We start from the raw sequence: 216,694 nt of genomic DNA, 5'->3' as shown, positions 1-216,694 counted from the left end.
TCGGGGTCGGCGCCTGACAGCGTGAACTCGTCGGTGTGGCAGATGCCGGTCGCCTTGATTTCGACCAGCACCTCGCCATCGCGCGGTCCCTCGAGGTCGACCTCCATGATCTCCAGCGGCTTTCCGGAGGCGACAGCAACAGCGGCGCGGGTTTTCATCGGGCATTCCTCCAAAGGCGGTTTTTGCGCAGGCTTTCAGGTTTTGGCCCGCTCTTCAACAGTCAGATGAGACGAAATCGCGGCTTTGTTGGCGCAGATAGCACACCGCTCGACCACCAGCCCGGCTCGGCACGGAGCGCGACGGCGCGTCGGGAGGGGCGCCCGTCATGTCGTCCACCGCGGTACTTGAGACCTGGCGACATAGTCCATAGAACTGAACCGTCTGCCGGAGGGGAATTCTACCCGCATGTTCACCAAGATCCTGATCGCCAATCGTGGCGAGATCGCCTGCCGCGTCATCAGGACGGCGCGCAAGATGGGCATCGCCACGGTCGCCGTCTATTCCGATGCCGATCGCGATGCCGTGCATGTCGAAATGGCCGACGAGGCGGTGCATATCGGGCCGTCGCCCGCCGCGCAGAGTTATCTCGTTCCTGAAAAGATCATCGCCGCCTGCAAGGCGACCGGCGCCCAGGCCGTACATCCGGGCTATGGCTTCCTGTCCGAGCGAGCCGCGTTCTGCGAAGCACTGGAAGCGGAAGGCGTCGTCTTCATCGGCCCGAAGCCCAAGGCGATCAAGGCGATGGGCGACAAGATCGAATCGAAGAAGTTCGCCAACGCCGCTGAGGTTTCGACGGTTCCGGGCTGGCTTGGCATCATCGAAAATGCCGACCATGCCGAAAAGATCGCCGGCGAAATCGGCTATCCCGTGATGATCAAGGCCTCGGCCGGTGGTGGCGGCAAAGGCATGCGCATCGCCTGGGATAGGTCGGAAGTGCGCGACGGGTTTGACCGGGCGCGCTCGGAAGCCAAGAGTTCGTTCGGCGACGATCGCGTCTTCATCGAAAAGTTCGTCGTCGACCCGCGTCATATCGAGATCCAGGTGCTGGCCGACGCGCACGGCAATGCGCTCTATCTCGGCGAACGCGAATGCTCGATCCAGCGCCGCAACCAGAAGGTGGCGGAAGAGGCGCCGTCGCCATTCCTCGATGCCAAGACGCGCAAGGCGATGGGCGAGCAGTCGGTGGCGCTGGCCAGGGCCGTCGATTACCAGAGCGCCGGCACCGTCGAATTCATCGTGGACAAGGACAAGAACTTCTATTTCCTTGAAATGAATACACGATTGCAGGTCGAACATCCGGTGACCGAGCTCGTCACCGGCATCGATCTGGTCGAGCAGATGATCCGCGTCGCCGCCGGCGAGAAACTCGCCATCAAGCAGAGCGACGTGAAGCTGAATGGTTGGGCGGTGGAAAGCCGGCTCTACGCCGAGGATCCCTATCGCAATTTCCTGCCGTCGATCGGCCGGCTGACGCGCTACCGGCCGCCGGAGGAAGGACAGTTCGGCGACATCGTCATCCGCAACGACACCGGTGTCACCGAAGGCTCGGAAATCTCGATGTTCTACGATCCGATGCTCGCCAAGCTGTGCACCTGGGCGCCCACGCGGCTCGAGGCCATAGATGCCATGTCGGAAGCGCTGGACAGCTTTGTCGTCGACGGCATCGAGCATAACATACCGTTCCTGGCGGCGCTGATGCAGCATCCGCGCTGGCGGCAAGGGGAGATATCGACCGGCTTCATCGCGGAGGAATATCCCGACGGTTTTGCCCCCGTCGTGCCGAACAGCGAGGAACGGGCCGTTCTGGCATCGATCGTCACCGCGGTGGAACTGCTGCGCCGCGACCGTCTCGACCGGCTGGGCGGGCGGCTGGCGCCGCATTCGGGAGCGCTCAAGCGCGATTGGGTGGTGAAGATCGGCGAAGATTATCTGCCGGTTTCTATCATTGAAGGCATGATTTCCATCCCGATGGAAATCGACCTGTCCATCGATGGCTGCAAGGCACTGACCGTTTCGTCCGACTGGCGGCCGGGTGACCTCATCTGGCGCGGCACGGTCGGCAAGCGCAGGGTTGCGGCCCAGATCCGGCCTGTCGCCAATGGCCTTCGCATCGCCTGGAAAGGCATGTCGGTGACCGCGCGCGCCATGCTGCCGCGCACCGCCGAATTGGAACGGCTGATGCCGGACAAAGTGGCGCCGGATACGTCGAAACTTCTGCTCTGCCCGATGCCGGGGCTTGTCGTGTCGATAGCCGTTGCCGAAGGCCAGGAGGTCAAGGCCGGCGAGACCTTGGCCGTGGTCGAGGCAATGAAGATGGAAAACGTGCTGCGCGCCGAGCGCGATCTGGTCGTGGCGAAACTCAACGCCAAGCCCGGCGATAGCCTGGCTGTCGACGCTGTGATCATGGAGTTCGCCTGAGCGGCTGGAAGCCTGTGGTCAGTAGTCGTTTGTGCTGGACTGGTATCGGCAGGTCCCGGACGATATATCTCCATCGACTCAAGTCTTACGGACAGCGCGACAAACCATGGCGGATGACAGACTTCCACGCGATCCCCTGAAGCGCGAAGCCGCGATCGCGGCCGCGCGGCCGGAGGTGCCGGCGCGGCCGTTCGTCCATTTGCGCGTGCACTCGGCCTATTCGCTGCTGGAGGGCGCGCTTCAGCTTGGCAAGATCGTTGGCCACGCGGTGAAAGACGAGGCGCCGGCCATCGCCGTCACCGACACCAACAATCTGTTTGGTGCGCTGGAATTCGCGCAAAAGGCGGTGAAGGACGGCATCCAGCCGATCATCGGCTGCCAGATCGCGCTCGCCTTCTCGGGCGAGAACAGCGATGGCCAGCGGGACCGCCGTAGGCAAGGCCCCGATATGCGGCCGGTCGTGCTGCTCGCGGCCACTGAAGCCGGCTATTCCAATCTCGTCCGGCTGGTCAGCCGCGTTTATCTCGAAACGCCGCCCGGTGAAGCGGTGCACCTGACCACCGAAATGATGGACGGCCAATGTGACGGCCTGATTTGTCTCAGTGGCGGGCCGCGCGGCCCGATCGGCATAGCCCTGAAGGAAGATCGCCGCGATCTTGCCGAGGCGCGACTAGTCACTCTCAAGACGATGTTCGGCGACCGCCTCTATGTCGAGCTGGACCGGGTTTCAGGCTACGACCGGATGATCGAGAAATCCTCGGTCGATCTCGCCTATTCCCATGAATTGCCGCTGGTCGCCACCAACGAGGCCTTCTTCTCTTCGCGCGATGAGTATGAGGCGCATGATGCGTTGATCGCCATCGCCGAGGGTTCGGTCGTCGCCGTCGACACCCGCCGCCGGCTGTCGCCGGACAATTTCCTGCGCAGCCAGGCCGACATGGCGAAATTGTTCGCTGACCTGCCGGAAGCGATCGACAACACGGTCGAGATCGCGTTGCGCTGCTCCTATTATCCGAAAACGCGCAGCCCGATCCTGCCGCGTTTCACCGGCGGCGATGCCTCCGACAAAGACGCGGCCGAAAAGGCCGAGGCCGAGGAGCTGGCCCGCCAGGCGCGCGAAGGGCTCGATGCACGGCTTGCCCTGCACGGACCTACACCGGGCTACACGGTCGAACAGTATCGTGAGCGGCTCGAATTCGAGCTTGGCATCATCGAGAAGATGAAATTCCCCGGCTACTTCCTGATCGTGGCCGACTTCATCAAATGGGCCAAGGCGCAAGGCATTCCGGTCGGGCCGGGGCGTGGTTCGGGCGCCGGGTCGCTGGTCGCCTATTCGACGACCATCACCGACATCGATCCGCTGCGTTTCTCGCTTCTGTTCGAACGCTTTCTCAACCCGGATCGCGTGTCGATGCCCGACTTCGACATCGACTTCTGCCAGGATCGTCGCGAAGAGGTGATCCGCTACGTCCAGCAGAAATATGGCCGCGACCAGGTCGGCCAGATCATCACCTTCGGTACGCTGCAGGCGCGCGCCGTGCTGCGCGACGTCGGCCGCGTGCTGCAGATGCCCTATGGCCAGGTCGACAAGCTGTCGAAAATGGTGCCGCAGAACCCGGCCAATCCGGTCAAACTCGCCGACGCCATCGCCAACGAGCCACGCTTTGCCGAGGAGGCCGAGAAGGAGCCGATCGTCCAGACACTGCTGGACATGGCGCAAAAGCTGGAGGGCCTCTACCGCCATGCCTCCACACACGCCGCCGGCATCGTTATTGGCGATCGACCTTTGTCGGAACTGGTGCCGATGTACCGTGATCCGCGCTCGGATATGCCGGTCACTCAGTTCAACATGAAATATGTCGAGCAGGCGGGGTTGGTGAAGTTCGACTTCCTCGGCCTGAAGACGCTGACGGTGCTTGAGACGGCGGTGAAGTTGATCCGCCGCCGCGGCATCGACATCGACCTCGCGACGATTCCTCTCGACGATCCCGAGACCTACGCCATGCTGTCGCGCGGCGAGGTGGTTGGCGTGTTCCAGGTGGAAAGTGCTGGCATGCGCAAGGCGCTGATCGGCATGCGGCCGGACTGCATCGAGGACATCATTGCGCTGGTCGCGCTCTACCGGCCGGGGCCGATGGAAAACATCCCGACCTACAACGCCAGAAAGCATGGCGAGGAGGAGATGGCCTCGATCCATCCCAAGATCGACCATCTGGTAAAGGAGACGCAAGGCGTCATCGTCTACCAGGAACAGGTGATGCAGATCGCGCAGGAGCTGTCCGGCTATTCGCTTGGCGAAGCCGACCTTCTGCGCCGCGCCATGGGCAAGAAGATCCGCGCCGAGATGGACAAGCAGCGTGAACGCTTTGTCTCCGGCGCGGTCGAGCGCGGCGTGGCAAAGCCGCAAGCCGACTTCATTTTCGACCTGCTGGCCAAGTTCGCCGACTATGGTTTCAACAAGTCGCACGCCGCCGCCTACGCCGTCGTCTCCTACCAGACCGCCTATCTCAAGGCGCATTATCCGGTCGAGTTCCTGGCGGCGTCGATGACGCTCGACATGGGCAACACCGACAAGCTCGCCGACTTCCGCCAGGATGCGCTGCGCCTCGGCATCGAAGTCCTGGCGCCGTCGGTGATGACGAGTTTCCGTGCCTTCGAGGTCGGCGAGAACCGCATCTATTACTCGATGGCCGCGCTCAAGGGCGTGGGCGATGCCGCCGTGGAGCACATTGTAGCCGTTCGCGGCGAAAAGCCGTTCAAGAGCCTGGCCGATTTCTGCGAGAGGGTCGACCCGAAGATCGTCGGCAAACGGGTTTTCGAAAGCCTGATCATGGCCGGTGCGCTCGACTGCTTCGGCCACGATCGCGCCCAGATGTTGGCTGGCGTCGAGCGGATGATGGGGCTTGCGTCGCTCGCCCAGCAGAACGCCGTTTCGGGTCAGGCCGATATCTTCGGCGCCTCGCTCGGCGCCCAGTCGCAGGCGCTCAATTTGCCGGCGACCGATCCGTGGCTCGCCGCCGACCGCCTGCACCGCGAATTCCAGGTCGTCGGCTTCTATCTCTCGGCGCATCCGCTCGACGAGTACAAGGCGGCGCTGCAGAAGATGCGGGTGCAGAACTGGGCGGAGTTCTCCGCTGCCGTCAAGCGCGGCGCTTCCGCCGGCCGGCTTGCCGGCACCGTCACCAGCAAGCAGGAGCGCAAGACGCGCACCGGCAACAAGATGGGCGTGGTTGCCTTTTCCGACACCTCCGGCCAGTACGAGGCCGTGTTGTTTTCAGAAGGATTGGCCCAGTATCGCGATCTCCTCGAAGCGGGCCGCTCGGTTGTCATCACTGTCGCGGCGGAGGACAGGCCCGAGGGTGTCAACCTGCGCATCAACTCCGTCCAATCGCTGGAGGACGAAGCAAGCCGCATCCAGAAGGCTCTGCGCATTTTCGTCAGGAACGAGGGGCCTGCCTCGATCATCCAATCCCAGCTAACCCAGCGCGGGGAAAGCCAGGTCAGCATTATCGTGATCAAGGACGAGGCGCAGGGCGAGGTCGAGATTGCCCTGAATGGCGGCTACCGTGTCTCGCCGCAGATCGCCTCGGCGATGCGCGCCGTGCCGGGCGTGGTCGAAGTGGAGCTGGTGTGATCTGCGCGCTTGCCAGGCGGCAACCCGCGGGCCGGCACCTGCCGCTCATGCCTGCATGAAGGCCAAGGGGACGCGCGCATCGCAGGATCTTTCCGCGACGGCGCGTCTACGCGACATGCTGCGCAGGCTCTATCATGGGCGCTCGCCGGCCGCGTTCCGGTTCCAGCTGGTGGCCGTCATCATCGACCTCGCCATCATCGCCTTTTTCATCGCCACGCCGGTCATCCAGCAGTCGGCCTCGTTTCTGTGGCTGGACTATGCCGTGGCGGCTCTGGTCGCCGCCGATCTGATTGCCAGGCTGCTGGCCTCCAACGACATGCTGCGCCTGATGAAGCAGCCGACCTTCTGGGTGGATGCCTTCATCCTTCTGACGCTGCTGATGCCGGCGGCGCTCGCAAGTCTCGGCTTTCTGCGAATTCTGCGGCTGTGGTCGCTGTCGCGCAGCGGTTCGATCTGGCGGCATTTCGAGATGCGTGGCCTGCGGCCCTGGCGCGAGGCAAGCCACGCGGTCATCAACCTGTTGACCTTTCTCTTTGTCATCACGGGCTTCGTTTACACGTTCTTTTTCCGCAACGGTGCCGGACTGGAAAATTACATCGACGCGCTTTACTTCACCGTCGCGACCGTGACGACAACCGGCTTCGGCGACATCGTGCTGCCGGGCATCGCCGGCAAGCTGACGGCGATCGTGACCATGATCATCGGCATATCGCTGTTCGTCAGGCTGGCGCAGGCGATCTTTCGGCCGGCCAAGGTGTTCTTTCCCTGTCCGCAATGCGGGTTGCGGCGGCATGAGCCGGACGCCGTGCACTGCAAGGCATGCGGCCATATCCTCAACATTCCAGACGAAGGGAACTGACCGGCAGTGCTATGACGCCGCGACCTCGGCCGGCTTTACAGCTTTGCGCTGCAAGTTGAGCAAATTGCCCATCAGGATCAGCAATGCGCCGCCGGCGGTGAAGGCGTCGATCTGCTCCTGATAGAGCAGCCAGCCGATCAATGCCGACAGCGGTACGCGCAGGAAATCCATCGGCGAGATCACGGTCGCGTCGGCATAGGCCAGGGCGCGGGCGAGGCAGAAATGGGACGACATGCCGGTGAAACCGATCAGGATGATCCAAGGCCACAGTGCAAGCGAAGGGTTGCGCCATTCGTAGAGAGCCGGAACAAGGCCGACCACGGACTGGATGACCAGCATCCAGAAGATGATCCGCACGACGCTGTCCGTGCGCGTCAGCGACTTGACCAGCACCAGCGAAACGCCGAAACAGACCGCCGCGCCCAGCACGACCAGATGGCCCACATCGGCCGAGCCGACGCCTGGACGCACGACGACGACCACGCCGATCAGCCCAAGCACGATCGCCGCGAGCCGTGGCCGGCTCAGCCTTTCGCCGAGAAACGTGACCGCCAGGATCGCCGTCCAGATCGGCGTGGTGAATTCGATCGAGATCAGCACCGCCAGCGGAATGAGCGTCAACGCGTAGAGCCAGGCAGCCTGGCCGCTATAGTGGACGACATTGCGCGCGATATGGGCCAGCGGCCGCTGCGTGCGCATCGCGGCAAGCCCACCTGTCGCCATCACCAGCGGCAGCAGAATGAAGAAGCCGATGACCGAACGCAGTTCCAGCACCTGGAAGACATTGAGTTCGGCCGTGGTGGCGCGGCCGGCGACGGACATAGCCAGGAACGACGTGATCGACAGCGCCATCCAGAACGCGGCCTTGGGGATCGACGGGGTGGGTGCCATGTCCGCTATGTCGCAGGCCGTGGCTGTCGGAGCAATCGCTAGTCCATGTATTCTTCTGGGCCAGTCGCGGCGAAGGCTTTGGGAGCAGTCATGCTGCGGGCGGAACCCGATACGGCTAGGGGCGTTGAGCCCCCTAGTATCCGTGCTGTGCAAACGCGCATTCCCGTGTCGACAAGGAGGGTTTCATGAGACGATTCGCGCAAGTGGCGCTTGCTGGCTGCCTGGTGATTGCTGCGAGCGCGGCTCATGCCGACGAGACCAAATTTCTCCAGTCGTTCAAGGGCAATTTCGCTGGCAAGGGCACTGTTCAGGTAACCACGGATGTGCCGAACGTCAGTGTTTCCTGCAGCTTCAAGTCGAACGCGACCTCAACCTCGCTGTCGCTCGACGGCAACTGCCGCGGCCTGATCGTGGTGACACGCGCCATCAGCGCTCGTCTGAAGGTCAGCGGCGGCAAATACAGCGGCGTCTATGTGGGATCGCGCACCGGACCGGCGCAGCTGAACGGAAGCCGTTCCGGCAATGCGATAAACCTCGCCATTCGCTGGGCCAAGGAGGTCAATGGCGATCGCACCGCGCAGCTTACCGTACAAAAAAATGGGGCGGACGGCATTGTTTTGACGGTGGTCGACCGTGATCCCCAAACCGGCAAGAGCGTTGTGACCAGCCGCATCGATCTTCGGCGCAGCTGATCGGGTTCAATCTTCAAGCGGCTCCGGTGGATGGGCGTCGCGGCCCTTGCCGAAGGTGTAGCCGGTTTGCACAGCCTTGCGCCCGAACTTGTCGCGCAACGCATCGATGGCGCCTTCGGCCATGGCGCGCTTGCGCGACTGGACATCGACCAGATCCGGCGGGTCGGCCTTGTCGTCATCGGAGAGGTCGCTGACACCGATGCCGAGCAATCGAAATTTCGTTCCGTCCGTCTCCTTGCGAAGAAGTTCCACGCCAGTCGAAAAGATGCGGTCGGCGAGCCGGGTCGGGTCGCCGAGTTGGCGGTTGCGCGTGCGCAGCTTGAAATCCTGGGTCTTCAGCTTCAGCACGACGGTGCGCCCGGCAATGCCTGACTTCTTCAGCCGCGCCGAGACTTTCTCCGAAAGGCCCCTCAGCACGGAGACCAGCTCTTCCAGCGAGGCGATGTCGGTGTCGAAAGTGGTTTCGGCCGATACGCTCTTGGCGTCCTGGTCGGGGTCGACGCGGCGGACATCCTCACCGCGCGAAAGCCGGTAGAGCCGTTCGCCCATCACCCCATAGCGGCGCATCAGTTCGCCGCGTTCCATCTTCTGAAGCTGGCCGATGGTGCGGATGCCATCCTGTTCGAGCGTGGCGTTGAACGCCTTGCCGACACCCCAGATCATGGTCACCGGCTGCGTTGCCAGAAAGCCGACCGCTTCGGCCTCGCCAATGACGGAGAAGCCGCGCGGCTTGCGGAAGTCGGACGCGATCTTGGCGAGGAACTTGCAATAGGACAGGCCTGATGAAACGGTGATGCCGATCTCCTTCTCCACGGCCAGCGCGAAGCGCGCCAGCACCACCGCCGGCGGCAGGCCATGCAGCCGCTCGGTGCCGGCGAGATCGAGGAATGCCTCATCGATCGACAGCGGCTCGACCAGCGGCGTCAAGGCCTGCATCATGGCGCGCACCTCGCGGCCGACGGCCACGTACTTTTCCATGTTGGGCGCGATCACGACCGCCTCGGGGCAGGCCTCGAGCGCCTTGAACATCGGCATGGCGGAGCGCACGCCGCGGATGCGTGCGATATAACAGGCGGTGGAGACGACGCCGCGCTTGCCGCCGCCGATGATCAACGGCTTGTCCTTGAGCGCCGGGTTGTCGCGCTTTTCGATCGCCGCGTAGAACGCATCGCAATCGATATGGGCCAGATGCAGCCGGTAAAGCTCAGGATGGCGGGCAAGGCGAGGGCTGCCGCAGCGTTCGCAGCGGCGCGTTTCATCGCGCTGAAACATCAGGCAGTCACGACAAAAACCGTGATCGGGATTGTTGACAGGAGCCGCCATCGCTGCGAACATATAGAGAACAGAAGCAATGGTACGACAGCGCAAGGCCAGCGACAAGCCTGGCCTGGGGAGAACGCATGAGCACGACGGTAGTGCCGCTGGCGCCTGAGCTCTGGCCTGAGTTCGAGGACCTTTTTGGCAAGCAGGGCGCCTGTTATGGCTGCTGGTGCACGCATTTCCGGCTGGCGCCGGCGGCGCGGCGCGAGAGCAGCCGTGAACGCAACAAGGACCACATCAAGGCGCGCATCGAGGCCGGCCCGCCGCCCGGCCTGCTGTCTTTCGAGGATGGCAAGGCGGTTGGCTGGATGCAGATCGGGCCACGCGCCGACGTGCCCGAATGGAACAACAAGGGCAGGGGCTCGGCGCCGATCGATCCCGCCGACGCGTCCGATCCGGCCGTCTGGGCGATCTCCTGCTTTTTCATCCGCGCCAAGGCGCGCGGCAGGGGCATCACGCACCGCCTCGTCGAAGGCGGCATCGATTTTGCCCGCAGGAACGGCGCGCGGCTTGTCGAGGCCTGCCCGATCGACCTGTCCCGCGATTCGCGTTCGATCGGCCTGTTTGTCGGCTCATCTGGGGTCTTCGAGAAGGCCGGGTTCGAGAGGCTTGTGGAGCGCAAGGCCGGCCGGCCGCTGATGCGGCTGACATTGTAGGAAAACTTCAGCTTGCAGTTGCATAGTATTTTCTACGGCAAAGTGATTTTGCTCATGAGGAAATAAGGGAGCGGGACGAAACTGAGTCCTTTATTCTGCAGCGGTGCCAGATTGCGCGGCTGGTCGACGAACCATTCGCGGTTGGTGTTGAAGCCGAATGCCTGGCCGTCATCGTCTTGCAGTCGTGATGGTATTTCCCTACCAGAGATACGAAACGAATTTTGCCTTCGACCGAACGGAGAATTCCCGTGAACCGTATGTTGCCAATTGCCTTTACCGCGCTGCTGCTCAGTGCGCCTGCTTTCGGCCAGACCGTCGACAGCCAGGGCGCCAAGCAATTGTCCGATGACCTATCCCGCTATGTCGGCAAACAGGCGCTCGATAAGGGTATCCTGAAGGTTTCGGCCGAAGGCGACGCCTACAAGATCGTGTTCGATTTCAAGGCGCTTGCCAGCAGCTTTCCCGACCAGAAGCTGATGAAATTCGACTTTGCGCCCTACGCCCTGCTGGTCAAGCCGCGCAGTGATGGGTCCTGGGATGTCTCGATGGATTTTTCGCAGAGCGCGTCCTTTGAATTCAACGGCCCCCAGGGAAAGCAAAGCACGCGGTTTTCGATCAAGGACGGCAAGGGCAGCGGCGTTTATGACCCCAAGCTGGCAGCCTTCACCAGCGCCACGAGCTCAATTGCCGGGATGACGGTGTCGTCGCAGGATAGCAAGCAGCAGATGGAGGCGAGCGCTGGTGCCGGCACCGTGACGCTTTCCGCGACCAAGGCGGCCAATGGCGGCGTCGATTTCACGACGTCGCAAAAGATCTTGAACTTCGTCGAAGCGATAAAATTCAATGATCCCGAGAGCGGGCTGAATTTTCCCGTTACCGTGAAGTCGCCGGAATTTTCTGTGAACGCCGGCGGCAAGGGTGTGCAGACCAAGCCTCTGCTCGACCTCCTGGCGTTTGCCGTGGCCAATGAGGACGAGAAGACGCTGAAGGCGAACCAGGCGCAGCTCAAGTCGCTTCTGCTTGCAGCGCTTCCCGTGTGGGAGCGTATCGACGGAACCTATGGCTTCAAGGATTTCGCGGTCGACAGCCCGATCGGCACGTTCGGGGCAACCCAGTTCGGCATAGCGTTCGGTTCCGACGGGGTCGCCCAGAACGGCAAGGTCAGCTATGGCATCAAGGCTTCGGGGCTGACCGTGCCGCAGCAGCTCTTGCCGAGCTGGAGCGTGGCGCTGCTGCCCACCGATATCGACCTGAACTTCGGCGGCGCCAACATCGATCTCGACAGCATGGCGAAGAAGGCGATCGAAGCCTTTGACCTCAATCAGAATCCGCCGCTGCCGGCCGAGTTCGGCGACCAGCTCAAAGCCGACTTCCTTGCCAAGACGCCGAAGGTCGTCATCGGCCACAGCACCGTGAAGAACAAGGACATGGAAATCGCGCTGGAAGGCGAGATGACAAGCTTCGGCCAGAAACCTGACGCAAATCTCACTGTCGACGTCGCCGGCTTCGACAAGATCATGGAACATCTGCAGGAAGCAGCGAAGGCGGAGCCGGAGGTCGGGCAGTACGTGCCTGTCGCTCTCATGGCGAAGGGTTTTGCCAAGACGCTGCCGGACGGCAAGCTGGAATGGGTCATCAACACCAAGGCCGACGGCTCGGTCGCCGTCAACGGCGTCATGCTGAAGCCTGCTGACCCAGCGGTGGACGACAGTGTCGACGGTGACGGCTCGGACGACGAGAGCGGCGGCAGCGACAATGGCGGCGGCGACAATGGCGGCAGCTCTAATGGCGGGGCAGGGGCTAAGCTCAATCCTTGAGGTTTCAGCCCTCGACCAATTCCAGGAAAAGTGTAAAGCGGTTTTCCGCGCGGGAGTGCGTCAAAGCGCCTGAAATCCCAGCGCGGTCGCGATCTTCGGCGCGGCTTGGTGCCAATCCTGGACGACGATGACATCGTCCGGGACCGACGGCAGGAACGCGCGCAGCGAATTGTCGGCCATCAGATGGAAAAGATTTGCGTCGGCGACAGATTCCCGCACCGACGCCAGATTGGCCGGTTGGTCGTCGACGAAGACCACCGGCCGCCCGGTATTGCCGCGGAGCCTGGCAACCGCCGGGCCCTTGGCCATTTCGGTGGTCAGCAGCGGATAGCTTAGCCCGAGGGCGTCGAGATGGGCGCGCCGCACGGCACGATGCCTGTGCGGCATGGCCGTCAGCAATATGATTTCCGCGCGGTCTCCAAGCCCCGTCAAAGCTTTCGCGGCTCCATCGGTGATGCTCTGCCAATCGGCTTGCGCATCGAAGAAATCACCCAAAAGTGCCGCGACTTCGGGTTGTTCGATCAGCCGGCCGCTGGCCGTTTCGGCAATGTTACCGGTCAGCCGGAAGGATGCCAGCGTCAGGCCATAGCCACGCGCCTTGAGGAAATGCGGGAAAGGGCGGATGAATTCGAGCACCACGTCGTCGACGTCGAGCACGAGCAGCGGCCTGTCGTCAGCCGCCAGTTCCTCGATCTGGCGCGCGGTTTCGGGATCATCGCTCATGTGGAACGCTCGTGATTGTCATCGCCAAGCGGCAAGGCGCGCAACGCCTTGCCGACGGCCGCCGGTGGCGTGCCGGTTTCCTCGGCGAAGCGCATCAAAGTCGGCTCGTGGGCGAGAATGAATTGCAGGACGCCGGCCAGGAACCCCGGCTCGCCGGCCGCCCGGCGGATCGAATGCGCCTCTATTCCGGTGATCGCCAGAAAGCGCGGTAAAAGCTCCGGATCGGCGGCAACGAAGCCCAATGCCTTCACGGCAATGGTTTCGGCCTCTTCGCGCATTGACGCTGCGTTTGCCATCACTACCTTCGGTGTGTGGAATGAGTCTCTCCCGCAGTAATGGCAAGAGTTGGCCGCGGCAAGCCATTAGAGCGCGGTGCGCCTTTTGGATGCGCGGGAGGCGCGGCGGAATTCGTGCTGCTTTGCAGGCTATGGGTTTCCGTTTCGTCAATCATATTGCCGTATCGTGAAGCATGGTTTGGTGCGTCCAAGGAAAGAGCGCATGACGGCCACCTCCGGGGCGGAGGACGGCCGGGACGGGATTTCGATGCCTAAGAAGGTCATGATCGTCGAGGACAATGAGCTCAATATGAAGCTCTTTCGGGACCTCATCGAAGCAAGCGGTTACGAGACGGTGCGCACCCGCAACGGTCTGGAAGCGCTCGACCTGGCGCGCCAGCACCGGCCGGACCTCATTCTGATGGACATCCAACTGCCAGAAGTGTCGGGGCTGGAAGTGACCAAATGGCTGAAGGAGGACGACGATCTGCACGTCATCCCGGTCATTGCTGTGACTGCCTTCGCGATGAAGGGCGACGAGGAACGCATCCGCCAGGGCGGCTGCGAGGCCTATATTTCGAAGCCGATCTCGGTGCCGCGCTTCATCGAAACCATCAAATCCTATCTGGGCGATGCCTGATGTTCCCTTCCAGCCGAGCCGGAGGCTTGTGAAATGACCGCGCGGATCCTCGTCGTCGACGACATCCCTGCCAATGTCAGGCTGCTGGAGGTCCGGCTGCTGGCCGAATATTTCGAGGTGCTGACCGCCACCAACGGGCCCGACGCGATCGAGACCTGCGAGAACGGCAAGGTCGACGTTGTGCTGCTCGACGTGATGATGCCCGATATGGACGGGTTCGAAGTCTGCCGGCGGCTGAAGAGCGATCCGGCGACGTCGCACATTCCGGTGGTGATGATCACGGCGCTCGACCAGGTTTCCGATCGCGTGCGCGGGCTGGAGGCCGGCGCCGACGATTTCCTGACCAAGCCGGTCAACGACCTGCAACTGATGACGCGCGTCAAGAGCCTGGTCCGCCTGAAGTCGTTGACCGACGAGCTTCGGCTGCGCGCCTCGACCACACGCAACATCGGCATCGAAGAACTTTTGAGCCGCAATTTCGCGTCCGAGGACACGACGCCGAAAGTGCTTTTGATCGATGAGCGCAAATCGTCGGTCGAGCGCATCCAGAAGATGTTGCGCGACAGGGCCGACCTCGACGTCACCGGCGATCCGCATGCCGGGTTCTTTCAAGCCGCCGAAACGCCCTATGAATGCGTGATGATCTCGACGGCCTTCGCCGATTTCGATCCGCTCAGGCTCTGCTCGCAATTGCGCTCGCTCGACCGCACCCGTTTCGTGCCGATCATCCTTTTGGCGGAGGAGGGCGAGGAGGAGCGCATCATCCGAGGGCTGGAACTCGGCATCAACGACTATCTGATGCGGCCGATCGACCAGCAGGAACTGACGGCGCGGCTGCGCACCCAGGTGCGCCGCAAGCGCTACAACGACCAATTGCGCGCCAGCGTTACCCAGACCATCGAAATGGCCGTGACCGACGGCCTGACCGGTCTGCACAACCGCCGCTATCTCGACAGCCATCTGCAGACGCTGTTCGACCGCGCCGTGGCGCGGCGCCGGCCGCTGTCGGTGATGATCACGGATCTCGACCGCTTCAAGTCAATCAACGACACGCACGGCCATGACGGCGGCGACGATGTGCTGCGCGAATTCGCACGGCGGCTGCGCAAGAACGTCAGGGGTATCGACCTTGCCTGCCGGTTCGGCGGCGAGGAGTTCGTGGTGGTGATGCCGGACACCGACGGCACCGTGGCCGAGAAAGTGGCCGAGCGCATCCGTGCCGAAATCGCCCAGATGCCGTTCGCCATCGGTGCCGACGGCAAGACGATCGAGGTCACCGTCAGCGTTGGCGTGTCATCGGTGCTGAAGGGCGTGGATACGGTGGCGGCGCTGATGAAGCGCGCCGATCTCGCGCTCTACGAAGCCAAGAGCGGCGGCCGCAACCGCGTCGTTGCCAAGGCGGCCTGACGGTCCGGGCCGGATTATCCGGTCAAGCCAACAGGGTTACCCATTTACCTTAATCCAAGCGATTCGCGAGCCTTGGTTAAGAAACTGTTGATTTCCATAAGCTCTTGCGCAAATGTGAAGGCCAAGACGAAGCCGGCACGAGGGTAGATCGCCGGCTCGGTCCCTCAGGAATACCCCATGATGCTCAGGTCCGCCGCATCTCCTGGGTCCGTGGGGTCGGCCGGCCGGCGCTGGCACATAGTGGCCTCCTCGTACCGCTGCCAAACGCCGACCGGCCCCCTTTGTCGATATGACATTAGGAATCTGTGTCAAGCCCCGGAAGTGCCGGGGCTTTTTTGTGTGTGCGGCAAGGCCTGAAGAAGGCTTTCCTGGATTGTAACAACATCAGTTACATCTCGCGCGCGCTGTCACTTCACAACGCCGCGACTTTCCACTGCCGTTTGCATAGGGGAGGAGAGGAGCTACCCCCTCCATTTCATAGATATGGCGCACGAGGGGCTTGCGGCAAGACCCGGCTGTTCCCGTAAAACCGCGACCCAGGTTAACGGAAACGGGAGTGGCGAAATGCCGGAATTGTTGCCAAGAGGCCAGTTGCCAAGAGGCCAAGTGCGTCGGGACCATGAGGTGGTGATCGCCGGAGGCGGTCCGACCGGGTTGATGTTGGCCGGCGAACTCGCGTTGGCTGGCGTCGATGTGGCCATTGTCGAGCGGCGGCCAAATCAGGAACTCATCGGTTCGCGGGCGGGTGGCCTGCACGCTCGCACCATCGAGGTGCTCGACCAGCGCGGAATTGCCGACCGGTTCCTCTCGCAGGGACAGCCTTCGCCGTCCGTGGGATTTCACATGATCCGGTTGGACATCAGCGATTTTCCCACGCGGCACAACTATCTGCTGGCGCTGCGGCAAAACCATATAGAGCGGATATTGGCCGACTGGATCAGCGAGTTGGAGGTGCCGATCTATCGCGGACAGGATGTCACGGGTTTCACACAGGATGATGGTGGCGTCGATGTCGACCTGTCTGGTGGCCGGTGCCTGAGGGCCCGGTATCTCGTCGGCTGCGACGGCGGACGCAGCATGATCCGCAAGGCGGCGGGCATCGCGTTCGACGGATGGGATCCGACGATGAGCTGGATGATCGCCGAGGTCGAGATGGCGGAGGAACCTGCATTGGGTTTTCGCAGCGACGCCTACGGTATTCATGCGATCGGCAAGATTGAGGAAAGTGGCCGGGTGGGTGTCGTGCTGACCGAGAGACAACTGACCATTGGTGGCGAACCGACACTACGCGATCTCAGCGAGGCGCTTGTCGCAGTGTACGGCACCGATTACGGGATCCACAGTCCGACCTGGATTTCCCGGTTCACCGACATGACGCGGCAGGCTGCCGCCTACCGCGACAGACGTGTTCTGCTGGCCGGTGACGCCGCGCATATCCATCCTCCAATGGGCGGACAGGGCCTCAACATCGGCGTGCAGGACGCGGTGAACCTGGGATGGAAGCTGGCCCAGGTGATCAAGCTGGTATCACCGGAAAGCCTGCTCGACAGCTACCATGCCGAACGCCATCCGGTCGCCGCCCGCGTGCTGCGCAACGCGATGGCACAGGTAGCGCTTCGTCGGATGGATGCTCGGACCAAGGCCTTGAGCGACACATTCGCCGAACTGCTCGCCATGGATGGGCCGCGCAAACGGATCGCCGCGGAGATGTCTGGCCTGGGTGTCCACTACGATTTCGGGGAAGGGCACGCGCTGCTTGGGCGGCGCATGCCCGATCTCGACCTGCTCACCGCCAAAGGGCCGTTACGGTTGTTTACCTTGCTGCACGACGCGCGGCCGCTGCTCCTCAATTTCGGCGAACCAGGCAGGCTGGACATTGCGCCTTGGGTCGACCGGATCCGGCAGATCGATGCCGGGTATGCCGGCGCCTGGGAGCTTCCTGTACTGGGAACGGTCGCTGCACCCGACGCGGTTTTGATCCGGCCCGATGGCTACGTGGCGTGGATCGGAGTTGGGACGCAACAGCGATTGGCCGATGCGCTGACCAGATGGTTCGGACCGGCTGCCGGGGCCGGGTGTTCTTCTGAACGCAGCGCGTCACAACCTTCCATGGGCTGAAGGCTGACTGCCTCCTGACAAGTGATTGACAGGAGAGCCCATCTATGCAGAAATTGGTTGGACCATTGGACCACTTGGAGGAAGTGTGGACCAGAACAGCCTGCCACCCATTCAGACGACGGCGCGCGACGACGCCGTGCTGAAGGCATTGGTGGGTTTCGTTCGCGCCGAGGCCCTGCAGCCTGGCGAGCGACTACCGACCGAGCGCATCCTGGCCGAACGGCTCAAGGTCAGCCGCAACACGGTGCGCGAGGCGCTGACGCGGTGGGAGGGATTGGGCCTGGTCGAACGCCGGCAAGGCAGCGGCACCTATCTCAAGGCGGCCGTCTCGCCCGACATGCTGCATCTGCCGCTGACGCTGGCGGGCGGCAATGACTTCACCAGCCTGATGCAGACGCTGGAAATCCGCCGCGCGCTGGAAGCGGAAGCGGCGGCGCAGTGCGCCGAGCGGGCAAGCCTGGCCGACATTGCCGAGATCGAACGCAAGCTCGATATCATGGAGCAGGCGTTTCGCACCCTTGACGGCATGTCGTCGGAAGAGGACTGGGAATTCCACCAGGCGATCTACCGGGTCTCCGGAAATCCGCTGTTCGAACAGATCATCGCCGCCATGCACGAACTGTTCCATCGCTTCTGGGAGCATCCGCTCGGCGTGCGCGATTTCGGCCATGCCAGCTTTCCCTATCACCGCACCATCTACGAATGCATCGCGGCACGCGATCCACGGGGCGCTCGCGCCGAGGCGCTGAAGCTCATCGCCACCGTCGAGGACGACCTGAAGCGCGGTGCGGCCAAACTCAAACTTCGGACCTGAGATGAACGAGCAGCCAGCCGGTTTCGATCAAGACTATCTCGCCGAGGCGGCGACGCTTTTGGCGCATGACGAGCCGTTCCCAGGCGGCGCCGTCGTGCCGCCGATCTACCAGACCTCGCTGTTCACCTTCGCCAATTATGCCGAAATGGCCGATACGTTTGCCGGCAAACGAAAGCAGCCGATCTATTCGCGCGGCGACAATCCGACGGTGATGGAGTTCGAGTCGCGGGTCGCGGCGCTCGAAGGCGCCGAGGCCGCGCGCGGATTCTCCAGCGGCATGGCGGCGATCAGCGCCACCGTGCTTGCTTTTGTCGGGGCGGGCGAGCGCATCATTGCGGTGCGCAATTGTTACGGCGATGCCTACCGGCTGTTCGAACGCCTCCTGCCGCGGCTCAACATCAAGGTCGATTATGTCGATGGCTCCGACCCGGATGCGGTCGCGGCGGCATTGCCCGGCGCCAAGCTGCTTTATCTGGAAAGCCCAACCTCGATGGTGTTCGAGCTCCAGGACCTGCCGCATCTGACCCGGTTGGCCAAGGAACAGGGCATCGTCACCACCATCGACAATTCCTGGGCGACGCCGGTGTTCCAGAAGCCGATCTCGCACGGCGTCGACCTCGTGCTGCACTCGGCCTCGAAATATCTCGGCGGCCATAGCGACACCGTTGCCGGGGTGGTGGCTGGCTCGGCCGCGCATATCAAGCATATCAACGAGCAGACCTATTCCTATCTCGGCGGCAAGCTGTCGCCGTTCGAGGCCTGGCTGCTGCTGCGCGGCCTGCGCACGCTGCCGCTGCGCCTGCCGCACCACATGAAGAGCGGGCTTGCCATCGCCGAGCGGCTGAAGGCGCATGGCAATGTCGAGCGGGTCAACCACCCTGTCTATTCGAACCATCCGGGCAAGGCGACGCTTGCCGGCTATGGCGGGTTGTTCTCGTTCGAGGTTACCGAGGATATCGACATTCCCGTCTTCGTCGACGCGTTGAAATATTTCCGCATCGGCGTCAGCTGGGGCGGGCATGAGAGTCTGGTCGTGCCGGCCAAGGCGTCGCTGGAACAGACGCCGGGACTGAATTCGATGGCGCGCTTCGGCGTCAGCCCCCGAACCATCCGCTTCAATGTCGGATTGGAAAGTGTCGAGGATCTCTGGGCGGATGTCGCCCAGGCCTTCGAAAAAGCCAGAAAATAACAAGCGGGTTCAAAATGGGAGTCTTGAACATGAAAAAACTGACCGTCATGCTTGCCACCGTCGCGGGGCTGGCGATTTCCGCCGGAGGCGCGCTGGCCGATTCGACCCTGAAAATGGTCGAGGTGATCACCAGTCCGCCGCGCACCGAATTCCTGAAAAAGCAGATCGCCGAGTTCGAGGCGGCCAATCCCGGGGTCAAGGTCGAGCTCGTCTCGCTGCCCTGGGGCCAGGCCTTTGAAAAATTCCTCACCATGGTGCAGGCCGGCGATACGCCCGATGTGGTCGAGATGCCGGAACGCTGGATGGGGCTTTACGCCAACAACGCCCAACTCGAGGATCTCGGCCCCTATATGGCCAAGTGGGACGACGCCAAGACGCTCGGCGACCGCGCCAAGCAGTTCGGCTCGACCGTGAACAACACCCAGTTCATGATCCCCTATGGCTACTATGTGAACGCGCTGTTCTGGAACAAGAAGCTGTTCAAGGAGGCCGGTCTCGACGGCCCGCCGGCAACGCTCGACGATTTCGTCGCCGATTCCAAGAAGATCTCCGCCATCCCTGGAAAGTATGGCTATTGCCTGCGCGGCGGGCCGGGTGCCTTCAATGGCATGCACATGTTCATGAACATCGCCGCCGGCAAGGGCGGCTATTTCAACGAGGACGGCACTTCGACCATCAATGAAGAGGGCTCGGTCAAGGGCCTGCAGATGCTGGCCGACATGTACAAGAACGGTCTTGCGCCGAAGGATTCCGTGAGCTGGGGCTTCAATGAGACCGTCACCGGTTTCTATTCCGGCACCTGCGCCATGCTTAACCAGGATCCGGACGCGTTGCTCGGCATCGCCGACAAGATGAGCGCCGACGACTTCGCCGTGGCGCCGCTGCCGGTCGGACCGAGCGGCAAATCCTACCCCACGCTGGGCTATGCTGGTTGGGCGATGTTCGCCAATTCCCAGCACAAGGACGACGCCTGGAAGCTGATGGCAACGCTGCTCTCGCCGAAGGACAATCTGGAATGGGCCAAGGAAGTCGGCGTCGTGCCGATCCACAAGGGCGCCGAGCAGGATCCCCATTTCAAGACCGAGCAGTTCAAGGGCTGGTTCACGGAGCTGAGCGACAGTTCCAAATATGAAATGGTGACACCGCCCACGCATCTGGAAAACCTCGGCAACTTCGTCGACCAGGTCGCCATCAAGAACTTCCAGGAAGTGCTGCTTGGCCAGAAGACGGCCAAGGACGTCGCCGACCAATGGGCTGCCTTCCTGACCAAGGAACAGCAGGACTGGCTGGCGAAGAACAAGAAGTGAGCGCCTCCTTCCTTCTCCCCGTTCACGGGAGAAGGTGGCCCGATAGGGCCGGATGAGGGGCAGCGCTGTGTTATGGGAAGCTGGCGCCGCCCTTCATCCGCCTGCCCGTCCCCGCAGCAGCTGCGCTGCAGCTGCGGAGGGTGGACCGGCATCTTCTCCCCGTAAAACGGGGAGAAGGACGCTTGTCGCCAACGCCGTGCCCCCAGAGGACGTCCGCAGCCAATGACCTATGCCGTATCCGAAATTCGATCCGCAGGGCGGCCGCGAAAGAGGCGGCTCTCCTACGCGACGATCGAGCCCTGGCTCTATCTCAGCCCGGCGATCATCCTGCTGATCGTGGTGCTGCTCGTGCCGCTGGTCATCGGCATCAGCTACTCCTTCCGCAAATTCTCGGCCTTCAAATCCGAATATGTCGGGCTCGGGCAGTACCAGGCGATGCTGTCGGATCAGGTGCTGGGCCAGGCGCTGATCAACACGCTGTGGTGGACGGTGACCAGCCTGTTCTTCCAGTTCTTCCTCGGCCTTGGCCTCGCGCTGCTGCTCGACAAGCCGTTTCGGGGCCGCAAGGCGGTGCAGGCGCTGGTCTTCCTGCCCTGGGCGGTGCCATCCTTCCTGTCGGGCCTGACCTGGGCCTGGCTGTTCAACCCGATCGTCGGTCCGCTGCCACACTGGCTGTTCGCCTTGGGGCTGAAGGCCGAACCGACCAACGTTCTCTCCGATCCCTCAACCGCCATGTGGGGGCCGATCATCGCCAATGTCTGGTTCGGCATTCCGTTCTTCGCCATCACGCTGCTGGCGGCGCTGAAGTCTATCCCCTCGGAACTGCATGAGGCGGCGGCGATCGACGGCGCTTCGCCGTGGCAGCGCTTCACCAAGGTCACGCTGCCGTTCCTGGCGCCGACCATCGCCATCACGGTGATGTTGCGCACCATCTGGATCGCCACCTTCGCCGACCTGATCTTCGTCATGACCGAGGGCGGACCGGCCGGCTCGACCAACACGGTTCCGGTCTACATCTATGTCAGCGCCTTCAAGTCGTTGGACAAGGGCTATGCCTCGGCTGTGGCTGTGCTGTTGCTCGTCCTGCTCATCGCCTACGCGATCGTGCTGATCGCCATCCGCCGCTCGCTTGTGAGACACGTCTGATGATCGCTGGACGCTCAGCCCCGCAGCGCTTCTTCGGCGGCATCGGCCTGTACGCCGCGATCGCCGCCTATGTGGTCTTCGCTCTGTTCCCGATCTACTGGACGCTGAAGATCTCGGTCACGCCGGAGCGGCTGCTCTATTCCGAAGGCATCACATTCTGGCCGTCGCACATGACGCTACAGAACTTCGTCACCGTACTCGAGGCCACCGACTTCCCACGCTATTTCCTCAACAGCGTCATTGTCTCGGTCTCGACGGCGGCCCTGGTCACGGTCATCGCCACGCTCGCCGGCTACGCCATGTCGCGCTTCACCTTTCGCGGCAAGGCTGCACTGGCGCTGATGCTGCTGTTGACCCAGACCTTTCCGCTGGTGATGGTCATTCCGCCGATCTACCGCGTGATGGGCCAGATCGGCCTGATCAACAGCCTTACCGGGCTGATCATCATCTACACCGCCTTCAACACCGCCTTCGCCACCTTCCTGATGCAGTCCTTCTTCGATGGCATCCCGAAGGATCTGGAAGAGGCGGCGATGATCGACGGCTGCACCCGCGCGCAGGCGATGCGCCGGGTGATCGTGCCGCTGACGCTGCCCGGCATGGGTGCGACGCTGGGCTTCGTCTTCACCGCCGCCTGGAGCGAGCTTCTGTTCGCGCTGATGCTGATTTCCAGCGACGACCAGAAAACCTTCGCCGTCGGCCTGCTCACCTTCATCGGCAAGTTCGCCGTCGACTGGGGGCAGATGATGGCGGCATCGATCCTGGCGTTGATCCCGGTCTGCATCTTCTTCGCCTTCCTGCAACGCTATCTCGTCACCGGCCTGACCGCCGGCGCCGTCAAAGGATAGATCGATGGCTTCTGTTACACTCGAAAAGGTTCGTAAGGACTACGGCGCCGTGCGCGTCCTGCACGCGGTCGATCTTGAGATCGCCGATGGCGAGTTTGTCGTGCTGGTCGGACCGTCCGGCTGCGGCAAGTCCACGCTTTTGCGCATGATCGCCGGCCTCGAGGAAGCCTCCGGCGGAGAGATCCGCATCGGCGAGCGGCTGGTCAACGACGTGGCGCCCAAGGACCGCGACATCGCCATGGTGTTCCAGTCCTATGCGCTCTATCCGCATATGGACGTGTCGAAGAACATGGGCTTCAGCCTGATGCTGCGAAAGGCCGATAGGCCGGCGATCGATGCTCGCGTCGATGGTGCCGCCAAGCGGCTGGGGCTCAATGCGTTCCTGCGACGCTTGCCCAGGCAATTGTCCGGCGGCCAGCGCCAGCGCGTCGCCATGGGCCGCGCCATCGTGCGCGATCCCAAGGTTTTTCTCTTCGACGAGCCGCTGTCGAACCTCGACGCCAAGCTGCGCGTCCATATGCGCGCCGAGATCAAGGCACTGCACCAGCAGTTGAAGACCACTTCTGTCTATGTCACCCACGACCAGATCGAGGCGATGACCATGGCCGATCGCATCGTCGTCATGCATGACGGGCTGATCCAGCAGGTCGGCGCGCCGCTCGATCTCTATGACAGGCCGGCCAATATATTCGTCGCCGGCTTCATCGGCTCGCCTGGCATGAATTTCCTGCCGGCGGCGGTGAAGAAGGGCGGCAAGGTGGACGCCGTGTTGTCTGATGGCCAGAAGCTTCGGCTACCGGACGGCCTGCCGCTCAGGGATGGCGACGTCATCACCGTCGGCCTGCGACCCGAGCATATCCGGCTGGCCGATGACGGCGCCCTGCAAGGCGAAGTGGGAGTGGTGGAGCCGCTCGGCCTGTCGACGCAGTTCTATGTCAAATTGGCCGGCCAGCAGCTTTGCGTCTTTGCCATGGGCCGCGCCGGCGTGAAGCCCGGCGACATGGTGCGGCTGGCGGCCGATCCCGCGTCGCTGCATCTGTTCGATCCGAAAAGCGGCGATCGCATCGGCTGAATGAATTCATCCAGGCCGAGGGAACTCAGCCCGGAGCCTTCCGCCTTGTAAACGAAAAACGCCGCCCGATGGGCGGCGTTTCGGCATTCCAGAGGAAAACCCAGATTACTTGATCTTGGTTTCCTTGAATTCGACGTGCTTCTTGGCGACCGGGTCATACTTGCGGAACGACAGCTTGTCGGTCTTGGTGCGGCTGTTCTTGCTGGTGACGTAGAAGAAACCGGTGTCGGCGGTCGACAGAAGCTTGATCTTGATGTTTGCGGCTTTGGCCATGATCTCAGTCCGTTATGTTCGTGGAGTTTTGGCCGCTGGAGCACGGGAAAACACCCGGACGCGGGAAACTTGGCGCGACACATAAAGAACGTGCCTGGAAAGTCAAGCCCGGCGGACGTGATGTGTCCCGCCCAAGCTGCACTGTATGCATATAATCAGGCGTTTTCCACCTCTGATACCGCAACCTTCTTCCAGTCTCCGGTCGTGTTCCACCAGCGATTCGGATTGGCGCGGTCGTCCAGACCCTTGGAGCGGCTGGCAAGGATCGGCTGGATGCGGATCACCGGCTCCTGATAGGAATGCGCCTGGAAAATCGCCTCGACGACGCGGGCCGCCAGCGCCTGGTCATCGGGCAATTCGAATGAAACCTCGACCGTGCCCGGGCGGCGGCGCAATTCGGTTTCGGCGCCGGCCGCGGCTCCTTCAAGCGCCCTGTAGCGTTCGATGCCGTGCGCCGACTGGTAGGCGTTGCGGTCATACTTGCCCATGGCCAGCGGTGCGATCGCGACGACCGCGTCCATGATGCGGTCGACATCGGCAGCTGGAGCCTGGAAGCTGACGAGCAGCAGGAGCGTCATTCGCAGCGAAGTGGTTTCAAAGCCGCTGTCGATCATCGGAGTGTCCTCGGTTCAGGATGTTTTAGGACACCCTTTTAACCGGTGGCTGCTGACACGGTTCTGTCAGCAGCCTGCCGCTGCACGGTGCCGATAAACGATCGGGTTGGGCTCTACAGGAGTATCTTGCGGACGAGCCTGAAGCAGACCAGGGCGATGTAGGCGGCGAAGAACAGGCCGAGCGACCAGCCAAAACCGGAGGGCCCGAAACTGTCCATGCCGATGCCGATCGCCTGCGGGCCTAGCACCATGCCGACGCCATAGCACAGCACGAAAGCGGCATTGGCCGACGCCAGTTCGTGACCGGAAAGCTGCGAACCGAGATGGGCGAGGCCAATCGTGTACATGGCGGCAACGACACCGCCCCAGACGAAAAGCAGGGCGGCCATCAGGTGCCAGTTCGCGGCAAAGAACGGCATGAACATCGTGCCGGCGAGACCGACCGTGGCGCAGGCGAGCAGCAGATAGCGCCGGTCCGTGACGCGGTCGCTGATCATGCCGATCGGGATCTGCAACAGCACGTTGCCGAGTCCGATCATGGTCAGCAGCAGCGCCGCATCGGCCTCGGAGTAACCGATGCGATTGCCATAGATCGGAAACAGCGCGAAGCCGCCGGTCTCGACCGCGCCGAACACAAGCACGGCGAAAGTCGCGGTCGGCACCAGCCAGATGTAGCGAAGGAAGTGGCTGGTTTCACTGTCGGCCACGATGGTGGGGCTTTCGTTGCGCGCGGCCAGCACCGGTATCGCGGCCAGCGTCACCAGGGCGATGATGACGCCGAACGGCCTGAAGCCGGAACTGCCGAGATGGGCGAACAGCCACGGCCCCGCGGCAAAACCGAGCGACAGAACGGTGGCGTAGATGCCAAGCACAAGGCCGCGTCGGTGTGGCGGCGCCGACGTGCTGATCCAGAATTCCGACAGGATGAACAGCACGGTCAGCGCGATGTGCAGCACGATGCGCAGGGGAAACCACATCCAGAAATCAGGCGCGAAATGGAAACCGATGAAGGCCAGCGCGCCGGCGGCGATCATGGCGATCATCGTCCAGGCGACGCCGAAGCGCATGGCCAGCGGCGTAGCCAGTGGCGCCCCGGCGATCGAGGCCAGGCCGGCAACGGCCGTGTTGAGGCCGATCATCGAAGCAGAATGGCCGCGTGTTTCCAGGATGACGCTGAGCAGCGGCATGCCAAGGCCGATAGCAATGCCGACGACGCTGATCGACGAGATCGCCGCCACCATCGGCAGCCAGTGTACGCGTTCGTCGCCCTTTGGTTGGGTATCGACCGTCATGAGATGCTGAATACTCTGTCTGTTTGATCTTACGCAATTCCGGACGGAAAACCGCGTCACACTTTTCCTGGAATTGCTCTAGAGAAGTTCGCGGGTGAAGCGGTTGCGGACAAGCCTGTAGAAGGGGACAGGGCCGCCCGGACGCAGCAGTGGATCATTGGCGAGCCGCTTTTCCAATTCATCCAGGATCATTCGGGTGATGTCGGGTATATCAGCCTGCTTGGCCTTGGCGAGCGGCAGCCAGACCAATTCCTCCAGTTCGTTGGTCGGGCCGCCATCGGCCAATTCGACGGCGACGTCGTCACGCCAGGCGCTGAAGAAGCGGGTGTCGAAGCGGCGCACCCGGTTCGGCGGCGTGATGGCGCGCGCGACAAAGCGCAACGCCTCCAGCGACGGCGCCACGCCATGTTCGACGAAAGCCTGCCAATCGCGCCTGGTCGTGGCAAAGGCGCCTTTGCGGCCGATCAGCAGCCCGGCTTCCTCATAGGTCTCGCGGACCGCCGACAAAGCGATGGCACGGGCGCGGGCATGGCTGGTGCGGCCGGGGCCGGCGCTCAGCTTGGCTTCTTCGTGCTGGTTAAGTGTGGTCGCCGTCGGGATGCGGCTGTCGGCAGGGTCGGTGCGGCCGCCGGGGAAGACGAATTTCCCGGGCATGAAGGCGTGCGCGGCGTGGCGGCGTCCCATCAGCACCAGGATGTCGTCGCCCTTGCGGTCGAGCAGGATGAGTGTCGCGGCGTCACGCGGACGCAGGGGCCGGCCGCCATGCGGGGCAAGGCCGTTATCGAGCTTGTCGGCATCCGCCTTGGTCATTGCTTCCATGCGCAGGACCTAGCGGAAACTTCTTGCATGCGAAAGTAGCCCTACCGATTGGCATGTTGCGCCAGCCAACATTTCAGGCCCCGGGATGCGACTCGATCACATCCTTTTCGCCACCAAACCCGTGCATATAGAACGCCCATTGCAATCCGATGACGGCGCCTTTGACCGGCTGCAGCAGCGCGACCGACAGAAGGATGGTCAAGGGCACCCAGATGAGGATGTGCTCCCCGGTGGACAAGGTCGAGGTCGCCTCGACACCCATGAAGGCGCCGAGCACGATGTGGCCGACGATGACGATGACCAGATAGGCGGGCAAATCGTCGGCGCGATGGTGATGAATCTCCTCGCCGCAGACGCTGCAGGTTTCGACGGTCTTGGTGAAGCCGCGGAAGAGCTTGCCTTCGCCGCAATTCGGGCAGCGGCCCAAGAGGCCCCGCTTCATCGCCGTCCACAATGGGCGGGCAACCCGGCCAGAGTGATGCTCGCCGCCAAAAACCTGTTGTTCCATCATCGTCTCCTGCCGCGCGACCCCGGTCGCGATTGCGACGCACGGGCGCGGCCCTTAGCCTTGTGAAACGACCTGCTGGAGCCTGGCAGGGGCTTTGGGTCGGTCAACATCTCGAAGCGCATCGCGCCGGCCATTGGCGCCACCTCGACGAGCCGGACCTCGACGCGGTCCGCGAGCTGGTAGCCTTTGCCCGAGCGTTCTCCGAACAGGGAGCGAGCCGTTTCGTCGTATATGTAGTAATCGCCGCCCAGAGTTGACACAGGGATGAAACCATCGGCGCCATACTGCGGCAATTGGACAAAAAGTCCTGATTTGGTGACGCCGGAGATACGGGCATCGAAGCGGTCGTTGATGCGCTCGGCGAGATAGGCGGAGATCAGCCGGTCGACTGTGTCGCGCTCGGCAGCCATTGCGCGCCGTTCCGTGCCGGAGATCAGCACCGCAACGTCTTCGAGGCGAACCTCCTCATCTTGCGTCAGCCCTCCGGGACCAAGGTCGAGCGCGCCAATAAGCCCGCGATGGACGATCAGATCGGCATAGCGGCGGATCGGCGAGGTGAAATGCGCGTAGCGGCTGAGGTTGAGGCCGAAATGGCCGATGTTCTTGGGTGAATATTCGGCCTGGCTCTGCGAGCGCAGCACCACCTCGTTGACCAGCGCCTCGTTGTCGGCGCCGCGTACGCGCTCCAGAATGCCGTTGAACTGGCTGGGCCGCATCTGCGCACCACGCGCCAATGACAGGCTAAGCGTCTGCAGGAATTCGCGCAGCGATTCCTGCTTAGCCAGCGACGGCGCGTCGTGAATGCGATAGACCAGCGCCTGCTTCTTGCCCTCCAGCGTTTCGGCCGCGGCGACGTTGGCCTGGATCATGAACTCTTCGATCAGCTTGTGGGCGTCGAGTCGCTCCGGCACGATGACGCGGTCGACCGTGCCATCCGGCTTGAGCAGGATCTTGCGCTCCGGCAGGTCGAGCTCGAGCGGCTGGCGGCTGTCGCGGCCGCGCTTGAGGATCGCGTAGGCGTCCCACAGCGGCCTCAGCACCGTGTCGAGGATCGGGCCGGTCTTGTCGTCCGGCACGCCGTCGATCGCCGACTGGGCTTGGCTGTAGGCGAGCTTGGCCGCCGACTTCATCATGACGCGGTGGAAGGAATGCCTGATCTTGCGGCCATCGGCGGAGAAGGTCATGCGCACCGCCAGCGCCGGACGGTCCTGACCCTCGCGCAGCGAGCAGAGATCGTTGGAGATGCGCTCGGGCAGCATCGGCACGACGCGATCGGGGAAATAGACCGAATTGCCGCGCTTCATGGCCTCGCGGTCGAGAGCCGTGCCGTAGCGGACATAGGCGGCGACATCGGCGATCGCGACGGTGGCGATAAAGCCGCCGAGATTTTTCTCGTCGAGGTCAGGCGTGGCGAACACAGCGTCGTCATGATCCTTGGCGTCGGCCGGATCGATGGTGACCAGCGGCAGGTCGCGCCAGTCCTCGCGATGGGCAAGCGTCGCCGGCTTCACCGCCTCGGATTCGGCAATGACATCGGCTGGAAAAATGTGCGGAATGTCGTGCGCGTGAATGGCGATCATCGAGACCGCCTTTTCGCTGGTCAGCGAACCCAGCACGTTGAGCACCTTGGCGCGCGGCAGCCCGTAGCGGGAGGCGCGCGCGGGCTCGACCTCGACAAGATCGCCATTCTTGGCGCCGTTCTGGAATTCCTTGTCGACGATCAGCTCAGGCTGGCGCCGTTCCACCGGTTCGATGCGGAAGCTGCCGTCCTGAAGCACACGGAAGACACCGAGGACGGCATCCGTGCGCTTCTCGAAGATCTTCATCACCCGGCCGGTATAGGCAGGCCCCGACGGATCATCGGTCGGAAACGTCTTGGCCAGCACGCGGTCGCCAATGCCTGGCGCTGGTCCGCTGCCCCCACGCGAAACGCGGATCGAGACCACGGGAGGCTCGCCCGGGCCGACCGCCTCGGTCGGGTGCGCCAGCAAGGTACCATCGCCATCGCGGCCAAAGATGTCGAGCACGGCGACATGGGGCAGGGTGCCGACCCGGGCCAGCCGCTTGCGCTCCTTGGTCAGAACGCCTTCGTCCTGCAGATCGCGCAGGAGATCCTTCAGCCAGACGCGGTCATCGCCGCGCAGTGCGAACGCCTTGGCGATGTCGCGCTTTCCGGCGCGATCCGGGTTTTCGGCGATGTAGCGCAGGATTTCGTCACGCGAGGGCCGGTAGTTGTCCTTGACCTTGGCCCGGGTGTCGGCGGTGCGGGGATCGCCGTGGCTTCTTCCGGTGATCCTGCGCGCCACGCCGTTCTACCCTTTTTTCTTCGCGGCCGGCTTCTTGGCGGCTGCCTTCTTGGTTGAGGTTTTCTTGGTTGTGGGGGTCTTGGCCGCCGCAGCCTTGCGGAACGGTTTCTTGCCGCCGCCGCCCTTGGCTTCCTTCTCGGCTATCAGCGCCAGCGCATCCTCGATGGTCACCGATTGCGGATCCTTGCCCTTGGGCAGCGTGGCGTTGACCTTTCCGAAATTGACGTAAGGTCCGTACTTGCCGTCGCGCACGACGATCTTGCCGCCGCCGTCCGGATGGTCGCCGAGCTCCTTCAGGGCTGCCGGCGTGCCGCCGTTGCGGCCGCCCTTGCCCTTGGACTGCTTCTCGGCAATCACGGTGACGGCGCGGTTGAGGCCGATCGAGAACACGTCCTCGATGCTGTCCAGATTGGCGTAGGTGCCATCGTGCAGCACGAACGGACCATAGCGGCCGAGCCCCGCCGAGATCATCTTGCCGGATTCGGGATGTTTGCCTACGTCCCGCGGCAGCCCCAGCAAGGCGAGCGCCTTCTCGTGATCGATGGATTCAGGCGTCCAGCCCTTGGGCAGGCTCGAGCGCTTGGCTTCCTTGCCCTCGCCGCGCTGGATGTAGGGGCCAAAACGGCCTGAGCGAAGCGTGATTTCCTCGGCGGTGTAAGGATCCTTGCCGAGGATCTTGGTGCCGTCCTCGCCACCGCCATTCTCCCCGTTGGGGTTTGCGGCGTCGCCGAGCTGGCGGGTAAAGGAGCATTCGGGATAATTCGAGCAGCCGACGAAAGCGCCGAACTTGCCGAGCTTCAGCGACAGATTGCCGGTGCCGCATTTCGGACAGATGCGCGGATTGGAGCCGTCCTCGCGGGCGGGGAAAACCAGTGGCGCCAGTTCCTCATTCAGCGCATCGAGCACATCGGTGACGCGCAATTCCTTGATGTCGGCGACGGCGCCGGAAAAATCCTTCCAGAAATCGCGCAGCACGTCCTTCCAGGCGAGCTTGCCGTCGGAAATCTCGTCGAGCTTTTCCTCCAGCGATGCGGTGAAGTCGTACTCGACATAGCGCTCGAAGAAGCTTTCCAGGAAGGCCGACAGCAGGCGGCCCTTGGCCTGCGGCACCAGCCGGCGCTTGTCGATCGTGACATAGTCGCGGTCCTCGAGCGTCTTCAGGATCGCCGTGTAGGTCGAGGGACGGCCGATGCCGAGTTCTTCCAGCTTTTTGATCAGCGACGCCTCGGAATAGCGCGGCGGCGGCTCGGTCGTGTGCTGCGTGGCATTGATTGCACGGCGGGCGAGCTGCTCGCCGGCGCGGATTGCCGGCAGACGGCGGTTTTCCTCGTCTTCCGTGTCGTCGTCCTTCTGGTCGGTATAGGCGGCTATGAAGCCGTCGAAGCGGACGACCGAGCCAACGGCGCGAAGCTCGGCCGTGCGGGCGCCATTCAGCGCCTCGATCTCGACAGTGGTGCGCTCGATCTCGGCCGACTGCATCTGGCTGGCGATGGCGCGCTTCCAGATCAGTTCATAGAGCCGTGCCTGGTCGGCATCGAGATATTGCCGGACCGACGCCGGGGTGCGCATGAAATCCGTCGGGCGGATGGCTTCGTGCGCTTCCTGGGCGTTTTTGGCCTTGGTGGTGTACTGGCGCGGCTTTTCCGGCAAGTACTTCGGGCCGAATTCCTTTGCGACCGCATCGCGAGCGGCGTCGATCGCCTCGGGCGCCATCTGCACGCCGTCGGTTCGCATATAGGTGATCAGGCCGGTGGTTTCGCCGCCGATCTCCATGCCCTCATAGAGCCGCTGCGCCACCTGCATGGTGCGCGTGGCCGAGAAGCCGAGACCCGACGAGGCTGCCTGCTGCAACGTCGAGGTGGTGAAGGGCGGGCCGGGGTTGCGCTTGGTCGGCTTGGCTTCGACGGACAGCGCCTTGAAGGTAGCACCCTCGAGCATTGCCTTGATGTCGTCGGCCTGCGCCTTATTGGAAATATCGAGCTTTTGCAGCTTCTTGCGCTCGAATGCGGTCAGGCGAGCTTCGAAGGTCTCGTTGCGCGGTGTGCCGAGGATGGCAGCGATCTGCCAGTATTCCTCGCGGATGAAGCGCTCGATTTCGGATTCGCGGTCGCAGACCAGGCGCAGCGCCACCGACTGGACGCGGCCGGCCGAACGGGCGCCCGGCAATTTGCGCCACAGCACCGGCGACAGCGTGAAGCCGACGAGGTAATCGAGTGCCCGGCGGGCGAGATAGGCGTCGACCAGCGGCGCATCGATCTGGCGCGGATTGGCCATCGCCTCCAGCACCGACGATTTGGTGATGGCGTTGAAGACGACGCGGCTGACTGGCTTGTCCTTCAGCGCGCGCTTCTGCTTCAGGACTTCCAGCACGTGCCAGGAGATCGCTTCGCCTTCGCGATCCGGGTCGGTGGCGAGGATCAGGCCGTCGGCATCCTTGACCGCCTTGGCGATGTCGGCGAGACGCTTGCCGGACGCGGTGTCGACCGCCCAGGACATGGCGAAATCTTCATCCGGACGCACCGAGCCATCCTTGGCCGGCAAATCGCGGACATGGCCGAACGAGGCCAGAACCTTGTAGTTCCTGCCCAGGTATTTGTTAATTGTCTTCGCTTTGGCCGGCGATTCGACGACGACGACGTCCATGAGGTCTCATATCAGCTGTGATGCGGCAGAAGAATTCCGCTGCGCGCGACGAAATCTCGGTTCTGTTCGTCGCTCACATGGCCGCGCTTTTGCATCCGGTCAAGGGGAAGGGGCCAAATTGCGGAGGTGCCGGCAGCAATACACTCTTAGAGTGTATGGAGAAAATCACAGAATTTTGGTCAAGGCGACGGCGGTCGGGAGTCGGCGGAAACTCCCGCTTCAAACTCCGGGCGAGTCGTGGAAAGCCGTTCGCTCGCCTGCCGTCGATGCTGGCCGCCGGCTGAACAGAGGAATGCGGCGACCAGCTTGCCCGCCCGCAGGCAGGGAGCAGGGGTAAGCCTAATCGGCCTTGACGATGTGCCAGGCACCGGCGACGCCATCACCGCTCATGTCGCCGGCCTTCTTGTCCTTGATGAAGGTGTAGACGGGCTTGCCGTCATAGGCCCACATCTTGGTGCCGTCGGTGCGATCGACAACGCTCCATTCGTCGCCGGCCTTGGCGCCTGCCTTGGCCTTCAGCGGCGGCCAGTTGGTGGCGCATTTGTCGTAGCAATTGGTCTTGCCCTTCTCGTCCTTGTCATAGGTGTAAAGCGTCATGCCTTTGGCATCGGTATAAATCTTGGTGCCGCCGACATCGGCTTCCTTCCACGCCTCTGCGGCAAAGGAGGCGGCGGTGCTGAGCAGAAGCGCGGCCAGCGCTGCGGTTGTCGTTTTCATGGAAATCTCCGTGGCTGTTATTCGCAGGCGCGCGGAAAGTCGCGGCCTCGTTGTGTCAACGCCCTGCGCATGTGCTTTCTTCCCCGGCCCGCGATGACTTGCCACACGATGGTGATTGGCGGACAAACCCGCGTGCAGCTATATCGTCGCCAAACAGTCGGAGCTTTGGAATGGCATTGGATATCGGCTATGTCAGCGCGGTCGGGGCGGGGGCCATCTCGTTTCTGTCGCCATGCGTGCTGCCGCTGGTGCCGCCCTATCTCTGCTACATGGCCGGCGTGTCGGTCGACGATTTTCGCGGCAATGCGGGCGCGACGGCCCGCGAAGGCGCGCGCGGCGCGCTCCTTTATTCCTCGATCGCCTTCGTGCTCGGTTTTTCGACCGTCTTCGTCGCGCTCGGTGCCGGCGCGTCGACCATCGGCCGGTTGCTGCGCGTCTGGCAGGAGCCGCTGGCGATGGGCGCCGGCGTGCTGATCATCCTGATGGGCCTGAACTTTTTGGGCATCCTGCGCATTCCGCTGTTGTCGCGGGAGGCGCGTTTCCAGTCGCAGGGCAAGCCGGCCAGCGCCGTCGCCGCCTATGTCATGGGACTTGCCTTCGCCTTCGGCTGGACCCCCTGCATCGGCCCGGTGCTGGGGCCGATCCTGACGCTGGCCGGCGGCCGCGAAACCGTGGGCGAGGGCGCGCTGCTGCTCGCCGCCTATTCGCTAGGCCTCGGCATCCCGTTCCTGATCGCCGCGCTGTTCTCCGGCGCCTTCATGCGCTTCCTCGGCAAGTTCCGCGTCCACCTCGGCCTTGTCGAGAAGGCGATCGGCGCGCTCCTGGTGGTCGCCGGCGTGTTCTTCCTCACCGGCGGCGTGCAGACGGTGTCCTACTGGCTGCTGGAGAATTTTCCGGTGTTGGGGCGGTTGGGCTGAGGCTTATCGGCGTGGGGCGAGGCACGGGATTGAGCCGCGGACCCGCTGATTAAAGAGTCAGCTGCTCTACCATCTCACCGGAATTTAACCGCATTGGTGCAGCATGGCGCCACTGCTAGCATGTCTTGATTCCCAACGCATTTCATATGGTTGCCTTTCCATGAACCAGAGAACCTGCCTGTCCGTCATCCTCGCCGCCGGCGAAGGCACACGCATGAAGAGCGCGCTGCCGAAGGTGCTGCACCAGATCGCTGGGTTGCCGATGGTCGCCCATGTGGTGAAGGCGGCCGAGGCCGCTGGTGCGAGCGGCGTGGCGCTGGTGATCGGTCATGGCGCCGACGAGATGCGCAAGACGGCGGCGAAGTTCGCACCTGAGGCTGAGACCTTCGTGCAGGAAAAGCGCTTGGGTACGGCGCATGCAGTGATCGCTGCCCGCGCAGCGATATCAAAGGGTTATGACGACGTCCTCGTGATGTTTGGCGACACGCCGCTGATCGATGCGCAGGCGCTCGCAACGGCGCGCCGGAAGCTGGCCGAGGGCGCCGCTGTCGCGGTCATTGGTTTTCGCCCGCCAAATCCGGCCGGATACGGCCGCCTGATCGAGCAAGCTGGCCGGCTCGTCGCCATCCGCGAGGAGAAGGACTGTTCCGAGGCGGAGAAGAAGATCGGCTTCTGCAACGCCGGCATGATGGCGGTGGCCGGCGCGCACGCGCTGAAACTGCTCGACGCGGTCGGCAACAAGAACGCCAAGGGCGAGTATTATCTCACCGACATCGTCGAGATTGCCGGCGCGCAGGGCCTCGATGTCGTCGCCACCGAAGCCAGCTTCGAGAACGCGCTCGGCATCAACAACCGCGCCGAACTGGCGCAAGCCGAAGCCATCTGGCAACAGCGCCGGCGCCATGAGGCGATGCTGTCGGGCGTGACGCTGATTGCGCCGGAAACCGTCTATTTCTCGCACGATACCGAAATCGGCGCCGACACGATCGTCGAGCCCAATGTCTGGTTCGGACCGGGTGTGATGGTTGCCTCGGGTGCCAAGATCCACGCCTTCAGCCATATCGAAGGCGCCACCATCGCCTCCAATTGCAATGTCGGGCCATTCGCACGGCTGCGGCCAGGCGCCGATCTCAGGAACAAGGCCAAGGTCGGCAATTTCTGCGAGGTCAAGCAGGCCGTTATCGAGGAGGGCGCCAAGGTCAACCACCTGACCTATATCGGTGACGCTCGCGTCGGCGCCGGCGCCAATATCGGCGCCGGCACCATCACCTGCAACTACGATGGCTATTCGAAATTCTTCACCGACATCGGCGAGGGCGCCTTCATCGGCTCCAATTCCTCGCTCGTGGCACCCGTCACCATCGGCAATGGCGGCTATATCGCGTCGGGCAGTGTCATCACTGAAACCGTTCCCGACGACGCTCTGGCCTTCGGCCGGGCTCGCCAGAAGACGATCCCCGGTAAGGGGAAGGAGTTGCGCGAACGGTTTGCTTCCGCCGCGGCGGCGAAGAAGAAGGCGGCCGGCGCCGACCATTAGCCTGGTCGACAAGTCTGCTTTCTTGCCGAAGCAATCGAAAAAAACGAACGATTGCAGTAACCGGATTGCAAGAGCGGTCTGTCATGGTGCATGCGTGCGCAAGTGTCCGTTACACCGGACGAAATGCAATGTGACTTTCGCGGCAGGCCGGCCACCCCTAAATAGCGCTGGTTTTCCATGGGCAATCGGGGACTGTCTGCATGTGCGGTATCGTTGGAATCGTCGGCCACTCGCAGGTTGCGCCGCTCATCGTCGACGCGCTGAAGCGGCTCGAATATCGCGGTTATGACTCGGCAGGCGTCGCCACCGTCGAAAAGGGTCAACTTGGCCGCCGCCGTGCCGAGGGCAAGCTGGTCAACCTCGAACGCCGGCTCAAGGATGAGCCGCTCGACGGCACGATCGGTATCGGCCATACACGCTGGGCGACCCACGGCGTGCCCAACGAGACCAATGCGCATCCGCACTTTTCGGAGGGCGTCGCCATCGTTCACAACGGCATCATCGAGAATTTCGCCGAACTGCGCGACGAGCTGGTCCGCGACGGCTATTCCTTCTCGTCGCAGACCGACACCGAGGTCGTGGCGCATCTGGTGGCACGGGAACTCGCGAAAGGTCTGAAGCCGGTCGAGGCCGCGCACAAGGCGCTGAAGCGGCTGGAAGGCGCCTTTGCGCTGGCCATCATGTTCAAGGGTGACGAGGACCTGATTGTCGGCGCGCGTAACGGCCCGCCACTGGCGGTCGGCCATGGCGATGGCGAGATGTATTTGGGCTCCGACGCCATCGCGCTCGCTCCATTCACCAATTCGATCACCTATCTCGAGGACGGCGACTGGGCGGTGGTGCGCCGCGAGAGCGTCGCCATCTTCGACATCGACGGCAAGAAAGTCGACCGCAAGCGCCAGCAGTCGCTGTCGACCAGCTTCATGGTCGACAAGGGCAACCGCCGCCATTTCATGGAAAAGGAAATCCATGAGCAGCCCGAAGTGATCTCGCACACACTGGCGCACTACGTCGATTTCGTCTCCGGCGTCTCCAAGCCGCTCGACCTGCCATTCGATTTCGCCAAGATCGGCCGCCTGGCTATCTCCGCCTGCGGCACTGCGTATCTCGCCGGCCTGATCGGCAAATACTGGTTCGAGCGCTATGCTCGGCTGCCGGTCGATATCGATGTCGCGTCGGAATTCCGTTACCGCGAGATGCCGCTGTCGGCCAGCGATGCCGCCTTCTTCATCTCGCAGTCCGGCGAGACCGCCGATACGCTGGCTTCGCTGCGCTATTGCCGCAAGGCCGGCATGAAGATCGGCGCGGTCGTCAATGTGCGGGAATCGACCATGGCGCGCGAATCCGACGTCGTGCTGCCGACGCTGGCGGGGCCTGAGATCGGCGTCGCTTCGACCAAGGCTTTCACCTGTCAGTTGTCTGTGCTCGCGTCGCTTGCCGTGCGCGCCGGCGTGGCGCGCGGGGCGATCTCGAAGGAGCAAGAGAAAACATTGGTGCGGGAGCTCTCCGAAGCGCCGCGCTATGCCAACCAGGTGCTGAAGCTCGAACAACAGATCGAACGGATCGCGCGGGAGCTGTCTCGCTACAAGGACGTGCTCTATCTTGGACGCGACACCAATTTCCCGCTGGCCATGGAAGGCGCGCTGAAGCTCAAGGAAATCTCCTACATCCATGCCGAAGGCTATGCCGCGGGTGAGCTGAAGCACGGGCCGATCGCGCTGATCGACGAGAACATGCCGGTGATCGTGATTGCGCCGCACGATCGCATCTTCGAAAAGACCGTGTCCAACATGCAGGAAGTGGCGGCGCGTGGCGGCAAGATCATCCTGATCACCGACGCCAAGGGCGCGGCACAGGTGAGCGTGAAGACGATGGAGACCATCGTGCTTCCGGATGTGCCGGAAATCATCTCGCCCATCATCTACGCGCTGCCGATCCAGATGCTTGCGTATTTCGCCGCCGTGTTCATGGGCACCGACGTCGATCAGCCGCGCAATCTGGCGAAATCGGTGACGGTGGAGTAGGCGCCTACAAACAGGCGCGTTTAAAAACTTCGCAGTTCCAAAGCGCCTTCCGGTTTACTAATGTCGCGCCGCAACCCGTGCCCGGTGAACCATGTCAGACGCTTCGAAGACTTCCGGCATGACCCGGCTGAGGAACTATTTCCTCACGGGCTTCATCGTCTGCGCGCCGCTGGCGATCACCGCCTATATCGCCTGGTCCTTCATCGGCTGGGTCGATTCCTGGGTCAAACCCTATATTCCGGCGCGCTACAGTCCCGACAGCTATCTGCCGTTCCCGGTTCCGGGGTTCGGGCTGATCGTCGCGCTCATCCTGATCACGCTGATCGGCTTCCTGACGGCCAACATTGTCGGCCGCGCCATCGTCGGCTTTGGCGAGCGCCTGCTTGGCCGCATGCCCCTGGTGCGCGGCATCTATGGCTCGCTGAAGCAGATTTTCGAGACCGTGCTGTCGAATAAGGGCGATATGTTCCGTCAAGTTGGGCTGGTCGAATATCCACGCAAAGGCGTGTGGTCGCTGGTGTTTGTCGCCAGCGAGAAGGAAACCGAGATCAACCAGAAGCTCGACCAGGAAGGCGATCCACTGATTGCGGTGTTCATGCCGTGCACGCCGAACCCGACGACCGGTTTCCTGATGTATGTTCTGAAGTCGGATATCGTGCCGCTCGACATGACCATCGAGGACGGCGCCAAGCTGATCGTGTCGGCCGGGTTGGTGGCCCCCGAGGTGAAGACGAAATTGGTGACGCTGAACGGTGAGCCGATCAACGGAACCTTGGCCAATCCGCCGCTAGGGCCTCATCCGGCGCGCAGGAGCCGCACGGCCTCGTCGCGGCCGAACAAATAGAGCAGGAGCCGCAGCGCCTCGCCGCGATCCGATTGCAGTTCGGGGTCCCGCGATAGGATCAGCCTGGCGTCGTCTCGGGCGGCCTCCAGCAGATCGGCATGCACCTCGATGCGCGCCACCTGGAAACCAGGCGTGCCGGACTGGCGGGTACCGAGCAATTCGCCTTCGCCGCGCAGTTTCAGATCCTCTTCGGCGATCAGGAAGCCGTCCTCGGTCTCGCGCATCACCGACAGCCGGCGTTTGGCGGTCTCGCCAAGCGGGTCCTTGTAGAGCAGCACGCAGGATGAGGGCTTGTCGCCGCGTCCGACCCGGCCGCGCAACTGGTGCAATTGGGCGAGCCCGAAGCGTTCGGCATGCTCGATGACCATGATCGTGGCGTCAGGAACATCGACGCCGACTTCGATGACCGTGGTGGCGATCAGGATGCGCGTCTCGCCTTGCTTGAAGGCATGCATCGCCTCGTCCTTCTCGGCACCCTTCATGCGGCCATGGACAAGGCCGATGCGATCGCCGAACAGCGGCTTCAGCGAAGCGAAACGATCCTCGGCCGACATTAGCTTGATTTCTTCGGATTCCTCGACCAGCGGGCAAATCCAGTAGATCTTCTGGCCATCCGCGACGGCATCGAGCATGCGGCCGATCAGCTCGTCGAGCCGTTCGAGCGGCAGCGTGACGGTGCGGATCGGCTGACGGCCGGCCGGTTTTTCCGTCAGCTTCGAGACATCCATGTCGCCGAAGGCGGTCAGCACCAGCGTGCGCGGGATCGGGGTCGCGGTCATCACCAGCATGTCGGGCGCGTCGCCCTTGGCGGTGATGGCAAGCCGCTGATGAACGCCGAAGCGATGCTGCTCATCGATGACGGCCAGGACCAGATCGTGGAAGCTGACCGTTTCCTGAAACAGCGCGTGGGTGCCGACGATGATATCGATCTCGCCGCTGGCAAGACCAGCCAGTGTTTCGGCTCGCTCGCGGCCCTTTTCACGGCCGGTCAGGATGGCGATGCGCAAGCCGACCTTGGCTGCAAGCGGGGTGATCGTCGCCAGATGCTGGCGCGCCAGGATTTCGGTCGGCGCCATCAGCGCCGCCTGGCCGCCGGCCTCGACGGCGCGTGCCATGGCCAACAAAGCCACGACCGTCTTGCCCGAACCGACATCGCCTTGCAGCAGCCGCAGCATGCGCTCTGGATCGGCGAGATCGGCGTTGATTTCGGCGAGCGCGAATTCCTGCGAGGGAGTAAGCGAATAGGGCAGGGCCGCGCGCAGCTCCTCGACGATGCGGCCATCGCCGACGAGAGGGCGGCCTGACAGGCGTCGCACCTTTGCCCGCACCAGGGCCAGCGAGACCTGGCCGGCGAGCAATTCATCATAGGCGAGGCGGCGCCATGCAGCCCCTTCGACCGCGACATCGAGCGGATCGCCGGGATAATGGATACGGGTCAGCGCGTTGCCAATGGACGGAAAGCTCTGGCGGCGCATAAAGGCATCATCCTGCCATTCCGGCAGGTCCGGCAGGCGGCCGAGCGCCTGGCCGATCGCACGGCGCAGCACCTTGCCGGATAGCCCCGCGGTCAGCGGATAGACCGGCTCGACCAGCGGCAGGTTCTCGGCTTCGCCGGCGAGTGCGATATGGTCGGGATGGACCATGGTCGGGCGTCCGTTGAACCATTCCATACGGCCTGACACCACGACATGCTCGCCGACAGGCATTGCCTTTTCGAGATAGGCGGCATGGGCATGGAAGAAGGTCAGGCCGATTTCGCCGGTATCGTCATGGGCGTAGACCCGGTAGGGCACCGACCTGTTGCCGCGCGGCGGCGGCTGGTGTCGGTCTATGCGCAGCTCGAGCGTCACGATGGCGCCTTCGGCCGCGAGGGCGATGCCAGGCCGATTGCGGCGGTCGATGACGGTGTGGGGCAGCACGAACAGGAGGTCACCGGCGCGCGCGGCGCGATCGCCGAGGTCGGCCGCCACGACCTTCTCGATCAACGCACCGACCTTCGGCCCGACGCCGGCAAGCGAGGTGATCGGGACAAACAGGGGATCGAGTATGGAAGGACGCATGATGTCAGCTTATGTCGCGATGGCCGCAGCGCAAAGGCTGACACCGCCCACTATCCACGCTATATGCGCCGCTTGAAGCGAGGATGCGGCACAATGACCGGAACGAAACGATCAAGCGAGGGGCTGGACGCCCACCGCCGCAAGCTGTTGTTCCGCTCCTGGCATCGCGGCCTACGCGAGATGGACCTCATCCTCGGCACCTTCGCCGATACCGAGATCGGCACCTTGACCGCCGAGGAAATCGAACAATATGAGAAGCTCCTCGATATTGCCGACACAGAATTCCTGCCGCTGGTCACGGGCGAACGCCCGGTGCCGGCGGAGATCGACTGTGCCGTCCTGCAAAAAATCCTGGCGTCACGCCGGACCATGACATTCTGAACAAAAGCAATTCCAGGAAAAGTGCGAAGCGGTTTTCCGTTCGGAATTGCGATAAACAAGACCGTGATTTGATGGCTCTCATCCCCACCATTGGCTTGCCGAAGGGCCGCGCCGGCCAGTTCATCGTCGACGGTGTCGCCGACGGCTACGAGGCCTTCGCGCTGGTACAGACGGCACTCGAAATCGCACCCGACAAGCCGGTGCTGTTCGTGGCCCGCGACGGCCAGCGCTTGCCTTCCATCGTCGAGGCGCTGTCCTTCGTCGCGCCCGGGCTGCCTGTGCTGGAACTGCCTGCCTGGGACTGCCTGCCATACGACCGTGTGTCGCCCGGTTCCGATGCCGCCGCCAAGCGCCTCGATGCACTGACCGCCATGATCGCGCTGGCGAAGAAACCGCACCGTGCCGTCATTCTCACCACCGCCAACGCGCTGCTGCAGCGCATTCCGCCCGCTGAGCTTGTCGAGGCGCAGACCTTCCACGCCAGACCCGGCAACCAGATCGACATGAATGCGCTGATCGCACGGCTGGAGACGTCGGGATTCGAGCGGGTGCCGACCGTGCGCGGCATCGGCGAATTCGCGGTGCGCGGCGGCATTCTCGACCTCTTCGCACCCGGTTGGACCGAGGCGCTGCGGCTTGATTTGTTCGGCGACACGCTGGAATCGATCCGCGTCTTCGACGCTGCCACGCAGCGCACCACCGGTCAGCGCAAGTCGATGGCGCTGCAGGCGATGAGCGAAGTGGCGCTGACGCCGGAAACCATCAGCCGCTTCCGCCGCTCCTATATCGAAGCCTTTGGCGCGCCATCGCGTGACGACGGGCTCTATGCGGCGGTCAGCGAAGGCCGGCGCTTCGCGGGCATGGAGCATTGGCTGCCGTTCTTCTACGACCGGCTGGAGACGGTGTTCGATTACCTGCCCGACGCACCCGTGGTTTTCGACCATCTGGCACATGAGGCGCTGGCCGAGCGCCATACGCTGATCCTCGATCACTACGAGGCGCGCAAAAAGCAGGCTGACGGGGCGCTGAGGGATGCGGTGCCCTATAAGCCGGTGGCGCCGGATCTGCTCTATCTCTCGCCGGAGAATCTCAAGGCTTCGCTTGGCGAGCGCGAGGACATCGACTTTACCGTGTTCGATGCCCCAGATTTGGGGGGTAAGAAAGTCTTCCACGCCGGCTCGCGCCATGGTCGCAGCTTCGTCGAGGAGCGAGCCGATCCGAACGTCAATGTCTTCGATGTCGTCGTCCGGCACATAGCCGAAGAGCGCGCCGCACGCCGCCGCGTCGTCATCGCCGGCTGGACCGAAGGATCGCTCGACCGGCTTGGCCAGATCCTGGCCGAGCACCATCTCGGCAATCTCAAGCAGGTCGAGACGCTGGCGGAGGCTGAACAGCTCGAGCCGGGACAAGCCGCATTGGCGGTTTTGCCGCTGGAATCCGGTTTTGAGACTGAAAAGCTGGTCGTCGTCGCCGAACAGGACATTCTGGGCGACCGGCTGATCCGCCGTTCGAAGCGCAAGAAGCGCGCGTCCGACTTCATCGCCGAAGCCTCGGCCTTGTCGGCCGGCGATATTGTCGTCCATGCCGACCATGGCATTGGCCGTTTCATCGGCCTGCGCACCATCGAAGCGGTCGGCGCGCCGCATGACTGCCTGGAAATCCACTATGCCGGCGACGACCGGCTGTTCCTGCCGGTGGAAAACATCGAGCTGCTGTCGCGCTACGGCTCCGACACGGCCGAGGCTACGCTGGACAAGCTGGGCGGCGGCGCCTGGCAGTCGCGCAAGGCGAAGCTGAAGCGGCGCCTGCTCGACATGGCCGGACAACTGATCCGCATCGCCGCCGAGCGGCAGATGCGCGCCGCACCGGCCCTGGTGCCGGCCGAAGGCCTCTATGACGAGTTCGCAGCCCGGTTCCCCTACGAGGAAACCGACGACCAGCAGACGGCCATCGACTCGGTGCGCGGCGACCTTGGCGCCGGCAAGCCGATGGACCGGCTGATCTGCGGCGACGTCGGCTTTGGCAAAACTGAAGTGGCGCTGCGCGGCGCCTTCATCACGGCGATGGAAGGGTTTCAGGTCGCGGTGGTGGTGCCGACGACGCTGTTGTCGCGCCAGCATTTCAAGACATTCTCGCAGCGTTTCTCAGGACTTCCCATTCGTGTCGCCCAGGCCTCGCGGCTGGTCGGTGCCAAAGATCTGGCCGAGACCAAGAAGGGCATCGCCGAAGGGCAGGTCGATATCGTTATCGGCACCCATGCGCTGCTCGGTTCCGCCATCTCGTTCAAGAATCTCGGCCTGCTGATTATCGACGAGGAGCAGCATTTTGGCGTCAAGCACAAGGAGCGGCTGAAAGACCTGAAGACCGACGTCCATGTGCTGACGCTGTCGGCGACGCCGATCCCGCGCACGCTGCAGCTGGCGCTGACGGGCGTGCGCGAACTGTCGCTCATCGCCACGCCGCCGGTCGACCGCATGGCGGTGCGCACCTTCATCTCGCCGTTCGATCCGTTGGTGATTCGCGAGACGCTGCTGCGTGAGCGTTACCGTGGCGGGCATTCTTTCTATGTCGTACCTCGTATCAGCGATCTGGCGGAAATTCATGATTTCCTGAAGGAATCCGTTCCCGAACTGAAAGTGGCGGTGGCCCACGGCCAGATGCCGCCGGGCGAACTCGACGACATCATGAACGCCTTTTATGACGGCCAGTACGACGTGCTTCTATCGACCACAATCGTCGAATCCGGCCTCGATATCCCGACCGCCAACACGCTGATCATCCATCGCGCCGACATGTTCGGCCTGTCGCAGCTCTACCAGCTGCGCGGCCGCGTCGGGCGCTCGAAGGTGCGCGCCTATGCGCTGTTCACCCTGCCGGCCAACCGCAAGCTGACCGACACCGCCGAGCGCCGTCTGAAGGTACTGCAATCGCTCGACACGCTGGGCGCCGGCTTCCAGCTCGCCAGCCATGACCTTGACATCAGGGGCGCCGGCAATCTTCTCGGCGAGGAACAGTCCGGGCACATCAAGGAGGTCGGCTTCGAGCTCTACCAGCAGATGCTGGAGGAGGCGGTGGCCGAGGTGAAGGATTCCGGCGAGGTCCAGGATGGCGGCTGGTCGCCGCAGATCGCCGTCGGCACCGCCGTGATGATCCCGGAAGGCTACGTGCCGGACCTGCAGCTCAGGCTGGCGCTCTACCGCCGTCTCGGCGATCTCGAAAACACCGAGGAAATCGACGCCTTCGGCGCCGAGCTGATCGACCGTTTCGGCCCGCTGCCGGAGGAGGTGAAGCATCTCCTCAAGATCGTCTTCATCAAGGCGCTCTGCCGCAAGGCCAATGTCGAGAAGCTCGATGCGGGGCCGAAGGGCGTCGTCATCCATTTCCGCAAGCGCGAATTTTCGAACCCCGTCGGACTGGTCAAGTATATTGGTGAGCAGGGTTCGCTGGCCAAGATCCGGGCCGACCAGAGCGTGGTCTTCATCCGCGACTGGCCGACGGCGGAGAAGCGTCTGGCGGGCTCGGCTGTCGTCATGACGCAACTGGCGAAGTTGGCTGAGAAGACGGCCTGATCTCGCCTTTCGGGGCGTCCCGGGGGCGTCAAGCCATTCGCCAGCACCGAAATTCCGGTCTAGAATAGGAAATCGGCTTCGTGTATGGAGCCGCCACCCCATTTAGGGGCTGGAAATGGCGGGCAAGGTGTTCGCCGGAAAGAGCGTTGGGTGCAGCGATGACGAAATGGTCGCCGAATTCGTGGAGAGCAAAGCCGATCAAACAGGTTCCCGCTTATCCGGACCTTGCCGCGCTGAAGAACACGGAAGCCCAACTCGCCACCTTTCCGCCGCTGGTCTTCGCCGGCGAGGCGCGCAAGCTGAAGAAGCAGCTGGCGACTGTTGCCGCCGGGGAAGCCTTCCTGCTCCAGGGCGGCGACTGCGCCGAGAGTTTTGCCGAACATGGCGCGGACAACATTCGCGACTTCTTCCGCGTCTTCCTGCAGATGTCGGTCGTGCTGACCTTCGCCGGTGCGCAGCCAGTGGTGAAGGTTGGCCGCGTCGCCGGCCAGTTCGCCAAGCCGCGCTCGTCCGACAACGAGACCAAGGGCGAGGTGACACTGCCGAGCTATCGCGGCGACATCATCAATGGCATCGAATTCGACGCGAAATCACGCATTCCCGATCCTGCCCGCCAGGAAATGGCTTATCGTCAGTCGGCGGCGACGCTCAATCTTCTGCGTGCCTTCGCGCAGGGCGGCTATGCCAACCTGGAGAATGTGCATCGCTGGATGCTCGGCTTCGTCTCCGACAGCCCGCAGGGCGAGAAATACGAATCGCTTGCCAACCGCATCACCGAGACTATGGATTTCATGCGCGCCGTCGGCATTACGTCGGAAACCAATTTCGCGCTGCGTGAAACCGACTTCTACACCAGCCACGAGGCGCTGCTGCTCGGCTACGAGGAGGCGCTGACCCGTGTGGATTCGACCTCCGGCGACTGGTACGCCACGTCGGGCCATATGATCTGGATCGGCGACCGCACGCGCCAACCCGATCACGCGCACGTCGAATATTGCCGCGGCATCAAGAACCCGCTCGGCCTGAAATGCGGTCCGTCGCTGACGCCGGACGGCCTGCTGGAACTGATCGATCTGTTGAACCCCGAGAATGAGCCGGGGCGATTGACGCTGATCGCCCGCTTCGGTTCGGACAAGGTTGCCGACCATCTGCCGAAGCTGGTGCGCGCGGTGCAGAAGGAAGGCCGCAGCGTGGTCTGGTCGTCGGACCCGATGCACGGCAACACGATCGAAGCGGCCGGCTACAAGACGCGGCCCTTCGACCGCATCCTGAAGGAGGTGCAGACCTTCTTCGAGGTGCACCGCGCCGAAGGCACTCATCCAGGCGGCATCCATGTCGAGATGACCGGCAAGAACGTCACCGAATGCACCGGTGGCGCGCGCGCCATCACGGCCGAGGAGTTGCAGGACCGCTACCACACCCATTGCGATCCGCGCCTCAATGCCGACCAGGCAATCGAACTGGCGTTCCTGGTCTCGGACCTGTTGAAGAAGAGCCATCCGGTGCAGCACAAGCAGGTCGCGAACGGCTGAGCCGGATCAATTGGATCGATAAAGCAAAGGCGCCTGGAAAACCCGGCGCCTTTTCCGTTTTCATCTTTTGCCTCCGACAGTGCCGGTGCAACCGCAAAAGCTTCAGTCTTGCTTGTAGAGCAGCCAGCTCTTGCCGGCGCGCCCTGCCATGGCCGAATGCCTGGTAACGCGGTTGCGGCCACTGACTTTCGAGCGATAGAGCGCCCGATCCGCCTTGGTGTAGAGGTCCTCGGGGCCTTCGGCCTCGGACGCCATGCAGATACCCATCGATACCGTCACCGTGCCGTAATTTATGCCGGTCTGGCTGCTGGTGAACGGCGTCTGCTCGATCAGGGCGCGAATGCGTTCCGCGATCTCGTAGGTTGCGTCCTCGCTGGCGCCCTCGATGATCAGCGCGAACTCCTCGCCGCCGGTGCGGGCGACGAACATGTCGCCACGAATGCTGGTCTGGAAAATCTCGGCGATGATCTGGATGATCTTGTCGCCGACAGGATGGCCGTAGCGGTCGTTGATGTCCTTGAACCGATCGATGTCGACGAGGATCAGGGCATTGAACAGGATACCCTTGTTGCTGTTGTAGATCCTGGTGATTTCCTTGTCGAAGGCGCGGCGGTTCCAGATCTTGGTCAACGGATCCGTGTCGGCCAGCCGCTTGTATTCCTCGAGCGTCGACTTGACGCTCTCGAGTTCTGCCGTCTTGTCGCTGAGCGTCGAGGCGATCTGCCGGCCGTGATCGATCGTCGAATTGGTCGCGATGGTCATTGCGTTGGCGATCTTTTGCAGAAGGTCCTGAGAGAGAAGGCTGCGGTTGCTCAGGCCGCTTGATGTCTCATCGAGGATCCTGCCGTATTTTTCGATGTGGCTGCGCTCGCTGCGCAAGAGCGACGCGACCTCCTCGAGTTCTCGGGCGATGACATCTCTGGCATGCTCGACAATGCCGGGACCATGGTTATGGGCGAAGAAGATGCGCCCGATCTGATCGAGTTCGTCCTGCGTCGGCCGGTTGCTCAACGACACGACGGCGAGGCTGAGATCGCGATTGGTGCCGCTCAAGGCCTCATAGAAAATCTCGTAGTTGCGTGGCAGGCCGAGTACGCCAAGCTGGCGCATGGTCGCGACAACGGTGGTTGCGATATCGGTGCTTCGTTCGGTCGAGACTGCTGCCGGCTGCATGTCTGATTCACTCTTCCCCTCGGATCCCGACGCAGAATTCGCGGGTCCATTGATCGCCGACCTGGGGAGCGCTACCCAATGCTCCAGAACATCTTGCGAAGAGGCGCGGCCCCATCCGCACCCTTCGCTTGTGAGATCATAGTTGCGTCGGCGCTAAAGTTTCCTTAATTCGCACGACTTCCACAGGTTTTCTCTAGCTGTGACTGTACGCGCGTAAAGTTTTGCATCGCGATCCCGGGATAACACCCTATTTGGCGCTTTGAATTTGAAACTGCTGCAAATGAAACTGAATTTCGAATTCGTTACGCCAATCGATGTCGTATTTGCTTGCGCGTAACCACCGCGAAGCTGGAATCTTGACAGTGATGCCGGACGAAGTTTCTTCGAGGAGTGCGGAAATGAGCGACAACCACCAGGGATCATGTCTGTGCGGAGCGGTCCGCTTCCGGACAAGTGGGACGTTGCGTGGCGTTGTCTACTGCCATTGTTCGCAATGCCGCAAACAGAGCGGGCATTTCTATGCAGCGACCAATGTTGCCGACCCCGACATCGTGATCGACGGTACGGAAAGCATCACCTGGTACGAGGCTTCTTCCTTTGCCAAGCGCGGCTTTTGCAAGACATGCGGCTCGCTGCTGTTCTGGAAGCCACGGGACGAGGCTTATACCTCGGTCCTGGCGGGATCGTTCGACACGCCGACAGCGCTCAAGGGCGAATGCCATATCTTCGTCGGCGACAAGGGCGACTATTATTCGATCGACGATGGGCTGCCGCAGTTTGAAAAGTCGACACCGGCCATACCGGTAGCCGAATGAAATTTGGACGATCCGCCTTATTCCATTGATCGGGGCATTGCTTTATCCCGGGCCGGTGATTCCGAGAGGGGCCTTGGCATGCAGCGGCTGATCGATGCATTTATCAATTCGGTGCGGGCATTTCGCAAGCTTGCGGTCAGCGAGAAGGCTTTCCAGCAGGAACTGATGCTGCTGGTGCTGGCCTTGCCCGCTGGCTGGTTCGTTTCGGTGTCGTGGCGTGGTTACGCGCTGCTGATCGGCGCGGTGCTCCTCTTGATCATGGTCGAAGTTCTGAACACCGGCATCGAGGCGGCGTGCGACGCAATTTCTCGTGAGTTCCATATCGACATCCAGCTCGCCAAGGATTGCGGCTCGCTGGCGGTGCTGATTTCAGTCGTGATTGCCGGCGGCGTCTGGGGCATCGCTCTCATCGAGCGCATAGCGGGGGTGCAGATCTGAAACTTTGATGCCTGTATGACAGTCACCAAAGGAGACCGTCATGGCAGAGGTCACGAATTCCTCGCTTCTCGAACGGCTGGGCCTGCCGGAAGACCTGCGCTGGCTGGCCGAAAAGTATCCGCGCGAGAACTGGCAGGCCCACGCCAAAATTCATGGCATGGCCAATATGTGGCTGCAGCGGCACGACATGTTCCGCGAACTCGGCGGCATGCTCGGCGTCGGCATTGGCAACTATCGCGAAGGCAGACTGACGGCCCCCGATTTCGCGCGCTGGTTCGCGCCGCGCCTCAACCATTTTCTCGGGCATCTCGACGGCCACCACAATGTCGAGGATTACCAATATTTCCCGGCTTTCACCAAGGCGGAGCCCCGTCTGAAACGTGGCTTCGACATTCTCGATGCCGATCACCACACGATCCACGAAGGACTGGAGCGCAACGCCGAGGCAGCGAATGCCTTCATCCGTACACTTCAGGAGAGTGAGGACAAGCAGCGCTTCGCCGCCGATGCTTATGCCGACGAAAACAGCCGACTGATCGCAATGCTGACCCGGCATCTCGCCGATGAGGATGATCTGATCATCCCGCTCATTCTCGATCGGGGTGATCAGGGGCTCGGCATCGACTAGTCAGGTCAAAACTCCTTGGCGCGTTCCCGCTTGGCGATGTGGCGGGCGACAAGCCATGCAAGCACGGCCACGGCAAGGCCGATGCCAAGCCCGACGAACAACCGCTCGTGGCGCATCAGCGCCTGGCCAACCAATTCTTCGGCCCCCAATCCGAAGACATAACCGATCGTGCTGAACAGCACCGCCCAGATCACCGATGAGATGGCGTTGAGGATAACGAAGCGCGGCGCCGCTATGGTCGAAAGGCCGGCCGCCACGCCGCCGACCAGGCGCATGCCGTAGACGTAGCGGTTCGACAGCACGAAGATGTTGGGATGAGTGTTGAGCAGGCGGTAGGCGCGGCGAAAGCCGGGCCGCCGGCGCAGCCTGACGACATGGCGATTGTCGGCGAAACTCCTGCCGAGGGTGAAGAAGAAGGTGTCGCCGGCGAAGGCACCCAGCGCTGCCGCGACAAAGGCATGCCACAGTACGAAAACATGCTGGTGAGCGAAGAAGCCACCCAGGATTGCGGCACTTTCGCCTTCGGCCACGCAGCCGAGAAAAACCGCCAGCAACCCGTATTGTTCAATGAAATGGTGGATCGCGTCGGTCATGTAGCTGACTGCTGTGACAGTCTTTCATCGATCCGCTTGACCATTTCCGCCAGCCGCACGATCTCGTCGCGCATGCCGATGATCTCGCTGTGGCGCAGTTCGTCCAGTTTCTCATGCAGCGCCATGATCTCGATCTCGGCCTTCAGATTGACCTCGTAGTCATGGGCGGCATCGATGCGGTCGCGCTCGGTCTGGCGGTTCTGCGCCATCATGATCACCGGCGCCTGCAGGGCGGCGACCATCGACAGCACCAGGTTGAGGAAGATGAAGGGGTAGGGGTCGAACGCATCGCGCGACAACAACCAGACATTGCCTGATGTCCACACGATCAGGAAGGCGACGAAGGTCAGGATGAACGACCAGGAGCCACCGATGCGGGCTATCGTATCGGCAAGGCGGTCGCCAAAGGTCTGGTGGAAGGCCACGGCCTTGTTGGTGTCCCTGGTGATGGTGGTACGCTCGATGGTGCTTTGCAGCACCCGGCTCTCCAGCTGGCTCAGCCCATCCGGCTTTCGCCTCAGCCAGCGGTTCGCCAGATCGTCGATCGTCCTGTTCATGGTCATCTCCAAGCGCTTTGCTGCGCTAGAGGTAGAGGCTGCCGGCCCGGGCGGGAAGTGCTAGATTGAGGCGAAACGAGGGGGACCGATGGCCGACTTCAAAAAAATTCGTGCTCGCGCGGCAAATCGCAAGGGCGGTGAGGCGGAACTGACCTCCCTGTTGGGGCCGATGCCCGACAATGCGGTGGTGGCCGACATCACCGATGACCGTATCCTCTCGACGATGGCCGAGCGCGTCTTCGCAGCCGGCTTCGTCTGGCGGGTCATCGAGCAGAAATGGCCTGGATTCGAAGAGGCGTTCCTGCGCTTCGAGCCCAAGCGGCTGTTGTTCCAGCCTGACGATTTCTGGTACGACCTGGCTTTGGATCAACGCATCGTGCGCAATCCGCAGAAGATCAAATCCGTTCGCGACAACGCCGCTTTCGTTGAACGCGTGTCCAGGGAACATGGCGGCTTCGGCAATTTTCTCGCCGAATGGCCCGCCGACGACCAGATCGGGCTGATGGCCTATCTGGGCAAGCATGGCAGCCGGCTCGGCGGCAACACCGGCCAGTATTTCCTGCGCTGGCTGGGCTGGGATGCTTTCGTCATTTCGGCCGACATGGCGGCCGCACTTCGCGACGCGGGCCTCGACATCGCCGAAAATCCGACATCGAAGAAAGACCTCGACAAAGTCCAGATCCAGATCAACCGATGGGCTGACGAGACAGGCCTGCCGCGCCGGCACATCTCGCGCATCCTGGCGATGTCGATCGGCGAAAACCACTCTCCGCAATCGTTGCGCGACTATATGGGCGACGATTGACGGTCTGAATTGGTCCAAACGAACGCCATTGCGAGGTGAATTCCGCCGCGCTAAGTCAGCAGCATGACCAAGAAGCTCGACATACTGCGTATCGCCATCGCCCAGCTCAACCCGACCGTCGGTGACGTCGCCGGCAACCTCGCCAAGGCACGCGAGGCGAGGGCGGATGCCGCCCGCCAGGGCGCCGATCTCGTGCTCTATACCGAGCTTTTTCTTGCTGGCTATCCGCCGGAGGATCTGGTGCTGAAGCCGGCCTTCCTCAGGGCATGCGAGCGCGCCGCCGAGGACTTTGCCGCCGATACCGCCGACGGCGGTCCGGGCGTCATCATCGGCACGCCGCTGAAGCGCAAGAGCGGCACGCATAATTCCATCGTCTTCGCCGATGGCGGCAAGATCATCGCCGAACGCTACAAGCTCGACCTGCCGAATTACGGCGAGTTCGACGAGAAGCGCGTCTTCCAGGCAGGGCCCGAGATCCAGGGACCGGTCAACTTCCGCGGCGTGCGCATAGGCATACCGATCTGCGAGGACATCTGGGGCGAGGTCGGCATCTGCGAGACGCTGGCCGAAAGCGGCGCGGAAATCCTGCTGGTGCCGAACGGTTCGCCCTACTATCGCGCCAAGATCGACGTTCGCCACCAGGTCGTTATCAAACAGGTCATCGAATGCGGATTGCCGATGATCTATGCCAACCAGCTCGGCGGTCAGGACGAGCTGATCTTCGACGGCGCCTCCTTCGCCATCGGGGCGGACAAGACGCTTGCCTTCCAGATGAGCCAGTTCGAGGACGCGGTCGACGTCACCATCTGGAAACGTACGGATGACGGCTGGGTCTGCTCGCAAGGACCGATGTCGAAAATCCCGGACAAGGAGGAGGCCGACTACCGCGCCTGCATGCTCGGCCTGCGCGACTACGTCAACAAGAACGGCTTCAAGAATGTGGTGCTCGGTCTGTCCGGCGGCATCGATTCGGCGATCTGTGCCGCCCTTGCGGTCGATGCGCTCGGCGAGGAGCGGCTGCGTGCCGTCATGATGCCTTATCGCTACACCTCGAAGGATTCGCTTAGGGATGCCGAGGACTGCGCCCGTGCGCTCGGCTGCCGCTATGACATCGTGCCGATCTTCGAGCCGGTCGAAGGATTTTTGCACACGCTGACGCAGTTGTTCGAAGGCACCAAGGAAGGCATCACCGAGGAGAATTTGCAGAGCCGTGCGCGCGGCACCATCCTGATGGCGATCTCCAACAAATTCGGCTCCATGGTAGTGACCACGGGCAACAAGAGCGAGATGTCGGTCGGCTACGCCACGCTCTATGGCGACATGAACGGCGGCTTCAATCCGATCAAGGACCTTTACAAGATGCAGGTCTATGCGCTGTCGCGCTGGCGCAACAGTCATGTACCGCCGGGCGCGCTCGGACCTTCGGGCGAGGTGATCCCGAAGAACATCATCGACAAGGCGCCGTCGGCCGAATTGCGCGAGAACCAGACAGACCAGGATTCGCTGCCGCCCTATCCGGTGCTGGACGATATTCTGGAATGCCTGGTCGAGAACGAAATGGGCGTCGACGACATCGTCGCGCGTGGCCACGACCGGGCGACGGTAACGCGCATCGAACATCTGCTCTACATCGCCGAATACAAGCGCCGGCAGGCGGCACCGGGTGTGAAGATCACCAGGAAGAATTTTGGCCGCGACCGCCGCTATCCCATCACCAACCGTTTCAGGGATGGTGGATAGGCGTCTTTTCGCTTGCTGAGCGAGAGTGCGCGATGCTGCGGACGCAAGCATGGCGACTGTCGCGGATCGATTTCCGGGCGACCTCCGGCCTGTTGATGGCCTGCCGGGTGAAAACCATGCGGCGACGATAGACACAGGTCCGACTGTTGCAAAATCGCCTCATCGGCTGGATCAGAAGTGCTTTTGGCCATGGCTTGCCTTGGCGAACGATCGAAGCGTCCGTATAACGGCGTCTCCGCGATTCCCTTCAGGGAGGACCGAATGCCAGGATTTGACATCGTTATGCGAGGCCGCGAGGCCTAGGTCTGCGCCGGTGTTCCGAAGTATCGGAACCACACCGGACGCAGGAAAGGCATTTGCCGCTGCCGGTCGCCGCCCAAGGGCAGGCGACCAACCATAGCCGAACCTCCGCATTCAAGCGCAATTCGCTCCGGCGCGGTTTTTCAATTTTCGACCTTACTGGGATCGGGCTCGTTTGCGCCCGAATGACATCATGGCTCGTTTCAAGATCGATTTGCGCGCCAGCGCCTTTCGCAGCGTTCTTGGGTTCACGCTCATACATTGGCGGCGTCAGCCCTGGCGGCTCTCGCTGATCATGGGCGGTTTCCTGCTGTCGACGCTGGCCGACGTGCTGACACCGCTCTATTCCGGCCGGCTGGTCGGCGCCGTCGCCAGCAGCGCCGGCGCGGACGCCATTGCCTGGAATGCAGCGATGACGGCATTCTTGATTCTGATGGCGCTGGCGCTCACCGGGGTCGTGCTGCGCAACCTTGCCTTCATGGGTATCGTTGAGTTGACACTCAAGATGATGGCCGACATCGCGGCCGACGCCTTCCATCGCGTTCAGCGCTTTTCGACCGATTGGCATGCCAACAGTTTTGCCGGCTCGACCGTGCGCAAGGTGACGCGCGGCATGTGGGCGCTCGACCTGCTGAACGACACCATCCTGATCGCGCTGCTGCCGTCCGTTGTCATGCTCGCCGGCTCGACGCTGCTGCTCGGCTGGTTCTGGCCGCTGATGGGCGTGGTCGTCGCAGCCGGCTCGGTGCTGTTCATCATGGTGACGGCGATGCTGTCGCTCGGCTATGTCGCGCCGGCGGCAAGACTCGCCAACACCTGGGACACGCGTCTCGGTGGTTCGCTGGCCGACGCGGTGAGCTGCAACGCCGTGGTCAAGGGCTTTGGCGCCGAGGAGCGCGAGGAGCGCCGCCTCGCCAGGGTGGTTGCCAAATGGCGCGCCCGCACACGGCGCACCTGGGTGCGCGGCACCATCAACGGCACCACGCAAGGGGCGCTGCTGCTGGTCCTGCGCGCCGCGGTGATCGGCTTGGCGCTGATGCTGTGGTCGTGGGGGCAGGCGAGCGCCGGCGATGTCGCCTTTGTGCTGACCTCGTTCTTCGTGCTGCAAGGCTATTTGCGCGATATCGGCACGCATATCCGCAATTTGCAGCGTTCAATCAACGACATGGAGGAATTGGTCGATTTCCAGTCGGAACCGCTCGGTATCGAAGATCGGCCCGGCGCCGGACCGATTGCCATCACGCAGGGTCACATTGCCTTCGACAACGTCACCTTCCACTACGGCAATCACCGGTCGCCGCTCTACCGCGACTTTTCGGTCGACATCGCGCCAGGCGAACGTGTCGGGCTCGTCGGTCACTCGGGTTCGGGCAAGACGACATTCGTTAAGCTCATCCAGCGGCTCTATGACGTTAACGCGGGAAAGATCGTGATCGATGGCCAGGATATCTCTCAGGTCGCCCAGGCGTCGCTGCGCGGCCAGATCGCCATCGTCCAGCAGGAACCGATCCTGTTCCACCGTTCGCTGGCCGAAAACGTCGCCTATAGCAGGCCAAGCGCCAGCCAGGAGGAGATCGAGCATGCCGCCAGGCTGGCGAGCGCGCACGACTTCATCGCCAACCTGCCGAAGGGCTATGGCACGCTGGTTGGCGAGCGTGGCGTGAAACTGTCGGGCGGCGAGCGCCAGCGCGTGGCCATCGCCCGCGCTTTCCTGGCCGATGCGCGCATCCTGATCCTGGACGAGGCGACGTCGAGCCTCGATTCGGAATCCGAGGTGCTGATCCAGCAGGCGATGGAACGGCTTATGGTCGGCCGCACGACGCTGGTCATCGCGCATCGGCTTTCGACGGTGAGGGCACTCGACAGGCTGCTGGTCTTCGATCGCGGCAAGATCGTCGAGGAAGGCTCGCATGACGAGTTGATCCGCCTGAAGGGCGGCATCTACCGCCGCCTGTTCGAGCGCCAGGCGCTGGAGCTGACCAAGGGCCTCGTCGACTGACCTGAGATGGCCTCCGGCTTTGGCCGGAGGCCATCCGGAGTGCCTATCACTTGGCGTATGCTGGCTGAGCGAACCTGCCAGTGAAGCCCTTTTCAGACGTCGATTTGCGACGTCTGTTTACGTTACCGACCGAAATTCGTTTCTCTACTTTTGGTTGTTGTATACCAAAGAAGCAATCTAAGCGGTCTCACAATGCGTCTTGATTCCGAAACTACCGGTGTGGAAAAGGTGGCTGCGCCATCGGTGCTGGAATCTCAGCACGGCTCGGTTCGGCCGCTTGCCGCCGAAGATCTCGAGCGCGTCGCCGCACTCTTCCTGACGAAGTTTCGCCGGCGTCGGCGTCACCTCCTCGATCGCGCGATCGCGGAAACGGCGGAGTATATGGGGAAGATCTATCTTGACCCTGCCGGCCAGTCCGGTGAGAGCAACGCTCTTGTCCAGATCAACCCGCAGGGCGATCTAGGTGGGTTCCTTGGCGTCCTGAAGGCCCGTTACGAGCTCAACGGAGCGACATTGAATGCGGCGATCATCGGTCCGTTCATGGCCGACCCTGGCGCCGATCACGGCTCGGCCGGACCGCAATTGCTGCGTGCCTTGCATCAAGGCGAATTCGATCTGCAGCTGACCGATTCGGCCAACCGGGTATCTCTGGCCTTCGCTCGTCCGATGAAATACCAACTCCTGCCGGTCCATTGTTTGGGATGGACCTATGTTTTCCGGCCGGCCGCGATGGCCGCCGCCGCATTGCACCGCAAATGGCCTCGCCTGCCTCGCCTAGCACTCGATCCCTGCGCGAGAGCATTCGACGTTCTCGCGAAACGAAGGTTCGAACCGCCCGTCCAGCATTTATCGTCGCAACGGGTCCATGCCGAGCCGATCAATGCCGGGCAATTTGCAGAGCGGCTGCCGACCCTCCTGTCCGATTATGCCCTTCGCCCGAGTTGGAAGGATGGCGAACTGCCCCGGCTGCTCGCACTGGCGACTGAGAAGCGGGCCGACGGCCCCCTTCATTTCGGCGGGACTTACGACGCGACGGGCAAAATGCTCGGTTGCTACGCCTTCTACGGTCAAGCCGGCGACATAGCGATCCTGTTGCAAATCCAGGCTTCCGGACACCACTGGGGCGCGACGCTGGAAGGCCTTGTCGCGGCTGCGCGGGATATGGGCTGCGTGGGTATCACCGGACAGACCCAGAGCAGGTTCATGCCTCACCTCTTCGGCTACAGGAATCTCTTCTTCCGTTATGCCGGGGGGACGATGGTCCGCTCGCGAATCCCCGATGTCACGGAAGCGGTCCGCTCCGGCGACATCGCTATCGGCGGGTTGATGGGCGACCGCTGGACCCGCCTCAGTTCCGACGACTTCGGCCGCTGATCGTCTTCAACGACCTTTTCGTCGACTCCGCCGGTTGGCTGCACCCTCTTATGGCGGTGCCGCCAGGCTGGCCGCCGCCATCCGCCGCTTGAGGCTGCCCGGCACGGTCTTTTCATTCCAGTCGCCATGTTCTATGTCTGCGGCACGGCGCGGGGGCGCGTCTTGTCAATCACAAAGGCATCCGGTACGCCCCGCTCATGACAGTTACCGTTCGTTTCGCCCCGTCACCAACCGGCCGCATCCATATCGGCAATGCGCGCACAGCTCTGTTCAACTGGCTGTTTGCCCTCAACAACAAGGGCCGCTTCATCCAGCGCTTCGACGACACCGACATCGCCCGCTCGAAGCAGGAATTCGCCGACGCCATCCTCTACGACCTGCACTGGCTGGGCATCTTCCCGGATGTCACCGATTATCAGTCGCGGCGCTTCGAAGTCTATGACGCTGCGGTCGAGCGGCTAAAGGCGGCGGGTGTTCTCTACGCCTGCTATGAAACGCCGGAAGAACTCGACCTCAGGCGCAAGGTGCGCCGCACGCGAGGCCTGCCGCCGGTCTATGGCCGCGAGGCATTGGCGCTGACGACAGAGCAGGTGGCCGAATATCAGGCCGACGGGCGCCGGCCCCATTGGCGTTTCCTGCTGCCCAATTTCTCCAGCGATCCGCGGCAGCCGGAGCGCACCGAGATCCACTGGGACGATCTGGTGCGTGGCGAGGAGACGGTGGATCTGGCTTCGCTGTCCGATCCGGTGCTGGTGCGTGAGGATGGCACCTATCTCTACACGCTGCCCTCCGTTGTCGACGACATCGAGATGGGCGTCAGCCACGTCATCCGCGGCGACGATCATGTCACGAACACCGGCGTGCAGATCGCCCTGTTCAAGGCGCTGGGTGCCGAGCCGCCGGTCTTCGGCCACCACAATCTCCTGACCACCGTCTCGGGCGAGGGGCTGTCGAAGCGCACCGGCGCACTTTCCATCGAGAGCCTGCGCGAAGACGGCATCGAGCCGATGGCCGTCGCTTCGCTGGCGGTGCTGGTCGGCACGTCGGAGAATGTCGCGGCCGCGCATGACCTGGCCGAACTTGCCGGCCATTTCGATCCGGCCGCGACCTCGAAATCGTCGTCCAAGTTCGATCCGGCCGAACTGTTCGTGCTCAACCGGGTGCTGCTGCAGCGTATGCCGTTCGACGAGGCGCGGGACCGGCTGATGGTGCTGGGTATTTCAGGCGAACACGCCGAACCGTTCTGGCTGGCGGTGCGCGGCAATATCGACCGGTTGGCCGATGCGGTTGCCTGGTGGCGTGTCCTGCGCGAAGGGCCGCAGGAGAAGCCCGAGTTTTCCGATGACGACCGCGATTTTCTGCATCAGGCACTCGATCTCCTGCCTGAGGAACCGTGGAACGGGACGGTCTGGAAGGATTGGACCGGCAAGATCAGGGAAGCGACCGGCCGCAAGGGCAAGGCGCTGTTCATGCCGCTCAGGCTTGCCCTTACTGGACTGCCTTCGGGGCCGGAGCTTGCAGATCTATTGCCGCTGATGGGTCGGGAAGGAACGATGGCCCGACGACCCTGACCTTGCGCTGTTCCGGAGGCAGGGCCGAAACCGGCGATGCCACCGGCTTGGCCGAAAGGCGCTTGATGGCTTCACGGTCGAGTCCGCCGTCTCTATTGGCCAGGGTCTCGGGGTCGGCACCCGGATCAGGCTTCGAGGCCGGAATAGTCGGCGCCGCATCCGGTTCGGGCTGTGATTGTTGCTGACTTGGCGGGTTGCCGCCAATGATCTGGAAATTCTGTGCGGCATTGCAGCCGCAAGCGGGCGGCCGCGACATGTTGGGCTGTTTGTAGAGACAGGCGGTTGACAATTCGCCATAGGGCCTGCCGGTGACCGATGACGTCATCGATGCCGAATCGTCGTCCATGCCGCGCGAATAGAAAACCTGCATCTCGGTGCCGGGGCAGGCCGATTCGCAATTCTTCTGGTCGCGCTCGAAATCGCCGGCCGAGGCGGCGTTCGACATGGGGAAGAAATAGCCATCGCAGGTGCGGACGCAACTGGTGTGGAATTCGCCGCCGCTGCTCGCAACGTCCGGAATGCCGGGCTGGTTGAGGACGCGGCTGACGTCGCGTTCCTCGCCGGAATCGTCAGGCTGGTCCAACGTATCGATCTGCCGGTTGCCGCCGCCGAAAAGCTGATCGAAGAGATTGGCATTGGCCCCATCTTCACGATTGGCTTCCTGCGGAGGCGCGCGGCGGGGTGCCACTGCATCGTCACGGCAGTCATTGGCATCGAGCGCCGCCAGAATACGGCCCCGGTCGCGGCGTGAACCGCCGCCGCCGGCGAGTTGGGCACGCTTGGCCTGCAGACTGTCGAGATTGGCATTCATGCGCTCGATAGTGGCGTTCAGCCTGGAACACTGGTTGATGTTGCGCGAAAACAGCGAGAACCCACAGCCGGCACTGTTCGCCTGGCCGCGAGCCTTCGAGATCTGTTCGCGCTGCCTTTCGATCGCGGCGTCGTATTTCCGGACCAGTGCCGGGCCGCCGCCACCGCCGCGTGAGGCCGCGGCGAGATCGGCCTCCAGTTGACGGCAGACCCGTGAAGCGGCCTGCGGCTCGCCGACCGCTGCGCCGGACAGCAGAAGGCCAAGCAGCACGGCAGCATGGGCCTGCTTCAAACCTCCGCTTGCCATCCGCCTCGATCCCGCTTGCCTCTGGTCGCCAAGGCTAACCCGTTCGCGGTTAATCGTCCATTTCGGAAGTCAGTCCAGATTGGCGATCGCCTGCGCCTTGTGCGCGGCTTCGACCACCGCCAGCGCCGTCATGTTAACGACGCCGCGCGAGGTCACCGAGGGCGTCAATATGTGCGCCGGCTTGTCGGTGCCGAGGAGGATGGGGCCGACATGCAGGGCATCCATCATGGCCCGCAGCGCCGTCAGCGTGATGTTGGCCGAATCGAGGTTCGGGAACACCAGGAGATTGGCTTCGCCCTTCAGACGCGAATGCGGATAGACGCGCTGGCGCAGATGCTCCGACAAAGCGGAATCGGCATGCATTTCGCCGTCGCACTGCAGCTCCGGCGCGATGCGCGCCAGAATGGCCGCTGCCTGACGCATCTTCAGCGCGCTCGGCGAATCACGCGAGCCGAAATCCGAATGCGACAGCAGTGCCGCCTTCGGCTCGATGCCGAAACGCTGGATTTCTTCCGCCGCCAGCACGGTCATCTCGGCGATTTCGTCGGCCGTGGGGTCGACGGAGACGTGAGTGTCGGTAAGGAAGATGATGCCGCGCTGCGAGATCAGCATGGAAAGGGTCGACAGATCCCGGTCCTTGATGCCGGTGCGCGGCCCAATGATTAGCGTCACGTTGCGCAGATGCCGCTCGAAACGGCCTTCGAGGCCACAGACCATGGCGTCGGCGTCGCCGCGCTTCAGCGCCAACGCCGCGATCACCGTGTTGTCGGTGCGCACCATGGTACGCGCGGCCTCTGTCGTCACGCCGCGGCGGCCGGCGAGTTCGATCAGGAGGTCGACATAGTGGCGGTAGCGCGGATCGTCCTCCGGGTTGATCAAGCCGAAATCGACACCGGGCTTGATGCGCAGGCCATAACGCTTCAGCCTGACCTCGATGACGTGCGGGCGGCCGATCAGGATCGGCTCGGCGATACCTTCCTCAAGCACAACCTGGGCGGCACGCAGGACACGCTCGTCCTCGCCGTCGGCGTAGATGACGCGTTTGGCGCTCGAGGACTTGGCGGAGGAGAACACCGGCTTCATCACCAGACCGGAGCGGAAGACGAAGCGATTGAGCTTGTCGATATAGGCGGCGAAGTCCGTGATCGGCCGTGTCGCCACACCGGTGTCGCAGGCTGCCTTGGCGACGGCCGGCGCGATGCGCAGGATGAGGCGCGGGTCGAAGGGCGAGGGGATCAGGAATTCGGGTCCGAAGATCGGCGTTTCGCCCGAATAGGCGCGCGCGGCGACATCGGAAGGTTCTTCGCGGGCAAGGGCGGCGATCGCCCGCACCGCCGCCATCTTCATCTCCTCATTGATGGCGCTGGCGCCGCAGTCGAGCGCTCCCCTGAAGATATAGGGGAAGCAAAGCACGTTATTGACCTGATTGGGAAAATCGGACCGGCCCGTGCAGATCATGGCGTCCGGACGCGCCGCGCGCGCCACTTCCGGCATGATCTCCGGATTGGGATTGGCAAGCGCCAGGATCAACGGCTTCGCCGCCATGTGTTGCAGCAGCTCCGGCTTCAGCACACCGGCGGCCGAGAGGCCGAGAAAGACATCGGCGCCCGCTATGACGTCGGCGAGCGTGCGCGCCTCTGTGTCTTTTACATAAGGGTCTTTCCAGCGGTCCATCTCGTCGACACGACCCTTGTAGGCGACGCCGAAACGGTCGGTGACCCAGATGTTCTCGACGCGCACGCCGAGCGAAACGAGCAGATTGAGGCAGGCAAGGGCGGCAGCACCTGCGCCGGAAGTGACGACCTTGATGTCCGAAATGGTCTTGCCGGCGAATTCCAGCCCATTGAGCACGGCGGCGGCGACGATGATGGCGGTGCCGTGCTGGTCGTCATGGAACACCGGTATGCTCATGCGAGCTTTCAGGCGTTCTTCGACTTCAAAACACTCCGGCGCCTTGATGTCCTCGAGGTTGATGCCACCAAAAGTCGGTTCCAGCGCGGCGACGGTTTCGACCATGCGCTCGATTTCCGGCGCGTCGATCTCGATGTCGAAGACGTCGATGCCGGCGAACTTCTTGAACAGGACCGCCTTGCCCTCCATCACCGGCTTGGAGGCCAGCGGCCCGATATTGCCTAGGCCGAGCACGGCCGAGCCGTTCGACACGACGCCGACCAGGTTGGCGCGCGCCGTGTAATCGGCGGCAGTCGCCGGATCGTCGCGAATCTCCAGGCAAGGGGCGGCGACGCCGGGCGAATAAGCGAGCGCCAGGTCGCGCTGGTTGCCGAGTGGCTTGGTGGCCTGGATCTCGAGCTTTCCCGGCGTCGGGTGCTTATGGAAGTAGAGGGCGGCTTCGTCGAGGTCCGAACGTGCCGTTTTCTTGTTCTCGCCTTCCATGCGGCCGCTCCTCCAAACCTGCTTCGAGAGTCCTTTTAGCATGAGGCCAAGATTTTTCGCGACGCTAATTGACGCGCCGGAAGCTTTAAATGCCGGCGCGGGAAAATCCAATAATTCTCAGACGGTTACGGTTGTTTCATGCGAAATCAGGTTGCCCTGCTTCGCAGGTCAAAAGGCGCTGACGTAGAGACCGCCGTCGACGGGTATGTTCTGCCCGGTCAGATAGCCGGCGTGGACAGAGCACAGGAAGGCGCAGATCTGGCCGAATTCCTCCGGAGTGCCGAGCCGCTTGGCCGGTACGTCGGCACTGATGCGGGTCTTGCGCGCCGCGGCCGCCTTGGGATCCTCTGGCGTGCCGGCCTCATGCGGGCCGCGCAGCCGGTCGGTATCGAGCTTGCCCGGCAGCAGGCTGTTGATAGTGACGTTGCGCTCGATCACCGTGCGCGCCACGCCGGCGAGGAACGACGTCAGGCCGGCGCGCGCACCAGATGACAGGTCAAGGCCGGGGATGGGGACATAGACCGACAGCGAGGTGATGTTGACGATGCGCCCGAAGCCGCGCGCCGCCATGCCGTCGATGACCGCCTGCACCAGTTCGATCGGTGTCACCATGTTCTGGGTAACGCCTTCGAGGATCTTTCCACGATCGAGCTCGCGGAAATCGCGAAGCGGCGGCCCGCCATTGTTGTTGACGAGGATGTCGGGTTCCGGACAGGCGGCGAGCAACGCTTTCTGTACCTCCGGCTTCGAAACGTCGCCGACGACCTCCGTCACCGTCACACCATAGCGCTGGCGCAGCTCCGCGGCGGTTTTGGCGACCAGCTCCGCATTGCGCCCATTGACGACGATGTCGCAGCCTGCCTCGCCCAGCGCCATGGCGCAGCCACGACCAAGCCCCTTGCTCGAAGCGCAGACGATGGCCTTCTTTCCGCGGATACCGAGATCCATGATGATTTTCTCCTTGATTTGCCCGGCAGGCTAGCGCCAGCGCTGGACCAATCGCAACCGTCATACGGTTGTTGCATGAATCGGGGCATAGGCTGCTCGAAAGCAAGGGTGAATCCGCGATGCCAAGCCAAGAGCCCCGCACTTTCCGCAGCATGTTCATTTCCGACGTCCATCTCGGATCGAAGGCGGCGAAGGCTGATTTCCTGATCGATTTCCTTCGCTACCACGATGCCGACATCATCTATCTGGTCGGCGATATCGTCGACGGCTGGCGCCTGAGGCGCAGCTGGCACTGGCCGCAAAGCCACAATGACGTCGTGCAGAAACTGCTGCGCAAGGCGCGCAAGGGCGCCTCGATCACCTATATCGCCGGCAATCACGACGAATTCGCCCGCCAGTTCCAGGGCGTGCATTTCGGCGGCATCGTCGTTGCCGACCGCGCCATCCACGAAACCGCCGATGGCCGGCGACTGCTGGTCATCCATGGCGACCAGTTCGATACCGTCGTCCACAACCAGCGTTGGCTCGCCTATCTCGGCGACCATGCCTACGACGCCGCCATGCAGGTTAACCGGGTGATCACGCGGTTGCGCCAATTGCTCGGCCTGCCTTACTGGTCGTTTTCGTCCTGGGCCAAGGTCAAGGTCAAGAAGGCGGTGAACTTCATCGGCTCGTTCCAGACGGTGCTCAGCGAGGAAGCGCGACGCTCGCATGTCGACGGCGTCATCTGCGGGCACATCCACCATGCCGCCATCGAAAGCTATGGCGACGTGCAGTATATCAACACCGGTGACTGGGTGGAGAGTTGCACCGCCGTGGTCGAGCATTTCGACGGCCGCATGGAAATCCTGACCTGGGCGCATATCCTGCCTGAAGCGCCTGACGAACCCTTCATCCCGATGCTCATCGAAGACAGGGTGGTGCAGGCCGCCTGAGGCGGAAGCCGGACCTGCACTTTCTGGTGTTAATCAGCTGGTCCAGCCGGTTTCGCCCGGTTTTTCCTCATGTTAAGGATCGGTTCTCGCTGCTCGCCGGTCGTTGAGCGCAGCGTCATTGGATCGATTCATGCTGCTGCCGCCGCTTTCGCCCGAACAACTCGTGAAGCCGGGCCGTTTTGAGCTGCGCATGAGCCTGATCTTCGGCACGCTGTTCATATCGCTTGGCACCCATTTGCCCTATTTCCCGCTTTGGTTGCAGGCCAAGGGATTTCACGCCGAACAGATCGCCGTCATCCTGGCAGCGCCGATGTTCCTGCGCGTGCTGACGACGCCGCTGCTGACGACACTTGCCGATCGAGCCAGGGACCGCGCCGACGTCTATGTCGTACTGGTCGCGGCCTCGCTGCTGCTCTCCGCGGGGTACTTCCTGACACCGACCTACGCGACTGTGCTGGCGGTGTCGTTGTTGCTGACCGTTGTCTGGACGCCGCATTCGCCGATCGCCGATTCGCTCGCGCTTTCGGGCGTGCGCCGCTTCGGTTCCAATTATGCGAGCATGCGTAAATGGGGGTCGGTCTGCTATCTCCTGGCCAATGTCGCAGGCGGCTTCATTCTGGCGGCCAGCGGCCCTCAAGCCGTTCCGGTGATCATATTCCTTGCCCTTGGCGCGGCACTCGCCGCAGGCCTGCTGGCGCCGCGCATGGGGCGGCCGCGCAAAGCCTCGCCACTGTCGGCGGCGGAAATCCAGCACGCGGCGCCGGGGCTATTTAATGCTTATTTCCTCTATTTCACGCTTGGCGTCGGCATCATCACCGCCAGCCATGCCTTCCTTTACGGCTTCGTCTCGATCTACTGGAAATCGATAGGCATCAGCGATTCCGTCGTCGGCCTGCTGTGGGCTTGGGGCGTCGTCTCCGAAGTCTGCATGTTTTTGTTGTTCAATCGCATTTTCGCCTCCGTATCCGTCGTCCGGGTAATGCTCATTGCCGGCATCGGTTCGATCGTGCGTTGGTTCGCCTTTCCGCTGGTATGGCCGCTCGGCCTTGGCGTCGGCGGGTTCTTCGCCGTGCAGTCGTTGCATTCGGTGTCTGTCGCGATGGTGCTGATCGGCCTGCAGAAGATGATCGCCGAAACCGTGTCCGAAGAGCGCACGGGTGCCGCGCAAGGCATCGCCTATTTTTTCAACGGTTTCTTCATGGCCGCCGTCACGCTTGCGTCCGGTCCGCTCTACGACCGTCTGGGCGTCGACGGGTTCCTTGCGATGATCCCGATCGCGATCATTGGCCTCGTGCTGATCGGGCTTGCCGCGCGCTCAGCCCCACAGCGCCCGGTCCGGCGGTGAGACGAGCGATCCCTGGTAAACGAGGCCCGGCACACGGTCCCGGGCAAGCAGCAGCGGCCCGTCGAGGTCGACGAAATCGGCTCCTTGCGCAAGCAGCACAGCCGGCGCCATTGCCAGCGACGTGCCGACCATGCAGCCGACCATGACGCCAAAGCCCAGTTCACGGGCGCGGTCGCGCAAGGTGAGCGCCGCCGTCAGCCCGCCGGACTTGTCGAGCTTGATGTTGACGGCGTCGTAGAGACCGACAAGCGCTTCGAGGTTCCCCGCTTCGTGAACGCTTTCGTCGGCGCAGACCGGCACCGGATGCGCGATGTGGCGCAGGATGCCGTCCCGGCCCGCCGGCAGCGGCTGTTCGATCAGGGCGATGTCCTGTTCGCCGGCAAAGGCGAAGTTCGCGACAATGTTGTCGTCGGTCCAACCTTCATTGGCATCAAGGATCAGTCGGCTCTCGGGTGCTGCCTGTCTCACCGCCCGGATGCGGGCGATGTCGTTGTCGCCGCCGATCTTGACCTTGAGCAGCGGCCTGCCGGCATTGGCGCGAGCCTGCGCCGCCATCGCTTCCGGTTCGCCGAGCGACAGCGTGTAGGCGGTTTCGAGCTGATGCAACGGGGCCGGCCAGATTGCGTTCGCCACCGGATTGCCGCTGATCTTGGCTTCAAGGTCCCAAAGGGCACAGTCTATGGCGTTACGCCCCGCCCCAGCAGGCATTGCGTCGAGCAGGGCGGTGCGGTCCATCCCGCTGGCGATCCGGTCGCGCATCGCCTCGATAGCATCGCGAACACCCTCCATCGTCTCGCCATAGCGCTTATAAGGAACACATTCGCCGCGCCCGACATGGCCACCCTGGCTGATCGTGCACGTGATGACCTCGGCCTCGGTCTTGGAGCCGCGCGAAATAGTGAAGGTTCCGGCGATCGGAAACCGCTCGGCCTCGACCGAAATGACACGCGCCATATTTTTCTGCTCCGGCTATGCGAGAAGGGTTGTCGGCAAATCGACAAGGTCGGACCCATCAGGCTAAACAGGACGCCATGTTGACCATAGGCAAGCGCGACGCAAGCGGCACGACCGCCTCGGGGGGTGACCACGACCCGCGCGTGGCGGTCGGCGAGGAAGGTGGCGTCCTCGGCTGCGCGTTCTCCGGAATCTGGACGACACGGACCGTGGCGCTGATCGACGCCGACATGCGCAAAATCGAGAAACGAAGCGGTTTCAAAACTTTGGCGCTTGATCTTTCAAAAATCGAGAAGATCGATACCGCCGGCGCCTGGCTGATTGACCGGCTGGTCAGCGCCTTCGAGAAGAAGAACGTCGAGGTCCGGCTGCAAGGCCAAAGCGAGATCGCCTCCATCCTGCTCGACGCGGTTGGCGAAGCTGTCCGGCGCGAACCCGAATCCGGACCGGCGCGGCCGCCCAACATTGTCATTCGGGCGCTGGAGGCGGTTGGCCGGCGCGTCTACGAGATGCGCGACGATTTCCTCGCTTCGATGAATATATTGGGCGCCACCATCCGCGGCGCGCAGATGAAGCTCGGCCGCGGCCATGCCGTCAACCCGGCGGCGATCTTCAACCAGATCGATCGCATGGGCGTCGGCGCAATCCCCGTGGTGGTGCTGATGTCGGCGATCGTCGGCGCCATCGTTGCCCAGCAGGGCGCTTATCAGCTCAGCTATTTCGGCGCCGACATCTTCGTCGTCGATCTCGTCGGCGTGCTGATCCTGCGCGAACTCGGCGTGCTGATGACGGCAATCATGATCGCCGGCCGCTCCGGCAGCGCGATCACCGCCGAAATCGGCTCGATGAAGATGCGCGAGGAGGTCGACGCGCTGAAGGTCATCGGCCTCAATCCGATCGGCGTCCTGGTCTTTCCGCGCCTTGTAGCGCTGGTGATCGCCTTGCCCTGCCTGACGATCATCGCCAATTTCGCCGCACTCGGCGGCGGCATTGTCGCTGCCTGGCTTTACTCCGATATCCCACCCGCTGCCTTCATCGACCGGTTGCGTGTCGCAATCGATCTCAGCACGATTTTCGCCGGGCTGATCAAGGCGCCGTTCATGGCCATGATCATCGGCACGATCGCCTCCGTCGAGGGCATGAAGGTCGGCGGCAGTGCCGAATCGCTCGGCCAGCACGTGACCGCTTCGGTGGTGAAGTCGATCTTCGTCGTCATCATCCTCGACGGGCTTTTCGCCATGTTCTACGCAGCGATCGAGTTCTGACAAGATGGCGAAGGGCAACGGGATAGAGGTGAAGGGCGAGGACGACAGTGAAATCGTCCTCTCGGTGCACGACGTCACCGTTGCCATTGACGACAAGCTGATCCTCGACAAGCTGTCGCTCGACATCACGCGCGGCGAGATACTGGGGTTCGTCGGAGCCTCGGGCGCCGGCAAGTCCGTGCTGTTGCGCACCATTCTCGGGCTGATGCCCAAGCAGTCGGGAACAATCAAACTGTTTGGCGTCGACGTCGACAAGGCAAGCGATATCGAGCGGCTACGCATCGACATGCGTCTTGGCGTACTGTTCCAGCATGGTGCGCTGTTTTCGGCGCTGACCGTGATGGAGAACGTGCAGGTGCCGATGCGCGAATATCTCGACCTGCCCAGGAAGCTGATGGACGAGCTGGCGCTGCTGAAGATCGAGCTGGTCGGCCTGCCGCCGGACGCGGCGCAGAAATTTCCCTCCGAGCTCTCCGGCGGCATGATCAAGCGTGCCGCGCTTGCCAGGGCGCTGGCGCTTGATCCGGACATCGTCTTTCTCGACGAGCCGACGTCGGGCCTGGATCCGATCAGCGCGGCCGAGTTCGACGAGCTCGTCGTCAAGCTGCGCGACACCATGGATCTGACCGTTTACATGGTGACCCACGACCTCGACACGCTGTTTACCGCTTGCGACCACGTGGCGGTGCTCGGCAAGAAAAAGGTGCTGGTCGAAGGCAGTATCGACGACATGCTGAAGAGCGAGGAACCGTGGGTGAAATCCTATTTCCGCGGAAAACGCGCCCGGCAACTTGATCTTGCCGCACGTGCATAGCCATAAGTGAAGCAATGGAAACCAGAGCCAACTACGTCATTGTCGGCATTTTCACGCTGGTTGCGATCCTGGCGGCTTTCGGCTTCGTCTATTGGACGGCCGCGATCGGCGACAGGGGCGAGACGACGCTGCTGCGGGTGCGCATTCCGGGCTCGGCTTCCGGTCTCGGCCGCGGCAGCTTCGTGCTGTTCAACGGCGTCAAGGTTGGTGACGTCAAGCGCGTCTATATCGACGTCGACAATCCAACTGTTGCCATCGCCGACACCGAGATTGACCGGATGACGCCGATCACCAAGTCGACGCAGGCCGATATCGGCCTCGCCGGCCTCACCGGGCAGGCCAATATCGAGCTCAAGGGCGCCGATCCCAAGGAAGTGAAGCTGCTCGACCAGGCCGAAAAGGAAGGCAAGGTCGCCGAGATCGTCGCCAACCCTTCGGCCGTGACCAATCTGCTGCAGACGGCGCAGAACATCTTCACCCGCGCCGACAAGGTGCTGACGGAGCTGGAAGGCTTCACAAAGGATGTCCGCGGGCCGCTGACGCAGACCGTGCACAATGTGCAGACATTTTCCGATGCACTGGCCAGGAATTCCGAGGGCATCGACAAATTCCTGTCCGCCGTCAGCGCGCTGTCCGACGAGCTGAAAGGCGTTTCAGGAAAACTCGACGGCACGCTGAAGGCGGCGGAAGGCCTGCTCAATGCCGTCGATAAGGACAAGATCAAGAGCATCGTTTCCAACGTTGATACGGTGACAGGCAACCTCAAGGAAACCTCGCGGCAGCTCGACGGCGTGATCAAGAACGTCGATACGGCGGTGGGATCGGTCAACGACTTCGCCAAGCAGACGCAAGGCACGTTGGCCAAGGTCGATGGCGTGCTCGACGGCATCGACCCGGCACAGGTGCGCGAAGCGCTGGCTAACATCCAGAAGGCCAGCGACAGCGCCAACAAGGCGGCGGCCGACATCGCGGAGGTGACCGGCAAGATAGCCAATCGGGCTGACGACATCGACCAGACAATCAAGGACGCCAGGCACCTGGCGCAACGGCTTAACGACGCCTCGGTGCGGGTCGACGGTATCCTCGCCAAGGTCGACAAGCTGCTCGGCTCGGGCCAGGCCGACGGCGTGATGGCCGACGCAAGGGATACGCTGAAATCCTTCAAGCAGGTCGCCGATACGCTGAACGCCCGCCTTGGGGTCATTACCGACAATCTGGCGCGCTTCTCCGGCCAGGGGCTGCAGAATGTCGAGGCGCTGGTGCAGGACAGCCGTCGCTCGATCAATCGCATCGAGGAGGCGGTGACGGATCTCAGCCGCAATCCGCAGCGCATCCTTTCGGGTGGCGAAGGCGAGGTTCGGCAATTCGACGGCAGGGCGCGGCGTTGACTTCGGCGCCGGCCCGCAGCAAGAACATAGCTCGTGAATGCGGGTTGATCTTACGATCCGGGGACAACGGGGATCACGGGTGACGTTGAGTAGGCTTGGAACGGGCGGGTTGAAATCAGCCGCGGCGCTGCTTGTCCTGACGGTTACCGGTTGTGCGGTGCTGGGCGGCAAGCCGGCACCGCTCGACACGTTCGAACTGTCGGCGCCAATGGTCGACGCGCATGGCCATAGCCGCCGACAGATTCTGATCGCCCAGCCCTCAGCGCTGAAGGCGCTGGACAGCCAGAACATCGTCATCAAACCTTCCGACCGCTCGATCCAATATCTGAAGGGTGCGCAATGGGCTGACCGCCTGCCGCTGGTCGTGCAGGCGCGGTTGGCCGAGACGTTCCAGCGCTCGGGCAGCTTTGCCGGGGTGGGCAAACCGGGCGAGGGGCTGGCGATCGACTATCAGGTGATCGTCGAGGTTCGGTCCTTCGAGGTGCGCGTCGATGGCGGCGAACATGCCGAGGTCGACCTGTTCGTGCGCTTGCTCAACGATCGCAACGGCGAAGTGAAGGCTTCCAAGAGCTTCACCGCATCCGCGCCCGTATCGGGCAGCGGCAACCCCGCTTATGTCGGCGCTCTCGACGCAGCCTTCGGCGATGCCGCCAAGCAGATCGTCCGCTGGACGGATTCGGCGATCTGAGCGCCAGGCGCGCAGGGATTCAACCAAACTCTTTCGGGCTACAGACGTTCGAAGGCGTCCGGCCGCAGCTTTCCAGTCTTCATCAGGTGCTGCAGGGTGTAGGTCACGGACAGCGCGTCGTCCAGCGCGTCGTGCCCCTGCAATGGCGGGTGTTCGACGCCGTAGTAATCCGCAAGCTTGTTGCTCGGCGTCCTTGCCAAATCCTCGATCGGCATGCCGGCCGCGATCAGCAGCTTGACGGCGTTATCGAACCGGGTGGCCGGGATGGGCGGCTTGATACCCGCGACATAGCAACTGATGGCGATCATGTTCAGTTCGTCCTTGCCCCAGGACCAGAACCGAGCCCCATCTGAGAAACGATCGATGCCTGCAAGGGCATCTTCCAGCTCGACGCCCTCGGCTTCGATGATTTCTTCTGTGATGCCGGTCAGTCGGGTGAAGAACGGATCGAGCCCGTATCTCTCGCCAAATCGGTCGGTCGGCCTGATATAGGCGTTGTACGTGCCCAGCACGGCGAAGTCGCCTTCGAGGCCGAGCCTTGCCGCGCCGATCTGGGCGATGACCGGATCGGGGTCATGGGCCGCGCACCAGAATCTGCGTTGCGAGCCCTCAAGGCAGAGAAACTCGCAGTCGAAGATGATTGTCGTCTTCACAACTCAGGATCCGGTTCCGGAAAACGAGATAAAACCCGGATGCGTCTTCCGGATAGCGACGTCAGTCCCTTCAAGAAAAAAGGCGGGAGTCCCCCGCCTTTTTCGTTTTGGCTTGTCGACCGCCTAGTGCAGGCGGCCGCTGGCATGGGCCAGCATGGTGTAGACCTTGCCGGTGTCCGACGTGAGATAGGTCTGCGCCATGATGTTGTCGCGGTCATTGCGCGAGACATCCTTGAGCAGCTTCTCGAAATCGTCGCAATAGCGGTCGACGGCGGCGCGGAATTCGGCCTCCGCCTGGTATTTGCGGCGGATTTCGTCGAACGTCTGCTGCCCTTTCAGCGTGTAAAGCCTGCGCGTGAACACGTCACGCTCGCCACGCCGATAGCGGTTCCATAGCTCGATCGAGGCATCGTGGTCGATAGCCCGGGCGATATCGACGGACAGCGAGTTCAGCGATTCCACGACATGCAGCGGCGAACGCTGGGCAGGGGCCGGGCGCGGTGCTTCCGCAGGCGCCTGGGGGGCCGCCGGCCTGAGCTCGGCATCGTTCGACGCGGCGGTCAGCAGATCGCGCACCCAACCGCCTTGCGGCGCGCGGGCAGTGGCGTCGGCGGCACGCTGGCGCGGTGCCACCTCCGCCGGACGCTCCAGATCGAGCGTGCCACGCAGTCCCGCGCCACCCAGCGGTGCCTGTGGCGGGCGCAGATCCGCCTGCGGCTGTGCCGGGGCACGACCGGGCGGCTCGGCGGCGCGTGCCGCCGGTGCCTGCGGCGCCGGGCGCAAGGGACGCGGTTCCGAGGAGTCGCCACCACGACCGGATTTCGCAACGATATCCGAAAGCTCCTTCAAGGCGTTGATCTGCTCGGAAACGGCGCGGCGGATGGCCGAGGTCGATTCCTTGGCCTCTTCCGGCATCTCGATGACGCCTTTCTTGAGCTCGGCGCGGGTGAGGTCGAGTTCGCTCTTGATCGAGCCCGCCGTGCGCCGCATCTCCTCGGTCGCATCGGCGAAGCGCTTGGTTGCCGACTCGACGACATCGGTGATGGCGTTGCGGATCTTGTCGGCCGATTCCAGCGTCTTGCCTTCGGCGTTCTGCAGCGTCTGGCCCACGAGGTTTTCGAAAGAACGCATGACCCTTTCGAGATCTTCCGACTTCTTGACCAGGCCGACGGCGAGATCCTCAAGCGACGACTGTCTTTCCAACGTGTGTTCGAGGTTGCTCTGGGCCGAGCTCAGGAGGTCGGAAGCGCCGGCGAGCAGACGGCTGTGTTCGTCGAACTTGGTGGCGATCGAGGCGACTTCGCGCAAGGTCGACGACGACAGTTCCGTCAGCCTTGTCGTGTTCGAATCGACCAGACGCGCCGAGCTGGCAAAGGTCTGTGCCGCCTTTTCGGTGGTCGCAGCGAAGCTTTGCGTACTGCCGGTCAGACGTTGGTCGACCTCGCCGAGGTTGACCGCGGCCTGCTCGATCAGCTGACCGAGCTGCGAGCTGGATTTGGTCATGCGGCCGATGAGATCCGCGACGCTGTCGGATAGCGAAGAACGGGCGCCTTCGACCGCCGACAAGGTTTCGGCGGTACGGTTGGCGAGCGCGTTGACCAGGGTCGCATTCTCGCTACGCAGCTTCTCGGTCGCGCGTTCGGTGACTTCTTCCATGCTCTTTTGCAGTTCCGAGCCGCCCTGGGCGAAGCGCTCGACCAAAGGCCGCGCGGTTTCGTCGAGGATCTTCGACATCTCGGCGGACCGCGCCGCGAGCATGGTGTTGAGCTCGCGGGTGTTGGCACCGATCGTCTTGGCGGCGTCGTTGGTGCTCTGGCCGATATGCTGGCCGACCGCGGTGAAGGTTTCCGCGATCACGTTGGCACGCGATACGAGTTGCGCCTCGGCGGTCGATACCTGCTCGTTGAGCCTCTGGCCCATCGTCTCGGCAGTGTTGGCGAGCCGGTTTTCGACGCCGGCGATCTGCTCTTCGACACGGGCGGCGGCGGCCGCCGCGCTCGACGCGAGACGCTCGTCGGCGCCGGCAAGCGCCTGCTCGATTTCGCGGGCATGCACGGCCAGTTCCTGGCCGGTCTGGCGCGCGCGATCGGCAACCCTCTGTTCGGTGCTTGCGAAGGCGCCGACAATGGTCTGCGCATGCTCGCCGATCGTCGAGGTGCTGTCGGCGATGCGCGAAACCAGGCGCTGGTCGGCGTCGTCGAAGATGCGGGCGATTTCGGACGCCCGGCTGGACAGCGCGCCCGAACCCTCTGCGATGCGCGAGACCAAATGCTGGTCGGCTGCATCGAAGATGCGGCCGAGGTCCGACGCGCGGGCGGCGAGCGCCTCGGCGGATTCGCCGATGCGCATGCCGAGCCGCTGGTCGGCGCTTTCGAAGTTGCGCAGGATGTCGCCGGCGCGGGCGGCCAGCGACTGCGCAGTTTCCACGGCCCGGGCGACGAGCTTCTGGTCGGCCGCGTCGAACGTGCCGGCAATCTCGCTTGCGCGGGCGGCCAGCTGATCGGCGGTCTCCTGGGCACGGGCGGCGAGCTTCTGGTCCGCCATGTCGAAGGTCCCTGCGATCTCGCCAGCGCGAGCGGCGAGCTGATCGGCGGTTTCATGGGCGCGGGCCAGCAGCGAGCTGGAGGTGTCGTCGGCGCGGGCGAGCAAGGCGCTCGACGTATCTTCTGCACGGGCGTGGAGGCGCCGATCGGCCTCCTCGAAGGTGCGGGCGATGTCTTCGGCCCGTGCCAGCAGGGCGGCGGACGTCTGTTCGGCGCGCTCGGCGATCTTGCGATCGGCGTCACTGAAGGCGGCACCGGCCTGCTCGTGCAGCGTGCTGGTGACTTCCAGGACCTTTTCGCGCAAGGCGCCGGCGACGAAGACCGCGCTCTTCTCGAGTACGTTGCGGACGTTATCGACACCAGTCGACAGCGCGCGCTCCATGGTGCCGGCGCGTTCCTCGATGATGCCGGTCTGGCGGCTGAACGCCTGCTCGATCTTGTCGACATCGGCAGCAATCGCGGCGGAAATGTCCGTGCTCCTGGCCGCGATCTGGTCGATGTGGCCGGACAGCGAGCGATCGACGTCCTTGCGGGTCTCGGCGAGCTTGCCAAGATCGTCTTCCAGCGCGCGGCTGAGCATATTGCGGCCTTCGGACAACTTGCCGACATGTCCAGCGATGATGTCGTCGATATCGCCGCGGCTTTCGGCCAGCCTCTGCAGGTCGGCTTCGAGAGCGCGCTTGAGAATGTCGCGGCCCTCGGCGAGCTTCTCGACCTGGCCGGCGACCAGACCATCGATGCTGGATCGGCTCTCGGCCAGCTTGGCAAGATCGTCCTCCAGCGCCTTCGATAAGGTCGAACGCTCCTCGACAAGCCGTTCCGCGTGATTGTTGACGTGCCCGCTAACGGTCAGCAGGTCGGCCTCAAGCGCCTTCGAGAGTGTCGAACGCTCCTGGACAAGCCGGTCCGAATGGCTGTTGACAAGGCTGTTGACGGTTTCGAGATCAGCCTCCAGCGCACGGGCGAACTGGGAGCGATCGTCGACCAGTTTCTGGGACTGGTCGGCAACGGTGTTTCTGACCGCGTTGAGATCGGCCTCCAATGCGCGGCGCAGGATGTCGCGACCTTCGGCCAGCTTCTCGACCTGGCCGGCAACCAGCCCGTCGATGCTGGAGCGGCTTTCGGCCAGCTTGGCGAGATCGTCCTCCAGCGCTTTCGACAAGGTCGAGCGATCCTGAACCAGCCTGTTCATGTGATCGGCGATAACGCTGTTCACATTCTGCAGATCGGCTTCCAGAACGCGCGAGAGCTGTCCGCGATCCTCGGCCAGTTTATCCGACTGGCTCGATATGACGTTCTTGATCGTGTTGAGGTCGGATTCCAGCGCACGCTTGAGGATGTCGCGGCCCTCGGCCAGCTTCTCGACCTGGCCGGCGACCAGCCCGTCGATGCTGGAACGGCTTTCGGCCAGCTTGGCGAGGTCGGCTTCAAGCGTCTGCGACAGCAGGCTGCGGTCTTCTGCCAGACGCCCGGAATGGCTGTCGATCAGGCCGCGTATGCCCGACAGGTCGCTTTCGAGCGAACGGCCGAGCTGCGAGCGGTCTTCGGCCAGTTTTGCCGAATGCGCCTCGATGAGGTTCTTGATGCCGGCAATATCATTTTCCAGTGCCTTGGCGAGCACCGCGCGGCCCTCGGCGATCTTCTCGACCTGGCCGGCGACAAGGCCGTCTATGTCGGCGCGGCTGTCGGACAGTTTGCCGAGATCAGCTTCCAGGGCGCGCGAGAGGATGTTGCGGCCTTCAGCCAGCTTTCCGACATGTCCGGCGACCATTTCATCAATGATCGTGCGAGCTTGCACCAATTTACCAGAGTCTTCGTTGAGAGCCAGAGAGAGCCGGTTGCGGCCTTCTTCCAATCGTTCGAGATGACTGCCGAGCGACGCATCCATGGCGGCGCGCGATTCGTTGACCTTGCGCAGGTCTTCTTCGAGCGCACGCGCTATCAGGCCGCGGCCTTCGGCCAGCTTCTGCACCTGGTTGGTCACGGCGGCATCGATACCGGCGCGGCCCTCGGCGAATTTCTCCAGGTCCGCGTGCATGGCGGCCGCCATGCGCTCGCGGCTCTCGGAGAGCTTGCGGCTGTGGTTTTCGACGGCTTCCTCGATACCGACGCGCGCATCGGCAAGCCGCTGAATGTCGGCGTCGAAGGAGCGCGACACGACGTGGCGGGCTGCCTCCATGCGGCCGGCGAAATCGCTGGCGCGCGCTTCGAGCATGGATGAGGTCGAGGTGACGATGTCGGCCATGTCGGCGCCGATCTGGGTCTTGCCCTGATCGATCATGGCCGAAAGCGTGTCCTTGCTCTCGGCGAAGGTGTGGGCGATTTCACGCGCACGCTCGACCAGCGTCTCGTTGATCTGGCGGGCACGGGCCTCAAGCGCGGCATTGAGCTTCTGGGTGCCGGTATCCAGCGCTTCTGCGCGGGTCTGGAACTCGCTGATCAGCGCCTGGCCCCGTTCGGCCAAGGTGCGCTCGATGCCGTTGAGGCTGGCTTCGAACTCGGAATTGAGGGTGCGTGCGGCGCCGCCGAGCAGCGACACCATGCCGGTTGTGCGGTCGTCGAGCAGGTCGGTCAAGGAACGGGTCAAGCCGTCCGTGGTGTCCGTCAGCTTGGCGATACGGGTATCGAGCAGGCTGGCGAAAGCCTCGCCGGAGGTTGAAAGCCGGTCGGTGATGTTGTCGAGGCGGCCCTCCACGGAGTCGAAGATCGACATCGAGCTTTCGTTGATGCGGTCGATCAGCGTGTCGCCGGAATTGGTGATCGTCATCGACAGTTTGGTCGACGCATTGAGGATGCTGTCGCGGATGATGTCGCTTGCCGCGCCGATTTCATCGCGCAACGTCTCGTGCGCGCCGGAGATCGAGGCGCGGACGCGTTCGGCATGGGTGACCACCGCTTCGCGTTCGCTGCCCAGTCCGTCGACCAGCGACCTGATCCGGGTTTCGTTTTCCGAATAGGAGCGCTCGATCTGGTTGACCTCGCTGTGGACCAGCGTTTCCAGTTCGACGGCACGGGCAAGGGTGCGTTCGATGCCTTCGCCCATTGCGGCCACTTCGCGGCGGACGGCCTGGCCGATCATCATGACGCGATCCTGAGCCATGTTTTCCGGCTCGGTCAGGCGGAAGGCCACTTCCGTCATCGATTGCGCGGCGATGCGCATGTCCTGGGCGCGGCGAATCATCGCCGCGAAGGCCCAGAACAGGATGACGGGCACGATTGCCGCGACGGCGAGGCCGATCAGTTCGGGGCGGGCAAAGAACTGGTCCAGCGTGCGTATCCGCCAGATGCTCGGTCCAAAAAGCAGGTTGGCCAATCCGCCGGCGCCGGCGATCCAGGCGAGCGAGACAAAGGCGATGACCCAGTAGATGGTGTTGGAGGCGCGCCTGTTCAGGCTGTGCAGAAGGGTCTTGTAATCTTTCTGGCGATCATCGTTGGCTGGGGCGAAGCCGGCGGGCTGGCCACCATTGCGCGTCTCCACCGGGCGAAGTTCGGCCGGCTTGGGCATTGGCGCGGGCTTGGCGCCCTGAGCCTGATTGACGACGGGCGCCGCCGGCTGCTGATTGCGTCCCTCGCGTGCCAGCTCGTCGGCGGCCTGGGATATCTGCGCTTCCAGATCTTCCATCGAAGCCGCGATATCGAGGTCGCCGCTGTCGGCATCGCCGCTCAAGTCGAGATCGAGTGCTTTTTCGAGTTCCCTGGCTACGTCGCTGTCGAGATTTCTGGTCGTCGTTGGTTTCTTCGCCATGCCTTCGCTACCCTGTACTAGCTGCCGCGGGGGCTTATAATTCTGTTTGTCTTACCCCCGCGCAGGAGGCTGAAAATGGACCCTCGTATCGTAATGACACAGGGGGGTAAAGAAAACATGCATTCCGCGGGATACGTAAAACTTTAAATATAAGGTTAACGCAACCGTGATTTGGGTGCCGCTTTCGCAACATTTTTCCCGGTCATTCATTAACCCGTTGTCCACTGGAATCGCCTAGTTTTTCAGGGCGGCCGAAGAAAATGGAGTTCGAGTTCATGCGTGGCGAAAGCGGCATTGCCTTCTCAATGCCCGGGGGCGACGTATCGGGAACGAGGCAGTCCCGGCCGGTCGATTTGGCACACCTTGCCCGGCAAACGATGGGCGACCGCGCCCTCGAGCAAGAGGTGCTGGCGCTATTTGTACAGCAGGCACTATCGGTGCGCGACAAAATAGTCGATGCCGACATCAAGGACCGGCTTCTGCTGGCTCACGGCTTGAAAGGGTCGGCCCGCGGTGTGGGCGCCTTCGCCATCGCCGATTGCGCCACCGATATCGAGCACCGGCCGGAGGATGTCCAGACCCTCAAGCGGCTCGGCGGGCTGATCGACGAAGTGCGCGACTTCATCGCCGCCATCAGTCGCTGATTCCGGTTTGCGACAAAAACGTCACGGAGCGCCGCTTTCGCGCGGCAGTTGACTTGTTTGCCGGAGTGATTATCTCGGGCGAAATTCCCTTTCGTCTCGGGCGAAACTCCCCTTCGTCCCGGGCGAAACTCCCTTCAGGTGACAAATGACCAAACTGACCTTCATCGCCCATGACGGCACACATTTCGACGTGGATGCCGAAAACGGTTCGACGGTCATGGAAAACGCCATCCGCAACGCCGTGCCGGGCATCGAGGCGGAGTGCGGCGGCGCCTGCGCCTGTGCGACCTGCCATGTCTATGTCGACGAGGCATGGACGGCTGAAGTCGGCGAGCCTGAGGCGATGGAAGAAGACATGCTGGACTTCGCCTATGAGGTCCAGCCGAACTCGCGCCTGTCGTGCCAGATCAAGGTGCGCGACGCTCTCGACGGCCTGATCGTGCGGGTTCCCGAACGTCAGGGCTGAAATCCAACATCGGCGATTTTTCCCGCTGACGCTTGGCAGCGGGCCAACGGTCATGCAGTCTCGCCTGGACTTTCGCAGCGAGGCGCATCATGACCGGCATCATCAGCACAGACGTCCTCATTGTCGGGGCAGGGCCGGTCGGCCTGTTCGCGGTATTCGAGCTCGGCCTGTTGGACCTGAAGTGCCATCTGATCGACATTCTCGACAAGCCCGGCGGCCAATGCGCGGAACTCTATCCGGAAAAGCCGATCTACGACATTCCCGGCTGGCCCTCGATCTCGGCGCAAGGGCTCGTTGACAAGCTGCTCGAGCAGGTTGCGCCGTTCAAGCCCGACTTCACCTACAACCGCATGGTCTCCAGTCTCGAAAAGTTGGACGACGGCGGCTTTCGTGTGACCACTGACGAGAACGAGGTGTTCGAGGCCAAGGTGGTGGTGATTGCCGCCGGCGGCGGCTCATTCCAGCCGAAGCGCCCGCCAATTCCCGGCATCGAAGCTTTTGAGGGCACGAGCGTCTTCTATTCGGTCCGCCGGATGGAGGATTTTCGCGGCCATGACCTGGTCATCGTGGGCGGCGGCGATTCGGCGCTTGACTGGACGCTGAACCTGCAGCCGGTGGCAAAGAGCGTGACGCTCGTTCATCGGCGGCCAGAGTTTCGCGCGGCGCCCGACAGCGTCAACAAGATGTACGCCATGCAGGAGATGAAGCAGCTGGAATTCAGGGTCGGCCATGTGGCCGGACTTACCGGGGCCGAAGGCCAGCTGGCATCGGCCACGATCAAGGGCGGCCCGGATGGCGACATCGAGGTGACTTGTACCCGCATGCTGCCGTTCTTCGGACTGACCATGAAGCTCGGCCCGATCGCGGAATGGGGGCTCGATCTCCACGAGAACCTGATCCCGGTCGACACCGAGAAATTCCAGACATCGGTGCCCGGCATTTTCGCGGTGGGCGATATCAACTCGTATCCGGGCAAGCTGAAGCTGATCCTGTCGGGTTTCCACGAGGTGGCGCTGATGGCGCAGGCCGCCAAGCGCGTCATCAGCCCTGGCGAACGCATCGTATTCCAGTACACGACTTCGTCGACCAGCCTGCAGAAGAAGCTCGGCGTCTCGGGCTAATTATTCCGACAGGATCGGCGCCGGATCGTCGACGTGGCCTCGAAGTTCTTTCTCGGGCATCAGGGTCAGCGCGATGAGGCCCAGTCCCAGAGTGCCGGCCGCGACGAGGAAGATCATCGCGAAGGGTTCGGCCGATACGACATGTCCGGCCACCTCAACGCCTTCACCGGCCAGCGGCAATCCGAAGCCCAGAGCGACGGCGCCGAGCATCGCGACCCCCAATGCACTGCCCAGCGAACGCAGAAAGGTAAGCACCCCAGTCGCTACGCCGAGATGCATTCGGTCGACGGCGTTCTGCACGGATACGGTGGTTACCGGAAACGTCGTACCGGTTCCCAGCCCGATACAGATGGTCAGGACTTCGACGACAAGCAGCGATGAATGGCCGGCGACAAAGGCCAGCAGGCCCATGCAAAGGATGGCGAAGATGACGCCGACCATGGCGATGCGCTTGTAGTGGGTGAAGCGCGGTATCAGGCGGCCGCTGGACGCGGCGCCGCCCACGGTTCCAAGCAGTAGGCCAAGCATTGCAATGCCCGACTCGCTCGCCGTCAGGCCAAGTATCGATTGCAGATAGACAGGCAGATAGACGGCAAGGCCGACGCTGGCGGCCTGGAGCAGGAACATCGACAGAGTGCCGGCCAGGACGATCGGGTTGCTTAATACCTCAAGCGAAATGAGCGGTTCGCCCGCCCGCGTCAGCCGCAGGGCAAAGGCGCCCCAGAAAAGCGCGGAGCACGCCAGGACTCCAATGACTTCCGGCGATAACCAGGGATAGGCGCTGCCGCCCCAGTTCAGCGCCAGCAGCAACAGCGCCGTGGCGACGATGAGCAGCAATGCGCCGAGACCATCGATGCTGTGATTCTTGGCCGCGATCGGCAGCTTCTTGAGCGGCTTGTTGATGATCGCCATCGCAACAAAGCCCAGCGGGATGTTGATCCAGAAGATGAGGGACCAGTGCAGATGTTCAGCAAAAGTGCCGCCCAGCAGCGGCCCGGCGACGCTGGCAACGGCCCAGGTGCCGGAGAACCACGCCGCATAGCGCGCGCGCTCGCGCGGCGGGACAAGGTCTCCGACCACGGTCTGCGTCAGCGCGAAGAGGCCGCCGCCACCAGCCCCCTGGATCGCGCGCCCCAGGATAAGGACGAACATGTTGGGGGCCAGTGCGCTGACCAGCGATCCGGCGAGAAAGATGAGGATTGCCGCATAGACGGTCGGCCGCCGTCCATGGACGTCGGAAATCTTGCCGTAGAGCGGTGCCACGGCGGTTGCGGTCAAGAGGTAACCGGTGACGATCCATGGCAGGTATTCGGCATGGCCGAGCGAGCGCCCGATGGTCGGCATGGCGGGCGCGACGATGGTCTGGTCGAGGGCTGCCAGCAGCATCGACAGGAGGACGCCGCCGATGATGGCGTTCTTTTCGCTTTCGGTCAGCGGCGCGTTCGCCGCCGCGATGATCTGCTTGTCGACAGCCTGGTCCATAATTCTCGTCCATGCGCTTTGCGCTGCCGCATCGGGTCTGTCTGGTGCATCCGCGGTGCGATCGATCGTGATGCTCGTGCTTCCAGCTTGTGCGCGTAGCAACCCTGGATATGTCGTTCCGTATAGGCCTATTTCGACTAGTGCTCGAAAAAAATCGAAACTGGCACTACGCTTCCGCCCGGTTGGCTTGCATCCAGACCAACGGAAGCGGTGAGGAGATTCAGGTCGGCGGCGGCAATTGGCCACTTCCGATGCGTTCCATCCGGTAGCGCATCAGCCGCAGGATGCGGCTTTCGAAATTGGCGCCTTCGACAAGGTCAAACCGCAGCTGATCCTGATCGTGTCTGGCAAGCTCAACTGCCGTGATCTTGGCGGCCTTGGCCTTTGCCGCATCGCAATCCTTCTGCGGATAGCTTGCCTTCAACGCGTCTTCGAGTGCACGGCCGTGGTTCTTGGCGATCTCGACATGGCGGTCTTCATGGCGCTTGATGTCGGCCGACAATGTATCCCAGAACAGCCGCACGTCGGCATCGGCTTTGCGCGGCCGGCGCCATTCGGGGAGGATCACCTTGACCTTGACGGTCACGACCGCGTCGGCGATCCGGCAGGAGCCGGACTGGCTAGCGTAGCTGATGCGTGTCGTGAAGGCCATCTGGGTGGCGCCAGGGTGGCGCGATCCCGTGCTTTTGACCTGCGGCCCGTGTTTGGCGAGTTGCTGCTCGATATCCTCCAGCGTTCTGCCGCCGATGGCGAAATAGCTGTATGTCTTCACCAGATTGGCCGCATCCGCCGGAACGGCGGCGGTAAGCAGCAGTGCGCAGAGCAGGGATCGTGTCATCATGTTGCCTCTTCTGTCACCTTGCTTTACGGCCTTTGCCGGCGCAACGGAACTGATCCGATGCGGATCACACATCGTTGATGACCTCTTGGTTGATGAGCCCATGGTTGATGCGCAATGACGGCGGGGCGATGGCAGCTGGCGCATGGGCGCCATCTCGGGCTTGGCGGCAAGGCCGTGGTGGTCGGCATCCTCAATGTCACGCCCGACAGCTTCTCCGATGGCGGCCTGTTTGATGCTCCCGAAACCGCGCTGGTCCAGGCGCGCCGCATGATCGGGGAAGGCGCCGCAATCATCGATGTCGGCGGAGAATCCACCCGGCCGGGCGCCGCCGCGATTTCGGCCACCGAGGAGCAGGCCCGTATCCTGCCGGTGATCGAGGCGCTGGCGCGTGCGGGCGACGTGCTGATCTCGGTGGACACCTATCGTGCGGAGACAGCGCGGCTCGCCGTGGCCGCCGGCGCGCACATCGTCAATGATGTCTGGGGTCTGCAGCGCGAGCCCGGCATTGCGCGAGTGGCGGCCGAAACCGGCGCCGGGCTCGTCATCATGCATACCGGCCGGGATCGCGAGAAGCTTCCCGACGTGATCGCGGACCAGCTGGCGTTCCTGGGGAAATCGCTGGAGATCGGGCGCGGGCAAGGTGTCGCCGACGACCAGATCGTGCTCGACCCCGGCTTTGGTTTCGCCAAGGAGACGGCTGAGGAAAACCTCGACCTGATGGCACGGTTTTCCGAGCTTGATGCACTCGGCTTCCCACTGATGGCCGGTACGTCGCGAAAGCGCTTCATCGGCACCGTCACCGGTCGCGATGCAGCCGACCGGGCAGCCGGGACGGCGGCGACCAGCGTCATTCTCCGGCTCAAGGGCGCGCATCTGTTTCGCGTCCATGATGTCGCAATCAACGTGGACGCGCTGGCCGTGGCGGATGCTATGCTGGCGCGGGAAACCGGATCGGAACGCTGAGCCATGTATGTCATCCGCATGAAGAATTGCGCCTTCTTTGCCCGGCACGGCGTGCTGGACGAGGAAGAAGCGCTCGGTCAGCGCTTCTATGTCGATGCCTCGCTCACCGTCGAGCCCGGACGCGCGCTCGTCGATGACGCCATCGGGGAAACCGTCAATTACGGCGTCGCCTTCACCGTCATTGAGGAAATCATCACTGGACACAGGCGTTTCCTGATCGAGGCCTTGGCCCTGGAAGTCGCAAAGGCTCTCACCGGGCGCTTTCCCCAGATCCGCAAAGCCGAGGTTACCGTTCGCAAGCCGAATGCTCCGGTGCCTGGCGTGCTCGATTACGTCGAGGTGACCGTTGTCTGGCCCGAGTAACACCGTCTATCTGAGCCTCGGCGGCAATCTCGGTGATCCGGCCAAGTCGATGGGGGCCGCGTTGCGCCTGCTCGACGCCGATACCGACACTGACGTGGCCGCCGTTTCTTCGCTCTACCGGACGCCGCCCTGGGGCAAGCTCGACCAGCCGGACTTCCTCAACGCGGCCGCCGAATTGTCGACACGGCTGTCGCCGCGGGCATTGCTCGACCTCTGCCTCGATGCCGAGCGAAAGCTCAAACGTGTGCGCGAGGAGAGGTGGGGGCCGCGCCTCATCGACATCGACATCCTGGTGTTCGGCGATCGCATCATCCATGAAACGGGCCTCGAAGTGCCGCATCCGCGCATGCTGGAGCGCGCCTTCGTGCTGGCGCCGCTGGCCGAGATCGCGCCGGACCTTACCGTAGACGGCAAACGCGTTGTCGATCGCCTGGGCGCGGTCAATGCGGCCGGCATCGAGCGGCTGCCGTCCGGCCGCGACTGGTGGCTGCGCTAGAGCAATTCCAGGAAAAGTGCGTAGCGGTTTTCCATCCGGAATTGCGTGAAAACAAAGAGTTAGAGCGGTTCGGCGATTCCAACAATCACTGAACCGCTCTAGACCGGCGGTATCAGCCGGAGAAACCACCGTCATCCAGGAACGCTTTTTCCTCAGCAGTCGTCTCGCGGCCGAGCATTCTGTTGCGGTGCGGGAAACGGCCGAAGCGCTGGATGATGTCACGATGTTCCAGCGCGTATTTCAGATTGAACTCGGCCCTGGCGGTGTGAAGTTCGACGGACAGTTCCTGGTCGGCAAGGTTTTTCCGAATGTTCGAACGGCAAATAGAGGAACACTCGGACCTCCGGTTCCAGCACGATATCATGGCCGGCAGCGACCGCCTTTTGCGCAAAATGCTTCGCCAACGGGTCGGTGGCATACATATGGCCGGTGCCGCGAAAGCAATTGCGCGGAAACTGATCGAGCAGGATCATCAGCGCCAGCGAGCCTTCGGCATATCCTGACCAGTCGTCGTATTCACGGCGCGCGGCGGCGTAATGGAGGTTGAGGAAGCCGTCGCGGAAATCGGCATCGAAAGCGTTGTTCTTCTCGAACCACGCATCCTCGCCGGCGTCGCGCCAGAATTTGGTGACCGACAGGGCTCTGCTGTCCAGTTCCATTGCCTGATTCCCCAATTCAATTCGCCGGTTCGGATTTATGCAGGACGCCGGCCGTTTCCTCGTTGAGCGCCTGACCGGGACGGCGGGGCGTGGAAAGCGGGGCCGGGATCGGCGTGCCGATATTGCCTTTCAGGAAACGCTGTCCCGAGCGGATGCCTTCGGCGAGCTGGGTCTCGAACCGGGCCGTGTCGCGGCGCCTGACGTCCTCGATCGTTTCGGCGACGTCTTCGGGATCGACGCCCAGCGCCTCGAGGGTCGAGCCACCAAAGACGAGCGCCGATTCGAAGGTTTCGCGCAGCTGATAGTCGACGCCGGCGCGAATGAGTTGCAGTGCCGTGCCGCGGTCGAACGCACGTGCCAGCACCGTAAGCAAGGGAAACTCCGCCTTGACGAGTTCGGCGATCCGGATGGCGGCGTCGGGCTTGTCGACACAGATGAGCACGGCCCGCGCGCGGCCGGCCCCGGCCGCGTGCAGGATGTCCAGCCGCGTGCCGTCGCCATAATAGACCTTGAAGCCGAAATCGGCGGCCGCCTGGATCATTTCGACATCGTTGTCGATGATCGAGACGTCGATGCCGCGCAAGAGCAGGGGTTGGCTCGCGATCTGGCCGAAGCGGCCGAAGCCGATGACCAGCACGCTGCCGGTCAGGCCGTCGGCGACTTCGACGCCATCCAGCGACTGCTCGTCGCGCGGCGTGAAATAGCGCAAGGCAACGATCGCCAGCGGCGTCAGCACCATGGAGATGATGACGATCGCCGTCAGCGTCGCGTTTGCCTGGCCATCGATGATACCCACGGCGGCGGCCGCGGAATAGAGCACGAAAGCGAATTCACCGCCTTGCGCCATGAAGATCGCGCGTTCCAGCGCCTCGCGGTGGCCTGATTTCAGAATGCGGGCGACGATGTAGATGCCGAAAGCCTTCATCACCATGTAGGCGACGACATAGGTGGCGATCAGCTTCCAGTTCGCGGCCACCACATGCAGATCGAGCGACATGCCGACCGCAAGGAAGAACAGGCCGAGCAGGATGCCGCGGAACGGCTCGATGTCGGCTTCGAGTTGATGGCGGAAGGTCGATTCCGAGAGCAGCACGCCGGCCAGGAACGCGCCCATCGCCATCGACAGGCCGCTGAGCTGCATGGCGAGCGCCGACCCGAGTACGACCAGAAGAGCCGCGGCCGTCATCACTTCGCGCGCACGGGCATCCGCCAGGATGCGGAAGAAGGGGTTGAGCAGGTAGCGTCCCGCCACCACCAGTCCCACGATCGCGGCGATGCCGATGCCGACCTCGGTCAGCCGCTCCGACAGGCTGGTATCGGCACCGCCGGGCGCCAGGAAAGCGATCAGGGCGAGCAGAGGCACGATCGCCAGATCCTCCAGCAGCAGGATGGAAACGATGCGTTGGCCCTTGGGCGAGGCGATTTCGCCGCGTTCCTCAAGAAGCTGCATGACAATGGCCGTCGAGGTCAGCACGAAACCGGCGCCGGCGACGAAGGATTGCGCGATCGGAAACCCTCCGGCCATGCCGACACCGGTCAGCAGCACGGCGCATACCCCGACTTGAAGCGCGCCAAGCCCAAAGATCTCGCGGCGCAGGCCCCAGAGCCGCGACGGCTGCATTTCCAGGCCGATGATGAACAGGAACATGACGACGCCGAGTTCGGCGACGTGGAGGATGGCTCCCGATTCAGAAAAGACACCGATGCCGAATGGGCCGATCACCACGCCGGCGGCCAGGTAACCGAGAATCGAACCGAGACCCATGCGCTTGAAGATCGGGACGGCCACCACACCCGCCGCCAGCAGCGCCACCACCTGAATGAGATCGCTGCCTGATGCGTCCGCTGCCATGCCTCTTGTCCCTGTGTCCGACATCACTCCTTGCATGCAGTTGGAGGGGGAGGCAAGGGCGGGGAGCCTGCCAGGACGGGTAGGTGCCGTTGAAGCGATTCCCCTGGTGGAACAACGGTCTCCGCTTGCCTGTCGGACGACTGGTATCTACATAAGCCCAATGCTTGACTATTCGTCCCGGCCGAGTCCCCCGCCTCACATCCCGATGGATGCGCTCAGCGAAGTTCTACAGGACTTTCGCTTGAGTGGAGTCAATTATGGCCGCTGCGAGCTCCGACATCCTTGGAGCATAGAATTTCCGCAACAATCGCTGCTTCGTTTTCACTTTGTTGGTCAGGGTCCATGCTGGATTTATACCGAAGCGCAAGGCTGGCAGGAGTTGCGCGATGGCGATCTGGTGCTGCTGCCGCAAGGTATCGCCCATCGGCTGGCGAGTGCGCCGGACGTCGTGGGCGACTCGCTCGAGCGTTGCCAGGTGACCAAGTTGGGGGGCAACGTCTGCGAAGTGGTGCGGGAAGGCACAGGCGCGACAAGCACCCTTTTCTGCGGCTCCATGGCCTTGAGTGCCTGTGCGCTAAACCCGCTAATTACGTTGATGCCGCCCATCATCAGGGGTTGCGACGTGGCCGGCAATGACCCGATCGTTGGTCCTTTGCTGGCGGCTATGACCGCGGAAGCCGCGCAACCGCAGATGGGCAGCGCCACCATCTTGTCTCGTATGGCGGACTTGCTGACAGCCCGGCTCATTCGCTGCTGGGTCAATTGCACGGGGGCTTCGACCACCGGATGGCTCGCGGCCATCCGCGACCCCCATATTGGCCGCGCTCTGGCAGCCATGCACAGAGACCCCGGCCATAACTGGACGCTCGAAAGCCTCGCCGGCCTGGCAGGCCAATCTCGCTCGATTTTCGCGAAGCGCTTCAGTGCCGTATTGGGAGAAGGCGCGGCACGCTATCTCGCCCGTCTGCGCATGCAGCTTGCCCGCGATTTGTTGGGGCAAAACGGCTTGTCGGTGGCCGAGGTTGCTACCCGCTTGGGCTATGATTCCGAGGCATCCTTCGCTCGCGCCTTCAAGCGCATCACTAATGTCTCGCCGGGCGTTGTGCGTCGCACAATTCCCGGACGAATAGACATGAATTTCGGATTTTGAGATACATATCATCCGAAAAGACTTGTTTATGAAGATCTCCAAACTTTGGAGATCCTTCCGTGACTGACACAACATTACAGCTTGAAGACGCGGCGATAGACGCCGCGCCGACCACGTGGAGCGCAACCACATGGTTCGCGGTCCTTTCGTTGGCGGCCACCAGCTTTGCGTTGGTGTCCGCCGAATTCCTCCCGGCAGGTCTATTGACGCCGATGGCGCGCGATCTCGGCATCAGCGAGGGGACGGCTGGGCAGGTGGTCACCGCCACCGCTTCCGTCGGCGCCGTGACGGCCATGTTGAGCAATGTCCTCATCGGCCGATTGAACCGCAAGACGGTGCTTGTCGGCCTCATGGCCTTGGCGGTCGGTTCCAACATTCTTGCGGCGCTGGCGCCCAATTTCTGGCTGTTATTGTTGGGCCGGGCCGGGCTGGGGATCGCTCTCAGCGCTTTCTGGGCCCTTTCGGTAGCCGTCGTGGCGAGGCTGGTTGGCGCCAATGCGACGGGGCGGGGCATGGCTATCGTCACCCTCGGCGTCTCGCTCGCAACAATCGCCGCACCGTCGATGGGCGCGTTGATCAGCGACTGGCTGGGTTGGCGCAGCGCCATGGCCATGACGGCGGGGTTGGCCTTGCTTGCCATGCTGCTGCAGTTACTCAGCCTGCCGACCTTGCCTGCAACGGCAAGCAATAGTCTTGCAGACGTCCTTCGGCTGACACGGCGACGTGGCATTCAACTCGGTATGCTTGCTATCCTTTTGCTGATGACGGGGCATTTTGCCGGCTCGGTCTATGTACGTCCGTTTCTCGAACACGTGACGCTCCTTGCGACCGGGCCAATTGCCCTGGCGTTGCTCGGATTTGGCATCGCGGCTGTGATCGGCAATATTGCCGGTGGCCGCATGGCCGACGCCAATATCCACGTGGCTCTCGTGGTTACGGCCGCATTGATGGCGTTCGCGGCGCTGGCATTGGTGCTTTGGGGCGTGCACATCGGCGTTGCCTTTGGCTTCGCCACGCTATGGGGCTTCGCCTTCGGCATGGCGCCGGTGGTGCTGCCGACCAATCTGTCTCGCGCGGCGCCGGACGCGCTGGAAGCAGCGGGCAGCCTGATGGTCGCGTCCTTTCAGGTCGCCATCACCATCGGCGCGGTTGTCGGCGGTTATGTTGTGGATACTTATGGCCCGACAGCGCCTTTGACTGCGACTGCCATCCTTGCCGCATCGACGGCCGTCTTGGCACTGCTACAACCGCGCAGCTGAACTTTGCCGCCAGCGACACAGTAGCCTGAATCCGGTCGTTGGCAATGTTGCAGGCGCGTTACACAAGTTGACGTCGGTAACGCGTTGCTTGTTGCCGCAGTCGAAGGCTAAGCACGCTCGGCTTCGGCCATTGGGGGTGCGCGGCGATCATGTCCCACCCTTTTGAGGAGATGACTGACATGAAGAAGTTTTTGCTCGTTGCCGTCGGGCTGGCGGTGCTTGCCGGTTCCGCCTGTTCGAAGGCGCCGGAATGCACGACCGAGATGGCGACCAAGAAGGCGCAGGACATGGCCGCCGCGCTGCAGGAGGCGATCACCAAGGATCCCTCCAAGGCGGCTGACCTGACCGCCAAGGTCCAGGCGGTGACGACCAAATATCAGGGCTCTACGACCCTGGCCGACGCCTGCAAGGCGTATGACGAGGTGACCGCCGCGATCAAGGGCTGACGCCCGACTGTTTCAAAGGAGGCGGTGGCGATGGGCTGCCGCCTCTTTGGTTTTTTTTGGGGTGTATTCGAGCAATTCCAGGAAAGTGTGAAGCGATTTTCGTCGCTCAGTTCGGCGAGATGGAGCCGACTTCGACGGCATCGACCCGCTTAAGACTCATGCCGATGACCGGCACCAACTGGTCCTGAACGCGCACGGCGATCGTCACCGTCATCGAATTGTCGTCGGGAATGCGTGCCTGCATGACGCCGCGCAGTTGGTTGCGGTTGATGGTGAAGACGACCTTGCGGGCGTCGACGACATTGCCGCCGATGATATCGAGGCCGGCACCGGCCGCGCCACCCATGAAGGAACCCTTGTAGTCGCGGCCCTTGCGCTCGATCTTGGCCGACATCGGCTGGGTGAACATGCCGACCCGGCAACCGCCGTCAAGCGTCATGCCCATCTTGCCGTCGGGGGTGGCGCCGGTGAAGCTGCAGTTGAATTTCGTGCCCTTGTACTTGCCGGCGACGATCTCGCCGGGGCCGATCCACTTGCCTTCGGCCGACTGGAAAAACTGCTTGTCCGGCTCTCCGGCGCAGGCCCCGGAGGCAATACCGGCGACCGCTGCGATCGCCGCCGCCAGGGGCAGGATGCTGGACAGAATTACGCTTTTCATCGACGACACCCGGCAACAACGAGACTGTTTGAAACCGGTTTGACCATGAAGAAGATTGGTTAATGCTTCGTCACCGGGAGCCTTCGAAACCGCAATCCGAGCACCGTCCCAAAGAGCTGGACGCTATTTGGCGGAGCCGGCTGTTTCGGCGTCTTTCTTGGTCGCGAACGATGTCAGGGCGGCGAGAAAATCGCCCAGTCCCGGGCGCTTGGCGGCGCTGAAGGGCAGGGGGCGCGCCGTCTCCATCGCCGCGATGCCGATGCGCGCCGTCATCATGCCGTTGACGACGCCCTCGCCGAGCTTTGCCGAGAGGCGCGCCGCCAGGCCGTGGCCGACGATCTGTTGGACAAAGCTGTCGCCGATGGCAATCGAGCCGGTGACCGCCAGATGCGCCAGCACACTGCGCGCCAGATGGAAGAAACCCAGCGTTCCGGGCCGTCCGCCATAGAGTTCCGACAGCCGGCGGATGAGGCGCCCGGCCTCGAAGACGACATAGGCGACATCGACGAGCGCGCGCGGGCTCACCGCCGTCACCAATGAGACCCGCTTGGCGGCCTCGAGAATCATCACCTTGGCCCTGACATCGAGGGGACCGAGGATTTCCGCTTCCGCCAGGCGCACCAGATTGGCGCCGTCGATGATCTCGCCGCGCAATTCGGCCAGCGCGCGCCGGCCAGCCGCGGTCTCGGGTTTGGCCGCGACAAAGGCCGACAGTTCATCGACCACCGCGCGTGCCGCCTTCGGATCGTCACGCGCGATGGCATTGAGCGCGCGCTTCTGCAGCTTTTCGACCTCGGCGAGGCGGGCGATCGCCAGGAATTCGCGGATCAGGATCACCAGAAGCGCCAGCAGCGCAATCGCCGCCATGCCGGCGGCCAGCCAGCCCAGCCATTCGGCGCGGGCAAAGAGATCGTGTATCAACTGGTCGGTCCACAGGCCGACAGCCAGCGAAACCAGCACGCCGAAGGCGCCGAAAAAGATGCTGCCGAGAACCGAGCGCCTTCTGGGGGCGACCGCCGGCGGTGGCTCGGCGGCAACAATGTCCGGTTCGTCGAAAACGTCGACCTCCGCCGGGATGACCAGCGCCACATCGGCCTTCATCGGGCGCGGTTTGCGCGGCGGTTCGGCCTGGCGCGCTTGCGGCGCGTCTTGTTTCGGCGCGGCTTCCGGCTCGATACGGAATGCCGCCGGTTTGCGGGGCGCGGTCATGCCAGATGGTCTCCGATCAGGAACTGCAAGGCGCGGTCGAGCCTGATATGCGGCAGCGACAGCGTGACACCTTCGGCAGTGCGTTCGAGTTTCGGCGGACGGAACCGGACGAAGCGGATTGCCGGGTCCGTGGGGTCCTGCCTGTGGTCCGACCCCGAAAGGTCGAAAACAGCATCAATGTTTTCCGGTAAATCACCAGGAAATATAGCTGTTTCCGTCTTTCCATCGAATGTTTCGCCATTGATCTTCTCGCCGGCGATCGGCGTGCCGATGATAACAGGCAATGTCTCGCGGCCCTGCTTTACGGTACCCTCGCGGGTTGCGCGCACCGCCGCCATGGCGACCACGTCGACATCGGCGCCGGTGAAATTCGCCCGCGCCACGGCGCGGTCAGCCAGGCGCCGCACGATGGCCTGCAGCCGCTCATGACTTTCGTGGTGCAGATGATCGGCCTTGGTCGCAGCGACCAGGATGCGGTCGATACGCCGGGAGAAAAGGTCGGTGAGGAAGCTGCCCCGGCCAGGACGGAAACAGCTCAGGATCTCGGTGACGGCGCGCTCCAGGTCGGCCATGGCACCAGGCCCGGCGTTCAGCGCCTGCATGGCGTCGATGAGCACGATCTGGCGGTCCAGACGCGTGATATGCTCGCGGAAGAACGGTTTGACGACATGCGTCTTGTAGGCCTCGTAGCGCCGTTCCATCATTGCGTGCAGCGAGCCGTTGCGCGCGCGCCTGTCTCCGAGGCCTGCCAGCGGCGCGAAGGTCAGTGCGGGAGAGCCTTCGAGGTCGCCGGGCATCAGGAAACGTCCGGGCGGCAGGGTCGAAAGCGCCCGCTCGTCGAGCTTGCATGCCTTGAGATAGGCGGCGAAGCTATCAGCTAGCCGGCGTGCCGTCATTTCGTCGGCGTCGGCATTCGGGTCGATTTCCGCCGAGATCGCTCGCCAGGCCCGCGAAAGGTCCTCGCGCACTGGCAGCGTGGCCATTTCGAGGGCTTCGCGCGAAAAATCGGCGAAGGATTTGCCGAGCAGCGGCAGGTCGAGCAGCCATTCGCCGGGGTAATCGACAATGTCGACCGACAGTTTGCCTGACGAAAACATGCGGTTCCAGCCGGAGGCCGATTCATATTCGATCGTCAGCCGCAGTTCCGAAATGGCGCGGGTCGAGTCCGGCCAGACGCGATCGTTGACCAGAGCGGCGATGTGGTCCTCGTACTGAAAACGCGGCACGGCATCGTCGGGCTGCTGTTCGAGGAAGGCGCGCGCGATCCGCCCCGATTTTTGCGCCTCGAAGAGCGGCAGGCGTCCGCCGTGGATCAGATTGAAGACGAAGGCCGAGATGAAGACGGTCTTGCCCGCGCGGGAGAGACCCGTGACACCCAGACGCAGCGATGGAGAAAAAAGTCCGGTGGCACGTCCCGACAAAGTGTCGAGGGCAATTCTTGCCTCGTCGGTGAAGGTGGTCAGCGATGATGCCAAAATGTGCTCTCTCGGACTTGCGTCCGTCCGATATAGGCGCTGGAACCAGGCTTTGAAATGGTGCTGGAAATCGGCATCAGAGATCGGCAGGTGTCAGGAACGCTTCGAGATAACCCGCTCCCTGGGCCGCTTTCGCCAGATTGCCGGGGAAACGGACGACGGCGAGACCCGAGGTCGGAAAGCCATGATTGAGCATTGCCCGCTCCGTCTCGCCACCATCGCCCGAAACCGCCATGGCGAGATCCTCAGTCATCGGGTTGTGGCCTATGACCAGCAATGACCCGGGTCCGCCATGATCCCGGACGAGCCGGAGATAGCCGGCCGCGTCTTCGCTGTAGAGCGTGTCGAAAAACAGCACCTTGCCTGTGTCGGTCTGGCCGGCCAGTCCCTCGAGCGTTTCCCTGGCGCGTTTGGCGTTGGAGCACAGCGTCAGGTCCGGAACATAGGAGCGGGATCGCATCGCGGTCCCCATCTTTTCGGCATCGGCGCGGCCGGATGCGTCGAGTGGACGATCGAAATCACGCATGCCTGGCAAGGCCCAGCCGGCCTTGGCGTGTCGCAACAGATAAAGCCTGCTCACACAACCTCCAATGACGCCCGAAAAGCCGAAGTCCTGCCGCGATTAGCCACGAGAAAAGCTTCGCGCACAATGGTGCGCGTTCTTCGGCACGGGAAATCACTTGCAGGGCCATCGACGAGCATCGTCGTACTTTCGCCATCAAAACAGATTTATCCCGCTCCGGCGAAGGCCGGAGACACACTTTAACAATTGCGTGAGTCGGCGGTTGATTGCGCTTGTGCAGGCGTCTGGCGGCGAATATATAAGCGCCAAATTTGGGGCTGTTGGGTGAGTCGAATGAACGACATCGTTACCGCCGATTACGTACCCTCCGAAGACGAGCCGTTCATGAACGAACGGCAGAAATCCTACTTCCGCTCGAAGCTCGTCACCTGGAAAAATGACATCTTGCGCGAAGCGCGCGAAACACTCGAAATCCTGCAGCAGGAAAACGCCAACCATCCCGACCTCGCCGACCGCGCCTCTTCGGAAACCGACCGCGCCATCGAGCTCAGGGCCCGTGACCGTCAGCGAAAGCTCATCTCAAAGATCGATTCGGCGCTGCAGCGCATCGACGAAGGCACTTATGGCTATTGCGAGGAGACCGGTGAGCCGATCGCGTTGAAGCGGCTCGACGCGCGCCCGATCGCTACCTTGTCGATCGAAGCGCAGGAGCGGCATGAGCGCCGTGAAAAAGTCTATCGCGACGACTGATAGATCGCCTCTGCATTGATTGCCAAATGGCCGGTTCTCCGGCCATTTTTGTTCGACGTCGGCGCGCGCTTGAACGTCGACTGGTTCAACTCACTGGCAGGCGGCCCGGGCGCAAATCATCTCTTCTGGCTCGAGAGTTCGCCCAAAAGCCTGGTCATTTCATCGTCGAGCGACGGCGGCGCCTTGGCTGCCGGTTTGTCGGCCGGCCCGCCGGACTGGGGCTGGTCTAGCGAAACTTCGAGTTCCTTCATCAGCGTGTCGTCGATGCTGTCCTGCCTCGGCGGCGGCGGTGGCGCGTGCCTGACGGCATTGGCGTTGGCGGAGCCATAGGCAGGCAGCGGCGTGACATTGGTCGACTGATAGGGTTGCGCCGCTGGTTTCGGTGTGGGAGCCGGGGCCGGTGGCGGCGCTGCCGGGCGCTGGCGGGCGGGTCCTGCCACCGGCTGTGGAGCGGGTGCTTGTCTGGGAGGCGCGGGAGCGGGCTGCGGCGGCCGCGGCTTCGCGGCCGCCGGGACAGGCTGCAGGCCGCCATCTCCGGTCAACGCAGGACGACGCGGCGCGGCGAGGCGGATGTCGCGTTCGACAACAACGTCGGTCGGGCCGCCGATCAGGAGCAGATGTTCGATGTCGTCGCGTCGCACCAGCACCAGTCGGCGATGGCTGTCGACGGCGGTGGCGTCCATGACAGCGAGCCGCGTCTTGCGGTTGCGGCCCCCCGCGACAAACGTGCCGAAGGTCAGGTTGCGCACGAGCCTGACGATCATGAGAACGATGACCAGCAGGATCAGCGCCGCGAAGGTCCACAGGAGTGCCGCCGCATAACCGGGACCCGCTACGCTATCCAGCCACTGCATTGGTTTCCCCTGATCGGTTTTGGAAAGTGACGCGACACTAGACCGTTGCGACTGGCCACCGCAAGTTGCCTTTCACTCATCGTGAACAGCTTGAAACACAGGGAAGGCCGGCCGACATCATTTTTATCTGACATTTGCCGCCCGGGCCTTTTCCGGACTAGGAGAATGTGATTCAACCGGCTAAAGCGCGTCGCGCTGAAGCAGATTCATGCGACGCGCTTTAGGTCCTTGTTTTTTATGCATGTCGTTTTCGCGAAACCGAAGTCACTTTTGGGCGACATGCATTAGGGGCGGGTGTCGGAAACTCGGATTTCACGAGCAGGGGGCATATGGCCAAGGAAGCGCGCGGCGATTTCTATCCGGTACCGATCGTCGACCAGAATACGCGACCGGGCGCGGTCACCCGGCTTATCATCTTCATCGTCGTTCTGACGGGAGCGGCAATCGTCTTCGGCCTTTTCCGGGAGCGCCTCGGCGATCCATTCCTGCTCGGCATGCTCGGCGTGCTGGCGATGATCGGCGTCGGCTTCCTGTTCGCGACCGCGATCGGCTTCGTGCAGATCACACCGCGCTCGACGGGCGACGAACTGTCCAAGGCTTTTGTCGACTCGATGTCACAGGGCCTGCTGGTCACGGACACCAAAGGCCGCGTCGTCTACGCCAACCGGGCCTATGCCGATATGACCGGGGCCTCCTCGGCCGCAGACCTGAAGACGGTCGAAGGATTGCTCTCCGATATCCCCGAAGCCTCGGTGACCATCTACCGGCTGGCGTCCGGCCTGCGTGACGGGCAGCCGGGCGACGGCGAGTTCCGGCTCGCGCAATCGATCCGGCCCGGCGCTGAACCGGGCGCCCGCTGGTATCGGGCACGCGCCCGCACGTTCAGCGTCCCGGGCCAGCGGCTGCCGATGCTGGCCTGGCAGCTCGCCGATATTTCGCAGGAGCGGGCCGAGCAGGAGCGTTTCTTCCTCGATCTGCAGAAGGCCATCGATCACCTCGACCACGCACCGGCCGGTTTCTTTTCGGCCGACCAGGACGGCCGCGTCACCTATATCAACGCCACGCTCGCCGGATGGCTGGGCATCGACCTTGCCAGCTTCACGCCCGGCGCCGTCACTTTGCCAGATATCGTTGCCGGCGACGGCATGGCGCTGGTGCGCTCCGTCAAGGCGGATCCCGGCACGACGCGCAATGCGGTCATCGATCTCGACTTGACGACGATGACCGGCGAGGCGCTGCCGGTACGCTTCATGCATCGCGTTTCGGCCAGCCGGGAGGGCGTCGGCGGCCCAACACGCACCATCGTGCTCAACCGCACGCAAGGCGAGGATGCCTCGGCCGATCTGCGCGCTTCGGAAGTGCGCTTCACCCGCTTCTTCAATTCGACACCGATGGCGATCGCCGGTGTCGATGCCAGCGGGCGCATCCTGCGCACCAATGCACCTTTTCTTTCGCTGTTTTCCTCGGTCGTCGACCGCGATGCCGTGGATCGCCGCGTGCGGCTCGACACCGTGATCCATGACCGCGACCGGCCGGCCTTTGCAGCCGCGTTCGAGAAAGCCCGGCAGCGGCAGGCCGACATCGAACCGATCGACACCGTGCTGCCCGGCAATGAAGAGCGGCACATCCGTTTCTACGTCAACGCCGTTGCCGACGGCACCGGCGGCGAAGGAGCCGAGGAATCGGCCATCGTCTACGCCGTCGAGACGACCGAGCAGAAGGCGCTCGAAGGGCAGATGGCGCAAAGCCAGAAGATGCAGGCCGTCGGCCAGCTCGCCGGTGGCATCGCACACGACTTCAACAATGTGCTGACCGCCATCATCATGGCATCGGATCTGCTGTTGACCAATCACCGGCCGTCGGATCCGTCCTTCCCAGACATCATGAACATCAAGCAGAACGCCAATCGCGCGGCCTCCCTGGTGAGACAGTTGCTGGCCTTCTCGCGCAAGCAGACGCTGCGGCCGGAAGTGCTGAACCTCACCGACGTACTCGCCGATCTCAGGATGCTGCTTGCCCGGCTGGTCGGCAACGACATCAAGCTCAAGGTCGACCACGGCCGCGACCTGTGGCCGGTCAAGGTCGATATCGGCCAGTTCGAGCAAGTGGTGGTTAACCTGGCGGTCAACGCGCGCGACGCGATGCCGACCGGCGGCGATCTCACGGTGCGCACCCGCAACGTGACCGCCGAGGAGTGCAAGAACTTTGCCTATCGCGAACTCACCGCGGCCGACTATGTGGTGGTCGAAGTCGAGGATACCGGCAGCGGCATCGCGCCCGACGTGCTGAAGAAGATCTTCGAGCCGTTCTTCACCACCAAGGAGGTCGGCAAGGGCACGGGCCTTGGCCTGTCCATGGTTTACGGCATCATCAAGCAGACCGGCGGCTTCATTTTCTGTGATTCCGAACTCGGCAAGGGGTCGACTTTCCGCATCTTCCTGCCACGTCACATCGCTGAAGCGAAAAACGCAGCTGAACCCGGCGAAGCGCCGGCCACGGCGCCGGCCAAACCGGTCGACAATGCCAAGGACCTGTCCGGGTCGGCCACGGTGCTGCTGGTCGAAGACGAGGACGCGGTTCGCATGGGTGGCATGCGGGCACTGACCTCGCGCGGCTACACCGTTCACGAGGCGTCCTCGGGCGTCGAGGCGCTGGAAGTGTTCGAAGCGCTCGGCGGCAAGGTCGATATCGTCGTTTCCGACGTGGTGATGCCGGAAATGGACGGGCCGACGCTGCTCGGTGAATTGCGCAAACGCCAGCCGGACATCAAGTTCGTCTTCGTCTCCGGCTATGCCGAGGACGCATTCGCCAGGAATCTGCCGGCGGAGGCGCATTTCGGCTTCCTGCCAAAGCCGTTCTCGCTCAAGCAACTGGCCACGATCGTGAAGGATGTGCTTGAATCCTAGTGTTCGGACCTGACGGAAGAGTGCCTGTCGCGGGCCGGACCGGTATTCGCCGGAGGGAATATCCAACAAGCCTCAAGCGCGGCGCCTTCAAAAGCATCGTCGATCTCCAAACCGCCATCAACCGCTACGTGGTGTCGGGGCCATTCTTCTAAACTCGGGACCCGCGAAATCATTGCAGCGGTCAGACGTGGGCACCAAGTGTTAGATTCTATCCACTAGGTATTTCTGATGCCGCGCCCTTGCACAACGCCGTAACAACGCCATGATTATTGACAATATGGCAGGCGGGCTTGGGGGAGCAGCTGTTGACGCCACACATCGAGGCAGACAAGGGCGACTACGCCGACACGGTTTTGTTGCCGGGCGACCCGCAGCGCGCGGAGTGGATGGCGCAGACTTTCCTGGACGCGCCGCGCTGCGTCAATCGTCGACGCGGCGCTCTTGGTTTTACCGGCCTGTTTCGCGGCAAGCCCGTTAGCATTCAGGCGACGGGTATCGGTGTTTCGTCGTTCCTGATCTATGCGCATGAATTGCTTGACTATTATGGTGCCCGAACACTGATCCGTACCGGCACCTGCGGTACCCTGAGCGCCGAGGCAAAGCTGCGCAGCCTTGTGATCTCGCAATCGGCACGGGCTGAAGACACCGAGAGCGGTAGGGTCTTTGGTCTTTACGAAGCTGATGTCGGCCCGGATCCGGCGCTGCTCGCTTGCGCATTGGCTAAGGCAACCGAACTCGGCATCGACCACCACGCCGGCCTGACAGCCTGCACCGACATATTCTACCATCCTGAAGCGCCCGCCCGCTATGCCGATGCAAAGGCGCTCGGAGCGCTGGCCGTAGACATGGAAACCAGCGCGCTCTATCGCATCTCGGCGCATTTCGGCGCGAGGGCATTGTCGCTGCTGACCGTCGTCGACAATCTTATCACAGGCGAACAGGCCGACTATTCCGAACGCCAGGAGCTTTTCACCGACATGAGCCGCCTGGCGCTCGAAATTGCCACGCAAGGGCGCTAGGCGGCCTCGCGCTTCAGCACCTCCGCCATGGATGGCCGGTGGCCGCGAAGACGTGCAGACCGCTGGGCCAATGGCGGCGAGGGCCTACTGGTTGCCTCCACGGGTGCAGGTCGAGGCTGTGAAGGCGCCATCAGGCTGCTTCATGATGATGTCGAAGGAGGGCGGGCTCTGGCCGTCGAGCGTTGCCTGGGTCATCGAGAGCGCGTTGCCGCCAGTGGTGTAGCCGCCCAGCGGGCCCAGCCACGAGATCACACCGTTTGCGTCCATCTGGTAATTGTAAGCCTGTTTGGCGGTACCGAAAGTGACGGGCCCCGTGTAGACATTTCCCTTGATGGTGATGTCGCCGAGATTGAGGAACAGGCCGAGCAGGTAGACTTCGCAGTGATAGGTGCCATCGGGCATCTTGCCGTCGCTGAAGTCGGCCCGCGCCGCTGCGGTTGCCGCCGCCAGAGACAATATGCCGATGAATATGCGTGAGATGCCCGATGTCATGATGCCGTCCGCTTGAACGACAAGCTTGCCCTATTTTTGCGCCGCGCCGCAACATTTGTTGCCCACGATGCGTGTGCTGCGGCCAAAATATAGGCATTTGGAGAAAATGGGCTAAAATTAGGCAAACGCGCTCTACACTGCGCAATTTTCCCTCAGTCAATTTTCAACCGGCTCTCTTCCATCTGTTCATTCTAATATAACAACCCTCTGATTATGTGTGATATTTCCCCATTTCCGGCATACCTTCAGCGGTTGGCATGGGGGTTGCATTGCATTGTCGCGGTGCAATCAACCAGCTTGGGAGTCTTCCGTAATGAGGGGTAATTTCTCGACAATAGCAAAAATGTTCACGGCGAGCGTGGTTGCCGCCGGTCTGATGGCCGCTCCGGCCAGGGCTGCCGACGACACGATCAAGGTCGGCATTCTCCATTCGCTGTCGGGCACGATGGCGATCTCGGAAACGACGCTGAAGGACGCCATGCTGATGCTCATCGACGAGCAGAACGCCAAGGGCGGCCTGCTCGGCAAGAAGCTCGAAGCTGTCGTGGTCGATCCGGCATCCAACTGGCCCCTCTTCGCCGAAAAGGCGCGCGAGCTCATCTCGAAGGATAAGGTCGCGGCGGTGTTTGGCTGCTGGACCTCGGTGTCGCGCAAATCGGTGCTGCCAGTATTCTCGGAACTGGACAATATCCTGTTCTATCCCGTCCAGTATGAGGGCGAGGAGAGCGAACGCAACGTGTTCTACACGGGTGCCGCGCCGAACCAGCAGGCGATTCCAGCTGTCGACTACCTGATGAGCGAGGATGGCGGCTCGGTGAAGCGCTGGGTGCTCGAAGGAACCGACTACGTCTATCCACGCACCACCAACAAGATCCTCGAAGCCTACCTGAAGTCGAAGGGCGTCGCTGCCGAAGACATCATGGTCAACTATACGCCGTTCGGCTTCGCCGACTGGCAGACCGAGGTTTCGGCGATCAAGAAGTTCGGCTCGGCCGGTAAGAAGACGGCCGTTGTCTCGACCGTCAATGGCGACGCCAACGTGCCATTCTACAAGGAACTCGGTAACCAGGGCATCAAGGCCGAGGACATCCCGGTCATGGCCTTCTCGGTCGGCGAGGAAGAGCTGGCCGGTCTCGACACCGCACCCCTGGTCGGCCATCTTGCCGCCTGGAACTACTTCGAGAGCATCGATACGCCCGAGAACAAGAAGTTCATCGCCGACTGGCACAAGTTCATCAAGAACGACAAGCGCACCACCAACGATCCGATGGAAGCCCATTATATCGGCTTCAACATGTGGGTGAAGGCGGTCGAGAAGGCCGGCACCACCGATCCGGACAAGGTGATCGACGCGATGGTCGGCGTTTCGGTGCCCAACCTTACCGGTGGCTATGCGACGATGATGCCGAACCACCACATCACCAAGCCGGTGCTGATCGGCGAAATCCAGGCCGACGGCCAGTTCGAAACGGTTTCGCGCACACCGGGCCTGGTGATGGGCGACGAATGGTCGGACTATCTGCCGGACTCCAAGGAGCTGATCTCCGATTGGCGCAAGCCTCTGTCCTGCGGCAACTTCAACGTTGCCACGGGCAAGTGCGGCGGCAAGGGCACAAACTGATCCTCCCAGGTCTGCCGGGCTGGGCCCTCAGGCCCATGCCCAAGACCGCGCGCGTCCGGGCCGTTTTTCCTCCACAGTCCGGACGCCTAATTTCAAGCCTCCAAGGGTCCACAAAAGCCGATGACCTTGATCCGCACGATTGGCCTGACGCTGTTGTGCCTGCTGGCGATGCTGTCGTCGTCGGGGGCAGGCGAAGCCGATCTGCGCGCCACCATCGCCAAGTTCGCTACTGCCAAGGGTTTTTCGGACATCGGAGCAGTGGTGCATGAACTAACCGCCACAGGCGATCCAACGGTCGAAAGGCCGCTCTCGGCACTCGCCGACGGCAACCTCTATATCCGCAAGGCCGATTCCCTGGTTTTCGTCGGCAAGGAAGCCGGCGAAAGCATCCAGCTTTTCGACCCGCTCGGCAGCGACGCATCAGGCGAGGCTGCCAAGGACGACGTCACCAAGATCAAGGTCAACAACACGCTGCGTCGCGTCATCCGCGACGCGCTGGGCACGTTGACGCTTGGCGCCAAGGATTCGGCCGCACGACTGGCCGCGGCCGACACTATGTTCAAAACGCCCGATGCCTCGAACATAGAGCCACTCGACACGGCGATCGCCAAAGAGACCGTGGCTGGCGTCAAGGCCCTGCTCGAACAGGCTCGTGCGGCCTCGGTGCTTGTGTCCGATAGGCCTGAGGCTGACAAACTCGCCGCAGTCGCCTTGATCGGTACGCGTGGTGACCGCGATGCGGTTTCGCTGCTCACCTCGGTCGAAGCCAGTGCGTCGGGCGCGGTCAAGGACGCGGCGACGGCGGCGATCGCCAGCATCAATTCGACGCTGGCCTTGTGGGATGCCGGCCAGAACATCTGGTACGGGATTTCGCTGGGTTCGGTCCTGCTGCTGGCCGCGATCGGGCTTGCCATCACCTTCGGTGTCATGGGTGTCATCAACATGGCGCATGGCGAGATGGTGATGCTTGGCGCCTACACGACCTTCGTCGTCCAGCAGGTGATCCGGACATCCTTTCCCGGATTGTTCGACTGGTCGCTGGTGATCGCGCTGCCGCTTGCCTTCCTGGTCGCGGCGTTCGTCGGTCTCATCATCGAGCGCGGTGTGATCCGCTTCCTCTACGGGCGGCCGCTGGAGACGCTGCTGGCGACCTGGGGCGTCTCGCTTATCCTGCAGCAGGCGGTGCGCTCGATCTTCGGGCCGACCAACCAGGAGGTCGGCAATCCGTCCTGGATGTCCGGCTCCTTCGACATCGGGCAACTGGCCATCACCTGGAACCGTCTGTGGATTCTGGTGTTCGCGCTCACGGTGTTCGGCATGTTGCTCTACGTCATGAAGCGCACGCCATGGGGCCTGCAGATGCGCGCCGTCACCGCCAACCGGCGCATGGCCGCCTCGATGGGAATCAGGACGCCGTGGGTCGACGCTTTGACTTTCGCGCTAGGATCGGGAATTGCCGGCATTGCCGGCGTCGCGCTCAGCCAGATCGACAATGTCTCGCCCAATCTCGGCCGCGGCTACATCATCGACAGCTTCATGGTCGTCGTCTTCGGCGGTGTCGGCAATCTCTGGGGTACGCTGGTCGGCGCCTTTTCGCTCGGCATCGTCAACAAGGTTCTCGAGCCTTATGCCGGCGCCGTCCTCGGAAAGATTGTCGTGCTGGTGCTGATCATCCTGTTCATCCAGAAGCGCCCGCGCGGCCTGTTCGCGCTCAAGGGCAGGGCGGTGGAAGCATGATGTCAGGACGCTTCTTCGCCGCGGGTGCCGACCGCCGCATTGCCATCACCATTTTCGTCCTGCTGGCGGTGGCCGTCACCGTGCCGCTGCTCAACCTGGCCGTCTCGCCGACCAGCGCTTTCTACGTGCCGTCCTACATCGTGGCGCTGACCGGCAAATATCTCTGCTACGCGCTGCTGGCGCTCTCGCTCGACCTGGTCTGGGGCTATTGCGGCATCCTTTCGCTCGGCCACGGCGCCTTCTTCGCGCTCGGCGGCTATGCGATGGGGATGTATCTGATGCGTCAAATCGGCTCGCGCGGCGTCTACGGCAATCCGATCCTGCCCGATTTCATGGTGTTCCTGAACTACAAGGAGCTGCCCTGGTTCTGGACCGGCTTCGACCATTTCTGGTTCGCCGGCCTCATGGTCCTGGCAGTGCCCGGTCTGCTTGCCTTCATCTTCGGCTGGTTCGCCTTCCGAAGCCGTGTCACCGGCGTCTACCTCTCGATCATCACTCAGGCGATGACCTATGCGCTGCTGCTCGCCTTCTTTCGCAATGACATGGGTTTCGGCGGCAACAACGGCCTGACCGATTTCAAGGATATTCTCGGCTTCAACGTGCAAGCCGATGCGACCCGTTCGGCACTGTTCGCGGCCAGCGCCATCATGCTCGCACTCGCCGTCTTCATCACCTGGGCGATCGTCGGCTCCAAATACGGCAAGCTCCTGATGGCCGTGCGCGACGCTGAAAGCCGCACGCGCTTCCTCGGCTGGCGGGCGGAGAACGTAAAACTGTTTGCCTTCACCGTCTCGGCCGTCATGGCCGGCATTGCCGGCGCGCTCTATGTGCCGCAGGTAGGCATCATCAATCCCGGCGAGTTCGAGCCGTCCAATTCGATCGAGGTCGTAATCTGGGCGGCCGTCGGCGGGCGCGGCACAATTGTCGGGCCGATCATCGGCGCGCTGCTGGTCAATGCCGGGAAATCCTGGTTCACCGGCGTGCTGCCGGAATTCTGGTTGTTCGCGCTCGGCGGCCTGTTCGTCGCCGTCACCTTGCTCTTGCCCAAGGGCATCATCGGCATGTGGGACAGTTGGCGCGGCAATGCCAGGGCGTTGCGCGGGGCTTCCCTCGCTGAAGAAGTCGGCACCGAGGTTGGGATCGCATCCGCGACGTCGAAGCCCGCTCGCTCGCCGGCGCGAAATCCGGGCGAATGGTCCTGGTCCGACCCCGAACCGCAGCCGGCGGAGTAAGCGACAATGAGCAAATCCAACACCATCCTCTATCTCGACGGCGTCTCGGTCTCCTTCGACGGCTTTCGCGCCATCAACAATCTGTCGCTGGTGCTCGACAAGGGCGAGATGCGCGCCATCATCGGCCCCAACGGCGCCGGAAAGACGACGATGATGGACATCGTCACCGGCAAGACGAGGCCGGATGAAGGCGAAGTGTTCTTCGACGGCCAGGTGGACCTCACCAGGCATGACGAAGCCGAGATCGCCATGATGGGCATCGGCCGCAAATTCCAGAAGCCGACCGTCTTCGAAAGCCACACGATCGAAGAAAACCTGATGCTGGCGCTGAAGGGGCCGCGTTCGATTTTCCCGGCGCTGTTCCACCGCCAATCGGCCGCCGAGGCACGGCAGATCGATGACATCCTTGGTATCATTCGGTTAGGCGACAAGCGCCGCGAGCTCGCCGCCAATCTCAGCCACGGCCAGAAGCAGTGGCTCGAGATCGGCATGCTGCTGGCGCAAGACCCGAAACTGCTTCTGGTCGACGAGCCGGTCGCCGGCATGACCGATGCCGAAACCGAGGAAACCGCACTGCTGCTCAGGGATATCGCCCGCGACCACTCGGTCATTGTCGTCGAGCACGACATGCATTTCGTGCGCGAGCTCGGCGTGAAGGTCACCTGCCTGCATGAAGGCTCGGTGCTCTCGGAAGGGACGCTCGATTTCGTCTCGGCCGACGAGCGCGTCGTCGAAGTCTATCTGGGGAGATGAACATGGTCTGGCGGGTGCAATTCCATCACTTCGACATGTCGTTTCTTCGCTTCTGGAGAAGGCGCTGACATGCTCGAAGTTTCCAATGCCACGCTCCATTACGGCGCCGCCCAGGCGCTGCGCGGCGTGTCGCTGAAGGCGGGTGCGGGCAAGATCACGTGCGTGCTCGGCCGCAACGGCGTCGGCAAGACAAGTTTGATGAGATCGATCGTCGGCCATCACCGGCTGACGAGCGGAAGTGTTGCCTTCGAGGGGAAGGCGCTCGACCGGAGCGCGGCGTATGACCGCGCCCGGTCGGGCATCGCATTCGTGCCGCAGGGCAGGGAGATCTTTCCGCTGCTCAGCGTGCGGGAAAATCTCGAATCCGGTTTCGCGCCCTTGAGGCGCGCCGACCGCAACGTGCCGGCCCACGTCTTCGAACTGTTTCCGGTGCTGAAGCAGATGCTTGGCCGTCGTGGTGGCGATCTTTCCGGCGGTCAACAGCAGCAGTTGGCCATCGGCAGGGCGCTGGTGATGCGGCCGAAGCTGCTAGTGCTCGACGAGCCGACCGAAGGCATCCAGCCCTCTGTTATCAAGGATATCGGCCGCGCCATACACTACCTGCGCGATCAAGCCGGCATCGCGGTACTTCTGGTCGAACAGTATCTGGACTTCTGCCGAGAACTCGCCGACGAGGTCAACATCATGGACCGCGGCCAGATCGTCCACACCGGCCCAGCGGAAGATTTGGACCGGGCTGATGTTCGCAAATTCCTTACGGTCTAGAATCGGCGCTGAACTCCATTTGAAGATTTGAAGTCCTTGGCAAGTCCAATATTTCTTCCGTCCTCATCTGCGTCTCTGGCACACGCAATATCGCATGCTAGTCTTTTCCAGGCTTTGTGAGTCGGCCGCTTCCGTATCAGTCTGGTATCGCGGATCGAGGCGCGGCGAAGGTTCTGCAAGTTCCACGCAAGCAAGGCTTCCTAGCTTCCCGATCTGATTGTCGTTCAAACGCGTTTGGGCACACAGGCTAAGGGACAGCCATGGAACGTTACGTCGAGGACTACCAGAAGCGGCGGCTTACCGAACGCGTCGACATCATCGCCGCCATCAACATCCTGAGGTCACAGGGCTGCGATTACGACGATCTGATCGAGGAGATCACCAAGGTCTTCTATGTCGACCTCGATGCCTTCAATGAAATCGTCATGGCGGCCTAAGGGCAGCCTTCGCTATCCAACAATCACAGCCTCACCATGATACGCGTAATCAGCTCACGCGTCGGAAGGGAGAGGCGGTCACGCGGTTGCGGCCTCCGCGCTTGGCATCGTAGAGCGCCTTGTCGGCGGCGTTGAGCACCTTGTCGAAGCTGAGCCCTTCCTTGCTGCCAAAGGCAAACCCGGCGCTGACCGTGCAGGTGAGCAAACCGCTTTCGGTTTCTATCAGCCGCGTCGCGAATACGGCCCGGATTCGCTCTGCCGATTGCTCGACCGTTTCCGGCAGAGTGCGTTTCAGCACCAGTGCGAATTCTTCGCCGCCCATGCGCGCGGCGACGTCGGTCTGGCGAAGATTGCCGGTGAGTTCCCTGGCGAACACCCTCAGCACCTCATCGCCCGCCGCGTGACCGAATTCGTCGTTGATGGTCTTGAAGTTGTCGAGGTCGAAAACGACCACCGCGGTAAAGGCACCGACCGGGACGTCGCCGTGCATGTCGAACAGAGCGCGCCGGTTGAGCAGGCCGGTCAAGGGATCCGTCAGGGCGTTGCGGTGGTGGTACCTCGCCAGGCGCCCCTGGTTAAGGGCAAGCGAAAGCGCGCCGATGCCTGTCATGCTGGCGATGACCACGATGAGGCTGAGCTCCTCGGCCCAGTTGCTTGGTGCGTGTCCCAGAACCAGTTTGCCATCCCAGGCAAGAACCATGGCGCAGAGCGCGAAGGATGTGGCCGTGGCCGAATAGAGCGCGGTGATGCCGATCGTCAGGGCGGGTGCCTCATCGCGGCCTCGCCAATATTCGAATGCCGTGGCGAACAGCAGCAAGGCGGCGAGCATGTTCTCGAACATGAAGCCGAGGCCATCATAGCCCAAAGCCATGGGAGGCAACGCAATCGCCAACGAAACGCAACCCCACAGCGCCCGCGGCAACGGCGAGCCGCCGGTTCGGAACTGATAGGCGGCACCCAGCATGGCCGAAAAGCCGATCAGCAGGAACGCTGAAGTGGCGATGCCGAGCAGACGCCCGGGCATGTCGATATAGGCGTCATAGATGAAAATATCGCCGACCACGAACACCAGGCTGATTGCCCATGTCAGCAGGAATTTTTCCGAGCGGGCGGTCAGCCACATGCCGAACAATGTCAGGCTGAGGCAGGCGGCGGAGAACCCGACGGCCAGCAGGAGTGAAGTGTAGTCGAGCGACATGCCCTTCTTTCCCTGCCGGCGGCGGTTCCAGCTCTGCGGCCTGGCGTCGGCGCATTCATGCGGCAAGGAAGTGTCAATAAGGTTACGACGGGCTGAGAATGCCAGGATTTCTCGTGTCAGAGAATTGCCACCGCCAACAGCATGAGGATGCCGACCCCCATCATCAGCAAGCCCGGCCAATCTTGCGAGAGGCCTAGGAAACGAAGGCCACGCCGGGGTGGCTCAAGCGTCGGGCCCGTCGAGCCCGCAGGCGCCGAGCCGCCGCTCAACTGGCCGCGCCTGATGGCTGCACCCGCCATGTACACAAGGCCGGCTATGGTCAGCAACGCTCCGATGAGGATGATAGCCATCTCTCCTCGCTTTTGCCCAACGCCCCCGGGCGCCATGGAAACCGGCTCTCGGCTAGATAGGCAAAACGGTCAAGATGCCCTGCGGGTTCCGAACACGCAGCAACACCCGACCTCGAAGCCTCGTCAAAAGACATGGCCGCGGTGCAAGCTTGCCATTTAATCGGCCACACGCTTCATCAGCGCCATCGCCCCGAACGGCGCGCGCACTTTGCCCTCGGTGATAAAGTAGACGAACACGTCGCGCGGCTGGACCGGGGCGTCGGTGGCAGGGTCGGCGCGGCGCAGATCGGACGGCTGCTCGCCTTTCGCCCAAATCTTTGCCCGCGCCGCCCATTCGTCGAGGCCCTTTGGCGTGTAGCAATCGGGATTGTCGTCGCTGCCGGTCTGCAGCCGCGCATAGACGAAATCGCCGGTGATATCGGCGATATCGGGATATTTGGCATGGTCGGCATAGACGATCGCCGCCTTGTATTTGCGCGCGAGCGCGGCGAATTCCGGCACGATGAAGCTGTCGTTGCGGACTTCGAGCGCGTGGCGCAGCGCGACGCCGTCCTGCTTTTCCGGCAGCAGCTTCAGAAACGCTTCGAAATCGTCCGGATCGAACTTCTTCGTCGGCGCGAACTGCCACAGGATCGGCCCGAGCTTGTCGCCGAGCGCGGCAACGCCGGAACCCAGGAAACGCATCATCGATTCACCGGCTTCACCGAGAACGCGCCTGTTGGTGACGAAGCGGTTGCCTTTCAGCGAATAGACGAAACCGTCCGGCGCCTCGTTGGCCCATTTGACGAAGGTCGGCTCCTTGAAGCTCGAATAATAGGTGCCGTTGACCTCGATGCTCGGCACCTGCCGGGTGGCATATTGCAGTTGCTTCGCCTTCGACAGTTTTTCGGGATAGAAGGACGTGTCCCAGGGCTCGAAGGTCCAGCCGCCCATGCCCGCGCGGATTGTTCCCGATGTGCTCATTGTCGTCCTCCCGGATTTCTAAAAGCGATCAGACCGCGGTGGGCCTGTCGATGGGTTTGGCCATGTCGACCAGTATCCACCCTGGCCGATAGGGATTGGGCCGGCGACCCGTTTCACGGTAGCCATAGGCGGCGTAGAGCGCGATGTTCCGTTCCATCTTGGCGTTGGTGTAGAGCCGCACCTCCGGCAAACCCCACAGACGCGCCTGTTCATCCGCGTGATTGAGCAGTGCTATGCCGAGTTTTTTGCCCTGAAAAGCAGGGGAGACGGCGACGCTGAAGATCATGGCGTGGTCTTCGTGTCGTTCAAGGACAATAAGACCGACGGGATCATTGCTGCTCTCAAGTAGCCAGACCTCGCCGCGCTCGATACGGGGCGCATAATCCTCGGTAACGGGGATCGGTGGCGCGTCGAGTATGGCGTTGTAGGGAGCATAGGCCGCTTGCGTCAGCGTCACGATCGCGGCGAGATCTTCTGGGCCAGCGAGCCTCATGATTGATCCATTCCGGCAGCGGCCGCTATCACCTTTTCCATGCCAGCGGCAATTGCGGCGACGGCATCGCGGCTGGCGTCACGGAGATCGTGGCGTTCGGCGATCCAATGGACGTCAGTGTAGGAAAGCCAGACCTTGCCTTCTTCATCCTCCCAGGCCAGCGCCTTCACCGGCAGGTCGATGCCGGCAGGCTGTTGGTCCTGGATCAGCGGTGTGCCGCCCTTCGGATTGCCGAAAATCAGAAGCTCCGTCGGCCGCAGCGCGGTGCCGACATCGCGCGCGCCGGCCTGGTGATCGATGCGCGCGAACACAAGCAGTCCCGCGCGCTTGACCACCTCAGCCAGGCGGTCGATGGTTTCGGTCACGCCAAAGCGGCTCTGGACCGTGATGAGACCATCCTCTGTCATCACTCCGCCGCTTCGCGCTTGCCTCCAGGGCGCCGCTCCAGAAGCTCCTTGAGGAACTGGCCGGTGTAGCTGCGCTTCTCGCGCACGATGGCTTCCGGAGTGCCGGAGGCGACCAGTTCGCCGCCGCCATCACCGCCTTCGGGCCCGAGGTCGAGCACCCAGTCGGCGGTTTTTATCACTTCGAGATTGTGCTCGATGACGACCACGGTGTTGCCCTGGTCGACCAGTTCGTGCAGCACTTCCAACAATTTGGCGACATCGTGGAAGTGCAGACCGGTGGTCGGCTCATCGAGGATGTAGAGCGTCTTGCCGGTTGCCTTGCGCGACAGTTCTTTGGCCAGCTTGATGCGCTGCGCCTCGCCGCCGGACAGCGTCGTCGCCTGCTGGCCGATGTGGATGTAGCCCAGCCCGACCTGCTTCAGCGTCTCCAGCTTGTCGCGCACGCCAGGCACGGCGGCGAAGAAGTCGACGCCTTCCTCGACGGTCATGTCGAGCACGTCGGCGATCGACTTGCCCTTGAACAGGACGTCGAGCGTCTCTCTGTTGTAGCGCTTGCCGTGGCAGACGTCGCAGGTGACGTAGACGTCGGGCAAAAAGTGCATCTCGATCTTGATGACACCGTCGCCCTGGCAGGCCTCGCAGCGGCCGCCCTTGACGTTGAAGGAGAAACGTCCCGGCTGATAGCCGCGCGCCTTCGCTTCGGGAAGACCCGCGAACCAGTCACGGATCGGCGTGAAGGCGCCGGTGTAAGTGGCGGGGTTCGAACGCGGGGTCCGCCCAATCGGCGACTGGTCTATGTCGATGACCTTGTCGAGGAATTCCAGCCCCTCGATGCGGTCATGCTCGGCCGGATGCTCGCGCGAGCCCATGATGCGGCGCGAGGCCGCCTTGAACAGTGTCTCGATCAGGAACGTCGACTTGCCGCCACCGGACACGCCGGTGACGGCGGTGAACGTGCCGAGCGGGATTTCGGCGGTGACGTTCTTCAGATTGTTGCCGCGCGCGCCGACGATCTTCAGCCGCCGGTTCTTCTTGGCTTCGCGGCGCACGCCAGGCGTTGCCACTTCGAGTGCGCCCGACAGATATTTGCCGGTGATCGAATTGGGGTTGGCCATCACCTGCTGGGGCGTGCCCTGGGCGATGATCTCGCCGCCATGGATGCCAGCGGCGGGGCCCATATCGACGACATAGTCGGCATGCAGGATTGCGTCCTCGTCATGCTCGACGACGATCACCGTGTTGCCGATGTCGCGCAGATGCTTGAGCGTGTCGAGCAGGCGCGTGTTGTCGCGCTGGTGCAGGCCGATCGACGGCTCGTCCAGCACATAGAGCACGCCGGTCAGCCCAGAGCCGATCTGCGAGGCCAGCCGGATGCGTTGGCTTTCGCCACCCGACAGCGTGCCGGAATTGCGCGACAAAGTGAGATAATCGAGCCCGACATCGTTGAGGAAGCGCAGGCGCTCGCGGATTTCCTTCAACACGCGGACAGCGATCTCGTTCTGCTTGTCGTTGAGCTGCGCCGGCAGGTCGGTGAACCATTTGTCGGCGTTGCGGATCGACTGTTCCGTCACCTCGCCAATGTGCTTGCCGGCAATTTTCACCGCCAGCGCTTCGGGCTTCAGCCGGTAGCCCTTGCAGACCGGGCAGGGCGTCGCCGACATGAAGCGCTCGATTTCTTCGCGCATCCAGGCGGATTCGGTCTCTTTCCAACGCCGTTCCAGATTGGGGATGACGCCTTCAAAAGTCTTGGTGGTCTTGTAGGAACGCAGGCCGTCATCATACTGGAAGGTGATCTCGCGCTCGCCGGTACCGCGCAGGATCGCCTCCTGGGCTTGCGCGGAAAGATCCTTGAACTTGTCGCCGAGCTTGAAGTCGTACGCCTTGCCCAACGCCTCGAGCGTCTGCGAGTAATAGGGCGAGGTCGATTTCGCCCATGGGCTGACGGCGCCGTCGCGCAGCGACACGTTTTCGTCGGGCACCACGAGGTTGGGGTCGATGGCGCGCTGGCTGCCGAGACCGTCACAGGTCGGGCAGGCGCCGAACGGGTTGTTGAAGGAGAACAGCCTGGGCTCGATTTCCGGAATGGTGAAGCCGGACACCGGGCAAGCGAACTTTTCCGAGAACAGGATGCGTTCATGCGTCTCGTTCTTCGACTTGTTGACCGAATCCTCGCCGGTCTGGCTGGCGTCGAGCGGCTTGTCGGCGAACTCGGCCACCGCCAGCCCTTCGGCCAGCTTCAGCGCCGTCTCGATGGAGTCGGCGAGACGCGTGGCAAGGTCGCCGCGCACGACGATGCGGTCGACGACAACGTCGATGTCGTGCTTGTATTTCTTGTCCAGCGCTGGAACGTCGGCGATTTCATAGAAGACGCCGTCGACCTTGACGCGCTGGAACCCTTTCTTCTGCAATTCCAGCAGTTCCTTGCGGTACTCGCCCTTGCGGCCGCGCACGATGGGCGCCAGCAGGAACAGGCGCGTGCCTTCCTCGACCGCGAGTACCCGGTCGACCATCTGGCTGACCGTCTGGCTCTCGATCGGCAGGCCGGTGGCCGGCGAATAGGGCACGCCGACACGGGCAAACAGAAGCCGCATATAGTCGTAGATCTCGGTGACGGTGCCGACCGTCGAACGCGGGTTCTTCGACGTGGTCTTCTGCTCGATGGAGATGGCCGGCGACAGGCCGTCGATCTGGTCGACGTCGGGCTTCTGCATCATTTCGAGGAATTGCCGTGCATAGGCCGAGAGGCTCTCGACATAGCGGCGCTGGCCTTCGGCATAGATGGTGTCGAAGGCCAGCGACGATTTGCCGGAGCCCGACAGGCCGGTCATGACGATCAGGCTGTCACGCGGCAGGTCGAGATCGACGTTCTTCAGATTGTGTTCGCGCGCCCCGCGAATGGAAAGGAATTTATGGTCGGCCATCGCCGGTCGCCGCCTCAGATCTGGAATTCGTGGGATTGGCGGGTTTTCCCGGCCATCCCCTATGTAGGTCTTTTTGCCGCCACGTCGAGAGACGCCACAACTCCCGACAGAAGTCGTTTAACCGTCTTTCGCGCGAAGGGGCAAGCGGAAAGAACAAAGGCCGAACATGCTCCTGACAAAACTGTGCGGAAACTGACCTGGACGTAACCTCCCGGTGATCACATTTTTTCCGTAACCGGCTATTGATGGTTGACGCGGCCAACTCACGGGAGCAGTCTTCGGAAGTCAGCGAAGCTGGCCGTCTTTCGATGGCCTCGCCGCCCCAAGGCGGCCTGCGAGACGCCGCAGGCATTTGCGATTTGCGCTTCGCCACGACGATGTCGCAACGGACACAGGAGCGGAGCATGACGCCACCGGATAGTCCCCCAGGGCTTCAGTTGTCACTGGAGCCGCGGCAGGCATAAGTGCCAGAGCAGGCGTTTGCGCCACCCGACAAACCGTGACCTGCCGTATTCGTCAAAATCAGAGACTATTGGTCGGATCGTCGGCTGAATGCCGCGAAGCATCTGAAATCAAACACCGGCAGTACACTCCCGGCAAGCATGGATTAAGAATCCAACAAAAAGCCCCGTCCGTTTGCCCAAGGCACGGCGGGGCTGTTTTTGGGCGGGGCTTGAGTTCGCAGGCCTCCGACCTCGGCCTACCTTGGCGGCTTGATCCCGCCAACTCCGACATCGACCGTGATGCTGCCGGAAATCCTGACATCCGTATTGCCGATCTTGAACTGCCCATTGCCGCTGCTGGGGAACGCGTCGTCGGGTTCGGGCACCGGAGCCGGCTTGGCGATGCGATAGTCGCCGGCCACGCCGGGCAGGGCGCTCTTTTGCGCTGACGATGAAGCGTCGTCGGCAAGTGCCGAACTGGACGCAAGGCCGACGATTGCGAGCACCATGGCGCCGGTGACACGGTGCGATGTTCTGGGTCGATGAGTGTCGGTCATTCCTCTTTTATAGGGACCTGCCGCCACCGGAACCAGACCGATATCGTCAAATCTTCGACACCTAGCAGGATTTGATCTGGGGCTCTGCCTCACGCCGCTTTCTTGCGGGTGTCGAAAACATGGTCGACAATGCCCCATGCCTGGGCCTCGCGGGCAGTCATGAAATGGTCGCGGTCGAGCGTGCGTTCGACCTCTTCATAGCTGCGGCCGCAATGCTGGGCGTAGAGTTCGGTCATATGGCGTTTGGTCTGGCCGATGCGTTCGGCGTGCCGCTGGATGTCGGAAGCCTGGCCCTGGAAGCCGCCCAGCGGCTGATGCAGCAGGATGGTGGCGTTCGGCAGCGCGATGCGGCGCCCGGCCGAGCCTGCCATCAGCAGGAACGATCCCATCGATGCGGCAAAGCCCATGCACACGGTCGAGACCGGGCAGCTGATATATTGCATCGTGTCGTAGATGGCGAAGCCGCTGGTCACCATTCCGCCCGGCGAGTTGATGTAGAGCGAGATCTCCTTCTCGGGATTGTCCGATTCCAGCGACAAAAGCTGCGCGCAGACCAGCGCCGAGACGTCGTCGTTGATCTCGCCGTTGATGAAGACGATGCGCTCGCGCAGCAGTCGCGAAAAAATGTCGAAGGCACGTTCGCCGCGGCTCGATTGCTCGATCACCATCGGCACAAGGCTGGCAACACCACTCATTTCTCTTCTCCGATTTCCGTGTTCAGGCCGCGCGCGGCAGCAGAAGGCGTGGTGTGTTCGCGGCAATAGGCTTTCCGGCCCCGCGCAGCGAAAGCCGGCAGCCGGCCCCCGCCATCGCAACAGCGGGCATCGCCTTGCGGGCAAAGCCGTCATGGACGATGCGCAGATGCGTGCCGCCGGAAACGGTACGGGCGAGTGTGAAGGTGACGGTGCTGTCGAGCGGTTGCGCCGCATTGTCGGACTGCTCCCGCCAGGAATAGCGCAGCAGGCGCTCGGGCTCGGCGCCGAGGATCTCGCATTCGATCGGCGCGTCAGGCCCGGCGAAGGCAAAGCGGCTGCCGGTCCGCGGACTGATGTCGTTCGGCATCATCCAGGCGGCGAGCAATTCCGGCACGGTCAGCGCCCGCCACACTTTTTCCGGCGGCTCGGCAAGGTCGTATTCGAATTCGAGCGCCTCTGGAGCGACCTGGGTTTGGTTTGCGTCTTTCATTGATCGCCCGTCTTTCATTGATCGCCCGTCTTTCATTGATCCATGTCCTTCAAAACGGCCTTCAGTTTTTCAATGCGTTCCGGCCAGAACGTCCGATAGCGTTCAATCCAGGAGAGCAGCGGGGCAAGCCCCTGCGGATCGGCGCGATAATAGGCGTTGCGGCCGGCCCGCCGCTCGACCACCAGGCCAGCGCCGCGCAACACCGCCAGATGCTGGGAGACGGCCGGCTGCGACACCGTGAGGCCGCTGCGCAGTTCCGACACGCTCATCTCGCTCGCCGCGAGACGCTCGAAGACGGCGCGGCGCGTCGGGTCGGCCAAGGCGCGGAAAATCTCTGCTTCGATCATGACGAAAGCATAAGTCGATACTTATCGATTTGGCAAGCACTGTTTTGAGACCCATATGCAGCGTTCGGGCATTGCTGCCATTCCTTGACAATTGGGGGCAGTGCATATAGGAACGAAAAGGGAACAAAAACCTTGTGGGAAAAGCCAGCCTTGGCAGGCGGCCAATATCGGCAGCCTGTAAGGTGCTGCGACAAAAATTTGTTTCGGATGAGCGCGGAGAAATATCATGGCGGGTAGCGTCAATAAGGTCATTCTGGTCGGCAATCTCGGCGCGGACCCTGAAATCCGCCGCCTGAATTCGGGCGAGCCGGTCGTCAACATCCGCATCGCCACCTCGGAAAGCTGGCGCGACAAGAATTCCGGCGAGCGCAAGGAAAAGACCGAGTGGCACAATGTCGTCATCTTCAATGAGGGCATTGCCAAGGTGGCCGAGCAATATCTGAAGAAGGGCATGAAGGTTTATGTCGAGGGCCAGTTGCAGACGCGCAAATGGCAGGACCAGACCGGTGCCGACAAATACACGACCGAAGTCGTGCTGCAGAAATTCCGTGGCGAACTGCAGATGCTCGACGCGCGCGGCCAAGGTGAGGGCGGTCAGGTCGGCGGCTACAGCGGTGGCGGCAGCAGCCGTGGTTCCGATTTCGGCCAGTCGAGCCCGAACGAAGGTTTTAGCCGTGGCGGCGGTGGCGGCTCCAAAGGGGGCGGTGGCGGTGGCTCGTCGCGCGAGCTGGACGACGAGATACCGTTCTGATCGGAAGCCATACCAAACGGCGAATGCTTGTTGCTTGAGATGCCCCGAGGGTCCTGCACGGACTTTCGGGGTTTTGCATTGTTGATTTGAGCCGATAGTCGGCGCGATCAACGACTGAAAGGACGGAGCGATGAAGGCACGTGTCAAATGGGTCGAGGAGCGCACCTTTGTCGGCGAATCCGGCAGCGGCCACAAGGTCGTGATGGGCACGGCGTCCAGCCCGGAGGGCAAGACGCCGGGACCGAGCCCGATGGAGCTGGTGCTGATCGGCACCGGCGGCTGCTCGGCTTATGACGTCGTGCACATCCTCGAGAAGGGGCGCGAGGCGGTCGATGATTGCGTGGTCGAGCTCGATTCCGACCGCTCCGAGGCCGATCCCAAAGTGTTCACCCGCATCCATATGCATTTCATCGTCAAGGGCCGGGCGCTGTCCAGCGACAAGGTCAAGCGGGCAATCGACCTTTCGATCGAAAAATACTGCTCGGCCTCCGCCATGCTGGCCAAGACCGCGACGATTACCCACGACTTTGAAGTCATCGATACGACCTCGAAATAAGCGGCCTACGAGACCATCAGCGCCTTGATGCCATCTGCCACGAACTGCACGGCCAGTGCCGCCAGGATAACCCCGAGCAGGCGGGTCAGGATCGAGCGGCCGGTCTGGCCGAGGATGCGGTCGATGCGTTCCGACAGCACGAACACCAGATAGGTTATGACGAGGCAGACGAAAATGATGCCGACCAGGGCCGCCTGCGCGGCAAAGCCCTGAAACGAGCCGGAGAGCAGCACCGTCGCTGAAATCGCGCCAGGCCCGGCGATCAGTGGGATCGCCAGCGGGAAGGCGGCGATGTTGTGGATCATGTCCTTGGTGATGGCGACGTCGCCGATCTTCTCCTTGCGGTCCTGCCGGCGCTCGAAGACCATTTCGAAGGCGATGAAGAACAGCAGGAACCCGCCGGCGACGCGGAACGCCGGCAGGGTGATGCCGAACACCGACAGGATAGAGGCGCCGGCCAGCGCAAACAACGCCATCACCAGAAAACCGATGATCGAGGCACGGACGGAAACTTGGCTGCGCTCCTCGCGATTCATGCCGCGTGTGACGGCCAGGAACAGAGGCGCCAGGCCGGGCGGATCGATGGTCACGAGAATGGTGACGAAGGCATTGAACAGGCTGTCGAAACTCGGCATCGCTGACCCTCCCACCGGGCCAGGCCCGTACCCGCATTGGTAGTGCAAAGCCCGGTCGGTGGGAACTGTCAGGACTGCGAAACTACAGCTCTCGACGGTTAGCCGGCAGTGCCGCAATAGGCCTCCAGGCGATAGCCGTCCGGATCGACGACGAAGGCCGCGTAGTAGTTCTCGCCATAGTCGGCGCGCAGGCCCGGCGCGCCATTGTCGCTACCGCCTTCGCGCAACGCTCCGGCATGAAAGGCATCGACGCTATCCCGTGTCGGCGCCGCGAAGCAGAAATGCAGGCCGGATTTTTCGTCCGCCGGCACCGGCCGCGCCGCCTCATTGACCCATAGCGCGACACCCAGGGCGCCATAGCCGAGCGAACCCGGCGATTGGCTGACGCAAGTGAAGCCGAGCGGCATTAGCGCGGCATCGTAGAAACGTTTGGAGGCGGTGACGTCGCGAACGCCGATCGAGATATGATTGAACATCGTTTTCTCCATTCTTACAATGCTTTGCGGTGTCAACTTCTTGCTGATCGGTGCGCCAGGAATTCCACCTCGGGCCGCCATGTCGCACCATCGTCCTGTGAACGTTCGCCGAGCCATCGGAAGGAATTTTCGGTGATCCGCGAAAAGCTCCAGCGCACCGAGGAGCCGGTGTCATCGGCGCCGACCTGCACGATGGTGTCGCCTTCGGCGCGGCCGAGCTGGCGGCTGAAATACTGGTTGCGCGGGTCGCTCCAGAAAATGTGCCAGGCGTCGACGCCGGGGTCATAGACCCGCAGCGTCGTGCCATAAAAAGTCCATTTGCCGAGCGACGGCGAGGAACCGGCGTCACGGGCGGGCAGGATCCAGACATCCTGGATCGCCCGGCCTTCCAGAACCCAGCCGAAATGCACCTCGCCACGTCCGGTCAGCACCGTGCCGTCCTCGAGATGGCGCGAGGCGTCGAACGTCCAGGCACCGACGAAGCGGCCATAAAGGTTCAGTTTTTCGGCGAGACCTTCCATCGGTCCGGGACTGTGCAAGGCTTCGGCAAATGAGGATTGGTCGAACACGGCAGCGGCCTCTTCTTGTCAGGAGATCGCCAACAATAAGTGCTGGCAGGGTTCTGGGCTTGGGAAAAATTGCTATATTTTGGCTATGACGGCGACCGCGGATACCCTTGCATCCGGACCCGGTTGGCACGTGGCGGATGTAATCTGCACGGCCAGCGCCGGCGATCGGCCATTCGAGGAAGCGCATCGGGATTTCTGCGTTGCGGCCGTCACCAGCGGCTCGTTCCGCTACCGCGCGCAGCAAGGCACGGCAGTGCTCGCGCCAGGCAGCCTCCTGCTCGGCAATTCCGGCACATGCTACGAATGCGGGCACGAGCACGGCAATGGCGACCGTTGCCTCTCCTTCCATTTCGGGTCGGCCTATATGGACCGGATCGTGGCCGACGTGCCGGGCGCCAGGACGCTCAGCTTCGCGGCGCCACGCCTGCCGCCGTTACAGGCCTTGGCGCCGCTGCTGGCCGAGGCGGAAGCCGCGCGCGACATGGCCGACACGGACGCATTCGAGGAACTCGCCCTGCGCGTCGCGGGTGCCGCCGTGGCAACGCTCTCCGGCGACACGCATGCCGGGTGCGATCCAAGCCGCCGCGACCAGAAAAGGGTTGCCGAGGCGGTGCGGCGGATCGAACTGGATGCCGACGGGCCGATCTCGCTTCCGGCGTTGGCGGATGAGACCGCGACCAGTCCCTATCATTTCCTGCGCATCTTCCGGCAGGTCGCCGGCATGACGCCCTATCAGTACCTGCTCAGGACCCGGTTGCATCGCGCAGCGGTGCGATTGCGCACGTCCAACGATGCCATCTCGGCAATTGCTTTCGAGGCCGGCTTCAACGATCTGTCGACGTTCAATCGCCGGTTTCGGCGTGTCATGGGCGAGACGCCGGGCCGCTATCGCGCCAGGCGCGCGGGCCGCGGCTGAAAAATCGCGTCACACCCGCGGCATCAGTCCATGGTCGGCCAGCATGGCGAGGCCGCCGGCAAACAGTGGCGTGACCGTCGAATCCGCGCCCGCCGAAAGGTGGCGATTGGCGCCGAACAGGGCAAACGCCACCGAACCGGCGACAAAGGCGAAAAAGCCGAGCTCTGGAGCAAAACCGCCGAGCCTGGCTGTCGCCATCTGTTCGGGAATAGCGATCGCGGCCAGTGTCACGCCCGCGATCAGGTCACCATTGAGATCCCGGGCCTGCCAGCCGCTCAGCGCCCGGAAAGGCAGCCATAGGCTCCAATTCATGGTGATCGCGGCTTTTGCTTGGGGAGTTGGTCCATTGCCGGCTTTTGCCTTGGCGGCGGCGAAAAGCATAATGGCCATATCGTCGCAATTAGCGGTATCCTTTTGAAATTACCACCGAAAATGACACTGGAAAAGCGCCGTGAACGTTGGAGTTTCGGCCGTGCTTCCTATATAAGCGGGCAGTGATTCCTGATTAGATTGTGATACGATTTGACCGACCAAAAGACACCGCGCGGCGCCGACGGCGGGCCTACCGGCATTGAACCCATCTCCATCATCGAGGAGATGCAGAGTTCTTATCTCTCTTACGCCATGAGCGTGATCGTCAGCCGTGCGTTGCCCGATGTGCGCGATGGCCTGAAGCCGGTGCACCGCCGCATTCTCTATGCTGCGCATGAGAGCGGCTACCACTGGAACCGCAAATATGTGAAATCGGCGCGTCCGGTAGCCGACGTGATGGGTAAATACCATCCGCATGGCGATGCCTCGATCTATGACGCCTTGGTGCGCATGGCGCAGGATTGGTCGCTGCGCGTGCCGCTGATCGACGGGCAAGGCAATTTCGGCTCGATCGATGGCGATCCGCCGGCGGCGATGCGCTATACCGAATCGCGCCTGACCAAGGTCGCGCACGAGCTTCTGGAGGATATCGACAAGGACACCGTCGATTTCCAGGACACTTATGATGCTTCGGACACCGAGCCGAAGGTTCTGCCGGCGCGCTTTCCCAATCTGCTGGTCAACGGCTCGGGCGGTATTGCCGTCGGCATGGCCACCAACATCCCACCGCACAATCTCGGTGAAGTCTGCGACGCCGCCATTGCCGTCATCGACAATCCGGCGATCGACCTGCCGGCGCTGATGGAGATCATTCCAGGCCCCGATTTCCCGACCGGCGGCATCGTGCTTGGCCGCTCCGGCATCTATAGCGCCTATTCCACCGGCCGCGGCTCCATCGTCATGCGCGGCAAGGTCAACATCGAACAGCGCGGCAACGACCGCGAATCGATCATCATCACCGAGGTTCCCTACCAGGTGAACAAGGCCTCGATGATCGAGAAGATGGCCGAACTGGTGCGCGACAAGCGCGTCGAGGGCATTTCGGACATCCGCGACGAAAGCGACCGTCAGGGTTATCGCGTCGTTATCGAGCTCAAGCGCGACGCCGTTGCCGACGTTGTCCTCAACCAGCTCTACCGGTTCACGCCGTTGCAGACGTCCTTCGGCGCCAACATGGTGGCGCTAAACGGCGGCAAGCCGGAGCTGCTGAACCTGATCGACATGCTGACGGCCTTCGTCACCTTCCGCGAGGAGGTGATCAGCCGGCGGACAAAGTTCCTGCTCCGCAAGGCGCGCGACCGCGCCCATGTGCTGGTTGGTCTGGCCATCGCCGTTGCCAACATCGATGAAGTGATCAAGCTTATACGTACCGCGCCGGATCCGCAGACGGCGCGCGAGCAGTTGATGGAGCGGCGCTGGCCTTCGGGTGACGTTGAATCGCTGATCCTTCTGATCGACGATCCGCGCCACCGCATCAACGAGGACGGCACCTACAATCTGTCCGAGGAACAGGCGCGCGCCATCCTCGAACTGCGCCTGCAGCGCCTGACCGCGCTCGGCCGCGACGAAATCGCCGATGAGTTGAACACGATCGGCGACGAGATCAAGGACTACCTCGACATCCTGTCGTCTCGCGCGCGTATCCAGCAGATCGTCAAGGACGAACTCGCCGCCGTGCGCGACGAGTTCGGCACGCCACGCCGCACCGAGCTCACTGACGGCGGCGCGGACATGGAAGACGAGGACCTGATCCAGCGCGAGGACATGGTCGTGACGGTGAGCCATTCCGGCTACATCAAGCGCGTGCCGCTTTCGCTGTACCGGGCGCAGCGCCGCGGTGGCAAGGGCCGCTCCGGCATGTCGACCAAGGAAGAGGATTTCGTCACCCGGCTGTTCGTCGCCAACACGCACACGCCGGTGCTGTTCTTCTCCTCGCGCGGCATCGTCTACAAGGAAAAGGTCTGGCGCCTGCCGATCGGCAACCCACAGTCACGCGGCAAGGCACTGATCAATATGCTGCCGCTGGAGCAGGGCGAGCGCATCACCACGATCATGCCGCTGCCCGAGGACGAGACGAGCTGGGGCGAACTCGACGTGATGTTCGCCACCACGCGCGGCACCGTGCGCCGCAACAAACTGTCCGACTTCGTACAGGTCAACCGCAACGGCAAGATCGCCATGAAGCTGGAGGAGGAGGGCGACGAAATCCTCGGCGTCGAGACCTGCACCGATAATGACGACGTGCTTCTGACGGCGAATTCGGGTCAGTGCATTCGCTTCTCGGTCGGCGACGTGCGCGTCTTCCAGAGCCGGAACTCCGTCGGCGTGCGCGGCATAACTATGGCCGCGACCGACCGCATCATCTCCATGTCGGTGATAGAGCATGTCGATGCTTCACCGGCGGAACGCGCCGCTTACCTCAAGCGGGCGGCGTCGGAGCGGCGGCTTGCCGCCGAGACGGCTGGAGAGGAAGAAGAGATCGCGCTCACCAATGAGGAGATCGGCGAGGAGACCGAGCTTCCAGACGATCGCTACGAATTCCTCAAGGCGCACGAGCAGTACGTGCTGACGGTGACCGAATATGGTTACGGCAAGCGTTCGTCGTCCTATGATTTCCGCCTGACTGGTCGTGGCGGCAAGGGCATCCGCGCCACCGACGTCTCGAAAGCAACCGAAATCGGCCAGTTGGTGGCAACCTTCCCGGTCGGCAACGACGATCAGATCATGCTGGTGTCGGACGGCGGCACCGTCATTCGGGTGCCAGTCAACGGCATCCGTTTCGCCAGCCGCGCCACCAAGGGCGTGACCATCTTCAACACGGCTGAAGGTGAAAAGGTGGTTTCGGTCGAGCGGATTTCGGAGCCGCAATCGGACGAGGAAACGGAAGAGGCCGTGGGCGCGGAGTCGGACAGCGGTCCGGATAGCGCCGAATAGTCCCTGGAGCAGGCTTGACATACGCCGGCCGATGGGCGGCGTGGCAGCAAGTCGGGACTGACTTAGTAGTGACGATATGGCTTGCGCGAGCCAAAGCCTTCGAAGCGCTTGGTGGTTGCCTTGACGCGGATGCGCTGTGCCTCCTGGTGCAGCCCGAATACTGTGGCGATCAGCATGGCGACGGTCATCGCGGTGGCGAGCATGTAGATCAGCATGTGCGTGTTCTCCTGCGCCTTACAAACGGATATATGGGACTTTGGTTTCATCTTATTAAGGGTGGAACCTAGTGAACGCTGCGTGAAGGCTGCGTGATCAGCGTATTCATCTGTCGTTCATGTGCCGGAAAAGGTTCACGGGCCACCTGCCAATCGGATTTGCCTTTGTGAGAGAGGCTCGCTAGAAGCTCCCGCATGACCGAACGCATCGCCCTTTATGCCGGCTCCTTCGACCCGCTGACCAACGGCCATCTCGATGTGCTGAAAGCGTCGCTGGCGGTTGCCGACACCGTTTATGCCGCGATCGGCATTCATCCGGGCAAGAAGCCGCTGTTTTCCTTCGAAGAGCGGGTGCGGTTGATCGAAGCCGCCACGAAAGCCGAATTCGGCCGCGACGGCGCTCGCATCAAAGTGGTCGCTTTCGATGGGCTGGTGATCGATGCCGCCAGACGAGAAGGCGCCTCGATCATGATCCGCGGTCTGCGCGACGGCACCGATCTCGACTACGAGATGCAGATGGCCGGCATGAACGAAACCATGGCGCCTGAGTTGCAGACGGTTTTCCTGCCCGCCAGCCCATCGGTGCGCACCATTACCGCCACACTTGTGCGCCAGATAGCCTCGATGGGTGGCGACATCCGCCCCTTCGTGCCGGCGGCCGTGGCCGGTGCGCTCACCGCAAAATTCGCGAAATAAGCCCGGAGAAAATCCTCATGCAGCTCAAAAGGCTCGCCTCATTCTTTGTTGTGCTCGCCGGTCTCTTGACCGCGTCCGTTTCCGCTCATGCCGCCGATCCGGAAAACACCATGATCATCACCCTGAAAGATGGCGACGTGACTGTCGCCCTGCGCCCCGACCTGGCGCCCAAGCATGTCGCACAGATCAAGAAGCTGGTGCGCGATCATGCCTATGACAATGTTGCTTTTCATCGTGTCATCGACGGCTTCATGGCGCAGACCGGCGACGTCAAGTTCGGCAACATGAACAAGGGTTTCAATGCCCAGGCCGTCGGCACCGGCGGCTCGGATCTGCCCGACCTGCCGGCCGAATTCTCGCAGACCGAGCATTACAAGCGTGGCGTGGTCGGCATGGCCCGTTCGCAGGATCCGAACTCCGCCAATTCGCAGTTCTTCATCATGTTCGCACCGGCACCGCCGCTCGATGGCCAGTACACAATCATCGGCAATGTCGTCAGCGGCATGGAGCTGGTGGACAAGATCAAGAAGGGCGACGAGGCGGACAATGGCACGGTCACCGATCCCGACCGCATGATCAAAGTGCGCATCGCCGCCGACAAATAATTCAATTTTTCAAAAGGATATCTGACATGGCCGAGATCAAGGACCGCGAGAACGCGCTCATCATGGAAACGACTAAGGGCGAGGTCGTCATCGAACTGTTTCCCGATTTGGCCCCCGGCCATGTCGCCCGCATCAAGGAACTGGCCCGCGAAGGCGCCTATGACGGCGTCGTCTTCCATCGCGTCATCGAAGGCTTCATGGCGCAGACCGGCGACGTCAAGTTCGGCAATTCGAGCAAGCCTTCGTTTGCGCCATCGCGCGCCGGCATGGGCGGCTCTGAAAAGCCTGACCTGAAGGCTGAATTCTCCAACGCGAACCACGGCCGCGGCACCTGCTCGATGGCCCGTTCGCAGAACCCGAACTCGGCCAACTCGCAGTTCTTCATCTGCTTCGACGATGCCGCGTTCCTCAACCGCCAGTACACGGTCTGGGGCCAGGTCATCGAAGGCATGGACAATATCGACAAGATCAAGCGCGGCGAGCCGGTGCAGGATCCCGACAAGATCGTGTCGCTGAAGGTCGCGGCCGACGTCAAGTAAGGCGAACGACAATGATGGGCGTCGTCTGGTCGCTTCTCGGCATCCTGTCCGGCGCCTTCATTGCCATTCAGGCGCCGATCAATTCGCAGCTTGCGCGCGGCCTGGGTCTCCCGGTCGCGGCCGCCGCGTTTTCGTTCCTGTCGGGTGCGATCGTACTCGGCATCATCTCCGTCACGGTGGTGAAGCTGCAAGAGATTTCGCTCGACTGGAAGGCGCCGGCACCCTGGTTGTTCGTCGCCGGCGGCATGCTCGGCGGCTTCTACGTCACGCTTTCAACTATCCTGACGCCGCGCATTGGTGCGGCCGCCCTGATGGCGTTCCTGGTGGCCGGTCAGTTGATCGCCGGCATGCTCATCGACCGCGTCGGCTTCCTCGGTGTCGCTGTGCGCGAAATCTCGCTCGGCCGGATCGCCGGCGCCGTGCTTCTGCTGGCCGGAGCGCTGCTCGTTCGGCTGTACTGATGCGCGTCGACCTCTTCGATTTCGACCTGCCGGAGGAGCGCATCGCGCTTCGCCCGGCAGAGCCGCGCGACAGCGCCAAAATGCTCGTCATCGAGCCGGGCAAGGGGCTGGAGGACCGCACGGTTGGCGATCTGCCGTCCTTGCTCCGCACCGGCGACGTGCTGGTCTTCAACGACACCAAGGTCGTTCCAGCGCAGCTGAAAGGGATCAGGCGGCGCGGCGAGGCGGTGGCGCAGGTCGAGGCCACGCTGCACATGCGCAAGGCTCCAGACCGTTGGCTGGCGTTCATGCGGCCGGGAAAGCGCATCGCCGCCGGCGACCGCATCCATTTCGGCCATGACGGCAATTCCTGTTTCCTCGGCCAGCTCGATGCCACGGTGATCGAGAAGGGCGAGGGCGGCGAAGCGCTGCTCGGCTTTGACCTATCCGGTCCCTTCCTCGACGAGGCGCTGCACGCGGTCGGCCACATTCCGCTGCCGCCCTACATCGCCTCGAAGCGCGATGACGACGAGCGCGACCGTGCCGACTACCAGACCATCTATGCCCGGGAAGAAGGTGCCGTTGCCGCGCCTACCGCTGGCCTGCATTTCACGCCGGAGCTTTTTGCGGCGCTGGACGCCAAGGGGGTCGAGCGCCGCTTCGTCACCTTACATGTGGGCGCCGGTACGTTCCTTCCTGTGAAGGCGGACGACACCGCCGACCACAAAATGCATGCCGAGATCGGCTCGGTCAGCCCGGCGACCGCCGATGCGCTCAACGCCGCGAAGGCAAGGGGCGGGCGCATCATCGCCGTGGGTACGACTTCGCTGCGCCTGCTCGAGAGCGCGGCGCGTGAAGACGGCACGCTGGCGCCATGGTCAGGCCCGACCGACATCTTCATCACGCCCGGCTACCGCTTTCGCACCGCCGACATGCTGATGACCAATTTCCATCTGCCGCGCTCGACGCTGTTCATGCTGGTTTCGGCCTTCAGCGGCCTCGACACGATGCGTGCCGCCTATGCGCATGCCATAACGAACCGCTACAGGTTCTACTCCTATGGCGACGCAAGCCTGCTTTACCGAGCGGAGGTGAGCGATGGACGATGATCTGCAAACCCTCGATCGCGAAAGCCTGATCGCGGAAGTGAAAAAGCTGCGCGCCGGCATTCGCGCACACCGCGACACCACAGGGCACGATCTGTGCTGGCATCACCCCGATCTGTGGGACCTGCTGCCTGAAAAGACCGAGCCGTCGATCGCTGTGCCCCCCTGGCCCAAATTCATGCGCGGCTGCATCCGATATCGCCAATCGCTCGACAGGCAGGCGCCGGATGCGCCGGTCCACGACAAGGAATTCAATGGCTGAGACGTTCACCTTCAAGGTGCTGGCGACCGATGGCAAGGCGCGGCGCGGCTTGATCGACATGCCGCGCGGCGAAATCCGCACACCGGCCTTCATGCCGGTCGGCACCGGTGGCACGGTCAAGGCCATGTACATGGACCAGGTGCGCGGCGTCGGCGCCGACATCATCCTTGGCAACACCTATCACCTGATGCTGCGGCCCGGGGCCGAGCGCGTGGCGCGGCTCGGCGGTCTGCACGAATTCGCCCGCTGGCCGCACCCGATCCTGACCGACAGCGGCGGATTCCAGGTGATGTCTCTGTCGAAGCTAAGGAAGCTGACCGAGAAAGGCGTCACCTTCCGTTCGCACATCGATGGCGCGGCTTATGAAATGTCACCGGAGCGCTCCATAGAAATTCAAGGGCTGCTCGATTCCGACATCCAGATGCAGCTCGACGAATGCACGGCGCTGCCCGCCGAGATGAAAGAGATCGAGCGCGCCATGGAATTGTCGCTACGCTGGGCGGAGCGCTGCAAGGCGGCGTTCGGCGACCAGCCAGGCAAGGCGATGTTCGGCATCGTGCAGGGTGGTGACAACGCGGCGCTCAGGGTGCGCTCGGCGCAGGCGCTGAGCGCGATGGACCTGAAGGGCTATGCTGTCGGCGGCCTGGCTGTCGGCGAGCCGCAAGCAGTGATGCTCGACATGCTCGACATTACGTGCCCGGAACTGCCCGACAACAAGCCGCGCTATCTCATGGGCGTGGGAACGCCGGACGATATCCTGAAATCGGTGGCGCGCGGCATCGACATGTTCGACTGCGTGATGCCGACGAGGGCCGGCCGGCATGGTCTTGCCTATACCAGGCGCGGCAAGGTCAATCTGCGCAACGCCCGCCACGCCGACGATCCGCGCCCGCTCGACGACGAGAGCGATTGCCCCGCGGCGCGCGACTATTCGCGCGCCTATCTGCACCATCTGGTGCGCTCGCAGGAGGCGCTCGGGGCGATGCTGCTGACCTGGAACAACCTTTCCTATTACCAGAAGCTGATGCAGGACATCCGGGCCGCGATCGAGGCGGGCAGCTTCGAGGCACGCGGCGCCGATATCAGCGAAGGCTGGGCGAGAGGCGACATCCCGGCGTTGTAACGCACCGACGCTGCAGCGTTCAGGTGCTCAGCGAGTTCGAAGCGCGCAGGCTGCAGCCGGTGATCTGGAAGGTGCCGTCGGGCTGTTGCTGCAGCGTGTAGACCGCCTCGTAGTCCTTGCCGTCGGGGCCGACGATCAGCACGTGCTGGACGATCGAACCCGAGCCGGTCTCCTCGAACTTGCCGAAGGAATAGGACTGCGGCTTGCGCACCGGTGGGTAGCCGTTGGTCACCATGTTCATGAAGGCATCGACGGTCGGGAAGACCTGCTTCACGTTCGGGGCGGCGAAGCTATAGGCCTTGGCGCCGTCATTGGCGATGAGAGCCTTCAATTGACCGTCGATGACGGCCTGGCCAGCCTTGATCTCGGCGTCGCCGGCAAACGCTTGGGAAGCCAGCATGAGCGAAACGAACGCGAATGCGAAAAAGCCGCGGCGCATGGCCTGTCTCCACCGTCCCTCGAGAAGCCGCCTCCAGCAAAAGCTGTTCCGGGAGGCATCCTAACATACGGGTGGCGGCGCTTCACGGTTTCAGCGGGCGGCAATATTCGTCCCGCCGCGGCGAATTCCTACGCGTAAGCTTCCTTTAGGGCGGAGCTCTCATCGTGGACCCTGAGGGAGAGAGCATGCTGCGCGAGGCCGCGGCCAAGGCAGGCGCCGGCTAAGTGCGCATTCCAACGCTTGAAAGGCCGCGCCCAGTCTGCCAGAAGGGCCGCTGGACCTGGAAGTTAGCGGGACGAAGCCATGAAGGCGTTTTTCGTGCAGATCAAATGCGAGCTGGGCAAATCCTATGAAGTTGCCAGCGCGCTTGCCGACGCCGAGATTGCCTCGGAAATCTACTCCACCGCCGGCAATTACGATCTGCTCGCCAAATTCTATGTCGACGATGAGGAAGACGTCGGCCATTTCGTCAACGAGAAGGTGCAGATTCTTCCCGGTATCAAGGACACGTTCACCGTCGTCACCTTCCGCGCCTTCTAGCAGCGCGGGGCATTTGCCCGGGCATGAGGCAGAGCCTGATCAAGCTCATATTTCAGCTGCCTCAATTTTAGGCAGCCGCAACATACTGATCGTCCGGATCTCCCAAATCACCGATTGCGCTTGATTTTCTCCAACGACGCCAGTGAAATGGCGTCACAGGGGAGTATGCGATTGGCAGCGTTCGATGAAATGCTTCCGGAGGTTTCCGGACTTAGACGACCGTATTCGGCTTACGATCGCTGGCTGAAGGAGCAGGATCCAGCCAGACTTACCGAAAAGATGCAGGACGCCGAACGCGTCTTCCGCAAGACCGGCATCACGTTTGCCGTTTATGGCGAGCAGGAAGCATCCGAGCGGCTGATCCCGTTCGATATCGTTCCCCGCATCATTTCAGGCAATGAGTGGCGTCGCCTGACGCAAGGCATCGAGCAGCGCGTACAGGCGCTGAACGCCTTCCTCGACGACATCTACCATCGCCAGGAAATCCTTCGCGCCGGCCGCGTTCCCAGGGACCTGATCGCCAGGAACGAGGCATTCCTGCCGGAAATGATCGGCGTGCGGCCGCCGGCCGGAGTCTATACCCACATCATCGGCGTCGACATCGTGCGTATCAGCGAGGACGAGTTCTATGTGCTGGAGGACAATGCGCGCACGCCGTCCGGTGTCTCCTACATGCTGGAGAACCGCGAAACGATGATGCAACTGTTCCCCGAGCTGTTCCAGAAGATCAAGGTGCGGCCAGTGGAGAATTATCCGCAGTTGTTGCGCCAGTCGCTGGCGGCGGTGCGGCCGCAGAACACCAAGGGTGCGCCGACCATCGCGGTGCTGACGCCCGGCAGTTTCAATTCCGCCTATTTCGAACACGCCTTCCTTGCCGACCAGATGGGTGTGCAGCTGGTGGAGGGGCAGGATCTGCGCGTCGTCGATGGACATGTCGCGATGCGCACGACCGAAGGCTACAAGCAGATCGACGTTCTTTACCGCCGCGTGGATGATTCTTTCCTGGACCCGCTGACCTTCAGGCCGGATTCAGCTCTCGGCATACCCGGCATCATGGATGTATATCGCGCCGGTAACATCACCATCGCCAACGCACCGGGAACCGGCATCGCCGACGACAAGGCGATCTATTCCTATATGCCCGAGATCGTCGAATTCTACACCGGCCGCAAGGCAATCCTCGGCAACATCCCGACCTGGCGCTGTTCGGAGCCGAACAGCCTGAAATATGTGCTCGAGCATATCCACGAGTTGGTGATCAAGGAAGTGCATGGTTCGGGTGGCTACGGCATGCTGGTCGGACCGGCCGCGACCAAGAAGGAATGTCAGGATTTTGCCAAGAAGCTGCAAGCCAAACCGTCTAATTACATCGCCCAGCCGACGCTCGCGCTCTCGACCTGTCCGATCCTGACTGAAAAGGGCCTGGCGCCGCGCCACGTCGATCTCAGGCCCTATGTGCTGGTGTCCGATCGCATCCAGATCGTGCCCGGTGGGCTGACGCGCGTTGCGCTGAAGGAAGGCTCGCTGGTGGTGAATTCCTCTCAGGGCGGCGGGACAAAAGACACTTGGGTGCTGGATGACTGAGCTGAGCGGGGGGACGCAGCGATCATGAAACCCATTCTTCCCTACTCCCTACTCCCTATTCGCTATTCGCTCGATATCAAGGCAAGCTGACATGCTTCTCGGCCGTACCGCGAACGGACTTTATTGGATGAACCGCTATATCGAGCGGGCCGAAAACATGGCGCGGCTGGTCGACGCCGGGCTGCGTATGGCGCTCACTCGCACCCAGAGCGCGTCGGAGGAGTGGAATTCGGTGCTGCTCAGCGCCGGCTCCGACGTCGCCTTCAAGCAGAAATATCCGGACTATACGGCGGCCAATGTCTCCGACTTCCTTTTGCGCGACACGTCGAACCCATCGAGCACGATGTCGTCGATCGAGACTGCCCGCAACAATGCGCGCATGGTGCGCACCGCGCTGACGCGCGAGACGTGGGAGAGCATCAACGAAGCCTGGATGGCGCTGAAACGGATGCTAGCAAGGCCGATCGACGAGCGCGACCTGCCCACCGTGCTCGATGCGATCAAGCGCGAGACCGCACTGATCCGCGGCTCGTTCTACGGCACCATGCTGCGCAACGAGATTTTCGACTTTTCGCAGCTCGGCACCTATGTCGAGCGCGCCGACAACACCGCCCGCATCCTTGACGTGAAATACTACGTGCTGCTGCCATCGATCTCCTGGGTCGGCTCGACGCTCGACAACTATCAGTGGGAATCGATCCTGCGCTCGGTGTCGGCGCATCGCTCCTATCGCTGGGTCTATGACGCCGACTACAAGCCGACCAATATCGCGGACTACCTGATCCTCAACGTCCGCATGCCGCGATCGCTGACCTTCTGCTACCGTTTCCTGGCAGAACATCTGAAATTTCTCTCCGACGACTATGGCGAGCGCCATGCGTGTCACGCAACGGCGGAAAAAACGCAGGCGATGCTGAGGGCAGGGTCGATCAAGGATATATTCGACGCCGGCCTGCATGAGTTCCTGGCCGGGTTCATCCGCGACAACACCAGGCTCGGCGACGAGATCGCGCAAGACTACAGGTTTTATTGAAACATGATCCCGAACCGAAGGACCGCGTCAGCGAAAGGTGGGTACCGGCTTTCGCCAGGGATCATGCACTCGAACGGAAGATGGCCATGCGGCTGAAAATCACGCACCGGACAGAATACCGCTACGACGCACCGGTGCAGTATTTGCTCCAGAGGCTACGGCTGCTTCCCATGAGCGGGCCGACCCAGACCGTGCTGTCCTGGGCGCTGAAGGTCGAGGGCGCGCGCGAGGAAGTGCGATTTACCGACCATTACGGCAACGATAGCAGGCTGCTGAGCGTCGAGGGTGATCACGACTTCATCACAGTCGAAGCGTTGGGCGAGGTGGTGACGCGCGATACATCAGGTGTCAGCGGGCCGCATCAAGGCTTCGCGCCACTCTGGTTGTTCGCGCAGGAGACCGCTTTGACCACCATAGGCGGCGGCATCCGTGATCTTGCCGAGGCGCTCGGCAAGGGCACCGACCTTGACAGGCTGCACCGGCTGATGGCCGCCATCGGCGAGCGCGTCGCCTACACGCCGGGAACCACCAATGCGACGACTCCGGCCGAAGAGGCCTTGATGCTGAAGACCGGGGTTTGCCAGGATCATAGCCACATCTTTGCCGCCGCCGCACGCGCCATGGGATTTCCGGCCCGCTATGTCAGCGGCTATCTGATGATGGATGCGGCGGTGAAGCAGGCGGCGAGCCACGCCTGGGCCGAAGCCCATGTCGCGGGCCTCGGCTGGGTTGCCTTCGATCCCGCCAATGGTATTTCTCCCGACGAACGCTATGTGAAGGTGGCCACCGGCCGCGATTACCGTGACGCTTCGCCGGTGTCGGGAATTCGACTGGGACAGGCGGAAGAACTGCTTGCGGTCGCCGTCACGGTAGAGCAGTAATCCCCCAGGGATTACTGCCTCAAGAGATTCCATGACCTATTGCGTCGGCCTCAAGATCGATCGCGGGCTCGTGTTCATGTCGGACACGCGCACCAATGCCGGGATGGATTCTATCTCGACCTTCAAGAAGATGCACGTCTGGGAGCAGCCGGGCGAGCGCGTCATCGTTTTGATGTCGGCCGGCAATCTGGCGACGACGCAGGCCGTGGTCAGCCTGCTCGACGAACGCACCAAGGCGGTGACCGACCGCCACGAGAAGCTGCTCGAAACGCCATCCATGTACCAGACGGTGCGGCTGGTCGGCGACACGGTCAAGGAAGTGATCGCGCAATCGTCACCAGCGGGCGAGAAAGCCGATTCCTATTTCAATGCCTCCTTCATCCTCGGTGGGCAGATCAAGGGCAGCCCGCCGCGCCTGTTCATGATCTATCCCGAAGGCAATTTCATCGAATCGACTGACGACACGCCGTTCTTTCAGATCGGGGAAACCAAATACGGCAAGCCGATCATCATCCGCGCTTACGAAAAGACGATGAGCCTCGCCGAGACGGTGAAACTGCTGCTGGTGTCGTTCGATTCGACGCTGAAGTCGAACCTGTCGGTCGGCCTGCCGCTCGACCTGCTTTTCCTGGAACAGGGTGCCTTTCAGGTTGGTCTGAAAAAGCGGATCGCCCAGGACGACCAGTATTACCGCACGATCTCCGACGGATGGTCGAATGCCCTGAAGACGGCGTTCGCCAGCCTGCCGGATTTTCCTGGCTAGTCCGCATATCTCGCCATTCGCAAAAGCCGGCGCGTCACCGGCGGCGAAAGATCATGTCGGGAGGACAAGATGAACAATGATGATTTCCGGCAATGGTCGCAACGTGCCGCTGATTGGGGCGCCGACTATCGCAATAATCTGCGTGAGCGGCCGGTGCGGCCGCTGGTCGAGCCGGGCGACATTTTCAGGAGCATAGAGGCGTCGCCGCCCGAAGACGCGGAGCCGATGGACAGGATTTTCGCCGACTTCGAAGAGAAGATCGTGCCGGGGATGACGCATTGGCAGCACCCGCGCTTCTTCGCCTATTTTCCGGCCAACGCGGCGCCCGTCTCGGTGGTGGCTGAATACCTGGTGTCGGCGATGGCCGCGCAATGCATGCTTTGGCAGACGTCGCCGGCGGCGACCGAGCTTGAAATGCGGACCGTCGACTGGATGCGCCAGGCGCTCGGCCTGCCGGAGGGTTTCTCCGGCGTCATCCAGGATTCGGCCTCGTCGGCGACACTCAACGCGGTGTTGACCATGCGCGAGCGGGCGCTGGACTGGCAAGGCAACAAAAAAGGATTGGCCGGGCAGGGGCGGTTGCGCATCTATTCCTCCGACCAGGTGCACACTTCGATCGATCGGGCGATCTGGGTGTCAGGGATAGGCGAGGACAATCTCGTGCGCATTCCGGTCGCCGGCCGTTTTCGCGCCATGGAAGCGGCCGCACTCGAAGCGGCAATCGTCGCCGATCGCGAGGCCGGCATGCTGCCCGCCGGCATCATCGCCAGCGTCGGCGGCACCAGCACCGGCGGCACGGACGATATTGCAGCGGTTGCGGAGATTGCCAGGCGGCACGGGCTCTACCTGCATGTCGATGCCGCCTGGGCCGGGTCGGCGATGATCTGCCCGGAATTTCGCCATTTCTGGGCCGGCGCTGAGTTGGCTGATTCCATCGTCTTCAACCCCCACAAATGGCTGGGCGCGCAGTTCGATTGCTCGATGCAGTTCATCCGGCAGCCGGAAGACGTGATCCGTACGCTGGCCATCAAGCCCGAATTTCTCAAGACACATGGCCGCGACGGCATCATCAACTACTCCGAATGGTCGGTGCCGCTTGGTCGGCGCTTCCGGGCGCTGAAAGTTTGGTTTCTGCTGCGCGCGCATGGACTGGAAAACCTGCGAACCATGATCCGCAACCATGTTGCCTGGAGCGAAGGCCTTGCGCTGCGTCTGGCAAGGGAGCCGGATTTCGAAATCGTCAGCGAGCCGATGCTGTCGCTGTTTTCGTTCCGGCACAAGGCTGCAGCGGGCGCCGATGCCGACGAGCACAATCTGCGGCTGGTCAATGCGATCAACGACGATGGCCGCATCTACCTGACGCAAACGAAAGTCGATGGGAGGGTGGCAATCCGCTTCCAGGTCGGTCAGTTCGATGCCACGGCAGAGGACGTCGACGCCGCTTTCACCGTCATCACCGAAATAGCGCATGCCATGGCCTGAAAAGGCTGGGTCAAGGTCGCGCCAATCATCGGATTTCGTTAGCCGGCTTGCGCCTTTTCATCGGTTTCGTTTTCGATTATAAGCAAGAAAAACGAAAACAGGAGCTTGCCTGATGTATCTGTCGCCGCGCCATGCCGAGATCATCCAGATGGCCAAGGACAATGGCCGCGTGCTGGTCGATGATCTGGCCACGCATTTCAACGTGACGCCGCAGACCATCCGCAAGGACCTCAACGATTTGTGCGACCAGCGGCTGCTTTCGCGCATCCATGGCGGCGCCTTGTTCCCGTCTGGTATCGAGAACATGGAGTATGAAGCCAGGCGCAAGATCGCGGCCGACGAGAAGGAAGCGATTGGTCGCGCGGCGGCCAGGTTGATCCCCGACAACGCCTCGCTGTTCATCAACATCGGCACCACGACCGAGGCGGTCAGCAAGGCGTTACTCGATCACGACGGCCTGATGGTCATCACCAATAACATCAATGTTGCCAATAGGATGCGCATCTACCCGTCGATCGAGGTGGTGATTGCGGGCGGAGTGGTGCGCGGCTCGGACGGGGGTGTCGTCGGCGAGGCGGCGGTCGATTTCATCAGGCAGTTCAAGGTCGACTATGCTGTCATCGGCGCCTCGGCCATCGATCATGATGGCGCCTTGCTCGATTTCGATTTTCGCGAAGTGAAGGTCGCGCAAGCGATTATCGCCAATGCCAGGCATGTCATCCTTGTGTCCGACCAGACCAAATTCGAACGCACGGCACCTGTGCGCATCGGTCACCTGTCGCAGGTCAACACCTTCATCACCGATCGCTGCGATATCGCTTCGGTACGCAAGATCTGCCAGGAGGCCGAGGTTCAGCTGATCGAGACATCGCTTGGCTGAGATGATTCACGGTCTTCTCGCAGGTGTGTGATATTTCGTTTGACATTCGTTATGAGTTCGAAATAATTCCGCAACGGTTTCGCAAAAGACCCAAAATGGTGCAATGCGAAATCGTGGAGGAGCTAAGTGGACACATCTTCAGTCCGGGACATTTTCGTCATAGGCGGCGGCATCAACGGTTGCGGCATCGCCCGTGATGCCGCTGGGCGCGGTTTTTCGGTCTTTCTCGCCGAGATGAACGATCTCGCCAGCGGAACCTCGTCCGGCTCGACCAAGCTGATCCATGGCGGGCTGCGCTATCTCGAATTCTACGAATTCCGCCTGGTGCGCGAGGCGCTCATGGAGCGCGAGGTTCTGTGGAAGAACGCGCCGCACATCATCTGGCCGATGCGCTTCGTGCTGCCCTATGCCAAGGGCCTGCGCCCCGCCTGGTTGATCCGGCTTGGCCTTTTCCTTTACGACCACATTGGCGGGCGCAAATTGCTGCCGGCGACCAGGACGCTCGACATGACGCGCGACCCGGCCGGTAAGCCTTTGAAACCTTTGTTCAAAAGGGCTTTCGAATATTCCGACGGCTGGGTCAACGATGCGCGGCTGGTGGCGCTGAATGCACGTGACGCCGCTGACCGGGGCGCAACGATCCGGACCCGCACGAAAGTGATTGGAGCCCGCCGCGAAGGCGGCATCTGGACGATAAAGATCGAGAACCTGCAGGCCGGCGAGACCGAAGAGGTCAAGGCCCGGTTGCTGGTCAATGCGGCGGGTCCTTGGGTCGACCACGTGCTGTCCGGCGTCGTCGGGCAGAATGACGTTCACAATGTTCGCCTCGTACAGGGCAGCCACATCGTCATCGCCAAGAAGTTCGACGATCCGCGCGCCTATTTCTTCCAGAACAAGGATGGCCGCATCATCTTCGCCATTCCCTACGAGGACGAGTTCACGCTGATCGGCACCACCGATCAGGATTATCCCGGCGATCCGCATGATGTGAAGATCAGCGACACAGAGACCGATTATCTCTGTGCCGCGGCCAGCGAGTATTTCGCGGTTCCGGTCAAGCTCTCGGACATCGTCTGGACCTATTCGGCCGTGCGTCCGCTCTATGATGACGGCGCCTCCAAGGCGCAGGAAGCGACACGCGATTATGTGCTGAAGGCCGAAGGCGGCGAGGGCGCCGCGCCGTTGGTCAACGCGTTTGGCGGCAAGATCACCACCTATCGCCGGCTGTCGGAATCGATGTTGGAGAAGATCGAAGCGTTTCTCGGCAAGCGCGGCAAGCCGTGGACATCAGATGCGCCGCTGCCAGGTGGCGATTTTCCCGCCACCGGTTTCGATGCGCAGGTGACGAAGCTGAAATCGGCCTATCCGTTCCTCGACGCACGCCTGGCCCGCCGGCTGACCCGGCTTTACGGCACGCGAGCGCAGGTTCTTCTGGGCCTGGCCAAATCGAATGCCGATCTGGGCCGCAATTTCGGTGCCGATCTCTACGAGGCCGAGATACGTTACCTCGTCGAAAACGAATGGGCTATCACAGCTGAAGATGTACTATGGCGCAGGACCAAGCGCGGCCTGCATCTCGGCCGCGAGCAGGTGGCATCGCTCGATGAATTTATGCGCGGCATAAGCCGACGGCATGTCGCGGCTGCTGAATGAAGAAGGTTTTGAGCTGATGCTGAAAGCCTGGGAGGAGGCGTCATGCTGGAACTGAGGAACGTCACCAAGACGGTCGGTGCGGTCGAGCACATCCGCGACGTGTCGCTGACGCTTCAGCACGGCTCGCTTAACGTATTGCTCGGGCCCACGCTTTCCGGCAAGACCAGCCTGATGCGGCTGATGGCCGGCCTCGATGTACCGACTTCCGGCTCGGTCTGGTTCGACGGCCAGAATGTCACCGGCACGCCGGTGCAGAAGCGCAAAATCGCCATGGTCTACCAGCAGTTCATCAACTATCCGGCGATGACCGTCTATGACAATATCGCCTCACCGCTCAGGGTGGCCGGCGTCGAGCAGCGCAAGATCGACAGCCAAGTGCGCGAAGCGGCGGCACTCCTCAAACTGACCCCCTATCTCGACCGCACGCCGCTCAGCCTGTCGGGCGGCCAGCAGCAGCGCACAGCGCTGGCGCGTGCCATCGTCAAGAATGCCAGCCTGGTGCTGCTCGACGAACCGCTTGCCAATCTCGACTACAAGCTGCGCGAGGAATTGCGGGCGGAACTGCCAAGGATCTTTGCCGCAGCCGGCACCATCTTCGTTTATGCCACCACCGAGCCGCATGAAGCCCTGCTGCTCGGCGGCAACACGGCAACGCTGTCGGAAGGCCGCATCACCCAGTTCGGGCCGACCATCGACGTATTCCGCAAACCGATCGATCTGGTGACGGCCAGGACCTTTGCCGATCCGCCGCTCAACACCATCGTGCTGGCCAAAAAGGGGGCGGATTTTCTGCTCGAGGGCGGGGTCAAGCTGCCGGTGCCGGCGGAACTCGTCGGCATCGCCGATACGAACTATACGATCGGCTTCCAGCCACACCATCTTTCGCTCGATCGGCCCAATGTCTCCGCGGTGCCGGTGCGGGCAAAGGTCACCATCACCGAAATCACCGGGTCCGAGAGCTTCATCCATCTCGACTTTGCCGATGCCCGCTGGGTGATGTTGACCCACGGCATCAGGGATTTCGAGACCGACGCGGTGGTCGAGGTGTTCATCGACCCGCGTCACATCATGGTCTTCGACGAGCACGGCCATGCCGTGACCGCGCCGAAGCTGGCGGCTTAGGAGGGGCGATATGGCACGCATCGACGTCAACCATGTCAGGCATTCCTATCTGCCGAACCCGCGCACGGATGCCGATTTCGCGCTACGCGAAGTGCACCACATTTTCGAGGATGGCGGTGCCTATGCGCTGCTTGGGCCGTCCGGCTGCGGCAAGACCACGCTGCTCAACATCATATCGGGGCTGCTTCACCCCTCGCACGGCCAGTTGCTGTTCAATGGCAGGGACGTGACCAGGCTGTCGACGCAGGAGCGCAACATCGCGCAGGTGTTCCAGTTCCCGGTCATCTACGACACCATGACCGTCTACGACAACCTGGCCTTCCCGCTGCGCAATCGCGGCGTGCCGGAACCAGATGTCGACCGCAAGGTGCGCGAGACGCTCGACATGATCGACCTGGCCTCGTGGGCGAAAAGGAAGGCAAGGGGCCTGACCGCCGATCAGAAGCAGAAGATCTCGCTCGGCCGTGGGCTGGTGCGCTCGGACGTCAACGCCATCCTGTTCGACGAACCGCTGACCGTCATCGATCCGCACATGAAATGGGTGCTGCGCTCGCAGTTGAAACAGCTCCACCGCCGCTTCGGTTACACGATGGTCTATGTCACGCACGACCAGACCGAGGCGCTGACCTTCGCCGACCAGGTGGTGGTGATGTATGATGGCGGCATCGTGCAGATCGGCACGCCGGCGGAACTGTTCGAGCGGCCGCGTCACACTTTTGTCGGCTATTTCATTGGATCGCCAGGCATGAATGTCGTGCCGGTGGCAATCGAAGGCAGGACCGCGACGCTCGGCTCGCAACGGATCGAATTGCCTGGAGTACCGAAGGCGGGCAGAGGCGCGGTCGAGCTTGGTATCCGCCCGGAATATGTGCGGCTCGGCCGCGATGGAATGGCGGTTTCAATCACCAAGGTCGAGGATGTTGGCCGCCACAAGGTGGTGCGCGCCAAGCTGGAAGGCCGAGACATCGCGGCGGTCATCGGCGAGGACGAAACCGTACCCGCGGAACCAAAGGTGCGATTCGACCCGGCCGGCATCAACATCTATGCCGATTCCTGGCGCGTCGAGATGGGGGCGTAGATGGAAAAGACCTGGAACAACAAGGCCTGGTTCCTGGTGCTGCCGGTGCTGGTGCTGGTGGCCTTCACCGCGGTCATCCCGCTGATGACGGTCGTCAACTATTCGGTGCAGGACACGTTCGGCAACAATGTCTTCACCTGGGCAGGCACCGAATGGTTCGAGGAACTGCTCTCGTCCAGCCGCTTCTGGGAAGCGATGGTTCGCAACCTGATCTTTTCCTTCATCATCCTGGCGATCGAAGTGCCGCTCGGCATCTTCATCGCGCTCAACATGCCGAAAAAGGGCTGGGGCGTGCCGGTCTGCCTGGTGCTGATGTCGCTGCCGCTGCTGATACCGTGGAACGTGGTCGGCACCATCTGGCAGGTGTTCGGGCGCAGCGATATCGGTCTGATGGGCTACTACCTCAACGCGGTCGGCATTGACTACAATTATGTGCAGGATCCATTCGACGCCTGGGTGACGATCATCATCATGGATGTCTGGCACTGGACCAGCCTTGTCGTGCTGCTCTGCTATGCCGGCCTGGTCTCGATCCCGGATGCATTCTACCAGGCGGCCAAGATCGACGGTGCGTCGCGCTGGGCGGTGTTTCGTTACATTCAGTTGCCGAAGATGCAGCGCGTGCTTCTGATCGCCGTGCTGCTGCGGTTCATGGACAGCTTCATGATCTACACCGAACCCTTCGTCGTCACCGGCGGCGGTCCGGGGAACTCGACGACGTTCCTGTCGATCGACCTCGTCAAGACGGCACTCGGCCAGTTCGACCTTGGTCCGGCGGCGGCAATGTCGCTGGTCTACTTCCTCATCATCCTGTTGTTGTCATGGGTGTTCTACACCGTGATGACCAACTACGACGCGGAGCGCTGATATGGCTGGCGCCAACGAACGCACCGAGCGCAATGCAATGAGCCGGACCGCCCCCGCGGAAGGGGGGCTCGCCAGTTCACTGTCACAGAGCGAACTCGACAGGCGGATGCGCCGGCGCGGCGAGGAATCGCGCTGGTGGTGGATCGTGCCAACGCTCTACATCATCGTTCTGCTGATGCCGATCTACTGGCTCATCAACATGAGCTTCAAGACCAATGCCGAGATCGTCAACTCGCTGACGCTTTACCCGCACGCACCGACGATCGCCAACTACGTCACCATCTTCACGCAGAAGGCCTGGTATTCCGGCTACATCAACTCGATCACCTATGTCGTCATGAACATGGTGATTTCGGTGTCGGTGGCCCTGCCGGCGGCTTACGCTTTCTCGCGCTATCGCTTCCTTGGCGACAAGCATCTGTTCTTCTGGCTGCTGACCAACCGCATGGCGCCGCCGGCCGTGTTCGCGCTGCCGTTCTTCCAGCTCTACTCGGCCTTCGGCCTCATCGACACGCACATAGCGGTGGCGCTGGCGCACTGCCTGTTCAACGTGCCGCTGGCGGTGTGGATCCTGGAAGGTTTCATGTCGGGCGTGCCGAAGGAAATCGACGAGACAGCCTATATCGACGGGTATTCCTTTCCGCGGTTCTTCATCAAGATATTCATGCCGCTGATCGCCAGCGGCATCGGCGTCGCCTGCTTTTTCTGCTTCATGTTTTCGTGGGTCGAACTGCTGATCGCCCGCACGCTGACCACGACCGATGCCAAGCCGATCGCCGCGACCATGACGCGTACGGTGTCGGCCTCGGGCATGGACTGGGGTCTGCTGGCAGCCGCCGGCGTTTTGACACTGGTCCCCGGCGCGCTCGTGATCTGGTTCGTGCGAAACTATATCGCCAAGGGCTTTGCCCTGGGGAGGGTCTGACATGAACCTCGACTTTTCCTGGATGGCGTGGACCTGGCCGACGGCCGCGTTCTTCAGCGTCATCGCGCTGCTTTTGCTTGGCATGGGTGTCTGGGAATATGCCTCGCCCGGCGGCAATCCGCGTGTCGGCGTGCTGCGCTTCGAGACGACGCGCGGCGACCGCCTCTTCGTTTCGCTGCTTGGCAGCGCCTTTATCCATCTCGCTTGGCTGGGTCTGGTTGGGTCCAACCTGTGGTGGGCTCTCGCTCTCTCTGTGGTCTACGCAATTGGCGTGTTCCGCTACGTATAGAGGGGGATACTGATGGAGAGGCCGCCCGTAGGTGGTCGCTCCAGTTCGCACTTGAAACCTTTTAAAAACTCGGAGGAGACACAATGCGACGGCAATTTTTAACATCAACGACAGCCCTTGCCCTTTTGCTCGGCGCGGGCCACGCCTATGCCGGAATGGATGAGGCAAAAGCCTTTCTCGACAAGGAGATAGGACCTCTTTCGACGCTCTCGCGCGCCGATCAGGAAAAGGAAATGCAGTGGTTCATCGATGCGGCCAAACCGTTTGCCGGCATGGACATCAAGGTCGTCTCGGAAACCTTGACCACCCACCAGTATGAATCGCAGGTGCTGGCGCCTGCCTTCACCGCCATCACCGGCATCAAGGTCACGCATGACGTCATCCAGGAAGGCGACGTCGTCGAGAAGATCCAGACCCAGATGCAGACCGGCCAGAACCTTTATGACGGCTGGGTCAACGACAGCGATCTGATCGGCACCCACTGGCGCTACCAGCAGGTGCGCGACCTGACTGATTGGATGGCGGGCGAAGGCAAGGACGTCACCGATCCGATGCTCGACGTCAACGACTTCATCGGCACCAAGTTCACCACGGCGCCGGACAAGAAGCTCTACCAGCTTCCCGACCAGCAGTTCGCGAACCTCTACTGGTTCCGTTACGATTGGTTCAATGACGAAAAGAACAAGGCCGACTTCAAGGCCAAGTACGGCTATGACCTCGGCGTGCCCGTCAACTGGTCGGCTTACGAGGACATTGCCGAATTCTTCACCGGCCGTGACGTCGGCGGCAAGAAAGTCTATGGCCATATGGACTACGGCAAGAAGGACCCATCGCTCGGCTGGCGTTTCACCGACGCCTGGCTGTCGATGGCCGGCAACGGTGACAAGGGCCTGCCGAACGGCCTGCCGGTCGACGAATGGGGCATCAAGGTCGACGAGAACTCTCGTCCGGTCGGCTCATGCGTGGCGCGCGGCGGCGACACCAACGGCCCGGCGTCGGTCTATGCGATCCAGAAATACCTCGACTGGTTAAAGGCTTATGCGCCGCCGGAGGCGCAAGGCATGACCTTCTCTGAATCGGGTCCGGTTCCGGCGCAGGGCAACGTGGCGCAGCAGATCTTCTGGTACACCGCCTTCACCGCCGACATGGTCAAGCCCGGCCTGCCTGTCATGAACGACGACGGCACGCCGAAATGGCGCATGGCGCCGTCGCCGCACGGTTCCTACTGGAAGGACGGCATGAAGCTCGGCTATCAGGACGTCGGGTCGTGGACGTTGATGAAGTCGACACCGACTGACCGCGCCAAGGCCGCCTGGCTCTACGCGCAGTTCGTGACCTCCAAGACGGTGGATGTGAAGAAGAGCCATGTCGGTCTGACCTTCATCCGCGACTCCACGATCCACGACAAGAGTTTCACCGAACGCGCTCCCAAGCTCGGCGGCCTGATCGAGTTCTACCGTTCGCCGGCGCGCGTACAGTGGACGCCGACCGGCACCAACGTTCCCGATTATCCGAAGCTGGCACAGCTCTGGTGGCAGAACATCGGTGACGCTTCGTCGGGCGCCAAGTCGCCGCAGGAAGCCATGAATGGCCTCTGCGCCGATCAGGAGAAGGTTCTGGAACGAATAGAGAAGTCGGGTGTCCAGGGCGATATCGGTCCGAAGATGGCCGAAGAGCATGACCTTGCTTACTGGAATGCCGACGCGGTCAAGAAGGGCAACCTCGCGCCGCAGCTGAAGCTGGACAACGAGAAGGAAAAGCCGGTCACCATCAATTACGACGAGTTGGTCAAGAGCTGGCAGAAGTAAGACGGTCTATGCGGGCGTTCGCGCCCGTATGAATTGAGGGAGGCGGCGCGTTGCCGTCTCCCTTCTTTGTGTCAAGGCGGAGGATGCGGGAATGAGCGGTTTTGTGCTGGCGATCGACCAGGGGACGACATCGACCCGGGCGATCCTGTTCGACGGCAAGATGAAGGTCGTAGGCAGCGGGCAGAAGGAATTCGCCCAACACTATCCGGCCTCCGGCTGGGTCGAGCACGATCCCGAAGAGATCTGGGCAAGCGTCATGACCACCGTGAAGGCTGCACTGAAGGCCGCCGGCCGTAGCGCCTCGGAGGTGGCCGCCATCGGCATCACCAACCAGCGCGAGACCGTCGTCATCTGGGACAAGGCAACCGGCAAACCGATCCACAACGCCATCGTCTGGCAAGACCGCCGCACGGCACCGCTGTGCCAGAAGCTGAAGAAGCAGGGGCTGGAGAAGAAATTTACACGCAAGACAGGGCTTCTGCTCGACCCCTATTTCTCGGGCACCAAGATCGCCTGGATGCTAGACAAGGTGAAGGGCGCGAGGAAACGTGCCGAGAAGGGCGAATTGCTGGCCGGTACCATCGACAGTTTTTTGATCTGGCGGCTGACCGGCGGCAAGGTGCACGCCACCGACGCGACCAACGCCTCGCGCACGCTGGTCTACAATATCGAGAAGAATGCCTGGGACGACGAACTGCTTTCCATCCTGCGCATCCCGGCCGCGATGCTGCCGGAGGTCAAGGATTGCGCGGATGATTATGGAATCACAGAGAACAACTTGTTTGGCACCGAGATTAGAATCCTAGGGGTTGCCGGCGACCAGCATGCCGCGACCATCGGCCAGGCCTGTTTCGAACCGGGCATGATGAAGTCCACCTACGGCACCGGCTGTTTTGCGCTGCTCAACACCGGCAGCGATCTGGTGCGCTCCAAGAACCGGCTCTTGACGACCATCGCCTACCGGTTGAACGGCAAGACCACTTATGCGCTTGAAGGCTCGATCTTCATTGCGGGTGCCGCGGTGCAATGGCTGCGTGACGGCATCAAAGTCATCGGCAAAGCCGAGCAGAGCGGCAAGCTCGCGGCGGAAGCCGATCCGACGCAGAACGTCTATCTGGTACCGGCCTTTGTCGGGCTCGGCGCGCCGCACTGGGACGCCGGGGCGCGCGGCGCCATCTTCGGGCTAACCCGAAATTCCGGTCCGGCCGAGTTCGCCCGAGCGGCTTTGGAATCAGTCGCTTATCAGACTCGCGACCTACTCGACGCCATGCACAAGGATTGGAAGGGCGCCAAGGCAAAGACGGTGCTCAGGGTCGATGGCGGCATGGTGGCTTCGGACTGGACCATGCAGCGCCTGGCCGACATACTCGACGCGGCGGTTGACCGGCCGACAATCCTGGAGACGACCGCGCTGGGGGCTGCCTGGCTCGCCGGCTCGAAGGCGGGCGTGTGGCCCAAGGTGAGGGAGTTCGCGAAAAGCTGGGCACTTGAGCGACGGTTCGAGCCTGATATGGGTAGCTCGATCCGATCCGCCAAGCTGGCAGGCTGGCGCGATGCCGTGCGCAGGACGCTGAGCGCATAAGGAAAGGCCCGCGCCGTTCCGCCGCGGGCCTTCCACTCACACCACGCATCAGTAAGGCGAACGGCATTCCCGACGAGGACCGTTGTTCGGCTGGAAGGTATTGTCCGAGGCGCGGTAGCTCCGATAATGGTCGTAGCACCACTGCACATGGGCATTGCCTTCATAGACGCGGTTGTTCTCGTTGACGATTGCGCCGGTGATCAAGGCGCCAGTCGCAAAGGCCGCGAGCGGGAACCAGTAGTCGCCATGACGGCGATAGCCGCGGCGATATTCACGATAGCCGCGGTGACCATTCCAATACATGTCACCGTTGCGGCTAAAGCTGCGATTGCGTGAGAAATTGCGGTCGAAGGAGCGGTTTCTCCTCCACTCCCGGTACTGCACTGTCTGCACATCCGGCATTGCCGCCTGGGATAATGGCACGTAGGCCGGCTGGGCGTTGACCGGCACCACCTCCGCCGCGACGAATGTGGCCGAGAGGGTGGCGGCAAGCAGGCCCGTTGTGATTCTATTCATTGGTATTCTCCGCAAAGGTTTGTCGGGCGTCCCATTGGCAAAAAACGATAGCGCGTCGGATTTGTTCCCCCATGCTGGCGGCCGCCGGACTGAGATCGACTGCCTGGCTGCTCGCCAGAGCCCGGGGAACAAGGAGGGGCCAGCGATTTAGGGCAAAGCGCGGGTTTGGAACCCATCTTTTCCGGTTGACCGGTCGCGGCACTCTCCCTATGTTCCGCGCAATTTCGAGGGCGGCCTTTTCGAGCCCGCGGGAGCGCGTAGCTCAGCCGGTAGAGCAACTGACTTTTAATCAGTAGGTCATGGGTTCGAATCCCATCGCGCTCACCAAAACTCAAGAAAACCAATGCGTTGCAAGAGGTGATGGCGGTTTTCTATGTCCGCAGAATTTCGTGTCCGCTCTATGTCCGTAAAAAGGCTCACATTGGTCCTTCGTGGACCGATTCTACGATTGACGGGTGATCTTACGTAGCGTTAACTTCTTATTAGCTTTTGCTAACAAAGAGGGCTTCCAATGAAAACCGCTATCGCTTGCGCGGCGATTGTGCTTGCCGTGTCGAGCGCCGCTATGGCGCACGAGAAGAAGAAGCCAACAGTCACTGCCGAAAAGACATGTGCAGGCATGTCGATCAAGGCGGCAGCAGCCGCCAAACTTGACTGCACCGCTACCGGAACCGCCAATTCACCACAGACGGACATGGGCAGTAATTCCAAGCCCCGCCTCGGTTATGAGACGAGCAGTCCCCAGGTGTTCTCTTTCGGGCTCTAGGGGTTGATGGTCGATTTTAGGGAGACGCTCACGCACCAGGCTGGCGAGGCGCTCGCGGAAGTCTCGCCCTTCAGGAACCGCTTCGCTGATTTTCAACCTAAGCCCGCTTGAATGTGTCATTCGGTTGCGCCATTGTGCCAGCCGCGCAAGTGATATGAGCCAACAATGAAGCATCTAGAGAAGGCACGCCCTTTCGTGCCGACTGAATTTCATGTCTGCACTGTCGCAGATGGGAACGGCGCCCTTGGCCTTCTCTCGATCCATACAACGGAAGGGCTGTTGGATATCGCACTCGACCAACAGGCGGCCGAAGCCATCGTGGGTGCCGTCAATGAAATCCGCTCGAAGCTGCGTTCGAACCGCTAGTCTCATCGGGCCAGATTTGTCTGTCGCCGAGCATTAAGCGGTAACGCATATCCAAGTGGCCGATGAGGGTTCTGGCCTCAACCGCCGAATAGAACATCACTATTTCGCGGCCATCTTCGATGCGCTTAAGGCGGTAGACGTCTCGGTCCATTAGCGACATTTGCCTCCCCACAGGGGAACATTAGCCTTCCTTCGTGACGATTTCGTGATGGGTCTTTCAGAACGGCCACGCCAACGCCAGCACGACGGTCGAGGGCGGCGCTGGGGTGAGGCTGAGGAAGGCTGAAATTTTCTTGTTCGCACGTTTCATCTATTAGTGAGGAAGCATATATTATCAGCAGCCGGTGGCCCGTCCCCCCGACTCTCCGCCGGTTAGGCCCGGCACGTTCCTGGTCCCCGCCAAAGATGCCGGTCCGCTTTTCTGCCCAACCGAATGGAATGCGCGCCTTTGGCGCTCCGCTGCGCGTCGAAACCGGGAATATTACCCCGCGCTCACCAATTGAAACGGAAAGGGACAAGCTTGGAACTTTCGCGAATCAAACACCCAAAGCCCGCTGCCCGAAGGAGGGACTGGCAGCGGGCCGTTCTGGAGGGCGCAGCGAAAGCAACGGCTTGGCGAATCAGACGCCTGGTGACAGATGCACCTCCAAGACGGCGGCTTTCTTGGCAATCAGTCCTTCCAGATCCGCGTCGGATCGCTTGGTGCCGGTACGTTCGCGCAGCAACGAGATCACCGCGCTCATCGAAAGCTGGACGGTGCGGTCGCTCAGGATTGCGTCCACCGCGCCGGCGACATCCGGAGTCTCCGTCGGTGCTCGCATGATCGGTTCCTTTCTGTTCAACTCGGCCTCGGCGCCGTTGGCCGGTCCCCGCACGCCCCGGTCGAAGATGACCGCCAGGCCGTTCTTCACGGCGAGGGCGGCGACCATGTCGTCGAGGTTGCGATCGGAAAGCGCTGGCTCCGAAGGATCGGGTTTCAGGGTTCTGCGGATCACTCGGGCGGCCTGGTCCGTCGACACAAAGCCAAAGTGCCGTTTTCTGGCCTCGACATATTGTTCTACGATCATGCTCAGACGCCGGGCTGCGATATCCCTGGGTTCCTGCATCTGGACCTCCTTCGGCTGCCGTAAGCGCAAGGTCGGCATTACCGACAGGAAATAGGGCGGCTGGTCGAGTCAGACAGGGGACGGACCAATCATTCCACGCATCTTCCAAAGAATCAGGAACGATCCCGGCCCTGATGCATTTTGGCTCTATGACCAGCTCATTGAGGGACGCCGGGACATGAAGATTGCGCATGTCGCACCACTTTACGAATCGGTGCCACCAAGGCTCTACGGGGGTACCGAGCGTATCATCTCATACCTTACCGAAGCTCTCGTCGATCTCGGCCACGAGGTGACATTGTTCGCCAGCGGCGACACAAAGACCTCCGCCAAACTGGTGCCATGCCGCGAAAGGGCGCTTCGTCTCGATCCCCGCCCGCTGAAGTCCGAGATCGCCGCGCATCTGTCGATGCTCGACGAGGTGAGGAACCGGGCCGACGAGTTTGACGTCGTTCATTTCCATCTCAGCCATTTCCTGCATTTTCCGTTTTTCCGCGATATGCCGCAACGCACGGTGACGACCCCGCATGGCAGGCTGGATTACGCGGACCTCGCGCAAGCCTATGACCGGTTTCCTCGGTTTCCCATGATTTCCATATCCCGCAGCCAGCGGGCGCGGTTCGCATCCGCGAATTGGCTGGCTACAATCCATCATGGGCTGCCGCTCGAGCTTTACGAGCCCGATTTCGAGGCAGGCTCCGATGGGACCTATCTTGCATTTCTCGGCAGAATGTCGCGCGACAAGCGGCCGGACCGGGCGATCGAGATCGCCCGCCGCACCGGCTTGAAACTGAAGCTCGCCGCCAAGGTGGGCGATGGCGACCGCGCCTATTTCGAGGAAGTCGTGCAGCCGCTGATCGATGGCGACCAGGTCGAATATGTCGGCGAGATCGGCGAGGATCAGAAGAGTAGGTTTCTGGGCAATGCGGCCGCTTTGCTGTTTCCCATCGATTGGCCCGAACCCTTCGGGCTTGCGGTGATCGAGGCCATGGCCTGCGGAACCCCGGTCATGGCCTGGAGTTGCGGGGCCATGCCCGAAATCATCGATCATGGGGTCACCGGCTTTGTCGTCGAAACCATCGAAGATGCCGTCGCCTCAATGCCGGCTCTCCTGCAACTCGACAGGCGACGAATAAGAACGGCCTTCGAAAAGCGGTTCTCCGCCGTCAGAATGGCCAGGGATTATGTCGCGGCCTATTCGCGGCTGAGCGACCGCCACGAGCAGAGCAGAGCCTCGTAAACCTTCACCCGTCCAGAAATCAGCACGGGACAATCTTCTTGACCATTACCCAACTCGACGAGCGCAAGCTCGACCCTGCAATAGCACTGGCTTCCCTGGACGAAACCGCCCCCAGGGAACCGCATCGGCTTTACGCCCTCAAGCATAGCGATTGCTTTGCCGTCGCCGATGCCTATGGCGACATACGCGGCGCTGGCGACGGCTTCTTCCGTGACGACACGCGCATGCTCTCCGAATTTCGCCTGACCGTTGGCGGGCGGTCGCTGTCGTTGCTTGGCGCATCGCTTAGCCAGGACAACGTCCTGTTCACCAGCAACCTGACCAATCTGCCGATCGAGAGCGCCGCGGGCCGTCAGATTCCGCAGGGCGCGATCCATATCGAGCGGGTCAGGCTTCTGTGGGAGGAAAGGCTATATGAACGCATCACGCTCTCCAACTATAGCCGGGAGCATTCGACGGTCCTGGTGTCGCTGCGCTTTGGCGTCGATTTTCGCGACATGTTCGAAGTCCGAGGTTCGACCCGTTCCAAGCGCGGCACCGCGCACACGGCCGAGATCGACCAGAGTTCGGTCGTGCTTCGCTACGAAGGTCTGGACGAAGTGGAGCGGACATCGGCGATCTCGTTTTCACAGCCGCCCGATCAACTGACCTCCGAGCGGGCGGATTTCTTCATTGCCGTCACCAAGCGCAGCCGCCAGACGCTGTACGTGGAGGTGGGGAGCAAGACAGACGCCCGCCCGCAAATTGATCGGTTCCGGGCCGCCGCCGCCCGCGCCCGTTTCGGCATGCGCGCCAAGCGCCGGCATGGGGCGACGCTCCACAGTTCGGGCCGCGTCTTCAATGACTGGATGGAGCGGGCCCGCGCCGATGTGGCGCTGCTCACGACGGAACTGGCGACGGGGCCTTACCCCTATGCCGGCATTCCGTGGTTCTCCACCGCCTTCGGCCGGGACGGCGTGATTTCCGCTCTGCAGATGCTTTGGCTAAATCCCGGCCTCGCCCGTGGCGTTCTTGCGTTTCTCGCCCAGCACCAGGCGACCGAAACCTCACCCTTCAGCGATTCCGAGCCCGGCAAGATCATGCACGAGACCCGCAAGGGCGAGATGGCGGCGCTGAGTGAGTTGCCGTTCGGCCGCTATTATGGCGGCGTCGACACGACGCCGCTCTACATTCATCTCGCCTGCGCCTATGCGGACCGCACGGGAGACACGGAATTCATCGATAGCCTGTGGCCATCGCTGTGCGCCGCCGCCGAGTGGATCGAGACGGCGAGCCGTTCGACCGGGTTCCTTACCTACCAGCGCGCCGCGGAATCCGGTCTTGCCAACCAGGGATGGAAGGACAGTTTTGATTCCGTCTTCCATGCCGATGGCCGCATTCCGAAAGGACCGATCGCGCTGGTCGAGGTCCAGGGTTACGTCTTTGCGGCGTTCCACGGATTGGCAAAGCTTGCACGGCTGCGCGGCGAAGAGGAGCGGTCGGAAAATTGGGAACTGCGCGCCGATGCGATTCGCCAACATGTCGAACGCCATTTCTGGATCGAAGACCTTGGCTATTATGCGCTGGCGATCGATGGCGATGGCCAACCCTGCAAGGTGCGCACGTCCAATGCGGGCCACCTGCTCTATGTCGGCCTTCCCAATCCGGATCGCGCACGCATTGTCGCCGATCAACTGCTATCGGCTTCGTTCCATTCCGGCTGGGGGCTGAGAACGCTGGCGGACGACGCTATCTTCTTCAACCCGATGTCCTATCATAACGGCTCCATCTGGCCGCACGACACCGCGATCTGCGCCGCCGGACTGGCGCGCTACGGCATCCGCGACAACGTGGTGCGGTTGATGAGTGGGACCTTCGAATCCGCGGTTCATTTCAACATGCGGCTGCCCGAACTGTTCTGCGGATTCACGCGCGCGGCCGGCGAAGCGCCGATTGCCTATCCGGTGGCTTGCCTGCCGCAGGCCTGGTCCGCAGGCTCCGCCTTCATGCTCATGCAGGCTTGCCTGGGCCTTCAGATTGACGGTCGGACGAACGAAATTCACGTGACCCAGCCGCGCTTGCCGATCGGTATCGACAATCTCGTCATTCGCCATCTCTCGGTAGGACATGTGGCGGTGGATCTGACGTTCCAGCGCGTGGGAGATCGTGTCGGCGCCTTCCTTGCGGATGCGCACGAGGGACTGGTGCCTCTGGTGGTCAGGAGTTGAAAAATCGGAACCATCATGAGTGCGGAACGTTGGATCACCACGTCATGGATGCCGGAGATCCTGTCGGTGGACTTGCCGCGTCCCATTGAAAGGTAGTCAATTCGAAATGCCCGACAACAGTTGGTATCTGGTCGTCCCTTCGGCCGCAATGTGGCTCTTCATTCTCGCAATTGTCGGTATCTCATGTGTCGCGCTTGCGGTGGTAATGTCGCGGGGACAGGCCAGGAGCGCGAAGCTCGCCAGGTATGAAGCAGAACCCATTCGCGGTCCGTTGCCGGAATTCGAGAAGAACGGGCAATCCACGACCGCCGCGCTCGTCCAATGGTCGCCGGAAACCTTGCGTCACATTTTGGCGAAGGAACTTCCCGATGCGCAGGTGATCGTGGTTTCAAACCGCGAACCCTATATCCACAACCGCAACGGCGATGAAATCCAACTGGTCGTGCCCGCCAGCGGGCTGGTCTCCGCGCTGGAGCCGATTACGCGCGCCTGCGCCGGCACATGGATCGCCTATGGTGGCGGTTCGGCCGATCCGCTTGTCGTCGACGAAAATGACCGCGTCGAGGTGCCGCCTGAAAATCCTTCCTATACGTTGCGCCGCGTCTGGCTGAGCGAGGAAGAACTGCAAGGCTATTACCTGGGCTTTGCCAATGAAGGGCTCTGGCCGCTGTGCCACATAGCCTTCACCCGGCCGATATTCCGCGCCTCCGACTGGGAGGCCTATGAGGCGGTCAACCGTAAATTCGCCGATACCGTCGTCGCGGAGGCACGTAACGAGCGGCCCATCGTGCTGGTCCAGGACTACCATTTCGCGCTGTTGCCGCGGATGATCCGGGAGCGCCTGCCGGAAGCGATCATCATCACCTTCTGGCACATTCCGTGGCCGAATTCAGAGGTGTTCAGCATCTGCCCATGGCGCGAGAAGATTCTCGAAGGATTGCTGGGCAGTTCAATCGTCGGCTTTCACACCCAGTTCCATTGCAACAACTTCATCGATAGCGTCGACCGCTTCCTGGAGAGCAGGATCGAGCGTGAGGATTCCGCCATCTCCTATGGCGGTCAGATCAGCCTGGTTCACGCCTATCCGATTTCAATCGAATGGGAGCCGCCGCGTCTGAGCAAACTGCCTGCCGTTGCAGAATGTCGCCGGCTTATCCGCGATAAATTCGGCTTTACCGAAAACGTCAGGCTGTGCGTGGGCGTCGAACGCCTCGACTATACCAAGGGCATCCTGGACCGCCTCAACGCGCTCGATGAGTTGCTCACACTGCATCCGGAATGGATCGGCAAGGTGGCGTTCCTGCAGGTCGCCGCGCCAAGCCGCGGCACCTTGCCTGCCTATCAACAATTGTACGAGGAATGTCTGCGCCATGCCGAGGATATCAACCAGCGCCATGGTCGTGAAGGCTATACCCCGGTGGTGCTGGTGACCGAACATCACTCGCAAACACAGGTCTACGAGATTTACCGGGCCGCCGACGTCTGCATGGTCACCAGCCTTCACGATGGCATGAACCTGGTTGCAAAGGAGTTTGTCGCGGCGCGCGAGGATGAACAGGGCGTGCTGCTGCTCAGCATGTTTGCCGGCGCGTCGAAGGAGCTGCTGGAGGCGTTGATCGTCAATCCCTATGACGCGGCGATGATGGGCGACGCCCTGCTGCAAGCCTTGACCATGTCACCGGAAGAGCAAAGTCAGCGCATGCGACGCATGCGCGAGGTCGTACGCGAAAACAATGTCTATCGATGGGCGGGCAGCATGCTGTTCGATGCGGCGCGCCTGCGCAAACGCGATGCGGTCGATCGTGCCGTCAATGGCGCCCCCGGTTCTTCTGGCCCCGGTTCTTCTGGCCCCGGTTCTTCTGGCAATGTGATATCGCTGCTCGACCGCAAGCGCGTGGCAGCGCTGTGATGTCGACATTGTCAAACTTGACCGAACCCAACGTCCCGCAGGATGCGTGGTGCCTTTTCCTCGATATCGATGGCACGCTTCTCGAACATGCCGCGCATCCAGATGCGGTGGTTGTCGGCGATGAATTGCGGACGCTGTTGGCGGGGCTCGATTTGCAATTGGACGGAGCTCTGGCGTTCATCACGGGACGGTCGATCGCCGCGGTCGATCATCTTTTCCAGCCCCTCAGATTGCGCGCCGCCGGGCTTTACGGCCTTGAACACAGGCTCACGCGTGATGGTCCGGTCGAGGCGGCGGGAGAGCCGGCCGACATTGCGGCGCTTGCCGAGGAAATCGAAGCGGAGCTGGGCAGTGCGGACGTCTATATCGAGCGCAAGGGTCCGATCCTGGCAATCCACACGCGCGCGGCACCGCAATTGTTGCAGCGCGCGACGCAACTCGTCGAGCAGGCGCTGGACAGGTTGCCCGCGGGGTATCGGGTGCTGGCTGGCAATGCCGGCGTTGAATTGATGCCGTTGGAGGCGGCGAAGGGAGCGGCAATCAGGCGCTTTTTGGATCTGCCGGCTTTCGAGGGGAGGCGGCCGGTGTTTCTTGGCGACGACACATCCGACGAGAATGGTTTTGAGGCCGTGAATGAGATGGACGGCATCTCGATCCGCATCAAACCGAGCGGACCGACAGCGGCGCGCCACGTGCTTGCCGGGGTTGGCGAGGCCTTGGCTTGGCTGGCTGCGGTGAGCCAGACTCAGTCCGTCACCGCCGGCTCGTTCGGCAAGACGGTTCGGGCAAAGGCCGGGCGGGACTGAAGGAATAATGCTTGTCGAAGAATTCAAGAGTCGATGACAGTCCAGTTCAGCAGAAGCCTTTAAGCATCAATTGCTGTACCACCGGCTGCACATTCTCTCGGTAGGTGATGCATCTATCGTAGAGCTTCCTCGCGACGCGCTCTTTGCCGATCCGCTCCCATTCAGGGGTCCAGGACTTGTTCCAGTCGAAATTCTGCGAGATGAGAAGTTCCCTATCGAAACACTGCGGGTCTCGATCCAAAATTTGTCGAGCCTCATCTGCAAGCGGCGTATAAGCTTTGACCGCTGCTATCTTTCTGGCGCGGGCTGCCGAATCCAGCTGAACTTCCACCTCGACAAGTCCCGGCACGTTGGGAACCGCCGCCGAACAAAGGTGCTTGTGGCCCGGTCTGGCGCCGTGCAGCCTGCCATTAAGAGCATTACCAAACGCGCATGCGAGATCGTGAATAGGATTGTAGCCATCGACCGCATCGGAAACGACTTGAACGTCTTGAAATTCCATCAAATCGAGACGAATTTGCCTCAGCACGTCGGCAAAGAAACCACCGTCCGTGGTCAACAGCGCTTTGTACCAGGCGGAATCCGGAATTTCGCCAAAGATTGCTCCGGCAGTCGCACCGGCGGCGTCCACCGCCTCGCGCGAGAATTTGGTTCGAGCCTGGTTACGCCCGCCCGAGCCATCCGTGAGCAGATACACTCGCGGCCTGCTAAGCTCCAGCCAATGATGGATTCTGAGCTCATGTCCTGGATGTGCGAGGATCAGCACATGTTGCAACTTTTCAGGCATGTGGTCGCTCTCTAGTCATACTCCGGCATTGCCCAGCCGGAGGCCGAAATCAGGTTGCGTCGAAATGCTGTGCAACGGTCCCGCAAGTTTGGACGCCATCTGGAATCCTTGTCTGGTCAATGGCTTCGAACTAAGAAACGCTGCCTAGCACCCATTGTCTTTGTCGCCAATGCGGAACAGGCCAGGAGGCCGCCTTTGCGGATACTTATAACCAACCTGTTTGTGTCGCAAAATAGCGGCTCGGAATCCGTCGTGGAATTGCTTGCCGACGGACTTCGCGGCGCGGGGCATCAAACTATGTTGTTAGCGCCGATGCTTGGCGACATGGCTGACAGGCTCCGCAGCCGCGGGCACCAAGTGGTTGATCGGATCGCGGAGATTATCGAAAGGCCCGATGTGATCCACGGGCAGCATCTGACTCCCTGTCTGACCGCGGTCGCCAGATTTCCTGATGTGCCGGCCGTATTCTCCTGTCATAGCGCCTTCTTCGAGGTCGAGGCCCCGATGCTCCATCCACAGATTCGCCATTGGATCGCGGTGGACGAGGCGTGCAAAGCAAGATGCCTCTCACGGGGTGTGCCGGCAGACAGGTTGGATATTGTTTTCAATGCGGTTGATCTCGAACGTTTCAAGCAGCGACCGCGGCTGCCCTCGAGGCCGCAGAGGGGGCTGCTGCTAACCAAGAATTTCGAGCACCAGCAAGCAGTGCGAGAAGCCTGCCTCAAAAGCGGAATTCACCTCGATGAGCTGGGGTCCGCGACAGGCCGGTACTCATATCAACTCGAAAAAGATCTGCTCGAGTACGACATCGTGTTTGCGACTGCCCGAATGGCTATCGAGGCGGCAGCAGTGGGGTGCTCGGTTGTGGTTTGCGACGGACGTGGCTTCGCCGGCTTGCTGACTGCAGGAAACATGGAAATGTGGCGGCGCATGAACCTCGGCGTCGGACTTCTGACCAGACCGACCACAATCCACGATCTGTTGGAGGCGATCTCGAAATTTGATGCCGACGATGCCGCCGAGGTGACAGCCTATTTTCGTGGAACGGTAGGTGCAGGCGACTTCATCAAGGAACATCTTCGAATTTATGATCAGGCCATACAGGCCAATTCTGCTACCACGGCAGACGAACGGTCGCTCGCCACCGCTTGCTGGATCGAAGAGATTGGTGTTTCAGCCTCACCTCGCAAATGGCTCCAGATTGCCAAGGAACTGCACGGGTTGGTCGGCCCTGAAACCTCGCTGTTGCAGTTGCTGCAGTCAAACACAGAAACCCTAGAGGGCAGTGCAGTGGCGTTGGCCGACCTTGGTGGACAGGTCAATTCCATCAAGCTCGATACGGCCCAACTTGATTCGCTCTCCCACGCGTCAGCTTCGATCGTTAACGTGACCGAAATCACCCGAGACACATTGTCTCGAATAGATCAGAATCTGGCAGTTCTTTCGGATTTGGCAAGCAAACTCAAACGATTATATAACAGTTTGACCCCTCTATTTTTGCGAAAGATTCTTCTCAGGATGCGAGAGCGAATTTGAAGGTAGCTGACGGAATTCGTGGCTACTCAATTTGTACATCGCCAAGATCTGGCAGCAACTTCCTGTGTCAGCATCTTAGCAGTACCGGCGTGCTCGGACATCCGCTTGAATATTTCAACTGGAGGGGTCGTCGATTTTTTAATGATCCAACCTTCCCTGAATGCATCGTCGGCCAAGTCGAGAAAATTCTCACCATGGGCGCGACGCCCAATCGTATCTACGGCCTGAAAATCTTTGCGCACCAGCATGATTGGATTTCGAGAGAAATCGATTGGATCAATGCGCTTCCAAATCTTCATTTTGTGTATCTTTCCAGGCGAGACCTTCTCGGTCAGGCGGTATCTTGGGCAAGGGCGATCCAAACGGGTCAGTACCGATCGACCCAGCCCGCAAACCAGCCGGCGGTTTTCGATGCCGAACTGATTCGGAGGCAGCTCGATGTGCTGGTTCGGGAAAGGGCGCGTTGGGAGATGTTCTATGCACGAACGGGGATCGAACCTCTAAGACTCGAATATGAGCTAGTTGTCGCGAACCCACAGGATGCCGTCCGCAAAGTCGCCGATATGATGGGCCTGCAACTGCAGCCCAATCAGGATTTCAGCAAAGTCGTCATCCAGAAACAGCGAGACTCGATCAACCTCGAATGGGCCCATCGTTTCAAGTTAGAGCAGGGCAATCCAAATGTGTTGGATATCGTATGAGGTCGTCACATGCCGTCGCGATGGAATACTGCGGGAATTGCAGGCGGCGCTGTCGTCAGCCTTCCCCGAAAACCAGCGAAACATTGCCACCCGCGTGGCGCTCGAGGCGACTGGCGAGGTCGAGTTCCAGCAGCACCATGAAGACCTGGGCCGGGTGCAGGCCGGTGTGGCGGATGATTTCGTCGACCGGCACCGGTGTCGGCCCCAGCGCCTCGATCACCTTGGCGCAGTCGCTCTCGCCCGGTGGCGGTGTTGCCGAAAAATCGGGCGGGTCTTCAAACGGCGGCACCTCAGGCGCTCGCATGCCGGTCAGCGGAAGGATCGCCCTGGCTATGTCCGAAGCTTCGGTGACCAGCGTGGCGCCGTCCTTGAGCAGGCCGTTGGTACCGGCTGCGCGCGGATCGAGTGGGGAGCCGGGGACCGCAAAGACGAGTCGGCCCATCTCGCCGGCAAGCCTGGCGCTGATCAGCGAGCCTGAGCGCTGCGCTGCCTCGACCACCACCAGTCCAAGGGCAGCACCAGCAACAAGACGGTTACGGCGCGGGAAATCCTGGGCACGCGGCTGCCAGCCGAACGGCATTTCCGAGATGATGGCGCCGCGCTCGGCAATGTCATCGCACAGGCCGGTATTTTCGGGCGGGTAGGGCAGGTCGAGGCCGCCCGCGAGCACTCCGACCGTACCGGTCAAGAGACTGCCCTGATGCGCCGCTGTGTCGATGCCGCGCGCCAGGCCGGAGATGATGCCGTAGCCCTCTCTTGCGAGATCGGCTGCCAGCATGCGCGCCATCTTGATGCCGGCAAGCGACGCGTTGCGGGCGCCGACAATCGCGACCCCCGGCAGTCGGAACACCGCGGCATTACCCTTGACCGCCAGCAGCGGCGGCGGATTGTCCATGCTGCGCAGCAGCGGCGGATAGTCTGCCTCGCCGATGCCGACAAAGCGTGCACCGATCCGCCTCGCGGCCTCCATCTCGGCCTCGGTTTCGGCAACGGAAGGGATGCGAACGATCCGGTTGGCGCCACCGGAAATCATCAGTTCCGGCAGCATTTCCAACGCGACCTCGGCCGAACCGAAGCGGTTGATCAGGTCGCGAAAAGAGGCCGGGCCGACATTCTGGGTGCGGATCAGCCGCAGCCAGCTTAGCCGCTGGCGATCGGTGAGACGCGGCCCGGCGGCCGGTTCGCTCACCCCTTGGCTCCGATCTTGCCTTCGGTGCCGGCAATCAGCCGCGAAATGTTTTCCCGGTGTTTGATGAAGACAATGATGCTCATCACCACGAACAGCACTGCAATCCGCGGTGTGCTCATGAAATACAGGGCGATCGGGACGACGACGGCCGCAGCCAGCGCTGCCAGCGAGGAGAAGCGGAACAGAAAAGCCATCACCAGCCAGACAATGGCGAAGATCAACGCCACCTGCCAGGCAAGGCCGACCAGCACACCGAGATAGGTCGCGACGCCCTTGCCCCCTTTAAACCTCAGCCATGCCGGAAACAGGTGGCCCAGAAAGGCGCCAAAGCCAGCCCAGACCGCCGTCTCAGGCGCGAAATGGCCTGCTACCAGCACGGCGGCCGTGCCTTTCAGCGCATCGAGCAGCAAGGTGGCGGCGGCGAGGCCCTTGTTGCCGGTGCGCAGCACATTGGTGGCGCCGATATTGCCGGAGCCGATCTTGCGTACGTCACCAAGGCCAGCCGCGCGGGTGAGCAGCAGGCCAAACGGAATTGAGCCCAGCAGATAACCGAACACCAACGCCAGGATCAGGCCGTAAGTCATTGTTTCCCCCGCATTGTCCACAACCATGTCCGATGTGGCATGGTTACCGCCGGCTCAGGCAGAAAATACTGTGCGGCCCGCCACCAGCGTTTGCAAGACCTTGCCTTGCAGTCGTGCGCCTTCGAAGCATGTGTTTTTCGAGCGCGAGCGGATGCCGCTTTCACTGACAATCCAGGGTTCATCGAGATCGACGAGGGCGAGATCGGCTACCGCGCCCGGCTTCAGTGTGCCGCCGGGCAATCCAAACAGCCTCGCCGGCGCGGTGGACAAGGTTTCGATCAGCCTGAGCAAAGGCACGTCGCCATTGTGGTAGAGCCGCAAGGCCGCCCCAAGCAGGGTTTCGAGGCCGATGGCGCCAGCAGCGGCGTCAGCGAAGGGCAGCCGCTTGGTGTCGACATCCTGCGGATCATGCGAAGAGACGATGACATCGATCGTTCCGTCCTTCACCGCCTCGATCACAGCCAGCCGGTCTTCCTCGGCGCGCAGCGGCGGCGTCAGGCGGAAGAAGGTGCGGTACTCGCCGACGTCGTTTTCATTGAGCGACAGATTGTGGATCGATACGCCCGATGTCACTGCCGCGCCGTCAGCCTTCGCCCGCGCCATGGCGCTTGCCGCCATTGCCGTCGAGATCTTCGCGGCGTGGTACGAACCGCGCGTCAGCCGCGCCAGCGCGAGGTCCCGCTCGAGCGGGATGGATTCGGCTTCACGCGGAATGCCGGAAAGACCGAGCCAACTGGCATACAGGCCTTCATTCATGACGCCCGAGGACCCAAGGTCGGCATCCTGCGTTTCATGGACGATGGTGGCGCCGAAATCGCGCGCGTAGGTCAGCGCGCGGCGCATCACCAGCGCGCTCGATATCGTATGCCGCCCATCGGTGAAGGCGACCGCACCCGCCTCGCGTAGCAGGCCGAACTCCGTCATTTCGCGCCCGTGGAGGCCCTTGGTGATGGCGGCGGCCGGAAAGATGTTGACGACGGCCGTATCCTTGGCGGTGCGCAGCACGAATTCGACCAGCGCCACATTGTCGATCACCGGGTCGGTATCGGGCATCATGACGATCGACGTCACCCCGCCCGCGGCCGCGGCGACACTCGCCGAAGCGATGGTTTCGCGATGCTCGCCGCCCGGCTCTCCGATGAAGACGCGGCCATCGATCAAACCTGGCATGATCGCCTTGCCGGCGCAGTCGATTGCCGTGGCGCCGTCGGGGACGCCCTGGTTCAGCGCTGCCTTGCCAGCGGCAACGACTTTCTTGCCATCGATTATGACCGAGCCGACTTCGTCGATGCCGCGCGAAGGGTCGAGGATGCGGGCACGTTCAAAGACCGTGATGCTCATGCGCCGCGGCCCCCTTGATTGCGGCCCTCTTGATTACGACGGGGATCGAGCAGCGCTTCCATCACCGCCATGCGCACGGCGACACCCATTTCCACCTGCTCCTGGATGACGCTTTGCGGGCCGTCGGCGATTTCGGAGGCGATCTCGACACCTCGGTTCATCGGGCCGGGATGCATGACCAGCGCGTCGTCCTTGGCCGCCTTCAGCTTCTCGGCATCCAGGCCGAAATAACGGAAATATTCGCGTACCGACGGCACGAAGGCGCCCTCCATGCGCTCGCGCTGCAAGCGCAACATCATCACCACATCCGCGTCCTTGAGGCCTTCCGCCATCGAGCGGCAGACGATGACGCCCATCCTTTCGATGCCCGAGGGCAACAGCGTCGAGGGCGCCACCACGCGGACCTGTGCGCCGAGTGCGTTCAGCAGCATGATGTTGGAGCGCGCCACGCGCGAATGCAGGATGTCGCCGCAGATCGCCACGATCAGCTTCGACAGCGGACCCTTGGCGCGGCGGATGGTGAGCGCGTCGAGCAGCGCCTGTGTCGGGTGTTCATGCGCGCCATCACCGGCATTGACCACCGAGCAGCCGACCTTCTGCGCCAGAAGGGCCGCCGCGCCCGCCGACTGATGGCGGATGATCAATATATCGGGCCGCATGGCGTTCAGTGTCATCGCGGTGTCGATGAGCGTTTCGCCCTTTTTCACGGAAGAGCTCGCCACCGACATGTTCATGACGTCGGCGCCGAGCCGTTTTCCGGCCAGTTCGAAGGACGACTGCGTGCGGGTCGAGGCTTCGTAGAAGAGGTTGATCTGGGTGCGGCCGCGCAGCGTCGAGGTCTTTTTCTCGGACTGCCGCGAGATCGCGACCGCCCGATCCGCCCTGTCGAGCAACAACTCGATGTCGGCGGGCGAAAGATCGCTGATGCCCAGAAGATGGCGGTGAGGATAGAATGGCAGGGACGAAGCGTCGGTCATCTCAAGGGGCTGCTATAGGGTGCGGATTTCGCGCCCGCAAGCACCCGCTTTGGATTGACGCCGTTCTCCCCGGTATTTTCGTCGCGCGCGCGGCAACGCTTGGGCTATACCTAGCCGATGGCCTCGGATTCGAGGCTTTCCGACGATAGGGCCTTTCTAGAAGGATTGGGCGTGACCGACGACGTGACGAACCAGCCGCCGCCGTTGACGGGCGGCAACGCCTGGCGAGGCGATCCGTTGCTGATCCAGCTTGCCGAGCGCTTTTCGGATCCGGTGCGCAAGGATCTCGATGGGCTTGGCCGTTTCGTGCTCACGCAAGAAGCCCAGGAACTGGCGCGCCTCGCCAATGTCGAGACACCGAAACTCAGGACCCACGATCGCCAGGGACGGCGCATCGACCTGGTTGAATTCCATCCCGCCTACCACGCCTTGATGCGCCGTTCGGTGGCCAACGGCCTGCACTCTTCAGTCTGGGAAAATGGCGACGCCGAGATTGGCCGCCGCCATCAGGTGCGGGCCGCCCGTTTCTACCTGACCGCCGAGCTCGAGACCGGACACCTCTGCCCCATCACCATGACCAGCGCCTCGCTGGCGGCGCTGATGGCCAGTCCAAAACTGTTTCGCGAATGGGCGCCGCGCGTAACGACGCGCAAATACGACCAGAGCCAAAAGCCGCCGGTCGAGAAGACCGGGCTGACGCTCGGCATGGGCATGACCGAGAAACAGGGCGGCACGGATGTGCGGGCCAATGTGACCAGGGCGGAACGCGTCGGAAGTGGGTTCTACCGCCTGACGGGACACAAATGGTTCATGTCGGCGCCGATGTCGGATGCCTTTCTAGTGCTGGCGCAAGCGCCGGAGGGGCTGTCATGCTTCCTGGTGCCGCGCGTGCTCGGCGACGGGTCGGGCAATGGCTTTCGCTTCCAGCGGCTGAAGGACAAGCTCGGCAACCGCTCCAACGCGTCTTCCGAGGTCGAGTTCGTCAACGCCATCGGCGAGACGGTCGGCGAGCCCGGCGCCGGCGTCAAGACGATCATGGACATGGTGACGCTGACCCGGCTCGACTGCGCGGTGGCGTCTTCGGCGATCATGCGAGCGGGGCTGGCCGAAGCGATCCATCATGCTCGTCATCGCCAGGTGTTCGGGACCAACCTGATCGAGCAACCGCTTATGCAGCGGGTGCTGGCCGACATGGCGCTCGATGTCGCCGCGGCGACCGCGCTCTCGTTCCGGCTGGCGCGTTCCTTCGACGAGGCGGCGAGCGATCGCGGCGAGGCGGCGTTCGCCCGCGCCATGACGCCGGTCGTCAAATACTGGGTCTGCAAGATCGCGCCGCCGCTGCTTTATGAGGCGATGGAGTGCCTTGGCGGCAATGGCTATGTCGAGGAAGCTCCGCTCGCGCGCTATTACCGCGAAGCACCTGTCAACGCGATCTGGGAAGGATCGGGCAATGTCATGGCGCTCGATGTGCTGCGCGTGCTTGGCCGCGCCCCGGGCCTTTTCGAAGAGGTGCTGGGCGGCATCGACCGCGACCTGGGTGCCGGCGGACGCGGCACGGTCGGTGTTCTGAAGGCGGCCATGCAGGTCGCTTCGACCGACGAGGGCTCGGCCCGGCTGCTGACGGAACAGCTTGCGCTGTCGGCGGCGGCGGCCGAGTTGCGCCGGCTGGGGGCAGGGCGGATCGCCGACGCTTTCGTCGAGACGCGGCTCGCGGGCCAGTGGCGCAATACCTACGGTATGCTCGATTCTCGTCACGATGCGCGCATGATCATCGATACGCTTTATCCGACGGTGAATTGACGGCGATGCCATTCATCATCCGAGGGCGTTGCCGGAATCTTCACCGGCCCAGCCGCCGTTAACCTTAACAAATGGTTCCCATTGCGGCAGCGCACCGCAAAGCCCACTGTCATTCCTGTCGAAGCAGGAATCACGATGCGACACGTATTGACCTCCTTTCTGTCCGTGCACTGGGCGATCGTTTTCGGCCTGCTCGCGCTGATTTGTATCGATGGAAATCGAGGTGTGGCGGCGGCTCTTGGCGTACTCGGGGTGGCCGTCGAGAGCGCCCGATTGATCAATCTGGAGAATATCGTCGTGGTCGCTCCGCTGGCGACCGCGTTGCTGGTCGTGGCGGTGCTGTTCTTCTGGGCCTTTGTCGATACGCTGATCAACGACGCGTCCAGCCCGGGCGCCGACAGCGTCATTCGCATCGCCTTTATTTCAGCTTCCGGCGTGATGTCGATGATCCTGATCGGCGGCGCGGCCCAAGGCATCAACGGTCTGTTCATGGTGGTGGCCGTGCAACTGGCTGCACTTCTGGCTTCCTATGTCGCGATGCTCGCCGAACGGCGTTCGGTAGCTGCGTTGGATGAGGACGAATTCCACGCCACGGCGCACAGCATGGCGAAGGCCGCGGCGCATAATTCGCTGCTCTCCCTGATATCGGGCCGGACCGGCTCGAACGGCAAGGGAGGTCGCTGATGCGCTACATCTTCGCGTTGTGGGCGGGCCCGATGGCGTTGTTCTGGGGCTGGTTCTATCTGTCGGCCAACGACATGAATTTCGGCTACGTCATGCTCAGCCGGCAGATGCACGACTTCTTCTTCCAGCTCTATGGTCAGATACTCGGTATCGATCCAGCGATCATCCCCGGTATGGTGGCCAAGACCTGCATCTTCGACGGTTTTCTGCTTATGGCGCTGTGGGCGTTTCGCCGCCGCAGTGAGATCATCGGCTGGATCAGGCAGAGGTCGGTGGTTCAGGTTCCCTTCGATCGGCTGCATCGAGCGACTGAAGCCGGTCCAAAACTCCCTGCAGAATAAAGGCAGCTGCCGCCGAATCGATCTTGCCGGCACGTTTGGCGCGCGAGAAGTCCATTTCGATCAGCGTCCGTTCGGCCGCGACCGTCGATAGCCGCTCATCCCAGAACACGAAGGGCAGGTCACTCAGCTGCGCCATGTTGCGCACGAAGGCGCGCGATTTCTGTGCGCGTGGGCCTTCCGACCCGTCCATGTTGATCGGCAGTCCGATCGCCACCGCACCGACATTCTCCTTCTCCAGCAACGCCAAAAGGACGGCGGCATCGAGTGAGAATTTCTTTCTGAGGATGACCGGACGGGGATGAGCGAAGGAGAAACCCCGGTCGGAAACAGCGACGCCGATCGTCTTGTCGCCGAGATCGAGCCCCGCCAGGGTCTTGCCATGGGCGAGCCGTGCCGGCAATTGCTCAATCGTGATGACAGCCAACGGTTTTCCTCGTCTTTTCGGCGCCACGCGTCTTTTCGGATGCGCGGCGGACACTATACCCTTTGATATCTGGGCTATCGGCGTTCTATCGTCTGGCTCGGCAAAAATCGAGGAAATGCATTCATGAAACTGACCTGGTACGGCCACTCGGCCTTCCGCATCGAAACGGGTGCCGCGAAAATCCTGATCGACCCTTATCTGATCGGCAACCCGTCCTGGACGGGCGATTGGGAAGGGCCGGCCGAAGGGATCACGCATGTTCTTTTGACACACGGGCATAGCGACCACATCAGCGGCGCGCTGGAAGTGCTCGGCAAGAGCGGCGCGCAACTGGTCGCCAATTTCGAGATCTGCATGTACCTGGTCGGCAAGGGCGTCAGCGACAAGGGGATCAATCCCGGCAATATCGGCGGCACGGTCGATTGCGGCGGCTTCACCACCACCTTCGTCCAGGCGCTGCACTCTTCCTCGTTTGGCGAAGAGGGCGGCAAGAACGTCTATCTCGGCAATCCGGGCGGGCTGGTTCTGCATTTCCCGGAAGACAAGACGCTCTACCACATGGGCGATACCGACATTTTTTCCGACATGGCGCTGATCAACGAATTGCACGAGCCGAAGATCGGTATTGTTCCGATCGGCGACCGCTTCACCATGGGCGGCGCGGTGGCAGCCCTTGCCTGCCGCCGCTTCTTCAAGTTCGACACGGTTATCCCTTGCCATTTCGGCACGTTTCCGATGATCGATCCGACGCCTGAGAAGTTCGAAGCCGGCATGGAAGGTTCCGGCGTCAAGGTCGCATTGCCGAACATCGGGGAAACGATTACCATCTAGAAACAACCAAAGCGGAACAAATCCATGGCGTTGGGGCGATCTCTTTGCGTGTCGATGTTTGTCGCGGCGTCGCCCGCGCTCGCCGCGGATGATTTCATCGAAGGCGTCTATCTCCAGTCCGAGGAACTTTGCGTGCAGGCTAAAAAGGACACGCTGCAGACGCTTGTCGATGCCGGCAACACCGTGCTTTCGAAGAATGGCCTGCAAGGCGTGGAATACAATTGCGAGTTCGTGCAGGTCAGCAAGGCGACGCGCTCGCCGAGCTGGGCGGTGACGGCCATCTGCCAGGAACCGGGCTATGTCTTTCCCGATGTCCTGTCGGTGACGCGGATCAGCCCGACGCAGCTCGATCTCGTCTCGGTCCGGCCCATCGACGATGAGAGCGAGGCGAGCGGTAACAGCGGCAGCTATTATCTATGCGAAGGCGTTGAGCTGCCATGAAGCTGTTTGCCCGATTGTCGGCCGGCGCATGTTGCGCGCCGCGCGCCGCGCCGCTATAGCGCGGACTGGTTTTTCCCGAGGCGAATACATGTCCGTTGATGTCAAGACAGTGAAGCGCGTTGCGCATCTCGCCCGCATCGCAGTGAGCGAGGAAGATGCCGAGCGCATGACCGGCGAGTTGAACGCCATACTGGGCTTCGTCGAACAACTGAACGAGGTCGATGTTTCCGGCGTCGAACCAATGACCTCGGTGACCCCGATGGAGATGAAGAAGCGCGGGGATGTCGTCACCGACGGCAACAAGGCGGCCGACATTGTCGCCAATGCACCGGCGACCGACGAGAATTTCTTCCTCGTGCCGAAGGTCGTGGAGTAAGGCGTCGATGGCAATCGAGATCGCCATCGAGACGCCGCTGCAGAATGACGTGCGCGACCTGGTCAGGCAACTCAACGAAACCTTGCTCGAATTGACGCCGCCGGAGCATTGCTACCATCTGACGGTCGAGCAGATGGCGGGCCATGACACGACCGTGTTCATCGCCCGCGACAACGGCACCGCCATTGGTTGTGGAGCGCTGAAGCGCCATGGCGGCGCCATTGGCGAGGTCAAACGCATGTATATCAGGCCATCGCATCGCGGTCGGCGGATCGGTGCCAGGATTGTGGAACGCGTTGAAGCCTTGGCGCGCGATGAAGGGCTGAAGCGGCTGGTGCTGGAGACCGGCGATCGCCATCCCGCCGCCTGGACCGTCTATGAACGTGCCGGTTTCTCGCGTTGCGGCCCGGTGCTGGATTATCCCGATTCCGAGTGGTCGGTATTTTACGAAAAGAGCCTTTGATGAGCGACCTGACCCATCTGACGATTTCACAGGCCCGCGCCAAGCTGCGCGCCAAGGAGATCACCGCGACCGAGATCACCGAGGCCTATCTCTTGGCGATCGATCGCGCCAATCCGACGCTCAATGCCTATGTCGCGGTGACCGGCGACAAGGCGCGCGACATGGCCAAGACGTCGGACGCCAGGCTGCTCAAGGGCGAGGGCGGTGCGCTGGAGGGCATTCCGCTCGGGATCAAGGACCTGTTCGGCACCGAAGGCGTCCATACCCAGGCTTGCAGCCACGTGCTCGACGGCTTCAAGCCGCGCTATGAATCGACTGTCACATCCAATCTGTGGGCCGACGGCGCGGTCATGCTTGGCAAGCTCAACATGGACGAATTCGCCATGGGCTCGTCCAACGAGACCTCCTACTATGGCCCGGTCATCAACCCGTGGCGGCGTTCGCGCCTCGATACGGTGGTGATGCCGACGACACATCAGGGTGACGGCGGCTTCGTTTCGGCTGGTGGCACGAAAACCCAGCGCAGCCTCGACAATGCACAGCTGGTGCCGGGCGGCTCTTCCGGCGGCTCGGCGACCGCTGTGTCAGCCTTCCTGTGTGCCGGTGCGACGGCGACCGACACTGGCGGTTCGATACGCCAGCCGGCCGCCTTCACCGGCACGGTCGGCATCAAGCCGACCTATGGCCGCTGCTCGCGCTGGGGCATCGTCGCCTTTGCCTCGTCGCTCGACCAGGCCGGGCCGATCGCTCGCGACGTGCGCGATGCCGCGATCCTGCTCAAGTCGATGGCCTCGGCCGATCCGAAGGACACCACGTCCGTCGACCGGCCGGTGCCGGACTATGAGGCTGCGATCGGCAAGCCGATCAAGGGCATGAAGGTCGGCATTCCCAAGGAATACCGCGTCGACGGCATGCCGGAGGAGATCGAGGCGCTGTGGCAGAAGGGTATTGCCTGGCTCAGGGATGCCGGTGCCGAGATCGTCGACATCTCCCTGCCGCACACCAAGTATGCGCTGCCTGCCTATTACATCGTCGCGCCGGCCGAGGCTTCTTCCAACCTCGCCCGCTATGACGGCGTCCGCTACGGCTTGCGCGTGCCGGGCAAGGACATCGTCGAGATGTACGAGAAGACCCGCGCCGCCGGCTTCGGCCGCGAGGTCAAGCGCCGCATCATGATCGGTACCTATGTGCTGTCGGCCGGCTACTACGACGCCTACTATCTGCAGGCTCAGAAGGTGCGCAATCTGATCAAGCGCGACTTCGAAAACGTCTTCGCCGCCGGCGTCGATGTCATCCTGACGCCGGCTACACCGTCCGCCGCCTTTGGCATAGCCGACGAGGACATGGCCGCCGATCCGGTCAAGATGTATCTCAACGACATTTTCACGGTCACCGTGAACATGGCCGGTCTGCCGGGCATTGCCGTGCCTGCCGGCCTGGATCCCAAGGGATTGCCGCTCGGCCTGCAACTGATCGGCAGGCCGTTCGAGGAAGAGACATTGTTCCAGACCGCCGCCGTCATCGAGCAGGCGGCCGGCTCATTCCAGCCGGAGAAGTGGTGGTAAGGGTACCGCTCGCCTGGCGCATGATCCCGAAAATCGCGATCGATTTTCGGAGAGAATCATGCGCAAAACCAAAGCATTACAGAGCCCTTGATGCCGTAAGGGTTGAGCGATGTTCTACTATCTTTCCAAGATCTTCTGGTTCTTCATCCAGCCGCTCAACCTGACGATCTTCCTGCTTTTGGCGGGGCTGATCGCCGGGATGATCGGCCGGCGGCGACTTGCCGTCACCGGCAGCGTGCTGGCGTTCCTGATCCTTGCGCTGTCGGCCTGGACATCATTTGGCGCCATGATGCTCAATCCGTTGGAGGAACGCTTTCCCAAGCCGCCTTTGCCGGCGAAGGTAGACGGCATCGTCGTGCTCGGCGGCGGCTTCGAGGGCGCCATCAACCTCGCGCGTGGCGGCTATGAATTGAACAGCAGCGGCGATCGCATGGTCGAGACCGCAATCCTCGCCCGGCGTTTCCCGCAGGCAAAGGTGGTCGTCTCCGGTGGAAACGGCTCACTGTTCTTCGACGGCGAAGGTGATGCCGACACCGCTCCGCGCCTGCTCGAGGCGCTGGGTGTCCCGGCCGATCGGCTGATCCTCGAAGACAAATCCCGCAACACCTACGAGAATGCGGTCTTCAGCCACGAACTGGTCAAACCCAAACCGGGCGAGACATGGCTACTGGTGACATCAGCCTTTCACATGCCACGCGCCAAGGCGCTGTTCGACAAGGCCGGTTTTTCAACCGTTCCCTGGCCGGTCGACTATCGCACCTCCGGTCGGGAAGGCATCGGGCTGTTTCGCGACAATGCGGCCGATTCAGTGCAGAACACGACCATGGCCGTCCGCGAGTGGATCGGACTTTTCGCCTATTGGCTTTCCGGGCGTATCGATCAGCCGTTTCCGGCGCCGGGCGGCTGACCGATCACGGCGCGCCGCGCCGCCGAGAAGAACTGGCGCCGTATCAGGACGGCCAGCAGCAGAAGCGTCGACAGCACGAACACCACCGGATCCACGAACCAGCCGAGATAGCCGATCGAGAAGAACACGCCGCGCAAGCCCGAATTGAAATGCTTGCCGGCCAGCACATTCATTTGCGTCGCGCGCCACACAGCCGTTTGCGTGACGTGATTGCGCGAGGCTTCGCCATGTGGGATCGGCACGGCGCCAATCAGGATCGAGCAGTAATTGAACAGCCTGTAGGCCCAGCCGAATTTGAAGAAGGCAAAGGCCAGGATCAGCACCAGTCCCAGCACCTTGATCTGAAAGGCCGAGCGCGACGGCGCGCCGCCCAAGGGCAGAGTGCTCAGCACCTCAAGCACCCGGTCGGACGCGCCAAGCAGGGCGAAACAGCCGCCGAGCGCGATCAGTGAACTGGAGGCGAAGAAGGCGGTTCCCTGCTGCAGGCCGCTCATGATGGCGGTGTCGACGATGCGGATCTCACGCTCGGCCATGGTGCGCATCCAGGCCTCGCGTTGGGCATTCATTGCAGTCGTCAGCGAGATGCGGCTAACCAGCTTGCCATCGGACGCAAGCGTGTGCAGCACCCATGCGAGGAGGAAAAAGCCCAGCGCCGCGAGATCGGCCGTCGAAAGATAGGAGGAATCGCCCATAGGGGGAATTTATCACATCTTGATCGCTTTGATCGCCGCATGCAGCGTCGGGCAATCAATGTCGCTGCCGGAGCAAACAAGGTCGGCAGGTGCTGCGCCGCGATTGTCAAAAGAGCGGAAACATCTCGGGAATTCCTATATGTAGTCCTCGACATGATCCAGGAGACAGCGTGTTCCTTTCGGTTTTCGACCTGTTCAAGATCGGCATCGGCCCCTCGAGCTCGCACACCATGGGGCCTATGACGGCTGCGCGCCGGTTTCTCGACGAGGTCGCGGGCGACGACTGGCCGCGCCCCGCCGGCGCCAAGGTCGACCGCATCGGCGCCAGCCTGCATGGCTCGCTCGCCTATACCGGCATCGGCCATGGCAGCGACCGTGCCGTCATTCTCGGCCTTGCCGGCCAGACGCCGCAAACGGTCGACCCCGACCAGGCTGACGGCATCATCAGCCGCATCACCGCCGACAAGCTGATTTCACCGCCCGGCCACCCATCCTACCATTTCGACCCGACCACCGATCTGGTGCTCGACCGCAAGACACCGCTCACCGGTCATGCCAACGGCATGGCGTTCTACGCCTACGACGCCGGCGGCCGGTTGCTGCTCAAGCGCATCTACTATTCGATCGGCGGTGGCTTCGTGGTTTCGGAAGAAGAGCTGCAGCGGATGAAGGCAAAGGGCTCGGTCACGACCGAGGGCAAGAAGGTGCCGTATCCCTTCAAGAACGCGGTCGAGATGCTGAAGATGGCGGCCAAGAGCGGCCTTTCCATTGCCGACATGAAGCGCACCAACGAGGAAACGCAGATGTCGCGCGAGGCGCTCGACACCGGTCTCGACGCTATCTGGGATGCGATGAAGGGCTGCATCGACCGCGGCCTGTCGCAGGACGGCATCATGCCGGGTGGGCTGAAGGTGCGGCGGCGCGCCAGGCAGCTGCATGACAAGCTGCAGGAGCAGTGGCAGCAGAACCGGCCGAACCCGCTGCTCGCCAATGACTGGCTTTCGATCTATGCGATGGCCGTCAACGAGGAGAATGCCGCCGGCGGGCGTGTCGTCACCGCGCCGACCAACGGCGCGGCCGGCACGCTGCCGGCGGTGCTGCGCTACTGGCTGCATTTCCATCCCGAGGCCGACCAGCCGAGCATCCGCGACTTCCTGCTGACGGCAGCGGCTGTCGGCGGCATCATCAAGTCCAATGCGTCGATCTCCGGCGCCGAAGTCGGCTGCCAGGGCGAGGTGGGCTCGGCCTCGGCGATGGCGGCCGCCGGGCTGTGCGCCGTCATGGGCGGCACGCCCGAACAGGTCGAGAATGCCGCCGAGATCGCGCTCGAACATCATCTCGGCATGACCTGCGACCCGGTCGGCGGGCTGGTCCAGGTGCCATGTATAGAGCGCAACGCTCTGGGTGCCGTCAAGGCGGTGACGGCCGCGTCACTGGCCATCAAAGGCGACGGCGTGCATTTCGTGCCGCTCGATGCCGCGATCGAGACCATGCGCCAGACCGGCCTCGATATGAACGAAAAGTACAAGGAAACCAGCCTTGGCGGGCTTGCGGTCAACGTCGTGGAGTGTTGAGGGCTGGCCCAAACCGGCACTGTGGAGAAGTCCGTCAGGCCGTTGACGTCTCGGCGCCCCGAATTAACCTTAGCGAATGGCTCTCAATCTCCTAAAGCTTTGCGTCGGCTGCGACAGTGTCGAGGATCTCGAAGAGTGGATCGCCTTCCGTCTTGACGAGCGCCGCCGTGCCGGTGAACCAGCCGAACACTGGCACACCACCCGCATGATGCCGACACGTGGCGCCGAGGTCACCGATGGCGGCTCGCTCTACTGGGTGATCAAGGGCAGCGTGCAATGCCGCCAATTGATCACGGAGATACGGCCGTTCATCGATGACGACGGCATCGGCCGCTGCCATTTGATGCTCGATCCCGAGGTGGTGCGTACCGACTGGCAGCCGCGCCGCGCCTTCCAGGGCTGGCGTTACCTGAAGCCAGCGGACGCTCCGGCCGATCTCGGCAAGGGCAAGGCGGGATTGGTCGAGATGCCGCCGAAACTCAGGCGCGAGCTGGCCGAACTCGGCTTGCTCTAACGCATGTCGCCCAAAAGTGACCTCGGTTTTGGGAGAACGACATGCATAAAGACAAAGCCTCTGAAGCGCGTCGCATAGGTCCGTTTCGACGCGACGTGCTTTAGACTTTTTCTGGCCCTCAATCTTGCCTCGTGCTGGACTTGCAAGCGACGGGACAACGCCACATCTTCAAATCCATGCGCGATGAAGAACCGTCGAAGTCGACACAGGCCGCGGCGTTGCGGAACCAGTTCGCACGATGGTCCTCTTCCAGCCCGGGTAAAGGCCATGATTCTGGCGCAGAAAAAGTGTTGAAGGACATCACGCGGCTGTCCAGGCGGACAGGATACCTGCGGGGCGATGGGAAATGTTAGGCGCAATTATCGTTGTGGTCGCGTTGTTGCTGGTGCTCCTGGGGGTAGCCACGGCCTTTCTCCGCGCGGATCCGGCGCAACTCGCAAGCGGGATGAGAACCTTGGGGCCGATCCTGCTGGCGCTGGTCGGCGGCGCCGTGCTCCTGGTAGGGCATCAAGCCATCGGCGGCATCATCCTGTTCGTGGCAATCGCCTGGTACGGCGCCACGCGTACAGGCCGGCCAAATGCCAGGCCGGTTGCTGGAAAACGCTCAACCGTGCGGACAGCGGCACTCGAGATGGAACTCGATCACAATACGGGCGGCCTTGAAGGGCTGGTTCTGGCCGGCCGCCACGATGGCAAGATGCTCGGCTCGATGACCCTTGCGGAATTGCAGCATCTCTACCGCGAGCTCTCCGGCGATCCGGAGAGCCGGCAGTTGCTAGAGACGTATCTTGACGGCAGATTTCCCGTCTGGCGCAAACACGCTGAGACGAACGGTGGCGAAGGGCTGGGTGTTGCGCCAAGTCCGGGCGCCATGACTAAGGAGGAGGCCTACAAGGTCCTTGGTCTTGAAGCGGGGGCCGCCGCGGCGGATGTCCGCAAGGCGCACCGCCGCCTGATGCAGCGCCTGCACCCCGATATCGGCGGCACGTCTTTCCTGGCGGCGCGGATTAACGAAGCCAAGGACGTCTTGCTCTCCAATCACAACTAGTCTCCTTCGACGCAAAATTTTTCCGGGAGATACCTTCCACGCGGTCCTATTGCTGGACGGCGTAGCACTCGATTTTCTTCTTCTTCAAAGCGGTGCAAGCCTTCCACGCGGCATCCTTCGACCCAAAGCCGCCGAAACGCGCGCGGTAGTAGGTGACGCCGTCCTTGTCGAAAGCGACGGTGAAGCCGGAAGCGTCGGCCAGCACCTTGGGAGCCTGCTTGGTTGTGTTGTCGAGGAAAGCCTGGGCTTCGGACTGCTTCGGCGAGGAAGCGACCTGGATGGCCCAGCCTGACGGGACCGACGCGGTGTTGACCGGATCAACGGCCGGGGCGGGCTCTGCATAGGCAGCCACGACCTGTGCGGTGGCGACCTTGGGAGCGGAGACGATGACCGTCTTCACCTTCTTTGCCGGGACAACCAGCTTGGGGGTCTCTGCCTCGGCTGTATCCTCGTCCTCGCTGTCGCCCTGGGCAACGGTCGCGTCGTTCGCGACGGCCGTATCGGCTTCCGCCACGGCCACCGGCTTTTCGTCCGGAGTCGGCGCGTCATGCTTGGGCAGGAGAACCTTCGCAAGTGCGCTGATGGGATTGCTGTCCGCCTTGGCGACCAGATCGCCGCCACCGCGGGTCGATGCCCTCGGCAAATAGGCGTTGATCAGACCAGCCATCTGGTTGTCGCGGCTGCCGCCCGAGGTGCCGCCCATGACGACGGCGACAAGGCGGCGGTTGCCGTCAGATACGGATGAGACGAGATTGAAGCCGGAGGCGCGGGTGTAGCCGGTCTTGATGCCGTCGACGCCCTTGATGCGTCCGAGCAGGCGGTTGTGCCCGTTGATGCGCTGGCGACCGTAGAGAAAGGAGCGCTGCGCGAAATAGCCATAGTACTGGGGAAAATGTTCCCTGAGTGCGATGCCGAGCGTGGCCATGTCGCGCGCGGTGGTGAACTGCCCCGGGTCGGGCAGGCCGTTGGCGTTGCGGAAGACGGTGCCGTTCATGCCGAGCTGCCGCGCCTTGGCCGTCATCATGCGGGCGAAATTGGTTTCATTGCCGCCGAGCATCTCGCCGAGCGCGGTCGCCGAGTCGTTGGCCGACTTCGTGACTATCGACAGGATCGCGGTCTCGACCGCGACCGATCCGCCCGGCTTCACGCCGAGTTTGGTCGGCGCCTCGGCGGATGCATGGGCTGAAAACACGACTGGCGTGTTTCTGCTGATCTTGCCCTTCGCCATCGCTTCGAAGGTCAGATAGAGCGTCATCATCTTGGTCAGCGAGGCAGGATAGCGCCGGCCATCGGCATTGGCCGAGTAGAGCACTTTGCCGGTCTTGGCGTCGACGACGATGGCTGCCGATTTTGCCGCGAACGACGAGGCGGCACCCGCGACGACGAATGTCATCGCCATGGCGAGGATCATGATCGTTTTGAGAGGGGACGCGGATTTGGAAACGATGCCCGACAACGCCTGACGCACTGGTAGTTCCTTTGAATTTCTCGTTGCGTTGGAGGCGGCAAAGGGATCCTGCCTCACTTCCAGCCAAGCTAGCGGGGCAGCGTTACCAATCCGTTTATGGTAACCGCCGCGTTCACCATTTTCTGGCGGTTTGAGCCTTCCTTTATTTGAATTTTAGCCATTGCCGCCGCCAGCGCGGCCGCGAGCCTCCGAATTCTTGACTTTTGTGCGCCGCACAATATATATATGCATTGCACAACGGCGCTCGGGGCAGGGCGCGTCAACCGTCCAGGGAGAGTACGAAAATGACCCAGACCTATGAGGACTTCAGCAAATACGGCAAGGAGTTCACTGACACCGGATTGAAGAGCTTCGCCTCTTTGTCCAAGGGCGCGCAGGCGATCGCCACCGAGGCCGGCGAATACACCAAGAAGAGCCTCGAAGCCGGCAGCGCCGCGGTCGAGAAGTTGTTCTCGGCCAAGTCGCTGGACAAGGCGATCGAGATTCAATCCGACTATGCCAAGCAGTCCTACGAGGCGTTCGTTGCCGAGGCCACCAAGATTGGCGACCTCTATGCCGAACTCGCCAAGGAAGCCTACAAGCCTTTCGAATCGATCGTTGCCAAGGCGAAATAATTTTCGCCCGAGAATTCCAGATCCGGCCCTTTGGGCGCGGGACAAAACCCGGTCGTGGAAACGCGGCCGGGTTTTTTCATGTCAACGCTTCACGATCGCGAAATTCCGCCAAGTTGGTCACCTAGCCATATTGTCAGCTAACCAGAAGGGCTTAAAATCGTCCATCGAACACCTACATGTGAAACTCGCATGAGGATTCGAAGAGGCAGGAATACGTGACGATCGGTTTGACTGCCACGAGACGAGTGGCGCGGATGCAAAACGGCGGCGGCGACGGCAATGAGGCCGGCCGCGGGACGGCCGTCATCACGCGCACCAAAACCAAGACCAAGAAGCCCAGCCTTTACCGGGTCCTCATCCTCAACGACGACTACACTCCGATGGAGTTCGTGGTTCACGTGCTGGAGCGTTTTTTCCAGAAGGACCGCGAAGCTGCCACACGCATCATGCTTCATGTTCACAATCATGGAGTGGGCGAGTGCGGGGTCTATACATTCGAGGTGGCCGAGACCAAAGTGTCTCAGGTCATGGATTTCGCCCGACAGAATCAGCATCCGCTGCAATGCGTGATGGAGAAGAAGTGAGGTAACATGCCGGCTTTCTCCCAAGGCCTGGAAAAGGCGCTTCATCAAGCGCTGACGCTCGCCAACGAGCGGCACCATGAATATGCAACCCTTGAACACCTGCTGCTCGCGCTCATCGACGACACGGAGGCGGCCGCCGTCATGCGCGCCTGCAACGTCGATCTTGACGAACTGAAGCATACCGTTCTGACCTACATCGACACCGAGCTCGACAATCTGGTCACCGGCTACGATGAGGATTCCAAACCGACCGCCGGTTTCCAGCGCGTCATCCAGCGCGCGGTGATCCATGTGCAGTCATCTGGCCGCGAGGAAGTGTCGGGTGCCAACGTGCTCGTCGCCATCTTCGCCGAGCGCGAAAGCCATGCCGCTTATTTCCTGCAGGAACAGCAGATGACCCGCTACGACGCGGTCAACTACATCTCGCATGGCATCGCCAAGCGTCCGGGCGCGTCCGAGAGCCGCACCCCGCGCGGCGCCGATGACGAGCAGGGCGGCCAGAACGGTGCCGAGCCCCAGGAGGAAGGCGGCAAGAAGAAGCAGCAGCAGGACGCGCTGACCGCCTATTGCGTCAACCTCAACAACAAGGCCAAGGCCGGCAAAATCGATCCGCTGATCGGCCGCGAGAGCGAGATCAACCGCACCATCCAGGTGCTGTGCCGTCGCTCCAAGAACAACCCGCTCTATGTCGGTGATCCCGGCGTCGGCAAGACGGCGATCGCCGAAGGCCTGGCCAAGCGCATCGTCGAGGGCGACGTGCCGGAAGTCCTGCACAATGCCACCATCTTCGCGCTCGACATGGGCACGCTTTTGGCCGGCACGCGCTATCGCGGTGACTTCGAGGAACGGCTGAAGCAGGTCGTCAAGGAGCTCGAGGACTATCCGGGCGCCGTGCTGTTCATCGACGAGATCCACACGGTGATCGGTGCGGGTGCTACGTCAGGCGGCGCCATGGATGCGTCGAACCTGTTGAAGCCGGCTCTGTCATCGGGTGCGATCCGCTGCATCGGTTCGACCACCTACAAGGAGTTCCGCCAGTTCTTCGAGAAGGACCGCGCGCTGGTGCGGCGCTTCCAGAAGATCGACGTCAACGAGCCGACCGTCGAGGACGCCATCGAGATCATGAAGGGCCTGAAGCCCTATTATGAGGAATTCCACAAGGTGAAGTTCACCAACGAGGCGATCAAGGCCTCGGTGGAGCTGTCGGCGCGCTACATCAACGACCGCAAGCTGCCGGACAAGGCGATCGACGTGATCGACGAGACCGGCGCCTCGCAGATGCTGGTGCCGGAGGCCAAGCGCAAGAAGACGATCGGTATCAAGGAGATCGAAGCGACGATCGCCACCATGGCACGCATCCCGCCGAAAACGGTTTCGGCCGATGACGAGAAGGTGCTGCAGGGCCTGGACATCGAGCTCAAGCGCGTCGTCTACGGCCAGGACACCGCCATCACCGCGCTGACCTCGGCGATCAAGCTGGCGCGTGCCGGCCTGCGCGAACCGGAGAAGCCGATCGGCTCCTACCTGTTCTCAGGTCCGACCGGCGTCGGTAAGACCGAAGTCGCCAAGCAGTTGGCCGCCTCGCTCGGTGTCGAACTGATCCGTTTCGACATGTCGGAATATATGGAACGCCACACCGTCTCGCGGCTGATCGGCGCGCCTCCCGGCTATGTCGGCTTCGACCAGGGCGGCCTTTTGACCGACGGTGTCGACCAGCATCCGCACTGCGTGCTGCTGCTCGACGAGGTCGAAAAGGCGCATCCGGACCTGTTCAACATCCTGTTGCAGGTGATGGACCACGGCAAGCTGACCGACCACAACGGCAAGCAGATCGACTTCCGCAATGTCATCCTGATCATGACCACCAATGCGGGCGCATCCGATGCGCAGCGCGCGGCGATCGGTTTCGGTTCGACCAAGCGCGAAGGCGACGATGTCGAAGCGATCAACCGGCTGTTCACGCCGGAATTCCGCAACCGTCTCGATGCGATCATTCCGTTCGGCTCGCTGCCGGTGCCGGTCATCCATCAGGTGGTGCAGAAGTTCGTCATGCAGCTGGAAGCCCAGCTTTCCGAGCGTGGCGTCACCTTCGACCTGTCGCCGGACGCGATCGCCTGGCTCGCCGACAAGGGCTATGACGAACGCATGGGCGCGCGTCCGCTCGGCCGCGTCATCCAGGAGCACATCAAGAAGCCGCTGGCCGACGAGGTGCTGTTCGGCAAGCTCAAGAAGGGCGGCACGGTGCGCGTCACCGTCGAGAAGAAGGAAACCGGCGAGACCGGCCTCAAGCTCGAATCGCTCGCCGACGAGGCGCCGGTGAAGCCGAAGAAGGAAGAGCCGGAAGACGCGCCGAAGCCATCCAAGGCCGTGGCCAGGAAGCCTGCGGCAAAGAAGGTCGTGGCGCAGAAGCCCGAGCCCAAGGGCAAGGACGGCGGCAAGCGCAGCCTCGTGCCGCAACTGCCCAGAAAGAACTGAGCCTGACAAAAGTTGAAGAGAGCCCCGGAAACGGGGCTTTTTTCATTGGGACGACGACGTGGCGCGTTCAGGAAGTCGAGCATCGCCCGGGCCCTTGGGGAGGCTTCTGCCTAAGGACTGATGCAACGCCCCCGCCCGAGCGCGATCGAACGGCTCACGCGAGCGGCCGGTTCTCTCCGCGAAATGATGCGCGGAATCAGCTTCCCAGCGCGGCGCGGATCTTGTCTGCGTTCCGCGCCAGCACTTCCGGATTCTCCATCGCGCCCGTATGCGGCTTCAGCGGGATGCTGTCGAAGCGCGGGATGACATGCACGTGAAGATGATAGACGGTCTGCCCCGAAGCAGGTTCATTGAACTGCATGACGGTGACGCCGTCGGCGTCAAATGCTTTGCGGACGGCCCGCGCCACTTTCTGGACCACCGTGAAAAGCGGGCCGAACGTTGACGGATCGGCGTCGAGCAGGTTGCGCGACGGCACCTTCGGCATCACCAGTGTATGCCCCGGCCCCTGCGGCATCACATCCATGAAGGCCACGACCGCTTCGTCCTCATAGATGCGGTGCGAGGGTATTTCGCCGCGCAGGATCTTTGCGAAGATGTTGTCGGTGTCGTAGGCGGTCTCAGTCATGGCGAACGCTCCGGAGTTTGCCTTGACGTCCGGTGTAGCGAAGCCACCTCCGAGCGGCAAGACGAAGCTGCGGGGCGATCAGCCGAGATCGACCATGGTGGCGTCTATGAGCGCGCGATGGAAGCGTCTTTTGCGCGACGACGCGCTGTCGAAATAAGGTGCGGCGCGGTCGTTCAACAAGGCGGCCCGTGTCGCGGACACCCTGTCGAGCGGAAGCCCGCCGGCCAGCAAGATCAGCGTCGACAGGAAGGCGCAATCGAGGACCCGCGGGGCAGCAACATCGTGCGACAATCTGCAGTTTAGGGCTTCAATGGCGTAGACTTGCGCGCCCATGCCCGAGGCATGGCCTGGCGGGGTCCTGCCGCGGGGTAAACAGCGTCGGCAGGCGTGTCGAAAAAGCCTGCTATCCCTCGAGATCTTTGCGGAACGGGGTATGTTCTTCCAGGTATTCGCCCATCCGCGCCACCTCGCGCCGCTCGCGCCCGAGATAATCGGCGACCGCTTTGCGCAGGCCGGGGTGGGCAATGTAATGCGCCGAATGCATGGTCACCGGCCGGTAGCCGCGCGCCAGCTTGTGCTCGCCTTGCGCGCCTGCTTCGACCACCTTCAACTTGCGTTCGATGGCGAAGTCGATGGCCTGGTGATAGCAGACCTCGAAATGCAGGTAGGGATGATCCTCGATGCAGCCCCAATTGCGGCCGTAGAGCGCGTCGGAGCCGATGAAGTTGATGGCGCCGGCAATGTAGCGCCCGTTGCGCCTGGCCATCACCAGCAGGATGTCGTCCGCCATGCGTTCGCCGATCAGCGAGAAGAACTGACGGTTCAGGTAGGGGCGGCCCCATTTGCGGCTGCCGGTGTCCATGTAGAAGGCGAAGAAGTCGTCCCAGGCCTTTTCGGTCAGGTCCTTGCCGGTCAGCCAGTCGATCGTGATGCCATCGGCGAGCGCTTCGCGCCGTTCTTTCTTCATCGCCTTGCGCTTGCGCGAGGCAAGCGTGGCGAGGAAGTCGTCATAGGTGGAAAAGCCTTCGTTGAAGAAATGGAATTGCTGATCGGTGCGATGCAGGAAGCCCGCGGCCTCCAGCGTCGCGACGTCGCTCTCTTGCGCGAAGGTGACATGCGCCGAGGATATGCCGAGCTTGTCGGTCACCATTTTGAGCCCGGCGGCAAGCCCGGCCTTAACCGCGTCCTGATCCTCGCCCTTGCCGACCAGCAGGCGAGGGCCGGTGACCGGCGTGAACGGCACGGCACTTTGCAATTTTGGATAGTAACGGCCGCCGGCGCGCTCGAAGGCATCCGACCAGCCGTGATCGAACACATATTCGCCCTGGCTGTGCGACTTGAGATAGCAGGGAATAGCGCCGAGCAGCCTGCCTTGCGCGGTTTCCAGCCGCAGGTGATGGCCTTGCCAGCCAGTGCGCCGCACGGCGCAGCCCGAATCCTCCAGAGCGCTCAAAAAAGCGAATGAAGCGAGTGGGTTATATCCGGCCGCGTCGCCGCGCGTGGTTCCGGCAAAGCCGTTCCATTCATCGCAGGTAAAGGCGCCTATGCCCGCGGCGATCCGGATCGAATAGCCCGCATTCGCCGATTGTCCGTCGCAGTCGTCGCCCTGATCCATGAGGCTTATTTAAGCTCCATTCGGGCCGCTACAAGTCACGTTTCGGGCACCCTGCTCAGGCGACTTTGACCAGGTCGGGTTCGAAACCTTCGAACGTCATCTGGTCGGCATATCTAAAGGTCAGGTCGACCGCCGGCTGGTCATGCACCGTCCAGGTGATGACAGGCATTTTGAGCTTTTCGCGCACGAAGCTGACAAACGGGTTCGGCAGATCGCCGGCGGCATAGGAGGTAAAGGAGAGTTCGTGCGCCAGCATGGAAAAATGTGCTTCGATCAGCTTGGCGTCCTTGCCATAGGCGGTCAATCCAGCCGGAATGCCGGGCGCGTGCCTGGGGAAATCGCGGATCAGCCAGTGATCAAACGACATGATCGCCGCCTTGCCCTTGTAGCGCTTCAGCATCTTGCCGACGCGCGCCACTAGGCCCCCATCGCGACCGGGAGTTCCTTTCAGCTCGACGACCATGGGCACGCGGCCGTCGACGAGGTCGAGCGTTTGCTGCAGCGTCGGCACGTGATCCGCCGTGCCGCCGACCTTGAGCGCGGTAAGTTCGGCCGCGCTGCGTTGCCAGACGAAACCGTCCTGACCTGTCAGCCGTTGCAGATCGTCATCATGGATGACGATGGGAACGCCATCCGACGACAGATGCACGTCGCATTCGATCGCGTAGCCGCGTTCGGCCGCGGCGGCGAAGGCGGAAAGCGTGTTTTCCCAGCGCGACTTGTTCAAGTCGTGAAAGCCGCGATGGGCAACCGGCCGGGCAGTCAGCCAGGAGAGGTCGGTCATGTCCGCACCTTCACTCATTCGACTTCAAAGATCGCTTCGATTTCCACCGCGGCATTAAGCGGCAGGGAGGCGGTGCCGACGGCGGAGCGTGCGTGCTTGCCGCTTTCGCCAAGCGCGGCAACCAGGAAATCGGAGGCGCCGTTGGCGACCAGATGCTGTTCGACGAAGTCGGTGGCCGAAGCCACGAAGACGGTGATCTTCACCAGACGGCGAATCTTCTCGAGGTCGCCAAGTGCCGCCTTGGCTTGCGCCAGGATGTTGATGGCGCAGTATTTCGCGGCGTCCTTGCCGCTTGCCGTGTCGACGTCGCGGCCGAGCAGACCCCTCGCCTGCAGCTTGCCGTCCTTGAGCGGCAATTGTCCCGCCGTGAACAGCAGATTGCCGGTCCTGCAATAGGGCACGTAGTTGGCGGCAGGCGCGGCGGCAACAGGAAGCGTCACGCCGAGATCACTTAGCCGCTTTTCGATTGTTTCACTCATTGCTTTTCCCTATTGCTGGAAGGTGCCGCGCTAGCCGGGCCGAAATTGCTATTTTTGCCTCGCTTCCGCCACGACTTTTTTTAAGCTGGACCATCTTTCCCTGCGGCCCTGCCATCAGCCGCGACGATTGGAGTACCTCATGCGCGCAGCGCGCCTTGCATTCCACGCCGTTCTGTTGTCGGCGCTGTTCCCTGTGGGCTCCGCTTTCGCCGTACCGGCGCTGCAGGCGCATCGCGCCGTCTACGATCTCACCCTCAAGAAGGCGGATGATCGATCCGGCATTACCGGTATCACCGGCCGTATGGTCTACGAGTTCAACGGCTCGGCCTGCGAAGGCTACACGGTGAAATTCCGTTTCGTCACGCAGATCGCGACCAGCGACAACACGAAGCTGACCGACCAGCAGACCACCACCTTCGAGGACGCGGAAGGCAAGGTGTTTTCTTTCGTAACGAAGTCCTTCGTCGACCAGAACCTCGACAAGGAGGTCAAGGGCGTCGCGACAAAGAATGCCAAGGGGCTGAAGGTCGATATCGACAAGCCGGAGAAGAACAGTCTTGAACTCGCGGCCACCCAGTTTCCGACCCAGCATCTGGTCGAGTTGATCGGCAAGGCCGAAAAAGGCGAAAACTTCTATCAAACCAACCTGTTCGACGGGTCGGAGGACGCCAACAAGGTGATGACGACCACGGTTGTCGTCGGCAAGAAGACCGAAGCCGACAAGGCCGATCCGGAAGCGCCGGCACTGGCGAAGCTTGCCACCGACAAATATTGGCCGGTCGACATCGCCTATTTCGACGACAGTGCCCAGAAGGGCGAGGAAGTGCCGGAATACCGGATCAGCTTCAAGCTGCATGAAAACGGCATCACCCGTGATCTCGTCATGGACTATGGCGACTTCTCCATGACCGGCAAGCTGGTCAACCTGTCGCTGTTCGACCAGACAAAGCCTTGTCCCGTATCGAAGTAGCAGTGATGCGCAAGTGAGCTGGCCGGGCTTGATGGCGGTCTATGTCGATGCGGCGATCTGGAAGTGGGCAGGCCATCGCTGGTGCCATTTGATGGCCGACGACACCGAAGAGCTGCATCGGTTCGCATCCCGGCTTGGCGTGAAGCGCTCGTCCTACCAGGGGCCGCCCAGGACATCGGCGCCACACTATGACATAACCGGTTTCGAGCGCGACCGCGCGGTGCGGCTCGGCGCCATCGAATGCAGCCGCGAGGAGATCGTCGCGATCTTCAGGCGCGTGCGGGTACCCAACGGAAAGGCCCGGTCATGACACCAACGGCATTTTTCGCGTATTGCGCAGCCGTCACACTCGCCGCCGCCACACCGGGGCCAGCGATGTTCACGGTCATCACCAATGGCGTGTCGCGTGGTTTTCTTCGCGCCTTCATGGCCGGCGTGGGGGTCGCCGCCGGCGATGCCGTGCTGGTCACTCTGGCACTGCTCGGGCTGGTAGCCCTGGCCCAGACATTCGAATGGATATTCCTTCTGCTTAAATATGCAGGCGCCGCCTACCTGATTTTTCTCGGCATCAGGATGTGGCGGGCCTCGGCCACGCAACCGAACGGGCCGCAGACGGCACAGGCGAGATTGTCGCGGTTCTTCTTCCTTGGCGCGTCCATTGCGCTGGGGAACCCGAAGGCGATCCTGTTCCATGCCTCGATCATGCCGCTGATCCTCGATCTCGACACGCTGACGTTTGTCGATGGCCTGCTGGTGGTGGCCGTCGTCATCAGCGTCAATATCCTCACCATGGGTGTCTATGCGGTACTTGCGGGCCGGGCCTCAGGCTGGTTCAGGACGCCCGGGCGCATGCGACTGATGAACAGGTTCGCCGGCAGTGCCATGATAGGCACCGGAGCGCTGATTGCCGCACGCTGAGCGGAAAGCGTCACACGGCTTGCGTTTATCGCGCTTCCCCTCTATATGCCCGCTCATTCCACACACGGACTTTGGTGTCTGCCCGGGAGAAATCCGGCTGAAACCTCCGGTGGCGTTCGAGGACTTCGTCCAAAAAATGCCTGTGTCCGTGGAGGCTAACCGGAAAGGAAATGAGAATGGCACTGCCTGATTTCAGCATGCGCCAGCTTTTGGAAGCTGGCATTCACTTCGGCCACCAGACCCACCGCTGGAACCCGAAGATGGCGCCCTACATCTACGGCGCCCGCAACAACATCCACATCATCGACCTCTCGCAGACGGTGCCTTTGCTGCACCAGGCGCTGAAGCAGGTTTCCGACACCGTTGCCAAGGGCGGCCGCGTGCTGTTCGTCGGCACCAAGCGCCAGGCGTCCGACATCGTCGCCGATGCCGCGCAGCGTTCGGCCCAGTACTACGTCAATTCGCGTTGGCTCGGCGGCATGCTGACCAACTGGAAGACGATCTCGAACTCGATCCAGCGCCTGCGCAAGCTCGACGAGATGCTGGCCGGCGAGGCGCAAGGCCTGACCAAGAAGGAACGCCTGAACCTCGACCGCGAGCGCGAGAAACTCGACAAGGCGCTCGGCGGTATCAAGGACATGGGCTCGACGCCCGACCTGATGTTCGTAATCGACACCAACAAGGAAGCGATCGCCATCCTCGAGGCCAAGCGCCTGGGCATCCCGGTCGTTGCCATCATCGATTCGAACTGCGATCCGGACAAGATCGATTTCCCGATCCCCGGCAATGACGACGCGGCCCGCGCCATCCAGCTTTATTGCGATCTGATCGCCAAGGCCGCGATTGACGGCATCGCCCGTCAGCAGGGCGCGCTCGGCATGGATATCGGCGCTTCGGTCGAAGCTCCGGTCGAGCCGGCGCTCGATCCGGCTCCGGCGTCGGAAGCCCCAGAGGCTTGATAGTCGAAGGCCGGTTTGCGGCCTTCATCTTTCTCATATTTTGGCACGCTAAACAGACGCACCATCAAATAACGATGGTGCGTCGGTGCATTTAAACAAAGAGGCGACAATGAGCATTTCGGCTGCACAGGTCAAAGAACTCCGCGACTTGACCGGCGCGGGCATGATGGACTGCAAGGCGGCGTTGAACGAGACCAATGGCAACATGGAAGAAGCCGTTGACTGGCTGCGCAAGAAGGGCATCTCCAAGGCCGACAAGAAGGCCGGTCGCACCGCCGCCGAAGGCCTGATCGGCGTCGACAACGGCGTGCGCGAAGCCGCCGTCGTCGAGGTGAATTCCGAGACTGATTTCGTCGCCCGCAATGCCGCCTTCCAGGAAATCGTCGCCAACGTCGCCAAGGTGGCGCTTGCCTATGGCACGACAGAGGCTGTGGCCGCCGCGAAGTATCCGGGTTCGGACAAGTCGGTCACCGACACCATCAAGGACGCTGTCGGCACCATTGGCGAGAACCTGGGCTTCCGTCGCTCGGCCAAGCTGACCGTGCCGCATGGCGCGGTTGCGACCTACGTCCACAATTCGGTTGCCGATGGCCTTGGCAAGCTCGGCGTGCTGGTCGCGATCGAGACTACCGGCAACGAGCATGCCGCCAATGCCTTTGGCCGCCAGGTCGCAATGCATGTCGCCGCCACCAACCCGATGGCGCTGACCGCCGAGCAGATCGACCCGGCGGCGGTCGAGCGTGAGAAGGCAATCTTCTCCGACCAGGCGCGCCAGTCCGGGAAGCCGGAAGCCATCATCGAAAAGATGGTCGAGGGTCGCCTGCGCAAGTTCTATGAGGAAGTCGTGCTCTTGAAGCAGGCCTTCGTGCTCAACCCCGACATCACTGTCGAGAAGGCGCTGAAGGATGCCGAAAAGGAAATCGGCGCGCCGGCCAAGATCACGGCCTATCTGCGCTTCGCGCTCGGCGAGGGCATCGAGAAGGAAGAGTCCGATTTCGCCGCGGAAGTCGCGGCGGCGGTCAAGAAGTAAGCGTCCTACCGCTTTATTCCGACTGTGTTTTTCGGCCGGGCGTCCGCAGGGATGCCCGGCCGATTTCGTTTGCGGTATCGATAAACGCCCTGAGCTTCGGCGCCATTGCCGCGCGGCGCGGGAAGTAGAGGAAAAGGCCGGGTTCCTCGATCGCTGATTGCGGCAGAACCTGCACCAGGCGCCCGGCTGCCAGATCCGCGCGGGCCAGCGGCTCGAACATATAGGCGAGGCCGACCCCAGCGAGCGCCAGATCAATGGCGGCGAGCGAATCCGTCACGATGGCCGTACCGCTGGTTTCCATGACCACATCCTTGCCATCCTCGGTCAAATCCCAGCGATAGAGAGCCCCCGAGCGGACAAGCCGGTACCCGATGCAATTGTGGTTCGCGAGATCGGCTACTCGGCGCGGACGGCCACGTCGCCCGATATAGGCGGGAGAGGCGACGATGACGACTTTGAAGGGTTGCGTCAGGCGGATGGCAACCATGTCCTGCGCGATCATCTCGCCGAGCCGGATGCCGGCGTCGAAACCTTCGCCGACGATGTCGACCAATCCCTGATCGGCAAAAATCTCGACCGTAATGTCGGGATAGCGCTCGGCCATCGCGGCGGCGACCGGCGTCACCGCCAATGGAATCGCGATGTTGGAGGCGTTGATCCTGAGCAGGCCAGACGGCCTGCCCTTGTCGCTGCGGATGCGGTCCATCCGCTCGGCAATATCCTGGAGGGCAGGGGCCGCCGTTTCCACCAGCGCCTTGCCGGCCTCGGTGAGCGAAACGCTGCGCGTCGTGCGCGCAAACAGCGGCTGGCCGATACGCTCCTCGACGAGCCGCACCGCATGGCTGACCGCCGACGGGCTCATCCCGAGTTCCGCCGCGGCAAGTGCGAAGCCGCCGCGCCGCGCAACGGCTACAATGACAGGCAGGTGGGTGAGCAGGTCCCGGTCCATTCATGAACCATATCGCACGGTCCATGCAGATCATGCAATCTTATCGAGGAGGCAAAAGCGGATCATTTAAGACGGCATCGAACGGCAAGCATCAGACAGCAAGGAGCCTCCGATGTCCGACCTTCATTCCAGACAAGCCCGCAACCTCCAGACGGTACACAACTTCTTTGACCTGATGCACCGCAAGGATATCGACAGTTGGAGTGAACTCTGGGCCGAGGATGGCCGCATCATAGTCTTCTATCCGCTGGCGGGATTTGGCGACAGCATCGACGGCAAGGCAGCGATCGTGGCCGCCTTCAGGGGACTGTTCGGCAATTTCGAAACCTTCGAATCGCAACTGACGGCCATCTATCCCGCTGCGGACTCCGAAGCCGTGGTGGTCGAATACCGGAACCGCGCCGTGCTCGTCGGCGGCACTGAATACACCAACAGCAACATTGCCGTCTTCCATTTCGAGAATGGCCTGATCAGTGCCTATCACGACTATTTCGACCCGCGCCGCTTCCAGGTCGTTGTCGACGCGCTGTCAAAAGGCTGAAGGCGGACCTCCCCGACTGATCATCCGTCCGTTGCAAACCTATCCACCAAAGGAGAAGCGAAATGAATGCCTTGAAACACGTTACCTTCGCAGCAGGCCTTGCCTTGGCACCCGTCGATGCCGGTGGTGCCGAACCGACCGGCTGGCAGGCACTTGCCGATGAACGCGCCGTGATCCGTATCGCCGATGCCATCGACCGCGCCGTCGACGCGCAGGACTGGAAACGCGCGCGCAGCTATTTCGCGGATCGGGTCACCGCCGACTTCAGCAGCCTGTCCGGGCAGCCCGCGGCCAACATTGCCTCCGACGATCTGATCGGCGCCTGGGCCGGCAATCTCAAGGGCAGCAAGACCAGCCTGCACCTGCGCACCAATCACCAGGTCGTCCTCGAGGCGGACACGGCGACTGTTCTGTCGAACGGCTATGCCTGGAACCTGATGGAGGGCAATGGCGATCCACTCTGGGAAGTCTGGGGCACCTATGAGCACCACCTGACTCGTTCTGGCACCGCCTGGAAGGTCGATGGCTTCACCTTCCGCATGACGCATGAACGCGGCAATCCCTGGGTCAAGACGACCCCGGGCCAATGACGCCCGCATCAACCGGATCAGGATCGGAAAAGACAATGACGATGAGCTACTACACACTCGGCAACAGCGGCCTGCGCGTCAGCCGGCTGGCGCTGGGCACGATGACCTTCGGCACGGAATGGGGCTGGGGCGCGGACCGGGATACGGCGCGCGCGATGTTTGACGCCTATGTCGAGGCCGGCGGCAATTTCTTCGACACCGCCGACCTTTATACCGGGGGCACCGCCGAGACCTGGCTCGGTGAATTCGTGGCCGAGCGAGGCTTGCGCGACAAGGCGGTGATCGCCACCAAATTCACCATGAACTCGAACCCCGGCAATCCCAACGCCGGCGGCAATGGCCGCAAGAACATCATGCGTGCCGTCGACGCCTCGCTGAAGCGGCTGGGCACCGACTACATCGATCTCTATCTCATGCATATCTGGGACAGGCTGACGCCGGCCGAGGAAGTGCTGCGCACGCTCGACGATCTGGTTCGGGCAGGCAAGATACGTCACATCGGCCTGTCCGACGTGCCGGCCTGGTATGCCGGGCGGGCTCAGGCGATCGCCGAACTGCGCGGCTATGAGCCGATCTCGGCGTTGCAGCTCGAATACTCCCTGGCGGAGCGTGCCATCGAGCATGAATTCGTGCCGTTCGGGACACGTCATGGCGCCGGCATCATGGTCTGGAGCCCGCTGGCCAGCGGCCTGTTGAGCGGCAAATACCGGCCGATGCAAGCGGGCAATGCCGGCCGGCTCGACGGCTTCCGCAACACCACCCATCCCGGCTTCCAGAAATTCACGGATCACAACTGGGCTGTTGTGGCGGAGTTGGAAAAAGTCGCCGCCGAACTCGGCCGCGGCATGGCTCAGGTGGCGCTCAACTGGGTGGCGACACAGCCAGGAATCGCCACCGTCATCCTTGGGGCAACGAGACTTTCGCAGTTGCAGGACAATGTTGCCGCGCTCGATTTCTCGATACCGCCCGCGCTTCGCCAGCGGCTGGACAAGGTGAGCGGCACGCCTGCGCCGTTCCCGCATTCCTATTTCGGTCCCGAGATCCAGGTCCGTGTCGCCGGTGGTGTCGTGACCGGCGACAAGCCGTCCGGTTATGCATTGCCGGTCGTGGTCGAAGGCGAGGCTGTTGCCATCAGCAGCAACTGATCCAAAAAGCCTGGAATTTTGCACAAGGGCGCGGCGTGACATCGCCGCGCCCTTCGTGTATCCGGTCAACCCGTCATGACAGCACCGCCGGGCGAAGCAGGAGGCCTTTTTCGCCTTCAGAGCTTGCCGCGCCGGGATTTTCGAGGAACCAGATGACGGTGAAGCCCCTCTACCGACGTGTTCTGCTGAAAGCTTCGGGCGAAGCGTTGATGGGCGAACAGCATTTCGGCATCGATGTCTCGGTCGTCGACCGCATCGCCGGCGACATCGCCGAGGCGCGCGCGCTGGGCATAGAGGTGGGTGTCGTCATTGGCGGCGGCAATATCTTTCGCGGCGTGGCCGTTGCCTCCAAGGGTGGGGACCGCGTTACTGGCGACCATATGGGCATGCTTGCCACTGTCATCAATTCGCTGGCGCTGCGCACATCGCTGAACAAGATCGGCGTCGACGCCGTTGTGCTGTCCGCGATTGCCATGCCTGAGCTTTGCGAGAGCTTTTCGCAGCGCCAGGCGACCGCCTACATGAACCAGGGCAAGGTGGTGATCTTCGCCGGCGGCACCGGCAATCCGTTCTTCACCACCGATTCGGCCGCAGCGCTCCGTGCCGCCGAAATTGGCGCCGACGCGTTGTTCAAGGGCACGCAGGTCGACGGCGTCTATTCGGCCGACCCGAAAAAGGATCCAAGCGCGACACGTTTCGAGCGCATCAGCCATGCCGAAGTCATAAATCGCGGCCTTTCGATCATGGATACGGCTGCGATTGCACTTGCGCGCGAAAACAACATTCCGATAATCGTCTATTCGATCCACGAAAAAGGTGGTTTCGGCGATATTCTGAGGGGCGGCGGCCGCTGTACGGTCGTCGCGGACGAGTGATCCGGGCCCGATCCCGGGAAACCGGGTTTCGAAATCAGGCTCCAACACGGGGCCTTTGCCCGAAGCAGTGAACCCGCGGCAGACGGGTCGAGGAGACTAGAATGAGTGGTGAGTACGACGATCTCAAGCGGCGCATGGATGGGGCAATCGCGGCGTTCAAGCATGATCTGGCCTCGCTGCGGACCGGTCGCGCCTCCAGCAACCTGCTCGACGCGATCCAGGTGCAAGCCTATGGCACCACCATGCCGATCAATCAGGTGGCCAACGTCACCGTGCCTGAGCCGCGCATGATCTCGGTCTCGGTCTGGGACAAGTCGATGGTCGGCGCGGTCGACCGCGCGATCCGGGAATCCAATCTGGGCTTCAACCCGATCGTCGACGGCACCAATCTGAGGATTCCGCTGCCGGAGCTCAACGAACAGCGCCGCAAGGAACTGGTCAAGATTTCGCACGGCTATGCCGAGAACGCGCGCGTCGCCGCGCGCCATGTGCGCCGCGATGGCATGGATTTCCTGAAGAAGGCGGAGAAGGACGGCGACATCAGCGAGGACGATCAGCGCAAGCGTTCCGACCAGGTCCAGAAGCTTACCGACGAGACCATCAGCACCATCGATCATCTGCTTTCCGACAAGGAAGCTGAAATCATGCAGGTTTAGGGTTGGCCCTTGGCTGATCCGAAAGCGAGATCATGACAACGCCCGCGCATGTCGCGATCATCATGGATGGAAATGGACGCTGGGCCAAGGCGCGCGGTATGCCGAGGCTCGCGGGTCATCGCGCCGGCGTCGAGGCGCTGCGCAAGGCTGTGCGTGCCGCCCCCGGTCTCGGTATCTCCTTCCTGACCGTCTATGCTTTCTCGTCGGAGAACTGGTCACGGCCGAAGTCCGAGGTCAGCGATCTTATGGGATTGTTGAAGCTGTTCATCCGTCGCGACCTTGCCGAGCTGCACCAGAGCGGCGTGCGGGTCAGGATCATCGGCGACCGGGCAGGGCTGCAGGCGGACATCAGGGGGCTGCTCGAGGAAGCCGAATCGCTGACGATCCGCAACACCTCGCTGACGCTGGTGATCGCCTTCAATTATGGCGGGCGCGACGAGATCGTGCGCACGGCGCGCAAGCTCGCCGAGGCGGTGGCGCGCGGTGAAATCGACAGCGAGGCGATCACCGCCGAAAGCTTTGCCGGCTCTCTCGACACGCAAGGCATTCCCGATCCGGAGCTGGTCATCCGCACCAGCGGCGAGCTTCGCCTGTCCAACTTCCTCTTGTGGCAGGCCGCCTACAGCGAGCTCGTCTTCCTGCCGTGCTACTGGCCGGACTTCAATCGCGAGCACCTCGCCGAGGCTCTACGCGAATATGCCGGCCGCGAGCGCCGCTTCGGCGGACTGGACCCGCAAGACGTCGCGTCGCGACCGGCCGCGGGATGAGCAACCTTCAGCTACGTGTGATTTCGGCGGTCGTGCTCGCTATTGCCGCCCTTGGCCTGACCTGGCTTGGCGGCCTGCCTTTCCGGCTGCTGTGCACCGTCATGGCGGCAATGATCTTTTATGAATGGACACGCATGTCGCGGCCCGCCGCGGCCGACGGGCTTGGCTTCCTGCCGGAAGCGCTGATGGTCATTTTCGTCGGTGCCTTGATTGCCGGCCTGTCCGCATTGTGGCTGCTGCCGCTCGTGGTGATTCTGGTTGCGATAACGGCGACCACCGCGGGAATTCGCAGGATCGACCAGTGGGACGCTGGCGGCCTTGCCTATGCCTGCGTGTCGGGTCTGTCGCTTGCCCTGCTGCGCGACGACGACCATTCGGGCTTCGTCGCCATCCTGTTTCTGTTCGCGGTCGTCTGGGCGACCGACATCTTCGCGTATTTCGTCGGGCGCGCCGTCGGCGGGCCCAAACTGGCGCCGTCGATTTCGCCAGGCAAGACGCGCAGCGGCGCGTTCGGCGGGGCGGTCGGTGGCGTCGTCGCGGGACTTTTGCTGGCAGCCCTTGCCGGCGCCGGCAACCTGGCGTTGCTCGGCATTGTGGCGCTGGTGCTGTCCGTCGTCGCCCAGGCTGGCGACCTGTTCGAATCCTGGGTCAAACGGCGGCACGGCCGCAAGGATTCGGGCGTGCTCATTCCTGGCCATGGCGGCATCATGGATCGTGTCGACGGGCTTGTCGCGGCCGCTCTTGCCCTATACGTCATCGGTTGGATTTCGGCGGGCGCCGACCATCCGGCGCAGGGGCTGTTTGCCATTTGAATGGTGTCATTCCACGATCTGGCGCGGACGTGCCTTGGATTCGCCTGTATTGATGTCACAGTCACGCAGCGACCGCGGAAGAACTTGAGGGCTTGAGTTGAACGAGATTCTTCACGCGATTTTCAGCACGGAAGGCCTCTTTCTCGGCACGCTCGTGCCGTTTCTCTTCGTACTGACCGTGGTGGTGTTCGTTCACGAGATGGGCCACTACCTCGTCGGCCGCTGGTGCGGCATCGGGGTCAGGGCCTTCTCGATCGGCTTCGGTCCGGAGCTCATAGGCTTCAACGACAGGCACGGCACGCGCTGGAAGCTTTGCGCCATACCGCTTGGCGGTTATGTCAAGTTTGTCGGCGACATGAGCGCCACCTCCAGCAAGCCGACGTCGGACGAGCTCGAAACGCTGACCGACCAGGAACGCAAGGTTGCCTTCCACACCCAGGCGATCTGGAAGCGCGCGGCAACGGTGGTGGCCGGGCCGCTGTTCAACTTCCTGCTGACGATCGTCGTCTTTTCCGTGCTGTTTGCCTCCTATGGGCGTTATGTCGCGGAGCCCATGGTCGCGGAGGTTACCGCCGACAGTCCCGCGGCCAAAGCTGGCATTTTGCCTGGCGACCGATTCGTCAGTGTCGACGGCAGCAAGGTCGAAACCTTCGGAGACGTGCAGCGGCTGGTCTCGGGCCGGGCCGGCGACGCCATCACCTTCGTCATGCTGCGCGGCGGCAAGGAGGTCACGGTGACCGCGACGCCGCACCTGATGGAACAAGAGGACGCGCTCGGCAACAAGATCAAGGTTGCGGTGATCGGCGTCGTCAACAACAAGGAACTCGGCCAGCCTCGTCTTATCACATACACCCCGGTGGGAGCCGTTGCGGCGGCCGTTGAGGAAACGGGCCATGTCATCGAGCGCACGGGCCAGTTTCTGCAGCGCTTCGTCGTGGGGCGCGAGGACAAGTGCCAGCTGGGTGGTCCGGTCAAGATCGCAGGCATGGCCGGCAAGGCTGCCAAACTCGGTTTCGAGTGGCTGGTGCAGCTTGTCGCGCTGCTCTCCGTCGGGATAGGCATTCTAAACCTTTTGCCGATTCCCCCCCTCGACGGCGGCCATCTGTTGTTCTACGGGGTGGAGGCCGTCATCCGCCGGCCGGTGTCGGAACGGATGATGGAAATAGCCTATCGGGCCGGTCTGCTTCTGGTGCTGTGCTTCATGGCGTTCGTGTTCTGGAACGATCTCTTTGGGTGCTGAAATCATGAAGGAATTCGGCCTGGGCATGGTCGATGTTGAGACGCCGTTTACCATGCACGGGGATATGAGTGACGCGAAAGCCACGCAACAGGGTTAAGTAAATACAAATTAACCAGAAGCCTTGCGTGTAGGGAAAATCCGGTTAATACGGTAGGGGAAATGACCGCACGTCCGGTTTTCTCGCCGTGGGGACTACGAGAAAAGGTTATTAAGCCCGATGAAGGCAGCATCCAAGTTTCTAAACGCCGCGTCAGCGGCGGCACTGTCCGCCGCTCTGGTCGTACCCGGTGCGCTCGCAGTGCAGTTCGTTGCCACATCGGCGGCCGAAGCCGCTGTCGTAAGCAGGGTGGAGGTGAGCGGCAACCAGCGCGTCGACGCCGATACCATCCGCAACTACATCACCATCAAGCCCGGCAAGGCTTTCTCCAGCTCCGATGTCGATAGCGCGGTCAAGGCGCTGTTCGGCACCGGCCTGTTCTCGGATGTCCAGATCAACCAGGTCGGCTCGACCCTGGTCGTCAAGGTTTCGGAATACAAGGTCGTCAACCAGGTGCTGTTCCAGGGCAACAAGAAGCTCAAGGACAACGCGCTTCAGGCAGCGGTTCAGCTGAAGCCGCGCGGCACGTTCTCCCAGGCTACGCTCGATTCGGACGTCGAGGCGGTCAAGGCCGCTTACAGGCGCATCGGCCGTGACGATGCCGGCGTGACCGCGCAGATCATGGAGCTCGGCGACAACCGCGTGAATGTGGTGTTCCACGTCACCGAAGGCGATCGCACTCAGATCGCGGCAATCAATTTCGTCGGCAACAGCGCCTATTCCAGCCGCCGCCTGTCGGACGTGATCAATACCAAGCGCTCATCCTGGGTCTCGTTCATCCTGCGCGACGACGTCTATGATGAAGACAAGCTGCGCGCCGACCAGGAACTGCTGCGCCGCTTCTACTATAATCACGGCTATGCTGATTTCCAGGTCGTGTCCGCTGTCGGCGAGCTCGACAATGCGACCAACAAATACACGGTCACCATCACCGTCCAGGAAGGCGAGCGCTATACTTTCGGCGACATCAGCGTCGAAAGCACGATCCCGGAAGTGGACTCCAAGTCGCTGGAATCGGTAGTGGAAACACACAAGGGCGATGTCTACAGCGCCAAGAATGTCGAAGACTCGATCATTGCCTTGACCGAGAAGGTGGCCGGTTCCGGCTATGCATTCGCGCAGGTGACGCCGCGTGGCGATCGCAACTTCGAGAACCATACGATTTCGGTGGTCTACACGGTCGACCAGGGCACCAAGGCCTATGTCGAGCGCATCGAGATCCGCGGCAACGATCGGACGCGTGACTATGTCATTCGCCGCGAATTCGACGTCAGCGAAGGCGACGCGTTCAACCAGGTGCTCATCCAGCGCGCGAAGAAGCGTCTGGAAGACCTCAATTATTTTGACAAAGTCGAAATCTCGACCGTGCCTGGCTCGGCCCCTGACCAGGTCGTGCTGGTGGTCGACGTGGTCGAGAAGTCGACAGGTGAATTCTCGGTTGGCGCCGGCTATTCGACCGGCGGCGATTCTGCTGGACCGTCCGTTGAGGGATCGATCACAGAGCGCAACTTCCTCGGCCGCGGCCAGTTTATCAAAGTGTCGGCGGGTGGCGGCAAGAACTCGCGCGACTACAGCCTGTCCTTTACGGAGCCGTATTTCCTCGGGCGGCGTATAGCCGCCGGCTTCGACATTTTCAAGTCGACGCGGGAATACAACAACAATTACGACAGCGACACCACCGGGGCGACGATCCGCTTCGGGTTGCCGATCACCAACAGCATCACGACCCAGTTGGCGTACAACATCTCGCAAGAGAAATATAAGGTCGACGACGGTTGCGATCCCACCGATGCGGTTCCGCAAGGCAACTGCAACATCTCCCAGGCCGTTCTGGATGGCATTGAGGAGAGCCCGTGGATCAAGTCCTCGGTCAGCCTTGGGCTGGTCTACAATACTATCGACGACATGAAGAACCCCCATGAGGGTATCTATGCCAACACGACCGTGGAGGTTGCTGGCCTCGGAGGCGATGCCAAGTTCGTGAAGATCACGGGACGCGGCAGCATCTATCAGACGCTGTCCGAGCAGCTTGACCTTGTCGGCCTCCTTTCGGGTGGCGCGGGTCACGTCGAGGGTTACGGCAGCGACGGCGATCTGCGCATCTTCGACCACTTCCAGAGCACCGATCGCATGATCCGCGGCTTTGCCTATGGTGGCATCGGCCCGGTCGCTACCGGTACCAGCGGCGATCATCTGGGCGGCACGACCTATTTCAACGCTTCGGCCGAGGCGCAATTCCCGCTCCCGGTTGTTCCCGAGAGCTTCGGCTTGCGTGGCGCGGTGTTCGCGGATGCGGCGACGCTCTACGGCAACAAGATTGCCGATCAGTCACTGGTCGATCAGGACTCGACCGGTTTGCAGATACGCGCCTCGGTCGGTGTCGGCCTGATGTGGGCCTCGCCGTTCGGGCCGATCCGTATCGACTATGCGATCCCGGTCAAGAAGGAAGCCAAAGACGACGTGCAGGAATTCAACTTCGGCATATCGACCCGCTTCTGATCGGCGGCCAACGATGCTCCCGGGTTTTGGATCCGGGAGAAATGTTCCGACCTAGCTGGATATAGCTTCTGGAATGACCGATCCGGTGTTCTTCGCGCCATCACGCCGGTATACGGCGGCCGAAGTCGCGAATCTGACTGGCTCGGTGCTTGTCGATTCCGGCCAATCCGACGTTTCGATCGAAGCGTTGGCGCCAGCCAATGAAGGCGGGGCCAACGCGCTCGTTTTCGTCGACGGCAGGCGCAATTCGTCGCTGATGCCGTCGCTGCGGGCGGCAGCGGTCCTGTGTCCGGCGGAATTCGCAAACAAGGCGCCGGCTACCGTCGCCGTCCTGATCCATCCGCGGCCGCAACAGGCATTCGCCCTGGTCGGTCGGCTGCTGTTCCCCACGGCCGCTACGCCGGGGCCGATGACCGGTGAAACCGGTGTTTCGCCCCATGCCCACGTCGATCCGACAGCGCATGTCGAAGCCGGCGCTGTCATCGAAGCCGGCGTGGTCATCGGGCCAGGCGTCTCGATCGGCAGCGGCACCGTCATTGCGCCAAACGCCGTCATCGGACAGTCCTGCCAGATTGGCCGTGACGGCTATGTCGGCCCGGGCGCCAGTATCCAGTACGCATTGATCGGCAATCGGGTCATCATCCATGGTGGCGCCAGGATTGGACAGGACGGTTTTGGCTTTGTCGGCGGCGCCAAGGGTCCCGAACGTGTTCCACAGATCGGACGGGTCATCATCCAGGACGATGTCGAGATCGGCTCCAATTCCACCGTCGATCGCGGCGCCATGTCCGATACGATCATCGGGCAAGGCACCAAGATCGACAATCTCGTGCAGATCGCCCATAACGTCCGCATCGGTCGCAATTGCATAGTAGCCGGGCTTTCGGGTATTTCCGGTTCCGTGGTGGTGGGGGACAATGTCACCATGGGCGGCGGCGTCGGGCTTGCGGATCATCTGACGATTGGTACAGGTGCCAAGCTTGCCGCCAGAAGTGGATTTATGAGCAATGTTCCCGCCGGCGAGATATGGGGTGGCTATCCGGCGCAGCCGATGGCGGAAGCCATGCGAGAGATAGCCATGTTGCGCACGATGGCCAGGGCACGCAAGCAGGGCAAGGACAATGGCTGACATGGTGGCGGCGACAACGCTGGAAGCGGTCGACATATTGGGGCTTATGAAGCTCCTGCCGCACCGTTACCCCTTCCTCATGATCGACCGCATCGTCGACATCGATGGCGACGACTCCGCCATCGGCATCAAGAACGTGACCATAAACGAGCCGCATTTTCAGGGTCATTTCCCGGAGCAGCCGGTGATGCCGGGTGTGCTGATCGTCGAGGCCATGGCGCAGACGGCGGGCGCCATTTGTATCCGCAGCCTCGGGGCGTCGAAGCCGTCGCTGGTCTATTTCCTGACCATCGACAACGCCAAATTCCGCAAACCGGTCGTTCCCGGCGACCAGTTGAAGATCCACGTCAAGAAAATCAAGAAGCGCGGCAATCTGCTCAAATTCGCCTGCGAAGCCCTGGTCGAAGGTACCAGGGCGGCCGAGGCCGAGATTTCAGCCATGATGGTCACCGGCGACTGACGATCGAGTGCCTATGAAAATCAACACGTCAATCCATCCTTCCTCCGTCGTGGAAGAAGGCGCCCAAATCGGCCACGGTGTGCGCATTGGGCCGTTCTGCCATGTCAGCGCCGATGCTGTGATCGGTGACGGTGTCGAACTGGTTAGCCATGTCTCGGTCATGGGCGCGACCACTGTCGGAGCGTCGACCAAGGTCTATCCGATGGCGATCCTGGGCGGACCGCCGCAGAACACCAAGCACAAGGGCGGCCGCACCACACTCGTCATCGGCGCCAACTGCACCATCCGCGAAGGCGTGACCATGCATGTCGGCACCGACACCAGCCGCGGCGAAACGACGGTGGGCGACAATGGCAATTTCCTCGCCTACGCCCATATCGCCCATGATTGCGCCGTCGGCAACAACGCCACCTTCGCCAATGGGGCGACATTGGGCGGCCACTGCGAGATCGGCAACAATGTCTATATCGGCGGCCTTAGCGCCGTTCATCAATTCGTGCGTGTAGGCGACAACGCCTTTCTTGGCGGATGCTCGGCTTTTGTTGGTGATGTCATTCCCTACGCCATCGCGGTCGGTAACCGCGCCAGCTTGCGCGGCTTGAACATCATCGGCCTCAAGCGCGCCGGTCTGCCGCGTTCCGAAATCTATTTGCTGCGCAAGGCCTACAAGACGATCTTCGACCGCTCCCGCACTGTCGGCGAGAACATCGAGTTCGCCAAGGCGGAGTTCGCCTCGTCGCCGACCGCAATGAAGATCATCGACTTCATCACCAGTCGCGGCAAGCGGCACTATGCGGTGCCATCGCTCAAGGGCGGCGATGGCGACGATTCCGATGACGAAGGCTGAGACAGCCGCGGCTGGTGTTGATCTCCCGCCTGGTGCCAGGGTCGGCATCATCGCCGGCGGCGGCAGCCTTCCGGTCGAAGTCGCTGCCGGTTTGGCCGAACAGGGTCATGCGCCCTTCATCGTGCTCATGGACGGTGAGGCTGACCGCTTGGCGGAGTTGTGCCGGTACGAGCATGATACTCTTGCCCTGGAGGCGATAGGATCGCTCGTTCCGCTGCTCAAGCGCAACCGGATTACCCATCTGGTACTTGCCGGCGAGATAAAGCGCAGGCCAAGGCTGGCACATCTGCGACCAAGCCTTAGCCTGCTCGCCGTGGTGCCCCTTGTTGTCATGGCGTTGGCGCGTGGCGATGACGGGCTGCTCAAGGTGGTGGCGCGCGGGCTCGAGGCCAGGGGGATTAAGGTCGTGGGTGCCCACGAGATCGTGCCGAACCTTGTCGCCGCCGAAGGGGTGTTGACCAGGGCTAAGCCTCTGAAATCGGACTGGCGCGACATTGAGGCGGGTTTTGCGGCGGCAAAGGCCATTGGGGCGCTGGATATCGGCCAGGCGGCGATCGCGGTCGGCGGCCGGACCATTGCGCTTGAAGGCATCGAGGGCACGGCCGGATTGCTGGACCGCGCCAGGCTGCTGCGCGGCCACGGCCGTATCGCCGGCAAGACGCGCGGCGTTCTGGTCAAATGCGCCAAGCCTGGCCAGGAGTTGCGGGCGGATCTTCCTTCCATGGGGCCACAGACGGTAGAAGCAGCGCATGCGGCCGGCCTTGCCGGCATTGCCGTCGAAGCGGGACGCTCCCTGATCCTCGAAGGCCCCGCAACTCTCTCGCGTGCCAATGAGCTTGGGCTGTTCATCGTCGGCCTTGCCGCAGCGGAGTCCGGACATGGCTGACAGGGCGCTGAAGATCGCGATCGTCGCGGGCGAGGAGTCAGGCGACCTCCTTGGCGCCGACATCGTCCGGTCGCTCCGCCAGATGACAGGGCGCGAGGTGCAGCTCGTTGGACTCGGCGGCCGCCACCTGCAGGCGCTTGGGCTGGTTTCGCCGTTCGACGCCGGCGAGGTCGCGCTGATGGGGTTCAGCGCCGTCTTGCGTGACCTGCCGCGCCTGATCCGGCGGATCGGCCAGCTGGCGGGTATGGTTGCGGACGCCAAGCCCGATTGCCTGGTCACCATCGACAGTCCCGATTTTTCGCTGCGCGTCGCCAAAAAAGTGCGCGCGGCCAACCCGTCGATCCCGATCGTCCACTATGTCTGCCCGAGCGTCTGGGCATGGCGGCCGGGCAGGGCGGTGGCAATGAAGCCCTATGTCGACCACATTCTGTGCATCCTGCCGTTTGAGGTGAAGGAGCTCGATCGGCTGGGTGGTCCGCCCGGCACCTATGTCGGGCACCGTCTGACCCACGACGCGGGTGTGCTCTCGGCGGCAAAGGCTCAAGGCCAGCCGCGGGATCTATCACCAGACCGCGTGAAGACGCTGCTCGTCCTGCCCGGCTCGCGGCGCGGCGAGGTGCGGCGGCTGCTCGAGCCGTTCGGCGAGACCGTGTCGATATTGCGGGCTCGCGGGCATCGGCTCCGGCTGATGCTGCCGACGGTGCCACATGTCGCGGATACCGTGCGGTCCGCGGTCACGCGCTGGGACGAGAAACCCGAGATTATCCTTGAGCCCGAGCGCAAATGGCAGGCCTTCGGCAAGGCCGACGCTGCGTTGATCGCGTCCGGCACGGTGTCCCTGGAACTGGCGTTGTCCGGGGTGCCGATGATCTCTTGCTATCGGCTCGACCCGGTTGCACGCGTCGTCGCGCCGTATCTCGTTTCCGTCTGGTCGGCGCTGCTTCCCAACCTGATCTCGGATCGCGCGTTGATCCCGGAATTCTATAACGAGTACGTCAAACCGAACAATCTTGCGCGCCAGCTGGAAGCGCTGTTGGCCGACAGTGGTATGCGCGCCTGGCAGAAAGACGGGTTTGCCGAGATTTCAGGGCGCATGGCAACGGACAAGCCGTCCGGTGAGATCGCCGCGGGCGTGGTCCTGCGTCATATGAAAAAGGCGCCCTGACGGACGCCTTTTTCGGTCATCAGCCCGGCACCGCTCAGCGCTTGGCGATCGGCACGTAGTCGCGCTCCGGCGCGCCGGTGTAGAGCTGGCGCGGGCGGCCGATCTTCTGGCGCGGATCCTCGATCATTTCCTTCCACTGCGCGATCCAGCCGACCGTGCGGGCGACCGCGAACAGCACGGTGAACATGGTGGTGGGGAAGCCCAGCGCCTTCAGCGTAATGCCGGAGTAGAAGTCGACGTTCGGGTAGAGCTTCTTCTCGATGAAATAGGGATCGGTCAGCGCGATCTTTTCCAGTTCCATCGCGATGTCGAGCAGCGGATCGTCCTTGATGCCGAGTTCGCCCAAAACCTCATGCGCCGTCTTCTGCATGATCTTGGCACGCGGATCGTAGTTCTTGTAGACGCGATGGCCAAAGCCCATCAGCCGGAACGGATCGTTCTTGTCCTTGGCGCGGGCGATGAATTCCGGGATGTGATCGACATGGCCGATCTCGCCCAGCATGTTGAGCGCCGCTTCATTGGCGCCGCCATGGGCCGGGCCCCATAGGCAAGCGATGCCGGCGGCAATGCAGGCGAAGGGGTTGGCGCCCGAAGAGCCGGCGAGACGAACGGTCGAGGTTGAAGCGTTCTGCTCATGATCGGCGTGCAGGATGAAGATGCGCTCCATGGCGCGCGCCAGCACCGGATTGATCTTGTATTCCTCGCACGGCACGGCAAAGCACATGTGCAGGAAGTTGGCGGCGAAATTCAGCTCGTTCTTCGGATAAATAAAGGGCTGGCCGATGTGGTACTTGTAGGCCATGGCCGCGATCGTCGGCATTTTGGCGATCAGGCGCATGGACGCAACCATGCGCTGGTATGGGTCGGAGATGTCGGTCGAGTCGTGATAGAAGGCCGACAGCGCGCCAACCACGCCGCACATCACCGCCATCGGGTGCGCGTCGCGGCGGAAGCCGGTGAAGAAGCGCGACATCTGCTCGTGCACCATGGTGTGGCGCGTCACGCGATAATCGAAATCGTCCTTCTGCGCCTTGGTCGGCAGTTCGCCGTAGAGCAGGAGGTAACAGACCTCGAGGAAGTCGCCGTGTTCGGCCAACTGGTCGATCGGGTAGCCCCGATGCAGGAGAATGCCGGCATCACCATCGATGAAGGTGATCTCCGACTCGCAGCTTGCCGTAGAGGTGAAGCCGGGGTCATAGGTGAAGGCGCCGGTGGTGCTGTAGAGCGAGGCGATGTCGATGACGTCAGGTCCGACCGAGCCGCTTCGCACCTTGAATTCGTGAGTCTTGCCGGCGAATTGCAGCGTTGCAGTGGCCTCCTGGCCGCCCACATCCAGTTTTGTCGCAGCTTCGGTCATTGCAAACTCCTTCTTGTTTCCTCATGCCGGCAAAGGCAAATTCCGCAGAGCGACACGTCGAAATCACCGCAATGCGCGTATTCGCCACCGCATTCTAGGAGTTGCGTGCCAGATTGGGCCAAGCCTAATGTTGCACTGCGAAACGCGCCTTTCAATGCCAATCTTCTTAGGCCAGTTTGCTGCTAATCGATTTGATCCGCTATGCGCGCCAGGCTTTCCTCACGCCCCAGCACGGCCAGCACATCGAAAACGCCTGGTGACGTGCTCTTGCCGGTCAAGGCAGCCCGCAGCGGCTGGGCCACGGCGCCGAGCTTATGGCCGCCAGCCAGCGCATAGTCACGGATCGCGGCCTCGGCCGTGGCGGCTGTCCAGTCGCCGGACAGCGCGTTCAAAGCTTCGTGAGCGCCGCGCAGGATCTTGCGGGCATCGTCATTGAGTACGAGTGCCGCCTTGTCGTCGATCGGCAGCGGCCGCGCGGCAAACAGGAAGCCGGCGCCGTCGACGAGCTCGACCAGCGTCTTGGCGCGCTCCTTCAGGCCCGGAAGTGCTGCCAGCAACTGCGCCTTGTTCTTCTCGTCGAGGCGCGCCGCCATCGCCGGGCCACCCTCCAGATAGGGCAAGGTGGCGATGAAAATGTCGAACAATTCGGTGTCGGCCATGCGGCGCATATGGACGCCGTTCAGCGCCTCGAGCTTGGCGAAGTCGAAGCGCGCCGCGCCCTTGTTGACGTCGCCGATATCGAACCAGGAGATCATGTCCTTGATCGACATGATCTCGTCGTCGCCATGGCTCCAGCCCAGGCGCGCCAGGTAGTTCAGCAGCGCCTCGGGCAGATAGCCCATGGCGCGGTAGGCCTCGACGCCCAGCGCGCCATGGCGTTTCGACAGCTTGGCGCCGTCGGCGCCATGGATCAGCGGAATGTGCGACATCGACGGCACGTCCCAGCCCATGGCGTTGTAGATCACGGTCTGGCGTGCGGCATTGGTCAGGTGATCGTCGCCACGGATGATATGGGTGATGCCCATGTCGTGGTCATCGACGACGACGGCATGCATATAGGTCGGGTTGCCGTCCGAACGCAGGATGATGAAATCGTCGAGATCCTTGTTGGGGAAACGCACCTCGCCCTGGACCCGGTCCTGCACCACCGTCTCGCCCTCGGTCGGTGCCTTGATGCGGATGGCACCCTTGACGCCGGCGGGTGCCTCCGACGGGGCGCGGTCACGCCAGTGGCCGTTGTAGCGTGGTGGCAGGCCCTTGGCGCGTGCTGCCTCGCGCATTGCCTCGAGCTCGGCTGAAGTCTCGTAGCTGTAATAGGCCTTGCCCAGGCGCACCAGCTCCTCGGCCACCTCCCGGTGGCGCGGCGCGCGCTCGAATTGGGAGACCGCGTCACCGTCCCATGACAGGCCGAGCCAGGTCAGGCCGTCCAGAATGGCCGATGTGGCTGCATCGGTCGAACGCTCGCGATCGGTGTCCTCGATGCGCAGCAGCATCGTGCCGCCGGTGTGCTTGGCATAGAGCCAGTTGAACAGCGCCGTGCGCGCGCCGCCGATATGCAGATAGCCGGTCGGCGAGGGAGCAAAACGGGTGATGACCTTGTCGGGCATGGAACTCTCGGAGAACGTCTGAAGCTGAGTGCGGAGCGCGCGGACTTTCGCGCGTCGCGCGTTCATGTAGCATAGGGTGTCGAGGGCGCAAGGGGCAGACCCGATGACTGGACAAGGCCGGGGCTCGGATCGGGGCGAGGGCGCCATTGTCGGCGTCAGCGAGCGATCCCTGTTTGCGACGCCTCCTGCGATCCCGCTGCCATCGCCGCTCGTGGCTGCGCCCGCAACCCAGCCGCTGCAGGCGGATAGCCCAGCGCCAACTCCATCTCCTGCCGCACGCAGAATTGTGCGCGTGCGCCGGCAAATCGGCCCGATATCCTTTCCTCGCCTGCGTCACGGCGTGGCCAAGGCGGCGGAGCTGGAACTCGACCGGGGCGTCGCCTTCCTGCTGGTGCCGGTCTGCCTGGCCGTTGGGGCGATCTGCTACTTTTCGCTGGCGTCCGAGCCCGATTTTGCAAAGCCTGTCGCGGTCGTGGTTCTGGCGGCGGTATGTGCATTCGTCTCGCGCTCCTGGCCGAAAACCCATCTGTGTTTCATGGCACTGCTGTTGTGTGTGCTTGGCCTGCTTGCGGCGAAGGTCGAAACATGGCGAGCCGGAACCCGGATGCTGGGCTCGGAAATCTCGACGCAACTGACCGGTCGCGTGATCTCGCTCGAGGAGATGGAGAGCGGCCGCATCCGGCTGACCATGGACGTGATTTCGACCGCCCGGCCGAAACTGCGCTACGCGCCTGAAAGGGTCCGGCTTTCGGCACGCAAGATACCGCCCGAAATGACCGCCGGCTCGCTTGTCACAGGCTATGCCAAACTGCTGCCGCCGACCGGCCCGGTGCGGCCGGACAGCTACGACTTCTCCTTCGACAGCTATTTCGCCGGCATCGGCGGCAGCGGCTTCTTTCTCGGCAATCCAACGGTCGTCTCCGCCGAAGCCGGTGAGATGCCGCTGCCGGCACGCGTGTTTTCAGGCATCGAAAATGCCCGCGAAGCCATCGCCGACCACATCAGGGGCAGCATTGGCGGCGCCGAAGGCGAGATCGCGGCGGCGCTGATCGTCGGCGTGCGGGCCGGCATTCCCGATGAAATCAACGAAGCGATGCGGCGCACCGGCATCTATCACATCATCTCGATTTCAGGTCTGCATATGGCGCTGGTGGCCGGCACCATCATGGGTCTGCTGCGCGGCGCCTTCGCGCTGTTTCCAGGGTTTTCCGCGCGCCGGCCGGTGAAGAAATACGCCGCCGCCGCCGCACTGTTTTCGATCGCCGCCTATCTCGTCATTTCGGGCGTCGTCGTCGCGGCCGAACGCAGCTTCATCATGCTGGCGGTGATGCTGATCGCCGTCTTGTTCGATCGCGCGGCGCTGACCATGCGCAATCTGGCGATCTCGGCGATCGCCGTTATCCTGGTTTCGCCGCACGAGGTCGTCGGCCCGAGTTTCCAGATGTCGTTCGCGGCAACCGCAGCCTTGGTTGGCGCCTATGCCGGCTGGGCCGACCACCATGCGGGAAAGACGAGGCCTCCGCCGCCAAAGCGATCCCTACCCGGGTTTCTGACGCGAAAATTCCTCTTGGCGACAGGTGGATTGGCCATGACGTCCATCATCGCCGGCAGCGCGACGGCACTGTTTGCCATCTGGCATTTCCAGCGGGTGTCGCCGCTCAGCCTGTTCGCCAATCTGGCCGTCATGCCGATCGTGTCGATCGTGATGTTCCTGGCCGTCGCTAGCGCGTTGCTGATGCCGTTCGGGTTGGATTGGCCGGCTCTCTACCTCATGGGCAAGGGCCTGACAGCGATGATCGCCATATCGGCGTGGATATCGGAGCGCTCTCCGGTCGATGGAGTCGGGCTGATTTCGCAGCAATCCGTGCTGCTGGTCACCGTCGCGTTGGTCATCGCGACGATGGCGACGACGTGGCTCCGGCTCACGGCGGTGCCATTCGCGCTTGCCGGTCTGTTGACTGTGTCGCACACGCGCGCGCCCGATGTGCTGATCTCGGAAGATGCGCGGCTGGTGGCTCTGTCGATCGGCAATGGCGAACTGGCCGTCAACCGGGAACGTCCGAACGAATTCGCAGCCGACAATTGGAAACGCGCTCTGATCTCCGAAACAATCGTCCTACCGGAAATGTTCGAGGAGACGGACGGGCAATTCGATCTTGCCACTCCCACCGACCTGCCGCTGGGATCGCCGTTCTATTGCCGCGAAGGCCTGTGCCTTGCCAGGCACCCTTCCGGCGCGATCATCGCCTATGTCGAGGATCGCAAGAACACCTGGAAGGCCTGCGCCTTCGCCGACCTGATCGTCGTCAATGACGCGACCGCCTATGACACCTGTCATAATCCGCTGGTTCTCGTCGTCACCAAACGCCAGCTCGCCCGCAAGGGGAGTGCCGCCGTTTTCTTCGATCCCCAATCGGCCACGACGCCGGCTGAGATCGAATTCGCCGTCGACGGACCATACCGGCCTTGGCACGAGCAGCGAAAATTCTCACGCGAGGCGAGGGGGCTGGCCCCCTATAAAAAGGCCGACAAGCCCGATGGCAAGCCAGTTCAGTAGCGCCTGATCAGCCCGACGAGCTTGCCCTGCACCTTGACCCGATCCGGTCCGAAGATGCGTGTTTCGTAGGCTGGATTGGCGGCTTCGAGCGCGATCGAGGCGCCCTTGCGACGGAACCGCTTCAGCGTTGCTTCCTCCTCGTCGACCAGCGCCACGATGATTTCGCCCGGACTTGCTGTATCGGCATTGCGGATGATGACCGTGTCGCCGTCGAAGATACCGGCCTCGATCATCGAGTCGCCCTTGACTTCCAGCGCATAGTGCTCGCCGCCCATGATCATGTCCGGCGGCACCGAAATCGAATGCGTCTGATGCTGGATAGCATCGATCGGCACACCGGCGGCGATACGACCCATGACCGGGATGGACACGGCTGAAACCGCATCATCGTCGTTGCCGGCCGCGGCCAGGCGGGAAGGCGCCGTCGCCGGCCTGATCTGGCGGCCGAGACTGCCTTGGCCAAGGCTGCCCTGGATGACGCTTGGCGAGAACTTCTTTGCCGCATTGAGGCCCGGCGCGATCGAGTCCGGCAGCCGCAGCACTTCCAGCGCGCGCGCCCGATTGGGTAGCCGGCGAATAAAGCCGCGTTCCTCCAGCGCCGTGATCAGGCGATGGATGCCCGATTTGGAGGCAAGATCGAGCGCTTCCTTCATTTCGTCGAAGGAGGGCGGTATCCCGCTTTCCTTGAGCCGTTCGTGGATGAACATCAGCAGTTCATGTTGCTTGCGTGTCAGCATGGCGGCCCCCAAGGCATTGAACGAAAGGTCTGACCAGAATCGAAAAAACAAACCCAGAACAAACACTATCCGTTCCAGTTGTGTTCCGCAACCGTTTAAAGTTTAATGAATTTGTTAACGCGTCTGAAGTTTTTTGCCGCGACAGCGGACTGAGGCCGATCCTTTCCACGATCGGCAGGCATTGAAATCGTTTTGGTTAATGGCCTGTGGCCTATCCACTGATGGGCCTTGGCATCAGTCTTTCGGGGGGCTCTTCGCGGGTGGATTGTACAATTTATGGATCCATTATTCGCGGAACGAAACGAAATCAAAACGCCAACGATTGGTAGCTTAGGGGCGGCGATGGACCCAGGCGTTTGGCCCACTCCGGCCAGCGCATGCCAATAGGCGTCGCGCAAGCATTGAAGTCACCCGGAACCCGCTTGCAAGCTGCCGGCGCGGGCGGCGTATTTGGTCGCGCCGCTGTCTTCGCTATGGACATAGACGTGCAGGGTATAGCCGATATGCGCCGTCATCAGCGCCTTGGCCCGCTCGACGTCACGATCGAGTGCAGCTTCCATGATCGCTGTATGGTGTTCGATCGCAATCGCTTCGCACAATGCCTCCATTGCCTCTTCATAACCGTCCTTCAGGCCAGCCGCGGCCCGCAATGTCGGCGCCAGGCCGAGAAAACGATGATGCCGTCGCAGCTGATCGGCGATGGTCGAGCGGAATCGCATGAGCCAATTGGAAGTCGCCGCGCTCAGCAGCGCCACATGGAAAGCTTCGTGGTTCTCGTCCCATTTATCGACGGCCGCATCCGAAGGATCGTCGACCGCGGTCTTGCAACGGGAGAGCCGGTAGTGGGCGGTGACAACGGCATCCTCCCACTCCTTGCCGCCTTTTTCCATCGATTCGAGGAACAGGGGTATCTCGACCACCATCCTGGCGCGTGCCAGGTCCTCCAGTTCGGCCCGCGATACCGGAGCGACGGTAAAACCACGATTGCTGATGGCGGTGACAAGGCGTTCGGCCTCTAGCCGCGACAAGGCTTCGCGCAACGGCGTCCAGCCAACACCATAGGTGCCGCGCAGCGCACTCAGCTTGAGCGGGGCCCCGGGCATGAGGCGCGTCGTCAGGATATCGCGCCGCAACAGCTGATAGGCTGCCTCCGTCTTTGTGGAGATCGTTTGATCCTGCATCGCGGTCCACCCATGGTCTGGCAAAGAAAATTATATATGATGTTGGGGCATGGCAAGAATTATATATAATGTTTGACACGGGCCGGCGGACTGACCATGATCGCCGCAGTAGCCGCGCTGGAAGCGGCGTCGATCAAATCTGGGAGGAAATGATGTTGAAGTCGAAATCCGCTTGGCTGTCGGGTTTGTTCTTGGCCGGCGCATTGGTGGTGAGCGCCGGCAGTGCCGCCGCCGATCAAATCCGCATCGGCATCGCCAATTTTGGCGAGCATCCGCAATTGAACGCCGCCATAGCCGGCTTCAAGAAGGCGCTGACAGACAACGGCTTCGTCGACGGCAAGGACGTCGTCTATACGGAGAGCCATACCAATTTCGATGCATCGCTGGTGCCGCAGATGATCGCAAAGCTGCAGGCCGAGCAGCCCAAGCTGATCTACACCATCACCACGCCGGTCTCCCAAATCGCCAAGAAAGCGCTCGCGGGCTCCGGCATTCCGATCGTCTTTGCCGCGGTCACCGATCCGGTGGCGGCCAAGCTCGTGCCGTCGTGGGACTCGGGTGATGAAGGCATGACTGGCGCCACCGATCTTCAGGATGTTGCCGCGGTGATGGCCTTCACCAAGAAGCTGTTACCAAACGCCAAGCGTTTTGGTGTGCCTTACAATCCCGGTGAAGCCAACGACGTTGCCCTGATCGAAAAGATCAAGGCGGCGGCACCGGCCGCCGGTTTCGAGGTCGTGGAAGTCGGCATCGACAACGTCAATGACATTCAGCAACGCATCGCCTCGCTCGCCGGGAAAGCCGATGTGATCTACGGACCGACCTCGAATCTGATCCAGCCGGCGATCGCAGCTGTCTCGGCCGCCGCGCGCCAGGCCGGTATCCCGGTCGTCAACGCCGATGACAGCGCGGTCCGCAACGGCACCGTGCCGGCGAGCTTCGCGGTCAATTATACGCAGGTCGGGATCAACGCCGGCAACATCGCGGCCGAAGTCCTCAAAGGCAAGGATCCCAAGACGATCGCGCCGTCACGCCCGGCCTACAAGGACCACATGGCGTTGGTCTCGCGCAAGGCGATGGCTGCGTTCGGCATCGAGATACCGGCTTCAATGGCCGATTGCGGCTGCATCGTCGACTGACATCGGCGCTGTGAGGGTGACGGCGCGGGCGCTGTCACCCCGAGGTCAGGGAGGAACGATGCTCGAGATCCGATCCGCGCGTAAAGTATTCTACAAGGGCCAGGCCGACGAGAAGGTCGCGCTGGACGGCCTCAGCCTGTCGCTAGCCACAGGCGAGTTCGGCATCGTCATCGGCTCCAACGGGGCCGGCAAGAGCAGCATGCTTAATGCCATTTCCGGCGCTCTGATCCTCGATTCCGGCCAGATTCTGATCAATGGCGCCGATGTGACTGGTATGCCGGTGCACAAGCGCGCCTCGAGACTGGCTCGCGTATTCCAGGATCCGATGCGCGGCACCGCCGCCAGCATGACGGTTGCTGAAAACATGCTGCTGGCTGATTTGCGCAGCAGCAAGCGCACCTTACGCCAGGGGCTGAACGCCACCCGCCTTGCGTCCTACAGGGAACGCCTGTCGATACTGGGCCTCGGCCTTGAAAACCGCCTCGACACACGCGTCGACCTGCTCTCGGGCGGGCAGCGGCAATCCTTGTCGCTGATCATGGCGGTCGGCGGATCGCCTGACTTGCTGCTGCTCGACGAACATACCGCGGCACTTGATCCGCGCACGGCCGAGATTGTCATGCAGGCGACGGTGCGCGCCGTCAGCGCGCTGAAGCTGACGACTATGATGGTGACCCACAACATGCAGCACGCCGTCGACTATGGCAGCCGCGTGATCATGCTCGACGCGGGCCGCGTCCTTCTGGAAGTTAGCGGCGAGGAGAAGGCGAGGGTCACGGTTATCGATCTGATCGGCCATTTCTCCGTCAAAACCGACCGCATGTTGCTGGCGAGCTGATCACCATGGGTTTTGTTCAGGACATTCTCGCCAGCTTCGTCGCAATCATGCCGGTCACCCTGGCGCAGAGCCTGATCCTGGCCTTGGTCGTGCTCGGGATCATGATCCCGTTTCGCATGCTGAATTTTCCCGATCTCACCAGCGAAGGCGCTTTTCCGCTGGGCGGCTGCGTCTGCGGCGTTCTCCTTGCCGCCGGCGCATCGCCGCTGATGGGCATCGCCGCCGCCCTCGTTGTCGGCTTCGCGGCGGGCTGCTGTACCGCGTTCATCCATCTGCGCTTCCGCATCCACACGCTTCTTGCCGGCATCCTGATGATGACGATGCTCTACAGCATCAACCTTCGCATCATGGGCAAATCCAACCTCTCCGTGTTCGGCTCGCCGACGGTGTTCGACTGGGTGCCGTTCGCGCGTCCGGGTTTTCCCGCCAGCAAGATCGTCGTCGCGGGTCTCCTCGCGCTTGTCGCCTTCATGCTGCTCTACATGTTCTTCAGGACCGAGAAGGGGACCGCCGTGCGCGCCGTGGGCGCCAATCCCGACATGGCCGAGGCGCAAGGCATCAATGTGTGGGCCGCGACCATAGGCGGTGTCGGGCTGGCCAGCGCTTTTTCGGCCTCAAGCGGTGCGCTGATGGTGCAGTCGCAAGGGTTCGCCGACGTCAATATGGGGCTGGGCATCCTCATCAACGGCCTTGCCGCGCTGATGATCGGCGAGGCCGTCGTCGGCAAGCAGACGGTCTGGCGGCAGCTGCTGGCGCCTTTCGCCGGCGCGATCATCTACTACCAGCTGGTGTCGTTCTGCCTTGCCGCCGGCATGCCGCCGCCCGACCTGAAGCTTGCCACGGGCCTGTTCGTGCTGGCCATGCTGGCCTTGCCCAGTCTCAAGCGCAGCCGCGGGCCGGCGCCAGCACGCGAAGCTATCCGTGAATAACCAGGGCGTGAATAATCAGGGAATGTCACAAATGATGCGTGCAACGCTCGATCTCGCAGCCGTCGAAGCCATGGACGCGGCGGACCCGCTGCGCGCCATGCGCGACCGCTTCATCTTGCCGGAAGGCGTCATCTACCTCGACGGCAATTCGCTCGGGGCCGCGGCGCCGGCCGTCTTTGACGAATTGCAGAAGGCAGCGACGCAGGAGTGGGCGCAGGACCTGATCCGTGCCTGGAACACAGCCGGCTGGTTCGACATGCCGGTCGCGCTTGGCGACCAGCTGGGACGCCTGATCGGTGCGGCGGCCGGCCAGACGGTGGTCTGCGATACGACGTCGATCAACATCTACAAAGTGCTGCATGCCGCACTCGGCATGCGGCCGGACCGCTCGGTCATCGTCGCCGAGGGCGACAGCTTTCCGACCGATCTCTACATGGCCGAAGGCGTGGCCTCGACGCGGCCCGGCACCGTGTTGCGGCTCGAGGGCGTCGACGCGCCGACCATTGAGGAACTGATCGACGAGCGTGTCGCGGTCATCCTGGTCAACCATGTCAATTACAAATCCGGCCAGCTGCGCGACATGGCGGCACTGACATGCAAGGCCCATCAGGTCGGTGCGCTGATCGTCTGGGACCTCTGCCATACGGCCGGCGCTTTACCGGTCGAGCTCGACAGCGCCAACGCCGATTTCGCCATCGGCTGCACGTATAAATACCTTAATGGCGGCCCGGGGTCGCCAGCCTTCATCTACGCCGCCGAGCGTCATCACGACAAAGTCCGGCAGCCGCTCAGCGGTTGGTGGGGCCATGCGCGACCCTTTGCCTTCGAACAGGGTTACGCGGCCGGCAGCGGCATCCGCCGGTTCCTGTGCGGCACGCAGCCTGTCTTGTCGATGCGAGCGCTGAAGGGGGCACTGGACCTTTGGGACGATGTCGACATGGCGGTGGTGCGCAAGAAGAGCATCGCGCTCACCGATCTGTTCATCCAGCTCGTCGAGACCAGATGCGGCGTCTACGGCCTGGAGCTGGAAAGCCCGCGCGACGGCAATGCGCGTGGAAGCCAGGTTTCATTCCTCCACCCCAATGGCTATCAGGTGATGCGGGCACTGATCGAGCGCGGCGTGATCGGCGATTTCCGTGCGCCGTCGACGATCCGCTTCGGCTTCACGCCGCTCTATGTCGGTTACACTGATGTATGGCAGGCGGTCGACGTACTGGAAGATATCCTGCGCACCGGCGCCTGGAAGGATGCGCGCTTCGCGGTCAAGACGGCGGTGACCTGAACAATCGTCAAACAAGGGTTCAGAGCCGGGTACGGACGTTCCAGAGTTCGGGAAACAAGACGACCTCGAGCATCTTCTTGAGATAGGAGGCGCCCGATGTGCCGCCGGTGCCACGCTTCAGGCCGATGATGCGTTCCACTGTGGTGACGTGGTTGAAGCGCCAGCGGCGGAAGTAGTCCTCGAAGTCGACCAGCTTCTCGGCCAATTCGTAGAACATCCAGTAGCGCTGCGGATCGCGGTACACCGTCTGCCAGGCGACCAGGACTTCTTCGTTTTCCGTCCGCGTCTCGCGCCACTCCGTGCGCTTTGCGTCCGCCCCAATGTCGAAGCCGTTGCGCGCCAGAAGCAGCAGCGCTTCATCGTAGAGCGACGGCTCGGCCAGGATCGCCTCCAGCTTGGCGTTGAGGTCCGGCCGGTGCTTGTGCGGCCCGAGCATGGCGAGGTTACGGTTGCCGGCCATGAACTCGATGGCGCGATACTGCCAGGATTGGAAACCCGAGGACTGGCCGAGCGAGTCGCGGAATTCGGTGTATTCGCTGGGCGTCATCGTGCGCAGCACGTCCCAGGCATTGTTCAACTGCTCGAAAACACGGGCGACGCGCGACAGCATCTTGAAGCTCGGCTCGAGCCGATCGGCACGGATCGAACGGATCGCTGCACCGATCTCATGCAAGGCGAGCTTCATCCATAATTCCGATGTCTGGTGCTGGATGATGAACAGCATTTCGTCATGCGCCGATGACAGCGGCGCCTGCGCGTCGAGCACTTTCTGCAGTTGCAGATAGTCGCTGTAGGACATGCGTTCCTTGAACGACATCTCAGCGCCTTCGGACGCCGGATCGTAGGGCTCGCTCAATTGATTTTCTCCGTGCGCAGCCGGAAGCGCTGGATCTTGCCGGTCTGGGTCTTGGGCAGGGCGGCGATGAATTTGACCGATCGCGGGTATTTATAGGGCGCGATGGTTGCCTTGACGTGGTCCTGCAGGCGCTTGACGGTCATCGCGTCTGGCGAGACACCTTGCACCAGAACGACATGCGCCTCGACGATCTGGCCGCGCTCGCCATCGTCGGCCCCGATGACAGCGCATTCGGCGACATCGGGATGCGACAGCAGCGCCGCCTCGACCTCGGGTCCGGCGATATTGTAGCCCGCGCTGACGATCATGTCGTCGGAACGCGCGGCGAAGTGGAAGAAGCCGTCCTCATCCTGCGTGAAGGTGTCGCCGGTGAGGTTCCAGCCGTCGCGCACATAGTCCTTCTGCCTGTCATCGGCCATGTAGCGGCAGCCGGTTGGCCCGCGCACCGCCAGCCGTCCGGTCTCGCCACGCGGCACCTCGTGCATGTCGCCGTCGACGATGCGGGCCTCATAGCCGCCGACCGGCTTGCCGGTCGAAGCCGGCTTCCTGTCGTCAAAGCGGTTGGAGATGAAGATGTGCAGCATTTCGGTGGCGCCGATGCCGTCGAGGATCGGCTTGCCGGTCTTTCGTGTCCACTCTTCGAAGACCGGCGCCGGCAAGGTCTCGCCGGCGGAAACGGCAACACGCAGCGATGACAGATCGGCGCCTTCGTCCATGGCCTTCAGCATGGCCCGGTAGGCGGTCGGCGCGGTGAAGGAAATGGTCGCTTTGTAGGTCTCGATGATGTGGACCATGTTGGGCGGCGTCGCCTGTTCCAGCAGTGTCGCCGCCGCGCCGAAGCGCAGGGGGAATATGGCGAGCCCGCCAAGGCCAAAGGTGAAGGCGAGCGGCGGCGAGCCGACGAAGATGTCGTCCGGCGTCACCTGCAGGACTTCACGGGCGTAGGCATCCGCGATGATCAGGAGATCGCGGTGGAAATGCATCGTCGCCTTCGGCACGCCTGTCGTGCCCGAAGTGAAGCCGAGCAGGGCGACGTCATCGCGGCCGGTGCTGACGGCGGTGAAGGTGACCGGCTTGTCGAGGGCGGCGCGGTCGAGCTCGGCGTCATGGTTGGCGGTGCCGTCGAAGCCGATCACCTGCTTCAGGAACGCACTGTCCTTGGCGCAGGCGGTCATCTCGTCCATCAGCCTGGTGTCGCAGAGCGCAGTCGTTATTTCCGCCTTGTCGACGATCTTGGTGAGTTCACCGGCGCGCAGCATCGGCATGGTGTTTACGACGACGGCGCCGACCTTGGTGGCGGCCAGCCAGCAGGCGACCATTGCCGGGTTATTGGCGGAGCGTATCAGCACCCGGTTGCCCGGCTTGACGCCATAATTCTCGACCAGCGCATGGGCGAGCCGGTTCGTCCAGTCGGACAGTTCCTTGTAGGTGCGGCGGCGGCCGTTGCCGATCAGCGCGGTGTGGTCGCCGAGACCCTTCTCGACCAGCCTGTCGGTCAGTTCGACACCGGCGTTGAGGTGTTCTGGATAGTCAAAGCCGCTGAGCAGGAAGTCAGGCCATTGGTCGGGCGGCGGCAAATGATCGCGCGTGAACGTGTCGGTATGCGCTGAAGGCCCAAGCATCTTGCGGCTGCCCCTGTCTGCCTCACGTCCATGGTGGAACAGAGCGCAGGATCGCACCAGTCGAAATTTGTTTCAAGCCTAAAATGTTTTTCGCTCGAGCATTGACGCATGACGTGGCGGCGGCCATTGCTAGTGTTGAAACGATGCCGCTTCGGGGAGGGTGCCGATGCTCGACCATCGCATTGCCGACTGGGACAATGCCTACGCCAACGGCGCCAATATCGCCGGCAGCGACCGTTGGCCGGCCGCCTGGGCGGAACCCGCGCAAGCATTCCGAGACGTGATGTCGGCGCAGGGCCGGGCACGGCTCGACATCGCCTATGGCGACGGGCCGCGCAATCGGTTCGACCTTTTCCTTCCCGATGTCGCGCCCAGGGGACTCGTGGTGTTCATCCATGGCGGCTATTGGATGGAGACCGACAAGAGCTTGTGGTCGCACCTCGCCGGTGGCGGGGTCGGCAGCGGCTTTGCCGTGGCGATGCCGTCCTATACGCAATGCCCCGATATACGCATCGCCGGCATTGTCAGCGAAATCGGGGCGGCGATCGGCAAGGCGGCGGCCATGGTCGGGGGACCACTGATGCTGACCGGACATTCGGCCGGCGGACATCTCGCCAGCCGCATGGTGACGACATCGACGCCTTTGGCGGCCGATGTCTCGCGGCGTATACGCCATGTCGTTTCGATTTCAGGCCTGCATGATTTGCGTCCGCTGATGCGCACGGACATGAACACGGTGCTGAAAATCGACGAGAATGAGGCGCTGACGGAAAGCCCGGCACTGCTGCGGCCCATGGATGGTGTCCGCATCACCTGCTGGGCTGGCGGTGGGGAGCGTTCCGAGTTCCTGCGCCAGAATGCATTGCTGGCCAATATCTGGACCGGGCTTGGCGCCATCACCAGTGCCGTGGTCGAGCCCGATCGGCATCATTACGACGTCGTCGATGGCCTTGCCGATCCGGCCCATGCGTTGACGCGGACCTTGATCTCGGAATAGCCGAGATCATTTTTGTCTTCTTATCAGCTTATTTATGGGAAAATTCTTTAGCGCAACATCAGAACGCTACAAACGTCTCCGGCAGCGGATGCAGGGGCAAAAGGCGCGCGCACGACCAGCCCGTTGGCGTCGGCAAGCATCCTCAGCATCGAGGAATCCTGGATACCGAACGGCGTTGCCACCAGTTCCCCGTGGTATTCCCTGACCACCGCCCGCACATAATCCTGGCGCAGATCATTGGCGGGCATTGCGGTGCCCAGCCGCGCCTGATGGATGTCCTGACGGTAGGCGCGACCGCCCAGCCTTGCCAGAAGCGGCTTCAGGAACAATTGCGAGCAGACCAGGCTTGCCACCGGGTTGCCGGGCAGGCCGATGCATCTGATATCGCCGAGGCGTCCGAACATCAGCGGCTTGCCGGGACGCATGGCGATCTTCCAGAAGCCGAGCGTCATGCCTTCGCCGGTCAGCACGTCATGGATCAGGTCGTGGTCGCCGACCGAGGCGCCGCCCAGCGTAACGATGACATCGGCGCTCGCCGCGACCGCTTTCCTGACCATGCCGGCTATGGCGTCCTTGCGGTCGGCGGCGATCCCGAGATCGAGCGCGCGGGCACCGACCGAGTGTGCTGCAGCGGCGACGCCATAAGCGTTGGACGAAATAATCTGGTCAGGCCCGAGTTCGCTTCCGGGCGGCAACAGCTCGTCACCGGTAGCGATGATGGCGACCAGCGGCCGTTTCACCACGCTCACTCGGGGATGATTGGCCGATGCCACCAGCGACAGTGCCGCCGGGTCGAGCACGCGCCCCTTTTCCAGCAGCACGTCGCCCTTGGAAAAATCGAGACCGATGCGGCGGATGTTACGCCACTCTGCGGTGGGCTCGATCACCTCGATATTGCCACCGCCGATATCCCGGACATTTTCCTGGATGACGATGGTGTCGGCGCCGTCAGGCAGCGGTGCGCCGGTGAAGATGCGCACGGCCTGTGCCTGGCCGACCGTACCGTCAAAGCCACGCCCGGCCGGCGCCATGCCGATCACCGCGAGTTTCGAGGGCACCGACGCCACGTCGGCGGCACGCACTGCATAACCGTCCATGGCCGAAGCGTTGAAAGGTGGCTGGGTGCGAAGCGCCACGACGGGTTCCGCCAGCACACGATCGACAGCCTCGATGAGAGGAACGCTTTCGCCCTCCAGCGGCACGGCGCCATCAAGCAGGCGTTCGAGCGCCTCGGCGACCGGAACCAGCGCCATCAGGCACCTGCCTTGTAGTCGCCAGACTTGCCGCCGGTTTTTTCGACCAGCCGGATACCTGAGATGACCATGGCGCGGTCCACCGCCTTTGCCATGTCGTAGATGGTCAGGCAGGCCACGGACGCGGCGGTCAGCGCCTCCATTTCGACCCCGGTCTTGCCGGTGACGCGCGCCAGGGCAGTGACCTTCAGGCCTGGCAGCGCATGATCAGGCTCAATGTCGACGGAAACCTTGGTCAGCAGCAGGGGGTGGCAGAGCGGGATCAATTCATGCGTCTTCTTCGCCGCCATGATGCCGGCGATGCGCGCGGTGCCGAGCACATCGCCTTTCTTGGCATTGCCGGCAAGGATGGTCTTCAACGTCTCTGGCTGCATCGAGACGAAACCCTCGGCAATCGCGGTGCGCGTCGTCTCGTCCTTGTCGCCGACATCGACCATGTTGGCCTCGCCGTGCGCGCCGAGATGAGTGAGGCCGGCCGCCATCGTCAAATCGCCATAGAACGACGTGCGTCCATTCGGACGCACAAAGTGCATTCTATCACTTTGACTCTATGCATCGTGCTCTCCGAAAATCGATTCCGATTTTCGGGCCGACCCATCGGACGCCTTGCCCGTGAGCAGCGAGCGTGTTGCAGCGGTCACATCCCGTTGGCGCATCAAGCTCTCGCCCACTAGGAAGGCGTCGATGTCCGTCCTTTGCAGTCTAAGACAATCGTCATGCGAGAAGATGCCGCTTTCGCTGACCAGCAAATGACCACCCGGCACCATCGCCCGCAGCCGCTCCGACGTATCGAGGCTGGTCTCGAATGTCCGCAGGTTGCGGTTGTTGATGCCGATCAATTGCGATGACAGTTTCAGCGCGCGCTCCGTCTCGGCTTCGTCGTGCACCTCGATCAGGGCATCCATGCCGAGCTCGAATGCGGTCGATTCGAGTTCGCTTGCCATGGCGTCATCGACGCTGGCCATGATGATCAAAATGGCATCCGCGCCCCAGGCCCGCGCCTCGTGAACCTGGTAGGGGTCAAACAGGAAATCCTTGCGCAGGGCGGGCAGCGTCACGGCGGCTCGCGCCTTGGTCAGAAACTCCGGTGCGCCCTGAAAGGAGGGCGCATCGGTCAGCACGGAAAGACAGGCCGCGCCTCCTTTTTCATAGGCCTTGGCCAGACTCGGCGGATCGAAATCGGCACGGATCAACCCTTTGGACGGACTTGCCTTCTTGATCTCGGCGATCAGTGCAAAGCCGCCCGATCTGCGCTTCGCTTCGAGTGCGGCGAGGAACCCGCGCGGTGCGTCGGCGTCTTTTGCGCGCGCCTTGATCTCGGCCAGCGGCAGGCGTGCCTTGGCGGCGGCTATCTCGTCGCGCTTGTAGGCTTCGATCTTGCGCAAAATGTCAGACACGGTTCACCCGTTCGAAATTTCGACCAGCCGGTCGAGCACCTGCGGCGCCCGGCCGCTGTCGATCGCCTGCGCGGCGATGTCGATGCCGTCGCCGAGTGTCGTCGCCTTGCCCGCAATCACCAGTCCGGCGCCGGCATTCATCAACACCGTGTCGCGGTAGGCGCCGGCGGCGCCGCCCAGCATGTCGCGCAAGGCCTTGGCATTATAGGCGGCATCACCGCCGCGCAGCTCACCCTTGGTATGGCGCTTTAGTCCAACCTCTTCCGGGGTCAGCGTAAAGCTGCGGATTTCGCCGCCAACCAGTTCGGCGACCTGCGTCTCGCCTGTGGTGGTGATCTCGTCATAGCCATCGCCATGGGCGACCCAGGCATGCTCGGTGCCGAGCGCCTTCAGTGTTTCGGCCACCGGCATGATCCATTCCGGCATGAACACGCCGACCATCTGCCGCTTGACGCTGGCCGGGTTGGAAAGCGGGCCGAGCAGGTTGAAGATGGTGCGCGTGCCAAGCTCGCCCCGAACCGGACCGACATGCTTCATCGCCGGATGGTGCGCCGGCGCGAACATGAAGCCGACACCGGCTTCATGGATGCATTTGCCGATAATCTCCGGCGCAATGTCGATCTTGACGCCGAGGGCAATCAGCACGTCGGCCGCGCCGGTCAGCGAGGACAGGCCACGATTGCCGTGCTTGGCGACAGGCACGCCGCTGCCGGCAATGACAAAGGCGGAGGCCGTCGAGATGTTGACCGAGTGCGAATTGTCGCCGCCGGTGCCGACGATGTCGATGGCGCCATCAGGGGCATCGACGCGAAGCATCTTGGCGCGCATCGTGGCGACAGCGCCCGAAATCTCGTTCACCGTCTCGCCGCGCACACGCAGCGCCATCAGGAAGCCGCCGATCTGCCCTGGGGTCGCATCGCCCGACATGATGATGTCGAAGGCCTCGCAGGCCTCCTCGAAGGACAGGGCAGTGCCGGTCGCGACCTTGGCGATATGAGTTTTCAGCGCGCTCATCTCGTCGAGGCTTGGGCAACGGCGGCCTGGTCGATGCGGACGTCGTACTGCGTCTGCAACTGCGCCACCAATTGGTCGAGCAGGTCGTCGGACATGCCGGAGGTGAATGATTTCTGCGCGTCGTCCGGCACCGAGCTGGCGTCGGCGCCGGCCGGTTCGAACACTTCGGCGACCTTGAACAGGATCTGGCCGTCGCCGGTGGGCGAGGGGATCAAGCCGGTGCCGCCTTCGCCGACCCCGAACATCACGGCGG

General features: G+C 62.4%; 200 protein-coding genes, 1 tRNA gene and 3 pseudogenes (1 of these 204 only partly in view). 128 read left to right on the top strand and 76 right to left on the bottom strand.

Annotation, left to right across the window (positions count from 1 at the left end; genetic code table 11):
* Positions 1 to 158 (bottom strand): annotated as a pseudogene (locus FJ960_RS03425) (S-(hydroxymethyl)glutathione dehydrogenase); the annotation flags it as partial.
* A gap of 247 nt (positions 159 to 405) precedes the next feature.
* On the opposite strand from FJ960_RS03425, the gene FJ960_RS03420 reads away from it, so the two are divergent.
* The 3 genes from FJ960_RS03420 to FJ960_RS03410 all read left to right on the top strand — a co-directional run bounded on the left by FJ960_RS03420 (position 406) and on the right by FJ960_RS03410 (position 6,911).
* On the top strand, positions 406 to 2,418 hold the full coding sequence (locus tag FJ960_RS03420; RefSeq protein ID WP_140711839.1) for an acetyl/propionyl/methylcrotonyl-CoA carboxylase subunit alpha: 2,013 nt from the start codon (positions 406 to 408) through the stop codon (positions 2,416 to 2,418).
* 106 nt (positions 2,419 to 2,524) lie between these two features.
* Positions 2,525 to 6,052, top strand: coding sequence for a DNA polymerase III subunit alpha (gene dnaE / locus FJ960_RS03415; RefSeq protein ID WP_140711837.1), 3,528 nt, complete (start codon positions 2,525 to 2,527; stop codon positions 6,050 to 6,052).
* Between the two features lie 55 nt (positions 6,053 to 6,107).
* The gene (locus FJ960_RS03410) at positions 6,108 to 6,911 is read left to right on the top strand and encodes a potassium channel family protein (RefSeq protein ID WP_140711835.1); all 804 of its coding nucleotides are present in this window, start codon (positions 6,108 to 6,110) and stop codon (positions 6,909 to 6,911) included.
* 9 nt (positions 6,912 to 6,920) lie between these two features.
* On the opposite strand, the gene FJ960_RS03405 is transcribed toward FJ960_RS03410, so the two are convergent.
* A complete protein-coding gene (locus FJ960_RS03405; protein ID WP_140503571.1) occupies positions 6,921 to 7,802 on the bottom strand; it encodes a DMT family transporter in 882 nt (293 codons plus the stop codon).
* A gap of 185 nt (positions 7,803 to 7,987) precedes the next feature.
* Between FJ960_RS03405 and FJ960_RS03400 the strand changes: the two genes are divergently transcribed.
* Positions 7,988 to 8,494, top strand: a complete 507-nt coding sequence (locus tag FJ960_RS03400) for a hypothetical protein (RefSeq protein WP_140503573.1) — start codon at positions 7,988 to 7,990, stop codon at positions 8,492 to 8,494.
* A 6-nt stretch (positions 8,495 to 8,500) separates the two neighbouring features.
* On the opposite strand, the gene FJ960_RS03395 is transcribed toward FJ960_RS03400, so the two are convergent.
* Positions 8,501 to 9,829 carry a DNA polymerase IV gene (locus FJ960_RS03395; protein WP_140711833.1) on the bottom strand — a complete coding sequence of 443 codons (1,329 nt, stop codon included), beginning with the start codon at positions 9,827 to 9,829 and terminating at the stop codon, positions 8,501 to 8,503.
* Positions 9,830 to 9,894: 65 nt separating this feature from the next.
* Here FJ960_RS03395 and FJ960_RS03390 point away from each other — a divergent pair, with 65 nt between their 5' ends.
* Positions 9,895 to 10,470: a GNAT family N-acetyltransferase gene (locus tag FJ960_RS03390; protein ID WP_140503576.1), complete on the top strand. Its 576-nt coding sequence runs from the start codon at positions 9,895 to 9,897 to the stop codon at positions 10,468 to 10,470.
* A 257-nt stretch (positions 10,471 to 10,727) separates the two neighbouring features.
* Entirely contained in the window at positions 10,728 to 12,287 is a 1,560-nt protein-coding gene (locus tag FJ960_RS03385) for a hypothetical protein (protein WP_246672604.1), read from the top strand.
* 60 nt (positions 12,288 to 12,347) lie between these two features.
* Here FJ960_RS03385 and FJ960_RS03380 read toward each other — a convergent pair whose 3' ends face one another.
* Both FJ960_RS03380 and FJ960_RS03375 read right to left on the bottom strand, forming a co-directional pair.
* On the bottom strand, positions 12,348 to 13,010 hold the full coding sequence (locus FJ960_RS03380) for a hypothetical protein (protein ID WP_140503579.1): 663 nt from the start codon (positions 13,008 to 13,010) through the stop codon (positions 12,348 to 12,350).
* A complete protein-coding gene (locus FJ960_RS03375) occupies positions 13,007 to 13,306 on the bottom strand; it encodes a DUF3572 domain-containing protein (protein ID WP_027144983.1) in 300 nt (99 codons plus the stop codon). The genes FJ960_RS03380 and FJ960_RS03375 overlap by 4 nt, the downstream gene beginning before the upstream one ends.
* Before the next feature lie 202 nt (positions 13,307 to 13,508).
* Here FJ960_RS03375 and FJ960_RS03370 point away from each other — a divergent pair, with 202 nt between their 5' ends.
* The 9 genes from FJ960_RS03370 (at position 13,509) to ugpC (ending at position 23,826) form a co-directional block, all read left to right on the top strand.
* Positions 13,509 to 13,925 (top strand): response regulator, encoded by a 417-nt coding sequence (locus FJ960_RS03370; protein ID WP_281405559.1) that lies wholly within the window; start codon positions 13,509 to 13,511, stop codon positions 13,923 to 13,925.
* 33 nt (positions 13,926 to 13,958) lie between these two features.
* The gene (locus tag FJ960_RS03365) at positions 13,959 to 15,332 is read left to right on the top strand and encodes a PleD family two-component system response regulator (RefSeq protein ID WP_027144982.1); all 1,374 of its coding nucleotides are present in this window, start codon (positions 13,959 to 13,961) and stop codon (positions 15,330 to 15,332) included.
* Positions 15,333 to 15,896: 564 nt separating this feature from the next.
* Complete coding sequence (locus FJ960_RS03355; protein ID WP_181174138.1) at positions 15,897 to 17,450, top strand: FAD-dependent monooxygenase; 1,554 nt, start codon at positions 15,897 to 15,899, stop codon at positions 17,448 to 17,450.
* An 85-nt stretch (positions 17,451 to 17,535) separates the two neighbouring features.
* Positions 17,536 to 18,264, top strand: coding sequence for a FadR/GntR family transcriptional regulator (locus FJ960_RS03350; RefSeq protein ID WP_140711830.1), 729 nt, complete (start codon positions 17,536 to 17,538; stop codon positions 18,262 to 18,264).
* Between the two features lies 1 nt (position 18,265).
* Complete coding sequence (locus tag FJ960_RS03345; RefSeq protein ID WP_140711828.1) at positions 18,266 to 19,453, top strand: PLP-dependent transferase; 1,188 nt, start codon at positions 18,266 to 18,268, stop codon at positions 19,451 to 19,453.
* A 29-nt stretch (positions 19,454 to 19,482) separates the two neighbouring features.
* Positions 19,483 to 20,760 (top strand): sugar ABC transporter substrate-binding protein, encoded by a 1,278-nt coding sequence (locus FJ960_RS03340; protein WP_140711826.1) that lies wholly within the window; start codon positions 19,483 to 19,485, stop codon positions 20,758 to 20,760.
* Positions 20,761 to 20,982: 222 nt separating this feature from the next.
* Positions 20,983 to 21,906, top strand: coding sequence for a sugar ABC transporter permease (locus FJ960_RS03335; protein ID WP_140503590.1), 924 nt, complete (start codon positions 20,983 to 20,985; stop codon positions 21,904 to 21,906).
* Positions 21,906 to 22,754, top strand: a complete 849-nt coding sequence (locus tag FJ960_RS03330; RefSeq protein ID WP_140503592.1) for a carbohydrate ABC transporter permease — start codon at positions 21,906 to 21,908, stop codon at positions 22,752 to 22,754. Before FJ960_RS03335 ends, FJ960_RS03330 begins: the two co-directional genes overlap by 1 nt.
* A gap of 4 nt (positions 22,755 to 22,758) precedes the next feature.
* Entirely contained in the window at positions 22,759 to 23,826 is a 1,068-nt protein-coding gene (gene ugpC, locus FJ960_RS03325; RefSeq protein ID WP_140711824.1) for a sn-glycerol-3-phosphate ABC transporter ATP-binding protein UgpC, read from the top strand.
* A 105-nt stretch (positions 23,827 to 23,931) separates the two neighbouring features.
* Here the strand turns inward: ugpC and rpmG are convergent, their stop codons facing one another.
* The 8 genes from rpmG to FJ960_RS03285 all read right to left on the bottom strand — a co-directional run bounded on the left by rpmG (position 23,932) and on the right by FJ960_RS03285 (position 32,998).
* Positions 23,932 to 24,099 (bottom strand): 50S ribosomal protein L33, encoded by a 168-nt coding sequence (gene rpmG / locus FJ960_RS03320; RefSeq protein ID WP_006201775.1) that lies wholly within the window; start codon positions 24,097 to 24,099, stop codon positions 23,932 to 23,934.
* Positions 24,100 to 24,254: 155 nt separating this feature from the next.
* Positions 24,255 to 24,713, bottom strand: a complete 459-nt coding sequence (locus FJ960_RS03315; RefSeq protein ID WP_140711822.1) for a hypothetical protein — start codon at positions 24,711 to 24,713, stop codon at positions 24,255 to 24,257.
* 113 nt (positions 24,714 to 24,826) lie between these two features.
* The gene (locus tag FJ960_RS03310) at positions 24,827 to 26,005 is read right to left on the bottom strand and encodes an MFS transporter (RefSeq protein WP_140711820.1); all 1,179 of its coding nucleotides are present in this window, start codon (positions 26,003 to 26,005) and stop codon (positions 24,827 to 24,829) included.
* Positions 26,006 to 26,083: 78 nt separating this feature from the next.
* Positions 26,084 to 26,824, bottom strand: coding sequence for an NUDIX hydrolase (locus FJ960_RS03305; RefSeq protein ID WP_140711818.1), 741 nt, complete (start codon positions 26,822 to 26,824; stop codon positions 26,084 to 26,086).
* Positions 26,825 to 26,897: 73 nt separating this feature from the next.
* A complete protein-coding gene (locus tag FJ960_RS03300; protein WP_181174137.1) occupies positions 26,898 to 27,332 on the bottom strand; it encodes a DUF983 domain-containing protein in 435 nt (144 codons plus the stop codon).
* Entirely contained in the window at positions 27,332 to 29,638 is a 2,307-nt protein-coding gene (gene rnr, locus FJ960_RS03295) for a ribonuclease R (protein WP_140711814.1), read from the bottom strand. The genes FJ960_RS03300 and rnr overlap by 1 nt, the downstream gene beginning before the upstream one ends.
* A gap of 6 nt (positions 29,639 to 29,644) precedes the next feature.
* Positions 29,645 to 32,281 (bottom strand): type I DNA topoisomerase, encoded by a 2,637-nt coding sequence (topA, locus tag FJ960_RS03290; protein ID WP_140711812.1) that lies wholly within the window; start codon positions 32,279 to 32,281, stop codon positions 29,645 to 29,647.
* A gap of 339 nt (positions 32,282 to 32,620) precedes the next feature.
* Positions 32,621 to 32,998 (bottom strand): hypothetical protein, encoded by a 378-nt coding sequence (locus FJ960_RS03285; protein WP_140711810.1) that lies wholly within the window; start codon positions 32,996 to 32,998, stop codon positions 32,621 to 32,623.
* A 170-nt stretch (positions 32,999 to 33,168) separates the two neighbouring features.
* Between FJ960_RS03285 and FJ960_RS03280 the strand changes: the two genes are divergently transcribed.
* From FJ960_RS03280 to FJ960_RS03265, 4 genes are all read left to right on the top strand, one after another.
* Positions 33,169 to 33,915, top strand: a complete 747-nt coding sequence (locus FJ960_RS03280) for a cytochrome c biogenesis CcdA family protein (protein WP_140503606.1) — start codon at positions 33,169 to 33,171, stop codon at positions 33,913 to 33,915.
* Positions 33,916 to 34,075: 160 nt separating this feature from the next.
* Entirely contained in the window at positions 34,076 to 35,452 is a 1,377-nt protein-coding gene (gene glmU, locus FJ960_RS03275) for a bifunctional UDP-N-acetylglucosamine diphosphorylase/glucosamine-1-phosphate N-acetyltransferase GlmU (RefSeq protein WP_140711808.1), read from the top strand.
* A gap of 200 nt (positions 35,453 to 35,652) precedes the next feature.
* On the top strand, positions 35,653 to 37,476 hold the full coding sequence (glmS, locus tag FJ960_RS03270) for a glutamine--fructose-6-phosphate transaminase (isomerizing) (protein WP_140711806.1): 1,824 nt from the start codon (positions 35,653 to 35,655) through the stop codon (positions 37,474 to 37,476).
* Between the two features lie 91 nt (positions 37,477 to 37,567).
* The gene (locus FJ960_RS03265) at positions 37,568 to 38,320 is read left to right on the top strand and encodes a DUF502 domain-containing protein (RefSeq protein WP_140503612.1); all 753 of its coding nucleotides are present in this window, start codon (positions 37,568 to 37,570) and stop codon (positions 38,318 to 38,320) included.
* Here the strand turns inward: FJ960_RS03265 and recG are convergent.
* Positions 38,272 to 40,380 (bottom strand): ATP-dependent DNA helicase RecG, encoded by a 2,109-nt coding sequence (recG, locus tag FJ960_RS03260; RefSeq protein WP_140711804.1) that lies wholly within the window; start codon positions 40,378 to 40,380, stop codon positions 38,272 to 38,274. The two genes, FJ960_RS03265 and recG, sit on opposite strands and share 49 nt — an antisense overlap.
* A gap of 93 nt (positions 40,381 to 40,473) precedes the next feature.
* Between recG and FJ960_RS03255 the strand changes: the two genes are divergently transcribed.
* The 3 genes from FJ960_RS03255 (at position 40,474) to FJ960_RS03245 (ending at position 45,862) form a co-directional block, all read left to right on the top strand.
* Positions 40,474 to 40,761 (top strand): succinate dehydrogenase assembly factor 2, encoded by a 288-nt coding sequence (locus FJ960_RS03255; RefSeq protein WP_140711802.1) that lies wholly within the window; start codon positions 40,474 to 40,476, stop codon positions 40,759 to 40,761.
* A gap of 71 nt (positions 40,762 to 40,832) precedes the next feature.
* The gene (mfd, locus tag FJ960_RS03250; protein WP_140711800.1) at positions 40,833 to 44,330 is read left to right on the top strand and encodes a transcription-repair coupling factor; all 3,498 of its coding nucleotides are present in this window, start codon (positions 40,833 to 40,835) and stop codon (positions 44,328 to 44,330) included.
* A gap of 158 nt (positions 44,331 to 44,488) precedes the next feature.
* The gene (locus tag FJ960_RS03245; RefSeq protein ID WP_027146378.1) at positions 44,489 to 45,862 is read left to right on the top strand and encodes a 3-deoxy-7-phosphoheptulonate synthase class II; all 1,374 of its coding nucleotides are present in this window, start codon (positions 44,489 to 44,491) and stop codon (positions 45,860 to 45,862) included.
* Between the two features lie 102 nt (positions 45,863 to 45,964).
* Here the strand turns inward: FJ960_RS03245 and FJ960_RS03240 are convergent, their stop codons facing one another.
* Entirely contained in the window at positions 45,965 to 47,035 is a 1,071-nt protein-coding gene (locus FJ960_RS03240; RefSeq protein ID WP_140711798.1) for a diguanylate cyclase, read from the bottom strand.
* 398 nt (positions 47,036 to 47,433) lie between these two features.
* Here FJ960_RS03240 and FJ960_RS03235 point away from each other — a divergent pair, with 398 nt between their 5' ends.
* From FJ960_RS03235 to FJ960_RS03225, 3 genes are all read left to right on the top strand, one after another.
* Positions 47,434 to 47,850 carry a GFA family protein gene (locus FJ960_RS03235; protein ID WP_140711796.1) on the top strand — a complete coding sequence of 139 codons (417 nt, stop codon included), beginning with the start codon at positions 47,434 to 47,436 and terminating at the stop codon, positions 47,848 to 47,850.
* A 78-nt stretch (positions 47,851 to 47,928) separates the two neighbouring features.
* A complete protein-coding gene (locus FJ960_RS03230) occupies positions 47,929 to 48,288 on the top strand; it encodes a diacylglycerol kinase (RefSeq protein WP_140503624.1) in 360 nt (119 codons plus the stop codon).
* Between the two features lie 40 nt (positions 48,289 to 48,328).
* A complete protein-coding gene (locus FJ960_RS03225; protein WP_140711794.1) occupies positions 48,329 to 48,916 on the top strand; it encodes a hemerythrin domain-containing protein in 588 nt (195 codons plus the stop codon).
* A gap of 5 nt (positions 48,917 to 48,921) precedes the next feature.
* On the opposite strand, the gene FJ960_RS03220 is transcribed toward FJ960_RS03225, so the two are convergent.
* Entirely contained in the window at positions 48,922 to 49,509 is a 588-nt protein-coding gene (locus FJ960_RS03220; protein ID WP_140503628.1) for a DedA family protein, read from the bottom strand.
* Positions 49,506 to 50,066 (bottom strand): DUF1003 domain-containing protein, encoded by a 561-nt coding sequence (locus FJ960_RS03215; RefSeq protein ID WP_140711793.1) that lies wholly within the window; start codon positions 50,064 to 50,066, stop codon positions 49,506 to 49,508. The genes FJ960_RS03220 and FJ960_RS03215 overlap by 4 nt, the downstream gene beginning before the upstream one ends.
* An 88-nt stretch (positions 50,067 to 50,154) precedes the next feature.
* On the opposite strand from FJ960_RS03215, the gene FJ960_RS03210 reads away from it, so the two are divergent.
* The 5 genes from FJ960_RS03210 to FJ960_RS03190 all read left to right on the top strand — a co-directional run bounded on the left by FJ960_RS03210 (position 50,155) and on the right by FJ960_RS03190 (position 57,855).
* On the top strand, positions 50,155 to 50,871 hold the full coding sequence (locus tag FJ960_RS03210) for a DNA-3-methyladenine glycosylase I (RefSeq protein WP_140503631.1): 717 nt from the start codon (positions 50,155 to 50,157) through the stop codon (positions 50,869 to 50,871).
* A gap of 63 nt (positions 50,872 to 50,934) precedes the next feature.
* Complete coding sequence (locus FJ960_RS03205) at positions 50,935 to 52,611, top strand: NAD+ synthase (RefSeq protein WP_140711791.1); 1,677 nt, start codon at positions 50,935 to 50,937, stop codon at positions 52,609 to 52,611.
* 493 nt (positions 52,612 to 53,104) lie between these two features.
* The gene (locus FJ960_RS03200; RefSeq protein WP_140711789.1) at positions 53,105 to 54,910 is read left to right on the top strand and encodes an ABC transporter ATP-binding protein; all 1,806 of its coding nucleotides are present in this window, start codon (positions 53,105 to 53,107) and stop codon (positions 54,908 to 54,910) included.
* Positions 54,911 to 55,102: 192 nt separating this feature from the next.
* Positions 55,103 to 56,284: a hypothetical protein gene (locus tag FJ960_RS03195; protein WP_140711787.1), complete on the top strand. Its 1,182-nt coding sequence runs from the start codon at positions 55,103 to 55,105 to the stop codon at positions 56,282 to 56,284.
* A 197-nt stretch (positions 56,285 to 56,481) separates the two neighbouring features.
* Positions 56,482 to 57,855 carry a glutamate--tRNA ligase gene (locus FJ960_RS03190; protein WP_140503639.1) on the top strand — a complete coding sequence of 458 codons (1,374 nt, stop codon included), beginning with the start codon at positions 56,482 to 56,484 and terminating at the stop codon, positions 57,853 to 57,855.
* Here the strand turns inward: FJ960_RS03190 and FJ960_RS03185 are convergent.
* From FJ960_RS03185 to FJ960_RS03175, 3 genes are all read right to left on the bottom strand, one after another.
* Entirely contained in the window at positions 57,773 to 58,972 is a 1,200-nt protein-coding gene (locus FJ960_RS03185; protein ID WP_140711785.1) for a DUF2865 domain-containing protein, read from the bottom strand. The genes FJ960_RS03190 and FJ960_RS03185 overlap by 83 nt on opposite strands.
* A gap of 69 nt (positions 58,973 to 59,041) precedes the next feature.
* Complete coding sequence (locus FJ960_RS03180; RefSeq protein WP_140503643.1) at positions 59,042 to 61,366, bottom strand: NADP-dependent malic enzyme; 2,325 nt, start codon at positions 61,364 to 61,366, stop codon at positions 59,042 to 59,044.
* A gap of 168 nt (positions 61,367 to 61,534) precedes the next feature.
* Positions 61,535 to 62,314, bottom strand: a complete 780-nt coding sequence (locus tag FJ960_RS03175) for an SDR family oxidoreductase (protein ID WP_140711783.1) — start codon at positions 62,312 to 62,314, stop codon at positions 61,535 to 61,537.
* 152 nt (positions 62,315 to 62,466) lie between these two features.
* On the opposite strand from FJ960_RS03175, the gene FJ960_RS03170 reads away from it, so the two are divergent.
* Together FJ960_RS03170 and FJ960_RS03165 are read left to right on the top strand one after the other, a co-directional pair.
* Positions 62,467 to 63,249 carry a UDP-2,3-diacylglucosamine diphosphatase gene (locus FJ960_RS03170; protein ID WP_032936358.1) on the top strand — a complete coding sequence of 261 codons (783 nt, stop codon included), beginning with the start codon at positions 62,467 to 62,469 and terminating at the stop codon, positions 63,247 to 63,249.
* Between the two features lie 130 nt (positions 63,250 to 63,379).
* Positions 63,380 to 64,594 (top strand): MFS transporter, encoded by a 1,215-nt coding sequence (locus tag FJ960_RS03165; RefSeq protein ID WP_140503647.1) that lies wholly within the window; start codon positions 63,380 to 63,382, stop codon positions 64,592 to 64,594.
* On the opposite strand, the gene dgcA is transcribed toward FJ960_RS03165, so the two are convergent.
* The gene (gene dgcA, locus FJ960_RS03160; RefSeq protein ID WP_140711779.1) at positions 64,565 to 65,548 is read right to left on the bottom strand and encodes an N-acetyl-D-Glu racemase DgcA; all 984 of its coding nucleotides are present in this window, start codon (positions 65,546 to 65,548) and stop codon (positions 64,565 to 64,567) included. The genes FJ960_RS03165 and dgcA overlap by 30 nt on opposite strands.
* Before the next feature lie 77 nt (positions 65,549 to 65,625).
* Between dgcA and FJ960_RS03155 the strand changes: the two genes are divergently transcribed.
* From FJ960_RS03155 to FJ960_RS03140, 4 genes are read left to right on the top strand one after another with little or no spacing between them, the layout of a single operon-like run.
* Positions 65,626 to 66,813: an ABC transporter permease gene (locus FJ960_RS03155; protein WP_140503651.1), complete on the top strand. Its 1,188-nt coding sequence runs from the start codon at positions 65,626 to 65,628 to the stop codon at positions 66,811 to 66,813.
* Positions 66,814 to 66,817: 4 nt separating this feature from the next.
* Entirely contained in the window at positions 66,818 to 67,627 is an 810-nt protein-coding gene (locus FJ960_RS03150; RefSeq protein ID WP_140503653.1) for an ABC transporter ATP-binding protein, read from the top strand.
* A gap of 14 nt (positions 67,628 to 67,641) precedes the next feature.
* Positions 67,642 to 69,015 (top strand): MlaD family protein, encoded by a 1,374-nt coding sequence (locus FJ960_RS03145; protein ID WP_027146358.1) that lies wholly within the window; start codon positions 67,642 to 67,644, stop codon positions 69,013 to 69,015.
* A 37-nt stretch (positions 69,016 to 69,052) separates the two neighbouring features.
* Positions 69,053 to 69,703, top strand: a complete 651-nt coding sequence (locus FJ960_RS03140; protein ID WP_140503657.1) for an ABC-type transport auxiliary lipoprotein family protein — start codon at positions 69,053 to 69,055, stop codon at positions 69,701 to 69,703.
* A gap of 38 nt (positions 69,704 to 69,741) precedes the next feature.
* Here the strand turns inward: FJ960_RS03140 and FJ960_RS03135 are convergent, their stop codons facing one another.
* Both FJ960_RS03135 and FJ960_RS03130 read right to left on the bottom strand, forming a co-directional pair.
* Positions 69,742 to 70,356 carry a 3'-5' exonuclease gene (locus tag FJ960_RS03135; RefSeq protein WP_140711777.1) on the bottom strand — a complete coding sequence of 205 codons (615 nt, stop codon included), beginning with the start codon at positions 70,354 to 70,356 and terminating at the stop codon, positions 69,742 to 69,744.
* A 123-nt stretch (positions 70,357 to 70,479) separates the two neighbouring features.
* The gene (locus FJ960_RS03130) at positions 70,480 to 76,644 is read right to left on the bottom strand and encodes a kinesin (protein WP_140711775.1); all 6,165 of its coding nucleotides are present in this window, start codon (positions 76,642 to 76,644) and stop codon (positions 70,480 to 70,482) included.
* Positions 76,645 to 76,919: 275 nt separating this feature from the next.
* Here FJ960_RS03130 and FJ960_RS03125 point away from each other — a divergent pair, with 275 nt between their 5' ends.
* The 3 genes from FJ960_RS03125 (at position 76,920) to FJ960_RS03115 (ending at position 78,875) form a co-directional block, all read left to right on the top strand.
* The gene (locus FJ960_RS03125; protein ID WP_140503663.1) at positions 76,920 to 77,288 is read left to right on the top strand and encodes an Hpt domain-containing protein; all 369 of its coding nucleotides are present in this window, start codon (positions 76,920 to 76,922) and stop codon (positions 77,286 to 77,288) included.
* Positions 77,289 to 77,433: 145 nt separating this feature from the next.
* Positions 77,434 to 77,754, top strand: coding sequence for a 2Fe-2S iron-sulfur cluster-binding protein (locus FJ960_RS03120; protein ID WP_027144910.1), 321 nt, complete (start codon positions 77,434 to 77,436; stop codon positions 77,752 to 77,754).
* 89 nt (positions 77,755 to 77,843) lie between these two features.
* Entirely contained in the window at positions 77,844 to 78,875 is a 1,032-nt protein-coding gene (locus tag FJ960_RS03115; protein WP_140711773.1) for an NAD(P)/FAD-dependent oxidoreductase, read from the top strand.
* Here the strand turns inward: FJ960_RS03115 and FJ960_RS03110 are convergent, their stop codons facing one another.
* On the bottom strand, positions 78,876 to 80,357 hold the full coding sequence (locus tag FJ960_RS03110; protein WP_140711771.1) for an MDR family MFS transporter: 1,482 nt from the start codon (positions 80,355 to 80,357) through the stop codon (positions 78,876 to 78,878).
* A gap of 220 nt (positions 80,358 to 80,577) precedes the next feature.
* On the bottom strand, positions 80,578 to 81,198 hold the full coding sequence (locus FJ960_RS03105; protein WP_181165999.1) for a DUF922 domain-containing protein: 621 nt from the start codon (positions 81,196 to 81,198) through the stop codon (positions 80,578 to 80,580).
* 114 nt (positions 81,199 to 81,312) lie between these two features.
* Here FJ960_RS03105 and folP point away from each other — a divergent pair, with 114 nt between their 5' ends.
* Genes folP through folK form a run of 3 tightly spaced genes read left to right on the top strand, consistent with a single transcriptional unit; the run spans position 81,313 to position 83,020 of the window.
* Positions 81,313 to 82,161: a dihydropteroate synthase gene (folP, locus tag FJ960_RS03100; RefSeq protein WP_140711767.1), complete on the top strand. Its 849-nt coding sequence runs from the start codon at positions 81,313 to 81,315 to the stop codon at positions 82,159 to 82,161.
* A gap of 3 nt (positions 82,162 to 82,164) precedes the next feature.
* Complete coding sequence (gene folB, locus FJ960_RS03095) at positions 82,165 to 82,524, top strand: dihydroneopterin aldolase (protein WP_023773903.1); 360 nt, start codon at positions 82,165 to 82,167, stop codon at positions 82,522 to 82,524.
* Complete coding sequence (folK, locus tag FJ960_RS03090) at positions 82,508 to 83,020, top strand: 2-amino-4-hydroxy-6-hydroxymethyldihydropteridine diphosphokinase (RefSeq protein ID WP_140711766.1); 513 nt, start codon at positions 82,508 to 82,510, stop codon at positions 83,018 to 83,020. The genes folB and folK overlap by 17 nt, the downstream gene beginning before the upstream one ends.
* A 112-nt stretch (positions 83,021 to 83,132) precedes the next feature.
* Here folK and FJ960_RS03085 read toward each other — a convergent pair.
* Both FJ960_RS03085 and FJ960_RS03080 read right to left on the bottom strand, forming a co-directional pair.
* Positions 83,133 to 83,679: pseudogene (locus FJ960_RS03085) on the bottom strand (DUF924 family protein).
* Between the two features lie 16 nt (positions 83,680 to 83,695).
* Complete coding sequence (locus FJ960_RS03080) at positions 83,696 to 85,531, bottom strand: monovalent cation:proton antiporter-2 (CPA2) family protein (protein WP_140711764.1); 1,836 nt, start codon at positions 85,529 to 85,531, stop codon at positions 83,696 to 83,698.
* Between the two features lie 160 nt (positions 85,532 to 85,691).
* Here FJ960_RS03080 and FJ960_RS03075 point away from each other — a divergent pair, with 160 nt between their 5' ends.
* The 3 genes from FJ960_RS03075 to FJ960_RS03065 all read left to right on the top strand — a co-directional run bounded on the left by FJ960_RS03075 (position 85,692) and on the right by FJ960_RS03065 (position 88,386).
* Positions 85,692 to 86,681, top strand: a complete 990-nt coding sequence (locus FJ960_RS03075) for an AraC family transcriptional regulator (protein ID WP_140711762.1) — start codon at positions 85,692 to 85,694, stop codon at positions 86,679 to 86,681.
* Between the two features lie 59 nt (positions 86,682 to 86,740).
* A complete protein-coding gene (locus FJ960_RS03070; protein WP_140711760.1) occupies positions 86,741 to 87,940 on the top strand; it encodes an MFS transporter in 1,200 nt (399 codons plus the stop codon).
* 179 nt (positions 87,941 to 88,119) lie between these two features.
* On the top strand, positions 88,120 to 88,386 hold the full coding sequence (locus FJ960_RS03065; protein ID WP_140503685.1) for a hypothetical protein: 267 nt from the start codon (positions 88,120 to 88,122) through the stop codon (positions 88,384 to 88,386).
* A 106-nt stretch (positions 88,387 to 88,492) separates the two neighbouring features.
* Here the strand turns inward: FJ960_RS03065 and FJ960_RS03060 are convergent, their stop codons facing one another.
* The 4 genes from FJ960_RS03060 to FJ960_RS03045 form a co-directional block, all read right to left on the bottom strand.
* Complete coding sequence (locus FJ960_RS03060) at positions 88,493 to 89,044, bottom strand: hypothetical protein (protein WP_140711758.1); 552 nt, start codon at positions 89,042 to 89,044, stop codon at positions 88,493 to 88,495.
* A 123-nt stretch (positions 89,045 to 89,167) separates the two neighbouring features.
* Positions 89,168 to 90,253, bottom strand: coding sequence for a TIGR01620 family protein (locus FJ960_RS03055; protein ID WP_140503689.1), 1,086 nt, complete (start codon positions 90,251 to 90,253; stop codon positions 89,168 to 89,170).
* The gene (locus FJ960_RS03050) at positions 90,250 to 91,728 is read right to left on the bottom strand and encodes a YcjX family protein (RefSeq protein ID WP_140711756.1); all 1,479 of its coding nucleotides are present in this window, start codon (positions 91,726 to 91,728) and stop codon (positions 90,250 to 90,252) included. The genes FJ960_RS03055 and FJ960_RS03050 overlap by 4 nt, the downstream gene beginning before the upstream one ends.
* A 76-nt stretch (positions 91,729 to 91,804) precedes the next feature.
* On the bottom strand, positions 91,805 to 92,308 hold the full coding sequence (locus FJ960_RS03045; protein WP_027144925.1) for a histidine phosphatase family protein: 504 nt from the start codon (positions 92,306 to 92,308) through the stop codon (positions 91,805 to 91,807).
* A gap of 276 nt (positions 92,309 to 92,584) precedes the next feature.
* On the opposite strand from FJ960_RS03045, the gene dksA reads away from it, so the two are divergent.
* Positions 92,585 to 93,001: an RNA polymerase-binding protein DksA gene (dksA, locus tag FJ960_RS03040; protein WP_027144926.1), complete on the top strand. Its 417-nt coding sequence runs from the start codon at positions 92,585 to 92,587 to the stop codon at positions 92,999 to 93,001.
* Positions 93,002 to 93,117: 116 nt separating this feature from the next.
* On the opposite strand, the gene FJ960_RS03035 is transcribed toward dksA, so the two are convergent.
* Positions 93,118 to 93,855, bottom strand: coding sequence for a flagellar biosynthetic protein FliO (locus FJ960_RS03035; RefSeq protein ID WP_140711754.1), 738 nt, complete (start codon positions 93,853 to 93,855; stop codon positions 93,118 to 93,120).
* A 329-nt stretch (positions 93,856 to 94,184) separates the two neighbouring features.
* Between FJ960_RS03035 and FJ960_RS03030 the strand changes: the two genes are divergently transcribed.
* Positions 94,185 to 96,761 (top strand): ATP-binding protein, encoded by a 2,577-nt coding sequence (locus FJ960_RS03030; RefSeq protein WP_140503694.1) that lies wholly within the window; start codon positions 94,185 to 94,187, stop codon positions 96,759 to 96,761.
* Between the two features lie 305 nt (positions 96,762 to 97,066).
* Complete coding sequence (locus tag FJ960_RS03025; protein ID WP_140711752.1) at positions 97,067 to 97,780, top strand: DeoD-type purine-nucleoside phosphorylase; 714 nt, start codon at positions 97,067 to 97,069, stop codon at positions 97,778 to 97,780.
* A gap of 84 nt (positions 97,781 to 97,864) precedes the next feature.
* Here the strand turns inward: FJ960_RS03025 and FJ960_RS03020 are convergent, their stop codons facing one another.
* Positions 97,865 to 98,272 carry a hypothetical protein gene (locus tag FJ960_RS03020; RefSeq protein WP_140503696.1) on the bottom strand — a complete coding sequence of 136 codons (408 nt, stop codon included), beginning with the start codon at positions 98,270 to 98,272 and terminating at the stop codon, positions 97,865 to 97,867.
* 343 nt (positions 98,273 to 98,615) lie between these two features.
* On the opposite strand from FJ960_RS03020, the gene urtA reads away from it, so the two are divergent.
* The 6 genes from urtA (at position 98,616) to FJ960_RS02990 (ending at position 104,817) form a co-directional block, all read left to right on the top strand.
* Complete coding sequence (gene urtA, locus FJ960_RS03015; RefSeq protein WP_246672598.1) at positions 98,616 to 99,893, top strand: urea ABC transporter substrate-binding protein; 1,278 nt, start codon at positions 98,616 to 98,618, stop codon at positions 99,891 to 99,893.
* Between the two features lie 120 nt (positions 99,894 to 100,013).
* A complete protein-coding gene (urtB, locus tag FJ960_RS03010; protein ID WP_140503700.1) occupies positions 100,014 to 101,630 on the top strand; it encodes an urea ABC transporter permease subunit UrtB in 1,617 nt (538 codons plus the stop codon).
* Positions 101,627 to 102,862: an urea ABC transporter permease subunit UrtC gene (gene urtC / locus FJ960_RS03005; protein ID WP_140711750.1), complete on the top strand. Its 1,236-nt coding sequence runs from the start codon at positions 101,627 to 101,629 to the stop codon at positions 102,860 to 102,862. The genes urtB and urtC overlap by 4 nt, the downstream gene beginning before the upstream one ends.
* Positions 102,863 to 102,868: 6 nt before the next feature.
* The gene (gene urtD, locus FJ960_RS03000; RefSeq protein ID WP_140711748.1) at positions 102,869 to 103,615 is read left to right on the top strand and encodes an urea ABC transporter ATP-binding protein UrtD; all 747 of its coding nucleotides are present in this window, start codon (positions 102,869 to 102,871) and stop codon (positions 103,613 to 103,615) included.
* 69 nt (positions 103,616 to 103,684) lie between these two features.
* Positions 103,685 to 104,380 carry an urea ABC transporter ATP-binding subunit UrtE gene (gene urtE / locus FJ960_RS02995; protein WP_140711746.1) on the top strand — a complete coding sequence of 232 codons (696 nt, stop codon included), beginning with the start codon at positions 103,685 to 103,687 and terminating at the stop codon, positions 104,378 to 104,380.
* 260 nt (positions 104,381 to 104,640) lie between these two features.
* Complete coding sequence (locus FJ960_RS02990) at positions 104,641 to 104,817, top strand: hypothetical protein (RefSeq protein ID WP_084636783.1); 177 nt, start codon at positions 104,641 to 104,643, stop codon at positions 104,815 to 104,817.
* 49 nt (positions 104,818 to 104,866) lie between these two features.
* Here the strand turns inward: FJ960_RS02990 and FJ960_RS02985 are convergent, their stop codons facing one another.
* From FJ960_RS02985 to FJ960_RS02940, 10 genes are all read right to left on the bottom strand, one after another.
* Positions 104,867 to 106,015 carry a GGDEF domain-containing protein gene (locus FJ960_RS02985; RefSeq protein ID WP_140711744.1) on the bottom strand — a complete coding sequence of 383 codons (1,149 nt, stop codon included), beginning with the start codon at positions 106,013 to 106,015 and terminating at the stop codon, positions 104,867 to 104,869.
* 116 nt (positions 106,016 to 106,131) lie between these two features.
* Entirely contained in the window at positions 106,132 to 106,365 is a 234-nt protein-coding gene (locus tag FJ960_RS02980; protein WP_140503709.1) for a hypothetical protein, read from the bottom strand.
* Between the two features lie 156 nt (positions 106,366 to 106,521).
* A complete protein-coding gene (locus FJ960_RS02975; RefSeq protein WP_140711742.1) occupies positions 106,522 to 107,328 on the bottom strand; it encodes a DUF72 domain-containing protein in 807 nt (268 codons plus the stop codon).
* A gap of 28 nt (positions 107,329 to 107,356) precedes the next feature.
* The gene (locus tag FJ960_RS02970; protein WP_140711740.1) at positions 107,357 to 107,821 is read right to left on the bottom strand and encodes a GNAT family N-acetyltransferase; all 465 of its coding nucleotides are present in this window, start codon (positions 107,819 to 107,821) and stop codon (positions 107,357 to 107,359) included.
* Positions 107,818 to 108,228 carry a DUF302 domain-containing protein gene (locus tag FJ960_RS02965; RefSeq protein ID WP_181174136.1) on the bottom strand — a complete coding sequence of 137 codons (411 nt, stop codon included), beginning with the start codon at positions 108,226 to 108,228 and terminating at the stop codon, positions 107,818 to 107,820. The genes FJ960_RS02970 and FJ960_RS02965 overlap by 4 nt, the downstream gene beginning before the upstream one ends.
* Positions 108,228 to 111,149, bottom strand: a complete 2,922-nt coding sequence (gene uvrA / locus FJ960_RS02960; protein ID WP_027144940.1) for an excinuclease ABC subunit UvrA — start codon at positions 111,147 to 111,149, stop codon at positions 108,228 to 108,230. Before uvrA ends, FJ960_RS02965 begins: the two co-directional genes overlap by 1 nt.
* Positions 111,150 to 111,849: 700 nt before the next feature.
* A complete protein-coding gene (locus FJ960_RS02955; protein WP_140503962.1) occupies positions 111,850 to 112,101 on the bottom strand; it encodes a hypothetical protein in 252 nt (83 codons plus the stop codon).
* A 137-nt stretch (positions 112,102 to 112,238) separates the two neighbouring features.
* Entirely contained in the window at positions 112,239 to 112,844 is a 606-nt protein-coding gene (locus FJ960_RS02950; protein WP_140503719.1) for an ATP-dependent Clp protease proteolytic subunit, read from the bottom strand.
* A 22-nt stretch (positions 112,845 to 112,866) separates the two neighbouring features.
* Positions 112,867 to 113,334, bottom strand: a complete 468-nt coding sequence (locus FJ960_RS02945; protein WP_140711736.1) for an SRPBCC domain-containing protein — start codon at positions 113,332 to 113,334, stop codon at positions 112,867 to 112,869.
* A gap of 32 nt (positions 113,335 to 113,366) precedes the next feature.
* Positions 113,367 to 113,681 (bottom strand): metalloregulator ArsR/SmtB family transcription factor, encoded by a 315-nt coding sequence (locus FJ960_RS02940; protein WP_140503724.1) that lies wholly within the window; start codon positions 113,679 to 113,681, stop codon positions 113,367 to 113,369.
* 226 nt (positions 113,682 to 113,907) lie between these two features.
* Between FJ960_RS02940 and FJ960_RS02935 the strand changes: the two genes are divergently transcribed.
* On the top strand, positions 113,908 to 114,432 hold the full coding sequence (locus FJ960_RS02935) for a single-stranded DNA-binding protein (RefSeq protein ID WP_027144945.1): 525 nt from the start codon (positions 113,908 to 113,910) through the stop codon (positions 114,430 to 114,432).
* 130 nt (positions 114,433 to 114,562) lie between these two features.
* Positions 114,563 to 114,988 (top strand): OsmC family protein, encoded by a 426-nt coding sequence (locus FJ960_RS02930; protein WP_140711734.1) that lies wholly within the window; start codon positions 114,563 to 114,565, stop codon positions 114,986 to 114,988.
* 5 nt (positions 114,989 to 114,993) lie between these two features.
* Here the strand turns inward: FJ960_RS02930 and FJ960_RS02925 are convergent, their stop codons facing one another.
* From FJ960_RS02925 to FJ960_RS02915, 3 genes are all read right to left on the bottom strand, one after another.
* Positions 114,994 to 115,623 (bottom strand): MarC family protein, encoded by a 630-nt coding sequence (locus tag FJ960_RS02925; protein ID WP_140503730.1) that lies wholly within the window; start codon positions 115,621 to 115,623, stop codon positions 114,994 to 114,996.
* A gap of 98 nt (positions 115,624 to 115,721) precedes the next feature.
* On the bottom strand, positions 115,722 to 116,099 hold the full coding sequence (locus FJ960_RS02920) for a VOC family protein (RefSeq protein WP_140503732.1): 378 nt from the start codon (positions 116,097 to 116,099) through the stop codon (positions 115,722 to 115,724).
* A 32-nt stretch (positions 116,100 to 116,131) separates the two neighbouring features.
* Entirely contained in the window at positions 116,132 to 116,668 is a 537-nt protein-coding gene (locus FJ960_RS02915) for a hypothetical protein (protein ID WP_140711732.1), read from the bottom strand.
* Positions 116,669 to 116,753: 85 nt separating this feature from the next.
* Here FJ960_RS02915 and FJ960_RS02910 point away from each other — a divergent pair, with 85 nt between their 5' ends.
* Complete coding sequence (locus tag FJ960_RS02910) at positions 116,754 to 117,584, top strand: AraC family transcriptional regulator (protein ID WP_140503736.1); 831 nt, start codon at positions 116,754 to 116,756, stop codon at positions 117,582 to 117,584.
* 36 nt (positions 117,585 to 117,620) lie between these two features.
* Here the strand turns inward: FJ960_RS02910 and FJ960_RS02905 are convergent.
* A pseudogene (locus tag FJ960_RS02905) lies at positions 117,621 to 117,896 on the bottom strand (SulP family inorganic anion transporter); the annotation flags it as partial.
* A gap of 210 nt (positions 117,897 to 118,106) precedes the next feature.
* Here FJ960_RS02905 and gyrA point away from each other — a divergent pair.
* Positions 118,107 to 120,890 carry a DNA gyrase subunit A gene (gene gyrA / locus FJ960_RS02900; protein ID WP_140711730.1) on the top strand — a complete coding sequence of 928 codons (2,784 nt, stop codon included), beginning with the start codon at positions 118,107 to 118,109 and terminating at the stop codon, positions 120,888 to 120,890.
* Positions 120,891 to 120,952: 62 nt separating this feature from the next.
* On the opposite strand, the gene FJ960_RS02895 is transcribed toward gyrA, so the two are convergent.
* The gene (locus FJ960_RS02895; RefSeq protein ID WP_084636784.1) at positions 120,953 to 121,105 is read right to left on the bottom strand and encodes a hypothetical protein; all 153 of its coding nucleotides are present in this window, start codon (positions 121,103 to 121,105) and stop codon (positions 120,953 to 120,955) included.
* 195 nt (positions 121,106 to 121,300) lie between these two features.
* Between FJ960_RS02895 and coaD the strand changes: the two genes are divergently transcribed.
* Genes coaD through tgt form a run of 7 tightly spaced genes read left to right on the top strand, consistent with a single transcriptional unit; the run spans position 121,301 to position 125,876 of the window.
* Entirely contained in the window at positions 121,301 to 121,801 is a 501-nt protein-coding gene (coaD, locus tag FJ960_RS02890) for a pantetheine-phosphate adenylyltransferase (protein ID WP_127281064.1), read from the top strand.
* Positions 121,802 to 121,818: 17 nt separating this feature from the next.
* Positions 121,819 to 122,406, top strand: coding sequence for a peptidylprolyl isomerase (locus tag FJ960_RS02885; protein WP_140503741.1), 588 nt, complete (start codon positions 121,819 to 121,821; stop codon positions 122,404 to 122,406).
* A gap of 26 nt (positions 122,407 to 122,432) precedes the next feature.
* The gene (locus FJ960_RS02880) at positions 122,433 to 122,945 is read left to right on the top strand and encodes a peptidylprolyl isomerase (RefSeq protein WP_140711728.1); all 513 of its coding nucleotides are present in this window, start codon (positions 122,433 to 122,435) and stop codon (positions 122,943 to 122,945) included.
* 11 nt (positions 122,946 to 122,956) lie between these two features.
* Positions 122,957 to 123,406: a DMT family transporter gene (locus tag FJ960_RS02875; protein WP_140503745.1), complete on the top strand. Its 450-nt coding sequence runs from the start codon at positions 122,957 to 122,959 to the stop codon at positions 123,404 to 123,406.
* Complete coding sequence (queA, locus tag FJ960_RS02870) at positions 123,406 to 124,494, top strand: tRNA preQ1(34) S-adenosylmethionine ribosyltransferase-isomerase QueA (protein ID WP_140711726.1); 1,089 nt, start codon at positions 123,406 to 123,408, stop codon at positions 124,492 to 124,494. Before FJ960_RS02875 ends, queA begins: the two co-directional genes overlap by 1 nt.
* Positions 124,484 to 124,753, top strand: coding sequence for a hypothetical protein (locus tag FJ960_RS02865; RefSeq protein ID WP_027144957.1), 270 nt, complete (start codon positions 124,484 to 124,486; stop codon positions 124,751 to 124,753). The genes queA and FJ960_RS02865 overlap by 11 nt, the downstream gene beginning before the upstream one ends.
* The gene (gene tgt / locus FJ960_RS02860; RefSeq protein WP_140503749.1) at positions 124,746 to 125,876 is read left to right on the top strand and encodes a tRNA guanosine(34) transglycosylase Tgt; all 1,131 of its coding nucleotides are present in this window, start codon (positions 124,746 to 124,748) and stop codon (positions 125,874 to 125,876) included. Before FJ960_RS02865 ends, tgt begins: the two co-directional genes overlap by 8 nt.
* Positions 125,877 to 125,895: 19 nt before the next feature.
* Here tgt and FJ960_RS02855 read toward each other — a convergent pair whose 3' ends face one another.
* Positions 125,896 to 126,315 carry a DUF4864 domain-containing protein gene (locus tag FJ960_RS02855; RefSeq protein ID WP_140503751.1) on the bottom strand — a complete coding sequence of 140 codons (420 nt, stop codon included), beginning with the start codon at positions 126,313 to 126,315 and terminating at the stop codon, positions 125,896 to 125,898.
* 303 nt (positions 126,316 to 126,618) lie between these two features.
* Here FJ960_RS02855 and FJ960_RS02850 point away from each other — a divergent pair, with 303 nt between their 5' ends.
* From FJ960_RS02850 to glpK, 15 genes are all read left to right on the top strand, one after another.
* The gene (locus tag FJ960_RS02850) at positions 126,619 to 126,855 is read left to right on the top strand and encodes an Lrp/AsnC family transcriptional regulator (RefSeq protein WP_010909609.1); all 237 of its coding nucleotides are present in this window, start codon (positions 126,619 to 126,621) and stop codon (positions 126,853 to 126,855) included.
* Positions 126,856 to 127,026: 171 nt separating this feature from the next.
* Positions 127,027 to 128,439 carry a circularly permuted type 2 ATP-grasp protein gene (locus FJ960_RS02845; protein ID WP_181174135.1) on the top strand — a complete coding sequence of 471 codons (1,413 nt, stop codon included), beginning with the start codon at positions 127,027 to 127,029 and terminating at the stop codon, positions 128,437 to 128,439.
* Positions 128,440 to 128,530: 91 nt separating this feature from the next.
* Complete coding sequence (locus tag FJ960_RS02840) at positions 128,531 to 129,472, top strand: alpha-E domain-containing protein (protein ID WP_140503757.1); 942 nt, start codon at positions 128,531 to 128,533, stop codon at positions 129,470 to 129,472.
* 86 nt (positions 129,473 to 129,558) lie between these two features.
* On the top strand, positions 129,559 to 130,353 hold the full coding sequence (locus FJ960_RS02835) for a transglutaminase family protein (protein WP_140711722.1): 795 nt from the start codon (positions 129,559 to 129,561) through the stop codon (positions 130,351 to 130,353).
* Between the two features lie 31 nt (positions 130,354 to 130,384).
* Entirely contained in the window at positions 130,385 to 131,116 is a 732-nt protein-coding gene (locus tag FJ960_RS02830) for a peptidase (RefSeq protein WP_027144963.1), read from the top strand.
* Between the two features lie 69 nt (positions 131,117 to 131,185).
* The gene (locus tag FJ960_RS02825; protein WP_140711720.1) at positions 131,186 to 132,598 is read left to right on the top strand and encodes an aspartate aminotransferase family protein; all 1,413 of its coding nucleotides are present in this window, start codon (positions 131,186 to 131,188) and stop codon (positions 132,596 to 132,598) included.
* Between the two features lie 112 nt (positions 132,599 to 132,710).
* Positions 132,711 to 133,478, top strand: a complete 768-nt coding sequence (locus FJ960_RS02820; protein ID WP_140503763.1) for a DeoR/GlpR family DNA-binding transcription regulator — start codon at positions 132,711 to 132,713, stop codon at positions 133,476 to 133,478.
* A 126-nt stretch (positions 133,479 to 133,604) separates the two neighbouring features.
* On the top strand, positions 133,605 to 135,131 hold the full coding sequence (gene glpD, locus FJ960_RS02815; protein ID WP_140711718.1) for a glycerol-3-phosphate dehydrogenase: 1,527 nt from the start codon (positions 133,605 to 133,607) through the stop codon (positions 135,129 to 135,131).
* Positions 135,132 to 135,173: 42 nt separating this feature from the next.
* Positions 135,174 to 136,253, top strand: coding sequence for an ABC transporter ATP-binding protein (locus FJ960_RS02810; RefSeq protein ID WP_140503767.1), 1,080 nt, complete (start codon positions 135,174 to 135,176; stop codon positions 136,251 to 136,253).
* Between the two features lie 10 nt (positions 136,254 to 136,263).
* Positions 136,264 to 137,331, top strand: a complete 1,068-nt coding sequence (locus FJ960_RS02805; RefSeq protein ID WP_140711716.1) for an ABC transporter ATP-binding protein — start codon at positions 136,264 to 136,266, stop codon at positions 137,329 to 137,331.
* Complete coding sequence (locus FJ960_RS02800; RefSeq protein ID WP_140711714.1) at positions 137,332 to 138,198, top strand: sugar ABC transporter permease; 867 nt, start codon at positions 137,332 to 137,334, stop codon at positions 138,196 to 138,198.
* Between the two features lie 106 nt (positions 138,199 to 138,304).
* The gene (locus tag FJ960_RS02795) at positions 138,305 to 139,123 is read left to right on the top strand and encodes a carbohydrate ABC transporter permease (protein ID WP_246672602.1); all 819 of its coding nucleotides are present in this window, start codon (positions 138,305 to 138,307) and stop codon (positions 139,121 to 139,123) included.
* A 1-nt stretch (position 139,124) separates the two neighbouring features.
* Entirely contained in the window at positions 139,125 to 139,412 is a 288-nt protein-coding gene (locus FJ960_RS02790; protein WP_140711710.1) for a DUF2160 domain-containing protein, read from the top strand.
* Positions 139,413 to 139,495: 83 nt separating this feature from the next.
* Positions 139,496 to 141,220: an ABC transporter substrate-binding protein gene (locus tag FJ960_RS02785; protein ID WP_140503775.1), complete on the top strand. Its 1,725-nt coding sequence runs from the start codon at positions 139,496 to 139,498 to the stop codon at positions 141,218 to 141,220.
* A gap of 91 nt (positions 141,221 to 141,311) precedes the next feature.
* Positions 141,312 to 142,802 carry a glycerol kinase GlpK gene (glpK, locus tag FJ960_RS02780; protein ID WP_140503777.1) on the top strand — a complete coding sequence of 497 codons (1,491 nt, stop codon included), beginning with the start codon at positions 141,312 to 141,314 and terminating at the stop codon, positions 142,800 to 142,802.
* A gap of 48 nt (positions 142,803 to 142,850) precedes the next feature.
* Here glpK and FJ960_RS02775 read toward each other — a convergent pair whose 3' ends face one another.
* Entirely contained in the window at positions 142,851 to 143,318 is a 468-nt protein-coding gene (locus FJ960_RS02775) for a BA14K family protein (RefSeq protein ID WP_140711708.1), read from the bottom strand.
* Positions 143,319 to 143,569: 251 nt separating this feature from the next.
* Between FJ960_RS02775 and FJ960_RS02770 the strand changes: the two genes are divergently transcribed.
* Positions 143,570 to 143,645, top strand: a tRNA-Lys gene (locus FJ960_RS02770).
* Positions 143,646 to 143,829: 184 nt separating this feature from the next.
* On the top strand, positions 143,830 to 144,084 hold the full coding sequence (locus tag FJ960_RS02765) for a hypothetical protein (protein ID WP_140711706.1): 255 nt from the start codon (positions 143,830 to 143,832) through the stop codon (positions 144,082 to 144,084).
* A gap of 986 nt (positions 144,085 to 145,070) precedes the next feature.
* Here FJ960_RS02765 and FJ960_RS29385 read toward each other — a convergent pair.
* The gene (locus FJ960_RS29385; RefSeq protein ID WP_181166004.1) at positions 145,071 to 145,556 is read right to left on the bottom strand and encodes a hypothetical protein; all 486 of its coding nucleotides are present in this window, start codon (positions 145,554 to 145,556) and stop codon (positions 145,071 to 145,073) included.
* 178 nt (positions 145,557 to 145,734) lie between these two features.
* On the opposite strand from FJ960_RS29385, the gene FJ960_RS02745 reads away from it, so the two are divergent.
* The 4 genes from FJ960_RS02745 to otsB all read left to right on the top strand — a co-directional run bounded on the left by FJ960_RS02745 (position 145,735) and on the right by otsB (position 151,718).
* Positions 145,735 to 146,796, top strand: coding sequence for a glycosyltransferase family 4 protein (locus FJ960_RS02745; RefSeq protein ID WP_140510926.1), 1,062 nt, complete (start codon positions 145,735 to 145,737; stop codon positions 146,794 to 146,796).
* A gap of 44 nt (positions 146,797 to 146,840) precedes the next feature.
* Positions 146,841 to 149,003, top strand: a complete 2,163-nt coding sequence (locus FJ960_RS02740) for an amylo-alpha-1,6-glucosidase (RefSeq protein WP_140711889.1) — start codon at positions 146,841 to 146,843, stop codon at positions 149,001 to 149,003.
* A 106-nt stretch (positions 149,004 to 149,109) separates the two neighbouring features.
* A complete protein-coding gene (locus FJ960_RS02735) occupies positions 149,110 to 150,912 on the top strand; it encodes a trehalose-6-phosphate synthase (RefSeq protein ID WP_181174134.1) in 1,803 nt (600 codons plus the stop codon).
* Positions 150,912 to 151,718 (top strand): trehalose-phosphatase, encoded by an 807-nt coding sequence (gene otsB / locus FJ960_RS02730; RefSeq protein WP_140711885.1) that lies wholly within the window; start codon positions 150,912 to 150,914, stop codon positions 151,716 to 151,718. The genes FJ960_RS02735 and otsB overlap by 1 nt, the downstream gene beginning before the upstream one ends.
* A gap of 46 nt (positions 151,719 to 151,764) precedes the next feature.
* Here the strand turns inward: otsB and FJ960_RS02725 are convergent, their stop codons facing one another.
* Positions 151,765 to 152,505: a hypothetical protein gene (locus tag FJ960_RS02725; protein WP_140510930.1), complete on the bottom strand. Its 741-nt coding sequence runs from the start codon at positions 152,503 to 152,505 to the stop codon at positions 151,765 to 151,767.
* Between the two features lie 195 nt (positions 152,506 to 152,700).
* Between FJ960_RS02725 and FJ960_RS02720 the strand changes: the two genes are divergently transcribed.
* Together FJ960_RS02720 and FJ960_RS02715 are read left to right on the top strand one after the other, a co-directional pair.
* Entirely contained in the window at positions 152,701 to 154,041 is a 1,341-nt protein-coding gene (locus FJ960_RS02720; RefSeq protein WP_140711704.1) for a glycosyltransferase family 4 protein, read from the top strand.
* Positions 154,038 to 154,742 (top strand): Stf0 family sulfotransferase, encoded by a 705-nt coding sequence (locus FJ960_RS02715; RefSeq protein ID WP_181174133.1) that lies wholly within the window; start codon positions 154,038 to 154,040, stop codon positions 154,740 to 154,742. Before FJ960_RS02720 ends, FJ960_RS02715 begins: the two co-directional genes overlap by 4 nt.
* Before the next feature lie 55 nt (positions 154,743 to 154,797).
* Here FJ960_RS02715 and dprA read toward each other — a convergent pair whose 3' ends face one another.
* From dprA to FJ960_RS02695, 4 genes are read right to left on the bottom strand one after another with little or no spacing between them, the layout of a single operon-like run.
* Positions 154,798 to 155,931: a DNA-processing protein DprA gene (gene dprA / locus FJ960_RS02710; RefSeq protein ID WP_140711700.1), complete on the bottom strand. Its 1,134-nt coding sequence runs from the start codon at positions 155,929 to 155,931 to the stop codon at positions 154,798 to 154,800.
* A complete protein-coding gene (plsY, locus tag FJ960_RS02705) occupies positions 155,928 to 156,515 on the bottom strand; it encodes a glycerol-3-phosphate 1-O-acyltransferase PlsY (RefSeq protein WP_140711698.1) in 588 nt (195 codons plus the stop codon). The genes dprA and plsY overlap by 4 nt, the downstream gene beginning before the upstream one ends.
* Before the next feature lie 54 nt (positions 156,516 to 156,569).
* Entirely contained in the window at positions 156,570 to 157,856 is a 1,287-nt protein-coding gene (locus FJ960_RS02700; RefSeq protein ID WP_140711696.1) for a dihydroorotase, read from the bottom strand.
* A complete protein-coding gene (locus tag FJ960_RS02695) occupies positions 157,853 to 158,833 on the bottom strand; it encodes an aspartate carbamoyltransferase catalytic subunit (RefSeq protein ID WP_140505519.1) in 981 nt (326 codons plus the stop codon). Before FJ960_RS02695 ends, FJ960_RS02700 begins: the two co-directional genes overlap by 4 nt.
* 171 nt (positions 158,834 to 159,004) lie before the next feature.
* On the opposite strand from FJ960_RS02695, the gene FJ960_RS02690 reads away from it, so the two are divergent.
* The 3 genes from FJ960_RS02690 to FJ960_RS02680 all read left to right on the top strand — a co-directional run bounded on the left by FJ960_RS02690 (position 159,005) and on the right by FJ960_RS02680 (position 161,658).
* Positions 159,005 to 160,633: a DNA alkylation response protein gene (locus FJ960_RS02690; protein ID WP_140711694.1), complete on the top strand. Its 1,629-nt coding sequence runs from the start codon at positions 159,005 to 159,007 to the stop codon at positions 160,631 to 160,633.
* A gap of 135 nt (positions 160,634 to 160,768) precedes the next feature.
* Positions 160,769 to 161,317 carry a hypothetical protein gene (locus tag FJ960_RS02685; RefSeq protein WP_140711883.1) on the top strand — a complete coding sequence of 183 codons (549 nt, stop codon included), beginning with the start codon at positions 160,769 to 160,771 and terminating at the stop codon, positions 161,315 to 161,317.
* Positions 161,317 to 161,658, top strand: a complete 342-nt coding sequence (locus tag FJ960_RS02680; protein ID WP_027142588.1) for a DUF6105 family protein — start codon at positions 161,317 to 161,319, stop codon at positions 161,656 to 161,658. Before FJ960_RS02685 ends, FJ960_RS02680 begins: the two co-directional genes overlap by 1 nt.
* Here FJ960_RS02680 and ruvX read toward each other — a convergent pair.
* On the bottom strand, positions 161,576 to 162,082 hold the full coding sequence (gene ruvX, locus FJ960_RS02675; protein WP_140505515.1) for a Holliday junction resolvase RuvX: 507 nt from the start codon (positions 162,080 to 162,082) through the stop codon (positions 161,576 to 161,578). The two genes, FJ960_RS02680 and ruvX, sit on opposite strands and share 83 nt — an antisense overlap.
* Before the next feature lie 123 nt (positions 162,083 to 162,205).
* Between ruvX and FJ960_RS02670 the strand changes: the two genes are divergently transcribed.
* The 6 genes from FJ960_RS02670 to FJ960_RS02645 all read left to right on the top strand — a co-directional run bounded on the left by FJ960_RS02670 (position 162,206) and on the right by FJ960_RS02645 (position 166,665).
* Positions 162,206 to 162,913 carry a metal-dependent hydrolase gene (locus FJ960_RS02670; RefSeq protein ID WP_140505513.1) on the top strand — a complete coding sequence of 236 codons (708 nt, stop codon included), beginning with the start codon at positions 162,206 to 162,208 and terminating at the stop codon, positions 162,911 to 162,913.
* Between the two features lie 24 nt (positions 162,914 to 162,937).
* Complete coding sequence (locus FJ960_RS02665) at positions 162,938 to 163,354, top strand: hypothetical protein (RefSeq protein WP_140711692.1); 417 nt, start codon at positions 162,938 to 162,940, stop codon at positions 163,352 to 163,354.
* An 88-nt stretch (positions 163,355 to 163,442) separates the two neighbouring features.
* A complete protein-coding gene (gene gatC, locus FJ960_RS02660) occupies positions 163,443 to 163,730 on the top strand; it encodes an Asp-tRNA(Asn)/Glu-tRNA(Gln) amidotransferase subunit GatC (RefSeq protein ID WP_015317757.1) in 288 nt (95 codons plus the stop codon).
* A gap of 7 nt (positions 163,731 to 163,737) precedes the next feature.
* Complete coding sequence (locus tag FJ960_RS02655; RefSeq protein WP_140505507.1) at positions 163,738 to 164,193, top strand: GNAT family N-acetyltransferase; 456 nt, start codon at positions 163,738 to 163,740, stop codon at positions 164,191 to 164,193.
* Positions 164,193 to 165,758, top strand: coding sequence for an amidase family protein (locus tag FJ960_RS02650; RefSeq protein WP_140505505.1), 1,566 nt, complete (start codon positions 164,193 to 164,195; stop codon positions 165,756 to 165,758). The genes FJ960_RS02655 and FJ960_RS02650 overlap by 1 nt, the downstream gene beginning before the upstream one ends.
* A gap of 109 nt (positions 165,759 to 165,867) precedes the next feature.
* Positions 165,868 to 166,665: a YdcF family protein gene (locus tag FJ960_RS02645; RefSeq protein WP_140711690.1), complete on the top strand. Its 798-nt coding sequence runs from the start codon at positions 165,868 to 165,870 to the stop codon at positions 166,663 to 166,665.
* On the opposite strand, the gene FJ960_RS02640 is transcribed toward FJ960_RS02645, so the two are convergent.
* Positions 166,638 to 167,357, bottom strand: a complete 720-nt coding sequence (locus FJ960_RS02640; RefSeq protein WP_140711688.1) for a DUF599 domain-containing protein — start codon at positions 167,355 to 167,357, stop codon at positions 166,638 to 166,640. The genes FJ960_RS02645 and FJ960_RS02640 overlap by 28 nt on opposite strands.
* Before the next feature lie 170 nt (positions 167,358 to 167,527).
* Between FJ960_RS02640 and FJ960_RS02635 the strand changes: the two genes are divergently transcribed.
* The 3 genes from FJ960_RS02635 (at position 167,528) to FJ960_RS02625 (ending at position 170,493) form a co-directional block, all read left to right on the top strand.
* Positions 167,528 to 168,931 carry an L-serine ammonia-lyase gene (locus tag FJ960_RS02635; protein ID WP_140505500.1) on the top strand — a complete coding sequence of 468 codons (1,404 nt, stop codon included), beginning with the start codon at positions 167,528 to 167,530 and terminating at the stop codon, positions 168,929 to 168,931.
* A 76-nt stretch (positions 168,932 to 169,007) separates the two neighbouring features.
* Positions 169,008 to 169,445, top strand: a complete 438-nt coding sequence (locus FJ960_RS02630; protein ID WP_140505498.1) for a DUF1489 family protein — start codon at positions 169,008 to 169,010, stop codon at positions 169,443 to 169,445.
* A gap of 346 nt (positions 169,446 to 169,791) precedes the next feature.
* Positions 169,792 to 170,493, top strand: coding sequence for a DnaJ domain-containing protein (locus tag FJ960_RS02625; RefSeq protein ID WP_140711686.1), 702 nt, complete (start codon positions 169,792 to 169,794; stop codon positions 170,491 to 170,493).
* 46 nt (positions 170,494 to 170,539) lie between these two features.
* On the opposite strand, the gene FJ960_RS02620 is transcribed toward FJ960_RS02625, so the two are convergent.
* Entirely contained in the window at positions 170,540 to 171,961 is a 1,422-nt protein-coding gene (locus FJ960_RS02620) for a D-alanyl-D-alanine carboxypeptidase family protein (protein ID WP_140505495.1), read from the bottom strand.
* Positions 171,962 to 172,245: 284 nt separating this feature from the next.
* Between FJ960_RS02620 and FJ960_RS02615 the strand changes: the two genes are divergently transcribed.
* The 3 genes from FJ960_RS02615 to clpA all read left to right on the top strand — a co-directional run bounded on the left by FJ960_RS02615 (position 172,246) and on the right by clpA (position 175,634).
* Entirely contained in the window at positions 172,246 to 172,575 is a 330-nt protein-coding gene (locus tag FJ960_RS02615; protein ID WP_027142601.1) for a phasin family protein, read from the top strand.
* A gap of 254 nt (positions 172,576 to 172,829) precedes the next feature.
* Entirely contained in the window at positions 172,830 to 173,159 is a 330-nt protein-coding gene (clpS, locus tag FJ960_RS02610; RefSeq protein WP_010909565.1) for an ATP-dependent Clp protease adapter ClpS, read from the top strand.
* Positions 173,160 to 173,165: 6 nt separating this feature from the next.
* Positions 173,166 to 175,634 (top strand): ATP-dependent Clp protease ATP-binding subunit ClpA, encoded by a 2,469-nt coding sequence (gene clpA / locus FJ960_RS02605; RefSeq protein ID WP_140505493.1) that lies wholly within the window; start codon positions 173,166 to 173,168, stop codon positions 175,632 to 175,634.
* 196 nt (positions 175,635 to 175,830) lie between these two features.
* Here clpA and FJ960_RS02600 read toward each other — a convergent pair whose 3' ends face one another.
* The 5 genes from FJ960_RS02600 to FJ960_RS02580 form a co-directional block, all read right to left on the bottom strand.
* On the bottom strand, positions 175,831 to 176,262 hold the full coding sequence (locus tag FJ960_RS02600) for an HIT family protein (RefSeq protein ID WP_140505492.1): 432 nt from the start codon (positions 176,260 to 176,262) through the stop codon (positions 175,831 to 175,833).
* A gap of 78 nt (positions 176,263 to 176,340) precedes the next feature.
* Positions 176,341 to 176,553 carry a hypothetical protein gene (locus FJ960_RS02595; RefSeq protein ID WP_140711684.1) on the bottom strand — a complete coding sequence of 71 codons (213 nt, stop codon included), beginning with the start codon at positions 176,551 to 176,553 and terminating at the stop codon, positions 176,341 to 176,343.
* 112 nt (positions 176,554 to 176,665) lie between these two features.
* A complete protein-coding gene (locus FJ960_RS02590; protein ID WP_140711682.1) occupies positions 176,666 to 177,877 on the bottom strand; it encodes a GNAT family N-acetyltransferase in 1,212 nt (403 codons plus the stop codon).
* Between the two features lie 55 nt (positions 177,878 to 177,932).
* Positions 177,933 to 178,661: a glycerophosphodiester phosphodiesterase gene (locus FJ960_RS02585; protein WP_140711681.1), complete on the bottom strand. Its 729-nt coding sequence runs from the start codon at positions 178,659 to 178,661 to the stop codon at positions 177,933 to 177,935.
* Between the two features lie 14 nt (positions 178,662 to 178,675).
* Entirely contained in the window at positions 178,676 to 179,140 is a 465-nt protein-coding gene (locus tag FJ960_RS02580) for a RidA family protein (RefSeq protein ID WP_140711679.1), read from the bottom strand.
* 139 nt (positions 179,141 to 179,279) lie between these two features.
* On the opposite strand from FJ960_RS02580, the gene FJ960_RS02575 reads away from it, so the two are divergent.
* From FJ960_RS02575 to tsf, 5 genes are all read left to right on the top strand, one after another.
* On the top strand, positions 179,280 to 180,110 hold the full coding sequence (locus tag FJ960_RS02575; RefSeq protein ID WP_027142607.1) for a cell envelope integrity EipB family protein: 831 nt from the start codon (positions 179,280 to 179,282) through the stop codon (positions 180,108 to 180,110).
* A 31-nt stretch (positions 180,111 to 180,141) separates the two neighbouring features.
* Entirely contained in the window at positions 180,142 to 180,420 is a 279-nt protein-coding gene (locus FJ960_RS02570) for a DUF4031 domain-containing protein (RefSeq protein ID WP_027142608.1), read from the top strand.
* The gene (locus FJ960_RS02565) at positions 180,417 to 181,028 is read left to right on the top strand and encodes a LysE family translocator (RefSeq protein ID WP_140711677.1); all 612 of its coding nucleotides are present in this window, start codon (positions 180,417 to 180,419) and stop codon (positions 181,026 to 181,028) included. The genes FJ960_RS02570 and FJ960_RS02565 overlap by 4 nt, the downstream gene beginning before the upstream one ends.
* Before the next feature lie 176 nt (positions 181,029 to 181,204).
* Complete coding sequence (gene rpsB, locus FJ960_RS02560; protein ID WP_140505484.1) at positions 181,205 to 181,987, top strand: 30S ribosomal protein S2; 783 nt, start codon at positions 181,205 to 181,207, stop codon at positions 181,985 to 181,987.
* 109 nt (positions 181,988 to 182,096) lie between these two features.
* Positions 182,097 to 183,017 carry a translation elongation factor Ts gene (tsf, locus tag FJ960_RS02555; RefSeq protein WP_027142611.1) on the top strand — a complete coding sequence of 307 codons (921 nt, stop codon included), beginning with the start codon at positions 182,097 to 182,099 and terminating at the stop codon, positions 183,015 to 183,017.
* Between the two features lie 13 nt (positions 183,018 to 183,030).
* Here tsf and FJ960_RS02550 read toward each other — a convergent pair whose 3' ends face one another.
* Positions 183,031 to 183,966: a LysR family transcriptional regulator gene (locus tag FJ960_RS02550; RefSeq protein ID WP_140711675.1), complete on the bottom strand. Its 936-nt coding sequence runs from the start codon at positions 183,964 to 183,966 to the stop codon at positions 183,031 to 183,033.
* 112 nt (positions 183,967 to 184,078) lie between these two features.
* Between FJ960_RS02550 and FJ960_RS02545 the strand changes: the two genes are divergently transcribed.
* The 14 genes from FJ960_RS02545 to lpxB all read left to right on the top strand — a co-directional run bounded on the left by FJ960_RS02545 (position 184,079) and on the right by lpxB (position 197,675).
* Positions 184,079 to 184,507: a nuclear transport factor 2 family protein gene (locus tag FJ960_RS02545; RefSeq protein WP_140711673.1), complete on the top strand. Its 429-nt coding sequence runs from the start codon at positions 184,079 to 184,081 to the stop codon at positions 184,505 to 184,507.
* Positions 184,508 to 184,569: 62 nt separating this feature from the next.
* A complete protein-coding gene (locus tag FJ960_RS02540) occupies positions 184,570 to 185,097 on the top strand; it encodes a nuclear transport factor 2 family protein (RefSeq protein ID WP_140505476.1) in 528 nt (175 codons plus the stop codon).
* A 35-nt stretch (positions 185,098 to 185,132) separates the two neighbouring features.
* Positions 185,133 to 186,242 carry an aldo/keto reductase gene (locus FJ960_RS02535; RefSeq protein ID WP_140711671.1) on the top strand — a complete coding sequence of 370 codons (1,110 nt, stop codon included), beginning with the start codon at positions 185,133 to 185,135 and terminating at the stop codon, positions 186,240 to 186,242.
* 152 nt (positions 186,243 to 186,394) lie between these two features.
* Positions 186,395 to 187,117, top strand: coding sequence for a UMP kinase (pyrH, locus tag FJ960_RS02530; RefSeq protein WP_027142616.1), 723 nt, complete (start codon positions 186,395 to 186,397; stop codon positions 187,115 to 187,117).
* A gap of 101 nt (positions 187,118 to 187,218) precedes the next feature.
* On the top strand, positions 187,219 to 187,773 hold the full coding sequence (gene frr, locus FJ960_RS02525; RefSeq protein WP_027142617.1) for a ribosome recycling factor: 555 nt from the start codon (positions 187,219 to 187,221) through the stop codon (positions 187,771 to 187,773).
* Positions 187,774 to 187,805: 32 nt separating this feature from the next.
* Positions 187,806 to 188,540, top strand: coding sequence for an isoprenyl transferase (locus FJ960_RS02520; RefSeq protein ID WP_140711669.1), 735 nt, complete (start codon positions 187,806 to 187,808; stop codon positions 188,538 to 188,540).
* Positions 188,537 to 189,352 (top strand): phosphatidate cytidylyltransferase, encoded by an 816-nt coding sequence (locus FJ960_RS02515; RefSeq protein WP_140711667.1) that lies wholly within the window; start codon positions 188,537 to 188,539, stop codon positions 189,350 to 189,352. Before FJ960_RS02520 ends, FJ960_RS02515 begins: the two co-directional genes overlap by 4 nt.
* A 97-nt stretch (positions 189,353 to 189,449) precedes the next feature.
* On the top strand, positions 189,450 to 190,592 hold the full coding sequence (rseP, locus tag FJ960_RS02510; protein ID WP_140711665.1) for an RIP metalloprotease RseP: 1,143 nt from the start codon (positions 189,450 to 189,452) through the stop codon (positions 190,590 to 190,592).
* Between the two features lie 217 nt (positions 190,593 to 190,809).
* Entirely contained in the window at positions 190,810 to 193,188 is a 2,379-nt protein-coding gene (gene bamA, locus FJ960_RS02505; protein ID WP_140711663.1) for an outer membrane protein assembly factor BamA, read from the top strand.
* Between the two features lie 73 nt (positions 193,189 to 193,261).
* The gene (lpxD, locus tag FJ960_RS02500; RefSeq protein WP_140505466.1) at positions 193,262 to 194,317 is read left to right on the top strand and encodes a UDP-3-O-(3-hydroxymyristoyl)glucosamine N-acyltransferase; all 1,056 of its coding nucleotides are present in this window, start codon (positions 193,262 to 193,264) and stop codon (positions 194,315 to 194,317) included.
* The gene (gene fabZ / locus FJ960_RS02495; protein WP_140711661.1) at positions 194,310 to 194,777 is read left to right on the top strand and encodes a 3-hydroxyacyl-ACP dehydratase FabZ; all 468 of its coding nucleotides are present in this window, start codon (positions 194,310 to 194,312) and stop codon (positions 194,775 to 194,777) included. The genes lpxD and fabZ overlap by 8 nt, the downstream gene beginning before the upstream one ends.
* A gap of 13 nt (positions 194,778 to 194,790) precedes the next feature.
* Positions 194,791 to 195,624, top strand: coding sequence for an acyl-ACP--UDP-N-acetylglucosamine O-acyltransferase (lpxA, locus tag FJ960_RS02490; RefSeq protein ID WP_140505465.1), 834 nt, complete (start codon positions 194,791 to 194,793; stop codon positions 195,622 to 195,624).
* Positions 195,596 to 196,510, top strand: a complete 915-nt coding sequence (locus FJ960_RS02485; protein ID WP_140711659.1) for an LpxI family protein — start codon at positions 195,596 to 195,598, stop codon at positions 196,508 to 196,510. The genes lpxA and FJ960_RS02485 overlap by 29 nt, the downstream gene beginning before the upstream one ends.
* Positions 196,503 to 197,675, top strand: a complete 1,173-nt coding sequence (gene lpxB, locus FJ960_RS02480; protein ID WP_140711657.1) for a lipid-A-disaccharide synthase — start codon at positions 196,503 to 196,505, stop codon at positions 197,673 to 197,675. Before FJ960_RS02485 ends, lpxB begins: the two co-directional genes overlap by 8 nt.
* A 34-nt stretch (positions 197,676 to 197,709) precedes the next feature.
* Here the strand turns inward: lpxB and gltA are convergent, their stop codons facing one another.
* Positions 197,710 to 199,032 carry a citrate synthase gene (gltA, locus tag FJ960_RS02475; RefSeq protein ID WP_140505460.1) on the bottom strand — a complete coding sequence of 441 codons (1,323 nt, stop codon included), beginning with the start codon at positions 199,030 to 199,032 and terminating at the stop codon, positions 197,710 to 197,712.
* 182 nt (positions 199,033 to 199,214) lie between these two features.
* The gene (gene gltX, locus FJ960_RS02470) at positions 199,215 to 200,639 is read right to left on the bottom strand and encodes a glutamate--tRNA ligase (protein ID WP_140711655.1); all 1,425 of its coding nucleotides are present in this window, start codon (positions 200,637 to 200,639) and stop codon (positions 199,215 to 199,217) included.
* A gap of 103 nt (positions 200,640 to 200,742) precedes the next feature.
* On the opposite strand from gltX, the gene FJ960_RS02465 reads away from it, so the two are divergent.
* Positions 200,743 to 203,196 (top strand): ComEC/Rec2 family competence protein, encoded by a 2,454-nt coding sequence (locus FJ960_RS02465; RefSeq protein ID WP_140711653.1) that lies wholly within the window; start codon positions 200,743 to 200,745, stop codon positions 203,194 to 203,196.
* Here FJ960_RS02465 and lexA read toward each other — a convergent pair.
* Entirely contained in the window at positions 203,190 to 203,933 is a 744-nt protein-coding gene (gene lexA / locus FJ960_RS02460) for a transcriptional repressor LexA (protein ID WP_140505455.1), read from the bottom strand. The genes FJ960_RS02465 and lexA overlap by 7 nt on opposite strands.
* Positions 203,934 to 204,340: 407 nt before the next feature.
* Positions 204,341 to 205,114: a GntR family transcriptional regulator gene (locus tag FJ960_RS02455; protein ID WP_140711651.1), complete on the bottom strand. Its 774-nt coding sequence runs from the start codon at positions 205,112 to 205,114 to the stop codon at positions 204,341 to 204,343.
* A 152-nt stretch (positions 205,115 to 205,266) separates the two neighbouring features.
* On the opposite strand from FJ960_RS02455, the gene FJ960_RS02450 reads away from it, so the two are divergent.
* From FJ960_RS02450 to kynU, 4 genes are read left to right on the top strand one after another with little or no spacing between them, the layout of a single operon-like run.
* Positions 205,267 to 206,253 carry an ABC transporter substrate-binding protein gene (locus tag FJ960_RS02450; RefSeq protein WP_140711649.1) on the top strand — a complete coding sequence of 329 codons (987 nt, stop codon included), beginning with the start codon at positions 205,267 to 205,269 and terminating at the stop codon, positions 206,251 to 206,253.
* Positions 206,254 to 206,311: 58 nt separating this feature from the next.
* A complete protein-coding gene (locus FJ960_RS02445) occupies positions 206,312 to 207,091 on the top strand; it encodes an ABC transporter ATP-binding protein (protein ID WP_140711647.1) in 780 nt (259 codons plus the stop codon).
* A 5-nt stretch (positions 207,092 to 207,096) separates the two neighbouring features.
* Complete coding sequence (locus tag FJ960_RS02440) at positions 207,097 to 208,020, top strand: ABC transporter permease (RefSeq protein WP_140711645.1); 924 nt, start codon at positions 207,097 to 207,099, stop codon at positions 208,018 to 208,020.
* Positions 208,021 to 208,054: 34 nt separating this feature from the next.
* Positions 208,055 to 209,302: a kynureninase gene (kynU, locus tag FJ960_RS02435; protein ID WP_140711881.1), complete on the top strand. Its 1,248-nt coding sequence runs from the start codon at positions 208,055 to 208,057 to the stop codon at positions 209,300 to 209,302.
* Between the two features lie 19 nt (positions 209,303 to 209,321).
* Here the strand turns inward: kynU and kynA are convergent, their stop codons facing one another.
* On the bottom strand, positions 209,322 to 210,158 hold the full coding sequence (gene kynA / locus FJ960_RS02430; RefSeq protein ID WP_140711643.1) for a tryptophan 2,3-dioxygenase: 837 nt from the start codon (positions 210,156 to 210,158) through the stop codon (positions 209,322 to 209,324).
* On the bottom strand, positions 210,155 to 211,780 hold the full coding sequence (locus FJ960_RS02425; protein ID WP_140711641.1) for an AMP-binding protein: 1,626 nt from the start codon (positions 211,778 to 211,780) through the stop codon (positions 210,155 to 210,157). Before FJ960_RS02425 ends, kynA begins: the two co-directional genes overlap by 4 nt.
* Positions 211,781 to 211,946: 166 nt before the next feature.
* On the opposite strand from FJ960_RS02425, the gene FJ960_RS02420 reads away from it, so the two are divergent.
* Positions 211,947 to 212,777, top strand: a complete 831-nt coding sequence (locus FJ960_RS02420; protein WP_140711639.1) for an alpha/beta hydrolase — start codon at positions 211,947 to 211,949, stop codon at positions 212,775 to 212,777.
* A gap of 47 nt (positions 212,778 to 212,824) precedes the next feature.
* Here FJ960_RS02420 and glp read toward each other — a convergent pair whose 3' ends face one another.
* The 5 genes from glp to FJ960_RS02395 form a co-directional block, all read right to left on the bottom strand.
* The gene (gene glp, locus FJ960_RS02415) at positions 212,825 to 214,030 is read right to left on the bottom strand and encodes a gephyrin-like molybdotransferase Glp (protein WP_140711637.1); all 1,206 of its coding nucleotides are present in this window, start codon (positions 214,028 to 214,030) and stop codon (positions 212,825 to 212,827) included.
* Positions 214,030 to 214,512 (bottom strand): cyclic pyranopterin monophosphate synthase MoaC, encoded by a 483-nt coding sequence (gene moaC / locus FJ960_RS02410; RefSeq protein WP_140505531.1) that lies wholly within the window; start codon positions 214,510 to 214,512, stop codon positions 214,030 to 214,032. The genes glp and moaC overlap by 1 nt, the downstream gene beginning before the upstream one ends.
* 66 nt (positions 214,513 to 214,578) lie before the next feature.
* Positions 214,579 to 215,427 carry an indole-3-glycerol phosphate synthase TrpC gene (trpC, locus tag FJ960_RS02405; protein ID WP_140711635.1) on the bottom strand — a complete coding sequence of 283 codons (849 nt, stop codon included), beginning with the start codon at positions 215,425 to 215,427 and terminating at the stop codon, positions 214,579 to 214,581.
* Between the two features lie 3 nt (positions 215,428 to 215,430).
* A complete protein-coding gene (trpD, locus tag FJ960_RS02400) occupies positions 215,431 to 216,441 on the bottom strand; it encodes an anthranilate phosphoribosyltransferase (protein WP_140711633.1) in 1,011 nt (336 codons plus the stop codon).
* A protein-coding gene (locus FJ960_RS02395) for a SurA N-terminal domain-containing protein (protein ID WP_140711631.1) crosses the window boundary here: on the bottom strand, positions 216,438 to 216,694 show its final stretch. The gene runs 1,636 nt beyond the window's last position; the window shows 257 of its 1,893 coding nt (coding positions 1,637-1,893); its start codon lies off the right edge, out of view; the stop codon is at positions 216,438 to 216,440. The genes trpD and FJ960_RS02395 overlap by 4 nt, the downstream gene beginning before the upstream one ends.

The organism is Mesorhizobium sp. B2-3-11 (assembly GCF_006442215.1).
GTDB classification, from domain to species: domain Bacteria; phylum Pseudomonadota; class Alphaproteobacteria; order Rhizobiales; family Rhizobiaceae; genus Mesorhizobium; species Mesorhizobium salmacidum.
The sequence above is the reverse complement of the archived record's forward strand: the minus strand, read 5'-3'. Positions and strand labels throughout refer to the sequence as shown.

Bases quoted from the DNA above. Each gene is read 5' to 3' on its own strand.
- FJ960_RS03395 (WP_140711833.1), bottom strand. From the start codon at position 9,829: ATGTTCGCAGCGATGGCGGCTCCTGTCAACAATCCCGATCACGGTTTT.
- coaD (WP_127281064.1), top strand. From the start codon at position 121,301: ATGACCGAACGCATCGCCCTTTATGCCGGCTCCTTCGACCCGCTGACC.
- gltX (WP_140711655.1), bottom strand. From the start codon at position 200,639: ATGCCCGACAAGGTCATCACCCGTTTTGCTCCCTCGCCGACCGGCTAT.
- FJ960_RS03120 (WP_027144910.1), top strand. From the start codon at position 77,434: ATGACCAAACTGACCTTCATCGCCCATGACGGCACACATTTCGACGTG.
- FJ960_RS02535 (WP_140711671.1), top strand. From the start codon at position 185,133: ATGACGATGAGCTACTACACACTCGGCAACAGCGGCCTGCGCGTCAGC.
- FJ960_RS03170 (WP_032936358.1), top strand. From the start codon at position 62,467: ATGTTCATTTCCGACGTCCATCTCGGATCGAAGGCGGCGAAGGCTGAT.
- FJ960_RS03185 (WP_140711785.1), bottom strand. From the start codon at position 58,972: ATGGCAAGCGGAGGTTTGAAGCAGGCCCATGCTGCCGTGCTGCTTGGC.
- FJ960_RS03205 (WP_140711791.1), top strand. From the start codon at position 50,935: ATGACCAAGAAGCTCGACATACTGCGTATCGCCATCGCCCAGCTCAAC.
- FJ960_RS03255 (WP_140711802.1), top strand. From the start codon at position 40,474: ATGACCGGAACGAAACGATCAAGCGAGGGGCTGGACGCCCACCGCCGC.
- FJ960_RS02825 (WP_140711720.1), top strand. From the start codon at position 131,186: ATGAACAATGATGATTTCCGGCAATGGTCGCAACGTGCCGCTGATTGG.
- folP (WP_140711767.1), top strand. From the start codon at position 81,313: ATGACGGCGGGGCGATGGCAGCTGGCGCATGGGCGCCATCTCGGGCTT.
- FJ960_RS03285 (WP_140711810.1), bottom strand. From the start codon at position 32,998: ATGAAAACGACAACCGCAGCGCTGGCCGCGCTTCTGCTCAGCACCGCC.
- FJ960_RS02600 (WP_140505492.1), bottom strand. From the start codon at position 176,262: ATGACTGAGACCGCCTACGACACCGACAACATCTTCGCAAAGATCCTG.
- FJ960_RS03125 (WP_140503663.1), top strand. From the start codon at position 76,920: ATGCGTGGCGAAAGCGGCATTGCCTTCTCAATGCCCGGGGGCGACGTA.
- FJ960_RS02550 (WP_140711675.1), bottom strand. From the start codon at position 183,966: ATGGACCGGGACCTGCTCACCCACCTGCCTGTCATTGTAGCCGTTGCG.
- FJ960_RS02450 (WP_140711649.1), top strand. From the start codon at position 205,267: ATGTTGAAGTCGAAATCCGCTTGGCTGTCGGGTTTGTTCTTGGCCGGC.
- FJ960_RS02805 (WP_140711716.1), top strand. From the start codon at position 136,264: ATGGCACGCATCGACGTCAACCATGTCAGGCATTCCTATCTGCCGAAC.
- fabZ (WP_140711661.1), top strand. From the start codon at position 194,310: ATGGCTGACATGGTGGCGGCGACAACGCTGGAAGCGGTCGACATATTG.
- FJ960_RS02650 (WP_140505505.1), top strand. From the start codon at position 164,193: ATGAGCGACCTGACCCATCTGACGATTTCACAGGCCCGCGCCAAGCTG.
- FJ960_RS02980 (WP_140503709.1), bottom strand. From the start codon at position 106,365: ATGGCTATCATCCTCATCGGAGCGTTGCTGACCATAGCCGGCCTTGTG.
- FJ960_RS02810 (WP_140503767.1), top strand. From the start codon at position 135,174: ATGCTGGAACTGAGGAACGTCACCAAGACGGTCGGTGCGGTCGAGCAC.
- FJ960_RS03030 (WP_140503694.1), top strand. From the start codon at position 94,185: ATGGCCAAGGAAGCGCGCGGCGATTTCTATCCGGTACCGATCGTCGAC.
- FJ960_RS03355 (WP_181174138.1), top strand. From the start codon at position 15,897: ATGCCGGAATTGTTGCCAAGAGGCCAGTTGCCAAGAGGCCAAGTGCGT.
- urtA (WP_246672598.1), top strand. From the start codon at position 98,616: ATGTTCACGGCGAGCGTGGTTGCCGCCGGTCTGATGGCCGCTCCGGCC.
- FJ960_RS03330 (WP_140503592.1), top strand. From the start codon at position 21,906: ATGATCGCTGGACGCTCAGCCCCGCAGCGCTTCTTCGGCGGCATCGGC.
- FJ960_RS03065 (WP_140503685.1), top strand. From the start codon at position 88,120: ATGAAGAAGTTTTTGCTCGTTGCCGTCGGGCTGGCGGTGCTTGCCGGT.
- FJ960_RS02800 (WP_140711714.1), top strand. From the start codon at position 137,332: ATGGAAAAGACCTGGAACAACAAGGCCTGGTTCCTGGTGCTGCCGGTG.
- FJ960_RS03180 (WP_140503643.1), bottom strand. From the start codon at position 61,366: ATGGAAGGCGAGAACAAGAAAACGGCACGTTCGGACCTCGACGAAGCC.
- frr (WP_027142617.1), top strand. From the start codon at position 187,219: ATGAGTGGTGAGTACGACGATCTCAAGCGGCGCATGGATGGGGCAATC.
- gltA (WP_140505460.1), bottom strand. From the start codon at position 199,032: ATGACCGAAGCTGCGACAAAACTGGATGTGGGCGGCCAGGAGGCCACT.
- FJ960_RS29385 (WP_181166004.1), bottom strand. From the start codon at position 145,556: ATGCAGGAACCCAGGGATATCGCAGCCCGGCGTCTGAGCATGATCGTA.
- FJ960_RS03280 (WP_140503606.1), top strand. From the start codon at position 33,169: ATGGCATTGGATATCGGCTATGTCAGCGCGGTCGGGGCGGGGGCCATC.
- urtD (WP_140711748.1), top strand. From the start codon at position 102,869: ATGAGCAAATCCAACACCATCCTCTATCTCGACGGCGTCTCGGTCTCC.
- FJ960_RS02745 (WP_140510926.1), top strand. From the start codon at position 145,735: ATGAAGATTGCGCATGTCGCACCACTTTACGAATCGGTGCCACCAAGG.
- FJ960_RS02645 (WP_140711690.1), top strand. From the start codon at position 165,868: ATGTTCTACTATCTTTCCAAGATCTTCTGGTTCTTCATCCAGCCGCTC.
- uvrA (WP_027144940.1), bottom strand. From the start codon at position 111,149: ATGGCCGACCATAAATTCCTTTCCATTCGCGGGGCGCGCGAACACAAT.
- FJ960_RS03370 (WP_281405559.1), top strand. From the start codon at position 13,509: ATGACGGCCACCTCCGGGGCGGAGGACGGCCGGGACGGGATTTCGATG.
- FJ960_RS02700 (WP_140711696.1), bottom strand. From the start codon at position 157,856: ATGAGCATCACGGTCTTTGAACGTGCCCGCATCCTCGACCCTTCGCGC.
- FJ960_RS03365 (WP_027144982.1), top strand. From the start codon at position 13,959: ATGACCGCGCGGATCCTCGTCGTCGACGACATCCCTGCCAATGTCAGG.
- urtE (WP_140711746.1), top strand. From the start codon at position 103,685: ATGCTCGAAGTTTCCAATGCCACGCTCCATTACGGCGCCGCCCAGGCG.
- FJ960_RS03060 (WP_140711758.1), bottom strand. From the start codon at position 89,044: ATGAAAAGCGTAATTCTGTCCAGCATCCTGCCCCTGGCGGCGGCGATC.
- FJ960_RS03380 (WP_140503579.1), bottom strand. From the start codon at position 13,010: ATGAGCGATGATCCCGAAACCGCGCGCCAGATCGAGGAACTGGCGGCT.
- FJ960_RS02920 (WP_140503732.1), bottom strand. From the start codon at position 116,099: ATGTTCAATCATATCTCGATCGGCGTTCGCGACGTCACCGCCTCCAAA.
- FJ960_RS02885 (WP_140503741.1), top strand. From the start codon at position 121,819: ATGCAGCTCAAAAGGCTCGCCTCATTCTTTGTTGTGCTCGCCGGTCTC.
- pyrH (WP_027142616.1), top strand. From the start codon at position 186,395: ATGACGGTGAAGCCCCTCTACCGACGTGTTCTGCTGAAAGCTTCGGGC.
- FJ960_RS03315 (WP_140711822.1), bottom strand. From the start codon at position 24,713: ATGATCGACAGCGGCTTTGAAACCACTTCGCTGCGAATGACGCTCCTG.
- FJ960_RS02950 (WP_140503719.1), bottom strand. From the start codon at position 112,844: ATGAGTGGTGTTGCCAGCCTTGTGCCGATGGTGATCGAGCAATCGAGC.
- FJ960_RS02615 (WP_027142601.1), top strand. From the start codon at position 172,246: ATGACCCAGACCTATGAGGACTTCAGCAAATACGGCAAGGAGTTCACT.
- glmS (WP_140711806.1), top strand. From the start codon at position 35,653: ATGTGCGGTATCGTTGGAATCGTCGGCCACTCGCAGGTTGCGCCGCTC.
- FJ960_RS02515 (WP_140711667.1), top strand. From the start codon at position 188,537: ATGAGCAACCTTCAGCTACGTGTGATTTCGGCGGTCGTGCTCGCTATT.
- FJ960_RS03130 (WP_140711775.1), bottom strand. From the start codon at position 76,644: ATGGCGAAGAAACCAACGACGACCAGAAATCTCGACAGCGACGTAGCC.
- FJ960_RS02850 (WP_010909609.1), top strand. From the start codon at position 126,619: ATGAAGGCGTTTTTCGTGCAGATCAAATGCGAGCTGGGCAAATCCTAT.
- FJ960_RS02585 (WP_140711681.1), bottom strand. From the start codon at position 178,661: ATGACCGACCTCTCCTGGCTGACTGCCCGGCCGGTTGCCCATCGCGGC.
- bamA (WP_140711663.1), top strand. From the start codon at position 190,810: ATGAAGGCAGCATCCAAGTTTCTAAACGCCGCGTCAGCGGCGGCACTG.
- FJ960_RS02880 (WP_140711728.1), top strand. From the start codon at position 122,433: ATGGCCGAGATCAAGGACCGCGAGAACGCGCTCATCATGGAAACGACT.
- FJ960_RS03225 (WP_140711794.1), top strand. From the start codon at position 48,329: ATGGCAGAGGTCACGAATTCCTCGCTTCTCGAACGGCTGGGCCTGCCG.
- FJ960_RS02565 (WP_140711677.1), top strand. From the start codon at position 180,417: ATGACACCAACGGCATTTTTCGCGTATTGCGCAGCCGTCACACTCGCC.
- FJ960_RS02925 (WP_140503730.1), bottom strand. From the start codon at position 115,623: ATGCCGAGTTTCGACAGCCTGTTCAATGCCTTCGTCACCATTCTCGTG.
- FJ960_RS02545 (WP_140711673.1), top strand. From the start codon at position 184,079: ATGTCCGACCTTCATTCCAGACAAGCCCGCAACCTCCAGACGGTACAC.
- FJ960_RS02590 (WP_140711682.1), bottom strand. From the start codon at position 177,877: ATGGATCAGGGCGACGACTGCGACGGACAATCGGCGAATGCGGGCTAT.
- urtC (WP_140711750.1), top strand. From the start codon at position 101,627: ATGATGTCAGGACGCTTCTTCGCCGCGGGTGCCGACCGCCGCATTGCC.
- clpA (WP_140505493.1), top strand. From the start codon at position 173,166: ATGCCGGCTTTCTCCCAAGGCCTGGAAAAGGCGCTTCATCAAGCGCTG.
- FJ960_RS03235 (WP_140711796.1), top strand. From the start codon at position 47,434: ATGAGCGACAACCACCAGGGATCATGTCTGTGCGGAGCGGTCCGCTTC.
- FJ960_RS03240 (WP_140711798.1), bottom strand. From the start codon at position 47,035: ATGCAGCCGGCAGCAGTCTCGACCGAACGAAGCACCGATATCGCAACC.
- FJ960_RS03385 (WP_246672604.1), top strand. From the start codon at position 10,728: ATGTTGCCAATTGCCTTTACCGCGCTGCTGCTCAGTGCGCCTGCTTTC.
- FJ960_RS02680 (WP_027142588.1), top strand. From the start codon at position 161,317: ATGCGCTACATCTTCGCGTTGTGGGCGGGCCCGATGGCGTTGTTCTGG.
- FJ960_RS03400 (WP_140503573.1), top strand. From the start codon at position 7,988: ATGAGACGATTCGCGCAAGTGGCGCTTGCTGGCTGCCTGGTGATTGCT.
- tgt (WP_140503749.1), top strand. From the start codon at position 124,746: ATGGCTGAGACGTTCACCTTCAAGGTGCTGGCGACCGATGGCAAGGCG.
- clpS (WP_010909565.1), top strand. From the start codon at position 172,830: ATGCAAAACGGCGGCGGCGACGGCAATGAGGCCGGCCGCGGGACGGCC.
- FJ960_RS03390 (WP_140503576.1), top strand. From the start codon at position 9,895: ATGAGCACGACGGTAGTGCCGCTGGCGCCTGAGCTCTGGCCTGAGTTC.
- FJ960_RS03405 (WP_140503571.1), bottom strand. From the start codon at position 7,802: ATGGCACCCACCCCGTCGATCCCCAAGGCCGCGTTCTGGATGGCGCTG.
- tsf (WP_027142611.1), top strand. From the start codon at position 182,097: ATGAGCATTTCGGCTGCACAGGTCAAAGAACTCCGCGACTTGACCGGC.
- FJ960_RS02685 (WP_140711883.1), top strand. From the start codon at position 160,769: ATGCGACACGTATTGACCTCCTTTCTGTCCGTGCACTGGGCGATCGTT.
- FJ960_RS02940 (WP_140503724.1), bottom strand. From the start codon at position 113,681: ATGATCGAAGCAGAGATTTTCCGCGCCTTGGCCGACCCGACGCGCCGC.
- FJ960_RS02465 (WP_140711653.1), top strand. From the start codon at position 200,743: ATGACTGGACAAGGCCGGGGCTCGGATCGGGGCGAGGGCGCCATTGTC.
- FJ960_RS02855 (WP_140503751.1), bottom strand. From the start codon at position 126,315: ATGCGCCGCGGCTTTTTCGCATTCGCGTTCGTTTCGCTCATGCTGGCT.
- FJ960_RS02570 (WP_027142608.1), top strand. From the start codon at position 180,142: ATGGCGGTCTATGTCGATGCGGCGATCTGGAAGTGGGCAGGCCATCGC.
- FJ960_RS02695 (WP_140505519.1), bottom strand. From the start codon at position 158,833: ATGACCGACGCTTCGTCCCTGCCATTCTATCCTCACCGCCATCTTCTG.
- FJ960_RS02775 (WP_140711708.1), bottom strand. From the start codon at position 143,318: ATGAATAGAATCACAACGGGCCTGCTTGCCGCCACCCTCTCGGCCACA.
- FJ960_RS02975 (WP_140711742.1), bottom strand. From the start codon at position 107,328: ATGAGCACATCGGGAACAATCCGCGCGGGCATGGGCGGCTGGACCTTC.
- FJ960_RS02875 (WP_140503745.1), top strand. From the start codon at position 122,957: ATGATGGGCGTCGTCTGGTCGCTTCTCGGCATCCTGTCCGGCGCCTTC.
- FJ960_RS03220 (WP_140503628.1), bottom strand. From the start codon at position 49,509: ATGACCGACGCGATCCACCATTTCATTGAACAATACGGGTTGCTGGCG.
- FJ960_RS02455 (WP_140711651.1), bottom strand. From the start codon at position 205,114: ATGCAGGATCAAACGATCTCCACAAAGACGGAGGCAGCCTATCAGCTG.
- FJ960_RS03075 (WP_140711762.1), top strand. From the start codon at position 85,692: ATGCTTGACTATTCGTCCCGGCCGAGTCCCCCGCCTCACATCCCGATG.
- FJ960_RS02540 (WP_140505476.1), top strand. From the start codon at position 184,570: ATGAATGCCTTGAAACACGTTACCTTCGCAGCAGGCCTTGCCTTGGCA.
- FJ960_RS03145 (WP_027146358.1), top strand. From the start codon at position 67,642: ATGGAAACCAGAGCCAACTACGTCATTGTCGGCATTTTCACGCTGGTT.
- FJ960_RS02625 (WP_140711686.1), top strand. From the start codon at position 169,792: ATGTTAGGCGCAATTATCGTTGTGGTCGCGTTGTTGCTGGTGCTCCTG.
- FJ960_RS03300 (WP_181174137.1), bottom strand. From the start codon at position 27,332: ATGGAACAACAGGTTTTTGGCGGCGAGCATCACTCTGGCCGGGTTGCC.
- FJ960_RS03110 (WP_140711771.1), bottom strand. From the start codon at position 80,357: ATGGACCAGGCTGTCGACAAGCAGATCATCGCGGCGGCGAACGCGCCG.
- FJ960_RS03375 (WP_027144983.1), bottom strand. From the start codon at position 13,306: ATGGCAAACGCAGCGTCAATGCGCGAAGAGGCCGAAACCATTGCCGTG.
- FJ960_RS03345 (WP_140711828.1), top strand. From the start codon at position 18,266: ATGAACGAGCAGCCAGCCGGTTTCGATCAAGACTATCTCGCCGAGGCG.
- FJ960_RS02630 (WP_140505498.1), top strand. From the start codon at position 169,008: ATGGCTCTCAATCTCCTAAAGCTTTGCGTCGGCTGCGACAGTGTCGAG.
- FJ960_RS03035 (WP_140711754.1), bottom strand. From the start codon at position 93,855: ATGCAGTGGCTGGATAGCGTAGCGGGTCCCGGTTATGCGGCGGCACTC.
- queA (WP_140711726.1), top strand. From the start codon at position 123,406: ATGCGCGTCGACCTCTTCGATTTCGACCTGCCGGAGGAGCGCATCGCG.
- FJ960_RS02425 (WP_140711641.1), bottom strand. From the start codon at position 211,780: ATGCTTGGGCCTTCAGCGCATACCGACACGTTCACGCGCGATCATTTG.
- FJ960_RS02970 (WP_140711740.1), bottom strand. From the start codon at position 107,821: ATGAGGCTCGCTGGCCCAGAAGATCTCGCCGCGATCGTGACGCTGACG.
- FJ960_RS02985 (WP_140711744.1), bottom strand. From the start codon at position 106,015: ATGTCGCTCGACTACACTTCACTCCTGCTGGCCGTCGGGTTCTCCGCC.
- FJ960_RS02520 (WP_140711669.1), top strand. From the start codon at position 187,806: ATGACAACGCCCGCGCATGTCGCGATCATCATGGATGGAAATGGACGC.
- FJ960_RS02420 (WP_140711639.1), top strand. From the start codon at position 211,947: ATGCTCGACCATCGCATTGCCGACTGGGACAATGCCTACGCCAACGGC.
- trpD (WP_140711633.1), bottom strand. From the start codon at position 216,441: ATGAGCGCGCTGAAAACTCATATCGCCAAGGTCGCGACCGGCACTGCC.
- FJ960_RS02895 (WP_084636784.1), bottom strand. From the start codon at position 121,105: ATGCTGATCTACATGCTCGCCACCGCGATGACCGTCGCCATGCTGATC.
- FJ960_RS03150 (WP_140503653.1), top strand. From the start codon at position 66,818: ATGGCGAAGGGCAACGGGATAGAGGTGAAGGGCGAGGACGACAGTGAA.
- FJ960_RS03335 (WP_140503590.1), top strand. From the start codon at position 20,983: ATGACCTATGCCGTATCCGAAATTCGATCCGCAGGGCGGCCGCGAAAG.
- dgcA (WP_140711779.1), bottom strand. From the start codon at position 65,548: ATGGCGCGTGTCATTTCGGTCGAGGCCGAGCGGTTTCCGATCGCCGGA.
- FJ960_RS02445 (WP_140711647.1), top strand. From the start codon at position 206,312: ATGCTCGAGATCCGATCCGCGCGTAAAGTATTCTACAAGGGCCAGGCC.
- dksA (WP_027144926.1), top strand. From the start codon at position 92,585: ATGAACGACATCGTTACCGCCGATTACGTACCCTCCGAAGACGAGCCG.
- FJ960_RS03055 (WP_140503689.1), bottom strand. From the start codon at position 90,253: ATGACCGCGCCCCGCAAACCGGCGGCATTCCGTATCGAGCCGGAAGCC.
- otsB (WP_140711885.1), top strand. From the start codon at position 150,912: ATGTCGACATTGTCAAACTTGACCGAACCCAACGTCCCGCAGGATGCG.
- FJ960_RS02725 (WP_140510930.1), bottom strand. From the start codon at position 152,505: ATGCCTGAAAAGTTGCAACATGTGCTGATCCTCGCACATCCAGGACAT.
- FJ960_RS02580 (WP_140711679.1), bottom strand. From the start codon at position 179,140: ATGAGTGAAACAATCGAAAAGCGGCTAAGTGATCTCGGCGTGACGCTT.
- glpK (WP_140503777.1), top strand. From the start codon at position 141,312: ATGAGCGGTTTTGTGCTGGCGATCGACCAGGGGACGACATCGACCCGG.
- folB (WP_023773903.1), top strand. From the start codon at position 82,165: ATGTATGTCATCCGCATGAAGAATTGCGCCTTCTTTGCCCGGCACGGC.
- FJ960_RS02955 (WP_140503962.1), bottom strand. From the start codon at position 112,101: ATGGTGCTCGCAATCGTCGGCCTTGCGTCCAGTTCGGCACTTGCCGAC.
- glmU (WP_140711808.1), top strand. From the start codon at position 34,076: ATGAACCAGAGAACCTGCCTGTCCGTCATCCTCGCCGCCGGCGAAGGC.
- FJ960_RS03215 (WP_140711793.1), bottom strand. From the start codon at position 50,066: ATGAACAGGACGATCGACGATCTGGCGAACCGCTGGCTGAGGCGAAAG.
- FJ960_RS02440 (WP_140711645.1), top strand. From the start codon at position 207,097: ATGGGTTTTGTTCAGGACATTCTCGCCAGCTTCGTCGCAATCATGCCG.
- FJ960_RS03265 (WP_140503612.1), top strand. From the start codon at position 37,568: ATGTCAGACGCTTCGAAGACTTCCGGCATGACCCGGCTGAGGAACTAT.
- lpxB (WP_140711657.1), top strand. From the start codon at position 196,503: ATGGCTGACAGGGCGCTGAAGATCGCGATCGTCGCGGGCGAGGAGTCA.
- FJ960_RS02840 (WP_140503757.1), top strand. From the start codon at position 128,531: ATGCTTCTCGGCCGTACCGCGAACGGACTTTATTGGATGAACCGCTAT.
- rpsB (WP_140505484.1), top strand. From the start codon at position 181,205: ATGGCACTGCCTGATTTCAGCATGCGCCAGCTTTTGGAAGCTGGCATT.
- ugpC (WP_140711824.1), top strand. From the start codon at position 22,759: ATGGCTTCTGTTACACTCGAAAAGGTTCGTAAGGACTACGGCGCCGTG.
- FJ960_RS02990 (WP_084636783.1), top strand. From the start codon at position 104,641: ATGGAACGTTACGTCGAGGACTACCAGAAGCGGCGGCTTACCGAACGC.
- FJ960_RS03115 (WP_140711773.1), top strand. From the start codon at position 77,844: ATGACCGGCATCATCAGCACAGACGTCCTCATTGTCGGGGCAGGGCCG.
- FJ960_RS03165 (WP_140503647.1), top strand. From the start codon at position 63,380: ATGCTGCTGCCGCCGCTTTCGCCCGAACAACTCGTGAAGCCGGGCCGT.
- rpmG (WP_006201775.1), bottom strand. From the start codon at position 24,099: ATGGCCAAAGCCGCAAACATCAAGATCAAGCTTCTGTCGACCGCCGAC.
- FJ960_RS02820 (WP_140503763.1), top strand. From the start codon at position 132,711: ATGTATCTGTCGCCGCGCCATGCCGAGATCATCCAGATGGCCAAGGAC.
- FJ960_RS03140 (WP_140503657.1), top strand. From the start codon at position 69,053: ATGCGGGTTGATCTTACGATCCGGGGACAACGGGGATCACGGGTGACG.
- FJ960_RS03305 (WP_140711818.1), bottom strand. From the start codon at position 26,824: ATGGAAGCAATGACCAAGGCGGATGCCGACAAGCTCGATAACGGCCTT.
- mfd (WP_140711800.1), top strand. From the start codon at position 40,833: ATGGCTCTCATCCCCACCATTGGCTTGCCGAAGGGCCGCGCCGGCCAG.
- recG (WP_140711804.1), bottom strand. From the start codon at position 40,380: ATGCGTCCTTCCATACTCGATCCCCTGTTTGTCCCGATCACCTCGCTT.
- dnaE (WP_140711837.1), top strand. From the start codon at position 2,525: ATGGCGGATGACAGACTTCCACGCGATCCCCTGAAGCGCGAAGCCGCG.
- FJ960_RS02790 (WP_140711710.1), top strand. From the start codon at position 139,125: ATGAACCTCGACTTTTCCTGGATGGCGTGGACCTGGCCGACGGCCGCG.
- FJ960_RS03230 (WP_140503624.1), top strand. From the start codon at position 47,929: ATGCAGCGGCTGATCGATGCATTTATCAATTCGGTGCGGGCATTTCGC.
- FJ960_RS02965 (WP_181174136.1), bottom strand. From the start codon at position 108,228: ATGACAGAGGATGGTCTCATCACGGTCCAGAGCCGCTTTGGCGTGACC.
- gatC (WP_015317757.1), top strand. From the start codon at position 163,443: ATGTCCGTTGATGTCAAGACAGTGAAGCGCGTTGCGCATCTCGCCCGC.
- kynU (WP_140711881.1), top strand. From the start codon at position 208,055: ATGCGTGCAACGCTCGATCTCGCAGCCGTCGAAGCCATGGACGCGGCG.
- FJ960_RS02930 (WP_140711734.1), top strand. From the start codon at position 114,563: ATGAAGGCACGTGTCAAATGGGTCGAGGAGCGCACCTTTGTCGGCGAA.
- lexA (WP_140505455.1), bottom strand. From the start codon at position 203,933: ATGCTGACACGCAAGCAACATGAACTGCTGATGTTCATCCACGAACGG.
- FJ960_RS02670 (WP_140505513.1), top strand. From the start codon at position 162,206: ATGAAACTGACCTGGTACGGCCACTCGGCCTTCCGCATCGAAACGGGT.
- FJ960_RS03175 (WP_140711783.1), bottom strand. From the start codon at position 62,314: ATGGATCTCGGTATCCGCGGAAAGAAGGCCATCGTCTGCGCTTCGAGC.
- FJ960_RS03210 (WP_140503631.1), top strand. From the start codon at position 50,155: ATGGCCGACTTCAAAAAAATTCGTGCTCGCGCGGCAAATCGCAAGGGC.
- FJ960_RS03340 (WP_140711826.1), top strand. From the start codon at position 19,483: ATGAAAAAACTGACCGTCATGCTTGCCACCGTCGCGGGGCTGGCGATT.
- lpxD (WP_140505466.1), top strand. From the start codon at position 193,262: ATGACCGATCCGGTGTTCTTCGCGCCATCACGCCGGTATACGGCGGCC.
- FJ960_RS02575 (WP_027142607.1), top strand. From the start codon at position 179,280: ATGCGCGCAGCGCGCCTTGCATTCCACGCCGTTCTGTTGTCGGCGCTG.
- FJ960_RS02655 (WP_140505507.1), top strand. From the start codon at position 163,738: ATGGCAATCGAGATCGCCATCGAGACGCCGCTGCAGAATGACGTGCGC.
- FJ960_RS02865 (WP_027144957.1), top strand. From the start codon at position 124,484: ATGGACGATGATCTGCAAACCCTCGATCGCGAAAGCCTGATCGCGGAA.
- FJ960_RS03020 (WP_140503696.1), bottom strand. From the start codon at position 98,272: ATGACATCGGGCATCTCACGCATATTCATCGGCATATTGTCTCTGGCG.
- FJ960_RS02945 (WP_140711736.1), bottom strand. From the start codon at position 113,334: ATGAAAGACGCAAACCAAACCCAGGTCGCTCCAGAGGCGCTCGAATTC.
- FJ960_RS03155 (WP_140503651.1), top strand. From the start codon at position 65,626: ATGTTGACCATAGGCAAGCGCGACGCAAGCGGCACGACCGCCTCGGGG.
- plsY (WP_140711698.1), bottom strand. From the start codon at position 156,515: ATGACTTACGGCCTGATCCTGGCGTTGGTGTTCGGTTATCTGCTGGGC.
- FJ960_RS02485 (WP_140711659.1), top strand. From the start codon at position 195,596: ATGGCGACGATTCCGATGACGAAGGCTGAGACAGCCGCGGCTGGTGTT.
- FJ960_RS03195 (WP_140711787.1), top strand. From the start codon at position 55,103: ATGCGTCTTGATTCCGAAACTACCGGTGTGGAAAAGGTGGCTGCGCCA.
- FJ960_RS03420 (WP_140711839.1), top strand. From the start codon at position 406: ATGTTCACCAAGATCCTGATCGCCAATCGTGGCGAGATCGCCTGCCGC.
- FJ960_RS02830 (WP_027144963.1), top strand. From the start codon at position 130,385: ATGACCTATTGCGTCGGCCTCAAGATCGATCGCGGGCTCGTGTTCATG.
- FJ960_RS02910 (WP_140503736.1), top strand. From the start codon at position 116,754: ATGACGGCGACCGCGGATACCCTTGCATCCGGACCCGGTTGGCACGTG.
- FJ960_RS02665 (WP_140711692.1), top strand. From the start codon at position 162,938: ATGGCGTTGGGGCGATCTCTTTGCGTGTCGATGTTTGTCGCGGCGTCG.
- topA (WP_140711812.1), bottom strand. From the start codon at position 32,281: ATGGACGTCGTCGTCGTCGAATCGCCGGCCAAAGCGAAGACAATTAAC.
- FJ960_RS02735 (WP_181174134.1), top strand. From the start codon at position 149,110: ATGCCCGACAACAGTTGGTATCTGGTCGTCCCTTCGGCCGCAATGTGG.
- FJ960_RS02835 (WP_140711722.1), top strand. From the start codon at position 129,559: ATGCGGCTGAAAATCACGCACCGGACAGAATACCGCTACGACGCACCG.
- FJ960_RS02640 (WP_140711688.1), bottom strand. From the start codon at position 167,357: ATGGGCGATTCCTCCTATCTTTCGACGGCCGATCTCGCGGCGCTGGGC.
- FJ960_RS03310 (WP_140711820.1), bottom strand. From the start codon at position 26,005: ATGACGGTCGATACCCAACCAAAGGGCGACGAACGCGTACACTGGCTG.
- FJ960_RS02935 (WP_027144945.1), top strand. From the start codon at position 113,908: ATGGCGGGTAGCGTCAATAAGGTCATTCTGGTCGGCAATCTCGGCGCG.
- FJ960_RS03080 (WP_140711764.1), bottom strand. From the start codon at position 85,531: ATGGCAGCGGACGCATCAGGCAGCGATCTCATTCAGGTGGTGGCGCTG.
- moaC (WP_140505531.1), bottom strand. From the start codon at position 214,512: ATGGCGGCCGGCCTCACTCATCTCGGCGCGCACGGCGAGGCCAACATG.
- FJ960_RS03245 (WP_027146378.1), top strand. From the start codon at position 44,489: ATGACGAAATGGTCGCCGAATTCGTGGAGAGCAAAGCCGATCAAACAG.
- FJ960_RS03105 (WP_181165999.1), bottom strand. From the start codon at position 81,198: ATGATGACACGATCCCTGCTCTGCGCACTGCTGCTTACCGCCGCCGTT.
- FJ960_RS02765 (WP_140711706.1), top strand. From the start codon at position 143,830: ATGAAAACCGCTATCGCTTGCGCGGCGATTGTGCTTGCCGTGTCGAGC.
- urtB (WP_140503700.1), top strand. From the start codon at position 100,014: ATGACCTTGATCCGCACGATTGGCCTGACGCTGTTGTGCCTGCTGGCG.
- FJ960_RS03410 (WP_140711835.1), top strand. From the start codon at position 6,108: ATGAAGGCCAAGGGGACGCGCGCATCGCAGGATCTTTCCGCGACGGCG.
- glp (WP_140711637.1), bottom strand. From the start codon at position 214,030: ATGGCGCTGGTTCCGGTCGCCGAGGCGCTCGAACGCCTGCTTGATGGC.
- lpxA (WP_140505465.1), top strand. From the start codon at position 194,791: ATGAAAATCAACACGTCAATCCATCCTTCCTCCGTCGTGGAAGAAGGC.
- FJ960_RS03190 (WP_140503639.1), top strand. From the start codon at position 56,482: ATGACAGTTACCGTTCGTTTCGCCCCGTCACCAACCGGCCGCATCCAT.
- FJ960_RS02785 (WP_140503775.1), top strand. From the start codon at position 139,496: ATGCGACGGCAATTTTTAACATCAACGACAGCCCTTGCCCTTTTGCTC.
- FJ960_RS02795 (WP_246672602.1), top strand. From the start codon at position 138,305: ATGCGCCGGCGCGGCGAGGAATCGCGCTGGTGGTGGATCGTGCCAACG.
- FJ960_RS03200 (WP_140711789.1), top strand. From the start codon at position 53,105: ATGGCTCGTTTCAAGATCGATTTGCGCGCCAGCGCCTTTCGCAGCGTT.